Consider the following 229,396-nt stretch of genomic DNA (forward strand, 5'->3'; position numbering starts at 1 on the left):
TTTAATCTCTGTTTAAAGTCCTTGCGGACTTGGTCGCCCATTCAAATAACTGACGAAACTTTCTTTCGAAAATTGCGTTTTATTACTGTATGAGCGTTTGATGCTATATTTTGAGTTATCGGGACCGAAGCCCCGGGCACTCCATCAAACGCCCACACTTATCGACTGTTGATTGTTAAAGAATTCTGCCTTTCGGCCATCGCTGTCGAACCCTTCGGTTCGTCGACAAATCGTTGTGTTTGTCAGCAGCAGAGAGATGAGATTATGCGGTGTTTCGTGCAGCTCGTCAACCCCTCGTTTTTCTTACTTTCGTCGTCAACGCCAGGCGCTTTCAACACCTCGCTGCTTCTGCATTTCTGCGTTGTTCGCTGCGAGGGACAGAACTATAGCAACCCGTCCGTGACTGCGCAAGTTCTTTTTCAGGCAGCCGGCAAATCCTTGGCTATTCCCTTCCAGGCCCATGTTTCAGCAGGCTGTCGCATGCCCCTCGCTACGGTGGACACTTTTACGTATCGTTATCTACACTTGCTTCACCATTAAAGCCGAAGGTCGCGATGTTCCCCACCCATTCTTTACCCGAGTCCTTGAAAGTCCTGCTGGCTTCGCTGCACAAGGGATTCGATCGCACCGCCAGCTGGGTCACCCAGTTATCCTGGTGGAAGTTTTTCCTGTTCGCAGCACTGGCCCTGATTGCTGCGTCCATCCTGCAGGACGAGCTGTTTTCCCCGAATGTCGATGAAGATGTCGTCATCAAGTCGCACAAGCGCCAGAAAGCGGGCGGCGACACCAATATCGTCATCGACGACAGCGGCATTCACTTCAACCCGCGCGGCGGCAAGCTGAAGAACCAGCCCCAGGCTGCTCCGGCCACCCCCGCCACCCCCGCCACCCCGGAAGTGCCCGAGGCGCCGGAGGCACCCGAGACGCCAGAGATCCCCGCGGTGCCCGGCACGCCAGCGCCGGCAACGACGCCGGACGTCCCTTCCGTTGCCACACAGGGTGCCAAAGCTGCGGCCAACGTCACCAACCTGCCAGGCGAGGAAGTCCATATCGAATTGCCGCCGCAGATAGGCGAGGAACTGTCCAATGCGCTTGAAGAAGCCGTGGACAACGCCGCCGAAGAAAAAGTCACGCGCTATCACGAGCAGGCCTCGACCTGGTTCAAGAGCTTTGTTTCGCTGCTGGTGCTCACCCTGTTCGGCATGAAAGCGCTCATGGGGGGCAAGCGGAAAGCGGAAGCGGAAACGCAGACGGCCAACGCCGCGGCCGAACGGGAATCCATGCAGCGCCAGCTGTCCGAGGCGAAGATGCAGATGATGCAGGCGCAGGTCGAGCCGCATTTCCTGTTCAATACGCTGGCGTCCGTGGAGCACCTGATCGAAACGGATCCGCCCCGGGCATCGGCCATGCAGCGCAGCCTCATCAAATATCTGCGCGCGGTGCTGCCACAGATGCGCGACAACACGCTGATCACCAACCTGGGCCGGGAGGCGGACATGGTGCTGGCCTATCTGGCCCTGCTGAAGATGCGCATGGAGGAAAGGCTGACGATCGACTTCGACATTCCCGATGGCCTGCGCAGTGCCGCCTTCCCGCCGATGATGCTGCAGTCGATGGTGGAAAACGCCATCAAGCACGGCCTCGAAGGCAAGCCCGCAGGCGGCACGCTGACCGTGCGCGCGGAAGTGGCCCACAGCCAGCTGCGCGTGATCGTCAAGGACGACGGCCTGGGCTTCGGCGCCAAGCCCAGCGACGGCACAGGCCTCGGCCTGTCGACCATCCGCGAGCGCCTGAAGCTGCTGCATGGCGAACAGGGCCACCTGGCCATCGAGCCGAACCAGCCGAGCGGCGTGATCGCCACCATCGAGGTGCCCTACCAGCTGTCGGCGCCGTTCCGGAAATAAGTCTATTTTGGCCGACGTTGCGAAGGCATTGCGCCGGCCGCCGATTCATTGAATAATTGGCACCTGTTGCCCTCCCGTTGCCAACTCTCCCCTGCCGCCATGCCCACTGCGATCCTAGCCGACGATGAACGTTTGATGCGCGACCAGCTGCGCATGCGCCTGGGCCAGGTGTGGCCGGAACTGGAGATCATCGGCGAAGCCAAGAATGGCGACGAAGCGATTGCCCTCGTCGACGAGCTGCGGCCCGACTTCACGTTCCTCGATATCCGCATGCCCGGCAAGACCGGCATGGAAGCGGCGGCGGCCATCGGCGGCCGAAGCCATGTGGTGTTCGTCACGGCCTACGATGCCTATGCCGTCGAGGCCTTCGAGCGCGGCGCTGTCGACTACGTGCTGAAACCACCGGAACAGGAGCGCCTGCAGATCACCGTGCAGCGGCTGAAGGAGCGCCTGGCCAAGCCGGCCGGCGACGTGAACGCCAGTGTCACGGCGATGCTGTCGCAGCTGGCCGAAAAGATCGCCGCGCCAAAGCCGAAGTTCCTGCAATGGATCCAGGCCAGTATCGGCCAGGACCTGCGCATGATTCCCGTGGAAGAAATCCTGTTCTTCCGCTCCGATGAGAAATACACCTGCGTGCAGACGGATAAATTCGAAGCCCTGATCCGCAAGCCGGTACGGGATCTGGCGGAGGAACTGGATCCGGCGCTGTTCTGGCAGATCCACCGCGCCACGCTGGTCAATGTCACGGCGATCGAAGGCGTTACACGCGATATCCGCGGCCGTCATCTCGTGATGGTCAAGGGCCGCCCCGAAAAGCTCGAAGTGAGCCGCAGCTTCCTGCACCTGTTCAAGCAGATGTAGCCATCCGGCCCGGCGCCGGACCGCGCCTGTGCCATATCAATCCTGTTTCCATCCGGCTGTATTACGGTTTTCCAGCGGCTGAGCCCACCGGCCGAGGGGAACCGTCATGCGAGCAGCGCGACCGTTGATGCTGGCTGCCGTCCTGCTGGCCGCCCGGGCTGCCTGGCGGCTGCGCAAGCGGCGCCGCACGCCCGCGGAACAGCGCGAAGCCGATGCCCGTGCCCGCATGGCCGGCCGGCGTGCCACCGACTATGCGCTGGAAAACATCCGCGAGGAAGAACGCGCCCACATCGCGCGCGAACTGCACGACGACCTGGGCCAGTTGCTGGCCACGCTGCGCGTCGACATGAGCCTGCTCACGCAGGCGATGACGGCGACGCCGGTCGACGAGCACACCCGCGAGCTGCTGGCCGGCATGGACCAGCGCCTGCTGTCGGCCATCACCTCGCTGCGCCGCATCGCCAGCAACCTGCGTCCCCACGCGCTGGACGAAGGCGGCCTCTACTTCGCGCTGCAATCGCTGCGCAACGATTTCGAGGAACGGCACGGCATTCCCTGCCAGCTCGATGCCAGCGAAAGTGCGCTCGTGCTGAGCGACCGCTACAGCACGGCGATCTTTCGCATCGTGCAGGAATCGCTGACCAATATTGCCCGCCATGCCGCGGCGCGCCACGTGCGGATCAGGCTGCGCCGCCATCCGGGCATGCTGCACATCACCATCGAGGACGACGGCCGCGGCATCCATCAGGCCGACATGGACAAGCCCGCTTCATTCGGCCTGCTCGGGATGCGCGAGCGGGTCTGGGCCATCCGTGGGGATATCGCAATTACCGGCAGCGCACGCGGGACTACCATCGATATCCATCTCCCCCTGCCGGAGTAACGCCATGAGCATTGATAAACTCCCTGGATTGAACGAGCGCAAACAACGCCGCCTTGCGGATGGAGGAGGTCCGCCTTATGATGAATCCATGCTGATACGCGTCGAAAAACTGGAACAGGATGTTGCCGTGATCAAGTCCGACCTGACTCTGATCAAGGCCACCTACGCCACCAAATCCGATATCGCGGAAGCAAAGGCGGCAATCATCATGTGGGTGGTCACGGCTGTCTTCCTGGCGCAGCTCCTGCCGGCCCTGCTGAAAATCTATCTCCCCGCAACATGAAAAAACCGCCCGGCTGCTTGCGCAGCGGGCGGTTTGGCATATCCTGCACCAGGCGCCGTCTCCGGCGCCTTTTCCATTTAGAACGTGTGACGTACGCCCAGGTTGAAGGCGCCGTCGCCGCTGCCGGCCTCGTTGTTGTTGCCCACGGTGTAGCCGGCACCGTTCTTGTTCTTGATCTTCGCGTAAGCGATGTACGTGCTGGTGCGCTTCGACAGCGCGTGGGTGTAGCCGACCGCCCACTGATGCGCATCCTGGTTCTTCGCAGTCTTGTCGTTCTTGTTCATCCACGAACCGATGATGGTGCCGCTGCCGACCGGTACCTGCACGCCGACCAGCGCGTCATCCGCTTCCAGCGATGCCGTCGGTGCCACGCGCAGGTTGTAGGCGTTGGCGACCGGGATCGGCGAGCTGTTCAGGCCCTTGTCGCGCTCGAAGGCCGCGAACACCTTCACGACCTTGAAGTCGTAGTTGATGGCGAACAGCGTGTTCTTGCCGTCTTCACGCTCGATGCCAGCCACGGTGCCGGCAGGTGCCGAGTCGTTGTTGCGGTTGTTGTACACCAGGCTCGCGTTCAGCGGACCCTGCGAGTAGTTGAAGCCGATCGAGAACTGGCGGCCAGCTTCGTTGTCACCGGCCTGCTCGCCCAGTGCGTACAGGCCTTCGACGGAGAAGCCGCTCCAGTTCGGCGTGGTGTAGACCACGGCGTTCGACACGCGGGTGTTCACGCCACCGGCCGGGAACAGGTTCTTCGCGCTGCCTGCGTAGCCGGCGCCGAACGGATCGGCCACCTTGCTCAGGGCGTTGTACAGCGGATTGTATTGACGGCCCAGGGTCAGCGTACCGAGCGTCTTGCTTTTCAGGCCGACGAAGGCCTGGCGGTTGAATAGCGTGCCGGAGCTGTCGATCGTGCCGTCGTCGATCTTGTAGCCCGCTTCCAGCGTGAAGATGGCCTGCAGGTCGTTACCCAGGTCCTCGACGCCGCGGAAACCGAGACGCGACTGGCTGCCGATACCACTCGTGACCTTCGTCACGTCACCGGCCGCACCACCCGTTTCACGGACGATACCGGCGTCGACGATACCGTAGATGGTCACGTTCGACTGGGCGGAAGCGGTGGCGGCGAAACTGCCGGCGATGAGTGCGGCCAGAATAAGTTTTTTCACTTGATGTTCTCTTGTTGAAGTTGGTCGGGCTGAGAGATCGCTCCTGATCTAACGGGGCGTATCTTGCCGGCCAAATACTTCAACAATATGACATCGACATCTTGTTGCAACCTTGCAACGCGATGTTACTTCGGCGCCAAGCACGAGAGCTTACTTCAGGCGCGCTTTTGCCAGCCAGTAATACGGCAGACGTTCGATACGGATATCGCGCGCCGCGTTGGACAGCCGCTTGCGCAGATAGCTGTCGGTGGCGAAATTCTTCAGCACTTCCACGCGCTCGCCGGAGGGCAGCAGCCGGAACTGGTAGGTATTGCCTTCCAGGTCCGTACGGGCGATGACGGTACTGCTGCCATCCACATACGTGTTATCGAGCAGCACCAGCAGCACATCCTTGCCCACTTTCGCGCGCAGCTGTGCCAGGAAGCGGTCCTGCTCCTCGCGCTTCACATGCGACCACCAGAAACCGGCGAACACGGCCGTGTACTCGCCGACCGACTCGGGCAGGTGCCAGGCATCGGCCACGGCGAAGGTCACGTTGTCGTCCTCCTCCGGCTGGCGTTCGCGGGCCAGCGCCAGCACTTCCTCGCCGATATCGGTGGCGTGGACGGCGTCGGCCACCGGTGCGATGACGCGGGTCCAGTAGCCGGTGCCGCAGGCCAGTTCCAGCACGGTGTGGCCTTCCAGCAGGTCGGCGACCTTGTCGCGCAGCCACGCCAGGTCTTCCTGGCGTTCCGGTTTGTCGTAGACGCTTTCGATGGCGTCGGCGGTCAGCGCGTAGTACTGCGCCAGGGGGATCTGGTTCATAGTTCGTAATTCTCGTGTTCGCCGCGCATCGCCTGCTCGACCAGCTTGCGGTTCAGGCTGGGCGTGAGCAGTTCGATGAACGTGTAGATATAGGAGCGCAGGTAGGCGCCCTGCTTGACGGCCACGCGCGAGATATTCATTCCGAACAGGTGGCCGGCGGGGATGGCGCGCAGGTTGCGGTCGCGTTCCGGATCGAAGGCCATGCCGGCAATGATGCCGATGCCCATGCCCAGCTCGACATACGTCTTGATGACATCCGCATCGATCGCCTCGAGCAGGATGTCCGGCTTGATCTCGCGCAGCGTGAACGCATGGTCTATCTTGCTGCGGCCGGCAAACGCGCTGTCATAGGTAATGACGGGATAGGCGGCAATCTCTTCCAGCGTGACGGATTTGCTCTTGAGCAGCGGATGCTCGTGCGGCACCACCACCATGTGCTCCCACTGGTAGCACGGCAGCGTGATCAGGCCGTCCACGCCGGCGATCGATTCGGTGGCGATCGCCAGGTCCGCCTGGTCGCGCTGCACCATCTCGGCGATCTGGCGCGGATTGCCTTGCAATAAAGACAATCGCACCTTCGGGAATTTCAGCATGAAGGCCTGCACCACCTTCGGCAGCGTGTAGCGGGCCTGGGTATGCGTGGTGGCGATGGTGAAGCTGCCGCTGTCCTGCGCCGCGTATTCCTTGCCGATCCGTTTCAGGCTGTCGATCTCCTGCATGATCAGCTCGACCGACTGCAGCACCAGCCGGCCTGGCTCCGTCAGCCCGCGGATGCGCTTGCCATGGCGGGTGAAGATGTCGACCCCCAGTTCCTCCTCCAGCTCGATGATGGCCTTGGACACGCCGGGCTGCGACGTGAACAGCGCCTTGGCCGCATCGGTCAGGTTGTAGTTCTGGCGGACAGCTTCCCGTACGAAGCGGAGTTGGTGGAGATTCATGGGGTTCCCGGCAATGAGGCCGCTATTTTACGCTGAAGCTTATACACCTATCGCATATAAGCAAATAAAGACTAAGTCGTTTGGAATAAAGGAGAATTTTATTACTATAGCGAAAACTTGGGGGGAGACCCCATGCCCGCGACCATAGGAACGCCATGTATCAATACGACCAGTATGACCATCTCATCGTGCGGGAGCGCATCGCGCAGTACCGCGACCAGGTAGAGCGCCGCCTGGCCGGTGAGCTGACCGAAGAAGAATTCCTGCCGCTGCGCCTGCAGAACGGCCTGTACATGCAGCGCCACGCCTACATGCTGCGCATCGCCGTGCCTTACGGCCTGCTCTCCTCGAAGCAGATGCGCATGTTCGCCCACATCGCCCGCAAGTACGACCGCGGCTACGGCCACTTCACCACGCGCCAGAACATCCAGTTCAACTGGATCGAGCTGGAACACACCCCCGATATCCTGGCCGACCTGGCATCCGTCGAGATGCATGCGATCCAGACCTCCGGCAACTGCATCCGCAACGTCACGTCCGACGAATTCGCCGGCGTCGCGGCGGACGAGATCATCGATCCCCGTCCGTACGCGGAAGTGCTGCGCCAGTGGTCCACGTTCCACCCCGAATTCATCGCCCTGCCCCGCAAGTTCAAGGTCGCCATCAACGGCGCCGTGGAAGACCGCGCCGCGATCGCGATCCACGACATCGGCCTGACGGTCGTGACGAACGAAGCGGGCGAGATCGGCTTTCGCGTGATGGTCGGTGGCGGCATGGGCCGCACGCCGATCATCGGCACGACGATCCGCGAATTCCTGCCGCGCGAACACCTGCTCACGTACACGGAAGCGATCATGCGCGTGTATAACCAGTACGGCCGCCGCGACAACAAGTACAAGGCACGCATCAAGATCCTGGTGAAGGCCATCGGCGCCGAGGAATTCGCCCGCCAGGTCGAGGAAGAATGGGCCGACCTGAAAGGCACCGAAGAGACGCTGACGCTGGAAGAAATGGAGCGCGTGATCGCCTACTTCCAGCCGCACGGCTACGAAGCGCTGCCGGCCATCGACCCGCGCGCGGACCACGCCGACAACAAGGCGTTCGGCAACTGGCTGTCCCGTAACGTGAAGCCGCACAAGGTGCCGGGCTACGCGGCCGTGCTGCTATCGCTGAAGAAGACCGGCATCCCGCCGGGCGACGCCACCGCCGAACAGATGGACTTCATGGCCGACCTGGCCGACCGCTACAGCTTCGGCGAACTGCGCGTGACGCACGAGCAGAACATCGTGCTGGCCGATGTGCAGCAGGGCGAACTGTTCGCGCTGTGGCAGGAGATCAAGGCGCGCGGCCTGGCCACGCCGAACATCGGCCTGCTGACGGACATGATCTGCTGCCCGGGCGGCGACTTCTGCTCGCTGGCCAATGCGAAATCGATCCCGATCGCGGCCGCCATCGCGGAGCGCTTCGACCACCTCGACTTCCTGCACGATATCGGCGACATCGAACTGAACATCAGCGGCTGCATCAACGCCTGCGGCCACCACCACGTGGGCAGCATCGGCGTGCTGGGCGTCGACAAGGATGGCAGCGAATGGTATCAGGTGTCGATCGGCGGCGCGCAGGGCAACCACGCCGCGATCGGCAAGATCATCGGCCCGTCGTTCTCCGCGCACCAGATGCCGGAAGTGATCGACCGCCTGCTGCAGGTCTACCTGCGCGAGCGCACGCCGGACGAGCGCTTCATCGATACCGCGCAACGCCTCGGTATCGCCCCGTTCAAGGAACACGTTTATGCCACGCCGATCCAGGAACCGGGCCGTCTGGTAGGAGAGGATGAATATGCCTGATCAGATCACCCAACGCATCATCAAGAACAACGCGATCGTCGCGGACGACTGGACCCTGCTGCGCCTGGAAGAAGGCGCGGAAGCAGCCACCGTCGCCGTCCCGGCCGGCAAGGCCATCGTGCCGCTGAAGGTATGGCAGGCGCAGAAGGGGGCTCTTGCCGCCCGCGCCGACATCGGCGTGTGGCTGGCCTCCGACGAGCGTCCCGAAGAGCTGAAGGGCGACCTCGACAAATTTGGCGTCATCGCCGTGGACTTCCCCAAGTTCACCGATGGCCGCGGCTACTCGATCGCCTACAACCTGCGCATGCGCCTCGGCTACCGCGGCGAGCTGCGCGCGATCGGCGACGTGCTGCGCGACCAGCTGTTCCAGATGAAGCGCACCGGCTTCGACGCCTACGCGCCGCGCCCGGACCGCAGCATCGAGGATGCGCTGAAGGGGCTCACCGTGTTCTCGGAAACCTACCAGGCCTCCGTGGACGACCGCCTGCCGCTGTTCCGCCGCCACGCACGCACTGCGGGCGCACCGGTGTCCGGCGACGGCGCGAACTGAGAAAGGCAGCAATGAGCAAGCTCGATTCTCTCGTCGCGGCCACCAGGGATACCCTGGCGCTGATCGCACGCGAGTACACGCCCGCCGTCTTTGCCTCCAGCCTCGCCGCCGAGGACATGGTCCTCACGGATCTGATCCTGAAGGACCGGCTCCCGATCGGCATCTTCTCGCTGGAGACGGGCCGACTGCACAAGGAAACGCTGGCGATGCTGGACCGCGTGAAGGAACACTACGGCTACGACATCGCGCTGTACCGCCCGCAGCAGGACGCCGTGGAAGGCTACATCGCGCAGAACGGCCTGAACGCGTTCTACGACAGCGTGGACATGCGCCGCGAGTGCTGCCGCATCCGCAAGGTCGAACCGCTGGGCCGCGCACTGGCCGGCAACAAGGCCTGGATCACGGGCCAGCGCCGCGCGCAGTCGAACACCCGCAACACGCTGGCCGTGCACGAGGACGATCCGGCGCACCTGATGGACAAGTTCAACCCGCTGGCCGACTGGCTTGAGGCAGACGTATGGGACTACCTGCGCGCCAACGACGTGCCGGTCAATGCGCTGCATGCGCAGGGCTTCCCGTCGATCGGCTGCGAACCGTGCACCCGCGCGATCGAGCCGGGCGAGGACGTGCGTGCCGGCCGCTGGTGGTGGGAAAACCCGGAGTCGAAGGAATGCGGCCTGCACGTCGTGGACGGCAAGCTCATACGAATCAAATCAGTGGCCGCGTAAGCGCCCTACCGAAAGCACACACATGAATGCACTGGCAGAAAACCGGACCACGGGTCTGGACGTCAACGCGCGCCATCTCGACGCGCTGGAATCGGAAGCGATCCACATCCTGCGCGAAGTGGCGGCCGAATGCAGCAACCCGGCCCTGCTCTTCTCGGGCGGCAAGGACTCGGTGGTGCTGCTGCGCCTCGCCGAGAAGGCTTTCCGGCCCGGCAAATTCCCCTTCCCGCTGGTGCACATCGACACCGGCCACAACTTCCCGGAAGTGATCACCTTCCGCGACGCCCGCGTGGCGGAACTGGGCGAGCGCCTGATCGTGGGCTCCGTCGAAGAGTCGATCAAAAAAGGCACCGTACGGCTGCGCAATCCGCTGACGGATTCGCGCAATGCCGCGCAGGCCGTCACGCTGTTGGAAACCATCGCCGAACACGGCTTCGATGCCTGCATCGGCGGTGCGCGACGCGACGAAGAGAAGGCCCGCGCCAAGGAACGCATCTTCTCGTTCCGCGACGAGTTCGGCCAGTGGGACCCGAAGGCGCAGCGCCCGGAACTGTGGGACCTGTATAACACCCGCGTGCATCCGGGCGAGAACATGCGCGTGTTCCCGATCTCGAACTGGACGGAGCTGGACGTGTGGCAGTACATCGCCCGCGAGCAGTTGGCCCTGCCGCCGATCTACTTCGCACACGAACGGCAGGTCATCCCGCGCAACGGCCTGCTGGTGCCGCTGACCGATATCACGCCGCCGCGCGAAGGCGAGGAAGTGCAGACCCAGGTGGTGCGCTTCCGCACCGTCGGCGATATTTCGTGCACCTGCCCGGTGTCGTCCAGCGCGGCCGACGTGGAGGCGATCATTGCCGAAACGGCCGTGACGCAGGTGACGGAACGGGGCGCGACGCGGATGGATGACCAGACCTCCGAAGCCTCGATGGAAAAACGCAAGAAAGCCGGATACTTCTGATGAACGCACTCAACGAAAACCTGTCCCAGCGGGGCCTGCTCCGCTTCATCACCGCCGGCTCCGTCGACGACGGCAAGAGCACGCTGATCGGCCGCCTGCTGTTCGACAGCAAGGGCATCTTTGCCGACCAGCTGGCCGCCGTCTCGCGCGCCAAGCACAAACGCACCGTAGGCGACACGATCGATCTCTCGCTGCTGACGGACGGCCTGGAAGCGGAACGCGAACAGGGCATCACGATCGACGTGGCCTACCGCTACTTCGCCACGCCGAAGCGCAAGTTCATCATCGCCGACACGCCGGGCCACGAGCAGTACACGCGCAACATGGTGACCGGCGCCTCGACGGCCGATGCCGTCATCATCCTGGTGGACGTGTCGAAGGTGAAGCTGCGCGAGGACGGTGGCGTGGATCTTCTCATCCAGACGAAACGCCACTCGACCATTGCCCACCTGCTGCAGATCGAGCACGTGGTCGTGGCCGTCAACAAGATGGACCTGGTGAACTACGACCAGGACGTGTACGACCGCATCGTCAAGGCCTACCAGGCTTTCGCGCAGTCGCTGGGCCTGAAGGACATCACGCCGATCCCGCTGTCCGCCCTGACCGGCGACAACGTGGTGGAGCGCAGCGAGAAAATGGGCTGGTACCAGGGCCCGACCCTGATCGAGCTGCTGGAAAACCTGTCGGTGTACGACGAGTCGCATGCCTCGCCGTTCCGCTTCCCGGTGCAGCTGGTGGCCCGTCACAACGGCCATGAAGCGAACGACTTCCGCGGCTACATGGGCCGCATCGAGGCGGGCCAGGTCTCCGTGGGCGACAAGCTGGTGGTGCAGCCTTCCGGCCATACGGCCACCGTGAAGGACATCGTCACCTTCGACGGTTCGCTGCAGACTGCCAGCAGCGGCCAGTCCGTGACGATCGTGCTGAACGAATACGTGGACGTGTCGCGCGGCGACGTGCTGGCCTCCAGCGACCAGCCGGCCACGCTGCTCAAGCAGGTCAGCGCCGATGTCTGCTGGCTGTCCGAGGAACCGCTGGACCTGCGCCGCAAGTACTGGCTGAAGCACGGCACGCGCCAGACCGCGGCGAAGATCACCAAGATCGAGTCGATCCTTGACATCAATACGCAGCAGCGTCACGATGCCGAGGCGCTGAAGCTGAACGACGTGGCCCGCCTGGGACTGACGGTGCAGCAGCCGCTGGCCGCCGATGCCTATGCCGACATCCGTGCGACCGGCGCCTTCATCCTGATCGATGAAGTCACGCACCAGACCGTCGCGGCGGGCATGATCCGTCTCGGCGAAGCATAGCAAGTCCTCTAGCCAGCCGGGAGTTTCGTTTGCCAGCAGTTGGAAAAGTTTTTCTGGTCGGCGCCGGTCCCGGCGCCCGCGACCTGATCACCGTGCGCGGCGCGCGCCTGCTGGGCGAGGCGGACGTGGTGCTCTACGATGCGCTGGTCACGCCGGAGATGCTGGAACTGTGCGCGCAGGCCGTGCTGATCCCGGTCGGCAAGCGCGCCGGCCAGCGCTCCGCCGCGCAGGAACACATCAATGCCCAGCTGGTCGACTGCGCGCGGCAGTATGCGCGCGTGGTGCGCCTGAAAGGGGGCGATCCGATGCTGTTCGGCCGGGCGGACGAAGAGCTGACGGCGCTGGAAGCGGCCGGCATCGACGTGGAAGTGGTGCCCGGTATCACGACGGCCGTTGCCGCGGCCGCCGCGGCGCGCCAGCCGCTCACCAAACGGGGCGTGGCGCGCAGCGTGGCCTTCTTCACCTCGAGTACCGCGCCCGGCGAAGACGACCTGGCCGCCATCCCTTCCACCGACACGCTGGTGCAGTACATGGGCGGCCGAGAAGCGATCGCCACCGCGCAGCGCCTGCTCGCCCAGGGCCGCCGGCCCGAAACGCCGGTGCTGGTGCTGGAAAACGTCAGCCGTCCCGACGAGCGCATCGCCCGCATCACGCTGGCGCAGCTGGCGCTCGGCCTGGACACGCCGCACGGTCCCGTGCTGGTGATGCTGGGCGAAGCCATGGCGGCACGCGCGCAGCAGCCCACCTGACCTTTGCCTGCCAAGCCGGGCATGTCTACTGCTGAGTAGCCGGCGCCGGCGTTGCCGGATTGCTCCTATAATGGCGCGCTCCAGAACCGATGAATGCCATGCGCGCCGACCCCGACAATCTTGCCGAACCCGCCTCCGATGCCGACCTGCCGGAAGATGGCGACTTCTCCGACATGCTGAGCGAAATGCGCATCGTGCTGCCCGGTGCGCAGATGCTCACGGCGTTCCTGATCATCCTGCCCTTCAACGGCGGCTTCCGCCACATCGTGCAGTCGGAAAAATACGTTTTCCTGGCCACCTTCTTCTTTGCCCTGTCCAGCCTGATCCTGCTCTCGGCACCGGCCGTGCAGCACCGCATGATGCGGCCGCTGCAGGACCGCGAGCGCTTCAAGCATTTCGCCACGCAGCAGATCGTGGCCGGCTCGTTCGCGCTCGGCATCGCCCTGGTGCTGGGCACCAACCTCGTCATCTCCGAGGTCTTCGGCCTCACCATCGGCCTGGTGGCGGCCGGCGTGATCGGCCTGCTGCTGCTGGTCGTCTGGTGGCTGCTGCCGCTGTGGCTGAAGCGGAACACGCCGATCTAGGCACTGCTAGAATGGCGCCTTTGAGCATTCGAGGGCAGCATGGGACAAGCACACGACGTACTGGAACGGGCACGCGCCGCACGGCTGGAAGGCCGCCACGAGGACGCGCTGCGCGACCACCTCTGGTTCCATGAGAACGCACTGGCCGTGGAACCGGGCATGGCGGGCGTGCGCCTGTCGTTCGCGCTGCGCGACTGGATCTACCTGGCGGAGAAGTTCCCGCTGGCGCGCCGCGCGCTGCAGGGCCTGCGCGACCGCGACACGGCACGCCTGCTGGAGGGCGACGGCAGCCGTAGCGGCGGCGCGCGCGATCTGTTCCGCGACATCGCCGCCATCAACGGCGCGCTGGGCGAGGAGCGCGCCACGCACGAGCTGTTCGAACGGCTCGACCTGCAAGCGCCGGCACTCGCGCAGCAATGTGCCGACCTGGCACTGCCCGCACTGGCCGCGGCGGAAGACTTCGCACTGGCACGCCGCTATCTGGGCGATCCGGCAGCGCGCGTGGCCAACCTGGCTGCGAACCTGAACGGCTACACCGAAGAGCTGGTCCGCTCGGGGAACACGTCATCGGCCCCGGCCCTGCTGTCGTTCGTGCTGAACTACGCGAAGGAAGTGCGGCTGGTCGTGGAGATCCTGCACCGCCAGGGCGAGGAAGAAAGCGCGGCGCAGGTTTCGCGGGCCGCGCTGGAAGAGCTGAAATCCGATGCGCTGCGCGATGCCGTGCAGCGCGAATTCGATACACCGGGTGCCACGATCGCCGCGATGGTGGCACATGCCCGGGCCAACGTTACGGAGCATTGATGGACGAGCGCTTCATCGCGGCAGCCAGGGCCCAGGAGTGCGGCGATCATGCGGCAGCACTGCGCATCCTGCGCGCGATCGAAGCGGACGAGCGGGCCGCCAGTCCGGGGCTGGCACCGCCTTCGTTCGGCCTGCTGTTCCAGTGGGGCCAGCTGGCCAAGGAACATGCGCCTGCCTACCGCACCCTGGCGGCGCTGCGCGACGAACATGTGGCACGCCTGAAAGCGGGCGACATCCACTCCGGCCAGCCCGATTTCGCCGGCCATCCCCGCTCGCGCTTCCCCGACATCGCGTCGCTCAACCACGCGCTGGGCGACTCCCGTTCGACCTATGAGGTCTTCGTCTACATGGCGGGGGCGCTGCCGGACGAGGCGCGGCGTGAAGCGTCATCGCGCGCCATTGAACCGATCGTCGAACAGGGCGACTTCGAGCTCGCCGCACGCTACCTGCCGGAGCCGGCACGCTGGATCCAGCACCTGAACGAGGAGGCCCGCGAAGGCCTGGCAGCCTTGCAACCGGTTTTCTCGCCGCAGTGGAGTGAGCAGCCGTTACCGGCGCGCCCCGGGCGGGCGGCCATGCAGCTGTCGGCAACGCTGTCGAATTACGTGACCGATGTACGGCACCGCGCGGCAATCCTGGCAGGGCTGGGCCGCCATGCCGAAGCGGCACAGGCACGTGCCGATGGCCTGGCCGGCATCGAATCGGACCAACTGCGCGTCCTGGCCGCGCTCGACCTGGCCGAACCCGGCACGATCAGCCGCCGCATGGTCGACTGGGAGATGCGGGTCATGCCGCGGGATGCAGCGACCCCACGCAGTAATCCGCAATAGCGGCCAGCACGGCGGCATTCTCCCCTACCGCTTCCACCACCTCGATGGTGAGCTGCGGCAGATCGGCGCGCAGCTGCTCGATCATGAGGGGCAGGTCGCGCAGCACATGGCCGCCCTGCCCCAGGAAGACGGGCACCACGGTCAGTTCCGTCACGCCCCGTGCCACCAGCGCGGCCGCATGGGCCGGCAAGCGCGGCTCCATCAATTCCAGGAAGGCCAGCGACACGTCCACGCCCGGCTGGCGTGCGGCGACGAGGTCGCGCAGCCGTTCGAACGGCGCGGCCCAGCTGGCAGCGCGGGCGCCGTGCGCAAACAGCACCAGGGCACGGGTAGTCAGAACAGTCGCCATCAGTGTCGCTCCACCCAGGCCAGCGCGCCGATCGCCAGCGCCAGGAAAATCAGGCTCGGCATCACCGCGATCACGTACGCGGGCAAGGTCGACAGCACGCCCACGTGCGAGAACAGCGTGTTCACCAGCAGGAAGCTTACACCGATCATGATGCCGATGAAGATCTTCAGGCTCACGCCGCCGCTGCGCGTGTGCAGGTAGGCGAACGGCAGCGCCAGCGCCATCAGCACGAAGATCGCCAGCGGGTCGATCAGCTTCTTCCAGAACGCGATCTTGAAGCGTTCCGTGCCCTGGCGGTTCTCCTGCAGGTGGCGGGTGTAGACCGCGAGTTCGTTGGCCGACATGCGTTCCGGATCGGAGCCGGACACGGACAGGATCTTCGGCGTGATCTCGGAGACCAGGTCCTTCGTCTTGTACTGCTGCGTGGCGATCGCGCCGCTCTCCTGCGCGAAGTTGTTCTGCAGTGTCGCCTCGCCCTTGAGCAGCGCCGGATTGGTGAAGCGGTTTTCCGTCACCTCTTCCAGCCGCCACACGTTGTTGCCCTGGTAGGTGCCGCTCTTGGCGACCGTGAGCGTGCGCAGGCGGTAGCTGTTGTCGAACTCGTAGAGCTTCACGTCCACCAGGCTGCTGTCCGGCCGCACCTGGCGCACATTGAAGAAGCGCGTGCCCTGCACCGTGCCGGTCAGGCCGTCGCTCTTGATGATGTCCTTCGTCCACAGGCCGGAGCGGAACTCGGAGGACACAGTGGTGCCGCGCCCCGTCAGGTGCAGGCGCTCGGCCAGCAGCGCCGTGCGGGGTGCAATCAGCTCGCCGAAGATGAAGGTGATGACGACGAACAGGATGCCGGTCTTGAACAGCATCCAGCCGGCGGTGCGGGTCGACATCCCGGCCGCGCGCATGATGGTGAATTCGGACGACGAGGCAAACTGCGCCATCGTGTAGATCGTGCCGATCAGCGCGGCGACGGGCATCACCTCGTACACGTGCTGCGGGATCATCACCACCACGTAGAACAGCGCATCGATGAACTCGTAGCCATTGCGGCCCACGGACTTCAGTTCGCTCGTCAGGTCCATGAAGGCCGTCAGGCCGAGGAAGGCCAGCAGCACCAGGCCGACGGCCTGCGTGATGGAGACGGTGAAGTAACGCTGGAGGACGTTCATGCCGCACCCCCTGCCCGCTTGCGCGACGCGAACAGGGCGCGCGGGTGCCAGCGGCTGTTCACGTTCAGGCGCCACGCGAACAGCGCCACGACGGTGAGCAGCGCCGCCACGTGCAGGGGCCACCAGCCCATCGCGAAGCTGAAGCGGCCCTGCTTCACGCTGGATTCGAACAGTTTCACCACGTTGTTATAGGCGAAGAAGATCAGGATCGCGATGATCAGGTTCGTGGAACTGCCGGCGCGGGGATTGACGAAGCCGAGCGGGATCGCCAGCAGCATCAGCACGAAGCAGGTGATCGGCAGCGAGATGCGCACCAGCAGCTCGGCGCGCGCTTCGTTGTTCGGCACCTTGATCAGCGTGGCAGTGGGAATCGCGTCGACGCCCTGGATCTCGCCCAGTTCGGCCGTCTGCTGTGCCACGCGCATCTTGTAGCTGTCGAATTCCATCGTCTGGAAGTCGGCCTGGCCGGGCTGGCCCTGGTAGCGCCGGCCGTTCTTCAGCACCAGGTAGCGCTGGCCGTTGTCGCCCGTTTCGATCACGCCTTCCTTGGCCACGATGACGGCCGTGCCGCGCGCATCCACCTGGTTGACGAACACGTTCTGCACGGCCGCCGTCTGGCCCGCGGCCCCCTCGACGAAGAAGATGCGGTTGGTGGAGCCGGATTCCTTGAACTGGCCGGGCGAGACCTTCTGCAGGTCCTCGCGCTTGGCGAAGCGCTCCACGTACTGGGCGCTCTGCTGCTTGGCCCATGGCCCCACGTAGAACGCCAGCACGGCGGTGATGGCGATGATCGGCAGGCCGAAGGTGAGCACGGGGCGGATCCACGCCGTCAGGCTCTGGCCGGAAGCGAACCACACCACCATCTCGGAATCGCGGTAGGAGCGCGTGACGACCATCAGCACGGCGATGAAGCTGGTCAGCGCCAGGATCAGTGGCAGATAATTGAGGGCGGCGAAGGCGATGAGCGCGAGCACGTCGGACGATGCGATCTTGCCGCCGGCCGCTTCGCCGAGGATGCGGATCAGCGTCCACGTGACGATGATGGTGAACAGCACCGTAAAGGTGGCCCCGGCGGAGCTGGCCAATTCACGCCTGAGGGCGCGTTGAAAAATCATTCGAAGCTTATAATTCGTTTAGTTTAGTTTTGTAACAGCATTGCTGCGCCGCCATCGGGCGAGCGCGAGCACCTACGGAGAACCTAATGGACTTTAGCATAAAAGCATTCGACACAAAGAACACGATCGCGTCCGCGCGAAGCGGCTGTGTCGCAGTGGCTGTATTCGAAAACAGGAAGCTTTCGGGCGCCGCCCAGGCCCTCGACGGCGCCGGCGACATCACGCAGGCCCTGAAGTCCGGCGACATTACCGGCAAGGCCGGCACCACGCTGCTGCTGCGCGGCGTGCAGGGCGTGGCGGCCGAACGCGTGCTGCTCGTTGGCCTGGGCAACGCGGACAGCGTGACCGAGAAGGCCTACAGCACCGGCGTCCAGGCCGCACTGAAGGTGTTCGCCACCCTGGGCGCGGCGGACGCCATTATGGCACTGCCACTGGCGGAAGTGAATGGCCGCGACGCCGCCTGGGCGATCCAGACGACCGTGCTGGCCGCGCGTGACGCGATCTACCGCACCGACGCGCAGAAATCGAAGAAGGATCCGGCACCGGCCGGCGTGCGCAAGCTGACCCTGGCCGTGCCGGGCAATGCCGCCGGCAAGGCCGCGCTGGCGCAGGCCATCGCCGTGGCGAACGGCGTGAAGCTCACGAAGGACCTGGCCAACCTGTCGGCCAACGTCTGCACGCCGACCTACCTGGCCGACACCGCGAAGCAGCTGGCCCGCGATTACCAGTTCAACGTGGAAGTCCTGGAGCGCAAGCAGCTCGAAGCGCTGAAGATGGGCAGCTTCCTGTCCGTCACCAACGGCAGCGAGCAGCCGCCGAAGTTCATCGTCCTGAAGCACATGGGCGGCAAGCCGAAGGATGCGCCGGTCGTCCTGGTCGGCAAGGGCATCACGTTCGACACGGGCGGCATCTCGATCAAGGCCGGTCCCGGCATGGACGAGATGAAGTACGACATGGGCGGCGCCGCCTCGGTGCTGGGCACCTTCCGCGCGATCGGCGAAATGGGCCTGAAGCTGAACGTGATCGGCATCGTGCCGTCGTGCGAGAACATGCCGTCCGGCCGCGCCACCAAGCCGGGCGACATCGTCACGTCGATGAACGGCCTGACGATCGAAGTGCTGAACACGGATGCCGAAGGCCGCCTGATCCTGTGCGACGCGCTGACCTACGCCGAGCGCTTCAACCCGGCCGCCGTGATCGACGTGGCCACGCTGACCGGCGCCTGCATCGTGGCACTGGGCCACCACCACAGCGGCCTGTTCACGCGCGACGACGACCAGCACAATGCGCTGGCCGAGGAAATCGCCGCGGCCGGCCGCGCCACGGGCGACACCACGTGGCGCCTGCCGATCGGCGAACAGTACAACGACCAGCTGAAGTCGAACTTCGCCGACCTGGCCAACATCGGCTCGCCGGGCGGCGCATCGTGCACGGCCGCCGCATTCCTGGAAAACTTCACGCGCAAGTACCCGTGGGCCCACCTGGACATCGCCGGCACGGCATGGAAATCGGGCGCTGCGAAAGGTGCCACCGGCCGCCCGGTGCCGCTGCTGACCAACTTCCTGCTCAATCGCGTGTAATGCGCTGCGCGTGATCGGATGCCGATCGCGGTGATGGAGGCGGCCCTGCGCGGGCCGCTTTTTTATTGGCGATCGCAGGCGCTGAAACAGGTGTCTGACACCATCCCCGCCACGCTGCGCGTTTGCCTCGCCTCAGGCCGTCGGGCGTGGCGTGAGACACCGAGATTGCACCGGCCCGGCGCAAGGAACGTTCAGTAGATGACGGAGCCGCCCTGCGGTGGCGCAGGCGGTGTCGAGGGTGCTGGAGTGGGCTGGACGGCAGGCTGGCTCGCCTGCGGCGGCGCGGCAGGGGCCGCGGCGGGGGAAGCGGCAGGCGCCGGCGCGGCGGCCGGCTGCGGCTGGGCAGGTGGCACCCGCTGAAGCAGCACGGTGAGCGTGGCGGGATAGTCGAAGCCGGCGCCCGTCTGGCGGTCGATGTACTGGCCGGCACCGGCGGTGAGCAGGATATTGCCCCAGCGCGAGCTGTTCTGCTTCGGCCCGATCTCGTCGACGGCCCACACGTCGTTCTGGCGGCAGTCGACCACCAGCGGCTTCGTGCTCTTGCGGATCTGCACGCGGCCGGGCGAATGGACGAACCAGCGCCCCACGTCGTTGGACAGCACGCAGCCGATGCCGGCCACCTGCTGGTGATCCAGCACCGTCTGCACCATGACATACTGTTCGGTGGTTTCAGTGAGCGTGCCGCAGCCTGCGGCAGCGATGGACAGCGCGCCGCCGATGGCCACACGACGCAGCGCGGACAAGCAATACCTACGCTGGAAGCACTTCGACAGGAAAGCCAGCGGCTGTAAAGCCAGCAGCACAACGGACGCAGTCAAGCCGCCCGCCACTGGCGCGGCATCAGCCAATCCGGCGCGGCGCGCTGGCACCGTGCCGGACCTGGACGTCTGCCGGGTCGGCATGCAGCTCAGTCGCCGTTCTTGGCGGCCTGCTTCTGCTTCAGTCCCTGGATGACATGCAGGATGTCGTCCATGGCCGTATCGTCCCGGCTCTTGAGTGCCGAGAAGGCATCGAGCACTTCGTTCAGCACCTGCGTGCGGACTTCGGCTTCATCCGCGGCGATGACCGGGGGACGTGCCGCGGCGCCGGCGCGCGCGGTTTTCTCGACGGCTTCCTTCGGCGCAGCCTTGCGGCCAGCCGGCGTCTTGCCGTGTTCCAGTGCCGCCTGCCAGATCAGCCAGCGGCGCTGCGTTTCAAAGACCAGATATTCTTCCGGCTTGTCTTCGCGGCGGCGGACGATGTGTCCGTCTTTCTGAGCCCATGTTTCGAATGCAGATCGCATTTTCTTCCTTTACAAATGCTTTGCACGTTTAAACCAAGTGTTTCTAGATAGTACCACCACTTGTCGCACGACAACATCACAGCAGCATTTTTTTTGCAATGTTGTTGCGCCGACGACGCCTGAGCCGGCCGGACAGTCCCGGGAACGTACCTGGAAGCCGCCATATCTGGATGAGCCAACAGGTTGCCAGCAGTGTTGCGCTGCTTTCTTACCGCGCCGGACCAGCAAAGTATACGTCGAATCAGGCATTTGCCAGACTGATTTTAGTACTATTTTGATAACTGAAAGGCTAAAACGGCAATTATTTTCGATGAAGCCGCATTTTGCAACAGAAATTGCGTCTGAGAGTAGTCTAGTTATATTCAATTGCTGACTTACTGCAATTGTTTGTTTGGCTATTGTATTCGTTTTCACGCTCTTTTGGGAGTGGCCTTTGCGGTAAGATGCGCCCCGTTTCGCGAATACTTACAAGGATTAACATGCAGCTCGCCACCTGGAACGTCAATTCCCTCAATGTCCGGCTACCCCATCTGCTGCAATGGCTGGAAGCCAATCCTGTCGACGTGATCTGCCTCCAGGAGACCAAGCTCACGGACGACAAATTCCCCGTCGCCGCACTGGAAGCCGCCGGCTACCAGGTGCAGTTCAGCGGCCAGAAAACTTATAACGGGGTGGCCATCGCCTCGCGCCTGCCGATGGGCGACGTGGTGCGCAACAACCCGCTGTATCCGGACGAGCAGCAGCGCATCCTGGCCGCCACGATCGACGGCATCCGCGTCGTCTGCGCCTATGTACCGAACGGCCAGGCGGTCGGTTCCGACAAATACACTTATAAACTGGGCTGGATGGCGGCCCTGCGCGACTGGCTGGCCGCCGAGCTGGCGGGCAACCCGCAGCTGGCCGTGCTGGGCGACTACAACGTGGCGCCGGAAGACCGCGACGTGCACGACCCGGCCGCCTGGGAAGGCGAAGTGCACGTGTCGCCGGCCGAGCGCGCGGCATTCCAGGCCCTGCTGGACCTGGGCCTGGCCGATGCCTTCCGCCGCTTCGACCAACCGGAAAAAAGCTACAGCTGGTGGGATTACCGCATGCTGCGCTTCCAGAAGAACCAGGGCCTGCGCATCGACCACGTGCTGCTCTCCGCGCCGCTGGCGGAACGCTGCACGGCGTGCGTGATCGACCGGGCGCCGCGCAAGTGGCAGCAGCCGTCCGACCACGTGCCGGTCATCGCCACGCTGGCTTAGGCAATCCCGCCCTCGGCCACGCCTCTCAGCCCGCGCTCCGCTCCAGCATGTTCTGCGCATTGGCGCGCGGCACGGGCTGCGAGAACAGGTAGCCCTGGGCGAACTGGCAGCCCTGCCGCTGCAGCAGGGCGTACTGCCCTTCCGTCTCCACGCCTTCGGCCACCACCGAGAGCTGCAGGCTGTCCGACAGCGCGATGATCGCCGCCACGATGGCGCGGTCCTCCGCGCTCTCTTCCAGGTCCTTGATGAAGGCCCGGTCGATCTTGATCTTCCGGACCGGGAAGCGCTTCAGGTAGGCCAGGCTGGAATAGCCCGTGCCGAAATCGTCGATCGACAGGCGGATGCCCATCGCGTTGATCTGGCCGAGAATGTCCAGCGTCTGCTCGCCATGCTGCATCAGCGCCGTTTCCGTGATCTCGAATTCCAGCAGGGCCGGATCGACGCCCGTCTCGTCCAGGATGCGGCGCACCGCCGGTACCAGGCTGCGGTGCATGAACTGGCGCGGCGACAGGTTCACGGCCAGCGGCACGGGCGCCAGGCCCTGGCGCTTCCACTCCGTGATCTGCTCGCAGGCGCGCCGGATCACCCACTCGCCCACCGGCACGATCAGGCCGTTCTCCTCGATGATGGGGATGAACTTGTCCGGCCCCACCAGGCCGGTGCCGGGACGCCGCCAGCGGAGAAGCACTTCCATCGTGTGCAGGCGGCGCGTGCCGATGTCCATGATCGGCTGGAAGTGCAGCTCGAACTGGTTCAGCGCCAGCGCGCTGCGCAGGCTGCTCTCCAGTTCCAGGTAGGAGGCCGAAGCGCTCATCTTCTGCGTGAAGAACTGCCAGTTGTTGCGCCCTGCCTGCTTGGCGTGGTACATGGCCGCATCGGCATGGCGCATCAGCGTCTCGACATCGCCGCCATCGTCCGGACACAGGCAGATGCCGATCGACGGGGTCACATGCAGCGTATGGCCCTCCAGCGGGAACGGGGCGGCCAGCGCGTCGATGATCTTGTCGGCCACCTGCGATGCCTCGGCCGCCTCGCGGATGCCCGGCACCAGCACCACGAACTCGTCGCCACCGAGCCGCGCCACGGTATCGCTGGCGCGCACCGCGCGGCACAGCCGCCCCGCCACTTCCTGCAGCAATGCGTCGCCGGCGAGGTGGCCCAGCGAATCGTTGATGGTCTTGAAGCGGTCCAGGTCGAGGAACATCACGGCCAGCTGCTGGCCGGTGCGCTGCGCGGACAGCACGGCGCGCTCCAGCCGGTCCGCCAGCAGCGCGCGGTTCGGCAGGCCCGTCAGGCTGTCGTGGTAGGCCATGTGGTGTACGCGCGCCTCGGCCTGGCGGCGCTCGACGATCTCGCCCTGCAGCATGGCATTCGCGCCGGCCAGTTCGGCGGTGCGTTCCAGCACGCGCACTTCCAGTTCGTCGCGCGCGCGGCGGATCGCCTCGGCCGATTCGCGGCGCGCCGTCACGTCGTCCACCATCCAGACCGAACGGCCCTTCGGCTGCTTCCAGTCGAACGGCCGGCCGGACATGCGGCCCCAGAACGTGCTGCCATCCTTGCGGCGCAATTCGTATTCGAGCGAACTGACCCGGCCCGCCATGAAGTCCGACGTGGTCTCGCGGCGTGCCACGGCCCAGGCGGCGTCGTCCGGATACAGCGCTTCGATCGGCACGCCGGCCAGCTCGCCCGGGCCATAGCCGAACAGCTCTTCCATCTTGGCGTTGCAGCGCAGCGTGTAGCCGCCTTCGGCCACCGAGATGCCCAGCACCGCGCTGTCCAGGATCGCCTGGTTCTCCAGCAGCGCATTGCGCAGCGTGGCCTCGGCCGCCTTCTGCTTCGTGCGGTCCTCGGCGATCCAGATGGTGCCCTGCTCGGGTGCTTCGGGATTGACGACGTAGGCGATCAGCTGGGCCCAGAACGTGGTGTCGTCGTTGCGGCGCAGCTCCACTTCGGTCTGGAACGGCCGGGCCAGCGCCAGCAGCGGCGCGGCCTGCGCATCCGTTTCCTCGTAGGCGTCCTGCGACGGATACAGCAGCGTGGCCGGCATGCCCAGCGCCTCGTCGGCGTGGTAGCGGAACATCTCGCCGAAACCGCGGTTGTGCCGCGTGATCACGCCGTGGCGGATGAACAGGATGGAGATCGACGCATTCGTCATCAGCGCCTCGATCTCCATTCCGTTCTGGCGCGACAGCGTCACGTCCTCCAGGATCCAGATCGTGCCGCCCTCGTGGTGCTCCAGGTCGACGGCGCTGGCGCGCACGCGGCACCAGAACAGCGAACCGTCGCGGCGGCGGAACTGCATTTCCTTCTTCTCGAACGGCAGTCCCCGCGCCAGCACGGCGGTCCATTCGCGGCCGAACGCCTCGGAAGCTTCCGGCGAGGCGAACACGATGCCCGAATGCAGGCCGGCCATCTCCTCCGGCGTGTAGCCGAACATCTCGGCCATGCGCGGATTACAGCGCAACATGATCTGGTTCTTGGTGAACAGGATGCCGACCGAAGCATTGTCGAGGATGGCCTGCTGCTCCAGCAGCAGCTTGCGCGTGGCTTCGCTGCCCGTGCGCTGCTCGTTGATGTCCTCGACGATCCAGACCATGCCTGCCGCGGCATCGGCCGGATCGATCGCGCGGCCATGGGCACGGCACCAGAACAGCTGGCCGTCGCAGCGTCGCATGCGCGTCTCCAGGGTGACGGCGCGGCCATCGGCCAGCACCGGCAGCCATGCCATGCGCAACTCTTCGTATTGCTCGCGGTCCGGATACAGCACCAGGCTGGGCAGGCCCTCGAGCGCAGGCCGCTGGTAACCGAACATCTCGGCGGCGCGGCGGTTGCATTCGAAGATATGTTCGTGCTTGCTGAACAGGATGCCGACGGCCGCATTTTCCAGGATGGCCTGCTGCTGCAGCAGCGTCTGGCGCAAGGCGCGCTGGTCGCGCAGCACGGCGCTGATGTCGCGCAGCACGATGGTGGCACCGCGCAGGCCGAACCCGGCGGGCAGCGGCTTCATGGTGATTTCCACGGCCACTTCCTGGCCGCCCGCGAGGACGATGACGCTGTTCCACCGCCCCGCCACGTTGCCCTGCAGCGCATCGCGCATGGCCTGTTCGCCCTCCTTGCGCACGCGTGCGGCCAGGAGTTCTTCCAGCGCCATGCCGCTCGCGCTGCCGGGCAGCAGCGCATCGAACTCCTCGTTGGACGCGACCATGATCCCATCCGCACCGCATGCGCAGGCCGGCATGCCGATCAGCTGCAGGGCATCGGCAATCGGGTCGTTGCGGGGGGAAGCGTGATTCATGGATCCGGATGGTAGGTGGCAAGGCGGACTGCCTGAAGGCAACTCGCGAGCATGATGATAGCCCACCCGGACTCGCACACGCCATGGACAAACGGCGCTGCCCGCGGTAGCGGGCATCATTACAACGGTTGGTTACAAGTTTCAGTCCTGAATTTTACATTTCCGGCACGCGCACCCAGCCTTCCATCAGCACGCGGGCACTGCGGCTCATGCTCGCCTTCGTCACCTGCCACTGGCCGTTGGCCTCCACCGCAGCGGCACCCACGCGCAGCGTGCCGGAGGGATGCCCGAAGCGCACCGCCGTGCGCACGCCGCCGCCGGCGGCCAGGTTGACGAGCGTGCCGGGAATCGCGGCGGCCGTGCCGATCGCCACGGCGGCGGTGCCCATCATGGCGTGGTGCAGCTTGCCCATCGACAGCGCGCGCACCAGCAGGTCGATGTCCTGGGCATGTACCCTCTTGCCGCTGGACGCCCCATACGTGGCGGGCGGCGCCACGAAGGCGATCTTCGGCGTGTGCTGGCGGCGGGCCGCTTCGTCCACCTGCGCGATCAGTCCCATGCGCACCGCGCCATGCGCTCGGATCGTCTCGAACATCGCCAGCGCCTGCGGGCTGCCGTTGATGGCGTCCTGCAGCTCGGTGCCCGTGTAGCCGATGCTCGCCGCGTCAATGAAGATGGTGGGGATGCCGGCATTGATCAGCGTGGCGCGCAGGGTGCCGACACCCGGCACGTCGAGATCGTCGACCAGGTGCCCGGTGGGGAACATGGCGCCCCCGCCGCCCTCCCCTTCGTCCGCCGGATCGAGGAACTCCAGCTGCACCTCGGCGGCCGGGAACGTCACGCCATCGAGTTCGAAATCACCCGTCTCCTGTACCGCGCCGCCGCTGACCGGCACGTGGGCCACGATCGTCTTGCCGATATTGGCCTGCCAGATGCGCACCACGCACAGGCCATTCTCCGGGATACGCGCCGGGTCGACCATGCCGGCCGCGATCGCGAACGGCCCGACCGCGGCGGACAGGTTGCCGCAATTGCCGCTCCAGTCCACGAACGGCTGGTCGATCGCGACCTGGCCGAACAGGTAGTCGACGTCATGCCCGGGCCGCGTGCTGGGCGACACGATGACGGCCTTGCTGGTGCTGGAGGTGGCGCCGCCCATGCCGTCGATCTGCTTGCCGTACGGGTCCGGGCTGCCGATCACGCGCAGCAGCAGCGCGTCGCGCGCGGCACCCGGCACCTGCGCGGCGGCCGGCAGGTCCTGCAGCCGGAAGAACACGCCCTTGCTGGTGCCGCCGCGCATATAGGTCGCGGGGATCTTCACCTGCCCGCCGCTCATGCCGCCACCGCCGCGGTCGTCGCCAGGAAATCCTGGGCGAAGCGCTGCAGCACGCCGCCCGCTTCGTAGATCGCCAGTTCCTCGGCCGTATCGAGCCGGCACAGCACAGGCACCGTGACGCTGGTGCCGTCCCTGCGGTGGATGACCAGCGTGAGCGTGGCGCGCGGCTGCCGCTCGCCGACGACATCATAGGTCTCGCTGCCGTCCAGGCCCAGCGTGGTGCGATCGACGCCGCCCGTGAATTCCAGCGGCAGCACGCCCATGCCCACCAGGTTGGTGCGGTGGATGCGCTCGAAGCCTTCGGCCACGATGGCTTCCACGCCGGCCAGCCGCACGCCCTTCGCGGCCCAGTCGCGCGACGAGCCCTGGCCGTAGTCGGCACCGGCGATGATGATCAGCGGCTGCTTGCGTTCCATGTAGGTTTCGATCGCTTCCCACATGCGCGTGACGGTCCCTTCCGGTTCGATGCGTGCCAGCGAGCCGGCCTGTACCCGCCCATCGACGACCACCATCTCGTTCTTCAGCGTGGGATTGGCGAACGTGGCGCGCTGCGCCGTCAGGTGGTCGCCCCGGTGCGTCGCATACGAATTGAAGTCTTCTTCCGGCAGGCCCATCTTCGCCAGGTACTCGCCGGCGGCGCTGTCGAGCAGGATGGCGTTCGATGGCGACAGGTGGTCCGTGGTGATGTTGTCGCCCAGGAGGGCCAGCGGCCGCATGCCCGTCAGCGTGCGCTCGCCGGCCAGCGCGCCTTCCCAGTACGGCGGCCGGCGGATATAGGTGCTGGGCGCCCGCCAGTCGTACAGCGGGCTGACGCCGTCGCCCGTCTCCTCGGTGCGCGCGAACATCGGGATGTACACCTTGCGGAACTGCTCGGGTTTGACGCTGGTCGCGACCACCGCGTCGATCTCCTCGTCGGACGGCCACAGCTCCTGCAGCCGGATGGCCCGGCCATCGGCATCGTGGCCGAGCACGTCCTTCTCGATATCGAAGCGGATCGTGCCGGCGATCGCATAGGCCACCACCAGCGGCGGCGATGCGAGGAACGCCTGCTGCGCATACGGGTGGATGCGGCCATCGAAATTGCGGTTGCCGGACAGGACGGCCGTCGCATACAGGTTCCGCTCGACGATCTCCTGCTGGATGGCGGGATCGAGCGCGCCGGACATGCCGTTGCACGAGGTGCAGGCATACGCGACGACGCCGAAGCCCAGCGCCTCCAGTTCCGGCAGCAGGCCGGCCTCTTCCAGGTACAGCGTGACGGCCTTCGAGCCCGGCGCCAGCGACGTCTTCACCCATGGCTTGCGCAGCAGCCCATGGCGGTTGGCATTGCGGGCCAGCAGGCCGGCCGCGATCATGTTGCGCGGGTTGTTCGTGTTGGTGCAGCTGGTGATCGCCGCGATGATCACCGCGCCATCGGGCATGCGGCCCGGTTCGTTCTCGACGATGCCGGCGATGCCGCGCGCCGCCAGTTCCGAGGTCGGCACGCGCTTGTGCGGATTCGACGGCCCGGCGATATTGCGCACGACGGTGGCCAGGTCGAAGCGCAGCACGCGTTCGTATTCGGCGTCCTGCAGGCTGTCCGCCCACAGGCCGGCCTGTTTCGCATACCGTTCGACCAGCGCCACCTGCGCCTCTTCGCGCCCGGTCAGCCGCAGGTACTGGATGGTCTGCTCGTCGATCGCGAACATGGCCGCGGTGGCGCCGAATTCCGGTGCCATGTTGGCGATGGTGGCGCGGTCGCCCAGCGTCAATGCTGCCGCCCCCGCACCGTGGAATTCGAGGAAGGCCGACACCACCTTTTCCTTGCGCAGGAATTCGGTCAGCGCCAGCACGATGTCGGTGGCCGTGATGCCCGGCTGCGGCCGGCCGGCCAGCTCGACGCCGACGATGTCCGGCAGCCGCATCCAGGAGGCGCGCCCCAGCATCACGGTTTCCGCTTCCAGCCCGCCGACACCGACCGCGATGACACCGAGCGCATCGACCATCGGCGTGTGCGAATCGGTGCCCACCAGCGTGTCCGGATAGGCCACGCCATCGTCCACCTGCACCACCGGCGACATGCGTTCCAGGTTGATCTGGTGCAGGATGCCGTTCCCCGGCGGGATCACGTCGACATTGCGGAAGGCGCGCCTGGTCCATTCGATGAAGTGGAAGCGGTCCTCGTTGCGGCGGTCCTCGATGGCGCGGTTCTTCGCGAAGGCATCCGGATCGAAGCCGCCGCATTCCACGGCCAGCGAGTGATCGACCACCAGCTGCGTGGGCACGACGGGGTTGACGAGGGCCGGGTCGCCGCCCTGCCCGGCGATGGCATCGCGCAGGCCGGCCAGGTCCACCAGTGCCGTCTGGCCCAGGATGTCGTGGCAGACCACGCGCGCCGGGAACCACGGGAAGTCCAGGTCGCGCCGGCGGTGGACCAGCTGCTGCAGCGAGGCCGTGAGCTGGGTGGCATCGCAGCGGCGGCACAGGTTCTCGGCCAGCACGCGGGAGGTGTAGGGCAGCTTGTCGTAGGCGCCGGCCTCGATCGCCTCGACGGCAGCGCGCGCATCGAAGTAGTCGAGCGAGGTACCGGGCAGATTGGTCCGGTACGCGGTGTTCAGGAGCGGCTTCATTACCGGCGTTCCCCGATCGGCACGAACTGCAGGTCTTCCGGCCCCACGTAGTTGGCGCTCGGGCGGATGATCTTGTTGTCGATGCGCTGCTCGATGATGTGCGCGGCCCAGCCGGACGTGCGCGAGATGACGAACAGCGGCGTGAACATCGCCGTCGGCACGCCCACCATGTGGTACGACACGGCGGAGAACCAGTCCAGGTTGGGGAACATGTTCTTCACGTCCCACATCACCGTTTCCAGGCGCTCGGCGATGTCGAACATCTTCAGCGACCCCGCTTCCTGCGACAGGCTGCGCGCCACTTCCTTGATCACCTTGTTGCGGGGGTCGGAGACCGTGTAGACCGGATGGCCGAAGCCGATCACCACTTCCTTGTTCGCGACGCGGCTGCGGATGTCCGCTTCCGCTTCGTCCGCATTGTCATAGCGCTTCTGGATATCGAGTGCGACCTCGTTGGCGCCGCCGTGCTTCGGGCCGCGCAGCGCGCCGATCGCACCGGTGATGGCCGAATAGATGTCGGAGCCCGTGCCGGCGATCACGCGCGCCGTGAAGGTGGACGCATTGAACTCGTGTTCCGCATACAGGATCAGCGACGTGTGCATCGCCTGCACCCACGAATCGGGCGGCGGCGTGCCATGCAGCAGGTGCAGGAAGTGGCCGCCGATCGAATCGTCGTCCGTTTCCACATCGATGCGGCGGCCCGCATGGCTGTAGTGGTACCAGTACAGCAGCATGGAGCCGAACGATGCCATCAGGCGGTCGGCGATGTCGCGCGCGCCGGCCAGGTTGTGGTCGTCCTTCTCCGGCAGCACGCAGCCGAGGACGGACGCGCCGGTGCGCATCACGTCCATCGGATGCGCGCCGGCCGGCAAGGCTTCCAGCGCCAGCTTGACGGCCTGCGGCAGCCCGCGCAGCGAGCGCAGCTTGGCCTTGTATCCCTTCAGTTCGCCGGTGGTGGGCAGCTTGCCGTGCACCAGCAGGTAGGCGATCTCCTCGAACTCGCAGGCGCCGGCGACATCGAGGATGTCGTAGCCGCGGTAGTGCAGGTCGTTGCCCGTCTTGCCGACGGAGCACAGCGCGGTATTGCCGGCGGTGACGCCGGACAGGGCCACGGATTTTTTCGGCTTGAAGGGGGTCGGTTCGGTCATGGGGTCTCCTTATTGTTTCTGGGCGGCGAACAGGGCATCGAGCTTGCGTTCGAAGTCATGGTAGTTGATGCGCTCGTACAGTTCGTCGCGCGTCTGCATCGTGTCGAGCACGCTCTGCTGCGTGCCGTCGCGGCGGATCGCACCGTACACGTTCTCGGCCGCCTTGTTCATCGCGCGGAAGGCGGACAGCGGATACAGCACCAGGCCCACGTCCGCATCGCGCAGCTCGTCCACCGTGAACAGCGGCGTGGCGCCGAATTCCGTGATGTTGGCCAGCACCGGCACCTTGACGGCGGCGGCGAACTGCCGGTACATCGCCAGGTCCGTGATCGCTTCCGGGAAGACCATGTCGGCGCCCGCCTCCACGCAGGCGATGGCCCGTTCCAGCGCGGCGTCCAGTCCCTCCACGGCCAGCGCATCGGTGCGCGCCATGATGACGAAGTTTTCGTCGGTGCGCGCATCGACGGCCGCCTTGATGCGGTCCACCATTTCGGCCTTGCCGACGATCTCCTTGCCGGGCCGGTGGCCGCAGCGCTTGGCGCCCACCTGGTCCTCGATGTGCAGCGCGGCGGCGCCGGCCTTGATCATCGACTTCACGGTGCGCGCCACGTTGAACGCGGAAGCGCCGAAGCCCGTGTCCGCATCGACCAGCAGCGGCAGGTTGCACACGTCCGTGATGCGGCGGATATCGGTCAGCACATCGTCCAGGTTCGAGATGCCCAGGTCCGGCAGGCCCAGCGAACCGGCCGCGACGCCCCCGCCGGACAGGTAGATGGCGCGAAAGCCCGCGCGTTGGGCCAGCAAGGCATGGTTGGCGTTGATGGCGCCGACGACCTGCAGCGGCGACTCTTCACGGACAGCCTGGCGGAAAGCGGCGCCGGCGGAAGGCAGACTCATGGTGGTTCCTCTCTACGTTGCGATCCGTGTGCTTTTGCAAGGCCCGTGCCATGCCGCCTGCGCAAGCGAATCAAGCACTTGCAACGGCTTCGGCTCTCTGCGCGCGTTTCAAGCTGAACCATTGAAACAATGGTGCACTATAATTTGCAACATGGCCTATCGTACTCCTCCAGCCCCCGCCGCGCCCGAAGGCGACAAGCCCGTCATCTGGACCGTTTCCGTGTCGCGCCTGTCCGGGCTGTTCCGCGACATCACGCCCGAATACGATGCACTGGCCACGATCGAACCGATCCACCTGGGATTCGACGAGGCGGTGCGCCACATCCGCGAGCGCCTGGCCACGGAGCGCTGCGATGCCGTCATCTCCGCCGGGTCGAATGCGGCCTATCTGAAAGGCCGGCTGGCCGTGCCCGTGGTGGTGGCCAAGGCCAGCGGCTCGGACATGCTGCGCGCCCTGGCGCGGGCACGGCGCGCCTCGGAACGCATCGCCGTCGTCACCTACCAGCAGCCGGTGCCGGAACTGGCCGACTTCGCCGCCACCTTCGGCGTGCCCATCGAGCAGCGTACCTACGACACGCAGGAAGACGCGCGCGCGCAGATCCGCGAACTGAAGGGGGCCGGCGTGCAGGCCGTGGTGGGTGCGGGCCTGGTCACGGACCTGGCTACCGAGGCCGGGCTGACGGGCGTCTTCGTCTATTCGTCCGCCTCGATCCGGCAGGCGTTCGACGATGCGCTGGACATCGCCCGCGTCGGGCAGCTGGAACCGGTACGCCGGCAGCAGCGCACCGGTGCGGCGCCGGATACGCTGCGCGCCCGCCACGGCCTGGCCGACTTGCGCGGGGATTCGCCCGCGATGGAAAAGGTGCGCCAGGCCGTGGTGCTGTACGCACGCTCGCATGCCACGGTGCTCATCCAGGGCGAGACGGGCAGCGGCAAGGAACTGGCCGCGCAGGCCATCCACCGCGCCGGCCAGCAGGGCGCCCGGCGCCCGTTCGTGGCGATCAACTGCGGCGCGATTGCCGAGTCGCTGCTGGAATCGGAGCTGTTCGGGCACGAGGAAGGCGCGTTCACGGGCGCGCGCCGCGGCGGCCGGCCCGGGCTGTTCGAGGCGGCCGACGGCGGCACGCTGTTCCTCGACGAGATCGGCGAGATGCCGTTGCCGCTGCAGACCCGGCTGCTGCGCGTGCTGGAAGAGCGCGAAGTCGTACGCGTGGGCGGCACGCGGCCGGTGCCGGTGGACGTGCGCATCGTCAGCGCCACGCATTGCGACCTGGAGGAGCGCATCCGCGCAGGCCGCTTCCGTGCCGACCTGTTCTACCGGCTGGCGGTACTGCGGCTCGTCCTGCCGCCGCTGCGCGAACGGGCTGCCGACATCGTGCCGCTGCTCGAATGGCTGCTGCGGGGCGCGCTGGCCGCGCTCGGCACGCGCGCGCAGCCAAACCTGCGCGCCGAACTGCAGGCCTGCGCGCCGCTGCTGGCGAACCACCCCTGGCCCGGCAATGTGCGCGAACTGCGCAACCTGGCCGAGCGGCTGGCGCTGTTCCTGTCCGCCGAGCCGCTGCGCGCGCTGACGCCCGCGTTCGTGTTGTCGGTGAGCCCGGAACTGGCACAGGAACCCAGCCACGCGGCCGCCTCGACCGGTGCGCCTGCCGCCACCAGCGCCACCGAAGCCCTGCGCCGCTTCGACGGCCGGCGCGATGCGGCCGCGGCTTATCTCGGCATCAGCCGCACCACGCTGTGGCGGCGGCTGCGCGAGGAAGGCGCCGCGTGAGGGACGCCCGCCGCTCATCACGGCGTTCGACCGTTCGTCATGTCGGCCGTGCCAGCCAATGGCAGCCCTGTCACGATGCGTTTCAAGGAGGGTCCCTGACCATGAAAACGACATTGAAAGTGAAGCGCACGCTGATCGCCATCACCACGTCCCTGCTCGCCCTGGCCGCATCCGGTGCACAGGCTGCCAGCGCCTTCCGGGCCGAAGTCACCGGCACCGGCAGTCCCGTCATCCTGATTCCCGGCCTGGCCTCGTCCGGCGCCGTGTGGGACGGCACGGTGAAACACCTGTGCGGACCGCGCCAGTGCCACGTGCTGACCTTGGCCGGTTTCGCGGGCCAGCCCGCCATCGACGGCAAGCTGCTGCCGCAGGTGGAACAGCAGCTGGCGGACTACATTGCGGCAAACAGGCTGGGCAAGCCAGTCATCATCGGCCACAGCCTGGGCGGCTTCATCGCGCTGCAGTTCGCGGCCGATCATCCGGACCAGGTAGGCCGGCTGGTGATCGTGGACTCGCTGCCCGCGCTGGGCGCCACGCAGAACCCGCTTGCGAAGGGCGAGCAGCTGGAGAAGATCGCAGCCGCGGTCCGCGACCGGATGCTGGCCCAGGACGATGCCGCCCACGCCGCCGGCATGCGCTACACCGCCGCGACGATGGTGACCGCGCCGGCCGATGTGGACCGCATCGTCGGCTGGGGCCAGCGTTCCGACCGCAAGGCCGTTGCCAATGCGATGTACGAACTGATGTCGCAGGACCTGCGCGGCGACGTCGCCCGCATCAAGGCGCCAACGCTGGTGCTCGGTGCCTGGGCGGCGTACCGGGACTACGCACCGCGCGCCGCGATCGAACAGGCGTATGCCGCGCAGTATGCGCAGCTGGCCGGCGTGAAGATCGAGATGGCCGACACGGCGCGCCACTTCATCATGTTCGATGCGCCGGCGTGGATGTATGATCGCATCGATGCTTTCCTCGACTGATACAACGGCGCACGGCGCTGCGCCGGTGCCGCCAATGCGCCGCACGGGCTGGTACTGGATCCTGCAGGGGGCTGGCTGGAGTGCCGTCGCCCTGTTCAACCTGTCGCTGTCGATGGGGACCGGCGGCTGGCGCGCGGCCGTGGTCAGCGTGTGGGGTGCGCTGGCCGGCCTGCTGGTGTCCGATCTCTGGCATCGGCTGCTGAAGCGGCATCCGGCATTTCGCGGCGGCGCGCGCTGGCCGTATGTGGCGGCCGGCATCGTTGCGTGCGCGGCAGCGGAAACCGTGCTGGTGTACGCCGCCTTCCTCGTCTTCCAGCCGTTCGGCGCACCGCATGGCGTGGCCTGGCTGCCGTATGCGCTGATGTTCTGGATCGGCCAGTTCTTCGCCTGGACCGTGTGCTACCAGGCGGCGCTGTCGATGCGCCGCGCGCGCCATGCCGAAGCGACGGCACTGCGCCTCGAACTGCACGCGAAGGATGTCGAGCTGCGCGCCCTGCAGGCGCAGGTCAATCCGCACTTCTTCTTCAATAGCCTGAACAGCGTGCGCGCGCTGATCTACGAAGACCCGGAAGCGGCCGCGCAGATGATCGACCAGCTGGCCGCGCTGATGCGCTACGCGCTGCAGTCGGGCCATGCGGACACGGTGCCGCTGTCGGCCGAACTGGAAGCCGTGCAGGCCTACCTGGCGATCGAGAGGATCCGCTTCGAGGACAGGCTGCGCGTGCAGGTGGACGTCGAAGGCGGGCTGGAACGCGTGCCGGTGCCGCCGATGGCGCTGCAGACGCTGGTGGAGAATGCCGTGAAATATGGCGTGGAGCAGAGCGCCACCGGCAGCGACATCCGCATCCGCGCGTGCCGCGACGGGAACGCGATCCGGGTGGAGGTCGCCAACATCGGTGCCATCCGGCGCTACCCGAACGCCACGCAGGTCGGCCTGGCCAATGCCCGCAAGCGCCTGGCGCTGGCACTGGGCGGGCAGTCCAGCCTGGAACTGGGCGAGAGCGATGGCTGGGTGCGTGCCACCCTGCTGCTGCCGGCCATGGCATGACGGTGCTGCCATGACGTCCCTGCGGGTCCTGATCGTCGACGACGAACGCCTGGCGCGCGCCGAGCTGCGGCGCCTGCTGGCGGCCCACCCCCAGGTCGAGATCGTGGGCGAAGCGGCCAATGCGGAAGAAGCGCTGGGGCAGATCGGCGCCCTTCAGCCCGACCTGCTGCTGCTCGACGTGCAGATGCCCGGCGCCAGCGGCTTCGACCTGCTGCAGGCACTCGACACGACGCCGGAAGTCATCTTCACCACCGCGTTCGACCAGTACGCGCTGCAGGCTTTCGAAGTCAATGCGCTGGACTACCTGCAGAAGCCGATCGCGGCCACGCGGCTGGCGCAGGCGCTGCAGCGTGCGGCGCAGCGGCTGGGCATCACGCCGGTTGGCGCGGCAGCGCCCGCGCCGCAGAAACTGTTCATCCGCGACGGCGACCGCTGCTGGTTCGTCGCGCTCGACAGGATCCGGCTGCTGGAATCGGAGGGCAATTACACGCGCGTGTATTTCGACGATGTGCGGCCATTGACGCTCCGTTCGCTCACGCAGCTCGAGGCGCGGCTCGATGGCAGCCGCTTCCTGCGCGCCAGCCGGCGCCACATCGTCAACCTGGACTTCGTGCGGGCGATGACGCCGAACGATGCGGGCGGGCTGGCGCTGCAGCTGCCGGACGGGGTGACGGTGGAGGTGTCGCGGCGGCGCGCAGCACTGGTGCGGGCAATGGGACTCTAGCGGCGCATCGGGAACAACCGGTGCCAGGCAAGGCCAGGGCGAACGGGCTGCAACGTGGTCGGCGCGTCGGCAGGAAACCTGTGTCCGACACCGCGAGGGTGCCAGATACCAGGCACTGCCCCTGGCCGGAACAGGGCACCGGGATGGGGCCGGGCATAAAAAAACCCGCTCTCGCGAGAGCGGGTTGTTCGCCTGAAGCGGATTACTCCACTTCCACCGTTTCCGGCGGCGGCAGCGGGGCCGCGTCGGGCTCCGGGAAGTCCAGCTTGATCTGGTCCTTTTCGTCCAGGTCCACCGTCACGCGGCCACCGGTGACGAGGCGGCCGAACAGCAGCTCGTCGGCCAGCGCCTTGCGGATCATGTCCTGGATCAGGCGCGCCATCGGCCGAGCGCCCATCAGCGGATCGAAGCCCTTCTTCGCCAGGAACTTGCGCAGGTTCTCCGTGAAGACGGCTTCCACCTTCTTCTCGTGCAGCTGCTCTTCCAGCTGCATCAGGAACTTGTCCACCACGCGCAGGATGATCTCCTCGTCCAGTGCGCGGAAGCTGATGATCGCGTCGATCCGGTTGCGGAACTCCGGCGTGAACATGCGCTTCAGGTCGGCCATCTCGTCGCCGGTTTCCTTGGTGTTCGTGAAACCGATCGGCGCACGCTGCAGCGCTTCCGCACCCGCGTTGGTCGTCATGATGATGATCACGTTGCGGAAGTCCGCCTTGCGGCCGTTGTTGTCCGTCAGCGTGCCATGGTCCATCACCTGCAGCAGGATGTTGAAGATGTCCGGATGGGCCTTCTCGATCTCGTCCAGCAGCAGCACGGCATGGGGCTTCTTCGTGATCGCTTCCGTCAGCAAACCACCCTGGTCGAAACCGACGTAGCCCGGTGGCGCACCGATCAGGCGCGACACGGCGTGACGCTCCATGTACTCGGACATGTCGAAGCGGATCAGCTCGATGCCGAGGATGAACGACAGCTGCTTCGCCACTTCCGTCTTGCCGACGCCGGTGGGACCGGAGAACAGGAACGAGCCGATCGGCTTGTCCTGCTTGCCCAGGCCGGCACGCGACATCTTGATGGCCGAGGCCAGCGCCTCGATGGCCGGATCCTGTCCGAACACCGTGTTGCGCAGGTCGCGGTCGATCGTCTGCAGCTTGCTGCGGTCGTCCTGGTTGACGGTCTGCGGCGGGATGCGCGCGATCTTCGAGATGATCTCTTCGATCTCCGTCTTGCCGATGGTCTTCTTCTGCTTCGACTTCGGCAGGATGCGCTGCGCGGCACCGGCTTCGTCGATCACGTCGATGGCCTTGTCCGGCAGGTGGCGGTCGTTGATGAAGCGGGCCGCCAGCTCGGCTGCCGTCGACAGCGCCGACGAAGAATACTTCACGCCATGGTGCTCCTCGAAGCGCGACTTCAGGCCGCGCAGGATCTGCACCGTCTGCTCGACGGTCGGCTCGTTCACGTCCACTTTCTGGAAGCGGCGGGACAGCGCATGGTCCTTCTCGAACACGCCGCGGAATTCCGTGAACGTGGTCGCGCCGATGCACTTGAGCTGGCCATTGGCCAGTGCCGGCTTCAGCAGGTTCGAGGCATCCAGCGTGCCGCCCGATGCGGAACCGGCACCGATGATCGTGTGGATCTCGTCGATGAACAGCACGCCGTTCGGGTTTTCCTTCAATTGCTTGAGCACGGCCTTCAGGCGCTGCTCGAAATCGCCGCGGTACTTGGTACCGGCCAGCAGCGCGCCCATGTCCAGCGAATACACGACGGCATTCTGCAGGATCTCGGGCACGTCGCCCTGCGTGATGCGGTAGGCCAGGCCTTCGGCGATGGCGGTCTTGCCCACGCCGGCCTCGCCCACCAGCAGCGGGTTGTTCTTGCGGCGGCGGCACAGGATCTGGATCACGCGATCCACTTCGTCCTCGCGGCCGATCAGCGGATCGATCTTGCCTTCCGCGGCCGACTTGTTCAGGTTCTGGGTGAACTGGTCCAGCGGGCTTTCCTTCGCCTGGCCTTCGGCCTGGGCGCCCTCTTCCACGCCTTCCGACGCCTTCGCGGCTTCGCCCGACTGGTCCTTGCGGACACCGTGCGAAATGAAGTTCACCACGTCCAGGCGCGTGACGCCCTGCTGGTGCAGATAGTAAACAGCGTGCGAATCCTTTTCACCGAAGATGGCGACCAGCACGTTCGCGCCGGTGACTTCCTTCTTGCCGTTCGATGCGGACTGCACGTGCATGATGGCGCGCTGGATCACCCGCTGGAAACCCAGCGTGGGCTGCGTGTCCACTTCGCCGGTGCCGGGCACCGTCGGCGTGTTGTCGCCGATGAAGTTGGTCAGGGTCTTGCGCAGATCCTCGATATTGACCGCGCAGGCCCGCAGCACTTCGGCTGCCGAAGGATTGTCCAGCAGTGCCAGCAACAGATGCTCAACCGTGATGAATTCATGCCGTGCCTGCCGAGCTTCGACAAACGCCATGTGCAAACTTACTTCCAATTCCTGCGCGATCATACTTCCTCCATCACGCACTGCAGGGGATGCCCTGCCTTGCGCGCATGCGTTAAAACGAACTCCACCTTGGTTGATGCGATATCTTTCGAGAACACACCGCAAACGCCTTTTCCGTAGCGGTGCACACTCAGCATAATTTGCGTTGCCGTTTCGCGATCCTTGTTGAAATACTCCTGAATGACTGCCACCACGAATTCCATCGGGGTGTAATCGTCGTTCAACAAGGCCACCTGGTACATCGGTGGCGGCTTCAGCGTCTGTCGCTCCAGGACGGTATCGGTGTCATGCTTGGTTGCCATACGCTTATATTCTAATGCTTTCGTGATCCATGCAACGCCCGTTTAGCTGGGCGTTTCCATTTGTCCTCAATCTTACGCGCTTTCCCAACTGGCCGCAGATGGCGCTTCGTGGCGGAAAATCAAGAGTCATGGTGATTTCCTGTGTTGCAAAAAACTTACTAGCGTGGTTACAAAGCTCTTGACATAGAAAATTGTTGCGCCAACAATGACATATCGACTCGTGCAGAAATGTTCATGTTGATAAGAAGTGAGTTGTCGAGGAGGGGGCAGGAAGCTTCTTGCTTTTATGGCTCGTGTGATTCGTTAAAATTTGAAAGTTCTTTTTATTATGGCAACTGGTACCGTTAAGTGGTTCAATGACTCCAAAGGTTTCGGCTTCATCACTCCTGATGATGGCGGCGAGGATTTGTTCGCACACTTCTCCGCGATCAACATGAACGGCTTCAAGACCCTGAAAGAAGGTCAAAAAGTCCAGTTCGAAGTCACGCAGGGCCCGAAAGGCAAGCAAGCTTCCAACATCCAGTCGAGCTGATCGCTCCCTGACGATGTAAAGAGCCCCGCCCCGCGGGGTTTTTTTTCGTCCGCCGGTTTCCGCCGGCAGCGGCGGGAGCGCCGCCGCCACCGGAAGTCACATATTCTCGATGACCACTTCCCCGAAACGCGAGCAGGACACCTGCCGCGCGTCTTCCATCAGCCGGGCGAAATCATAGGTGACGCACTTCGCGGCGATCGCCTTTTCCATGGCCGCGATGATGAGGCCGGCCGCTTCCGTCCAGCCCATATGCCGCAGCATCATTTCGGCCGACAGGATCAGTGAACCGGGATTGACCACGTCCTTGCCGGCATACTTCGGCGCGGTGCCATGCGTCGCTTCGAACATCGCTACCGAATCGGACATATTGGCGCCCGGCGCGATGCCGATGCCGCCCACCTGGGCCGCCAGCGCATCGGACACGTAGTCGCCGTTCAGGTTCAGCGTGGCGATCACGCTGTACTCGGCCGGGCGGAGCAGGATCTGCTGCAGGAAGGCATCGGCGATCGAATCCTTGACGAGGATGTCGCGGCCCGTCTTCGGATTCTTCACCCGGCACCATGGGCCGCCATCGATCAGCTCGCCACCGAATTCCTGCTGCGCCACGTCGTAGGCCCAGTCGCGGAAGCCGCCTTCCGTGAACTTCATGATATTGCCCTTGTGGACGATGGTCACGGACGGCTTGTCGTTGTCGATCGCATACTGGATGGCCTTGCGCACCAGGCGTGTGGTGCCTTCGCGCGAGACGGGCTTGATGCCGATGGCGGAGGTGTCCGGGAAGCGGATCTTCGTCGAGCCCAGTTCGTCCTGCAGGAAGCGGATCAGCTTCTGCGCATTGGCCGAGCCGGCTTCGAATTCGATGCCTGCATAGATGTCCTCCGAGTTCTCGCGGAAGATCACCATGTCGGTCTTGTGCGGCTCCTTCAGCGGCGACGGCACGCCGGCAAACCAGCGCACCGGACGCAGGCAGACATACAGGTCCAGCTGCTGGCGCAGCGCCACGTTCAGCGAACGGATCCCGCCACTCACGGGGGTCGTCAGCGGCCCCTTGATGGACACCACGTAGTCGCGCACGGCCTGCAGCGTTTCTTCCGGCAGCCAGACATCGTGGCCATACAGCCGGGTGGCCTTCTCGCCCGCGAAGATTTCCATCCAGCTGATCTTGCGCCGCCCGCCATAGGCTTTCGCCACGGCGGCATCGACCACCTTCAGCATTACCGGACCGACATCGATCCCGATGCCGTCACCTTCGATATAGGGAATGATGGGCTGCTCCGGGACATTCAGGGAAAAGTCCGCGTTGACGGTGATTTTCTGGCCCTCGGCAGGCGCCTTGATATGTTGGTACATCGGTTCTCCGGAATGCGGCACGGGCGGTTCGCGCCGTACCTGTAACGAGGCTGAAACATGCCATTGTGGCACGGATTACTGCGCGGCCTTGGCCGGCGGCGGCGCGCACCAGTACAATCCGCGCATGCTGATCCTCCTGAACAAGCCCTTCGGCGTATTGTGCCAGTTTTCGCCCCAGCCCGACCGCGCCAGCCTGGGCGACTTCGTGCCCGTTCCGAATGTCTATCCGGCTGGCCGGCTGGACGCCGACAGCGAAGGCCTGCTGCTGCTGACGGACGACGGCAAGCTGCAGCACGCCATTGCACATCCCGACCGCAAGGAAGCCAAGACCTACCTCGTGCAGGTGGATGGCGTACCCGATGCCGCCGCGCTGGCGCGCCTGCAGGCGCCGCTCGACCTGGGCGACTTCATCACGAAGCCGTGCCGTGCCGTGCGCATCGCCGAACCCGGCTGGCTGTGGCAGCGCGACCCGCCGATCCGGACACGCCAGGACAAGCCGACATCGTGGCTGGCCATCACGCTGCAGGAAGGGAAGAACCGCCAGGTGCGGCGCATGACGGCGGCGGTCGGCCTGCCGACATTGCGGCTGGTGCGCAGTGCCATCGGCGCCGTGTCGCTGGCCACCCACCCCCTGCTGCCGGGCGAGTGGCGCGAGATCGATGCGGCCGAACTGAAAACCGTCGCTTAAGAATCGCTTATGGGCAATTTTGCGGCGCCCCGGCGCGGCTATGATAGTGCCAGAGGGAACGGCTTATCCGGTCCCCGCTCAGCCAAGGATACGATCATGTCGAAATTCATCGCAGCACTGGTAGCCACCGTCTTTGCCACTTCCGCCTTCGCCGCCGTGCCGGCAGCCCACCCGAACCACCCGAAAGGCGTGGCCCTGCACAAGAGCGCCGTGCACAAGAAAGCCACGAAGCACAAGCAGCACCACGTGGCCAAGGCGCACGCAGCGCAGCATCACGGCTGATCCCGCCGGGGCAGGCCAGCCCTGTCCCGGCCCTCCTGCAGCACAAAGCGAAAAACCCGCGATGGCAAGCCATGCGGGTTTTTGCTTTGCACCTGTCTGGCGGCAGTTGCCGCCGCACACGAACTTAGGCGGACAGTGCCTTCAGGGCAGCTGCCAGGCGGCTCTTGTGGCGAGCGGCCTTGTTCTTGTGGATGATTTTCTTGTCAGCGATCGAGTCGATGGTCGACACGGAGGACTGGAAGATCTGCGTTGCAGCAGCCTTGTCGCCAGCCAGGATGGCCTTGCGGACGGCCTTGATTGCGGTACGCAGGGTCGAACGCTGTGCCGAATTGTGTGCGTTTTGCTTGACTGCTTGACGAGCGCGTTTGCGCGCCTGTGCGGTATTTGCCATGGAATTTCCTAAATCGTTGTCAAAGTTCGTTTGCAAACAACAGCGTTTGCCAAACCGGTGCGTTTCAGTCTGACCCAGCAGGCCAACGCAGAGCTGGCTTACTTCGATGTCTGCGTCACTGAATTCTGTACAGCCTTAAATTATAGCGAGCTTTTGGTCACGGGGCAATTCAAAAGATCGGAAACTTGCCCGTTACACGAGACATTTTAACAAGACCGTAAGACTTGCATCGAGGCAGCACCGCTATAATCCCGCTCCATGAACCTGCTCAGAACCCTTGCCGCCGTCTCCAGCATGACCATGCTGTCGCGCGTGACCGGCCTGCTGCGCGAAAGCCTGTTTGCCCGGGCTTTCGGTGCCGGCGCCTATACCGATGCCTTCAACGTGGCCTTCCGCATCCCCAACCTGCTGCGCCGCCTGTTTGCCGAGGGCGCGTTCTCGCAGGCCTTCGTGCCGATCCTGGCCGAATACCGCAACGTGCAGGGTGCCGAGGCCAGCAAGACGCTGGCCGATCACGTGGCCAATTGCTTGGTCTGGGCCACGCTGCTGGTGAGTGCGCTGGGCATCCTGGGCGCGCCGCTGTTCGTGCTGCTGATCGCCGGCGGCCTGAAGCAGGATCCCGGCGCCTTCGACGCGGCCGTCTGGATGACGCGGCTGATGTTCCCCTACATTACCTGCATGGCTTTCGTGGCGATGGCCGGCGGTATCCTGAACACCTGGCGCGAGTTCAAGATTCCCGCCTTCACGCCCGTGCTGCTGAACCTGTCGCTGATCGCCGGCTCGCTGTTCCTGGCGCCCTGGCTGGAACAGCCCGTCTACGCACAGGCGATCGCCGTGTTCGTGGGCGGACTGCTGCAGGTGGCCATCCAGGTCCCCGCGCTGATCAGGATCGGCATGCTGCCCCGGCTGTCACTCAATCCTGCTGCCGGCCTGGGCGACCCCGGCGTGCGCCGTGTGCTGAAGAAGATGGGGCCGGCCGTGTTCGCCGTCTCGGCGGCGCAGATCAGCCTGATGATCAATACGAGCATCGCCTCGCGACTGCAGGAAGGCAGCATCTCGTGGCTGACCTATGCGGACCGCCTGATGGAATTCCCCACTGCCCTGCTGGGCGTGGCGCTCGGCACGATCCTGCTGCCCAGCCTGTCGAAGGCCAATGTGGACGGCGACCCCGAGGAATATTCCGCGCTGCTGGACTGGGGCCTGCGGCTGACGTTCCTGCTGGCGATCCCGGCGGCGGTCGGCCTGGCGCTGCTGGCACTGCCGCTGATCGCCACGCTGTTCCATTACGGCCGCTTTACGGACGAAGCTGCCATCATGTCGGCCCGCCCGCTGATCGCCTATTCCGTCGGCCTGCTCGGCATCATCCTCGTCAAGACGCTGGCACCGGCGTTTTATGCCAAGCAGGATATCCGCACGCCCGTGAAGATCGCCCTGATGGTGCTGGTCGCCACCCAGCTGATGAACCTGCTGTTCGTGCCGTATATCCAGGTCGCCGGGCTGGCGCTGTCCATCGGCCTGGCCGCCTGCGTGAATGCCACCTTCCTGTTCATCAGCCTGCGCCGGCGCGACGTGTACCGCCCCCGGCCCGGCTGGGGCAAGTTCTTTGCGAAACTGGTGGTGGCGGTCGGCCTGATGGCCGTGGCGGCCTGGTTCGGAGCGCAATACTTCGACTGGCTGGGCATGCGCGCCCATCCCTTCCTGCGTGCCGGCGCCCTGTTCCTGATCATCGGCATTTGCGGCATCGTATACTTCGGCGCCTTGGCCGCACTGGGTTTCCGGCCGAGGGACTTCAAGCGCACGGGCAAATAAAGCGGTGCTCCCTACGCTGGGATCACTGCATCCCCCATAAAAAAACCCGCTGCCGAAGCAGCGGGTTTTTTATGCGCGAAACCGAATTACGCCTTCTTGGCTTTGCGACGGGCCAGGAAGCCCATGATGCCCAGGCCGCCCAGCAGCATGCCGTAGGTGGTTGGCTCTGGAACGGCCGAGATGCTGATGTTGCCGTCGTAGCCAGCCACGCCTTTGCCGGTCAGCGAACCTGCCAGGTTCAGGACGAACGGCGACGTTGCGGTCGTTTCGATGCCGATGAATTTCACGACCTTGCCCGAGGAATCCCAGGAACCGGACACGCCGTTCAGCGTAGTGCCAGCAACATCCCAGTTCAGGTACTGGCCGGTGATGCCGATGTACACGTCGTACAGGCCGCCGGCTGGCGCGCCGACGAACGTCAGCGTGTCCGAACCGCCACCGAGCACGTCGACGGTGTTTTCCGTCGAGAAGTGCGTCAGGCCAGCGGTATTCAGAACGATCGTCTGGTCAGCAGCAAAGGCGCTCATCGAAGCAACGGCGAGCAGGGAAGCGACGGCAAATTTCAGTTTCATAGCATTATCCTTGAGAGAGTGATATGGTCGCTGGTCAGTTCATTGTAGAGGTGCTGATACCAATCATATCATAATGACACTGAAAATTCCTGCACACAATAAATAAAAACCATCAAAAATGTGGTTTTAGTAATACTCGCATCCATGTTTTCTGCCATGCCAGTTCGTCGAACCGATCGAACTCCCAAAACGCCGACCCTATAAAAAAACCCGCTGCCAGGGCAGCGGGTTTTTTTTAAGCGGAAACTGAAATTACGCTTTTTTGGCTTTGCGACGGGCCAGGAAGCCCATGATGCCCAGGCCGCCCAGCAGCATGCCGTAGGTGGTTGGCTCTGGAACAGCCGAGACGTTCACGACGCCGGTGTAAGCAGCTTTGGCACCAGTCACGGCACCAGCCAGTTCCAGGATGAAAGGCGATTCATTCGTCGCTTCCACGCCCAGGAACTTGTACTTGCCCTGGGAAGCGTCCACGGCCAGGCCAGCCACGCCATTCAGCGTGGTTGCGCCGGCGTTGAAGGAGATGTTCTGGCCGGTCAGGTCGATGATGATGTTGTAAACGCCAGCGTTCAGGCCGGTGAACGTGATGGTGTCGGAACCACCGTCGAACAGCGTGCCCACGCCTTTGAACGTCACGGCATCGGTCAGGTCCACGGTGACCGACTGGTCAGCAGCGAATGAGCTCATCGACACGGCGGCGAGCAGGGAAGCAACGGCGAATTTCAGTTTCATAGCATTATCCTTGAGAGAGTAGTGTGTGGTCGCTGGTCAGTACATTGCTGAACTGCTAAGACGCAGGATAGCATATGCACACTAAAAATTCTTCGCCACAATTGTAAATATTCCACTAGAAGTGTTGTTTTTACAAGAAAGTTGTAGAAGAAACACTCTAATTTCCTGAATCACTATCGGTTTCTGCTCACGACTCATTATTCCGCCGTGGCGGAAACCGGTTGCTCGACCGGTCCAGCGGATTCAGATGCGTCGGGGTGCGCGGGATTCGCTGCAGGCTCGGGTTCCTGCGGCGTCTCGGGTGCGGGCGGCTCTGCCGGAGCCGCATTCTCCGCAGGCTTAGGAGGCACTGCTGGTGCAATGGGAGAGGGAACTAGTGTCGCGCCCCCCGGCCCTGCCGGGCTTGGCGTGGACTGGCCCGGCTTTACCAGCGCCGGCGGCCGCGGCTCCCTGCCATCGGGCGTGAAAACCCAGTCGGAGATCTTCTTCCGGTTGTCGAAGGACAGGAAGCGCTGCGGGAAGTTGCTGATCTTGATCGGCGGCGCGGCGGACAAGCTGTGAATGCCCAGCACGCCCTTGTTCTCGGCTATATAGATGACGCCCCACTCTGCCCTCCCGGTCATGGGATCGACGAAGATCTTGCGCAGGTGGCGCCGTGTGCCGGGGAAGCGCGGATCCTTCAGCAGGTCCTGCAGCGTGTTCGGCTGCTGCGGCTGGCCCGCGGGTGTCGCGGCCGCATAGCTCTTCAGGGCATTGCTGAACTGCTCGCCGATCTGCAGCAGGTCGCGTTCGGCCTGTGCCCGCTGCAGCGTGACACCCACGCGCAGCGTCGTGGCGGCGACCAGCGCTACGATCGCCACGAGGATGATCAGGCCGACATAAGTAAACCCGCCCGCGCCGACCACCGCGCAACCGCGCCTACCACTCCGCGTAAGGTTTGCCGTTCTGGCCATTGCCCGGGGCTCCGCTCTTGATGTCCGCCACGCCGGTCTGGGCCGGATCTTCCGGCGGCACCAGCTGCCAGCTGGCGGTGCTCTCCGTGATCGGGTCGACCGGCAAGGCGCGCAGGTATTTTTTCTCCACCAGCTGCTCCAGGGATTCCGGGTAGCGCCCGGTGTCGCCATAGAACTGGTCGATGACGCCGCGCATATTGCGCAGGTTATCGGCCAGCACGGTTTCCTTCGTGCGGTCCACGCTGGGAAAGTAGCGCGGCACGGCGAGCGTGAGCAGCAGCGCGATGATGCCCAGCACCACCAGCAGCTCGATCAGCGTGAAGCCCCTGCGCGCGCCGTTTGTCATGTTTACCATTTGCGGTACGGGATGCCGTTCAGCCCCACCCGCTCCGAGGTCGAGAAGATATCGTAGACGTCCTCGCCCTCGCGCGGTTCCTCCGCCTCGCTGGCGTAGCTGCGCTTGCCCCAGGTCTCGCCATCGGCCAGCTCGCCGTTCGTCGCGAATGGGTCGCGCGGCATGCGGCGCAGGAAGTGGATCTTCGCGCGCTTCGGATTGCGCAGGTCCGGCACGCCGTCGACCAGCTCCTCGAGCTTCTTCGGATAGCCGTTGCTGCCGATCGTCTTGGCGATGCGGCCGTCGTCGTAGGCCTGCTTGTAGTCGTCCAGCGCCTTGCGCACCTGGTACAGCGCGGTGCGAAGCTCCTGCTCGTTACGCCGCTGCACCGTCACCTGCACGGTCGGCACCGCGAGCGCACCCAGCAGGCCGAGGATCGCCAGCGTGACCAGCAGCTCGATCAGCGTGAAGCCGCGGCGGCGCCAGGCCCTCATCACTGCGCCTGTGACGGTTGCGTGGAGGGGTTCTGCATCGGCGGCGGCGTCGGCGCCAGAGTCGTCGGCGGCGGCGGTGCCACGGGCAGCACCTGCACCGGCTGCTGCGTCACGCTCGTGGCGGGACCGGGCTGCGAGGACGACAGCGGGACGTTGCCCAGCGTGGCCGGCTCCTGCGGCGGCTGGTTCGGCCCCTCTGCAGGCGCCGGCGCGCCACGCACGGGCAACGCCACCGCCGTGCGCGCGCTCATTTCCGGCTTGCGGCGGAAGTTCGCCTCGGTCCCGGCGGAGAACTCCATCGCCTCCGCCGTGGGGCGCTGCAGGTTGCGCACCAGGTGCGGCGTGATCGACAGCACGATCTCGGTCTTCTGGCTGTCGTCCTTGGTGGAGCCGAACAGGCGGCCCAGCAGCGGCAGGTCGGCCACGCCCGGCACCTTGTTGCCGGAGCTGCGCTCCTCGTTGTTCAGCAGGCCGGCCAGCACCTGGTTCTCGCCGTCCTTCAGCTGCAGCATCGTGGATGCCTGCCGCGTGCCGATCTGGTAGGCGGTCGTGCCGTTCTTCGTCTCGATCGTGTTGACCAGGTTCGACACTTCCAGCGACACGCGGATCGCCACCTCGTTGTTCAGGTAGATGGTCGGCTCGGCGTTGAGCGTGAGGCCCACGTCCACGTAGCTGACGCTGTCCTGCGAGAAGCCGCCCACGCCGGAGGACAGCGTGGTGGTGATGACGGGGACCTTCTCGCCGATCAGGATCTTGGCCTTTTCCTTGTTGCGCACGCGGATGCGCGGATTGGCCAGCAGGTTCGAATCGCCGTCCGTCCGGTTGGCGCGCAGGCTGGTCGTCAGGTCGGTGATGCCCAGCGTGCGGCGGTTCAGGTTATCGAGGTCGGCCAGCGTGAGGCGGTCCCCGCCGCTGGAGATCAGCGGCGTCAGCGAAATCCCGGCCGGCCACTGGATGCCCAGTTCCGTGATGCGGCTGCGCTTCACTTCGAGGATCTCCACGTCCAGCATCACTTCCGGCTCGGCCATGTCCTGCACGGCGACGATCTTCTCGGCCAGGCGGATCGCATCGGCGTTGTCGCGCATGATGACGATATTGAGCTTTTCATCCGCCACCACGTCGCGCGACTTGAGGATGGTCTTGAGCGTGTTGGCCACCGTCTTCGCCTCGGCATTGGCGAGGTAGAAGGACTTGACCACCGTCTCCTGGTACTCGCGCAGCTTGGCCGCGATGTTCGGGTAGATCAGGATGGTGTTCGCATCCATCACCTGCTGTTCCAGCTGGTTCGTCATCAGGAGGTAGTAGACGGCCGACTCCACCGTGCTGTTGCGCAGCAGGATGGTAGTGCGGGTATCGGTCTTCACATCCTTGTCGAACACGAAGTTCAGGCCGGAGCGGCGCGAGATCACGTCGAACACCTGCTTGAGCGGCGCATCGCGGAACTCGATGGTGATCGGCTGGCGGTAGCTCTTGGCCAGCGCCGTTTCGCCGGCATTGCGCGGATTGGCGTCGGCGATCCGGCGCAGCAGTGCACGGGCGGCGGGATTGTCCGGCTTCTCGGCCAGGATCGCATCGAGCCTGGCGCGCGCCGGCTCGTACTCCTTGTTGTCGACCAGGGCGGTGGCCTCGGCCAGCACGCGGCCGTGGCGTTCCGCGATCTCCAGGTTGCGCAGCGCGGCGCGGGCCCGTTCGTTCTGCGGATTCAGAGCCAGCACGCGCTGGATGTTCTGCATCGCCAGTTCGCGCTGGCCTTCCAGTGTCTGGCGTTCCGCCTGGTCCAGGTAGCGCAGGATGGCGCGGTCGCGCGCCTGCAGGTAGGCGGCGCGGTACTGCGCATTGCCGGGATCCTGCGCGAATGCTTCCTGCAGCTTCAGCAGGCCCGCCTCGACCTGGTCCTTCTCGATCAGCTCGCGGCCATCGCGGTACGCCATCTGCGCGGCGCAGCCCGCCAGCGCCAGGGCCAGGGCCGACAGCGCCAGCACGCGCCGCAGTTGCCCGATGCGGCCAGGTAGGGTGTGCGTGTTCAATCCATGACTCCAATATTTAGCTGCTGCATCTGCTTCAGGGGCAGATAGGTGATCGTCAGTGTCGGCGGCGCGATCGTGTCGATGCGGTACATGCCGTCGATGACGGTGCCGGCGCGCGCCACGTAGGTGCGGTCGGCACGGGCCAGGTAGACTTCCCACGCGCCATCGGCCAGGCCCTTGCCGAGGACCGTGAACGGCAGCGGCGGCGCGGTGGGCGCCGGCGGCGGAGGTGGCGGCCCGTTCGCTTCGGCCGCGGCGGCCGGCGGTGGCGGCGGGTTCCAGTTCCGGCCGGCGAACACGCCCTCGCCGCCCTGGAAGGTGCCCTCCCCCGTGGCCCCCACCAGCTCGGCGCGCGGCACCAGCCGCAGGATCGTGCTGGCTTCCTTGTCGGGCGCCTTCGCCGTGGACCTGGCAGGCGCCGCTGCGGTCGCCGGCGCCGGCGCGCGTTCCACGGCTTCCGCGACATCGCTCTCGGGCGCCCGGTCGCCGAACAGCACCAGGCCGGCCGCCACCGCCAGCGCACCGCCCATCAGCAGGTGGCGCGGCTTCATGACGCGTCCTTCAGGTACAGCGTGAAGCGCAGCCGCGCATCGACGGCCGGATCGGCGATCGTGTCGCGGCGGAAGCTCACTTCATCGAGCGCGGCAAACGGCACGGCGGCCAGCGCCTGCAGCACGAACTGCCAGATATTGCGGTACGCGCCCTTCACCGGCAGCGCGATCTGGTACGTGGTCACGCCGCTGGCCCGGTCGTAGCCGAACTTGTATTCGCCGCGGTTCAGCGTCAGGCCCGATTTTTCGGCCAGGTCGAACAGGGTCTTCACCTGCTGTTCGGCGTGGCGTTTTTCGCCCAGCGTGGCATGGAACAGCGCCAGGTTCTCATTGGCCGTGGGCGGCGGCGGTGCCTGCGCCAGCGTGGACGGCGCCGGCAGCGGCTGCGCCAGTTCCGCGCGCAGCGCGGCATGCTGCGGCAGCAGCCAGGCCCACGTGGCCAGTCCCGCCAGCAGCAGGGCCAGCGCCACGCAGGCCGCCGGACCGGCGCGCAGCGCCCACAGGCGCACGGCCAGCAGCAGCGGCGCGATGCGGTACTCCTTCATCGCGCCCGCCACTGCACGTCGACCTGGAAGCGGATCGCCCGGCCGGCATCCTGCTCGCCGATCTCATGGCGTGCCAGCGCCGCACCCAGGAAGAATTCCTGCTGCTGCAGCGAGCGCACGTAGTCGACCATGTCGTCGCTGTTCTTCGCTTCCGCGGTGATCTTGAGCATCTGCTTCTTCGCATCCGGTTCCAGGGCCAGCAGGGCGATGGTCGACGGCGTCGCCGCGCCGATCGCGTCATCGAGTTCGCGCCACGGCACGTTCAGCTGCAGGATGGCGGCGTTCACGGCCACCGCCTGTGCTTCCGGAATCGCCGTCTGCACCACCGCCGCGGGCCGCTTCGACAGCGCGGCCTGGCGCGCCTGCAGGCGCTCGACCTGCGCGGCGCGCGCGGCGCGCTCCCCGGCCAGCTGCGTGGCAAACCAGATGCCGCCGCCGCACAGCAGCACGCCGGCCAGCCCTGCCGCGGCCAGCGCCGGATGCAACCGGAACAGCGCACGCCGCAGCGAGGGTGGCGCGAAGTCGATCCGGATCGGTTTCATCGCGGGCCTCCGGCCAGTGCCAGCCGGCTGGCGGCGGACAGGCCACCGAGCCGCCCGCCCTCCTGCCCTGCCTCTAACCATTGGGTGGCGACGTGGCCTTCGCCGGCCGGCCGCGCCAGGGCGGCCGGCAGCGGACCGGCCAGCTGGATCAGCGCCGGCGGCGCCAGCCCGAGCAGCAGTGCCTCGCGCTGCAGCATCTGCGTCAGCCAGTAATGACTGACAGCGTCCTGGCCGATCGCATTCGCTGCCGCGCCCTGCGGCAGCGGCAGCGGCAGCGCGCGCACGGCGCGGAGCTGGCCGCCCTCGATTGCCGCCACCGTCAGCAGCCCGTCGTGCAGCTGGCCGAACCAGGCGCCGGCCTGCAGCGCACGGCACCAGCGGTTCCAGCCGGTGACGAAATGGGGCACCACGGCCACCATGTGCAGGCCGTGATCGGCCGTCGCCTGTTCCAGCAGCGACAGCAGCGTGCGCGGCAGCGCGGCGGCGAAGAACGGCGCTTCCGCATGCCAGTCGGCCGTGATCTGCCACGCGGCCGGCGATTCGCCGTACAGCGCGTGAAAACGCAGCGCGCAGGCTGCCTCGATGTCCGCCAGGCGCGTCGCCTGCGGTGGCGGCGTCACCTGCCACAGCCGGCACCATTCATCCGCCAGCACGATGGACACGGGCCAGCCCGCCACGTCGCGGCCCTGCAGCAGCGCGCGCAGGGCCGCGGCCAGCGCTTCCGGACCATGGCCATCGAGCGGCTGCTCGGCCACGGGCGCGACGCGTTCGCCGGTCCAGCGGCTGGTGCGCAGCAGGCTCACGGCGTCCAGCGAGACGCCCAGCCGGAACGCCTGTCCGGGCAGCCTACGCATGGAGCGTGACCCGCTTGATTTCGGCCAGCGTGGTGCCGCCCCGCTGCACCAGCGCCAGCGCCGCCTGGCGCAGGCTGCGCGTGCCATTCTCGTAGGCGGCCTGCTTGATCTGGCGGATCGGGCGCTTCTCGACGATCAGTTCGCGGATCTCGTCGTTCAGCGTGAGGATCTCGGCAATCGAACGCCGGCCCTTGAAGCCCGTGCCGCGGCAGTCGCCGCAGCCCTTGCCGGCCTTGAAGCGGTAATCGTAGACATCCGCGCGCGCCAGGCCCACGCTGGCCAGTTCCGCGTCGTCCGGCGTATAGTCGACCGCGCAGTGCGGGCAGTTGATGCGCACCAGCCGCTGCGCCCAGATGCCGTTGAGGGCCGACACGAACGCATACGGATCGATGCCCATGTGCGTGAAGCGGCCGAACACGTCGAACACATTGTTGGCGTGGACGGTGGTGAGCACCAGGTGGCCCGTGAGCGCCGACTGCACGGCGATCTCCGCGGTCTCGCGGTCGCGGATCTCGCCGACCATGATCTTGTCCGGATCGTGGCGCAGGATCGAGCGCAGGCCCTTCGCGAACGTCAGCCCCTTCTTCTCGTTGACGGGAATCTGCAGGATGCCGGGCAGCTGGTATTCGACGGGGTCCTCGATGGTGATGATCTTCTCGCGGCCGTTGTGGATCTCGGTGAGCGCCGCGTACAGGGTCGTGGTCTTGCCGGAACCCGTGGGGCCCGTCACGAGCAGCATGCCGTAGGCTTCCTGCGCCAGCGTGCGCAGGGTGGCCAGCGACGGCGCATCGAAACCCAGCGCTTCCAGGGACAGGGAGCCGTAGGACTCGATCATGGCGCGCTTGTCGAGGATACGGATGACGGCATCCTCGCCATGGATGCTCGGCATGATCGACACGCGCAGGTCGATCTCGCGGCCCATCGATTCGACGCGGAAGCTGCCGTCCTGCGGCACGCGGCGCTCGGCGATGTCCAGTTCGGCCAGCACCTTCAGGCGCGAGATGATCTGCTCGGCGATGTCGATGCCGTTGACGGCCGTGGCGTGATCGAGCACGCCGTCGACGCGGTACTTCACGGCCAGGCCGCCGGCCGTGCTCTCCAGGTGGATGTCGGAAGCGCCCGCTTTCAAGGCGTCGTACAGCGTGGAGTTCACCAGCCGCACGGCGGGACTGGCCGCCTCCGACACGGAAGCAAACGACAGCACGGCGGCCGTCTTGCCGTCGCGCCGCGAATTGTCGCCGCCGGGCAGCAACGAGTCCGTGGCGCGCGCCGACTCCTCCTGCTTGGACAGGTAGGCGGCGATATCGGCCTGCAGCGCCAGGCGCATCTGCAACGGCGCATGGACCGAAGCACGGGCCTGGGCCGACAGCCAGGTCTGCAGGTCCAGGTCGAGCGGATCGGCGATCACGCCCGTCACCACGCCTTCCAGCGTGCGCAGAAGGACGCACTTCCTGGCCATCGCCTGCGACAGCGGCAGCAGGTCGAAGGCCGGCGTGAACGCCAGCATCTCCACCGTCTCCAGCACGGCCAGGCCGAACGGCTGCGCCAGCGCGCGCACCACGAGCCGCGGCTCCATGCCGGTCAGCTCGGCCAGCTCTTCGACGAGCGTGCGTTTCGATGCGGCCTGCGCGGCGCGGGCGCGCGCCAGCAGCACGCCATCGAGTGGCGTGAAGGTCGACGGCAGGGACGCCGGGATGGGGGGCTGCATGGCCGGCTGGTTCAAGACATTTCTCCGGCAAGATCAAAAATGGGCATGTACAGCAGCACCACGATGGCGCCGACGATCAGGCCGATGCCGGCCATCAGCAGCGGCTCGAAGGTGCGCGTGAAGCGGTCGATCCAGCGGCTGATCTCGCCGTCATAGAAGGCCGCCGACTGCGTGAGCATCGGGCCCATGTCGCCGGTGCGTTCGCCCACCCGCAGCATGCGCAGCGAGATCGGCGTCGTCAGGCCGTTGGCCTCGAACGCGGTGGACAGCGGCAGGCCCGATTCGATCGCCAGGCGCGCCAGCTGCAGGCCGCTTTTCACGTTGGCCGACACCATGCCCTGTACCGTCTCGATGGCCTGCACGATCGTGATGCCGCCTTCGGTCAGCATGCCCAGGGTCAGGTACAGCCGCGACAGCTCGTAGATCTTCACCCGTTCGCCGATGCCGGGCAGGCGGCCCAGCAGCCGCACCACGCCGCCGCCCGCCATCAGGCGCCGTACGCCCAGCACCGCGCCGGCCAGCACGAGGGCCACGCCGGCCAGCAGCGCGCCCGTGTGGCTGCCGGCGAACTGGCCCCACGACAGCATCACCTGCGACATCCACGGCAGGTTGCGCCCGGCGCCCTGGTACACCTCGGCGAAGCGCGGCACGACATAGCCGATCAGGAACATCGACACGCCGCCGCCCACCAGCAGCAGGATGCACGGGTAGATGGCGGCGGACACGATCTTGGCGCGCACGATGTCGATGCGCTGCTGGTAGTCGATGTAGCGCGACAGCGAGCGCGGCAGGTCGCTCGTGCCTTCCGCCGCGCGCACGATGCCCACGTACAGCGGCGGGAACAGCTGCGGCTGCTCGGCCAGCACGGTGGAAAAGCGCTGCCCCTCGCGCAGCCCGGCCAGCAGCCGTTCCAGCACGCTGCGCGTGGCCGGACCTGCCTCCTTTTCCAGCAGCGCTTCGAGCGCCTCGACGATGCCGAGGCCGGCCGTCAGCAGCGCCAGCAATTCCTGGCTGAACAGCACCAGCGACAGCGCCTTGCCCTTGCCGGGCCGCAGGCCGCCGCGCACCGGATGGATCGCGCTGACGAACAGGCCGCGCGCCTCCACCTGGCGCCGCGCGTCGGCCTCGTCGCGGCCGTCGATGACCAGCTGGCCGATCGCCATCTCCGGCGACAATGTGCGTACGTCGAACTGCATGGTGCGCTGCGCGGTAGCGGTACTGGAATGAAAGCGGCGTGAAAGCGGAAAGCTTATTGCGAGGTGATGTCGGCGTTGTCGCCGCTGCCGCCCGGCTGGCCGTCCTTGCCCAGCGACGTGATCTCGTATTCGCCGCGCGTGCCGGGTGCCTTGTACGCATATGCGTGGCCCCATGGATCGGCCGGCACCACCTTCTTCAGGTACGGGCCGTTCCACTTGGCGCCGGCGGTGGCCGGCGCCGTCAGCAGCGCGTTCAGGCCTTCCTCCGTCGTCGGATAGCGGCCCACATCGAGCCGGTAGGTATCGAGCGACTTTTCAAAGGCCTCGATCTGCGCCTTGGCGACCGTGACTTCCGACTTGCCCAGCTGCGAGAAATACTTCGGTCCCACGTAGGCGGCCAGCAGGCCGATGATGACGATCACGACCAGCAGTTCTAGCAGCGTGAAGCCCTTCCTGCGATGAAATCCCATCTGATACTTTGCTGCGTGCATCCCGGACGACCTCCAATGCGATTGACGTTGAAGGCTACCATGCCATTTGCGGTTTCGACAATTTTTTATTTGTACGCCCGGGCTGCGGCAACGTGCGCAGCGGCCATGCGCTCTACGCCCCGGTCGGCCAGGCCAGCAGCGCGCTGCGCGCCACCGCATGCGCGCGGTTGCTCACGCCCAGCACGCGGTACAGCCGCTGCAGGTGATTCTTCACCGTCAGCGCGCTGATGCCCAGCAGCTGGCCGATTTCCGCATTGTTCTTGCCCTCGCCCAGCCAGTGCAGCACCTGCAGCTCGCGTGGCGACAGTGCCCGCGGCATGGCAGCGTGCGCGGGCGCCAGCCGCAGCAGGGCCAGGTGCAGATGCGGCAGCAGCAGCCGCAGGAAATGCGCCTGGCGCGGGCCCGGCCGCCCCGCCAGCCCGCAGGCCAGGAAAAACGTGGCGCCGCCCGGCAGCGCGCCACTGCCATGCGCAATGGCCCCGGGCAGGCCCAGTGCCGCCAGGCGGCCGGCCAGCACGCCCGCCTCCGGCTGCAGCAACAGCGGCCGCTCGCCGCCCTCGCGCCAGAGCTGCAGCGCTGCCGACGCGATGCCCCGCGCGGGATCGCACAGGGCCGCCTCCAGACGGCCGGGCGGGCCACCCGCCTGCAGCAGCTCGGTGCGGACGATGGCGCCGGCCGGGTCCAGCCGCAGGCACACGAGCGCGCGGTGCGGCAGCAGCGCCTGCAGCTGGCCCTGCGCCCACAGGAACAGCTGGCCCGGGTCGCGCAGGTCCAGGCCCGCCTCGATCGCGTGCAGCAGGTATTCCTGTTCCTGCCGGCTGAGGATGACGGCGCCGTCCATCACCAGGCCGGCAGCGGCTGCGGCACCCGGTCCGGATTGAAGCGGTAGCCGCTGCCGCGCACGGTCTCGATGCGGCCGTGGTAGCCGCAGGGCTGCAGCGCATTGCGCAGCCGGCCCACGTGGGCATCCACGGTGCGTTCGTCGAGATAGGCATCGGCGCCCCACACCTGGTCCAGCAGCTGGGCGCGGGTGTGCACGCGTTGCGGATGCTGCATGAGGAAATTGAGGAGGCGGTACTCGACGCGGCCCAGCACGATCTGCCGGCTGCCCGCCATCACGCGCTGCGCGCCGCGGTCGATGTGCAGCCCGGCGGGCAGCACGGGCCGGTGCCGGCGCAGCACGGCGTGCACGCGGGCGATGGCTTCGCGCGGGCCGAACGGCTTCGTCAGGTAATCGTCGGCGCCCGCTTCCAGCGCCAGCACCTTGTCCTGCTCGCCGCTGCGGGCCGCCACCATCATCAGCGGCAGCGCCGCCGTGGCCGGCTGCGCGCGCAGCCGGCGGATCAGCGCCAGGCCGGACTGGCCCGGCAGGTCCCATTCGAGCAGCGCGATGTCGGGCGGCGTCTCGTCGATCAGCACCAGCGCGCTTTCCGCGTCGGCCGCGGCGCACACCCCATGCCCTGCCTGGCGCAGGTAATCGCCCAGCTGCTGCTGGACGGAGAGGTCGCTGTCGATGAGGAGCACCTGGAACGGCATGGCGGCATGTGACAGTTGTAAAGACGAATTTAACTATGCACGAGCTGCCCCTGTCCAGACCAATACAATTTTTTTGCGAAATTCATAGCTTGCGCGACTAAATCCATGCACGCAAAAGAGCCCGCCGGACCTTGCGGACCGGCGGGCTCGATGGCGCCAGATCGATCAGGCGGTGAACGCGGCAGCCTTGCGCCGTGCCACGCCGGCCACCAGCATCGCGCCGATGCCCAGCATCAGCCAGGAAGACGGTTCCGGTACGGCGCTGACGGAAGCAAAGTCGGAGTACACCGCCGTGGCGATGCTGCCCTGTCCGCCGGCCACCGCGGCGGGCGTCCAGTCGATCGTCAGCAGCGAGCCGTTCAGTTCGTCCGACGAGCTGCCCAGCTGGGTCTGCTGGTCGGCGTCGTAGGCCGTCACGGCGAAGGTCGACCCGGCCACGATCGCGGCCGGATCGGCGTCGCCGCTGAACGTCACCGTGAAGCTGAGCACGCCCCCGTAGTTCACGGCATGAAACAGGTCGTTGTAGCCGCCGCCGTTGCCGATCACATAGCCGGCGCCCAGCGAGCCGCTGACCTGGCCATCCGTGAAGACCTCGGCCGCGCTATCGAAGCCTGCAAAGTTGGCCAGCGTGACGGTCGATGGCAGCGCCGTGCCGTTGCTGGCGCCGGCATACGTGAAGTCCAGCCAGCCGTCAGTGCCAAAGCTGCTCGTGTCGATCGAAACGGCGACGGTGGTGTCGGCCGCGGCCAGGCTGCTGCACAGGGCCAGGGCCAGCGCAGCGGCGGCCTGGCGGGGGAAAAAGAAAGATGCGCTCATGGTGGATGTCCTCGAAACTTAGAAATTGCCGCTGTAGATGGCGGCCGTGTAGGCGAGACCGACCTTGCCAGGATTGCTGAAGCTGACCGGCACGACGACGGAGGCGCCCGGCGCCAGACCACCGCTTGCCGTCGCCACCGTCACATACGGGGCGCCATCCTTCCGACCCCTTGCGTTGGCCAGCGTGACGCCGGCGGGCAAGCCGCCCAACACCACCTGCAGCGGCCCGGCCAGCGTGGCGGCCGACTGGTTGGTCAGCGTGATCGTGCCGTTGAACAGCTGCGTGGCGCGGTTCAGCGTGGCGCCCGAAATGACCTGCTTCAGGCTGGCGGTGACGTCCGCGAACGAGGCCTGCAGCGCCAGGCTGATCACCACCGGGTCGTGGTCGGAGGCGCGGTAAGGCAGCGCGTTGTACAGGTCCTGCGGCTTGCCGTCCGTGTTGTAGTCGATGACTTCCGGCTCGTCCGCATTGACGTGCCATTCGGCGACGCCGGCCACCTGCGGGCTCAGCGCGGCGCTGGCCAGTGCATGGTCCAGGTAGCCCGATTCATGGCCGAACACGTAGGAATACGGCACGCCCGCCGGGCGCACGAAACGCTCCAGCTGGTTCACGAAGCCTTTCGCTGTAATCGTGCGGATCGGATCTTCCATGCCGTACGAGTTCATGTCGCCGATCACCAGCACATCCTGGTCGCCGGACGCGGCCTGCACCTGCGGCACGAACACGTCGACCAGGCGCTTCGCCTGCAGTACGCGGGTGGCGTTCCAGCAGCTCTGGCCGTCGCCGTTGTCCGCTTCGGCACCGCCGCCGGACGGGCAGCTGCCCTTCGACTTCAGGTGGTTGACGATCAGCGAGAACCTGCCGCCGTTGGGTGCGCGGAAGGTCTGCGCCATCGGCGGCCGGTTGTTGACGGCATCGCTGTCCGACAGCGCCGTGCCCACCAGCGCCACCTTGGCCGGCTTGTACAGCATGGCGACGCGGATCGCATCGGTGCCCGTATCGGCCGGCTGCGGCACCACGCTGTAGACGGGCGCGCCGTACGCCGCGTTCAGGCTGTCGGCCAGGTAGCCGGCGGCGTAGTCACCGTTGTTCTGGATCTCCATCAGGCCCACGACATCGGCATCGATCGCCTTCAGTTCCGCCACGATCTTGTCGCGCTGGCGGGTGAATTCGTTCAGGTTGTCGGCGCCGCGGCAGTTGCCCGCGCTGGTGCTGTTGCCCACCTTGCAGCCCTGCCCCGTCTGGCCTGCCACGTTGCTGCCATTGGTGAAGGTGGTGAAGAAGTTCAGCACGTTGGCGCTGGCCACCTTCACGTTCCCGGCCGGCAGGCCCGGCGCGTCCTCGCGCGGGTTGTCGCGCGTGATGGTCGGCGCCACGGTCGGCTGGAGCTTGAAGCCGGCGCCGCCACCGCCCAGCGCGGCGTAGTCGACCACGCCCGTCAGGTCATGCACCAGGTCGCCGGTACGCACGGTCGGACCGTCGCCGATGTACGGGATCACGGTCGGCGTGACGGTGAGGCCGTCGTCCAGCACGATGCGGTTGATGGCATTGGCCGCCGCCATTGCCACGGCTTCCGGCGTGCCCGGCGCGTAGCGGTTGGTCGGCAGCTCCAGGCGGCCGTTCGACAGCGTCAGCTCGCCGCGCGCGCCCAGGTAGGCATTCTGCGAGATCGTCAGCGGGCTGGTAAAGCGCACCAGCATCGCTTCCACCTGGTCCAGACGGGCATTCGGCAGCGTGACATTGGTGGGGGTGACCTGGTGGCCGGACGACAGCACGACACTGTTCGTGATGTTCTGCATTTCCGTGTACGAACGGCTGGCACCGGAAGGCGTGAATTCCGTGATCGAGCCAGTGATGCGCACGCGCTGGCCGACGGCCACGCTGCTGCCGGCCGTGCTGCTGTAGACGTACAGGCCGTCGGAGGTGGCCGGGTCGCCGTCGCCGGTTGGATCCTGCAGGAAGAAGCCGCTCGCCACCTTGGCCGTGACGATGCCTTCGGTCGTCTGCACCGTGTCCTTGAACGGGCTCTGGGCGCCGCCCCCCTGGATCTGCGGGATGGTATTGGTGATCGCCGGCAGTGCCTGGACCGTCACGTTGATCGTGCAGCTGGCCTGCTGGGCCGCGTCGTTGTCGAAGCGGACCGTGACCGGATAGCTGCCCAGCGCCACGTTGCTGGCCACGTCCAGCCGCACGGCCGCGCTGCCGCCGATTTCGCCAGCAGCCGTGAAGCCGGACAGGCTGATGCCCGGCACGGCGCCGGCCGTGATAACGGCGCCGGTGACGATGCTGTCGGCATCCGTCGCCGTCAGGTCGGCGCTGCCGGCATAGCCGCGCGCCACGCCCAGCACCGTCGGGCACTGCAGCACGATCGGGCGCTCGTTCGGCGCACCGCACACGCGCGGCGCGCTTTGCCTGTTGCGCGGCGTGGGCGCGGCGATCGTGAAATCGGCCCGGTTGTCGTCAGTGTCGGCGCAGCCCTCGTCGTTGCGCAGTGCCGCCGTCGTATTGGCCGTGCCACCGGCGGCGGCGCTGCCTTCGTAGTGGCCGGCGCTGCCCCAGCCGACCAGGTCCACCAGCGCGCCGCCGGACGGCGTAGCGCTGGCGAGTGCTGTATTGCTGCTGACCAGGGCCACCTTGGCACCGCTGCCGCTCATCGGGATGGTGCCGATGGTGTCCGGTTCGAGTGACGTGGTACCGCCCGTGCCGGCCGCCTCCTGGACCAGATAGTACTGGCCCGGCTGGAGCGTGACCGCAGGAATCGGCGTGACCTGCCACGAGCTGCCACCCGTGCTGGCGTACTGGACACTCCAGTTCGTCAGCGTGACGGGCGCGCTGCCACGGTTGAACAACTCGATGAAGTCGTTCTTGAAGGTGGCGCCGCTGTTGCCGCCGCCGCCGTAGACCTGGCTGATGACGATGTCGGATGCGGCCAGGGCCGGCATGGCGCCGCACAGCGACGTGGCCAGCAGGGCGGCGATGGTGGTGAGGCGGCCCGGCGTGGGAGCGAGTCTGGTCATGGTCTTCCTGCGATATTGTTTGGAAAGTACGGACATTGCAACTTCCATAATATCGAAATGGTATGACCCCCTCATGACGGCCCGTTGGTCCGTTCGGGCTAACCACGCACGAACTTGCAGGACAGGCGGCCCCCTCAGCGCCGATAGGGCGCGGCGAGCGGGTCGCCGATGAAGACGCCTTGCGCGGGCCAGGCAACGCTGCGCCAGTAGGCCTCGATGGCCGTGGCACCGCCCAGGTAGTGGCGCAGCAGCACGGACGGATTGGGGAATTTCTGCCAGAAATTGCAGGGTTCGCTGACGGTGCCATAGCTGGCCGTCGCGCCCGCCTCCAGCCAGCGCAGGCTGCTCATCTGCCCTTCCCCCAGCAGGTCGCCGCCGAACGACGTCAGGTGGTCGGCCAGCGCGCCGGGCAGGAAACCCAGCGTCTCGAGCTTGTCGACGCGCGCCTTGCCGGTCTGGTAGATCATGATGTCGCGCTTGCCTTCGATGGCCTCCTCGCGCAGCGTGTGGATCGCCAGCTTGCGCTGCGGTACTGCGCCGCTGGCCGGAAAGAACTGCGCCCGGCTGTTGCGCGCGTTCTCGCTCGTGACGAGATAGTAGGCTCCGGCGGCCGGCACGCGGAAGCCGCTCGACTTGCCGCGGTCGACCAGTGCCTTGCCCGCCTCCACCGACTCGGTCGGCAGCAGCATGGCCAGCCGCATGCCCGGCTGTGCCTGTGCTGGCGCCATGCTGCCGTTGAAGTAGGCGCTCGGTTTTCCGGCCGCGCACGTCTTGACGCATTGGTCCGGGTCGAAGCCCAGGGCCAGCGCTGCCGTGATGCCGTTGCATTCCACCGCATAGGGCGCCGTCCATACCATCAGCACGGCCTGCACGTCAGCGCCCAGTTTGCTGTCGATATCCGCCTTCAGCTTCGCGAACTGTTCCGCGGTCAGCTTGCGCGGCCTGTTCGGAATGCGCACGTGCACGATGTTCGCCTCGGGGATGCCGTGCGCCGTGCGGTAGTACTCGCCCAGCTCGACGCTGTTCGGCTCGTCGTCATTGACCACCAATCCAAGCTGGGCCGGCTGCAGTGCAGGCGCCGCATGGCTGGCGCTGCCCGCCAGCAGGACGGACAGGAAAATCAGGGCGTGGGCGAAGCGCAAGATGGGCAGTCTCCTGGAGCGTGGACGAAAAAAACGGAAGCCGAGGCTTCCGTTTCGATTATAGCGTGCGTCCGCTCAAGTCATGCGCGGCGGCGGCGCAGGGCCAAGCCCAGGACGCTCAGGCCACCCAGCATCAGCGCCAGCGAGCCCGGCTCCGGCACGGCCGACACGGTCAGCGTGCCACTGTAGCTGGCGCTGGCCGCGGTGGCGTAGCCGTTCACTTCCAGGAAGTAGCTGCCGCCCGACAGCGCGCTCGTGCCATCGAACACCCAGGACTGGTCCGCCGGGTTGTCCAGCGTGCCTGCCAGTACGAGGTCGCCATCGGCTTCACGCAGGTTGAAGCCGGTGATCACCAGGCCGGTGCCGTTGCGGTACTTTACCGAAGTCATCTGGCCCGCAGCCGTCGCGGCGCTGTCGAGGACGAACGCATAGTGGTCCGAAAAGACGTTCTTGCCCGCGCCGAGTGCTGCCGCGCTGGTGCTGAAGGTGCGGTAGAAATCGAACGAGCCTGCGTCGTCCAGCGTCTGCGACACATCGAAGGTGCTGCTCTGGTTGACGATCGGTGCCGCCAGGGCGTTGCCACCGATGGCCAGTGCCGCCACCAGGCACAGTTGGAGAATTTTTTTCATGGTCGGGTCCGTTCGATTATTGACGCTGGCGGCGCGCGGCCGCGCCGAGGATGGCCATGCCACCCAGCAGCATGGCGTAGGTGGTCGGCTCCGGCACCGGCAGTGCCGCGACTTCGAACACGCCATTGCCGGCAAACGAGGCGCCGGACTTCAGGATCGTGCCGGATGCCAGGAAGTAGTAGCTGCCGGCGCCCAGCGAGTCCAGCGTAAGCGTGTATTTCTCTACGCCGCGGCTGACGGACTGGGTGCCGCCCAGCAGCAGGCCCCCGTTCAGTGCGTTGTACAGGCCGAAGCCCGTCAGGTCCACGCTGTTCGACGTGATGTTCGCGTCCAGGTAGGTATCGCTGGCCAGCGTAAAGTTGTAGCGGTTCGAGAAGAAGTCGCCGACGCTGGCAGTGCGGAACGTGGTGCCCAGGCTGAAAGACAGGTCTTCCGTCTGGACAGCGGCGACCGTCTTGGCTGGGGCGCTGATGTCATGCGCTGCATAGACTGCCGGCGCAGCCAACAGCAGCGCCGCGGTGATGAGTGAGGCAAGTTTCATGGATACTCCTGCTGTGGACTGGGTCGGGCGACACGGTATGGGCAGCCTCGACAAGTTCGAGGACTATATCATTTCACAATAAAAATTGCAAAATGACAATAAAAAATTGCCGCACAGCACCGGAAGTGTTGTACGGCAGCCATACCTCCAGTCAAGCAGGAATGCGCGACCGGTCAGGTACGCTGATAGACGTCCTCGAAGCGGACGATGTCGTCCTCTCCCAGGTAGCTACCGGACTGCACCTCGATCAGGTGCAGCGGCAGTTTGCCCGGGTTTTCCAGGCGGTGGTTCATGCCGATCGGAATGTAGGTGGACTCGTTTTCCGTCAGCAGGCTGACCTTGTCGCCGCAGGTGACCTTGGCAGTGCCCGATACGACGATCCAGTGCTCGGCGCGGTGGTGGTGCATCTGCAGCGACAGTTTGCCGCCCGGGTTCACCGTGATGCGCTTGACCTGGAAGCGATCGCCGATGTCGATGCCTTCGTAGCACCCCCACGGGCGGTACACGCGCGTGTGGTGGATGTGTTCGGTACGATCCTGCAGCTTCAGGTGTTCGACCACCTGCTTGACGCGCTGCACCTGGTCCTTGTGGACCACCAGCACGGCGTCATTCGTTTCCACGACCACCACGTTCTCGACGCCGACCACGGCCACGCAGCGGCTTTCGGCGCGCACCAGCGAATTCTTCACGCCGTCTAGGTAGACGTCGCCGCGGCACACGTTGCCGTTCTCGTTCTGCTCCTGCACTTCCCACAGGGCGGACCAGGAACCGACATCGTTCCAGCCGATCGAGGCCGGCACCACGACCGCGTGGCGGGTGTGCTCCATCACGGCGTAGTCGATCGAATCGGAGGGGCTGGCACCGAACGCCGCTTCTTCCAGGCGCAGGAAGTCCAGATCGCGGTAGCCCTTGGCGACGGCCGCCGCGCTGGCGCTGGCGATCGCCGGCTGGAACTCGGCCAGCTCTTTCAGGTAAGCATCGGCGCGGAACAGGAACATGCCGCTGTTCCAGTAGTAATTGCCGGCGGCGACGAAGCCTTCTGCCGTGGCACGGTCCGGCTTTTCGACGAAGCGGTCGACCTTGAAGCAGTTCTCGCCCACCGGCAGCGGCTCGCCGCTGCGGATATAGCCATAGCCCGTTTCCGGCGCCGTCGGCACGATGCCGAACGTGGCCAGGGAGCCATGTTCGACAAGCGTCGAGGCGCGCAGGATCGCCTGGTAGAACGCATCGACGTCGCTGATCACATGGTCCGCCGGCAGCACCAGCATCACGGCGTCTGCATCCAGTCCTTTGAGGAACTCGGCGGCGGCCGCCACGGCAGGTGCCGTATTGCGGCCTTCCGGCTCCAGCAGGATGCCGAGCGGCTTGACCTTGATTTCGCGCAGCTGTTCGGCCACGAGGAACCGGTGCTCGTTACCGCACACGATCAGCGGCGCCATGATGTCGGCGCGGCCATTCAGGCGCTGCGCGGTTTCCTGCAGCATCGTTTGATCCGAGACCACCGGCAGCAACTGCTTCGGCAGCGCCGCACGTGACAAGGGCCACAGTCGGGTGCCGGCGCCGCCGGACAGGATAACGGGGTATATCTTCATGCTTTTATCTGTTCCAATTGATTAGTGTCTGTTTCCGGCTCACGGCGGCCGCCGGCGCGGCGATCGCGTGCATTGGACCACTCGCCGGATTCGTACTCCGAAATATGCTTCATTTCACCGGCGCGGTCGACACTATAATCTTTGAAGACGATCAACTCGTCGAGCGTAACATCCGGTAACACCCGGGTGTATTCAAACAGCACGCTGCGTACTACTTTCGCACCGGCGCAGACGTGACTGCCGTGGCCGATCCAGGTGGGCCCAACGATATGCGCACCAGCATCGATCTTAACGCCGGAACCCATATAGACCGGGCCCTCGATCTTGGTACCACCGCTCCAGTCGATATAGGTGTTCAAGCCCAGCCACAAGCCTTCGTCGACCTGAATGCCCGGCACGGCCATATTGGCCACCTCGCCCAGCAACACTCCCTGCAGCACTTCCCAGTAATCCTTGACGCTGCCGATGTCGATCCAGTTAAACTTGCGCGTCTGGCTGTAGAACGGCATGCCTTTTTCGGCCAGCAGCGGGAACAGCTCGGAGCCGATGTCGAACGGACGATCGGACGGAATCAGGTCGATGACTTCCGGCTCGAAGATATAGATGCCGGTGCTGGCGCACAGCGACTTGGCTTCTTCCGGGCTCGGTTTTTCCTGGAATTCGGTGATGCGGCCTTCTTCATCGCTGACCACGACGCCGTAGCTGGACACCTTGTCGCGTGGGACTTCACGCGTGATGACGGTGGCCAGAGCGCCCTTGCGGCGGTGTTCGAACAGGGCCGATTTCAGATCCAGGTCGATGATCGCATCGCCGCACAGCACGATCGTGGTCTCGTCGAAGAAACCGCCGAATTCCTGGATCTTCTTCATGCCGCCGGCCGAACCGAGCGCCTCGGGTACCACTTCACCTTCGTCGTTGGTGTAACCCTCGAACGAGTAGCCGATCTGCACGCCGAACTGGTGGCCTTCGCCGAAATACTCCTCGATCTTTTCGTGCAGGTAGCTGACGTTGACCATGATCTCCGTCACGCCGTAGCGGGCCAGGTGTTCCACCAGGTACGCCATGACCGGCTTGCCGAGGATCGGGATCATCGGCTTGGGCAATTCATACGTCAATGGCCGGACGCGCGTGCCCTTGCCGGCCGCCAGAATCATTGCTTTCATTGGAACACCTCTAAAAATTATTTCTGTGAAGACTGCCAGCGCCACGTGTCGTTGCACATGCGGGCAATATCGAATTTTGCTGTCCAACCGAGCTCGCGCTCGGCTTTCGCCGTGTCTGCATAGCAGGCGGCAATGTCTCCAGGCCGTCGATCGACGATCTTGTAAGGAACCTTGCGGCCGCTGGCTGCCTCGAAGGCGCGCACCATCTCCAGTACGCTGTTGCCGCGGCCGGTGCCAAGATTGTAGGTATACACGCCCGGTGCTGTCGCCAGCTTGTCCAGCGTTTTCACGTGGCCGATCGACAGATCGACGACGTGGATGTAGTCACGCACACCAGTGCCGTCCGGCGTCGGATAGTCATTGCCGAACACGGACAGCGACTCGCGCTTGCCCTCTGCAACCTGCGCCACGAACGGCATCAGGTTGTTCGGGATGCCGTTCGGCGCTTCGCCGATCAGGCCGCTCTCATGGGCGCCCACCGGATTGAAGTAACGCAGCAGCGCGATGCGCCAGCTGTTGTCCGACTTGTACAGGTCACGCAGGATCTCTTCGATCATCAGCTTGCTCTGACCGTAGGGATTGGTGGCCGACAGCGGGAAGTCTTCCGTGATCGGCACCGACGCCGGATCGCCGTACACGGTGGCCGACGAGCTGAACACGATCGACTTGCAGCCGTGCTTGGCCATCGTCTCGCACAGTGCGACGCTGCCGGAGATATTGTTGTCGTAGTAGCGCAGCGGCTGGGCGACTGATTCGCCAACGGCCTTCAGGCCGGCGAAGTGGATGACGGCATCGAACTGGCGTTTCGCGAACGCGCCTTCCAGCGCCGCGCGGTCGCGGATATCGCCTTCGACGAAACCAAAAGTCTTGCCGGTGATGCGTTCAACCCGTTCCTGCACGGCGCGGTCGGCATTCGACAGGTTGTCGAACACCAGGACTTCATGGCCGGCATTGAGCAGTTCGACAACCGTATGAGAACCGATATAACCCATGCCACCAGTAACCAGTATGTTCACACTTTTTCCTTTATTAAAAAGGGCAGCCCGTTGGCTGCCCCATGGTCAGTTCAGGGTCTGGTCTAGAACCGCTACGATGCGATGCGCTGCCTGGCCGTCCCACAAATCGGGCCGTCGGCCCTGCTTTCCTTCGCCACGCAGCAGCCTGCGCGCTTCCTCAACAATACGCACCGGATCAGTACCGGCCAATACGTTAGTGCCCTCCGTCACGGTCACCGGGCGCTCGGTGTTTTCCCGGATCGTAATACACGGTACGCCAAGCGCCGTTGTCTCTTCCTGAAGGCCACCACTGTCGGTGAGCACCACCGCAGCGTCTTTCCAAAGATCGAGAAAGGCCATGTAAGCCTGCGGACCGACGAGTGTGACGTTCGGGCCGAGATCGATACCGAAACGCTCGAGGTTGCTTCGCGTACGCGGATGCACCGGAAAGATCAGTGGCAGCTCCTGCGCAATTTCCTGCAGCGCGGTAGCAATACGAGTCATCACGGCCTGATCATCGACATTGCTGGGCCGGTGCAGCGTAACCACGCCATAACGCTTGTTAGAGGCCTTGAAAGGCTGACTTTCGAAGCCGCCGTGTGCCAGCTTACTGGCTTGGTACAAGACATTATCTACCATCACATGTCCGACGTAGTGCACGCTTGACTCGGCTTTACCTTCGCGGCGCAGGTGCTCCACAGCGCTGGGTTCGGTAGCAAAGAACCAATCGCTGATCGCATCAGTGACGAGCCGATTGATTTCTTCCGGCATTGCCATATCACCACTTCGTAAACCAGCTTCGACGTGTGCTACGGGAATCACCAGCTTTTTGGCAACGATCGAGCAGGCCAGCGTAGAGTTCACGTCGCCAACGACCAACACGGCATCCGGGCGCTGTTCCTGACACAGTTTCTCGAAACCCAGCATGATCTTTGCTGTCTGCTCGGAGTGACTGCCGCCGCCTGCGCCCATGAAAATGTCGGGTGCGGGAATACCCAGCTCTTCGAAGAACACATCGTTCATTTCGCGGTCATAGTGCTGGCCAGTGTGAATGATTTTGTACGTCAACCGCGGATGACCTTCCAGCGCACGCACGATTGGCGCGATCTTCATGAAGTTGGGCCGCGCCCCTGCCACCAGGAAGATCGTCTTCACGCCGCAGTCTCCTGCAGCATCACTGGCCAGTGCCGTTGCACCAGGTCGCGCGTATTGCGAATGTTCCCGCGGCTCGATGCACCGAATACAATCGCTTCGATGTTCGGCTGGTTGCAAACCCATTCAATGGCTTCTGCTGGCGGAATGGCCCCGGAAGCGTAGACGGACATTGCAATGGCGCGGAACTTGCGCTCGCGCAGTGCTTTCTCGTACGCTTCGAAGCCGCCACTCATGCGGAAGCCGATCTTGTTGATGTTCGAGCATACGATCGGGTTCTCGATGCCCTGCTCCTCAAGTACATCAAGCAGACGCGGCAGGTTCATCGTGATGAATGCCGGCTCGGCGTTATAACGCTTCTTGACGTGGTCCGCGAAAATACGGAACGCCTCATTGAACCCCAGGCCCAGCAACAAGTCGACGACCACGTTCTGCAGGAAGATCACTGGCGTATTCAGCCCCTGGAACATCTTCATCTCGGCATCGATCAACAGGGTGGTGATGCCTTCAATGTCCTTGCGGGCCAGCGACATGCCACCGCGAACGGCTGCATTCAAGAAGCCTTCATCAGGCATGAAGCGCTTCAATGCGCCCAGGATGCCGTCATCGGTCACTGCATTTGCATATTTGTGCGCGTACGGCATGCACGGCATGAACTTGAAGTCCTTGTAGCGCTCCGGATTAGAGCGCATGTGGTCACATACCTCAGCGATCCGGTCGTGCGTCGTGCACATGAAGCTCTGGATGCCCTCATCGTAGGCATTATCGAGCACCTCAATGATGGCATTAATGTCCTGGAAGCGCATCGCCTGGGCGCGCGCCTTGTCCTCGGACATGTGATTTACCCCGAAAAACTGGTTGTCACCAAATAACAAACGGTCCATTTCCTGCTCCATTCCTGATTCTGTTAAGCGCGGCCGCCGAAGAAGAAGCCTTTTTTGCGACGCTGCTGCGGCTGTTCGGGAAGTGCATCACCGGACAACACGGACGGGCCTTTCGCCGCATCGGCAATCAGCATTGAAATCACTTTGTCAGTGGCCAATGCTTCCTCGAACGAGTTGACGTTGTCGTCTGCGCGCCCTTCCTCGATGCAGCGGACAAAATAGTCCAGCTGCGACGAATACTCTTCACCGCGCAGGTAGAAATCGACAGGTTCCGTCAGGTCGGTGGTATAGCGCACGTTCCAGCCCTGCTGGTAGCCTTCCGGCGCATTCGTCGCATCACGCAGGTAGACCTGGATCTCCTGGCGGTCCGCGTAGATACGGCCGTTCTTGCCCCAGATCGTAATCTTTGTGCTCATCTTGCGGTATGACTCGTCGCTCCAGTTCACCGACAGCTGGCCGCTGCGGCCATTGTCGAAGTACAGAGTCGAGAACACTTCATCGTCCGTTTCAGCCGAGAACACGCTGTTCAGCACGGAACCTCCTACGCCTCGCGGCATGCCGAAGTACCACGTGAGCAGATTCAGCGGGTGTGCCGCGTAGTCATACAGGCAACCGCCGCCGGCCGAGCGTTGAGTGCGCCACGTGGAGCCCTTTGGCTTCAGCACGACAGGGCCGTACGTCTCGGCCGTTAAGTGCGTCATCTCGCCGATCACTTCCGCGTCCAGCAGGCGCTTGACTTCTTGGAATGCACCGACAAAACGGCAATGATAGCCAACCTGATTGACCAGATTGTGCTGTTTTGCCAGGCGAGTGACTTCATCACCTTCCGCCGTGTCCAGCACGAACGGCTTCTCGCAGAAGACGTGCAGCTTCTTTTCCAACGCCGCCTTGACCATCTTGCCGTGCATGCTCGACGGCGTAGCGATGATGATGGCGTCCAATTCCACTTCGCGCAACATTGCGTCGAAATCGGTATATGTCCTAACACCTGTGTATTTGTTCAACACGTCCAGAACATAACCTGCCGCGTCGCACACGGCCGCCACCTTGACGCGGGGGTGCGCATTAATCATGGCGTGATGGGACAAGCCCATCTTCCCCAAACCTACTACTGCCAGCCGAATCATAGTGTTGTATCCTTTTAAGCTATTAGCCATTCAAAATTTGTTGCTTGACCATGTCGTAGGCCGCCTTGCCTTTCTCGAGCAAGCGGCGGTCAGGTGGCCGGGCTGTAGCGACCGCGAGGTAGTCCAGAGCCTGGCGCGCGGTCAGCTTAGGCTCATGGCGGAACGCACCCGTTTCGAGTAGGTGCTGGTCAACGTCCAGCAATTCATCCTGGTATACCGAGATGGTCGGAATCCCCAGCACCGCCATTTCCCGCGTCATCGTGCCGCCGGCACCGATGAACAGGTCACAGTCGGGCGCGATGTCGGCAATGTCCAGCGCCGTCGTCACTACTCGCACGCCAGCGAACTTCGGGTCCTGATAGTGCACACCTTGGTCCTTGCCACGCGGCAGAAGGATCACGTCGACGTAATCCTTCAGACCTAAGACCAGCTCGTCGAGGAAGTTGCGGCTACCCTTGTAGTATTGTGCCGTCCATGGCTCCGGCCGGAGATAGATCTTCTGACGCGTCTTGGGGACGGGATTGGCGGGACGCTGCGCAAGGCGCTCGTCCAGTTCCCACAGGTACATGCCTTCCTTGACGCCAGGATACTGCTTGACCTTCTTCGGATTGGCGAACTGCTTCCTCAACTTCTCGATGCCGAGGAACTCAGGGACCATAATCGTCGTCGCGCACAGAAACGCCGGGATGTTGCCCATCGCATGCTCATTGTCATTCATATAGATGACGCGCTTGCCCAGAAGGCGCGCCACGACTGGCGAATGAAACGAGCTTTGCGAGATCGCCACATCGATTTTGCGACTGCCGATGTACTTGCACAGCTGCGCAACGCGGACTGGAAAGCCAAACACCTTGGCAGAGAACTTGCCGCCGTAATGCTGTCCGACGACGTCGTATTTGAAGCCATGCAGATCCAGCAGGTCGATGGTATTGGCCAGCGGCCGGCACGTGATGACGACTTCGTGCCCTTCACGCTGCAGTTCGCGAATCATGGCCGCGAACATGTTGATATGCGGCGAGTTGGTGAGTTCGAACCAGATGCGCATGCGGTCTCCTACAGACGCCAGACCTGCAGGCCGGCCGCTTCTAGTTCCGCCTTGTCGTAGCACGATTTGACATCAATAAAGCAGCCACCCTTGACGAGCTTCTTGCAGAGATCCTCGGCCGACAGCTCACGTAGTTCACGGTGCGCCACAGCCGAGACGATCGCATCTGCGCGCGGCAGTTCGTTCCAGCCCAGCAGGCGCACGCCATACTCATGCATAGCTTCTTCAGGATCAGCATAGGGATCGTGTACGAACACTTCGATACCGAAGCTCTTCAGCTCATTGATCACGTCGCCCACCTTCGAATTGCGCAGATCAGCGCAGTCTTCCTTGAAGGTCAAGCCCAAAACGTTGACTCGGGCTCCTTTGATGTAGCTGCCGCTAGCGATCATCTGTTTGATGGTCTGCTCGGCGATGTACTTGCCCATACCGTCGTTGATACGGCGACCAGCCAAGATCACCTGTGGATGGTAGCCCACCATCTCAGCCTTGTAAGTCAAGTAGTATGGATCGACCCCGATGCAATGACCACCCACCAACCCAGGGCGGAAATTCAAGAAATTCCATTTGGTTCCAGCAGCACGCAGTACCTCGGTTGTGTCGATACCGATCTTATCGAAGATGATCGCCAGCTCATTCATCAGCGCAATGTTAAGGTCGCGTTGCGTGTTCTCGATGACTTTGCAGGCTTCGGCCGCCTTGATGCTAGAGCAGCGGTGCACGCCCGGCTTAACGATCGACTCGTACATCGTCGCAACTTTCTCCAGTGTTTCAGGCGTGTCGCCAGAAACCACTTTCAGGATGGTCGTCAGGGTATGCTCTCTATCGCCCGGGTTGATGCGCTCAGGAGAGTAGCCTACGTTGAAGTCATGCTTCCAGCGCTTTCCCGACGTCTGTTCCAGCACGGGAATGCAGACTTCTTCGGTTGCACCTGGATACACTGTGGATTCGTACACAACGATCGCGCCATGCTTCAAATGCGGACCAACTGTACGACTGGCACCGATCAGCGGACCGAAATCAGGCGTGTGCGCTACGTCAACAGGGGTAGGCACGGCAATAATGATGATATCGGCTTCTGCCAGTACAGAAGGGTCGTAAGAGTATTCGGCATACGTAGCTGCCGCCATTTGCTCGTCACTCAGTTCACGTGAGGGATCGGTACCGCGCTGGCAGGCCTCTACCTTGTTGGTAGCGATGTCAAAACCGATGGTACGGCCGAGTTTGCCGAATTCCACAACGAGGGGCAGGCCGACGTATCCAAGGCCGATTACCGCGATTGTCATGATTGGGTCACCTTCAATAAGTTTCAAATAACTACAAGTTTGATGTCACTGCGCGCCTCGCTCAGCGGATGCGTTTATTGCGTTGCCAGATCGCGGTAAAGTCTGCTGATCCTCTCCAGTACAACGGTCGTACCAAACCGCTCCTCGATGGTTTTCCGTGCTCGCGTTCCCAATTGCGATCGCAATTCCTCATCGCCGAGCACTTGCGCCAGTACTGTCGCCAGTCGCGCTGGCTGACCGGGTGACACCAGCATGCCGTTATCGCCATGGGTGATAGCTTCCGGTATACCGCCGACCGGCGTGACGACGATCGGCAGTCCCATCGCCATCGCCTCCAGCATTGCCATCGGCAAGCCCTCGTCGTACGAGGGCAGGCAAAACACGCTTGCTTCCTCCATACGACGCTTCTTTTCCTCGGGGCCCATCCAGCCCGCAATATCGACGTTGTCGCTGATGCCCAGCTCCGCCGCCGCGCGCGCTACAGCGTCGAGGTCGCCGTCTCCGCCGATCACGAGGCGTACTACCGGGATCGTCTTTTTCAGCGCCTGAACGGCGCGCAGCAGATCAAAGGTGCCTTTGCGCTGCTCGGCTCGGCCGAGGAAGAGTATATTGCCCTCCTGCGGCTGCCGTGCCGTCACGGGAGGGAGTGGCACAGAGTTCGGTACCACTACGACCCGTGAGCCGGGGGCGAATTCGCAGAGGAATTCGGCCCAGCTCTCTGACAGCGCGATCACGACTGAACTGCGCTGTAGCGTGTGCCTGATCCAGCGACGTCCCACCGGGCCGGTTTCGATCGTGGCGAACTGCCGAAACTCCGCGCCATGCAAGTGAAACACCGTTTTGCTGCCAAAAGCACGCGCCAAGGCGAGCAGGAACGATTTCCGAAAAAAGCTGGCCCCGCACGCGGAGTGGACATGCACAATGGGGGAAGGCCCACGCATACAGGCTGCGAGCAGCTGACAAGCAGAAGACAAGGCCACCCGGATCTTCTGCCAGACGGGACCCTGGGTATGGGTGACCACATACCGCCCCTCGTTACGCTCGAAGAAGCCGTCGTGATCCATTACTGAAACTACCGTCGCTATGCCACCTTTCCCAGTGGGGCTAGTACCCATCATCAGCAGTTTAGATGCCTTCATCTTTTCTTTCACAACTGTTCCGTCCTAGCGGTCATGTCACACGGACGACGCCTCTGGTGCTACGCAAGAAACCCTTGGCGCCGTGCTTCACAAACCCCTGCGCTTAGCAAGTATCATAACGATTATACAATAATTTCCGGTGGTACAATACACGAAATTGCGCGGTGCAGCAGATTACCCGCGAACCGTGCAGAATCTCAAATCGAGTATGATTGGGTTCATCTTGTCACTTAGCCAACGAATTCTTACCCATGACCGTTACGACAGCAAGGCCCCCTGAGTACGATCCTTCCCTGCTCGCCCTGCTGCGGTTCCGGCTGATCGATCTGGTGCGTGGCACCAACACCCTGCAGCTTCTTGGACGATTGCGTCAGCAGCAGTATGAATCACCCAATACGCTAAGGACCAGAACTGAGGCAGCGCTCACCCGCTACCACGACGAGCTGCGCAAGAACGTCCCGATGTTCGCCAATACGCAGTCATTCAGCGACCTTCCAGTGACTGACAAGCAGTTCATCAATGCCCATCGCGGTGAGCTGTGCAACCCGCAGTACAAAGGAAAGCTCATTCGCAAGAAAACCGGCGGATCGACAGGTCAGCCGCTGGTTTATTACACTTCCACTGACACCCAGTCTTATTTATGGGCAGGACTGTTGCTCTCCTGGGAAGCCGCCGGCTACCGACTGGGGGAACCGGTCGCATTTCTGAGCGGCTCGTCCCTTTCAAGTAGCGGCAACAAGCAGCGCATCTATTATGCCTTGTTAAATGTGAAGGTCTTTTCGGCGTTCGACATGTCGGCGGCCAGCATGGCGCAGTATGCTGCGGCGATCGGGGAGAACGGCTATCGGCTGCTGTACGGCTACGCGTCGGCGGTTCACCGACTGGCATGCCATCTCAATTCCACCGGGACCCGGATTCAGCATAGACTACGGGGCATTGTCTGTACCGCCGAAATGCTGTCGGTCGCCATGCGCAAGGATATCGAGCAGGCGTTCGGCGTTCCCTGTTATAGCCAATACGGCTGTAACGAGGCCGGGGTCTCCGCGTTCGAATGCGAACATAAGCAGGGTCTCCACCTGCTGTCAATGCGCTGCTATGCCGAGGTCCTCGAGGACAATCGCCTGATCGCCACGGATCTTGTCAACGAAGCGATGTACATGCCGCGCCACGATACCGGCGACATGGTCCGCATGGCAGAGCAGCCCTGTCAATGCGGCCGAGGCCTTCCCCTGATCGCCGAGGTGCTCGGACGTCAGAATGACGTGGTCGTGGATTCACACGGTAACGGAGTTCACTCGGAATTCTTCTCACACCTGTTCCGCGAGGATAACTGCATTGAACGTTTCCAGGTGGTCTTCGATGAGCGAACGCTGACCATAAATCTACATGGCAGTAATCTGGATGCACGCCACACTGAAACGCATTGCGCACTCTACCGCGAGCGCATCGTGGCTTCGCTGACGTTCGATGAACTGCGTTTCGTCTTCAACGAGCCGTTCGTGACGCAGGCGAACAGCAAGCACCGGTTCATCATTCGCCGCCCCCCACGCTGAATCTTTGTGGCTGCCAGGAGATGTCGCATGCAGCGCCCTGGTGCCGAGGATGATGCCGCGCCAGCGGCATCATGCCCGGACTGCAACTGTCTCCCGGATGATCTGCGCGTATTGCTTCGCCACGACGCTCGCCGTGTGCTCGGAATCGTAGCGCAGTCTGCCGCCCTCCTGCATGGCGGCGTAGTAAGAAGAATCCTCATACAGCCGGTTCACCGTCGAGACCAGGGCTTTTTCCGTTTGCGGCATCATGCCCGACCAGCCCGGAATGATGTTGAATTGCGACTGCGGGCACAGTACTGGCGTACCAGTTGACCACGCGTCGCACAGGAAGCCCCACCCCGTCGTAGACGCCGTGTAGGCGAACCAGGCCGACGCAAGTCGCTGCAGCGCTTCGACCCGGGTTACGCCCGGCAGGTGCACGATGCGGTCGCCATACCGCCCGGTCAGTTCCTTGACGATGTGTTCGAACGGCCCACGGCCGATGATGGTGAAACGCTTGACCGGCGTGTTCTCCAGGATCGCGGGAACCGTCCTAAGCCAAAGTTCACAGTTCTTGTGACGGATCAGCGAACCAATATAAATCATCTCGTCCCGGTCGCGGGCGAGCGGCAGCTCCAGGCCAGCAGGCTGCTGAGCGCAGTGGCCCGCATAGAACACAGGTGCCCCGCGACGGCTCAGGCCTGCCAGCAGCGGCACATCATTCGGATCGTTAACCATGATGGCGTCCGTATCCCTGACCAGCCGGCTCCATAGGGCACGGCCCACGATCTCACGCCCAAACCACGGCACGCCCAAATATTTGCGCCGTGGCATCAACGTCAGTGGATCGGATGCTTCAAGGCGCAGCAGAGTGGGAATGTCATACTTCCGCCGGATCAGGTTGGCCAAGCGCAGGCAATTGGCCGAGTTCACGAACAGGAAGTCCGGGCGGAATTCATCTACCAGCCGCAGCGCTTCCGCATCCGCAGGGCCGCCATTGAACAGATCCTGACCCTTGGCATGGTACAGGCGATTGATTTCGACGCCGTGGAAGTTCTCGTAGCCACCAGCTTGCTCGCTGCTTTTCAGTCCCGAGCCGCGTGTCGTCAGCACGCGTACTGCATTGCCGCTTTCCACTAGTGGCACCAGCGCATACACGACTTCGTCGAAAACAGGATTTAAGCCCGGGTAGATTGCCAAAATTTTCAACTAATTCTCCAGTTCTCAGACGCCCTTGAACAGGGTACGCCCGCTACTACGATTGATGAGCTGCCGGTCATTTCGGTCAATGATGGTCAGGACCAGCGCCCCGATACCGTAGACCATCGTTAGCAGGACCATACCAGCCACAAGCCAGGCGAGATCCGCGTGCGGCAGTAACGCAGCCGCGCCGATTCCGGCGGCCAGAGCCAGCAGGGATCGGACGATCCAGTTCCAGCCGGTATTCCATTCATTGCCGGCCCTACGCATCGTGCGCAATGCCAGCACATTCAAAACCACTTCGCCACCCAGCAGGGCGGCGGGGATAAACCAGACACCCAGTCGCGTCGGACCGATCAGCAGCAGCGGTGGCAGCACTAGCAACGACAGCGCGCAGGCCCTCGCCCACCGCTGCATCATGTCAGCGGCATTAAAAACGACCGCGAGGATCAGTCTGTGCAACCGCAGCCCCAACCAGAACGTCAATACGGCGAACAGCACGCCGTATTCGCCGTAGCGATGCGCGCTGGCCAGTTCTAGCACCTCCCGGCCGTAGAGCGCTGCTATACCGCAAACGGGCAGGAGCGTTAGCAGGCTGATTTTGAACAGGAACTGTGCCCACATCCTGAGCTCGTCAAAATTACGATCCCGTGCGTAGCTGCCGATCATGCGCGAGCGAACCAAGGAGAATACCAGCATGCCGGGAAGATAATTGCGGATAATCTCGATGAGGCGCACAACGAAACCGACACCGGCCATCGTCGCCGGCGGCTGGAATCGGCCCAGCACTAGGATAAGGAACGATGTGGAAAATAGGTACTCGACAATGCCGCTGCCGTAATTAAACAGCGCCACCTGCCGCATCTGCCCGAACGTCGGAGCCGTCCATACCGGATCCGCCTCGCCCATCGACTTCAGACCTGCAAGCATAAAGGCCATTGACAGGATCAGGCAGATGCCAGCTGCGGCAGCCTCGGCGATGAGCATTAGCCGCGCCGTACCGGCGTCATGCGCGCCCATGTAGGACAGCGCGGCGATCAGCAACAACGACTTTGTGATCATGATAATCTGCAGTCGGGCCTGAAGAGACAGGGCTTCCAACGCATTGTCGCGGACGATCCGCAATGAGCCCTCGACCACAAGCAAGAGGACGAAATACCAGACCAGGTCAGCCGGCAACTGACCGACACCGGCCGGGAAGAAGCGCGGCAGAACCACCAGCACGACGCTGACCAGCATAAGTACCAGCACGCGCACCACCGCGACCCTTGCGATCAGCCCGATCAGCTTGCCACGTGTCGAATGCAGGCGATATACCGGCGCGTACCGAAGGATGACCCAGTCCAGACCGACCGTGGTAAAGCCCAGGGCGACTTCCAGCATTGCCATGCAAACAACATAACGACCGAATTCGCTGGCCGTGAGATGACGTGCCAGCATTCCGAGTAGCGTCGCGGTCAAAATCGCAGTTGGAACTTTTCCAGCTAGAAATGCAAAGATGTTGCGCCTGGTATTGGCCCCCGAATACGGGTGGTCGCTCATGACGTGGCGCCTGGCAAACGCGATGCAGGTACGTCAATCCACAGCAGAGAAATCATTACCACGCTGCCAGTTTTTTGTTGAGCACAGGGTTCTCTTAAAGACATCATTGAAACTAGCTCTTTGGTAACATATTGAGCTAATTATAACAAAAGCGATTGCTTCGTGAGAAACAATCGCTTTTATGTCGAAGCAGTATGCGACCGAACTCAGCGCGGTAGCGTAATCACTTGGCCATCTACCGTGAGCGTGCGGCCGGTACTGGTGGTAGTCAGAGCGACTGACAGCTTCTTGCACCCCACGTCCAGCAGTGTCAAGAATTCGGCGCTAGTTGCCGCCGGGCGGGTGTACGCCGCATGGGATTCTACCGTGCCGGCCTTTGGCGTGGCACCTGTGCGGCTCTCCAGCGTGCTTCCCGAGGTCAAAGGACGGACACACAGCCTTTCGGTGCCGTTCACGATTGTGGAGGTACCGTCGCTATTTGGAGTGATAGCGACCGGAGCGTGGAAATTCCACTCGAATTTGCGTGCCGTGGCCGAGGACAGTCTATCGAGAACTACAACCTGATCTTTGCCACGCAGATACCAGACCTTGCGGGTGGCCCCTGTGAGTAAGCCATCATAAGCCTGCGTCGCATCACCTTCTACATAATCGAGCGCGGTCGTACTGGAGAAAGCTGTGATCTTTCCTTTACGGCCCAGATTCAGTGTATTGCCACCCGACGGTTGACCGATCCCGCCGTCAAACGTAATGCCATTGTGCGCCTTTGTTTCGCGGTACCACGTGTTCCAAAGAGGTGAACCGTAATAGTCGTACCAACCCGTTTCTGAAAGCAGCATTTTATTATTACGCATCAAAAGTATGCCATTTTGATCAGCGTGAGAATGGGTATATGCGCCATATGGGCTAGACTTGAAATACAGCGAGGTGCGTACCGGATTCCAAAGATCGCTATGCATTGCTGCAAAGCCAATGCTCGGATACACCCCACCGTTATAGGGCGCATTTGCGCTCGTTGCGCGTGTCACAGGTAGAGGCGATGGCGCAAGCAACAGCGTGAGCGCATCTTCCGTACCGCCCAAGTTATTATAGTACCAACGCGATTCCGGCGTAGCAACACGCGAGGAAAAAGCTTTAAGTATCGGCAGATAAGGCTTGTCCTCATGCCCATCACCGAAAACATGCACTGGCTGACCTGGTGGTACGAACTGAGCAAAGAACTTTGCAAACCCCTTCGCCCACGGTTTGTCGTACAGATTCACACCGATCAGCTCGGTGAGCGGATCCCAGATCTTCAGCGCGGCATCTGCAGCGACCTGACCATAAGCCGTACCTTGCGAGTATCCACCCTCAGGACCGCTCCAAGCAAACACTGCGTGAATGTAAGCACGTGTGGAAAAATCAAACCACTCGCGTGCTTCTGGAAATTCATTCAGCATCAGCGCGGAAGTCAACGCCAGAAAACCTAAATTGTTGCCTCCATGTGAATCGAAGGGAAATTGATCGAGCCTGCCGTTATTGCCAGCGAGGTCGTTATATAGATCGATGCCGCGAAGGCGAACCACTTCAACCCAACGCGCGCGACGTGCACTGTCGATCTTGCCATCCAGCAAATCGATTGCCTTCGCTAAGGACAGTGCGATAATCCGAGTACCCTGGTCCTGGTTCACGAAGCTGGTTGGGCCGCTAGGGTTCAGGGCCGCTAGCTCATCACCGCGACGAATCGCTTCGTCGAGATAGCGCTGCTCTGGCACTAGCTTGTAGAGTAGCGACGCCGCTTCCAGTTGGTGAGTCGTACGGTTCAGGCGATAGCGAATTTCTGACTGCTGAGCAACGAACGCGGCATTATTGGTGTTCGTAGTAGTCATAAGCCACAGCGAATCCGCAACAGCATCAAGGATCGGCGCATGGCCGACAACATCGCTTGTCAGGTCCTTGACACCGGCGCCGCGCTCCGCAATTCGTGCCGCATTCCATTGGCTATACGGAAGGAAACTGGTTGGCAGCATACGCGGACGACTGCGCGTAGTGGCACGCGCACGGAGCACGGAACTGTCCGGCACGTCAAACACAGTCGAGTTCGGATTTATGACGAACCCGCGCTCGGTGGACCATTCATTGGGCGCATTGCTGGCCAACACTCGCCAGTAATACGTGCCGTCCGCCAGCTTAGAAGTTGGCAAGAACCAGTTGCGCGTAGTCGTGTACCGAACCGGCGCGTTTGCACCATTCCGGATCTCCACGGTATAAACGGTACTCGCGGTCGCCTTTGGATGGCGCGACCAAGTGATGCTTGGCGGATTCTGTGCCTGGAGCGCGAACGCCGAAGGTGCTGGCTGCACGGCATCCAGCGCCGTGGACTGCACCCAGTCAGCATGACTGGGTGTTGCGATCGCCGAAACGAACGCAAGTGCTACAAAACGAAAAGTACCGAGGCAGCGAAAAGACATTGAGTATCTCCAAACAGATGAGCTCAGCCGGTTTGCGAACGTCCTTCCCCCGCGTCGAATGAGTAAAAGCAGGGGCGATACAGGAAACAGAACAGGCGGGGCAACGAGAAACCCAGTGTACATCATTCCGTACGGCAACGCGCAGTACCAGCAGCCTTTTTATCGAGACAGTGACGTATTTAAGACGTAAATCAATGACAAACAGCCAATCACTATGCATTTTCTCAATACATTAGAACTAATTATAACAACTTAGGTTATTAATTTACTCTGCAAATCAGACAGCATGTCGGAATCCATCTTTTGAGAACGTGCAGCCACACGCCCCCTTTTCCACTCCAGATTACCAAATCGTGCAATTTGTAATACTGATGCAACTGTAAAAAGTAGTAAAAGTTGGGCAGTAGGCTCTTCGACAAGTGCGCGGTTATACAGCAGTGTTGTAATTGTGATCACTAGCATAGGAGTACACGTTTCAAGAATCGCCATCCGCTGCGGCGACAGATTTTTCGCCTTTGAAGCGCGATGACTGACCCATGCCGCACTAATAATCATGCCTGCATATGCGGCCGCTCCTACGATGCCGAATTCCCAAAGCATAACCGCCACAACAGTTGCGTCGATGTGCAGTGGAGAATAACGACGTGCGATCGTGCCAGGACCAAACACACCAGTCGGCTTGCTTGCCGCAGGGCCATAGCCCAGTGTGCGACGTACTACCGAAGCCTGGGGATCCTGAGCCCAGATAGCAAGCGAGGCCCCCCTGCTGATCTCACCTGTGCGGTAATCGATCTTTTTGGTATCGAAGAAATACCCCCCCCTGGCTTCGAATTTCTCTGAAACAGTATTTCCCTTGTCAGCGTCCTTACCCCAGTACAACGCCGCATAGACGGACCATGTAGCTGCCATGAACGCAGCAATCGCAATCAAATAGCCGACCATTGCAAATACATTGCGCAAGATTCGCTTTCGCAATACCCAAAACAGCGCTACAGGCACCCACAAGAAAGCAGCCTTTACTTCGCCTAGGAGAATGACAGCTATACTGATCAATACAATAATGCCTGTCCGTTTTGCGCTCATCAGTCCCACATTCCAGCGGGCCATAGCATAGGTCATCATCGTGATAGCGAAAAGTACCAGAATGGCGCTATTCCCGCCGGCTCCTGGAGTGCCCCCAAAGGTCCCAACGATAGAATCGAAAGTGCGCTCGGTCGCAATAAAAAAGTGTTGATAAGCAACAATTGGCAATTGCAATAAAGCGATCGCCAACATTAGGTTCCAGATACGTTCTATTTTTTCGTCATCCCAACGAAACCAGTAGAAAGCCAGCAGCACACTAAACATCGGCAAGTAGCTCTTAATGCCAGAGACAATCTGCAACGGCGGAGGGCGATTCAAAACAACAGTAGCTGCAAAACAAAGCAGAAATAGGCAGGTGAACAAAATAACACTCTGCCCGAAGGGACTAGGCTTTGCGTCGCTACGTCGCGTGGTTCCTAATGTTAGCTTCATCAGAATACTGATAAAAAACAGCATTGACATTCCAACTGCCACCCACGTCGCCGACTTGACTCCTAAGAAATATAACAGGGTCCCCTGAATCAGGAATGTCATCACAAACAAACTGAGCAAGAGTCCGTACGCATCAACGAGGAAAAATAGTAGTGTGGCAATTGTTCCGCCACCAATCACCATCACCAGCGGCAGCGAACCGAGACCTCCAACCATTCCGATCAATATGGCTATTACCAGAAACACTGCTATGAGCGGCGCTGGCGCCCGCTTACGCGCGATGGCACGTTGGACTGGCCCGCGGGAGGCCTGCTTGTTCCGCAGCCTGCTGAAATAATTCGCCAATATCATCTGCAACTCCAGTATTTCTTATCATCCGCCGATCAGACGTGTCCGGCCAGCCGTGTCGAGCGACGAAAGCATCGCGTCAACAAATTTCTGTTGCACGGCATAAGCTGCCGATGTGTCTGTCGCAATGCTAGAGACTCGAACCAACATGCCATCCGGAATCGCGCCGCTTAACCCATATTTGAGCTGCTGCAATTTCTGCTCCATCCCCGGGCGGGTTACCTTGTTACCCACCGTGATCCAGTAAGTTATAGGTTCATAACGAGCACCCGCACTGGCAAACAGGCGCCGTACCGCGATATTCCCGTAAGCAGTCGCTAATTGGCCATCTATCTGGTTATTCACATTGAACCCCTGCGCTGTGTAGCAGGTTTCAGGCTTGTGCACGCCGAGACCATCGCTTTGGTCACCCCCGTAGGCGATCGACAACATAATTCGTTCGCCCTCGTGGTTGATGTAGGTACGCGAAAGCGTCTGGTTATAGATCTTATCAAGGCGAGATTGCGTATCCGGATCAACCTGCAGAGGTACAATAGAGTCATCGACGCGCCATTCGCCAAACTTCGAGGGAATTATCTGGGCAAGGTTGAAGCGAGCCTGCCTATCGGCCATCTTAGTGGTGGGCGTGATAACTTTAGTCACAGCAGCCGAGGACACCATCAGAACACCGAGCAAGGCGCTGATCATTAAGGATTTTCTCATGTTTTTTCTCCGGTGCGCGCTGCGGTCGTTTGGCGACGCACGATCCACTGAAGGAACGAATCTACACTGAGGATCAGTACCAGTGCTGTCACGAACAGCACCATGCCGGCAAAGCCGTGCAGGAAACCCTGACCTGCGGCGTCACCTAGGTAATAAGTAACCAGCGATAGCGTAATAACGCGAATTACGTTTGCCGAGAACGAAATCGGAATGATCAGCAAGGCCAGCGTGATATTGCGGAACGCCGACGAGTGCCGCACCACGTTCAGATAAAACAACCCGAGCGCTTCCAGGGTCAGCAAGGTTTGCAACCCGGCACAGGCGTCCGCTACAAGTAGCTGATACTGACCGATCTGCAGAATCACGCCGGCGCGCGCGATCGGGTAGCCAAACGCGAACAGCACATGCTCTGTGGCCCACGACACGGCCATTTTCATCGGCATGGTCAGTTGACTGACGATCGCACCCGGTAATGGAATCATGAAGAACATGAAGAAGAACGGGAACCACTGGTAGCGCAATGCGTTGGGACCGAACTTGATCAGAACGATGGACATCAGCACCACTAAGATCGAGCCGATCTCGAATGCTGCGATTGCCTGCGACCTGCCGAGGATGTACATCAGCAGGCCTACGACGAACACTGGCCAGCCGAGGGGCGAACCGGCATCGCCGTCGCTGACACGGCACATCTCGGGCCACTGCCGGTAAAGTAACCACACCGACAATCCGAGGATGATTGGGCCGTGCGCCTGCTCCTCGGTTGCCCACAGGCCCGTCATCAACGAATAGAGTGTTGGCACGTACAGTACCAATAGGCCTAGGATAACCGGCCAGAGTTCTGGCAGCACTGTACTAGGCGCTCTATCGCGATGCACCGACGACACGGTCGCCTGTTTCATCAGAAGTCTACCAGCACGGAGCCGACGACCTGGGCACCCGACTGAGTTACCTGGTCCGTCAACGACGCGACGTTGTCCAGCGAGGTGTGATTTTTGCGTACGACGATCAACACTCCGCCCGTGCGTGCTGCTAGGGGCAGTGCATCGGACGCCGTCGCGAATGCTGGCGCATCGTAAAGGACAATGTCGTGCGCCGCCTCCAACTGAAGCTTCAGCGCGCCAAACGCGCTGCGACTAAGCAACTCGAGCGGATTTGGAGGCAATGTTCCCGCTGGCAAGACCGTCAAAGAAAGCAGCGACGGTACCTTGGTGGCTACGCTGGTCTCGCCACGGCCTGCCAAAATATCGGACAGGCCTTGGCGTCCCTTAATGTCGAAGTTTTCGTGCTGGGTAGGGGTCCGCAGGTTCGCATCGACCAGCAGCGTGTTTTCCCCGAGTTGCGAGAACACCACTGCCAGGTTGGCAGCGAACAAGCTGGCGCCATCGCCCGGCTCCACGCCGACGATCGCCAATGACTTATGACCACGGGCGAACCAGCGCAGCATTACCTGACTCCGCACCGCGCGCAGCATTTCGACCTGATGGCTGAACGGCTGGAAAGCAGCAACTAGTTTCGGCGACAGCTTGCTTTCGCCTGGCGTCAGGTAGGGGTAATCGAACTGGCGTGCCAGCACCTGCTGAATATCGGCTTCGGTAATAAGGCCGAGGCGTTGCGCTGCCTCGCCGAAGCGAATGCCTAACTCCTTCTGGCTGCGCAGCACACGCTCCGCACCTTCTGGAGTGATCTTGCCGGATTCAAGCAGTAGTGCGCCAATGCTAGAATCACTGCCTACAGGCTTTGCCGCGGCTGAATTGATGGGGAGTGGGTGGTTCATAGCGGAATCCATATCTTTGCGAACTATCAGTTCAGGCGGAGTTGATGCTGCATTGTCTTTTTACCGAAGCTAAAACGCTTGCGCTTCGGTGCTGCCCAATTGATCGTCCCCAGCACCGGCACATCGGCGATATCGGTCAAGTCTGTCTCGGAACGAACGCGTCGGTCGAACATCTCTGCCAGCATGCACAGTCCCACGCCCAGCAGCGTGCCCAGGAACAGCGACAGTGCCACGTTCAACAAGACTTTCGGGCTTGAGGCCTCAAGCGGCGCAACGGCCGGATTCAGCAGAGCCACATCACTCTGCTCGGACTGGCCTTCGATCCGCGTTTGTGATTGGCGCTGCGAAGCCATTTCGAACGCGCGCTGCGCGCTTTCGACATCCTTGCTCAGCACATTCATTTCGTCACGTGTGCGATTTAATTCAAGCACGCGGGTGCGCTGTGCGTCCAAAGCGGCACGAATTTCAGATTCACGCTGATTCAGCACGGAGGCGTTGCTGCCAACGGTATTCTGCGTGAGACGCAAGTTTTCGTTGAGAGATGCGCGCAATTTCTCGACTTCAGCGCGGGCGCTAAGATATTGCGGGTGATTTGAGCTGAGGCGCTGGCCAACTTCGGCCAATTTCGACTCGGCAGCGCTCAAGCTAGCGCGCAAGTTTTGAATCAGCGGATTGTTATTCACATCAGGAGAATCGCCACGGCCTTGAGCCACGGACTGGCGCGAGCGACCTTCCATTGCTTGTGTCTGGGCTGCAACCAACTGCGCGGACAAGTCGTTGAGCCGTGTCGATTCCACGTCCAAACGGTTATCTACGCTGACAATGCCATGCTCCTGTTGATACTTCGACAGCCGGCTCTGTGCCTGTTCGAAATTATCACGCAGCACCTTGATTTGATCATTGAAATAGCCTGAGGCCTTGCGCATCGGCTCGACCTTCAACTGGATGCTTAGGCGCTGATATTCTTCAGCAAAAGAGTTGGCCACGGCTGCCACGAACGCTGGATCGGAGCCTTTAAAACTGATGCCAACCACACTGCTCTCACGCGATGGTTCCACTTCAATTTTGCGCAGCAGCAGGTCGGCGAGCCAGTCGCGAACGGTACCTTGGCCATTTGTCGCTTCCTGGAACTGCGCTTGGACCGCAGGGCTTTCTGCCAAGCGCAGGTGATCAACAACACGAAGTGCAACATTCTTACTGCCGATAATATCGATCTGCGTAGCCATATAGCCAGGCGTCAATTGACCAGGCAAAACCAGCCCGGTCAAGGGATCGATGCCTTTGAAGTTCATAACGATGGTACTCGTTGCCTGATAGCTCTTCGGCAATAGCGAGCTGACGATGATCGTGGCTAACACGGTCACCGCCAGAGTCAGAAGCAAGATTCTCTTGCGTGCGTTAAGAATAGTTAAAAACTGCGCGAAATTCATAGTAGTTGCTCACTTGGCGAGGCAGGAGCGCGGCGCGCTCCAAGTTGTCGATCAGAACCAGCTTTCCTTGACGTACACGACGTCGTCTACCTGCAATAGGTCGTCATGTTGTACCTGGACGATCTGCTCCTTGCCGTCTGCGCCGCGGCGTTTAACGCGGATGCCACGTTCGGTACCGCGCGGGGTGAGCCCGCCGCCAACCGCCAAGGCCTGAATCACAGTCATCTGACGCTCCAGCCTGAATGCGCCTGGACGCTGAACTTCACCATAGATATAGAAGCGAGGCGAACGCTCTGCGTAAATGATGTCATTGGGTTCTAAATCGAGGTCTTTCGACAGCTGGCCGGTACGCACCATATCGACAACGTCAATGACGGTCTTCGTCACATTACCGTCGCGCTTACGAATCAGACTGATCGTGTCACCGCCGTCTTGGCCAAACCCCCCCGCCAGTGCCAAAAGATCCATCACACTGCGCTTACCTTCCAGCGGGAACCGACCGGGACGGTTAACTTGACCCAGCACCGACACCTGGCGGCTCTGAATTTGGGACACGATAATATTCACCTGCGGTTTCTTCAGAAATCCGCCACGCTCGAGGGCTGCACCCAGCTTTTTCTCGGCAGACGCCACATCGAGACCATTTACATCAACCTGTCCCACGAGTGGGAAAGTAATCGCGCCCATTTCGCTGATGCGCGTTTCAATACCCAGGTCAGGGCTGCCATACACGGAGATCTTGACGACATCGCCCGGACCGAGCGTAAAATCGGCCGCGCTTGCCCAACCCATTATCAGCCCCAGCAGGCCACCCAGCATCCACTTCAGGAACGGTTTCATGAAATTTATATCCTTTAGCTGTTAAACAAAAATGGCTTACTTGAGCCCGGCGACGCCGCGTGCGTTTGCATCGGTGTCGGTCGTCTTGGTTGCGGAAACTGCAGGCGTAGATGGGACGGCCGCCGGAGCAGGTACACCAGTTGCCGGCTGGGCCGGTGCGCCACTGGCCGGCGCGTTGAGGTATTCGATCTTCGCGCTGGCTCGCAAGCGCTTGATCTCAGCATCGGCGGCGTCCTTATTCTTCTTGTTCATTAAGAACTGTTCAATTTGCGGTGCCGCCTGTTCCAAGTTCACGGGCGCATCCTTCACTTCTACAACGGACATGAGCATGCTGCGATCGCCTTCGCGAATGATGAACAGCTGTCCCTTATTCATAGACATAAGTTTAGAAGCCAATTCCGGCGGCAACTCTTGACTGGATCGAGCCAGCTGAGCGCGACCATATTTAATCTGATGCTGGTCGAGGTAGACCGCCACTTCATCTAGCGACTTCGATGCGTCGATAGCCGCCTTCACCGCATCTGTCACGTCGGCGGTCGGAAGCACCAGCTGGCGCATCTCAAAAATCTTCCGTTGTCCGAAAAATTGCGGATTCTGGTTGAAATACTGCTCTACTTCAGCTCGGACGGGACGCGCAGGCGTGCCGATACGTTTCTGCAAATAAGCCTGAGCAATGATCGTTGCCCTAGCTCGCTCTATGGCCTGCATTACCTTTGGATCCCGATCCAACTTTTCCTTAGCGGCCTCTCCCTCCAGCAATTGCCGGTCAATCAGTGCCTCAAGCAGCCGCTTTCGTGCCGTGTCTTGCTGGGCTGCAGTGATATTGGCGCGACCTAGCTCTTCATTAAGCTGCATTACTGTGATTTCTTCGCCATTCACACTGGCGAGAGCCTGGCCTGGCTTTTTTTCCGTCTTGTTGCCGCAAGCTGCCAAGGTTGCAGCGAGTACTACCACTGCAGTCCATTTGAGTTGGCGGGAGCGGGACATAGTCATGACGTTCAATTATTCCTCCGGTTTGATAGACGTGCCGTTCGTTGCACAGAAGTATTTGCAAAATTACCACAAAAAAGTCGTATTGGCAATAAATTGCATATCGTGCGTGGGTAGGTAGCGTCAAAAAAGTATTGACGGTATTTTAACAAAATGCCGGCTTTCACAACTGAGAACGTCCTTAAGGCGTGAATTTTCGCCGATATCAGTGCGCATTCTCGCGCTGCAGGACTACTTTAATGGTCCGTAGAATGATGTAAATGTCCAACCAAAGCGACCAGCTACGCAGATAATCCAGGTCATAGCGGATACGAGCCTCCATCTTGTCAAGCGTCTCCGTTTCACCACGGAAACCGTTGACTTGGGCCCAGCCCGTGATGCCCGGCTTGGCTTTGTGACGCAGCATGTAGCCCTTGATTAGCTTGCGGTACTGCTCGTTGTGCGCCACTGCGTGTGGACGTGGGCCAACGATGCTCATGCGTCCCTGCAGGACGTTAAAAAATTGTGGGAGTTCGTCCAGTGAAGTGCGGCGCAGGAACCCGCCTACCTTGGTGATGCGCTGATCGTTTTTCTTCGCCTGTACAACCTTGGTGCCGTCTTCTGTTACTGTCATAGAGCGGAATTTGTAAACGTAGATCTGCTCGCCATATAAGCCGTAGCGACGTTGACGGAAGATGATCGGCCCCGGCGAAGTCAGTTTAACGGCAAGCGCGATAGCCAGCATTATCGGCAGCAGCAGCATCTGGATGATCAGCGCAAGTACGATATCGCTGGCACGCTTCAGGAAACTGTTAAATCCGGTAAATGGCGTCTCGCAGATAGCGATCACCGGCATGCCGCCGACATTGTCGAAACGCGCCTGCATGAGGTCGAAAACATAAATATCCGGCAGGAAATATACTGATGCGGTCGTGTCCTGCAGGTCGTCGAGCAGCTTTCGGATGCGCGGCTGGGCCGAAATCGGCTGGCTAACGAAGATCATCTTGATGTTGTTCTCGCGCACGAACGCGGCTACATCTCCCATCTTCCCGAGAATCGGATATTCCAGCTCGGCGGGATGGCGGTCTGCCGTGCGATCGTCAAAGAAGCCTCGCACCTGCATGAACAAGTTCGGATAGCGCTCGGTGGTTCTAGCAAACTTGATGCCCACGTCGTTGGCGCCCACGATCAGCACGGAACGAACTTCTCTCGCATTCGATGGATCCGAACCCATTGTGCGTACCGCCAAATGACTTACCAGTAGTACGAACGGTGTCGCGACAAGCCACGCCAGCACCACTTTTCCTTCATAGTGATAGGCCAGGCCGCTAACAGCGCCCAGAAACACGAGGATCAACGCCGTAATTAGCCAGCCACCGATGACATCGCGCGAGTAGGCAAGGACACGGCCACTCCGCCAAGTGCGGTAAGGATCGATGTGCTGGTAGACTGCGGAGGAAATGAAAAACGCCAGAATCATCAGCACCAGTGAATATCCGGTGAACGGTTCGCCAAATAACCTGCAGGTGCAGTAAAGTGCACCCATTATGATCAGGGGATCTAAGACGCGCTGAAAGAACGAGATCAGCGGAATATCATTTATGGTCATTTCTGCTTCTTCAGAACTGTGCGGTAGCGTTTAAGGACACGCCGTTAGCGCGGTAATCGCCATTGCCGACAATGGCAGCGCCAGAACGCTGATCGTGGAAGGCACTCGCACTGAGCTGTATAGATTTAGTAGCGGCCCAGACAAGACCGATCGTCGAGCCACGGATACGGTCGCGAGCCTCACCGTTAAAAACAACATTGGTCTGCTCTTCGAATTCACGATTCTCGCGACGCGTCGATGCCGTCGCTTGCAACTTCGACGAAATGTTCCATGTTGCACGCAGACTGGCGCCGCGGTTCAGGCTGCTTGTAACCAACGTGTTTTCAACGGCAGCGAATTCTCGCCATGCGTCGGCATTAAACGATAGCTTTCCGGTGGGGGACCACCGTACCGAGATCCTGCCATTGGCGCCGCTTGAGTCGCGTGACTCGAAGAAGCCATGCTTGCGTTTCGCGTAGCCAGCGAGCACCGTAACCTGTGTCACACCACTGAGCAGCCAGTTGACGTTAAGTTTCAGCTCGTCCTGCGTATAGTCGTCATCAAGAACAATATTGCCGAATCGCCGCGGGTTGTCATAACGCCCTTCGAGTCGGCGCGCGACAAGACCGACTCGGCTGCCACTGTGGGCCAGGTAATCAACGCCAACCTCGGCGAGGTCCTCGGTCCGGTCGTTGACACTTTGGGCCTGAAGCTCGTAGGTAAACTTGTTGCGTACGTAGCCGCCCCGAACCTGCCAGCTGGGATGGAATCGCCAAGCACCATCGACGTGCGCGTTGCGCTGAGTACGCAGGTTGCGTTCATCGACATGATAGTCCGAGAACGGCGTCAGCGATTCGGTATAAAGCCCGCCCAGGTGACCACTCAAACGATTGCCGAGCTCCCAGGCCAAGTCGGCCGAGACATCCTTAGCGTTGTAGTCTAACTGGTCCAAGTGATCAAACGTGACGCGCGTGACCTTAGCATAACCCGTCAGTTTTTGGCGGCCGATCGGACGTTCGACGAGAATGCCCGCTTGCGCCTGCCTGGCACGGTCGGACCGCTGTCCGTCGAACGACACGTCGTCCGGCAGGCGAAGCAAGTTATCGTCATAGGTGTAACCCAACGACACGAACGGATGGATCGTATCGCTGATCTGAGCGGAAGCGCTACCGGAGAACAGCAATACCGCCATCGCAAGGGGGCTGAACTGCAATCTATTGAGGCTGTGACTCGACATTGTCAACATTTCTATTGTTAATTAATCAGCAATCTTACCAGTAAGTCCAGCTTGAGGTCACCATAATCCATGCCCCAAGCAGACCATTTGTAACAGCATGCGCGATGATAGCTGTCCACAAATTACCGGTACGCATATACAGCAAACTGTAGGCAACCCCTGCAACAATGCCTGCCAACCACAAATTGTGTTCGAACCCAAACAGCACGACGGTGCCGATAAGTGATTGCAAACCAACGCGGGCGGGATACACTTGCAGAAAATTGCGTTCTTCCAGCCAGCGCATAAGGAACGAGCGCCAGAACAACTCTTCCATCAGTGGCACCACTAGTGCGGCACCGGCTATACGGCAGGCAACGAGCAGCCAATCCATGCGCGGGGTGCCGCCAGTCGGGTCGAACCCGGCCGATGTGCCAATTTGCATCCAACCTGCATCGAGATTAATCCACAGCAGCAGCACCCCACCCCCAACAGCGACCACGCTGCACCAGCGGCGCAGGCTCAGCGGATGCCACGCGAGTTCGGCATATGATTTGCGGTAGGCAAGCAGCACCAGTACGACAGCGACGATCTTGACCGGATAAACCCAGCGGAGGGTCTCAGCTGTCCAGCCCAGCCGGACCAATCCGTCGGCGACCGCGATGAAAGCCATATAGACCGCAAACGGCAGGATACGGCCGCTTGACGGGCGCCGGAATATCCCGATCGGGTCTCTTGCCCCACTCGCGGCGTCGGCGCCGGTAGCAGGACGCTTGTGCTGCTGTGCTGTCATAATATTATTGGCGATAGGGACGAGGCATATTGCAAGCTGCTCGCGTTGAGGTTTGCAGATGTTACAACAAGCCTGCGGCGCTGTGCCGCACAAATGGTGCGCTTAGGAAATTTAACGAAAAATTGCGTCAACGGCGCGACTCGATTTCTTCCCACCGTTCAAGCGCCGCCAGCAGGGCTACGTCGATCTCCTGCAATCGGCTATTGACGCGTCCAGCTTCGGAGGCCGATTTTTTATAGAATTCCGGATCCGCCAACGATGTGTTCAGGGCGGATTGCTCCGCCTCTAGCGCTGCGATCCGAGCCGGTAATTCGTCCAGCTCGCGCTGTTCCTTATAGCTGAGCTTCCTAGGCTTGGAGGTCGGCGCCGCAACTTCTTCCTGCTTCACTTTGGAGGGCGAGATCTTTACAACGGCATTTGCCTGCTGGCTACGTGCAAAGCGTTCCCAGTCGCTGTATCCACCCACGTATTCGCGCCACACGCCATTTCCTTCAGCCACGATCACCTGCGTGACGACGTTGTCCAGGAAGGCACGATCGTGGCTGACCAGCAAGACGGTACCGGGATAATCTTCCAGCAACTCTTCAAGCAACTCCAACGTGTCGATGTCGAGGTCGTTGGTCGGTTCGTCCAGTACCAGTACATTGGCCGGCTTGGCGAACAGCCGTGCCAGTAACAGGCGATTGCGTTCACCGCCGGACAGCGTGCGTACCGGCGAGCGGGCCCGCTCTGGCGCGAACAGGAAATCGCCCAAATAGCTCATAACGTGTTTCTTCTGACCATTCACCTCGACCCACTCGCTGCCGGGCGAAATGGTATCGGCGAGGCTAGCCTCTTCGTCTAGCTGGGCGCGCATCTGGTCGAAATACGCCACCTCGATGCGGGCCCCCTGCTTCGCGGTGCCGGCGTCCGGTGTTTCCTGGCCAAGAATCATCTTCAGCAGCGTGGTCTTGCCGGCTCCGTTCGTGCCGATTAGACCGACCTTGTCGCCACGCATGATGGTGGCGGTGAATTCCCGCACGATAATCTTGTCGCCATAACGCTTGTTGATGTTTTCCAGATCCGCCACGATCTTGCCAGAGCGCTCACCAGCCGCCACTTCCAGCCGCACCTGGCCCTGCTGGTCGCGTCGCACGCTGCGCTGCTCGCGCAAGCGCTCAAGACGGCGCACGCGGCCTTCGTCTCGGGTGCGACGTGCCTGGACGCCCTTGCGGATCCATACTTCCTCCTGAGCCAGGAACTTATCGAACTTTGCGTTTTCCACCTCCTCGTTCGCCAACTGTTCCGCCTTGCGTGTTTGGTAGGCTCTGAAGTTGCCCGGGTACGAAAGCAGTCTTCCCCGATCAAGTTCGACTATGCGGGTGGCCACGTTGTCGAGGAACGACCGGTCATGGGTAATGAACAGTACGCTGCCTTTGAAATCTCGCAGCAGATCTTCCAGCCACTGGATCGAAGCAAAGTCGAGGTGGTTTGTAGGCTCGTCGAGCAGCAGCACATCCGGCACTGCGACCAGCGCACGTGCGAGAGCCACGCGCTTCTGCATGCCGCCGGATAGAGTCTTCATCAGGCCGTCCGGCCTTAGGTTCAGACGGTCCAGCGTCTGCTCGACCTTGTTGTTGATGCTCCAGGCATCGGCAGCGTCTAGCTTGACGGAGATCTGGTGCATGCGCTCCATTAGCGCATCGTCATCGCCTTCGCCAAATCGACTCGTCAGCGCTTCGTATTCCTTGACCAGGCCCGGCAGCTCGCCCAGTCCGGCAGCGACGGCATCAAACACCGACATTTCCGGATCGAACACTGGCTCCTGCGCTACGTAGGCGATTTGCAGGCCTTGTTGCATGACCAGCAAACCGTCATCGAGCTTGTGCTGCCCAGAAATAATCTTGAGAAGCGACGACTTGCCTGTGCCATTGCGACCGATCAGGCCGACGCGTTCGCTCGTTTCCAGTGAAAATTCTGCGTGGTCAAGTAGGGCATGATGGCCAAAGGCCAGTTGACCGGAAGTGAGGGAGATGACTGCCATGGGGGGGATTTCAAGACGTGAACCCGTCATTGTACCGACAGAAGAGATTAAAGAGTACTAACTTCTTCCACGCCCTCGGCTATAATTGCGACCGCCTCACGTCCTCCCCGTAGCACAATGGATAGTGCACATGCCTCCTAAGCGTGGGATACTGGTTCGATTCCAGTCGGGGGGACCACCTCGTCATTTCAGGTTGTATCATTCAGTCCACGTCCATCCCTCTAAGCCGCTATTCATGTGGCTTTCGTTGTTTCCTGCCAGCTCACCTTGTATCATCCCATCACAAAGATTTGTTGGTACATATTGTTGGTACTTCCATAGCCCTACGCCGAAGTACCAACATTGAGAGGAAAGATGGCATTAACAGACACGTTTGTCAGACAGACGAAACATAGTGGCAAGGAGCCCGGCGACAAGCACTCCGACGGCGGCGGACTATATATATTTGTGCGGGCCAGCGGAAAATATTGGCGCCTCAACTACCGGTTCGAAGGAAAACAAAAGACTCTAACGCTCGGTGTCTATCCTGCCGTCACGCTGGCGGCAGCAAGAAAGTTGCGCGACCAGGCACGGGAGCAGCTGGGTGCCGGCGACGATCCAAGTGCCGTAAAGAAGGCAAAGAAGGAAGAACGCAAGCGCACTGTTTCAGAGACGTTCGAAGCGATCGGCCGACAGTGGCTGGAGAAGACGGCCGCACGGCGAGGGCCCAAGACGCAATCTAGGGTACAAAGCTGGCTCGATCGCGACGTCTTCCCGGCCATAGGCTCACTGCCCATATCAGCGTTGCGGCCGCGCGACATCCTCGGCGCCATTGCGCGCATCGAAGCACGTGGAGCGCACGACTCGGCGAGGCGCGTGCTCGGCTATTGTGGGCAGATCTTCGAATATGCGATGCTGATTGAGGCCGTCCAGATCGACATTACAGTTGGATTGCATCGAGCGCTTGAGGAGCCTCAGCAACGCCACTACGCCGCTATCACTGAACCAGAGAAAGTCGGCGCCCTCCTCCGTTCGATCGATGCATACGATGGGCACCCCTTCGTCCGTGCTGCACTCAAACTAGCACCTATGGTGTTCGTTCGACCTGGCGAACTGCGCACCGCAGAGTGGTGCGAAATCGATCTCTATAGTGCAACCTGGTCGATCCCTGCAGTCAAGATGAAAATGGGCAGCGATCATATAGTGCCGTTGGCGCAACAGGCCGTGGACGTACTTCGTGATCTCCAAGCCATATCGGGCAGTGGCCGGTTCTGTTTCCCTAGCATTCGTACCGGTCAGCGTCCAATGAGCGATAACACTGTGAATGCTGCGTTGCGCTCGATGGGATACAGTAAAGAAGTAATGACTGGCCATGGTTTTCGCGCCTTGGCGCGGACCATTATGGACGAAGTACTTGGAGAACGCGTCGACCTGATAGAGCATCAGCTCGCGCACCAGGTGAAAGACGTTAATGGTCGAGCATACAATCGCACGGCGCACCTGCCAGCTCGCAGAGAAATGATGAAACGGTGGGCAGATTATTTAGAAAACCTGAGGCTGAGCACTTCTTAATGGAGCCCAGCACCCAAGATCGAAGGATTAATTATGACCGAAATTGTATCGGTGCAAACTGCAAATACTTTAATCGAAGCTTTGCGAAGCCCCCCTCACCGGATGGATGCGATCCCCATCGCTACTCGGTGGCTGATTGAAGCAGAGGCCGGATTGCTAAGCCTGCCGCCTGGATCGGCTGATAAACTACGTAGTGCGCTAGATACGAAAAACGAATCTCACTGAACTTGATCATGCATATGGATACTCTTTACCATTATTGCTCCTCTAGTGCATTCTATGCAATTATTCAGAACCGCTCTATTTGGCTATCTTCAATGCAACAGTCAAATGATGCGAACGAGGGAAAATTTGCCATCGAGGTGATCACAAACTGGGGAAAAGAAGATGGCCTTTCCGAAAAACTAGTTGATGACATTAAAAACTATCTGAAGACCGGCACAGACTCCGTTGGCTGTCTAGGATTTTGCTTATCAGAGCATGGAGACAGGCTTAGCCAGTGGCGAGGGTATGCAGATGATGGGAAGGGATTTTCAATAGGATTTTCTCGTACATACCTAGAATCACTTTGCTCACCTAAAAGTGACCCCATCGAGAAACTTTGGCTGAAAAAGATTCTTTATGAATTCGATCAGCATAGATCCGAATTAAGTTCACTGTACAGTGAAATCAAACGCGCTGCCGGCCGAGGAATTTTTCGCCACGGCGAAGAACTTCAAAAAATAATCTTATCAGAAGATCCCAGTGATAAAACCATTTTCCGAGAATATGCTAACTTAGTCGGAAAATTAGTTATTTCCTCGCCCCACCTTTATACGCTCAAAAGCTCGTCTTTCTCCGAGGAGTCTGAGTGGAGACTTCTGACGTCGCAGACCGGATCAGAGGTCCGGCATCGCCTCGTCAATAATCAAATAGTTCCTTACTGTGAGATTTCCCTTTTGGGGATTGGATCTCCGATCACGGAAATTATTTTAGGTCCAAAACAGCAAAGTCCAGTGGAAGTGGTTCAAGACTTTCTCAAGGAAAACAAATTTGGCAATGCTTTGGTTCGGCGCTCATCTGCTACTTATCGGTAATTAAGGACTAGGACAACTAGCTTTCTTGAAACTTACAGTCGCACTAATTCTCGCCTTGGGCGAAATAGAATTAGACCATCCTGACTTCCTTAGAGGTACCGATAATGCAAGTTCCGCAATTGTTTGGTCATATTGAGTTTGATGATGAACAGCATCGAGCAATGGTCTGTAGAGATGTGGACACTCCCGATGAATTAATGGTTCACTACTGGGGCGGCATGCCAAACAGAGGGAGAGCCGTGCGTTTAGCGGTTGGCCAAGCGGAGGACGATGGTTATAGGACGGCGTCTGTTCTGACCGCGTATGCAACGCTAGATGAAGGTGCTGGTTTGACTCGGGTTCCAGTTAGCTCTGATTTTGTTGAATTCCTCAAATCTCTTACGATCTCTGTATTAGTCCAAGAAGAACAATGCACATTCAAATTGCAACGTGAAGGTATAATTTCTTATGGAATATGCAAGCGCAATACCAAAGCGCCTGACACCAGAGTTGAAAATTTATCTTCTTGGTCTGACTTTAGACAATGGGCGAATAAGATTAGGCAGACAGAAAATGCCGAATTGTTCCGAGGACACGGTGACAGTAGATTTTCACTAACTACGACATTTCATCGTAACGGGCGCCAAGACATGGTGAAATATTGTGATACTGTTGTACCAGAGTTTCGTTCGCATGCAGAAGCTGCGTTAGGCAGAAGGCTTGATGGCGATGGATATGAGTTTGCGACCTTACTAGCGCTTGCGCAACATCATGGATTGCCAACTCCACTATTAGATTTTACCGCCTCGCCATATATCGCAGCTTTCTTTGCCTTCGCAGATGCTCTGGATCAAGCACGCGAGGAGGCGACACATGTACGAATTTTTGCGGTAACGCGCGCATTTCTCGGATCATCCACACCGCCAGTAGTGTCCCTGACTGGAGCTTGGCCTTTCATCTACCGCCTTGCCGTCTCGCCCATTAACAATCCACGTTTATATGCTCAACAGGGACAGTTTCTGGCAACCAATGTCGCAATGGTTGAAGATTTTCTTGAAATGTGGGAGTTCAATACCGGCAAGCAAGCCATATATGCAGCCGACATTCCAATATCGGAAACTGTAAAAGCCCTAGAGGACCTTAAATACATGGGCGTTACCGCTGCCACAATGTTCCCGGGGTTAGACGGCGCATGCAAAATGATGAAGCACGATATGTTCTTCCGTCAGCAAAAGGCTGCACTTTGACAGTAAGAGTTTAGGATTGTGATTCCTGTTGTCGTGGGTTCGAGCCCCATCAGCCACCCCAAAGAATTTATTGTGAAACAACGGCTTAGCTAATTCCGAAAATTTCACAAAACGAAATTTCCAAGCAACATAGGAATTTTCCAATGAACGGCCGCCTAGTGCGGCCGTTTGCGCTCAGCTCGCGCAAAGTCGCGCAACCAGTCAGTCTTGGCGTGTAGAATGCCTAGACTGTTTACGTGACGGAGATCGGTGTGCAATACCTCTTGGTTGATAGACACTCGGATTTCGCGTTCGTCATCCAACTCTTTCTTGAGATAGAAGGCCATCAGGTCGTGATAGCCACGTCTGAGACTGCTGCGCGGCTCATTGACGAGTTCGAGTTCGACGCGTACTTGATGGATTTAGGTGCAATTACACCTGATCTCAGCGCGTTAATCGGAAGAAAGAAAACAGGTACGCTTGGTCAAAAACCACTTACCGTTCTTTGGTCTGGGGACATCTTTAAATTTTGGCGATCCGGCCCAAGCTGCGACTATTTTTTCGTGAAGCCGTTTTCACTCCACACCCTTTCTAGCGTTCTCGGAAAATCTTTCTAACTGCATCGCTGTCATACCTGCTGGCGAGACATTCCGTTCTAGCTGTGGGATACCTCTCCTGCTCTCCGACTGGTTCGACAGCTATGCGCAATTAACCCATGTGCAGAAGTCTATGAACTCATTTCATCATAGCCCTAAGGGATCTAGGGGCATAGAATCAGGGACATGCGTCTAAGCGTACCCCCGTCCTTTCCCTGCCGCGCTCCTACGTTGGCCCAAATCCTATCCCAACTTCATCCCACCTTCCTTACCTCTGGATCCAGCCAGTGCCAAGTTGTTGGTGTTGGTACATAGTTGAAGATCCCATTGTAAGTGGCGTTTTTTAAAAAGATTTCGACATTATCAGAATTCTCTTGCAACAATACAATGTCATCATTCGAAAGTATCAGCTCCAATACAGGCGCAGCTAATTTCGCCGGCGTCCGAGTTCCAATCTCAAATTTCAAAGTATACCGGCCAGACCTCCAGATCATTTGCGAACGTAGGAACGAAATCAAGCCCTGCACTGTTTCCGTATGATAATAATGTTCTGGGTCATATCGCCCCGCATTCATGAGGCGATGGCGTTCAATCGCCCATCGACGCGCAAATTTCCGAAAAGTTTCAGTGTGAGTCGAGAGCCTATTCCGAAGCTCCACGTCTTTAATATCTGTGGAAAGGATTTTCATCGCAATCGCTTCGGCTTCCTGGAACAGGGGCTGACTTTGCGCGCCAGGAAAAATCAAGTGGCCTTTTACTTCCACCACTTCATGCCATCGGAATAAAAATCTTGCGCCTGATTCATGAGTCAAGCATAGCTGAACACTATCAATAAGAACATCGTGATTTGCCGTTAAAGCGACTTTGATGTTGAGAACTGGCCCAAGTTCGGTAAACCCAATCTGCGCGCCCCAAGAGGGAATTACCGTTACCACGGGCCGACGAAGCCATGACTTTAGCGCAGCGAAAATAGGAACTATCCACGCTGCTGCCCCCACGATTCCTGTAACAAGCGCCCACTCTTCTTTTGTCATTTTGTGAAGAGAAAAGTTGAAAAGCACTATTTTACCTACATCGTGAGCGCCACCCTCAATGAACGGTCGCCGCGGTGGCCGTTTTTTTCTCCTGCCGCTATTAACACGCGCCTCGCTTCGCGTGACGCAGGCTCTTGCAGTTAGGCATCGCATCCCTTAGCCGACGGTGCAACGGCGTTGGCTCGTCCGCAGGCTTATCTGTGCAGGAGAGTCGTAGCTACGACTTTAAGCCAGCTTTCACTGCAACTTTTGGCAGCTTTTCGGACTGCTCGTCAGATCCTGCAGGATGCGGAGTACCACCTCCCAGTACTCCGCGATGAAAGCTTCGGTGAACGGGGCACCATGCGTTCGCTCCAGTTCGTTAGCAAGGTTTTGGAACGCTGTCCAACCATCGCCTGTTAGGTTCAATGCGTGAATTTTCATATGCCCCTCCCTACCTCTAGGCTAAGGCTTCAAGACTGCGGTGACCTTGATCAGCGTCAATGGGTATGTGGCTTCAGTCCTGCAAGCTCGGCATCAGTTACACACTATCTGCGCTGCTCTCGGTCTTCTTGGACACACGCACATTCGTCCAGCTCACGTTGGAAGACACCAGCCAAAAAGGTACTAGGCCCTTTCAAATACTGCTCGGCCCGGAGCGCAATGTTGCGCAGCCTAGCAACCTCCCAGAGCAGAGCTTCTACGTCACCCGGTGCAGGGTTAAGTCGGCGCTGACCGATCTCATGGAGCTGCTCGCGAGTGAGCGAAGGGCGGAGGGTAGTGGACATGGCTGATAAATACTGTATGAAAATACAGTATATCAGCCTAGCTGCATACACACGATTGTTGTACAGACGTCTGCACACCTATTTCATTACGGCCTTCAGACCGGCGTAGAACTCCCGCCAGCCGAGGGCTTGCTCACGCCATGCGTGGCAGGCAGTGGCGTTGTGGGCGTCCGCTTCGGCAACGTCAGATAGCGGAATGCCGGCGGGTTCTCGATCAGCGTCATCGGCGGCTCCGGCAGGCTCACCTCGCCAGGCGGCGTTGTAACTGCGCACGAAGCCAGCATTGACGCCGAAGCGACGATCGTCATCACGCGTGACGTACACCGGAACCAGTTTTTCAATTTCTTCTCCCCTCACGTAGACCGTTTTAATCCGGTCGCGATATTCGATTTCAGTACGGACCACCACATGCTGCTGCGCACGGGAGACGGCCACGGCATGCGTTGCTTGCGCGATGACGTAGTCTGTGTGCGCCTGGCCAGCCTGCATCGCACCGTCCAGCTTGCCCAGAAAGTAAAAGGCTGCAGCTGCCGCGGCAATGAACGCCCAGCGCAGCCATGCGGGAATTTCCGCGCTCAGCATGCGAGCACCCGCGACGCGACATTGAAGAACGCCAGGCGCTCCGCCAGGCCGTTATGGCCACCGTTAACACGCTTCGTCACCTTCTCCTGGTCGCCGGTATCGGCCAGCGCATTCAGGCCACGCGTCAGCCAGAACACGCATGCTGACTGCACCGCGTATTCGGGCGTCTCCAGCAGCTCCGGGTGGGTCAGCAGGTCGATGCCGAGTGACCGCCCGCATGCTGCGTAGTTCGCGCGGCCTGTCGTCTGGATGAGGCCACGGCCGCGGTACCGCAGGCCGTCGCCCGTCTGCGTATTGCCCAGGTTGATTGAGCCCTCGTAGCGCTTCTGCGCCGGCGTCGGACCCCAGATCTCGCGCAGCATGCGCAGCTGGCCTGTTTCGTGCGCCACCTGCGACAGGAAGGCGGCCTGGCGCGCGGGGGTCGTGATGCCGTACTGAGGCATATATTTGTTGAGCGGCACCAGGAAGGCGGCAGCGCGCTCGCGGCCGGCCTGCGGCATGATGGCCAGCAGTTGATCGAGCGTCATCACAGGCCACCCCGCATATCCTTAACCACCTCGGCCACGTCGTGTGCCATCTCGCCGATGTCCTTGTCCTTGCGCTTATCCAGCCAGCGCACCAGGCCGCCCAGCAGCCACCACGCCGGCAGTCCCGACACCGCCATGAGCGGCGCCGAGACATATAGCACGCCGACTTCCTCCGGCGCACCGAGCAGCATGCTGATCGTCCGGGCGGATGCGAACAGCTCCGGCCAGCAGCTATGAATGGCGACGATCACCAGCGGGCCAGCCGTGCTGGACATGGCGATCGCGCACGTGATGCGCACGAAGGCCTCCCGGCGCGTATGGGGCCACATGAACAGGAAGGTCAGCGCCGCTGCGGCGGAACCGGCAAGCATGGGCACGCCAAGGATTTTAAGAAGCGCACCACCAGCTGCGCCCGTTTCGATTGCCATAGATTCTTTCATGGGGGAAATTGAAAAGGCCACCCGGAGGCGGCCTGCAGTTACATAGAGGGATGGTTACGCCGGAGCGTCGGTATTGACTGGCTCTTCCGAGGGCGGCGGATCCGGCGGACGCCGGCGCCACGTGTGACCAAGTGGCTTGAAAACATACGCACAGAAGTAATCGGCGGCGCATGCCGATGCGACCAACCCGTTGACGTATTTCCCATCGGGGTCGAAGATTTCGACGTCTGGAAACTGCTCTGCGTGCATGTCGCACAAGAATGGAGGGTATTCATCGGCCATGGGTTCTCCTTATATTTGGTAGGTGACGATGACAACGCCGGGCCGACCAGCGGATCCATAAATTTTTGTCTGCGGGACGCCGGCACCACCCGAGGACGACGAAACAACACCCGCGCCGCCGGAGCCAAATCCCACTGCGTCTTGCACGCCGTTCGCGTTTGGTTCTGTGGACTTTGGGTAGGCCCCGTAACCGAGCAGGCCGTCAGCACCGCGGCCCGAGCGAAACGTGGGCGCGTAATCGCCGTAGCCGGAGTAGTAGTCAAAGCTTTCCGGCAGTGCACGCTCACCCATCACACCTGGAAGGTTGAAGTCACCGCCCGTCGCCGCGGCTCCGGCGCTCTTACCACCTTCGGCAAGGATCGTTGTAACACCGGTGAGAGCAAACGAGGAATTGCCGCCATCGTTGTAGACATTGGAGGTGCTGACCACGCCGCCCAAGCCTACCGAGACGGTCGCCATGGCACCGATCGTCAGATCGTTCAAGCGCTTCTTCGCGTACGCGCCGCACCACCCGCCAGCCGAGCCGGAATTGGTGCCGCTCTGGCCACCACCCTGTACGATCACTTCCAGGTCCGTCGCTGGCACTGGCCACATCTGCGTGCCCGTCAGGTAGACCGTCACCGTGCGGCCGCCGACAACAGCCTTCCCGTCGCGCCGGGTAACGAACACGCGGAACTTGCTCACCGCCTCTTCGGCGACGACGTGAACGATGTCACCTGCAGCCAGCGTCATCGTGCCGCCGTACACCTGGAAGTTCGCGCTGGTCGTCAACGTGGTCACGCCACGCAGGACCAGCGTGCGCCAGGCACCGACCTGAGGGGCATCCGGCAAGCCGGTGATCGTGCCGTTGCCGGTCATCGGGATCACGTTGCCGGCAGGGCTCCAGACATCCGGTGTTGCTGATACCGGGACCGCGTTGGCCTCCTTGAAATTCAGTGCCCCGGACATGCTGCCGCCATTGATGCCACCGGCGGGGCCAGGCCCGCCAGGCTCACCACCCGGCACGATGCGCCAGTTCGCCACCGCGCTGCCGCTCGTCGATGAATCGACATTGTCGACAGCTACCGCAAGCGAGGAGTTCGCGCCGCTGTTCACGTAGACGGTCACGACGCCATCCATACGCTGCGCAATGTTCGCGGGATTGGCAACCCGCACGCGCTGACCAGGGAAGAACTGCTTGTCGGCCAGCCCTGCACCGGTAAATTGCTTGTTGCCGAGTCCGATCACCACCGGCGAGATGCTGGTGCCGGTCAGTGCGATGGCGTAGCCTTGCGCGGCGTCGCGCGCCGCTTCGGCCGCTTGCTTCGCTGTCTGTGCATCGCCTTTGGCAAGCACGGCCTGGTTGCGAGCACCATTGGCATCATTACGGTAGCCCTGCGCCTCGTCGCGCGCACTGCGTGCATCCACCACGGACTGCGCTACCGCCGCCGCGCTGGTATTCATTTCGTCATTGACGAGGTTGATCTCGTCGATCATCGGATTAAACGCCGCCACAACGGCATCGGCCCGAGGATCGAAGTTTTCCGGGTCGTTTGTGTTCGGCCCGGGCGGTAGATGTTTAATGACCGTCGTCACATTTCCTCCACTTCCAAATCAATAATCCCGTGGCGTGGGCCATCAAGATCGATACTGAATTCCTTGTGCGGGCCGTAGATGAACAGGGGCTCGAAGTAATCGAGCGTGAAGTCATCCAGCCCGGACCACACCGCAGGCCGCCCGCTCAGCTGCTGACGCAGCTCCAGGAGCCTGTCGGTCAGCTGCTTGTCGAACCACACCTGCCCACTCAGCTTCGGCACAGAACGCTGCGGATCCATTTCGAGGTCGCCCCACCGGTTGCGGGTGATGGTCGAAAAATTTAGATCGTCCGACCTCGCCTTGTACTGCATGTCGCCGATGTACACCGCGTTGCCGAGGATGATCCCACCCACCTTCCGAAGGCCTACGGCCTTGCGCACCGTGACCGTGATATGCGCATTGCGGTACTGCGGCAGATTGAAAAACTGGACGTTCTTCCGGTAGGTAAACTCGCCATAGAAGTAGTCGCGCCAACCGAACGATTTGCGCTTGCTGAGCTTCACTGACACGGCGTACACCTCGACGCCGTCGACGGTGACGCTGATCGATACGCTGGCGGCATCCAGGCCAATGACGGCAATCGATGACACGCGCCGCCCGGGCGCCACGGTCTGCACGATGTCGATCGGCGCCACCGTCTGTGTACTGCGCAGCTGGTCGAACGACGAGAACTTGTTGGTTGGCCCGACCTTCGCCCACGCCGTACCGGTCGCCAGGGGCTGGCCGGTGTTGGCGTCCATCTGCGATTCGTAGACCAGGTGTGCAACCGGATCGATGACCCGATGGCCCTTGGAATAGGCCGTTCCTGCCGCATACGCCCCATAGGTGTCGCCGATGTACTGCCACCAATCCGGCGATGCCTCCGGCGTATGCCCCTTGTTGGCGGCCCGCAGTGATCGGTACACCGCAAGCACGCCGCCAAGCACGCCTTGGCATACGGTGACGTCCAGGGCATACTGCGTGGTGCCGTCGTACTTCGCCGGTGGCGCTTCGATCACGGAGCTGTAGACCAGCATCGACTCCGTAATTTCAATGGGCGGAATCACCCTCATGCAAGCTCCTTAATATCTTGTGTGACGAGACGGTCGCCGTTGCGGCTGACCCGAACCAACAGCTTCGACGTCGCGTTGGTGTTGTCTGCAGTCTTGCTGGCAGCCGTGCGCAGCTCACTTACTTCGATCCGTAGCAAACGCAGCTCGTCCAGCAGCGCGCTGTTATCCACGCCAGGTGCACGCAGACGGGCCATCAACTCCCGGTTGTCGCCAGCCGGGATGATTCGCTCGCCCTCGTGGATCAGCGCCGGCATGTCGGACGGAACGTAATTCGTGCCCACAGCGAAGGGATGCAGTTTTTTGTACTCGTCGCTGCCCATGAATCCGGCCTTGATGTCGTCGAGGGACTGACCGGAAGCCAGCGCCTTCTCCCACCAGTCAACGCCTGCTGCTTCACCATCGCGGCCAAGCAGCGTGCGGTAAAGGTCCTGGATCTTTGCCTCGTTCGACTTGTTGATTGCGTCGACCACGTTGACGCCCGCACCGGCCTGGCCCTGCCAGTAAGAGATCTCGCCTGCGCTGGCATCTCGCCCCAGATACTGCTGATACGCCCCTGCCACCTTTGACGGCACGCTGAGCGTCGGGTTGGCCATCGCTTCCGCGATGACACGTGAGAGAGCTGCCAGCGCTTCCGGAATCGACAGCACGCCCGTGTGAATCCCGTTCAGCACATCGACCTCTTTCTGCGCCGCCTCCAGGATGCCGTCCAGCCGATCGACCTCCGCGTCGTATGCCGCCTGCGCATGTTCCTTCTGATCCTCCAGCGCCTTCAGCATCTGCTCTTCGGTCGACAGCTGGGAGTCCGTCAGTTCGCCCAGTGCGGCGATGTCGTTCACTGTTCGGTACTGGTCCCGCTGGTAATCGAGGTACGAGGAAAACTGCGCCGAAGCATCCGCCCGCACGGTCGTGAGCGCCTTCTCCAGCGCATCGGCCTGCGGCAGCGGCCCCCCCGCTTTGGCGATCGCCAGTGCAGCGGCGATCTGGGCCTGTGCGGCTGCACGGCTGGATTGCTCCTGGCCGGCGATCGGCATCCCGTCAAGCGCACTGTGCAGAGCGCTCGACAGCGAGGTCATGTTGCTGATTGACGCATTGACGCCGTCGATGCGCTTTTCCAGGGCATCCATCGATTCCTGGAACGCCTTGGTAATGGTGTCCTTCTGCCCCTGCACTGCCCTCTGCACCGCAGTCAGGGCGTCAGTGACATTGGACTTCAGGGCTTCGGTGGCCTTGCTGATAGCGTCGGCGGCCGCTTGCGCTGCCTCTGCCGTCGCCTTGCTTGCCGCCTCTGCTGCAGTCTTCTCGTCCTGCAAGGAGTAAATGCGCTCCTGCAGCGGCCGCAGCGAGGCATCCATCGCAGCCAGCTCGATTCCACGCTGGCGCGCCAGGGATTCCGCAGCGGTATGCGTCAGGTCGAATATCTGGCTTTCCAGCTGACCGCGGCTCGCCGCCAGTGCCGCCACCTTCGCCTGAGCCGCCTCCTCGTCCTGCAGGGCATAGATGCGCTCCTGCAGGGGTTGCAGCGACGCATCCATCGCCGCCAGCTCCTCGGCACGCTGGCGCGTGAGCGCCTCTTCCGCCGTATGGGTCATGTCATAGATCTGCCCTTCCAGTTTCTTGCGGTCGGCGAGGAGTTCCGTCGCATCCTTCGCTTCGTTCGTCGCCGGCGTCACGGCGGCAAACGCCGCCTCCAGGGCCATCAGCGCCGTGTACTGCTTGGCGCCGGCCTCCGTGGTCTTGTCGATGCCCAGCGTGACGTCGCGGAACTGGTCCCGCGTGGTGACGCTGGCCAGGCCCATCGCCGCCAGCTGCTCGGTCACGTACTTCTGCACCGGCGCCAGGCGCTGCTGCTCCGTCAGGTAGTTCTCGGCGAACGATGCCGTCTGCGATTCGAACTGGTCGATGCCACCGGCCAGGGCGATCAAGCGCTCGCGCGCCTGCAGGCTGGACAACCCCACCGCACCGAACGAACCGCCGGTCGATGCCAGGGCTGCATCGAGGCGCGAATAATCCGACGCCAGGCGCACGACCGTTTCCGTGTAGCCCTCGCCCACCTTGCGGAAGGCATCGAGATCCGGGAACACGGCCTGGCTCATGTCGTCCATGGCCTTGGAGATCACGGCATTGAGCGCGTCCGTCAGCTCGTCACCCGAGAGCCCCTTGAGCGAGAGCTTCGTGGTGTCGATCTTCAGTCCATCGAGCACGGCATTGACGTGACCAGCACCGATACCCAGGCTGTCGGCAGCGGCCTCCAGTGCCAGCTCGACGTTCGAGAAGATCAGGCCGAACTGCGACGAGAGCTCATCGCTCAGCGCCGCCGTTTCGGTCGATGTCGTGGTCTTCTTTTTCAGCCCGAACCAGCTGCTCTTCGTCGTGTCGACGGTCGCGTACTGGTTGTAGCCGTGGCCCTGCTGAAGATCGCGCACGCTGCCGCCAAATTGCAGACCCGAGTCAACGATCGTCTGTTTAGTCTTGCCCCAAAGACCGCCCAAAGACTTACCAAGCACGCCAGTCGCAATATCTAGATTCTCGCCTTCTGTTAGTCCGGGCACTCGCACCACAAGGTTCGTCAGCCCTGTCATGGACGCCTCGATTGCCCGGAGTGCATCGAGCATGCCCTTGTTGATCGGGATGAGACTGTCGGAGTTTTTTTCCAGCATCTCCAGCGAGTTGGCGATCGATTCCGACTTAGCCTCGCTGTCGCCGAATACGCTGCCGGTGCCCTGCGTCTTCTGCACGTCGGCGGCCGACTGCCCGCCACTGCCGGAGGAGCCGCCGATGGCCACGCCCAGGCCGGCCACGATGGCCGCCATCGCTGCCATCCGCGCGAACGCGGAATATGGGTCGCCGGTGCCCTGGTTCAGCACCGCCGCAATACCCTTCGGCACCAGCTCAGCCAGCGTCATCGCCAGCTCCGCCGCGTGGAAGACCTTCGACACGGCCATCAACGCCTGGTAGCCCTTGCTCTGCTCACCGAAGAATCCGGCAGCGGCACCGGCCATGTCTCCATAGCCGGCCAGCCGGCTCTTCGTCTCGGCCTGGTTGAGCTTGGCCAACTTCTCCGTGTACTCCTTTTCGTCGATCAGGCCGGTGAGCAGCGCTTCGGCAGCATTGCCCCGCTGCTTGGCGATCTCCGCCTGCCGCTTGCCGAAGCCGTCCATGGTGGCCGTTAGCTTGGAGACGGCATCGCCGGCCGTGCCGAAGGCCTCCTTCAGCGACTCGCCGAAGGTCTGCGCCTTGGCTGGATCCAGGTAGGCGTTCAGCTCATCGAGCCCCTTCTTCGCCGACTCCATTTCCGCCACCTGGCCCACGGCCGCTGCGCTGCGCTGCTTGGCGGCGACGAGCTTCTCCAGCTCTTCGATTTCCTCCAGCGTCATGCCGATCGAGGAGCGCTGCGCGAGCTGCTCCTGCAGGCGCGACAGTTCCAGCGCCTCGATCTCGGCCTTCGACTTGCCGAACGTCGACGCCAGGCGCTCGTTGGCATCCGCATCCTCGACCGCTGCCGCGACCTTGTCGCGCGAAGCCTTGGCGATGTCGTCGTACAGCTTTTGCACTTCCTTGCCGGCGGCGCTGGCCCTGGTCAGCGTGTCCAGCTGCTGCAGGTTGCCGATGATCTCGGCCGCCTGCGCGTCCGTCATCTCGACCGTGCCATCGGCACGATCGCGCTGCAACTTGGCGATTTCCTTTTCGCTCTCGCTCAGCGCCCGGCCGCTGGCGACCTCCTGCTCCGCGATGGCGAGTCGTTCACGCACCGTCTTGTTCAGGGTGTCGTAGGCGCTTTTGGCCGCGCTGACGGCGGCAGCGGCAGCAGGATCCGTGCCGCCGGCCCGGTAGTCCAGTTTGCGCCGATCCGGCGAGGGATCGGCAGCTGCTTTCTTCGAGTTGCGGGCCTCCAGGCGTTTCAGGTAGGCCTGTTCCGTTTCGTTGGCCGGCTTGTTCCACAGGTCGACTAGCTGCTGGTTGGCTTCTTCGACGACCTGATTGCGCGCCGCCAGCGCGTTCTTGATTTCCGCGACAGGCGACTTGCCGCTGGCCAGCGCTTTACCCCAGCCGGCAGGCGAGGCGTAGTCCATCATGGTGTTGGCCAGCTTGATGTCGGCCCACACGGACTTGAAGCTGCCGCCGACCGCCGACAGCAGCCGCGGAATGATTTTGGCCACGTCGACCACGCGGGCCATGCCCAAGCCGAGGTCGTCGGCCCAGCTGGCCACGTCGCCGCTTTTCAGCGTGTCGTTTTCCTTGCCAACATCGATGATTGCGCCCAGCAGGTCGTTCATCGCCGGCAGAGCAGCGACCGTGATGTCGGTGGCCAGCTCGCGCACACCGCTTTTCATCCGGTTCATCTGGTCCTGGAACAGCGCCGCCTGCTGCGCCGATTCCTTTGTGCGGCCGGCCATCTGGTCGAAGCTGTCGGCTGCATCGTTCAGGAACGGCAACAGCTCGACGCCGGATTTGCCAAACAGGTCGTTCATCAGGGCCGCTTTGGCGGCGCCATCCTCGTAGCCCTGCAGCTTCTTCGCCACATCGACCATCACTTCGGACGGATCACGCAGGTTGCCGGCCGAGTCCTTGGCCGACAATCCCAGCGCCTTCAGTGCCTTGTTCGTCTTGCTCGAATCCTCATCGACGCCAGCCATCCCTTTGGCCAGCTTCGTCAGCGCCGAGTCCACGCTACCAAAGTCGTGGTCGAACTGGCCGGCCACCTGCTGCAGCTTCGACAGGCTCTCGACCGATGCGCCGGTCTTCTGGTTCAGGTCGTCCAGCGTGGCCAGGTTGTCGATCGAGCGGCTCACTGCCTCGATCGCGGCGCCCACCGTGACCATCGTGGCCGCCGTCTGCAACGCCCGCCTGGCCACGCCGTCGAAGAAGTCGGAACCGGCGCGCGAGGCCGTATCGAAATGCCGCTGGGCGCGCTGCGCAAACGCCAGCGACGCCTGGTCGGACCGGTCCAGGCCACGCGTGTACTCGGCGTATTCCAGCGCGAGCTTGACTACCAGGGAGCCCAGTGCGGACATACATCACCTCGAAAAAGATAAGGCCCGCTGCAGCGGGCCGGTATTACGTCGTGTCGTTCAGCAGCGGCAGCGCCGCGCGCTCCATCGTCTGCAGGTCACGGAACGTCTGTGGCCAGTCAGCACGCGGCACCCGCTCCAGCCGGAGCGCCACTTCGACCGCGCCATAGTCGAGCCCCTGGTAGTGCACGCCGGCCATGCCGATGTGCATGCGCCATTGCGTAGCCAGGCCGACGAAGAGCGACACGGTGCGCCAGTTCTCTTCCCACACTTGGAAGTCGATGACGGCGGGCTGGACCGGCGCCTCTGCGGCGGCGATCACTTCCGCCGGCGCACCGAACGCACGCAGCTGGTCGACGATGTCGCTATCGAACTTGCTGACGCTCGGCCGCTCGCCGGCCCAGAAGCGGGCCGCCGCGATCAGTTTTTTTGCTTGGCCGTCTGCACCGAGGACCAGAACGTTTCGATCAGCGCGAACATCGCCTGCGGGATCGCCAGCACGGCTTCGCGCGTGGCTTCGTTGAACGGCACGGCATTGTTGTCTTCGTCGACCAGGCCGTCCCAGCCAACCAGCACGGCGCGGATCACGTCGCGTTGCGGTTCCTTGCGCAGCTCGTCGAGCTTCTCCAGGTCGCAGCGCTTGAATTCCGCGGTGAAGTCGGACTTGTCGATCTTGCCGCTCTCGGCAGGAATCTCGACGTGGATCTTGATGCGGTAGGTTGCGGACAGGGCGATTTTGAACATGAGTACTCCAAATAGCAGAAGGCCCGCACACGGCGGGCCAGGGGTTGTGTGAAAGCCGGGCGCCGATCAGCGCACGGTCAGGATGAATTCGTCGTTGCCCAGGTCGGGCTGCACGTCGAGCTTCGTGGTCAGCATGGCGATGCCGTCGCTGTCGGAGAACGACGGGTCCATCACCTGCACCTTCGGGCAAGCGATCTCGACGATGTTGCCAGCCGTCTTGCCGTGCGTGACGGCCAGCGGGCCCAGCGTGCCCTTGGCGATCGTCGTGTACCAGTCCTTCGTGGCGACGTCTTCCAGCTCCATCGCGATCGAGCCGGTCGGCTGGCGGTCGGTAATCTGGACGCCTTCGTAGCCGACCAGGTTGCGATAGGTCAGCGTATTGGCGATGTCGATGCTGAAGCTCTGCACCTTGCCCGCGAAGCCGTGCAGCGCGATGGTAGGCGTGTTCGCCGCATTGACTGCGACAGGATCCTTGAAGCCGGCGTAGCTGACGTTGGTCGGCAGCGCCACGTCCGTGGGCGTGCTGTACAGGCCAGTGAACTTGAACTTCATCACCGGGATGCCCTTGGCATTGAGCTCGAAGCTGACGGTGCCCTGCGCATCGGTCATCTTGAACAGCACACCGTCCAGGATGTAGTGCAGCGTGCCACACTCCATGTTGTTCGTCACCGGCGCGTACTTCACGCTGGCGCCCGCCGTGATCGTTTCCGCGAACGCGCAGGCGCGCAGCAGCGTTCCGTAGGCCGGCACCGTGCCAGCAGCGCCTGCACCGGCCAGCTCGACATCGAACGAGATCTCGGCATGTACCGCCACCTGCACGCTGCCCATGTTGCCCAGGTACGGCTTGATGTTGTTGCGCTTGGCGAACTCGGCCGAGACGGGCTGTGCCGAGATGTTCTGCGCCATGATGGCGTTGGCGGCCGCGGTTGGCGCAGCGGGCACGCCGGCGGAGGCCTGCAGTGCGAACAGCACCACGGCATTTCGCATTTTCTTACTCATCGTTCACCTGCCCTTCTGCTGGTTGTTCGACTGGTTTGTCCGCCGGCGTGCGCTTGCCGCTCGCCGGATCGTAGATGAAACTGCCGCCCAGGCCCGTGAACTCGTCACGCGCCAGGACGGCTTGTTCGACGGCTGCCGGTGCGGCCTCCGCATTGCTGGTTTTCTTCAACTGGTCCCCCAAACGAAAAGGCCCGCACAGGGCGGGCCGGATTGATGTGATGTGCTGCTATCGCCGGATGCGTACCCGGAAGTTCTGCACGTACGCGAACACGTCCGCCTCGCCCTGGTAGTCGGCGTCCCCGGCGAACTCGTCGCCCAGGAAGCCGTCCAGCGCACTGACTGCGGCCAGCACCTGGCCAGCCAGCACCTCGATCTCTTCCTGGCTGCGCGAGAACGTCATCACGACGATGTCGCACTGGTTGTAGCCACCGCCCATCACCCAGCCGGGTTCAGGATCGATGTTGACCTCGAAGACCAGGGCGGGCCAGGTCGGCTCGTCGGGCAGCTCGACGGCGTACGTGTTCGGCAAGACGGCCGACAGCGCCTCGTAGATGCGCTGCTTGATGGTTGGCGTACTCATTGCCCGTTTGCCTTTCTGATCGCCGCGGCAAGCCGCGTTGCCATCGCCTCGACGGCTTCGGCGCGTTTGTTGTCCAGCGCTGGCGCAATGTACGGCGTCGCTTCAACCCGGCTTTTGACACCGCGCCGCCGCTTGCCGTCGCCGTGGTACACGTTGCGGCCCTTCTCCAGGAACCACCAGTAGAACGGATCGTCGACGACAGCGCTGATCACGCGACCGTTCTTTGCCACGACCAGCTGGCGCGCCGCATTGCGGCCCATGTGGCGGCCGTGACGCACGCCCAGGTTGTACTGCGTGAGACCATCCGGCGTGCGTTCGCGCTTGATCACGATGTTCTTGATCAGCGCGCCGGTCATCTTGAGGCCCTGTCGCTGCGCCAGCGAGCGCGATTCCTTGCGGATCACGCCGCCACCGCTAGCCACCATGAGGCGGGAGGTGCGCAACCGCATGTCCTCCTTCACGGCGCCGAAGGCGGTGCGCAGCTCGCCCAGCCCCTCCATGCGCGCCGACATCAGCGCGCCCCGGTCGGGATGGCCTTGCACGTGAGGAGCATCGTGCGGTTGGCCTGCCGCTCGTTGTCGACGTGCTCGATGCGGTACACCTCATCCCGGAACACGACCCGCATGCGATCGTTGACGCCAGCCAGGTAGCGGATCCTGACCGGTAGCGCCGGGATAGATTCATCACCCCCTTTCTCAGTTTGTTTGACACGGCCGCCAGTCGATGCGCCGGGGTCGGCCCAAACGGTGCTGAACGGCTCCCAGCTGGTCGTCTTGCCGCCGGAGCGGTCCTTGCCCTGGACCGAGTGCTCGATGCGGATGCGGTGCTTCAGGCGCTTTGCCAACGGAATCGTCATGCGAAGCTCCGGTAGGGATCGAGCAGGCTGTCCAGGTAGCTCGTCTGCACAGTGACTTTCTCGCCACCGGCGGCCGGATCGTATTGCTCGACCAGCTTGGCCAGAATGTACAGCCGGAGGTCGTCCGGCGTGGCGTCCGGGCTGTCGCCATAGCCACACTCCACAGTGATGCGCACGGCCTCCTCATCTGAGAAGGTCGCCGGCCAGGCACGGCCACGCGCAGGCTTGAGCAGCGTGGTGTACTCGTCTGGCACGGTCAAGCGTACCGTGGACAACGACAGCGCTTGCTCGTCGCCAGCTTCGTCAACGTAGTCGATCGACACCACCCGTAACACAGGATGCGGCAGTGCGATCACTGCCGGGAAGCCCGGCAAAGTGCCTACCCACGTCTGTCGCATCAACGACTGGCCGATCTGCTTTTCGAGATGGGCGACGATCCCTTTTAGCCATCCTGTTATTGCCTCGTCGCTGTCCGGACCGTCGATGCCGAGGTTTGCAGCCGCCTGGCGCAGATGAACCGGCATCGCTGCAGGCGCGGCCGTTCGGATGAATTTCATGGTGACCTCCACCAGTTAAGCTGATTCGAGCACGTATGCGGCCGCTGCGCGATCGCCCAGCGTCAGACAGATAGACGTCGATTTCGCACTCACGAAGGGGGCGACCGTCGTCATGGCCGGATCGAATACCGCCGCTTTTTTGTTCATTGCACCAATCCACACGCGACCCTGGTTGTCCATGAAGAACGACGACGGCGTCGAAGTGTTGCTCGGATCCCGGTAGTTCTTAAGCTTGGCGATCACCTGCCATGATCCCGTTTCCGGGTTCGCGGACCAGACGTCGATGTAGGGATAGCTTGCATACTCGGCCGCATTCGTGGGATTGCGAAACGTCAGCATCAGCACGCCCACCGTACTGTTCTGCAGACCCATGATAGGCGGCACGCTTGGCGTGCGTGGGATCACGCCCATGTCGAGGAAATACTCCAGGGTGCGCGGCAGACGCATGCCGACAAACGCAATGCTCGTCGGGTCACCTTCTTCGCGATCGGCGTCCGGCATGCCGAAGATATAGTCGCCAGTGAAGAACAGATCCGTCACGCGTTGAAGCTCGGTGCCGAAATTGATACGGAAACCTGGCTTGCTGCCAACCTCGGAGAACGGCGTATTCGCTGGCAGCTTTGGTGATTTACCGTCGTACGCGATGATGGCATTTTCATCCCCATGGTCGCCGGTCATGAAATAGATCCATTTCGAGTATGGATCTTGGGTCACACCATGAAAATGGTCCATGAAGTGCTTGCCGTCCCCGCCCGTATTGAACTCCATCACGACCTCCCAGGTCGTGCCTTGGTCGACGGAGCGATATGCCATGCACTGGTCGGCACCTGCGCCGGGTGAACCACCGATCCGCCCCGATGCGGTGCTGTACTCGCAGAAGTAATAGTGCGTCTGGTTGCCGACCTTCGCTTCCAGGAACGAGCGCGACGACAGCGCCTTGATCTTCGGCGTGTGCACGCCGCCCACCTGCGGGTAGCGCCCGATATCGATACAGGCTCGCTTGTTACTGTAGGCGGCATCACTACCGACCGTAAAGGTACCGGCCTTCGCGCGGTACAGGAAATTGACGTCTGCCACGCCGTCGACGTTCGAGGCCACCGCAAAGAACACGTCGCCGTTGCTCGTGATCCAAGCGTTGCCGATTGCGCCCGCTGCGCCTGAAACCGTCTTGGCGCCATCGGCCGACAACAGCGCATTGTTTGCTGCATTGTCGCAGCGGGTGTTTAGCAAGGCTGTGATTGAGCCGCCTGTCACACTTGCCGTGTAGCCGTTCTCCGCGACTGGCATGACATAGTTGAGCGGATCGCCGACGATCAGCGCGAGCGCCGAAGAGCCGACACTGTTTACACCGGCTTTCGCTCCAGGGAAGGAGTCGAAGGTCAGGAAAGCGCCGGCATTCGGTGTGCCGGGTGGGAACTGTCCCAGCACGCCGATCTGGCACATTTTCGCTGTCGCCACCCCCTTGCGCGGCAGCTGCAGCGACGTCGCGACACCATCGACCAGATTGCCCGCCACCGTGTCGCGCTCTGCCCGAAACGCGACCTTCACTTCGCCGCCCTCCAGAGCGCTGCGCCGAAGACGGATCACATCGGCTGCCATGTTCAACGGCAATTCCACGCTGCATGTGCCATCGAGGCGTTGCCATGCGTTGGCGTTCACCTTGTATTCGACAACGACCCCCTGGTGCAGATTGGCCAGCGAGATCCGCGACGTCTGCGCACGCAGCGTGATCAAACCTCCAGCACTGCCGGGGCCATCGCTGACGGCCAGGGTCACTGCCGCGACCTCGACCTTCGTTGCAATAGACGGGTCTGCCATCACGCATCTCCTGCAGGTGTCGGCGCTGCTGCACTCTTACGCGGCTTTTTCGCTTGCGTCGGCGAGGTTGCGGCAGGCGCATCCTCCGAGGCCATCACCGTCACGCCGGTACCCGGTTCAAGTGCCGGAGCGCTCTCCCCTGCGGATGCGATCTCTTGTGCAGACGTCTGCACATCATTATCTTCAACAGCGACTGTCGCCGGCAGCAGCATCGCCGCCGCAGCGGCTGCCTTCGGCGGACGAGGTTCGCAATACACCGCCGCGCCACAGTCGTACACCAGGTGCGCAGCGTAGGCTTCATTGGTGCGCAGCGTGTCACCCGGGTTGAGGGTGCCGTACTGCGCGGTGATCGTCTGGATCAGGATTTCAACTTGTACTTCCATGGGATCTCCTTGCCGGGCCGACAGGGCCCGGCGTGCGGGGTTTAAGCTGGCTTCAGGTCGCCGTAGCGGCAGGCGTAAGGCTTCTCCACCGTCAGGGCGCCGCGGCGTTCCGCGCGGACCGTGACCAGGCCATTCTGGAAGTTGTCGCCGTCCGAGTCGGACAGGTCGATGGCAACGCCTTCGCGGCGCCACAGGGTGGCTGCGATCCGCAGCGGACCGGTCCAGAATTTACCGACCGGCATGGCGTTGCTGGCCACGACCGGCAGGCCGAACAGCATCGGGATGACGTTATCGCCCGGCTTGCCCAGGATGTACTCGCCCGTGTCATTCTTTGCCAGGCGCAGCGTCCACCAGTCGACGGTGTTGACGATGATGACGTCCGCCGGCGAATCCGCCGCAGCGCAGTCGCCGATCGTTTTGCCGATCACGTCGAACATGTTGTTGCGCAGGCCCAGGGCCGCCAGGGAGGCGGCGGTGTAGCCGTGCGGGACGTAGTTGTCCACGTGCGCCAGGCCCTTGATGTTCGGGCTGGTGCCATTGCCGATGATCAGCTGGTTTTCGAACTTCAGGTTGACGCCGTATTCCATGCGCAGGTTGATGTACGCCGCCATCGCCGCGTTGTCTTTCGACAGCTGGCTGGTGATCTTGATGATGTGGCCGACCGTGCTCATTGCCATCACACCAGGCGTAAAGGTGATCGAGCTCTGTGCGCGCGTGGCTCCTTCGGCCACTTCGGCCGCCGCGTTGGTGAACACGCTCTCGCGCGTCCATTCGATCGACGGCGCCTCGGTCGGAATCGACGTCATCAGGTCTTCCAGCGTGAACACGCGGAAGGCACCCTGCACCAGGCCAGGACGACGTTCCGAGAACGTATTGGCCACAGCATTGCTGACGGTGTTCTTCAGCTCGACGCGGATCTTGATGCGACCGTCCTGCTTGCGGAAGTCTTCGAAGCGCGAGCTCTTGATGAACTGCGCGCCCAGCGACTCATCGGCCGGCGGCGCGTCCGCTTGCTGCGCGCCTTTCTGTTCGATCTGCAGCAGGCGGTCCGCCAGCGTGCGCTGTTCGGTGCCCAGCGTCTCGATCGCGGTTTTCGTGTCCGCGGAAATCTTGCCCATGTTGGCGATGTCTTCGGTCGCCTTCTTCGACATCGTGTCGATATTGCGCTCGACATTGTCCAGCGCCTTCATGATGGCGGCGCCGTCGATCTCGCCGGACACCAGCAGCGCGCCGGCCACGCCAGCGGCAGCGCCCGGATGGACGTCGAAACCGAGGGCCTGCGCGATGCCGGCCACCAGTGCCAGTGCCAGGAGTGCCCAGCCGCGGGCCGGGATGTGGGGGATGAAGCGTTTCATGTTTGCCTTTTCCAGAAATGAAAAAACCGCCTTGCGGCGGTCGTTGGTGGGGTTACTGCAGTTACTTGCTGAGGCGGTCCAGCCGCTTCATGATGTCGGCCGCCATCTTGGCGTCGACGCCCTTCGGAGCATCCCGCCCGATGAAGATCGCCTTCGCCTTGGAGAGCAGTGCCATGCTCTCCTTTTTGCCCAGCCCTGCATCCCGCAGCAGCCGTTCAAGATCCCGTTCGGTCTCGACGTCGGGCAGCAGCGCCTCGATGTCGATCCCCATGCTTTTGACGCTGGAAAGGTCGATGCGCGCTGCACCATCGGCCGGGAACACCACCGGCGAGATCTCGACCAGGTTGCTCCACTTGCGGATGATGCGGCCCTGCTCGACCTCTTCGTAGTCGCCCTTCTTGACCCAGCCGCCGATCGACAGCCCGTCCAGCGTGCCATGCAGCATCGCTGCGCGCACGTCCGCCGACAGGCTCAGGCCCGGCGTCAGCTCGCCCTCGACGAACAGGCCCTTGTCGTCTTCCTTGGCCTTCGTCCATTTGCCGATCGGGATGCTGTCCCATTTGTGGTTGTAGAACATCTTGGGCTTGCCGTTGCGCAGCGTCGCCTCGAAGGCGCCCTTGATGATCGTGTCGCCGTACGAATCGACCCCGCCGAACACGGAGGCGTAGCCGGAAAACACGCCCGACTCGCCATCGAATTTCAGCGAGACGTCGTCCAGTTTCAGTGTCTTGAGAATGCGTTGCATGTTGTCCTTACTGTGCGATGTTGGAGCCGTCGCCGCCGGCGGCCGGTTTGAGCCGGCCGAGCATGTGCAGCGGCACCAGGTTCGATTGCGCGGTGAGCACATCGGTGCCAGGGATGAACGGGTCGCCTTCGAGCTGCCGCACCTCTGCGCGGGTCTTGAGGCCGTTCTGTACGTTCTTCGCGTTGATGTCCGCGCGCAGCGATGGCGAAGCGCGCAGCAGTGCGTCGAGCGAGAATTCCACCTTCAACGTCGCGCGCTGACGCGGCGTCAGCACGCAGCGCTGCACTGCCTGCTGCAGGTTCACGACCAGGGGGCCGATCGAGAAGATGCACCAGCCTTCGCGGATCTCCGCGATGCCGCTGCCCCAGCTGGTGACGTTCGCGTGGTGCACCAGGACTGGCGGTACGTCGAACCAGCGGCAGATCTCCTCAACGCCGTAGTGCCGCGTCTCCAGCAGCTGCTGCTCCGCCGGCGTCATCGTCAGCTGCTGGAACTTCATGTCCGCTTCCAGCAAGTGCAGCTTGTTGTCCGACGTCAGCGACATCTCGTTGAAAGTGCGGCGGGCGTTCTCCCGCTGCTTGTCGTTCAGCACCTTGTCGACCGTCAGCACGCCCGCAGGCTTGCCGCCAGAACCGAAGATTTTGCTGGCATCGCTCTGCGCCTTCGCCTGCTCGTCGAGCGTCGAGCTCATGAACTCCAGCTTCGACAGGCCGATCGTTCCGTTGCCCAGGTTCTTCAGGTGCAGCACGTTCTGCGCCGCGAGGATCGCCACGTTGCTACCGAGCCGGTATGCGTACACCACCGTGCCGTCGTCGAGAATCTTCTGCTCTACCTGGTCGGCGGGCATCGGCCATAGCGCCAGTGCTTCGCCGTTGGCATCGCGGTCGATCCTGGCGTAGCCATTGCCGCGCAGGTCGTGATTCAGCATCATCGCGCGCCAGAATTCGAACGGCGTCATGCGGTTGTTCGGCTGGTCATGCAGCAGCTGGTATAACCGTTCGGTGCGCGCCAACGTCTTCTCGCCGCCGGCCAGCTGCTTGTAGACGAAGCACGGCATGCTGGCCACCGCGCCGGCGCGTCGATCGAGACAGGCCCACACGGTGCTGATCTGCAGCGCGCCATCAACTCCGAGGCCGCGCGCACCGCCGTTGAGCGAATATCCCGGCTTGCCGCTCTGTACGCCAAGGATGTCGCCCAGCGCGCCGCCGAACCAGGAGCGCATGGATGAAAATAGACTCATGTACTGATCACTCCATTGAGGAAGTCGTCGAGGCTGCCCTGCCCCTCGTCCGTGGACATCGCCCGGGCCAGCGCCATGACGGTGGCGACGATGCCGTCGATCCGCCCGTTGGCGTTCGACCGTTTTTTGTCGGGCCTGAAATTGCCGTTCGAATCGAACAGCAGCGCCGTGTTGTTGGCGCACCAGCGCAGCACCGGATTGCCACCGTGCTGGAACACCTTGCCGTACACCAGCACCTCCAACGCCTTGCTGCCCGGGTACATGCCGCCCGTGTTCTGCGGCACCTCGACCAGCGGCACGTCCTGCTCCAGCAGCTCGTTCGCCAGCTGCAGCGCGTTCCAGCGATCGAAGCCGATCTCCTGGACGTCGTAGTCCTGCAGCGACTGCAGGATCCGCTCCTTCACAGGACCGTAGTCAGTGACGTTGCCCTCGGTTGCCGTCAGCCAGCCGCCCGTGCGCCAGGCTTCGTACGGCGCGGCGTCATCGGCCTGTTCGGCGATCTTGTCCTCCGGGCACCAGAACCACACCAGCACGTACCAGTCGCCGCCCTCTTCATCCGGCGGGAACACCAGCGAGTAGGCGGTCAGGTCGCGTGTAGAGGCCAGGTCGAGGCCGCCGTAGCAGCGCCGGCCCAGCAGCACGCCCGGGTCGAACTTCGCCTTGCCCTTGTCCCAGACGTTCATGTCGAACCAGCCATCGGCGCTGTTGCACCAGATGTTCAAGTCCTTCGTCAGGAAGTTGACCTTCGCGCCCGGCATGGCCGCCGCCTTGCGGGCCTGGCCGCGCAGGTAGTCGAGTGTCTTCGACCGGCCCAGGCCGGGGTTGGCCTTGATCCAGACGCGCTCGTCGAACGGATCGTCGTCGGTGTCCAGCGTGTAGACGTAGCCGAAGAACGCATCGTCGACGCGCTTGCCTTCCAGGATCGAGATCAGGTAACCGCGCTGCTCCGTGCAGATGCCATCGAGGATGAAGCCGGCCGTCGTGATCGCCGACAGCAGCGGCTGGGACCGCGCGCCCAGGGCGGACTCCATCACGTCCCACACGTCGCGGTGCTTCTGCGCGTGCAGCTCGTCGAACAGGATCGCCGACGGGTTCAGGCCGTCGAGGTTCTCCGCGTTGGCCGGCAGCGGCAGGAAGACCGAGTTGTCGTCCAGCTCGACCTTCTCGTGGTTCATGCCGGCATAGATCTTGAATGACCTGGCCACGCCAGCAGAGCGCTTGACCCAGCGCCGGATGTTGTCGAAGGCCGGCTTGAACACCGTCATCGCCTGGTTGCGCGTGGTCGCCACCGCGTAGACCTCGGCGCCGATCTCGCCGTCCATCGAAAACAGGTAGGCGCCCTGCGGCCCCTTCCACGTGGACTTGCCGTTCTTGCGCGCCACCTCTTCGTACGCGCGGCTGAAACGGCGCATGCCATCGGACTGGCGGCGCCACCCGTACAGCACCGCGGTCCAGAACTTCTGCCACGGGTCCAGCAGGATCGGCTTGCCGGCCAGCGGCCCCTTGATGTGGACGAAGAACCGCTCGATGTATTCGATGATGTGCCAGCCATGCGCCGGTGCGAACACGAAGCCTCGCTTGCCGGCATCGCGCAGATCCTGGTAGTGCCGCAGCACGGCCAGGTAGACGTACTTGCCGGTGATGATCTCGCCGCGCAGCACGGGCAAGCCGTACGTATCGTCCCACTCCTCCAGCTCCGCCGGCGTGAGACCTTCTACCTTCGCGCGGGAGAGGACATGGCGTGGTTTACGAGATCGCCGAACAGATCGTCCTGGCCGCCCTGGATGCCCGTGTCCTTTCGGACCCTGGCCAGCGATGGAATCGTCAGACATGCTTTTGGTAGCCATTGGCCGAGCTCCATCTTCAAGCGTTTCTCGTCGTCCGCCCAGGGCGTCGGCGTCGACCATCCGGTCTTCGAGGTTTGCGACCGGCCCTTCTCGTCGCACTCTTTGCTGGCCGCGATCCAGTCCACGAAGGTCCGCACGATGATCGCGATCGGCATGCCGGCCGTGACGTGCTCGATGCCGGCGGCGCGGAGCGACTCGCAGATGTAGTCGTAGACCTCGCGCTCCTGGCCAGTGAGGCCGATGACCGGCGGCGCATCGGGCGACGACACGTCGGCGCCGGCGCGGACGGCATGCGCGCCGACCGCCGGCAGCGATGTGCCGAGGCTCGATTTCATATCCATGTGATTGCTCCCTGAACGGGGAAGTGATGCGCGAGAGCGCGAACTGCTGGGACTGGTGACCTACCGATCAAACCCCCGGGGGGTAGTTTTTGTTCCGCGAAAATTCCTGCCTAACCTTACGGTTTCCGCCGGGGCAGGCCCGACTTTCGACCCGCCCTACCCCTCAGAATATTTCCACCCGGCATCCTCATGCCAGCTGCGACCAGGGCGCGACCGAGGGTCGGCAGGATCGACCGGAGGCAGCGGAGCAGCCCGCGAGATCACCCAGGCCGCGCGGAGCGACAGCACGATGCCGAGGCGCTGACGCCAGCCGAGATAACTGCGAATGAACCGATGCGGCCAGCTGCGGCGACGAACGGCGATCGCATCGACTTGGACTACGTATACAAGCTCTGGCTCCATCTGGTCCATGATCCGGTTATTGCTCGCCTTGCTGGACTTTTGGATACCGAACACGGAGCGATTGAACTGGTTTCGCGTGTTAACGCCAGCAAGCCCCATCGCTGTCAGCTGCTCGTTGACGCGCCTCTGCACTGGCTCAAGCGGAGGGACGCTTCCCTCGGAGGTGTAGGTCGGTTGAACCCGTCGCACCATTTGACTTACCGCCGCCCGACGCAGTCGCTTCACACGCATTGCAGTCATACGTTCTCCTGTCATGTGCGGCCCGAACGACCGCGAATATTTGGCCCATCGCTCAAGCACGCAAACGAAGCAACACGTGCAAACGATAAGGAATGTACTATTATTAATATTTCCTTCGTGTCTACGTTTCTTGCACCTTACAAGTCACCACAAAACCCGAGGCACCTATGGGTAATTTTGATGCGATGAAAGATCGCCGGCGCCACTATGTGCAGGCGGCCATGGTGGAAGTAGCCTTGGCGATTTGCAAACGCAACGGGATAGCTGATGCGATGGATGTCCTCTTGTCCGAGGGCTTGCCGCCGAGCGTTATAGAACGGGTGCTGCTCGCAGGCTTACCCCGACGGTACATCCCATACGATCCGCTTGATCCTCCATCAACTTGAACTTTTATGGTTCATGGCGGGAGGACTATTGCTTGCCGCCATCTCCCGTAGATAGCTTCTGCCCGCGACTTCACTTCATGACATTCACCGCATAGCCCTTGCTCGTTCGTCTCGTCGTCCGGTCCGCCCTCGCTGAGTGGAATGATGTGATCGCGCTGCGTAGCTGGAACCGCGCGACCCTGGCGCCGGCATTCGGCGCACAGCGGGTCGCGTGCGAATAGCGCGGCGCGCATAGCTTGGAGACGGCGGCCCGTTATCCGCTTCGCGGGAACTACCTTTACCCAGGCCTCACGTGGATGCGCGCCGCAGCGGCCACTGCCGTCATGCACGAGCACCGAACAAGTCGGCGCACTGCAGGGTCTGGGTGCTGATCGGGGCATGGCACTCCGGATGCAGATATCTGCGTCTACCTGGCAAATAGAAGTTGCCATTTGCACATTGATACAATGCCCTGATGATGATTACATGAGGGAATGTATGGCTGAACTACCTGCGCTAATTTTGCTTGCTGTCGTCGCGTACTTCGGCTGGAAGATATATTCCGGCTACCGCGACGGTCCGGATGCTCGCTCACCGAAACAGAAAGTGCCTGCAGCACCGCGAGCACATATCGCCGCCCACCACTGGGAGAACAACGGGTATCGAGAGGTCGAAGTGGTAGGGGAATCCAACTATCAGCCGCACCTTAAGCGGCTTGTCGGCACGCCGGATGAAAACGGCGTAGCGGTGGCGTGCAAAGCGTTCCTCATACCGGAACCAGCAAACCAGTACGATCGAAACGCTATCCGCGTCGACATCGATGGCGGCACCGTTGGCTATCTCGCGAAGGCAAACGCAGCGCTGTTCCACCAGCGACTGAAGGACCACGGGGTTGCGGGCGCGACCACATCCTGCCCAGCCGTGATTTTCGGCGGTAAGAAAATGGACAGGGTGCGCACGCCTTACGGCGTCTGGCTGGAGATGAAACGGCTGTAATCCAGAAACGCAAAAGCCCCGCATCCGCGGGGCTTTCGTTTCGTAGGGACGTGGCTCGTCCCGGATCGGATTCTAAACAAACATGCAGCGCGTTGCAATGTTCTTTTGCAACAGCACCCGCAGCGCGGCCTCAGCCTCCGGCAGCACGTCGCCGAAAACCAGCGACGGGAACCGCCACACGGTGGCAATGCGGCATCGCTGGCGGATCGCCCAGTCCAGGTGCCGCGGCAGGCTCTTCATCATCGCCTCTACCGCTTCCGCCACGCGGTCATCCAGGCCGCTGTACAGCGCGTCAGTGTCCGCCTCATCCTCGCCCTCGACGATCGCGCACTTGCCGCGCCAGCCCAGGCGCGTATCATCCCGGCGCTGCCACTGGGTCCACAGGTCCAGGCAGTAGTCGAGCGGATCGACCGCCACTTTCACCGCCACGGGAATCGCACGCGCCGCCACTGGTGCCCTCCTCACCTCGCGCCGCGTCTCTTCCACAAACACCACACCATCCACCACCATATCCGCCATCGCCTTCATTTTGCCGTCCCTCTCATTGATCCCGCCACCCTGCACCGCATCCCTGTTACCACCCTGATCGTCGCCCTTTGAACCTCTATCACCCCGCTTACAGTCTTAATCCCAACCCTGTTACGCTGAAACCCGCATGAATGCTTGCCTTAACAGGGTTATCAGGGTTAACAGGGTTGTAGTTCACGCACATATGGATTTTTCTTCTTCCTACTTTTTTAGGTATTACGCACGCACACGCGCGGCGAACCCTGCAAACCCTGCTAACCCTGTTAAACCCGCATGAACACTGGCTTTGCGCCTAACAGGGTTTGCACCACCCATGTGCACGACCGTGATATCGCCCCGGCTCATAACAGAGCCTTGATGTCAGCACCAGTGCGGAACCGTTCGCAAGCCTGGCTCAACGTCTCGCTCGCAGGATCGTTGTCCTGTGGCGGCACGTGCAGCACCGTCAGCAGCTTCTTCTTCATCGCTCCCAGGCCGACCCACTGCCGGTCCTTCTGCAACCTGGTGCCCATCAGCTCGGCGAACTTCGTCAGCGACAGCCCGCGCAACCGGTACCGCGAGCAGTAACGGTCGTACACCAGGTACAGATCCTCCGAGAGGCAGGAGCAGTACGGCGCATCGAGCTCGCCACCAGCCCAGGCCAGATAGAACGCCTCCCAGTCAGGCCGGCCGAAGCTGATCACGCGCTCCTTCGCACCGGTCATCAGCGGATACGTGTGCGGCGTGAAGTCGCCCAGCGGATACTCCAGCAGGAACGCATAGAACGCCTCGACCAGGCCGTCATCGAGCTGGGCCTTGATGTTGGCCAGCAGCTCCGGATCCAGATCCTTGCGCACGTCGACGACGAGGAAGCGCCGGTCGTGGGGCTCCAGCGGCACGGCCTGGAACTCGTTCGACAGCATCACCGTGTTCATGTGGTTGGCCTCGTCCCGATCGTCCTTGAACTTCTGGCTGATCGGCTGCGTGCGGCCCGTGATCATGTGCTTGATGAGGCCGATCGCGCTGTACTTGTCCTGGCGCGAAAGGATCTCTTCGAACAGCACGAACAGCTTCTGCGAGCGCCACACCGTGTATGTCGAGTCCAGCTGGTTCTGACCGCCCGTCGCGCCATACTCGCCGTAGATCGGCTTCACGATGGCCTCGAAGAACAGCGACTTGCCGGTGCCCTGCTTCTCGCCGAAGAACAGCATCGCCGTCTGCATCTTGGCACCAGGGTGCTGCAGTGGATAGGCCAGCCAGCACAGCACCCAGTGCATAAGCTCGTCGGCATTCGACTCCGCCGCACACAGGCTCTGCAGCAGGGTCAGCGCAAGGCCGGCCTTCTCGATATCCTTCTTCGGCTTGAGTGGGAAGCCCTCGAACATGTTGATGTGCGTCTTCAGGTCCACGCGCTGCGTTGGGTCGAACACCAGGTTCTCCAGGTCGATCTCGCGGCGGTGCGGATGCTCCAGCCAGCGTTCGGCCAGATTCGAGCCGCGCGACAGTGCCATGGCATCGTACGCAACGATCTTGCGCCGGTCGTGGTCCCATACCGTCTTGGTGCCGTACAGCAGCGTGTAGCGTTCCAGCATCGCCAGCAGGCTGTCGTCCCCCGCACCCCCTCCGGCGTCTGCGACGCCGCGCACCGTCGCCGGCAGCACGCGCGGGCTGATCGAGCGGCGCTGTGGACTGACGTCCCATGCCTTCGCGCTTTCCTTGCCCACCAGTTTGACGAACGCGCTGTTCGGCATGCGCAGCTGGTTCACCGAATCCCACACGTGCGTCGAGCCCTGGATCAGCGCGCAGTGCGACAGCGCCCACGCCAGCGGAACCAGACCCGTGCCTGCTGGCGCGGCATCCTCTTCCGAGGGGGGCGGGGGAGTATCGGCCCAGTCCAGCAGCGCGGGGGTAGCGCATTCCTCGACAGGGGGTGCGGGGGAGTCCATGGCGATCAGGTCATCCGCGGGCGGCGCTGTCGCAGCAGCAATCGCGGCCAGCACCTGGTCGCGGGCCGCCTCGATCGATTCTTCCACCTGCAGGTCGTTGAAGTCGGTCCACTTGTTCTCGCCACGGTCAGCGAACGCTGGCCAGCAGACTTTTGCATTGCCAACGTCCGAAGCGGCAGCACGCGCTTTGGCCAGGCCGGCGTTCTCGAACTTCAGCAGGCGCACACGGCGGCCAGAGCGGATGTCGGCCTCGATGTATCCGGTACCGGTCGCATCCTGGCGCCACGTAGCGCGAACGGTCACAGGTTCGCCCTTGCTGCTGGTGAGCACGTGATCCATGCCATCGATCGCAGGCGCCGGTTCCACATCGAAGTGATCCCGTAGATCACGCTCGTAGCGCTGCACCAGCTGCCAGTCGTCGTCTGCAAAAAACAGCAGCGTGGTCTCCGCGAAGTCGGCACGCAACTGGCGGGCAACCGCCAGCAGGTTGCCCGCGCTGAAGGCCAGCATCACGGGCAGCGAACCGCCCTGCGCCAGGCGTACGGACTGGCCAGAGGCATAGCCCTCGGCAATACCGATCAGCTTGGTCTCGCCGCGCGTGATAGAACCGAGCAGGCAGGCGGCACCGACCATGTCGGCGCCATGATTGAAGCGCTTCCCCATGGCTGGGTCCGGATCGATTTTCTGCACGCAGACCAGCTCCGGGCGCTCACCTGCCCGGTAGCGACGCGCCGGCACCAGCAGCGTGCCGTTCGCCATCACACGCGCGAAGTCCCCGCCAATCTGTTTGCGCGCCAGGTATGGCACGGCCGCAGCATCGTCGATCGGTGCCGCACGTTTCCACTCCTGGCCAGCACGATTTGCAGCAAAGCGTGCCGCGTTCGCACGCCGTTCCGTTTCTTCACGCTCCACGTCCGCCTGCCGACGTGCCGCTTCCGCGCGCTCCTCGTCGGTCGCGCCTTCCCAGTCGATGCGGATAGGTACGGAGTTGGGGTTCTGCCCCTGCCAGATGCCGTAGGCGCCGGTTATCACCTGGCGGCCGGAGCGCAGCGTGAATTCGCGCAACCGGTACCATGCCTTCTTCCCCTTGCCGAACTTGTTGATCCTGCCGTTCAGCCGTGGATGCCCAGCGGGCATGGACGGCAGGTCGGCGCTCATCTGCGCAATGACTTGTTCGAGTGACGCCATTACTTCTCGCCCAGGTGCGTTCCCGATTTGTACGGCAACCGCTGCCCGCCCGCTAGGGAGGGATAGTTGCGGTAGTCCAGCGCACCTTCGCGCAGCACCACGATGGCACCACGTTTATGTGCGCGCACGGCGTTTCCGGTCGCATCGGCGCCACTGGCCGATACGTGATTTTTTGTCGGGACGTTTTTGGTCATGTTCAACGCGGTCTCTTATTTCTCTGCCATGCCTTTGAGCCGCTCGACGAGCTGCTGCATGGCCTGATTGGTGCGATATACGGCTGCTTCCACCGCTTCGATTTCGTGACGCTCCACGCGGCCGTCGGCGAGGGTTCGATTCACTTCCGCACCAACATCGCCATTGCCAGTCATCACCTGCACGACGAGTTCCAGCACGGCCAGGTCGGATGCGGACGCGGCCGGGTCGGTGCGCACGCACACGTGCCCATGGTTTGCTGCCAGCGCGTGGAGTACACGGATGTCACCCGTGATTCCCATGACCTGGTCGACGTCTTCGAGCAGCACGCGATTGGCCGGGTTGTTCGGATTCGCCTTGTTGCGCAGGATCTGGGCCGACATGCCTAGTCGCACCGCGAGGGCTTCGCAACCACCAACGGCGTCGTGCACGGTTCTGTAAAAAGCGTCAAGAATGTTCATTTGGAAACACTGAATAAAATGAGGAAATTGCCTGTTGTTAATGAAATAATTCAACGATGGATAACGAACACCTCTTGAACTTTCCTGATGGCAATACTTTGGGCGAGGCGATCCCGCGCGCGTTCAAAGGCGCATCACATCTGGTCGACAGGGGTCAGTCTTCGGCTCTGCGATCTCGCGGCGCGCACAGCTCTGTGTACAGATCCGTGATGGCCAAATATGTCGTAGCTCGACAATCAGACTGCCCGCGAAGGATCCTGTTCACCGTTGGCTGCGACGTGTTCAGCCGCTCGGCAATTCGAGGTTCGCTCCATCCGGACGTATCCTTGATGGACTTGAGCATGTGGGTGATTGTCTTTTCCATGCCAACACTCTATACGCGAATGGATAGGAAAGTCAATCCGTGAATGAATCGACAGTTGTTGCCTTTTATACGTGTGCGTATAGTCGCCGTATGGATATTGCGACCAGACTAGATAAGGCGATGAAGGCGGCAGGGTTCGAGTCGCAGAGTGCACTTTCGCGAGCTTCGGGCGTGCCTCAGCCTACGATCAATCGCATCCTGAAAAGTGTAGGTTCGAAAGGTCCGGAAAGTGGCACACTGCAAAAGCTGGCTGCAGCCTGCAACGTGTCATTCACATGGCTGCATGAGGGCCTCGGCTCTCCAGAGGAGTCGCTTGCAACACCCCTACCCCCAGGCGCAATGAGAGTAGTTGTAGCAGAAGACGATGACCCTCACTTTTATCAGATCCCTAGGGTCCAGCTCCAGCTGCAAGCAGGCATCACTGGCTTCAAAACCGTCCCAGAAATTTATGATGGCGCCAAGCTAAGTATCCCGCGACACTGGGCCGACAAAAAGGGCTTCAACCCCAAGAAACTGATCGCACTGACAGTGAAGGGAGAAAGCATGGAGCCGAACCTATTCGACGGCGACGTGGTCATCGTGAATACAGGCGACACACAGCATGTAGACGGCTTCGTGTATGCGATCAACTATGAAGGCGAAGCCGTCGTAAAGCGACTCACTAGGGATGCTGGACGATGGTGGCTAAGCTCTGACAACCCTGACCAGGCACGTTATCAGCGTAAGAGCTGCCATGATGGCGAATGCCTGATTGTAGGTCGGGTCGTTCGTAGAGAAACCGAACACATATAGTCGCATCGCACTAGAAGCCACACATACCTGTGGCTTTTTTTTATCCCAATCTATTCATTCGCGTATTGACATAACTATTCATACGAGTATAGTTGGCGCTCTCAACTTACTGGAGTAGCCATGTCATTTCTACCGCTAAATCGAAACACCGCGGCGACAACGAAATTTCAACGTACGTACCTCGTCACTGTCAGGACGGAAACTGAACAGATCCAGTTTGCCGCGAATGCGGATGCAAGTGCCGACCTCCACATGCGTGCCATAGACCAATTTGGCACGTGTGGCGTAACCGTGACTTCGGCATGAGCTTCGCATTCGTCTGAATTTAATGCCTTCCTCACTCCCTGATGCTTTGGCGCTCGATCTCGCTTATCGATCGCTACGCACGTCCTTGACGATGGATCAGGTCAAGAACGACCCAGCGCTGCGCACTCTGCTCTATCTCCGCGCTCGCACTTACGCCGAGCGCCGCGACTGCTTCGACCCCAAACGGCTGCAGGCCAATGACCACGACTAATGAAAGGATTTACATGCAACAGCAACAAATCGGCCGCGGCGCGGTCGTCGATTTCGATACCCAAGAAGGCCCGCAACGCGGCACGGTGACGAACCTGTTCGAAGACATAACGCACCAACGAACCCTCGCCGAGATCCGTGTGCCGAACACCTTGAACGGCATGCCGTGGCTGATGAAGCTGACCGACCTGCGCCTGGCCAAGCCGATCCAGGACGCGATCACGCCAGTGCAGACGTCTGCACAAGCCTCGTAATCAGCACGATCGGAGCCTGGCATGACCACTCTCACCTTCCTTCCCGCACCGGTGGTGTCGCTGTCCGACGCGCCGATCATCGTCGACGAGCTCGTACTGGCCGATGGCAGCTCTTTCGGCAAATTCAGCCTGGGACACATCCGCATCTCGGCCACCAACCGCAAGCGGTTCAACCTTGAGGCGCTGCAGCAGCTGGCCGACAGCATCCGCGACAAGGGCGTTGCACAGCCGATCCTGATCCGGCCTGTCGAACCGACTGACGACGCGATGCAGCGGTACGAGATCGTCGCTGGCGAGCGTCGCTTCCGTGCGTCGATCATGGCAGGTGCCTCGTACATTCCGGCGATCTGCAAGCAGTTGTCGGACCACGACGCCATCGAGCTTCAGATCCTGGAAAACCTGCAGCGCGAAGATCCGCATCCCCTGGAGGAGGCGGAGGGTTACGAGCGCCTGATGCTCACCCACAGCTACACGCCCGACCAGCTGGCCGAGCGCCTGAAGAAAAGCCGCTCGTACATCTACGGCCGCCTGAAGCTGTGCGCGCTGGCCAAGCCGCTGCGCGAGCAGTTCTACGAGGAGAAGTTCAATGCAGCCGTGGCGGAACTGATCGCCCGGTTGCCTACGCCAGAGATGCAAAAGGCGGCGGCAGCGGACCTGACAAAGCCGGACTGGTCCGGCGAGACAATGTCCTTCCGCCGTGCCAAGGAACTCCTGCGCAGCAATTACACCGTCGATCTGAAAGGCGCCGCGTTCTCGATCAAGGACGCCAACCTGGTCGAGCGCGCGGGCCCGTGCACCACCTGTCCGAAGCGCGCCGGCAACCAGCCCGACTACGAAGGCGATCCGAAGGCAGGCAACGTCTGCACGCTGCCCTCCTGCTACCGCGAGAAGGAGGCCGCACACGCTGCCAAAACCCGCCAGGCGGCCGAGGCGAAGGGCGTGACGGTCGTCAGCGGCGAGGATGCAAAAAAGATCGTGGCGAACTCCTACGGCAGCCTGCGCAAGGGTTACGCCGACGTCGACGCCAGCTTCTACGTCAAGGGCGGCGGCTCCACTACGTACCGCAAGCTGCTTGGCAAGCGCACGCCTACGGATACCGTCGTCGAGAGCCCGTTCGACAAGAAGAAGCTGATCACGGTCGCAAAGGTGGAGGTGCTGGAGGAGCTGGTGCGCGAAGTCGCCGGCGCCGAAATCGAAACCGAGGCATCGAGGGCGGCGAAGGACCGTGCGCGCGAGAAGCAGCAGGAGAAGGACGCAGCGCTGGAGAGGCAGTATCGGCGGGATCTGTTCGTTGCAGTGCGCGATGCCTCGCCCGCCTCACCAGCCATTGACTACCGTGAAGTTGCCGCGCTCCTTTACGGCAACTGCCCGAACACCGACGTCGACTTCATCCGCAAGCTCTACGGCTGGGCCGGCAAGGAGTACGAGGGTAACCATACGGGCGGCAAGTGGCGCAGCACGACAGCCATTATCAGCGAACAGATCCACGTGATGCCGATCGACCAGGTCCACCAGTTGATCCATGACATGCTTCTGGTGCGCGACCTTACCGTCAACACATACACCGGCCAGGGCGAGACGCCGACACGCCTGCTCGATGCAGCTGCGGCCCGCGGCGTTGATTCGCGGGCCATCCGCAAGCGCCTGGTCGACGAGCAAAAAGCGAAGGAGGCCGCGAAGGCGAAGAAGGCGCAACCGAAGAAGGTGAAACCCGCCCAGGCGGAGATCCCGGACGTGGAGCCAGTGCAGCCGGTCGCCGAAACAACGCCGGCGCCGACCGAACCGCCCGAGCCGCTCATGCTGGCCCTGGCGGATGCTGACACGCTGCACGCCTTCATCGCCGCCAACCGCGACCGTCTCAACGACTTGACGCCGCTGGTCATCAAGAACGCGCCGCACCTGGTGAAGTCGTTGGACGTGTTCGGACACGAGACGGGCTACATCTGGCGCGAGAACGAATGGCATGCGCCAGAACCGACGACGCTGCCGGCCGCGGACGTCAGGCCATTCCCGACCAGCACGCGGGAAGGCCAGGCAGAAGTCGCACGCAAAACTCTCTCGCTGAAGCACCGAAAGCCGGACGTCGCGGGCAGCACGGAAACGACTGGCCCAATCGTGCGCACGAAGAAGCCCGCCCGCACGGTGGTGATCGGTGCCGTGGCGCACACGGCACCGGAGGGAGGCGAATGATGGCGCGCACTCGCGATGAGATTCAGAAGCATAACCGGGTGCTGCTGCACTGCTTGCAGAAGGCGCATCCGGTCTTGCACAACGGCGTGCATCGCTTTATCCACACGCTGACCTTCAGTTCAGGGAGTGAAGTCGAAACGACCGTCTACCTGGCTGGCCATGGCGAAGTGCCGGCCGAGGAGCTGTCGCCATCCACCACACACAATCTGCCCGGGCCGATGAATGAGCCTGAGGCACAACCCGCAGAGCCGGCCGCACCGACCACCGAGGAACAACCGCAATGAACCAGCAAACCAACCCATTCCGCGAAGCCGCCGTCGACCTGGCCGCGAAGCTGCACACCGCATCGCACACCGCCGCCGGCCTGGCCGACGCCTTGAATCGTTCCGAACAAACGATCGCGCTGTTGAAGAAGCACATGACACCCGCGCAGCTGCTGCACGCGCACCTGGAGATCGATGCTCTGCCAGTCATTGGCGCCGCAGCCTATGTCGTCGGCCAGCAAGGCCCGGTTGCACGTCCGGCCGTGGACGTGACCGATCCCTTCTCCGAGGCTTTCTGCCTCATCGCAGACGGCGACTCATTCCTGCGCGACGGCTTCGAACGCATGACCGCGTTTGGCTACTTCAAGCACGGCGCCGCACACGTGCATGGGCTGTCGCCCGAAGCCGATCGTCAGCTACTGGCAGCAGAGGTTGCGCGGCTAGATCGCGCATACAACCAGGCGCTGGCAGACAATGAGCAGCTGCACAGCACGTGCGACATGCTGGCCAGCGGGATCGGCGATCACTTCAAGGAGTTCATCGGCGAGCACACGAACGGCAACTGCCCGTGGAACAATGCACTCCTGGCGCTTGATCTGAAGCTCGAAGTGGCCCATTGCGCGTGCGGCGCGTCGATCACAAAGGTAGCAGGGGATGCTAAATGATCCCGCTCATGACCGACCCACTTGGCCGCCATTGGCAGCAGCCGGCCGACATCCGCGAAGCACCTATGGATGACATGCACGTGCTGCTGACGCCGCGCCAGATCGACGGCCTACTGGACTATTCGCGCAGCTACCCATCTGGGACCTATGACGGCAAGTGCTGGAAACGTGAGGGAGAGGACTGCTGGTATCTGTGCTGGTACGAACCACACGCACAGGCAGGAAAAATCGGTATCGGCTACCGCACCATCTTGAAAATCATCGAGGACAACGAAGGGCCAGCCACGTGACGCACATAAACACCCTCCCAGAAACCGGCTTCGTCCGCGAGCGCGACTTGATCGGTAACGCGAAGGATGCCATACGGGGTATTATTCCCTTCTCACACGCCACGCTGTGGCGCAAGGTGAAGGCCGAGCAGTTCCCGGCACCGGTTAAGCTGTCGACCAATGTCACCGCCTGGCGTGTGGAAGACATCCGTACTTGGATCTCGAACCAAGTCTAATGCCAGAATTGCCTAGATACCGATGTTCGCTATACTGGCAACTTTGGGGCCAGTATGCGCAGCGCGAACGGAGTACGCCTTAAAGGCAAATACCTTTTGGCATTAGAGAACTATTTTCTCTCTGACGATCCATATGACGCCTTGGAACTCGCTTCAGGAGAAGAAAAACGCCAGCTCTTGCTCGACCTGATTGCTCCAGTATTCAAGCACATAATGTCACGACGCGAGCTTGATCTCGTTATCTATAGATCGCAAGCAGATTTCGACGACGTTCTATTGTACGTCGACCGTGATAATGAATCGCATGGTCAGCATTCGGACAAGATGATGCGGCAGCGGCTTGTAGAAGCTATCATCGCGACCTTAGAGTCGTATCCGCGGCAATACGAGCTCACCGTTACCTTGCCTTCCTTTCGCTATCTCAGCGATGCCGAGGTGAAGGTTGGTACAAGTTCATACTTACGGTTTGGTGGTGGCGATCCTACCTCAGCGCGCGTTTATCTACTTGTGTATTTCACGGGCTTCTCCGACGGTAGCGCTGACAGCGCGGCACTCGCGGCAGCATTTCGCGAAGTGAAGCTCTTCTGGTATCACATGGACAAGTTCGATCTCACATCGTCCGTGTTCGGCCCGCGCACTGCATCCGCAAAATTAGTCGATAAGACTGTAGAGGCTGGCGGCGATATTTTGATCCCAGACGGGTTATCGCGGTTAATCGGCGGCCTCAATCTCAGGCTGGGCAGCCTACTCCGCTATGGCGATGCTCGGAACTTCAACGCCCCAGGACAGCCCTTAGCATTCTTCCAAGATGCATGCTCTAATTTCTTGAGCTCAGCTCAACTTTTGCAAAGACGCCAAAACGAGCGCATTGCGACAGCCATCGAATGGCTTGTTGACTCGACCTATGTCGCGAATCAAACAGTTGCCTTTCTTTCGGTCTGCATTGGACTCGAAGCCTTGCTGGGCGATGACGACAACATCTCAGACATGAGTAAACGGCTCGCAGATAGGTTCGCCTACCTACTAGGACGCACCCCGGCTGAACGCAAAGAACTTGCCAGAAGCTACGTAGACATCCTGAAGAAACGTGGAAAACTCGTACATTCCAAGCAGTTTGGCTTGGACGACGAGGGGCGCGAACTACTGCAAACCGCAAGGAAGTATCTCCGGCGGGTAATCGACCATGAGCTCAAAATGGCTGCTACATGTGATCAGCCCCTTGCAATGGATGTTTGATGGTACTTTTGTTGGTATCCAAATATTTTGCGATCAAAAAGTCACTAAATTTCAATTACTTATCTACATAAATCGATTCCAGTCGGGGGGACCAACCTACACTTCAGGCAGGATCACCTGACATCATATCTGCCGCGATCGCGCGGTAGTCTTCGGATTTCATTGTCTGATTTTAGCCACTCTAGTAGACACTACGCCAGGCCTAAACTGGGCTGCAAGAGATGCACAGCAGCAGCGTTATACTGTAATCACCAAACTATTGAAAGTAGGCGCCCACTTTGGGCGATCGACGCCAGAAGAGCTACTCATCTGTTCGCTCCGCGCTCGAATGCCGTCCACCGGGACGGCTAGCGTCGCGCCCGTTCAAGCGATATCCATCGCCTTCGAATCGGCCCGCACCGCGCTAATCCTGTCCAGTATGCCGGCGGAACGTCGAACGTCAAATTTTCGGGCGAATAGTTTGCCTGAGGCGTACATCGATTTGAAGTCGCGATCGACCAGGATGGCCGGATCCTCGCGGTCCGGACTCCAGTCGATGTAGTGCAGCGACGCCTTATTCTCGTTCTTCATCTCCCCAGCTGGCTTAGTCCCGTCGATGTCGTACAGGTTCAGCGTTGCGGCATAGGGCGAGTTCAGCACGATAGTCTGGAAAAAAATCTCGTCACAGCAGGAAACGCTCTGGAAGAAATCCAGATACGCCCGGTTGCGCGGATTCCGGGTGAATTTGACGATGTACTGCGCAATGTCGCGGCCGAGACACCAAGATGTCGAGCCCCGGTAAGGCTGCAGGCCGGCGACAAAGGACCGATCTGGCAGACGGGCATTGATCGCTCTGACGATCCTGCCGGCCGCGCGACGCAGGAAGCGCCCGGGTAGCCGCGCGTACACGTCGTGGTAGCAGTGATTGCGGATCTTTTCGACAAAGTCCGCGCCATCGGCCAGCGGGTAGAAATTCATATAGCTGCGGCCAGGATGACGGTCCAGCTCCTGCACTAGGCGACCATGCGAATACAGCGGGAAATCGCGGCCGCTCAGAAAGATGAAATAGTCATGTTCGTCCGCCGCCACCGCCTGCTCGATCAGCCTGAGCATTGCGGCCACCTGGGAGAAACCGCCCCAGTTGACCTTTACAGGGTCGGGCGTGAATCCGACGGGCAAGCCGGCAGACGCTGCGATGAATGCCGCGCAATCGCTCTTCGCATCAATGTGCGCGTAGATTGACACTCCTTCCGCATACACCGCCCGGGCTAGGCGTCCGAACAATTCCGGCTGATCATGGGCCATTATCAAATACGCAATCTTCATCCAACCTCCCTTTGATCGGTCCGATTACAGCAGCGACGACCAGAACGAAAGGGGAAAGTATAGCATGCATTGCATTTTCGCCAACTAAGCGCGACAAGTTGAATTTGGCCACTTTTCATTTCGTATACACTATATCGCTATTCTCGAGCCGGCCAGGCACCACGAACTCGTACCTTTGTTATAATCACAATACTATTACTCGCAACTGCGCCGTGGCTACCCTCTCACCGCTCAAAATTCTCGTTTTAGCTCCCGAACTACTGCCCACACACCGCGCGGATGTCGCAACCCTGTTTGGAAAGTACCTGCCACGGCACGGCATCATTTCCCATCTGATCGGACGCTCGAACGGCAACCCGCTCGAGGGCGACCAGGGCTTTGGCTCGATACGACGCGTCACGAGCAGGGGCGGCCGATTGCGCAGTGAGCTGCGCTTCGCTGCTACCTGCATAGGCGCGGTTCTGCGTGCCCGCCGTGGCGAGTATGCGGCAGTGCAGGTCCGCGACATGGTCTCAGTAGGGCTGCTGACAATGCTGGCAGCAAAGTTGCGCGGGCTGCCGTTTGTGTACTGGATATCGTTTCCGATGTGCGAGGCACGTATTTTTCGCGCACGTGAACGGTCCGGGCTGCGCGCACGGATCGTGCTGGCGAAAGGCATGATCGAGCACTGGCTGCTGTACCGGGTGGTGCTGCCGGGCTCGAGACACGTGTTCGTGCAGAGTGACGCGATGGGAGACATGGTGCATGGCAAAGGCGTTCCTGCGCACAAGCTCACGGCGGTACCGATGGGAGTGGACACGGAACTGCTGGCGGCGCCGGAGGCCGCGCCGGTGCGCAGCGCCGTCCCGCAGATTGCTTACCTGGGGACCCTGGACAGGCTGCGTCGGCTCGACGAACTGATCGACGCCCTGCAACTAGTTCGCCTGCGCCATCCCGCGGCGACGCTCCTGCTGATCGGCGGTGCCGAGCTGGAAGATGCGCAGACACTGGTGGCGCATGCGGCGAAGCTGGGGCTGCAGGATGCCGTGCGGATCACGGGCTGGCTGCCGTCCGCCGATGCCTGGCGACTGCTGCGCGGCGCCGACGTCGCGGTCTCGTATATCCCGCGCGGGCTGGTTTTCGACGTCAGTTCCCCGACCAAGATTCTGGAATACCTGGCACTTGCCATTCCCAGCGTGGGCAACGACATTCCCGACCAAGCCTGGGTGCTGCGCAACAGCAATGCCGGGTGGCTGACCACCACGACCGTCTCCACACTGGCGCAGGCCTTGTGCGAAATCCTCGACGATCCGGAACATGCCCGCGCGCGCGCCGCCAAGGGGCCAGCGTTCATTGATGCCACGCGCAGCTACCGAGTGCTAGCCGAGCAGCTGGCGGGCCGCTACCGCGCACTGCTAGGCGGCGGAACGGTGGCCAGCGGCTGACGCCGGTACTACCGCGGTCACCTCAATCTCGACCCGCGCCCGCGCCTCCATCAGCGCCGTCACCGCCACGGCCGTCATCGCCGGGTAGTGCGCGCCGAGGACCTCCCGGTAAGCCACCCCTACCTCGCGCTGCGCGGCCAGGAATTCATCGCGATCCACAACGTACCAGGTCATCCGCACTATGTGATCCGGTCCCGCGCCTGCTTCGGCCAGCACCTGCACCGCATTGCGCAACGCCTGGGCGGCCTGCACCACGAAATCATCGCTCTCGAACACCCCCTCCGCGTTCCACCCCACCATCCCGCTGACGAACACCATCCGCCCGCTGGCAGCAATACCATTCGAATAGCCCTTGGGACGTGGCCAGCCGGGCGGTTGCAGGATTTCCATGACTCTCTCCGTCAGACAGGTGCGCGCAGCAGTTCGCGTGCGATGATGAGTTGCTGCACCTCGGTGGCGCCTTCATAGATGCGCAGCGCGCGGATCTCGCGGTACAGGCTCTCGACCGTCGCGCCGCTGACGACGCCCTGCCCGCCGAACATCTGCACAGCGGCATCGATGACCTGATGCGCCGTCTCGGTAGCCGTCAGCTTCGCCATAGCCGCTTCCTTCGTCACGCGCACGCCGGTGTCGCGCAGCCAGGCGGCGCGATAGGTGAGCAGCGCGGCGGCATCGATGCCGGTCGCCATCTGCGCCAGTTTTGCCTGCGTCAGCTGGAAGTCGGCCAGCACGCCGCCGAACATCGTGCGGGTGCGCGCATGCGCCAGTGCTTCGTCCAGCGCGCGGCGCGCGAAGCCCAGCGCGGCCGCGGCGACGGAGGTGCGGAACACGTCCAGCGTGGCCATGGCCACCTTGAAGCCCTGCCCTGCCACGCCGACCAGGTTTGCGGCCGGCACCCGGCAGCCCTCGAAACGCAGCCGTGCCAGCGGATGCGGGGCGATCACGTCGATGCGTTCAGCGATGTTGAGGCCAGGCGTATCGGCATCGACAATGAAGGCGCTGATACCGCGCGCGCCGGGCGCTTCGCCGGTGCGCGCGAACACGACGTAGAAGTCGGCGATGCCGCCGTTCGAGATCCAGGTCTTTTCGCCATCGAGCACATAGCTGTCGCCGTCACGCACGGCGGCGCACCCCAGCGCCGCGACATCGGATCCTGCCTGCGGTTCGGATAGTGCAAACGCCGCGATGGCGTCGCCGCGGGCCACGCGCGGCAGGTACGCCTCCCGCTGTGCGTCGCTGCCGGACAGGCTGATGGCGCCGGCGCCCAGTCCCTGCATCGCGAACGCGAAGTCCGCCAGGCCTGCATGGCGCGCCAGCGTTTCGCGGATCACGCACAGCGCACGGGTATCGAGCGCATCGGCGCTGCCGCCGTGTGCCGTGCCGCCGACCGCATGCCGCAGCCACCCGGCAGCGCCAAGCTGCTTCACCAGGGCGCGGCAGATCGCATCGACATCGCCACCGTGCGGCACGACGAGCTGCGACGCCGCCCATGCATCGAGTTCGCGTTCCAGTTGCCGGTGGCGCGGTTCCACGAACGGCCAGTCCAGATAGGCCTTGTCCGCCATGTCAGTCTCCTTCGAACACCGGCTTCTGTTTCGCCACGAACGCGTGGTAGGCGCGATGGAAATCGTTGGTGGCCATGCAGATCGCCTGCGCTTGCGCCTCCGCCTCGATGGCCTCGTCGATCCCCATGTTCCACTCCTGCTGCAGCATCTTCTTCGTCATGCCATGTGCGAACGTGGGGCCCTCTGCCAGGCTGCGCGCCAGCGCCTGCGCAGCGGCCAGTATCCCGGCCGGCTCCTGCAGCGCGTTGAAGAAGCCCCAGCGCTCGCCCTCCGGGCCGGACATCGACCGTCCCGTGTACAGCAGCTCGGCGGCGCGGCCCTGCCCGATCACGCGCGGCAGCAGCGCGCAGGCGCCCATGTCGCAGCCGGCCAGGCCCACGCGCGTGAACAGGAACGCGGTCTTGCTGCGCGCCGTGCCGTAACGCATGTCCGATGCCAGTGCCAGCATCGCGCCGGCGCCCGCGCACACGCCATCGATGGCCGCGACGATCGGCTGCGGGCACGCGCGCATCGCCTTCACGACATCGCCCGTCATGCGCGTAAACGCCAGCAAACCGGGCATGTCCAGCTGCGTCAGCGGGCCGATGATCTCGTGCACGTCGCCGCCGGAACAGAAATTGTCGCCGGCGCCCGCGATCACGACGGCCTGCACATCGTCCGCAAGGGCCAGCGCGCGGAACAGGTCGCGCAGTTCGGCATAGGAATCGAACGTGAGGGGATTCTTGCGCTCGGGACGGTTCAGCGTCAGCGTGGCCACGCCATCGCTCAGGTCGAACAGGAAGTGCCTTGCTTGGTAGCCAGCCAGCGTGGTGCGATGACCGGGCAGCGCGTGCGGGTGGCCGTGCAGGTAGTTCATGGTTCGTTCTCCGTTAAGCCGTGCAGCTGCCGCTGCCCTGGCTGGTATTGCCGCGGCCAGGGCACCGCCTGGTAACCGATGGCGGCCGCCTGCGCCAGCGTCCACGCAGGATTGGCGAGATGGGGCCGGCCGATGGCGCACAGGTCCGCGCGCCCGGCGGCGATGATGGCGTTGGCCTGGCCGGCATCGTGGATGGCGCCGACGGCCATCGTGGCGATGCCCGCTTCGTTGCGAATCTGCTCCGAGAACGGCACCTGGAACAGGCGGCCGTACACGGGCTGCTCCCGTTTGCTGACCTGGCCGGACGAGCAGTCGATCACGTCCGCCCCCGCCGCCTTGAACAGGCGCGCGATGTGCACCGCATCGGCCCGCGTGGTGCCGCCTTCGACCCAGTCATGGGCGGAGATGCGCACGCTCATCGGCTTGTGCGCCGGCCAGATGGCACGCATGGCCGCGAACACCCGCAGCGGGAAACGGCAACGATTTTCCAGCGTGCCGCCATGCTCGTCGGTACGCCGGTTGGTCAGGGGCGAGATGAACGACGAGAGCAGGTAGCCGTGCGCGCAGTGCAGCTCCAGCCAGTCGAAGCCCGCGGCCTCAGCGGCCAGCGTGGCGCGCACGAAGTCGGCTTCGATGCGGTCCAGGTCCGCCAGCGTGGCTTCACGCGCGACCTGCGAGACACTTTCAAGATACTGCTGTGGCGACGCGGACAGCAGCGGCCAGCCGCCTTCCTCGAGCGGCTGGTCGATGCCCTCCCATGGCGCGCGCGTGGCGCCCTTGGCACCGGCGTGGCCCAGCTGGAGGCCGATCCTTGCATCGGAGGTCGCATGGACCGCATCCACGATGCGACGCCAGGCATCCGTATGCGCCGGCGCATACAGGCCGGGACAAAGCGGCGTGATGCGCGCGTCGGCCGAGACGGCCGTCATCTCCGTCATCACCAGCGCCGCGCCACCGGTGGCACGTGCGCCCAGGTGGATCAGGTGCCAGTCGCCGGCCACGCCGTCTGCCGCGCTGTACTGCGCCAGCGGCGAGACGACGATGCGGTTCTTCAGCACGAGCGCGCGTACACGCAGAGGCGTGAACATCGGCGGGATCGCCAGGTCGGACGGTGCCGCGATCCCCGCCTGGGCGAACGCACGGGCCGCGAACCAGCGTTCGTATCCGTCGGTATAGGCACTGTCGCGCCGGCGCAGGTCGCCGTGCCCCAGCCGCTGGCTGCGTGTCAGCAGCGCGTAGGCGAACTGCGGCGCGTCCAGCTGCGCATGCCGCGCCACGTTCTCGAACCACGCCATCGAGTTGCGCGCAGCATTCTGCAGCTTCAACACGGCGACCTTGCGCTCGGCTTCGTAGGCTGCCAGCGCAGCCGACAGGTCGTCACCGGCGCCGATGCAGCGGGCCAGCGCCATCGCGTCCTCCAGCGCCAGCCGGGTGCCCGAGCCGATCGAGAAATGCGCCGAGTGCGCCGCATCGCCCAGCAGCACCACGGGTGCCGCGCCCTGTGCCGCATGCACCCACCGTTCGCAGGCCACGCCGGCGAAGCGCTGCCAGGCCGTGCCGCCGCGTGGCAGCGCGCCATTGGCCAGCAGCGGATGACCGCCCAGGCGGTCGGCAAACAGCATCTCGCAAAATGCCAGCGTCGCCTCCGGCGTCATGTCGTCCAGTCCGGCCGCGCGCCAGGTCTCTTCCGGCGTCTCGACGATGAAGGTCGACATGCCGTCTTCGAAGCGGTAGATGTGGGCCTGGAACCAGCCGTGTGCCGTGGCGCGGAAGTCGAACGTGAACGCATCGAACGCTTTGGTCGTGCCCAGCCACAGATAGCGGCAGCGGCGCCCCTCGATGCGTGGTGCAAACGTCGCCGCATGGCGCGCGCGGATGCGGCTGCGCAGCCCATCGGCGGCGATGACGAGCGCTGCATCGTACTGCGCCGCGAGGGCCACATCGTCGATGGCCTCGGTGCCGAACACCAGCTCGACGCCGAGCGCCGCGCACCGGTCCTGCAGGATGCCCAGCAGGCGGCGCCGGCTGATGCCGCTGAAGCCGTGGCCGCCCGAGCGCACCTGCTCGCCCTTGAAGAATACGTCGATGTGCTGCCAGCGGTGGAAGCCGTCGAGGATGGCCTGCGCGCTGGGCGCATCGGCGGCCATCAGGTTGTCCAGCGTCTGGTCGGAAAACACGATGCCCCAGCCGACGGCGTCGTCCGGGCCGTTGCGCTCGATGACCACGACGCGCCGCGCCGGCGCCTGCGCCTTCAGCAGCAGCGCGGCATACAGGCCGGCGGGTCCGCCGCCGATGCACACGACGTTCGACAGCCCCGTCATGCGGCTCGCACCAGGAAGCGCTGCAGCTTGCCGCTGGCGGTGCGCGGCAGCGCCGCCACGAACAGCACGCGCCGCGGGTACTTGTACGGGGCGATGCGGTGCTTGACGAATGCCTGCAGCGCGGCCGCCAGTTCCGGCGCCGCCGTGACACCAGGTCGCAGCACCACGTGCGCTTCGACGAGCTGGCCACGCACCTCGTCCGGCGTGCCCACCACGCAGCACTCGGCCACGTCCGGGTGGGCCAGCAACGCATCTTCCACTTCCGGGCCGGCGATGTTATAGCCGCTCGAGACGATCATGTCGTCGGTGCGGGCGCGGTAGTGGAAATAGCCGTCTTCGTCCATCTCGTAGGCATCGCCCGTCAGGTTCCAGCCCTCGTGCACGTACTGCTGCTGGCGCGGATCGTCCAGGTAGCGGCAGCCGGTCGGGCCCTGCACGGCCAGCCGGCCGACCACGCCGGGGCCCACGGGATTGCCCTGGGCATCGAGGATGCAGGCGCGGTAGCCGGGCACCGGCTTGCCGGTCGCGCCGGGCCGCACGTCGTCCCCGGCGGCGGCAATGAAGATGTGCAGCAGCTCCGTCGAGCCGATGCCGTCGATCATGGCCAGGCCCGTGGCTTCCTGCCAGGCGGCACGGGTGGCCACCGGCAGCACCTCGCCGGCCGATACCGTCTCGCGCAGGCACGATACGTCGTGCCCGGCCACCAGCGGTGCCATCTGCCGGTAGGCGGTCGGCGCGGTAAAGCAGACGGTGGCGCGATACTGCGCGATCGCCGCCAGCAGCGTGGCCGGCGTCAGGTGCTCCAGCAGCACGGCGGCGGCCCCCACCCGCAGGGGGAACAGCAGCAGGCCGCCCAGGCCGAACGTGAAGGCCAGCGGCGGCGTGCCGATGAACACATCGGAAGGCTGCGAGCGCAGCACGTGGGGCGGAAAGCAGTCGCAGATCGCCAGCAGGTCGCGGTGGAAATGCAGCGTCCCTTTCGGCACGCCGGTGGTACCTGACGTGAAACCGATCAGGCACACATCGTCCGCCGCCGTGTCGCAGGCATCGAAGGTGGACGGCGCTTCGGCCATGCGCACTTCCAGGCCATCGTCGGCAGCGCCGCCGAAATACACGACGGGCGGCAGGTCCGGCACGGCGTCCAGGTCGTCGCGCAGGCCTTCTGCACACAGCACCGCGTTCACCTGCGCCTTCGCGACGATGGCGGCCAGCTCGCCGGTGCGCAGCAGCGGCATCGTGGGCACGGCCACCAGGCCCGCCTTCAGCACGGCCAGCAGCGCAGCGGCCATCAGCGGCGTGTTCCCGCCGCGCAGCAGCACGCGGTTGCCGGGCACGAGGCCCAGCTGCCCGCGCAGCACATGGGCGATGCGGTCGACGCGTTCCAGCAGTCCGGCATAGGTCCAGCGCTCGTGCGCGCCCAGCAGTGCGAGGCGTGCGCCGCCACCGCGCGCCACCGCCCGGTCCAGCAGCTCGGCGGCGCAATTCAGGCGCGACGGATACTGCAGCCCGGGCAGGTCGAAATGCAGTACCGGCCACGTGTCGCGCGGCGGCAGGCTGGCCGCCGTGAACGGATCGGCATGCCCGGAATGGCCGGCGGAATGGAGGATGGCACTGCCCACGGGAGGTCTCGCGCGGCCGTCAGGCGTGCAGCCGCTGCAGCTGATGGCGCACCGATTCCAGCACGGCCTCCAGCGCAGTGTCCGGCGCGTCGGCCGGCGGCAGCGGGTGCAGCAGCGCCGCCGCACCGGTCAGGCCCAGCGTGGTGCAGCCGGCATGCAGGCGCTCCAGTTGCGCACTGACGGTCTCGCGCTCGCCCTGCCGATGCAGTTTCGCCAGCTCGGTCTGCGCGGTGCGAAGCTGCTGTTCGAAACCGGCCAGGTAGGCCTGCAGGCGGGCGGCATCGATGCCCAGGCGCGCCTGCGTGGCGGAGGGCTCTTCCGCATCGGGGTGCGCGCCTTGCGGTATTAGCGCGGCCAGCTGCGCGCGCACCTGCGCCGGCTCGAACGGTTTCACGAGGTAGCCGGACACGCCGGCCTGCCGGGCCTGGTCGAGCGTGGCGCCGTCGCTGGCCGATGAGACGAGCACGAACGGCAGTGCAGCCAGTGCCGCGTTGCCGCGCACGTGCTGCAGCAGCTCGATGCCGGACAGGCGCGGCATGCGCAGGTCGCAGAAGCAGATTGCCGGCCGCAACCCGCCCTGCAGTTGCGCCCACGCTTCGGCGCCGTCCTCGGCCTCGACGATCTCGTAGCGGCCGCTGCTGTCGATCAGGTGCATCAGCATCATGCGCGACACCACGTCGTCGTCGACTACCAGAACTTTCATGACTCTCCCATCCGGAAACCGGCGCCGAACCGGCGCCGGTGGAGGGCGATTATAACCAGTGGCGCCGTGGCGGGCCACCGCCGGCCTGGTTCAGTGGAGTCGCTCAGTGGCTTGGCTCAGTGGCGTAGCTTAGTGGCGTGGCTCAGTGGCGTAGCTTAGTGGCGTGCCTCGGTGGCGTGCCTCAGTGGCGTGCCTCAGTGGCGTGCGTCAGTGGCGTAGCTTAGTGGCGTGCCTCGGTGGCATGGTTCAGCGGCCCGCATCGCCGACCGGCGCCAGGATGCGCCCCAGCGCTTCGTGCAGACGCGGCAGCTTGTGGCGGATGGCCGGCCACAGCGCGCGGTCGGCGGCCCGTTCCAGCTCGGCGCACAGGGCCTGCAATTCCACTTCCTGCAGGTAGGCGGCGCTGCCCTTCATGCCGTGGAACAGCCGCCCGGCCGCATCGGCATCGGCGGCGGCCAGTGCCGCATCGAGCTCGTTCAGCCGCCCCGGCAGGTCGGCAATGAACGCGTCGCGCAGCCGCAGCCGCAGCGCGCGCGCCTCTTCGCCATCGGCGCGGGGCGAGCGGCGCGCCGGGGGCGGCACGGGAATCCGTTCCAGCGTATCGACGCCGAACATCGCATCCAGGTCCGCCACCCCCGGCTGCGCCTTCGGCGGCCGGGCCGGCAGCGGCGGCAGCACGATGCCGCGGCGCTGCTGGCGTTCGACGGCACGCGTCAGCTGCAGGTGCAGCGCCGCCTCGTCGATCGGCTTGGTCAGAAAATCGTCCATGCCGGCCGCCAGGTAACGGCTGCGGTCCTCCTCGCTGGCGTTGGCCGTCAGCGCCACGATCATCAGGTCGCGGTCCCACACGGGCGCGCTGGCCGGGCCGCCGCTGCGGATCATGCGCGTGGCCGTCAGGCCATCCATCTCCGGCATGCGGCCGTCCATCAGGATCAGGTCGTAGCGGGTCTGCGCGCAGGCCGCCACCGCCAGCGCACCGTTGCCGACGATGTCCACGCGGTGGCCCAGGTCCTCCAGCATCGTGCGGATGATCATCTGGTTGGTCGGGAAGTCCTCCGCGCACAGCACCTTCAGGCTGTGCGTGTGCGGCGCGTGCGCGACCTGCGGCAGCGGCGCCGGCGCCACGCCTTCCTGCAGCGGCAGCGTCACCGTGAACACGCTGCCCACGTCCGGCGTGCTGACGGCGCCGATCTCGCCCCCCATCAGATCCACCAGCTGGCGGCAGATGGCCAGCCCGAGTCCCGTGCCGCCGTAGCGCCGCGTGGTGGTGGCGTCGGCCTGCTCGAATTTTTCGAACAGCCGCGGCAGCTCTTCCGGCGGGATGCCGATGCCGGTGTCCTCGACCGTGAAGCGGATGCGCGTGCAGCCGGCGCCGCAGCTCGTCGCGTCCGGATGCACCCGCAGCACCACCTGGCCGCGCTGCGTGAACTTGAACGCATTGCCGACCAGGTTGACGAGCACCTGGCGCAGCCGCGTCGGATCGCCGACCACGAAGCGCGGCAGGCCGTCGCCGTAGTCGACATGGAAGTCGATGGCCTGCGCGGCCGCCTGCTCGCCGAACAGGCTGACCACGTTCTCGACGGTGATGGCCAGCGCGAAATCGATGTTCTCGATCGACAGCTTGCCCGCCTCGATCTTCGAGAAGTCCAGCAGGTCGTTGATCAGCGACAGCAGCGACTGGGCATTGGCCTGGCCCCGCTGGATCTGTTCGCGCGTGCCGTGCGGCAGCACCGGGTCGCGCAGCGCGAACCCCAGCATGCCGATCACGCCGGCCAGCGGCGTGCGCATCTCGTGGCTCATGTTGGCGAGGAACTCCGATTTCTGGCGCGTCGCATCCTCGGCGCGCTGGGCCGCCTGGCGCAGCCGTTCGTCGCGCTGTTCCAGTTCGCGCTTCTGCTCGATCAGCAGGTGGTTCTTCATCTCCACCTCGGCCGTGCGCAGGCTCACCTGCTGTTCCAGGCGGGCGCGCTGGCCGCGCAGGTTCCGCACGCGCGCCCGGTACAGGCCGAACGCGGCGCCCAGCACCAGCAGCAGCGCCAGCGTGCGCACCCACCAGGTCTTCCACAGCGGCGGCAGGATCGTGATGGCCACCGTGGCCGGCGCGCTCCACACGCCATCCTTGTTGGCCGCCCGCACCTGGAACACGTAGCGGCCCGGGTCGAGGTTGGTGTAGGTGGCGAAGCGCTTGTTCGCGCCGGTGGCCACCCAGCCCCGGTCGAAGCCCTGCAGCCGGTAGGCGTAGCGGTTGTTCTGCGGCGATGCGTAGTGCAGCGCCGCGAACTCCAGCGAGAACACCGAATCGTTCTGGCCCAGCGTCAGTTCGTTCGTGGCCTCGATGGCGCGCGGCAGCGTCACGCGCCCGTCCGGCCGCACCATGCCGGGCCGTACCGACTGGTTGAGGATCTGGAAGTCCGTGATGGCCACGGCCGGCGCGATGCCGTTGGCGCGCACGGCGGCCGGATCGAACGCGGTGATGCCGTTGAAGCCGCCGAAGTACAGCGTGCCGTCCGGCGCCGCCAGCGCGGAGCCGTCGAAGTAGGCGCCCTCGATGGTGCCGTCCACGCCGGAAAAATTGCGCACCTGGCGGTTGGCGATCTCGAAGCTGGACAGGCCGATGTTCGTCGACAGCCACAGCTTGCCCTGGCGGTCGGCCAGGATCGCCGCGATCGAGTCGTCCGCCAGGCCGTCCTGCCGCAGCGTGCGGTGGAACCGCGGTGCCTGTGCCTTGCCCTCCCCGCTGCGGGCCGGTTCCATGCGGTTCAGGCCCGAGGCGGTACCGACCCACAGCGTGCCTTGCGCGTCTTCGTACAGGTAGTGCACCTCGTTGTGGGACAGGCTGTATGGATCGTTGCGGTCGTGCCGGAAGTGCGTGAAGCGGCCGGTGCGGCGGTCCAGCAGGTCCAGGCCGTGGAAGGTGCCCACCCACAGATTGCCCTGGCGGTCCTCGAGCACGGGCCGCACCGTGTTGTCGGCCAGGCTGTGGGGATCGGCGGGATCGTGGCGGAACGTGGCGATGGCGCCATCCGGATCGATGCGGTAAAGGCCGGCCTTGCTGGACACCCAGATCGCGCCGGCCCGGTCGCCGTACACATAGCGCACCGTGTCCAGCTCCGGGTTGCCGCGCGAGAGCAGCAGCGGGCCGAATCTGCTGGTGGCCGGATCGAAGGTGCGCACGCCGGTGCGGCCGCCGACCCACAGCGTGGCGCCGCCACCGGCCCGCGGCGCGCGCCACAGTGCCGTCACGTGCGCGTCGCTGGCGCCATTGCCGGTCTGCGGCAGGCGGTACAGCGAGCTGCCGCCGCCCAGCGGATCGTACAGGGACAGGCCGTCGTTGTTGCCGATCCAGAGTTTGCCGCCGCCGGCATCGACGATGGCGCGCACGCGGTTGTCCGCCAGCGAGCCCGGTTCATCCGGATCCTTTACCAGCCGGGCGAAGCCGCCGCCGGACAGGTCGATGCGGCTGACGCCGTTGTACCAGGTGCCGACCCAGAACGTGCCGACCCGGTCGCGGTACAGCGCCGAGACGTTATCGTCCGCCAGGCTGTGCGGATCGCCGGCCTTGTGGCGGTAGCGCACGAAGCGCGCCGTGGCGGGATGCCAGCGCAGCAGGCCTTCGTTGCGCATGCCCACCCACAGCACGCCATCCATGTCCTGGTAGACGTTCATCACGGCGCCGGCCGGCAGCCCGGCCGCAGCGGGCAGCCGTTCGCGCCGCGGCGCCGCCTCCCCGTCGCCGGCACCGGCATGCCAGCGTTCCAGGCCGGCGTGCGAGCCGACCCACAGCGTATCGTCGCGGTCCACCATCAGCGACTGCACGGCCACCGGGCGCGCCTGGCCCGGCATCGTGACCGTGTAGTGGCGGAAGACGCGGCTGTCCGGGGCCAGCATGTCCACGCCGCCCGGCGTGCCGATCCACAGGCGGCCGGCGCGGTCACGCGCCAGCGTGTTGATCTGGTCCTGCGCCAGGCTGTCCGGATCGTCCGCGCTGTTATGCCAGATCGTGAAGCGGCCGCTGGCCGGATCGAAGCGCTGCAGGCCGTCCGCGGTGCCCAGCCAAAGGCCGCCGGCACCGTCGTCGATGATGGCGCGCACGTGGCGGTTGCCATTGCCGCGCTGCTCGGGCTCGGCGGGTCGGTAGTGCGTGAAGCGCTGCGTGAGCGGGTCGAACAGGTCGAGGCCCGCATCGGTGCCGATCCACAGGCGGCCGGACGGATCCACGTGCAGCACGCGCACCCAGTTCTCCGCCAGGCTGGCCGGATCGGACAACGCGTTCTGGTAGATCACCGTGCGGTAACCGTCGAAGCGCGCCAGGCCGGCCTGCGTGCCGAACCACATGAAGCCCTGGCGGTCCTGGGCGATCGCCAGCACGGATTCCTGCGGCAGGCCGCCGTCCACGTTCAGCTGTTCGAAGCGCAGCGTGCGTGGCGGCGCGGCCGTGGCGCTGCCGGCGGCGCAGATCAGGGCAAGCAGCAGGCACAGCGTGGCCAGCAGCGGCCGCGAAACAGATCGGACCATGTCAGTTACCGAAAAAAGCCAGCACGTCGGCACGCCGCGCGTGGGTGTCGCGCTGGCCGAGACGGATCAGCTCATTGGTGTAGCTGGCCTCGAACAGCAGGTAGGAAGCCAGCGCGGCGCCGCGCGCCTCGGTCGCGCCGATCCCGGACAGCATGGCACGGATCGGTGCCGGCAGGCTGCCCACGTGGCGCAGCGCGATGTCGTCCAGCCGTTCGGACGGCGCGATCACCAGCAGCTCGACGGTGCGCAGCGGCGTGTGCTCGCGCAGCTCGGCCGGCAGCATCGACAGCGTGTGGTTGATGCGGTTCAGGCGTTCGATGTCCATTGCCAGCCCATCCAGGAAGATCGACGACATGGCATGACCGGCCACCTGCGCCAGGCTGGGATAGCGCGCCGTGTCGCCGCCATTGCGCGCCGGTTCCGTCAGGCGCCCTGCCCCCACCACCAGCACTTTCGCGGCGCCCAGGTGGATGGCGGGCGAGATGGGCGCGAGCTGGCGCATCGAGCCGTCGCCGCAGTATTCGCGGTGGCCGCCCACGAACAGCGGCGTGGCCGGAAAAATGAACGGAATGGCCGCGGAGGCCAGCAGGTGCTCGACGCCGATCTGGTCCTGCAGGGCGATGCGCTGCATGCGGATCCACGGCGCGATCTCGGCGGCGGTCTGGTAGAAGGTAATGTGCTGGCCACCCGTGTACGACGATGCCGTCACGGCCAGCGCATGCAGCAGGCCTTCCTGCAGCACGTTGTCCAGGCGCGGCAGGTCCAGCATGCGGTGCAGCAGGTTGACCAGCGGGGTGTTGTCCAGCAGCGACGTGGGCGGCGCCGCGCGCCATTTGCGCAGCAGCCAGCCGAACGACAGCAGCGACAGCCAGCGCGCGCCGGAACGCAAAACGCCGAGGGAATCGGCCCGATAGACCTGCTCGACGGCGATGTGCGACCACACCTCCACCAGCTTGGCCACGCCCTCGCCGAAGTTGTCGGCACGGCAGGCCAGTGCGGTCGCATTGATGGCGCCGGCCGACGTGCCGCAGATGATCTGGAACGGACTGCGCGCCGGCGCCCAGCCCTCCTCCCACAGGATCTGCGCAATCGCCTGCAGCACACCGACCTGGTAGGCGGCACGGGCACCGCCGCCGGTCAAGATCAGGCCGGTTTTCTTTTTTATTCCCATCCGACAAGGGTAACACGGCGGGGTGGGCGCCAGATCACGAGGCCCGCGGTGATACTGTCGAGCTCGTGTCCATGTCGGGGTCTGACCCCAGGGTGGACACGGGCTCGGCCGTGGCGGGGTCAATCGCCGCGCACGATGCCTTCGCGGCGCGGGTCGGCGCCGCCGAACCAGACAGTCTTGCCGTTGGCGTCATTGCGGCGCTGGATGCCCTGCAGGCCCGAGTTCTGCTCGAACTCCTTCACTTCGTGGCCCTTCGCCTTCAGCTGCGCGATCACGTCGGCGTTCACGCGGCCCGCTTCCAGTTCGGTGGGCCCGTTGCGGCTGCCGTAGTTGGGCAGGCTGATGGCCTGCTGCACGTCCAGGTTCCAGTCCAGCGTGCCGACCAGCACCTTCATCACGTAGTTGATGATGGTCGAGCCGCCCGGCGAACCGGTGGCCAGCACCAGTTTATTGGTGGCCTTGTCGAACACCAGCGTGGGCGACATGGCGCTGCGCGGACGCTTGCCGGGCTGCACGCGGTTGGCGATCGGGCCCTGCTCGTCGGCCGCGTCGAACGAGAAGTCGGTCAGCTGGTTGTTCAGCATGAAGCCGTCGACCATCTGCCGGGAGCCGAACGCATCTTCCACGGAGGTGGTCATCGACAGCCCGCCGCCATACTGGTCCACCGCCACGAGGTGCGAGGTGGACGGCTTGTCCAGCGCCGTATCGGTGCCCCACGCTACCTGCATGCCCTGCGGCGTGCCGGGCTGCGCGCTGCCCATCGACTTCTCGCCGATCAGCGCGGCGCGTCCTGCCAGGTAACCCTTGTCCAGCATCGACGCGATGCCCTTGCCCGGCAGCGGCACGAAATCGGTGTCCGCCACGTAGCGGTTGCGGTCCGCGTAGGCCAGGCGACCGGCCTCGGAGAACAGGTGGATGGCCTGCGCATCGAGCTGGCCGTTCACGGGAGGATACGCAGCGATCTTGGTGGTTTCCAGGATGCCCAGCATCTGCGCGATGGCGATGCCGCCGGAGGATGGTGGCGGCGCGCCGCACACGGTCCACTGGCGGTAGTCGCTGCAGACGGGATCGCGCTCTTTCGGGCGGTAGTCGGCGATGTCCCTGGCCGTGAGCAGGCCCGGATTCGTCGGATGGTCCGCTACCTTGGCAGCGATGTCGCGTGCGATGCGGCCGGTATAGAACACTTCGGCGCCGCCCCTGGCGATCTCGCGCAGCGTCTTGGCCAGCTCGGGATTCTTCAGCAGGTAGCCGACCGGGCGCGGCGCTCCTTCCTTGTCATAGAAGTAGGCGGCGGCGACCGGGTCGCGCGGCAGGCGCGACGCGTCGTACTTCAGCAGCGCGTTCAGGCGCGGACTGACCTTGAAGCCGTTCTCGGCCAGTTCGATGGCCGGCGCGAACAGCTTCGCCCACGCCAGCTTGCCGTGCTGCCGGTGCGCCAGCGCCAGCATGCGCAGCACCCCCGGCGCACCGGTGGAGCGGCCGCCGACGATGCCCTGCTCGCGCGACATCGGCTTGCCATCGTCGCCGAGGAACAGCCGCTCCGTGGCGGCCATCGGCGCCGTCTCGCGGCCGTCGTAGGAATGCACCTTCTTCCCGTCGAACAGCATCAGGAACGCGCCGCCGCCGATGCCGGACGATTGCGGTTCCACCAGCGTGAGCACCATCTGCGTGGCGATCGCCGCATCGATGGAACTGCCGCCCTGCTTGAGCATCCGGTAACCCGCCTCGGTGGCCAGCGGATTGGCGGCCGCCACCATGTACTTGTGCGTCGTGACGCCGGCCTTTTCCTGGTAGCCTGTGGCGATTTCTGGCGCGCGCTGCAGCGCCGCGGTCTGCGCCAGCGTGGCCGAGCCGGTGCACAGCAGGGCCGCGGCCAGGGCAATGTTCAGGGGACGGGAATAAAGTCGGGTCATCGGTTCTCCTTGAAAAACAAAACGCGCGACATGGGTCGCGCGTGCAGTACAACTCAGGTCCAGCAGATGACCGAATGCTACCCTATTTCGGCTGCATGCGGATGGCACCGTCCAGGCGGATGGTCTCGCCGTTGAGCATCACGTTCTCGATGATGGCCCGGGCCAGTTGCGCATATTCGTCGGGCTTGCCCAGCCGCGGCGGGAACGGCACCATCTTGCCCAGCGCCTCCTGCACCTCGGCCGGCATCCCCAGCAGCATCGGCGTCTCGAAGATGCCGGGCGCGATGGTCATCACGCGGATGCCGCTCTTCGACAGGTCGCGTGCCATCGGCAAGGTCATGCCCGCCACGCCGGCCTTCGAGGCGGCGTAGGCCGTCTGGCCCATCTGGCCGTCGAACGCGGCGACGGATGCCGTGTTGATGATCACGCCCCGCTCGCCGTGCTCGAGCGGTTCCGCCTGCGCCATCGCCGCCGCCGCCAGCCGGCACATATTGAACGTGCCGACCAGGTTGATGCCCACCGCGCGGGCAAACAGGTCGAGCGGATGGGGGCCGTCACGCCCGACCGTCTTCGCAGCCGGTGCGATGCCGGCGCAGTTGACCAGGCCGCGCACCGCACCGAGCGCCTGCGCGGCCGCCAACACGGCGACACCGTCCGCTTCCTGCGTGACATCGCAGCGCACGAAGCGCCCGCCCAGTTCCGCTGCCAGCGCTGCGCCGGCCTCTTCCTGCAGGTCCGCCAGCACGACCGTACCGCCGGCCGCCGCCAGGGTGCGCGCCGTCGCGGCGCCCAGTCCCGAGGCGCCGCCCGTGATGATGTATACATTGCCTTCGATGCGCATGGCCACTCCTATTGACGTTAACGTTAACGTCAAGGATTGTAGCGCAGTTGGTGGCGGGCAGGCAGTGGCCGGTGCCTCACATGCAGCTGACGAAGCCGCCCGTGTTCGTGCACGGCCGGCCGGTCGGACTGGTCAGTACGGCGCCACCCCGGTACTGGGTGCCGGTCGCGTCGCGGCAGCCGGTGCCCACGCACGCAGCCGGCGATGGCCGCGTGGCACCCGGCGGCGGCACGGCGTAGGCGCCCGGGGCGGGAACGGCGGACCCATTGCCTGCCGAAGGATTGACGGCGGGTGGCACGGGTGGCCGCGGCGCCGCCGGATAGGGAGAATTCAGCGTGGCCGACGGCAGCATCAGCGAAGGTGCCTGCGGCCGGGTGTCGGGAATGCCAATGCGCGCTTCACCCTGCGCGGGCACGGGCCGGCGCGGCATTGGCCGCTGCGCGGGCGCCGTGCGGCACGGCTCGACGGCCAGGCTGCGGCCATCGGCAGCCAGCGTGCAGGCGGGCAGCTTGGCATAGGCAGCGCTTTGTTGCGCTATCTGTTCGGCCGGTTCCTGCCGCACGGCATGCACGGCCGCTACAGGAAGCAGCAAGGTCGCGACAAGGGTCGCTCCGGAAGTTGCGATGCGCATGATCTGGATACCTGATGACGGTTCTCGTATCATAACGCCGCGTTCACGGCGGTGCCGCACCCAAGCGCGGCTGCAGCAGGTAGGAGGACAGCACGGAATGCTGCTGCCATGGCGTGGGCAATGGATACTGGTCGGTTGTAATCGGTAGAGCCGCAGCCGATCTCAGTCTGCTCGATGATAGCGTGCGTGAAGTCGGATCACGTTGTCACGTCCCAACTGGACAAGTAATTGATGCCGCAATTGGCCTGCCACCAGTCCGCGCCGCCCTGCCCCGCCTGGGCCAGCACCAGATCAGTGGCATTGGCGATTGTGGCGTTCTAGGACAGTACGCCGTGCTGATTGCCCCCCTCCTTCGCCAAGCGCACCGTCGTCAGCGGGAAGTTGTTGTCGCGCATGTCGTACACCCAGCTGGTGCGGAAGATCAGATGCGGAATGCCGGATGACACGAACGCCTGCTCGCCGACCAGCTTGCTGGCCCCCTATACATCCAGCGGATCGATGGTATCGCCTCGAACGCGCGGCGCACTGTCCTGTTCCGAAAGACATAATCGGTCGAATAATGCACCAGCGTAGCCCAGCGCCTTTGTCTCTTCCGCCATCACGGCGGGCGCTTCGGCATTGGTGCGGCACCCCAGTTCCGGCGCCGTTCGGCCTTGTCGACGGCCGCGTAGGCGGCCGGGTTGACCATCAGCTGCGGGTTTTCGACGCGGATCACCTCGCGCACCTGGTCCAGGGTGGCCAGCTCATGCGGCTGCGGTCGAAGGCAACAAGTTTTGCCGATGCTCTGCAGGCTGTATTCCAGTTCGTAACCGACCTGGCCCGTGCATCCCGTCAACAATATCTTCATCCGAACACCTCCGCTTCCACTAGCAGCAGGGCCTTACGGTCTTTCCCAGCGAGCAGCGGCGCGCCGTCGAGGAGCTAGTCGATGCCGACGGCAGGATCGTTCCACAGAATCGCGCGCTCCTGCTCGGGCGCGTTGCAAACGGTGGGCTTGCACAGGAATTGGGCGCGGTCGCTAATGACGGCGAAGGCGTGCGCGAATTCAGGTGGAATCCACAGCTGGGGTTTGTTGTCCGCCAAGAGTTCCAGGCCAAACCACTGGCCGAACATCGGCGAGGCCTTGCGCAGGTCGACATCAACGTCGAACATGCTACTGGCAATGGCCCGTACGAGCTTGCCCTTCGACTGTGGGATCTGGTAGTGCAGGCCACCTGGTACGCCAAGCGACGAGCACCGGGGGGTTGACATGCACGAAGGCCAGCTGCATGCCGGTCATTTCGAACTTGCCGGCATTGAAGCTATCGTAGAAAAATCAGTAGTGGTCGTCTAAGATTTTCGGTTCGAGAATCAGCAGGCGTTCGATCAGGATGGTAATGACGTTCATCGGGAGATCATTTTATTTTGCATGATTCGAATCAGGTACTGGCAGTAGCCGTTTTCCAGCAAGGAGTCGTCCAGGCGCAGCAGTTGCTCGGCATTGATGTAGGCCTCGCGTTACGCGATCTCTTCCGGACACGCACCTTCAGGCCCTTGCGCTTTTCCACGGTGGCGATGAATCGACATGCATCGAGCAGGGATTCATGCGTGCTCGTGTAGGTCCAGGCCATGCCGCGGCCCGTCGCTCAACGTGCAGTACGGCCCGTTGCTCATAGGCCTTATTGACATCGGTGTTTCTAGCTCGCCCCGTGCAGATGGCTGGATCGATGCCGCGATGTGGCACACCCGATTGCCATAGAAAGACGAGCCCGTTACCGCGTAGTCCGGCTTCGGCACGGCTGGCTTTTCCTCGAAGCTGATAGCGCCGTTCGCTATCGAAATCGACCACGCCATAACGCACCGGATCATGCACGTGAATGGCGTCATCAGCCGGCCGGCGGCGCTGCGTAGCAGTGCTTCCAGGTTATTGCCGTTGTAGATGTTATCGCCCAGGGTCAGCGCGGACGATGCATCATTCGATATCCTGCCAGCAAGTGACAACATGCACTCCAATGAGAAGATCGCTGGTGCTAGGTGATTATTGCAAAAAAGGCAAGTCGGCGTCAGCCACTGGGCCTTGGCTGCGGGAGTGTCCAGCCAGTACGTCGGAATCGGCGAGCCATTGGAGGACACAGCGGCTGGTCATTGTGCCGTAGGCGCCACCCGATGACCACCGATGCTATTCTTGCCTTTTCATTCGGGCAGGGGCATATGATCGATTTCCAATTTGCTATTCGGCTAGCAGCCGCCGCAGCGCTTTCCATGATGGCTACCGGTGCCTTGGCAGATACGTGCTCACAGGAATGTTATCCCAAGCGTTGGGTCTACTGGGCGGGTAACTTGATGGATGGAGTCACGTACCAAAAATACCAGGCTATGCTGCCGCACGCGAAGGCAGCCGGATTCAATGCCGTCGCGCTGAGTGCTTCCGGCACAAGTGCCTACATTGGCCTGCTCGACCATCGCTGGAGCGACAGGTATCGCGCCACCCTGAAACAGCGGCTGGTCGACGCGGTCCGGAAGGCCAACGAGGCGGGCCTCGAAGTTGTGCCGGTCGCGGGTAACCCGGAAAGTCCGCAATACCTTCAAGCTTCGCTCACCGAGGCATTTCCAACCACCACACCCTACGTGGTAAAAGGCGGTCGTGCCGCACCCGCAAACGGTGCCGTCAACCTGCTCGGCAATGGCGACTTCGAAGCCGCGCAACTGACTCCATGGGGTGTGGATATGTTGGATGCCTTGGCTGCAGGCGGAGGCCAGCTCGATGACGATGTGGCGCATAACGGAAAACGTTCGTTACGCCTAGAAGCGAAAGTCAGAGGCGGCGGCCCGGCCTTGAGCCGCCTCATCCAACAAGTCAAGTTACGGCCTAATACTGCCTATCGGCTGTCCTTCTGGCTGAAATCCGGCTCCTACGCAAATCCCGGCGCGCTGCGGCTTCTAATCATGGGTTCAGGCGCCAATAAGGAAGCGCTGTATGCACATGCGGACCATAATCTGGGCTGGGGCGTGACAGATGGCACATGGAATGCGTACAGCAACACGGCTACCTTCCGCGCCAACCAGCCCTGGACTCTTTACAATGTGCAGTTCAACAGTGGCACGAAGGAAGCCGCGGGCATTTATCTAGGCACTTGGGGCCGCGCGCCTGGGCCGGGCACTGTCTGGGTCGATGACATGGAACTAAGGGAGATAGGGATCTCGATGCCGATCGAACGGGACGACGGACGAGATTATGTCGTGCAGGCGAAGGACGGTTCCACCACTTACCGGCGCGGCACCGATTACGAGATCGACGGCGAGCAGTTGTCCATCCGCGGCAACAGCATCCCAGAAGGTGCCGAACTCAATGTCAGCTGGCGCCAGTCCGCCGAGCATATCTTTGCATCAAGTGCGCCCGCGATCGCCTGTGAAAACGGCGACTACTTCACCTGGCAGAAAAAACTATATGACGCGATCGACCCGGTGTTCGGCCACCAGCCGTCCGCTGTTATCACAGGCAGCAAGAGAAAATACTTCATGTACTACGATGAAATACGCGTGATGAACTGGGAAACGTGGAAGCCTGGCTGCAGCATGCCGTCCGCCGCGGAGTATCTCCGCCGCATGGTTACCGGCGTGCAGGCCCGGCTGCCGAAGGATCTGGAGACTGCCGTCTGGAACGACATGTTCGACCCATCCATGAACGGCGTGCCACAGTACTACCAGGTGCGTGGCAGCCTGCACAGGTCGCAGAAGGACATGTACGACAGGAACCCTGGAACGGTGATCATCAACTGGACAGGTGGGTCCGAGACCGATGCCGGTGCAGCCACAAAGCGCCGCGCATCGCTGAAATTCTTCAGAAACCAGCCTCAGGTGGTGGCGCTGTATTACGATGCTATCGACAGTACAGATGCCTGGTTGAAGACAGTGGTCGACGCGCAGGCCGCCGATCCCGCGCTGAAAATCGATGGTCTGATGTACACCACATGGAATAACAAATACATGGACCTGGATGAAGTGGCACGGCGTATCCGCGCATCGCCGCTCGGCAGACGCTGGCCAGTATCGCGCTAGCGCGTGTCTGCATCTACTACAGGAGCCATAAAATAATTGTCGCCACCATCACTGCTTTAAAGAAGTTATGGCCGCGCTTTTCATTTGGCGTGGACGATCGGCACCGGTACCTGCAACCGTGCCGAACTGGCGGCCACCCGCTGCCCCGTCACCAGCTTCGCCTGCACCGGCTCGGTGGCAAGCGACAGCCACCCGGTGGCCGGCAGCAGCGGCACCAGCAGCAGGGCCACGATGTTGATGATCTTGATGAGCGGGTTCACCGCCGGGCCGGCCGTGTCCTTGTAGGGGTCGCCCACCGTGTCGCCCGTAACGGCGGCCTTGTGCGCCTCCGAGCCCTTGCCGCCGTGGTTGCCGTCCTCGATGTATTTCTTGGCGTTGTCCCAGGCGCCGCCGCCGGTGGTCATCGAGATCGCCACGAACAGGCCCGTGATGATCGTCCCCATCAGCATGCCGCCCAGCGCGGCGGGGCCCAGCAGCATGCCGACCAGGATCGGCACGATCACGGGCAGCAGCGACGGCGCGATCATCTCGCGGATCGCCGATGCCGTCAGCATGTCCACCGCCTTGTCGTATTCGGGCTTGCCGGTGCCGTCCATGATGCCCTTGATCTCGCGGAACTGTCGGCGCACCTCGACCACCACGGCGCCGGCCGCGCGTCCCACCGCTTCCATCGCCATGGCGCCGAACAGGTAGGGAATCAGGCCGCCGATGAACAGGCCCACGATCACCATCGGGTTCGACAGGTCGAACGTCATCGACTTGCCCACCGATTCGAGGGCATGCGTGTAGTCGGCGAACAGCACCAGCGCGGCCAGGCCCGCCGAACCGATCGCATAGCCTTTCGTGACGGCCTTGGTGGTGTTGCCCACCGCGTCCAGCGGATCGGTAATGGCGCGCACCGAGTCCGGCATGCCGGCCATCTCCGCGATGCCGCCGGCGTTGTCCGTCACGGGACCGTAGGCATCCAGCGCCACCACGATGCCGGCCATCGACAGCATGGCGGTGGCGGCAATCGCGATGCCGTACAGGCCCGCCAGTTCATACGAGACGAGGATGGCCACGCACACGGCCAGCACCGGATACGCGGTGGAGCGCATCGACACGCCCAGGCCGGCGATGATGTTGGTGCCGTGGCCCGTCGTCGACGCTTCGGCGATGTGCCGGACCGGCTTGAAGTCGGTGCCCGTGTAGAACTCGGTGATGTAGACCATCAGGCCGGTGAGCACGATGCCCACCAGCGTGGCGCCCATCATCCGCCAGCGCATGCCATCGTCCTGCCACAGCAGCCAGGTGACGACCGCGAAGCCGATCAGCGACAGGATCGCCGCCCACCACAGCCCCGTGTACAGCGCCGACATGATCTTCCTGCCCGGCTTCGCCTTCACGAACAGGCAGCCGACGATGGAGGCCAGGATCGACACGGCGCCCAGCAGCAGCGGATACAGCTGCGCCTCGCGCGGGGCATCGGCGATCATCAGGGCGCCCAGCAGCATCGTGGCGATCAGCGTCACCACATAGGTCTCGAACAGGTCGGCGGCCATGCCGGCGCAGTCGCCCACGTTGTCACCCACGTTATCGGCGATCACGGCCGGGTTGCGCGGATCGTCTTCCGGGATGCCCGCCTCCACCTTGCCCACCAGGTCCGCCCCCACGTCCGCGCCCTTGGTGAAGATGCCGCCGCCCAGCCGCGCGAAGATCGAGATCAGCGAGGCGCCGAAGGCCAGGCCGATCAGCGGCTGGATGATGTCGTGCTGCGACAGCGAGGGCGAAGGATAGGCCGGCGCGGCCAGTGCCGTCAGCAGCCAGTAGAACAGCGACACGCCCAGCAGGCCCAGGCCCACCACCAGCAGGCCCGTGATGGCGCCGCTGCGGAACGCCACGTTCAGCGCCTCGTTCAGGCCCTTCGATGCCGCCTGCGCGGTGCGCACATTGGCGCGCACGGAGACGTTCATGCCGATGAAGCCGCAGCCGCCGGACAGCACGGCGCCGATCAGGAAGCCCAGCGCCGTCTGCACGCCGAGCAGGAAGTAGATGGCGATGAGGAGAATGACGCCGACGATGCCGATGGTGCGGTACTGGCGCGCCAGGTAGGCCCCCGCGCCCTGCTGGATCGCCGCGGCGATTTCCTGCATGCGCGGGTTGCCCGGGTCCTGCGCCAGGATCCAGCTGCGCGACCACAGCCCGTACACCACGGCGATCGCGCCGCACGCCACCACGAACCACAGACTTGCTGTCATACGTCCCCCTCTTGTTTTCGAACCCACCGGACTTCAGGATCCGCCGGGTGGCCGGCGGACAGAAACAACGGTACAGCCACGACGAAACAGTGCGGCCAAAGGGGGCCGGCAAAAAGAAAACGGACCCGCGGGTCCGTTGTTTGCTGCTTATTGCGCCAGTGCGTCGAACGCCCGGTCGCGGATCTGGTCCACCGGCCCCACCCCTTCGATGCGGCGGTACTGGGGGGCGACGGCGTCGCCCGATTTGGCCCACTCGTTGTAGTAGCCGAGCAGGACTTCGGTCTGGTTGTGGTACACGTCCAGGCGCTTCTTGACGGTTTCGGCCTTGTCGTCGTCGCGCTGCACCAGCGGTTCGCCGGTCACGTCGTCCAGCCCTTCCACTTTCGGCGGGTTGTACTTGACGTGGTAGACGCGGCCCGAGCCAGGGTGGCAGCGGCGGCCGTCCAGGCGCTCGATGATCTGCTCGTCCGGCACGGCGATTTCCAGCACGTAGTCGATCTTCACGCCCGCTTCCTTCATCGCATCGGCCTGCGCGATGGTGCGCGGGAAGCCGTCGAACAGGTAGCCGTTGGCGCAGTCCGCATCCTTCAGGCGGCTCTTGACGAGGCCGATGATGATGTCGTCGGAGACCAGCTGGCCTGCATCCATCACTTTTTTCGCTGCCAGGCCCAGCTCGCTTCCTGCCTTGATGGCAGCGCGCAGCATGTCGCCGGTCGAAATCTGCGGAATGTTGTACTTTTCCTTGATGAAGTTGGCCTGGGTGCCTTTGCCGGCGCCAGGAGCTCCTAACAGAATGAGACGCATGAAAATTCCTAAAACGATTTTAATAGTATGTTGGTAAGTGTCCGCTCAGTGACGAAACTTACCACAAAAGGCCGGCCAGACGCCACTTTGCGAGCAATTCCGACAACACAAAAAGGCAAATACTCAGGGGAAGTGAGCGCGCACCCGTTCCAGGTCTTCAGGGGTATCGACGCCGGGTGCCGGCGCCGCATCCGTGACGTGCACGGCGATGGGATGGCCATGCCAGAGCACGCGCAGCTGTTCGAGCGCTTCGATGCTCTCCAGGGGCGACACCTGCAGTGCCGGATAGGCCTGCAGGAAGTCATTGCGGTAGGCGTACAGGCCGATGTGGCGCAGCGGTGCGTAACCCGCCGGCAGCGCGTCGCGCGACTGTGCGAACGCGTCGCGCGCCCACGGAATCGTGGCGCGGCTGAAGTACAGCGCGCGGCCGGCCCTGTCGAGCACCACCTTCACCACGTTCGGGTTGAACGCATCGGCTACCTCGTGCAGCGGATGGGCGCAGGTGGCCATCGGCACCTGTGCGCCGATCAGCGCGGCCGACGCGGCCAGCAGCGCCGGATCGATCAGCGGCTCGTCGCCCTGCAGGTTGACGACGACGGCATCGGCCGGCAAGTCCATGGCGCGCGCCACCTCGGCGATGCGGTCGGTACCGGACGGATGGTCGGCACGCGTCAGGCACGCTGCGATGCCGTGCCGTTCGCAGGCGGCCAGGATCGAGGCGTGGTCGGTGGCGACGACGATGCGCGCGGCGCCGGACAGCGCGGCGCGCTCGGCCACGCGCACGATCATCGGCTTGCCGCCCAGGTCGGCCAGGGGCTTGTTCGGAAGGCGGGTCGAGGCCAGCCGCGCGGGGATGATGACGGTGAAGGACACGAAGGAACGCGCGCCGGCTTACTCGACCGCGTCCTGCAGCGTGCGGGCTTCGTCGGCCCACATGATCGGGATGCCGTCGCGCACGGGATAGGCGAGACGGTCGCCGCGGCAGATCATCTCCTGGGCTTTCTTATCGTATTCCAGCGGGCCCTTGCAAACGGGGCAGACCAGGATGTCAAGCAAACGTGCGTCCACGGCATTTCTCCACAATGTGTTCGACGAACGCGGCATCGATGCGCGCGCTCACCGGAACGACCCACAGCCGGGGATCGTTCCTGAGTTCTTCGATGTGTGCGCATTTTACTGCATCCTTCTCCGTCAGCAAGATCACGTCCGCCCCCAGGCGGGCGAAGGGACGGTCGAGGAAATCGTGGTGGTCCGGCAGCGGCAGCTCGTCGAACACCAGGCCGGCTTCGGCCAGCATGCGGAAGAAGCGCGCCGGATTGCCGATGCCGGCCGCCGCCACGATGCGCTTGCCCTGCCCGGCCAGTGCGGCCAGCGGCACGCGCTCGCTGCGGTCGGCGAGGCGCTCGGCCACGTCGCCGGCCAGCAGCATGCGGTGCGGCGTGCCGCCCACCTGCGCGGCCAGTTCGGATGTCAGCACGGGGGCATTGACGACGGTGACATCGCGCCGGCGCGAGCGCGGTTCGCGCAGCGGGCCGGCCGGCAGCGTCCAGCCATTGCCCACGCCGCGGCCGTCGAAGAGCACCACCTCCACGTCGCGCTGCAGCGCATAGTGCTGCAGGCCGTCGTCGGTGACGATCACGTTCACGTCAGGATGCGCGGCCAGCAGCGCGCGGCCTGCAGCCGCCCGGTCGCGGCACACGAACACCGGGCACGCCGCACGGGTGGCGATCAGCACGGGTTCGTCGCCCACCTCGGCCGGCGTCGACGACGGCGTCACCGCGCGCGCCACCTCGCCGCTTTGTTCTCCCTTGTTGCCGAAGCCGCGCGAGATCACGCCGGGCGTCAGGCCGGCGGCGCGCAGCTGTTCGACCAGCCAGATGGTCAGCGGCGTCTTGCCGGTGCCGCCAATGAAGATATTGCCGACCACGACCACGGGAACGGGCAGGCGGCCCGACTTCAGCAGGCCGGCGCGGTACAGCAGCCTGCGCAAGGCACTCAGGCCGCGGAACAGCAGCGACACGGGATACAGCGCGCACGCCAGCGGGCCGCGCCGCAGCCAGGCGCGGCTCAGGGTGCGCTCGACGCTCATCGGGCGTGACGGTACCGGGGCATCACTTGCCGCCGCCCGTCTGCGCCGCGAACGTCAGCCGCTCGAAGCCGGCCAGGCGCGCCGCTTCCATCACGTTCACGACCATCTGGTGCATCGCGAACTGGTCGGCATTGACGATGACGACCGGGTCGCTGCCCGGCTTGGCCGCCGCCTTCAGCGAGGCGGCCAGGCCGGCCACGTCGCGGAACGACACCGGCTGGCCATTGACCGTGTAGTTGCCCTTGGCGTCCACCGTCACGTCGATCTGGTTCGGCTGCTCGACGGCCTTCTGCGCGTCCGCCGTGGGCAGCGTGATCTGCAGCTCGGTAAACTTGCTGTAGGTGGTGGAGACCATCAGGAAGATCAGGATCACCAGCAGCACGTCGATGAACGGGATCAGGTTGATCTCGGGGTCCTCGCGGCGGCGGCCCTTGCGGAAGTTCATGGCAGTGCGCTTATTTGCGGGAGTTGTGCACGACGTCGACGAAGCGTACCGCCTGCTGCTCCATCTCGATCACGTAGCCGTCCACCAGCGCGCGGAAGTGGCGGTAGAACACCAGCGTGGGCATCGCGATCGCCAGGCCGAAACCGGTGTTGTACAGCGCCACGGAAATGCCGTGCGCCAGTTGCGCAGGGTTCGCGCCGGACGGGTTCTGCGAGCCGAAGATCTCGATCATGCCCACCACCGTGCCGAACAGGCCCATCAGCGGGGCCAGCGTGGCGATCGTGCCGAGCGTCGTCAGGAAGCGTTCCAGCGTATGGGCCACGCCGCTGCCGGCCTCCTCGATCGTTTCCTTCATCACGTCGCGCGGCGCATCGATATTGCGCAGCGCGGCGGACAGCACGGTGCCCAGCGGCGAGCTCGATGCCAGCTTGGCGATGATGTCGGGCGTGATCGTGCCGCTGCGGTAGACCCGCGTCACCTCGTCGAGCAGACTGGCCGGGATGATGCGGGCACGGCGCAGCGCCAGCAGGCGTTCGATGACGAGGGCGGTGGCAACGATGGATGCGATCAGCAGCAGCCAGATAGGCCAGCCGGCGGCTTGAAAGATGGCGAGCAAAACGAACTCCTTGTGGAAACGCCCAGACGCGCAATGTAGCCTGTTGCGTTGGGGACGGCAAGTGTGAAACGCCGTGTAGGCGAAACCCGGGGTTCTGCACAAATTCTGTGTATAAGATTGTGCGCAAGGGTTGCTTTGCCTCGCAAGCCATTGATTTGAAATGAAAAGATTTCCATGCTCGTTTTTTTTGGCAGCAGCCGGGCTGCCTCGACGGGTGAATATTCTTAACAATTTCTGTGGATAAAATTGTTGGCAAGCATGTCTGACCTCCCCTAAGCCATTGATATGGAAGAACATTGTGACACCGCTGAAAAACACGGCAGCAGCCTGAATCGACCCGGTGCGTTGTGCACAGGAAGTGTTGACAAGCCTGTTGGCAAACCGGCGGCGTGTTCAATAAGTGTCTGATTTCAAAGGGGAAGCAGCCAACGCACAAAAGTGCGTCATTCTCGCGCGGCATTTGCATTCCAGTACCGGCATCCCTTCTGCACACAAACTGTGGACAAAATTGTGCGCAACATCTCCCATAAAGCCCAAGTACCTTGATTTATAAGGAAAAAATAGCCATGCACGTTTTTCAGGCAGGCTGCGGGGCCACGCGCTCCGGTACACTGCCAGGCAGGAGGCAGGGTGCCAGCAGCGTCGATTGCACACAATTTCTGTGGATAATATTGTGGGGAAGGCCGGCGCCGGCGCGCCAAGCTGTTGATTTGCAAGGACAAAGTTGACATGCGGAAATTTGAAGCACTGTCGCAGCACCGGTCGAAGGTTCCGCACAATTTCTGTGGATATCTTTGTGCGTAACACTGGCGGGCTGAAGCAAAGTCCTTGATTTGTAAGACTATTCTTACGCTGCCCGCCAATGAAGCACCGCCTTTTACCCTTTTAAATCATAAGCTTAGAAAAACACCTTGCTGTTCTGCGCGAGATATGACATAAGCATGACCGCTTGCAGCCACTGTGGACAGACTGACCGATGAACCTCTTTGAACGCGCCGATTCCCCCGCCGCCGGCCAGAGCGCCGTGCTGACCGTCAGTGCCCTGAACCAGGCCGTGGCGCGGTTGCTGGAGCGCTCCTTCCCGCTCACCTGGATCGCCGGCGAGATCTCCAACTTCACGCGCGCCAGCTCCGGCCACTGGTACTTCACGCTGAAGGACGATGGCGCCCAGGTGCGCGCCGTGATGTTCCGCGGCCGCGCCCAGTACGCCGGCTTCGTGCCGCGCGAAGGCGACAAGGTCGAAGTGCGCGCGCTCGTCACGCTGTACGGCCCGCGCGGCGACTACCAGATCAATGTGGAAGCGATCCGCCGCGCCGGCGTGGGCGCGCTGTTCGAAGCGTTCATGCGCCTGAAGGAGCGGCTGGCGGCGGCCGGCCTGTTCGACGCAGACCGCAAGCGTTCCCTGCCCCTGTTCGCCCGCACGGTCGGCATCGTCACCAGCCCGCAGGCGGCGGCGCTGCGCGATGTGCTGACGGCCCTGAAGCGCCGCGCCCCGCACGTGAACGTAGTGCTGTATCCCACGCTGGTGCAGGGCCAGCTGGCCGCCGAGCAGATCGCGCTGGCGATCCGTACCGCCTCCGCGCGTGCCGAATGCGATGTGCTGCTGGTGTGCCGCGGCGGCGGCAGCATCGAGGACCTGTGGTGCTTCAACGATGAAGGCGTGGCGTACGCGATTGCCGAGTGCAGCATGCCGGTGATCTCCGGCGTGGGCCACGAGACCGATTTCACCATCGCCGATTTCGCTGCCGACCTGCGCGCCGCCACGCCCACCGCCGCCGCCGAACTGGCCGTCACGCCGCGCGGCGACTGGCTCGCCTCGCTGCGCGCCGACGCGACGGACCTGCGCCGCGCCATGCGCCGCACGCTCGACGATGCGGCGCAGTCGCTGGACAGCGCCAGCCGCCGCCTGATGAGCCCCACGGCGCGCATCCGCCAGCAGCGCCTGGAACTGCTGGCCCTGTCCACCGCGATGATGCATGCCAACCGCGCGCCGCTGAACCAGGCCCGCCACGCGCTGGACCGGCTGGCCGGCCGGCTGGCCGCGCGCCGTCCCGACACGCGCGCCGTGCGGGCCCACCTGGCAGCGCTGCAGCACCGCTGCACGGTGGACATCCACAGCCGCGTGCGGCGCCACCGCGAAGCGCTGAACGGCCTGGCCGCGCAGCTCGAACTCCTCAATCCCCAGCGCACGCTGGAACGGGGCTACGCGATCGTCACGGCGGCCGATGGCACGATCCTGCGTTCGCCGAACGAGCTGCAACCGCGCACGACCGTGAACGTGCGGCTGGCCGACGGCAGTGCGGACGTGGAGATCGCCGGCGTCCAACCAAGGATCTGAGCATTCCGCGCCCCGCGGCAGGAACGGCGCCCCGGTATGGTAAATTCGCCGCGGGCACAAAACAAACCAACCAACGGGACATGCATTGAACAAGCCAGCGCCTGCAGGGCCCTCGACCCTGATCGACGTCGCCCGCGAGGCCGGCGTCTCGCCGTCCACCGTGTCGCGCATCCTGAACGGCACCGCGCGCGTCTCGGACGACAAGCGCCAGGCCGTGCTGAAGGCGATCGCCCGCACCAACTTCGCGCCGAACCTGATGGCGCAGGGCCTCAAGAAGGGCCGTACCCACACCATCGGCATCATCGTGCAGGACATCTCGTCGCCGTTCTTCGACGAGACGCTGCACGGCGTGGACGACGGCCTGAAGGGCACCGGCTACGCCTCCGTGATCGTCACCGGCCACTGGAGCGCGCTGGAGGAAGCGGATCGCATCCGCCTGCTGCTGGCCCGCAAGGTCGATGGCATCGTGCTGCTGTCCGGCAGCCTGCCCGATGACGAGCTGCTGCACTTCGCCACGCAGCGCCCGATCGTCGTCACGGGCCGCGCGCTGGATGCGCCGAACGCGCTGGGCTTCACGATGGACAACGAGCACGGCGCCTGGCTGGCCGTGCGCCACCTGGTCGAACTGGGCCACCGGCGCATCGCCTTCGTCTCCGGTCCGCCCAGCCACGCCGATGCGTCGAGCCGGCTGCGCGGCTACCGGCGCGCGCTGGAGGAAGCGGACATTCCGTTCGATCCGAAGCTGGTCGTCGAGGGCAACTTCCGCGAGAACAGCGGCGTGCTCGCGATGAACTACCTGTACGACGCGGGCACCACCTTCACCGCAGTGTTTGCCGCCAACGACCAGAGTGCCTATGGCGCCCGGCTGGCGCTGTATCGCCGCGGCGTGCACGTGCCGGACGATGTGTCGCTGGTGGGCTTCGACGACCTGCCCGGCTCCGCCTTCACCACGCCGCCGCTGACCACCGTGCGCCAGCCGCTGTACGACATCGGCAATACGGCCATCACCGCTCTGCTCCGCCTGATCAATGGCGACCGCGTGCCGACGCGCGTGCCGCCGGTGGAACTGGTCGTGCGCGAAACCACGAAGCGGCATTGAAGGCCAGGCGCCGAGCACCGCGTTCCGAGTTCCGAGTTCCGAGTTCCGAGTTCCGAGTTCCGAGTTCCGAGTTCGGATCATCGAGCATGCAGCACGCACCACTGCGGCAGCGCGCCATTTTCCGCACGGTTTCGAGGGACTTTCGGCAGAGCGGCGTGCTACGCATTACAATGATGATCGTTTTGTCATTCGCCCTGCTTTTTCTTTTTCCCGTCCCGTTATAAGGAAATACACATGGAACATACCCTGCCGCCGCTGCCTTACGCGAAAGATGCCCTGCAACCGCACATCTCCGCTGAAACGCTGGAATACCACTACGGCAAGCATCACCAGGCCTATGTGACGAACCTGAACAACCTGATCAAGGGTACCGAGTTCGAGAACCTGTCCCTGGAAGAGATCATCAAGAAATCCTCCGGCGGCATCTTCAACAACTCCGCACAGGTGTGGAACCACACGTTCTTCTGGCACTGCATGGCCCCGAACGCGGGCGGCGCGCCAACCGGTCCGGTCGCCGATGCGATCAACGCCAAGTGGGGTTCGTTCGACAAGTTCAAGGAAGAGTTCAGCAAGTCGGCCGTCGGCAACTTCGGTTCCGGCTGGACCTGGCTGGTGAAGAAGCCGGACGGCTCCGTGGACATCGTCAACACGTCCAACGCCGCCACCCCGCTGACCACCGAGAACAAGGCCCTGCTGACGGTCGACGTGTGGGAACACGCGTACTACATCGACTACCGCAACGCCCGTCCGAAGTTCGTGGAATCGTGGTGGAACCTGGTCAACTGGGAATTCGTGAACCAGAACTTCGCCTGAGGTTGACGTGCCCTGCGGGGCACTGACGCAGCGCTCGACGGCCCGCTTCATGCGGGCCGTTTTACATGCTGCCCGCTCGTGCGGGCGGTATTAGATGCTGCCCGCTTCATGCGGGCCGATTTATATGCTGCTTGCCTCGTGCGGGCCGTTGCTATTTACGCGATGCGTCCGGCCCGCACCGTCAACGGCCACGTCACGCGCCGCCGCTGTTCGGGGTCGCCCCAGGCCGCCTCAAGCTCGCGCGCGAACGCCGGCACCGGATCCGCGTCCAGCGCCTTGCGCGCCTCCTTCACCGCGGACCACGTACCCACATAGCCCACCAGCTCCGCCGCGGTCCACGACGCTTCCATGGCAAGCGCCGGCAACGCGACTTCCTGGAACGGAAACGCCAGATTGCGGTAGCCCTCTTCCACATGCCGCCGCTCGGGCGGCCAGTAAGGGCCCAGCGTCTCCGCGTAAAACTTCTGCAGGACAGGATCGGCCGGCCCCGCCACGTTCTGCACGCCATACGTCACCAGCGCCAGCACGGCGCCCGGCCGCGCCACGCGCCGCACCTCGTCGTAAAACTTGTCGAGCTCGAACCAGTGCGCGGCCTGCGCCACCGTCACCAGGTCAACGCTGCCATCGGCCAGCCCGCTCCGTTCCGCCAGCGCCGTGGCATACCGCACGCGTTCGTGGGGCTGGGCCTGCGCGATCTGCGCGGCGCTCGCATCGGTGGCGACCACCGCATCGAAATGGTCCGCCAGCAGCACCGACAGCTGGCCCGTGCCGCAGGCGCAGTCGAGTGCCAGCGCGGTGCCCGGGCTGATGGCCGCCAGCTCGGCCGCCAGCCGCGCCGGATAGGTGGGCCGGTAGGCCGCATAGCCTGCCGCGCCGCCGGAAAAATGGTCCTTGAACTGTGCCGTCATCGCCGCCTCCTGGTCCGCATCGAAAAGCCCGTTGCGTTATTATCCATGACCTTCCCTTCACCGTTCTTCCGAGGACCCCATGACCTACACGGCTTCCCGCCATCGTTACGACACCATGCAGTACCGCACCTGCGGCCGCAGCGGCCTGAAACTGCCCGTGCTGTCGATGGGCCTGTGGCACAACTTCGGCGACACGATGGCGACCGCCACGCAGCGCGACATGCTGCGCACCGCGTTCGACCTCGGCATCACGCACTTCGACCTGGCCAACAATTATGGTCCGCCGTACGGCAGCGCGGAGACGAACTTCGGCCGCATTTTCCGCGACGATTTTCAGCCCTACCGCGATGAACTGATCATCTCCACGAAGGCGGGCTGGGACATGTGGCCGGGTCCGTACGGCCAGGGCGGCGGTTCGCGCAAGTACGTGCTGGCCAGCCTGGACCAGAGCCTGCAGCGCATGGGCCTGGACTACGTGGACATCTTCTATTCGCACCGCTTCGATCCGGACACGCCGCTGGAAGAAACCATGGGCGCACTGGCGCACGCGGTCCAGTCGGGCAAGGCGCTGTACGTGGGCATCTCGTCGTACTCGGCCGACAAGACGCTGGAAGCGCAGCGCCTGCTGGCCGAATGGAAGGTGCCGTGCCTGATCCACCAGCCGTCCTACAACATGCTGAACCGGTGGATCGAATCGGAAGGCCTGCTCGACACGCTGGGCACGCAAGGCATCGGCTGCATCACGTTCACGGCGCTGGCGCAGGGCATCCTCACCAACAAATACCTGAACGGCGTGCCGGCCGATGCGCGCGTCAACCGGCCGGGCGGCAGCTCGATCCTGCCGTCCCACCTGTCCGAGGACAACCTGCAGCGCGTGCGCGGCCTGCACGAGCTGGCGCAGACGCGTGGTCAATCGCTGGCGCAGATGGCGCTGGCGTGGGTGCTGCGCGATCCACGCATCACGTCCACGCTGATCGGCGCATCGAGCGCGGCGCAGGTGCGGGAGAACGTCGCGGCACTGGAAAACCTCGTGTTCAGCGACGCGGAACTGCAGGCCATCGACGGCTTCGCGCAGGAAGGCGGCATCAACCTGTGGGCCGAGTCCGCCGAGAGCAAGCTGTAAGGGACGGGGGTGGCCAGCCCACCCTCTCCGGTCAGACGATGCCGCCGTTGGCGCGCAGCGTCTGGCCGTTCACCCAGCCGCCCGGCCGCACGAGGAACGCCACCGTTTCGGCGATATCGTCCGGCTCGCCGAGCCGCTCCAGCGGCGCCATCTTGGCCAGGCGCTCCACCTGCTCGTCCGACTTCCCGTTCAGGAACAGGTCGGTGGCCGTCGGGCCGGGCGCCACGGCATTGACCGTGATCTGCTTGCCGCGCAGTTCCTTGGCGAGGATGTTCGTCATCGTCTCCACGGCCGACTTGGTGGCCGCGTACACCGCGTAGCCGGGCAGCGCCAGGCCCACGACACTGGTCGAGAAATTGACGATGCGCCCGCCCTGCTGCAGCCTTTGCGCCGCCTCGCGCAGCGCATTGAACGTGCCCTTCAGGTTGACGGCGACAAGGCGGTCGAAGGTAGCGTCGTCCGTATCGGCCACGTGCGGCAGCGCGGGCGGCATGATGCCGGCATTGTTGACCAGCACGTCCACGCGGCCGAAGCGCTCGATCGCGGCATCGAACAGGCCGCGCACGGCAGCGCTGTCGGCCACGTCCGCCTGCACCGCGGCCGCCTGGCCGCCTGCCGCTTCGATGGCCGCCACCACTTTCGCCGCCTCCGCTGCGCTGCCCGCATAGTTGACAATGACGGCATAGCCATCGGCGGCCAGCCGCTGTGCGAGGGTGGCGCCGATGCCGCGCGAGGCGCCGGTAACGATGGCCACCTGCTGTTGGGTCGTGTTCATTGTCTGCTCCTTTCGATGTTGAATGGGTCCAGTATCCATCATGCAAAGCGGCAGATAAATCGGGTACGATTGGAATGACTATTCCAAATACCTCAACAATATTAACCAAGCGATATGGACCGATTCGACGCCATGAAACTGTTCGTCCGCATCGTCGAGCTGGGCAACTTCAGCAAGGCGGCGGACGACCTCAAGATCCCGGCCGCGACGGCCACCTATGCGATCCGCCAGCTGGAAGCCCGGCTCGGCGTGCAGCTGCTGCACCGGACGACGCGCAAGGTGACGGCATCCACGGACGGCCAGGCCTACTACCAGCGCTGCCTGCGCATCCTGGCCGACGTCGAGGAGACGGAAGCGGGCTTCGGCCACCGCGGCGTGCTGCCGAAGGGGAAACTGCGCGTCGACCTGCCGACGACGGCGCGCTTCTTCGTGCTGCCGCGCCTGCACGAATTCATGGCACGCTTTCCCGACATCGAAGTGGAGATCGGCATGGGCGACCGGCATGTGGACCTGATCGGCGAAGGCGTCGACTGCGTGCTGCGGATCGGCGAGCTGCGCGATTCGAGCATGGTGGGCCGGCGCGTGGCGACGCTGGCGCAGGTGACGTGCGCCAGCGCCGATTACCTGGACCGCCACGGCATGCCGCAATCGATCGAAGCGCTGCTGCGCCACCAGGCCGTGAACTGGTACGCCGCGTCGAGCGGGCGGCTGCTGCCGTTCGAGTTCCTCGTCGACGGCGTCCTGCGCACGGTGCAGGTGCCGGGGCGGGTCAGCGTCAGCGGCGGCGAGGCGTATGTCGCCTGCTGCGTGGGCGGCCTGGGCCTGGCGCAGCTGCCCCGCTACCGCGTGCAGCGGCGGCTGGCGGAAGGCACGCTGCGCGAGGTACTGCCGGACTTCCCGCCGCCGGCCCTGCCCGCCACCGTGCTGTATCCGCGCCAGCGCCAGCTGTCGCCCCGCGTGCGCGTGTTTGCCGACTGGCTGGCGGAAGTGATGGCCGTCGCGGCCTGAAGTTTTGTCGCGCGGAATGGTGTGACGAGGTGACGCGACTTGCCAGTACGATCAGTCACGTTCTTCAACATTCATCATTTCAGGATCGGGAGCTCAGCATGCGTTTGAAAAGACTATCGGAACAGGTCATCGTCATCACGGGCGCCACCAGCGGCATCGGCCTGACGACGGCCCGTCTCGCCGCGGCACGGGGCGCCAAGCTGGTGATCGCGGCCCGCGCCGAACAGGCCCTGCAGGACCTGGAAGACCAGCTGCGCCAGCGCGGCGCGGAAGCGCTGGCCGTGCCGACGGACGTGGGCAGCCCGGACGAGATGCGCGCGCTGGCCCAGGCCGCCATCAAGCGTTTCGGCCGCATCGACACGTGGATCAACAATGCCGGCATTTCCATCTTCGGCCGCATCGAGGAAGTGTCGGACGAAGACAACCACCGCCTGTTCCAGACCAATTTCTGGGGCGTGGTGAACGGCTCGAAGGAAGCCGTCAAGCACCTGAAGAAGGCCGGCGGCGCGCTGATCAACCTGGGCAGCGAGCTGTCGGACGCCTCCGTGCCCCTGCAGGGCATGTACGCCGCATCGAAGCACGCCGTGAAGGGCTTCACCGATGCGCTGCGCATGGAGCTGGAAAAGGACGGCGCCCCGATCTCCGTCACGCTGATCAAGCCGGCCGCGATCGACACGATGTTTGCCGTGCATGCCAAGAACTACATGGATGTCGAGCCCACGCTGCCGCCGCCGATCTACGCGCCGGAGCTGGTGGCCGAGGCGATCCTCGACGCGGCGCAGCACCAGAAGCGCGACATCTACGTGGGCGCCGCCGCCAAGGCGAACTCGGTGGGCGCCTACCACCTGCCGCGCCTGTTCGACAAGATCGGCGAGGCCGTGATGTGGGGCGGCCAGCGCACCAGCACGCCGGCCAGTCCGCTGCGCAAGGATTCGCTGCATGCGCCGGACACCTCGTCGCAGCTGCAGCAGCGCCAGGGCATGGGCAGCGTCAATGAAAGTTCCGAATACACGGCAGTGGCGAGGTCGAAGCCGCTGCGGTATGCGCTGCTGGGGGGTGGCGCGCTCGTGGCCGCGTGGATGCTCACGCGCCAGGGCGGCGAAGCGACGAACGGCTAACGGCCCGTCGGTTTCGGTTGAGCGGCCGCGCCTCGTGCGCGGCCGTTTTTTTGCCCGCCGTTTCTTCGTTTCTGCCCCGTCCTGGTGCAGCGGCCCCCGTTAGCGGCCAGTTCACATTTGCTTCCGTACATCTTACAAATATTTATTCGTGAAAGTCTTGCCTGTATCACGAGCCCCTCCTATACTCGCCAAGTCGTATGACGACTGACAACTAAGTCACAACGCACTGCCTTACCGTTCGCACTGCCTTCATCCACCGGTATTACCGCTACTACCGCCACACCGCACCACGGAGACACCATGGCCACAGCACCGAATCCCGCCACCAAGGCCACCAATGTACGCTGGCTGATCCTCGCGATCCTGTTCATCGTTACCACCATTAACTATGCCGACCGGGCGACGATCGCCATCGCCGGTCCCGACCTCAGCAAGCAGCTCGGCCTGTCGCCCGTGGAGATGGGCTTCATCTTCTCGGCGTTCTCGTGGTCCTACGTGCTGGCGCAGCTGCCGGGGGGTTGGCTGCTGGACCGCTTCGGCACCAAGATCACCTACTTCTTCTCGATCTTCCTGTGGTCGCTGTTCACGCTGGCGCAGGGCTGGGTGGGCTTCTTCTCCGGCGGCGCCGCCGTGATGATGCTGTTCGTGCTGCGCCTGATCGTGGGCGCGGCCGAGGCGCCTTCCTTCCCCGGCAACAGTCGTCTGACGACTTCGTGGTTCCCCACCGCCGAACGGGGCACCGCCGCCGCGATCTTCAACTCGGCCCAGTACTTCGCCACCGTGCTGTTCGCGCCGATCATGGGCTGGCTGGTGCACACCTACGGCTGGGAAAGCGTGTTCTTCGTGATGGGCTCGATCGGCATCGTCATGTCGTTCGCGTGGCTGAAGTTCGTCTACGGCCCGCGCCAGCATCCGAAAGCGAATGCAGCGGAAATCGAGTACATCAAGGCCGGCGGCGCGCTGGTCGACCTGGAAACCACCGGCGCCGGCGCGCCGTCGTTCGACACGATCTCGTGCATCAAGCAGCTGCTGTCTTCGCGCATGCTGCTGGGCATCTACATCGGCCAGTACTGCATCAACACGCTCACCTACTTCTTCCTGACATGGTTCCCCGTGTACCTGGTCAAGGAACGCCACATGACGATCCTGAAGGCCGGCTTAGTGGCCGCGCTGCCGGCCATCGCGGGCTTCCTCGGCGGCGTGCTGGGCGGGATCATCTCCGACCGCATGATCAAGAACGGCTACAGCACCTCGGTGGCCCGCAAGACGCCGATCATCGGCGGCATGCTGCTGGCCACCACGATGGTGCTGTGCAATTTCGTCGAGCAGGATGCCGTGGTCGTCGCCATCATGGCGCTGGCGTTCTTCGGCAAGGGCATCGGCGCGCTGGGCTGGGCCGTGGTGGGCGACACGTCGCCGAAACAGGCCGGCGGCATGAGCGGCTCGCTGTTCAATATGTTCGGCAACGTGGCCGGCATCACCACGCCGATCGTCATCGGCTTCATCCTGCAGGCCACCGGCTCGTTCTACGGCGCGCTGGTGTTCGTCGGGGCGAATGCGCTGGTTACCGTGTTCTGCTACATCTTCGTGGTGGGCGAGATCAAACGCTTCGAGTTCGCCAGGCCGATCACCAAGTCGCCCGGCGCCGTGTAAGGGCAGCTGACAGGAAAAAAGGGCCGCGCGGCCCTTTTTTCGTTTTTGGAGTAGCGTTTTTAGCGCTGTGCATGGCGCCATGAAGCGCCATGAATCAACGCAGCAGCTCAGCTCCCCCGTTCGATGTCGGCGCGCTCGTCATCGGTCGTCAGCGGCACCGTCTCGATGTGATCGACATCGATGTCGGCGCCGTCCGGAGCCGTCGTGTCGCGGCCTGCCGTGGCACGCTCACCGGTGCCGCCGGCATCGGAATCGCTGTCGAGGTTGGCGTCGCCCACGTCCGGGCCGGCCGTGCCGCCCGCCGTGCTCAGGTCGTCATCCTCGTTGGTGCCCAGGTCGAGATTGGTTTCCTCGATCTGCTGGGCCAGGCCGGATCCGCCCTGGATGTCGCTGCCGGAATCGGTGGTGTCGCTCGGGCCGAGCGCGCCGGTGCCGTGGCCGCGGCCCAGGACGCGGTCGGGCGATGGGAAGTTGTCTGGGTCGAGTGTGCTGGTACCGCTCATGAGATGCCTCCTAGGATTGCCTCGCCGCGGCTGCGGCGTTGACAGGACTTTAACAGCCAGACCCGAACGACGTCGCACGCTCCCGGTAGGCGGCGTCAATGGCATCCATTGCTTTATTTATTTCACAAATGTATTTTTCATGTATATACTTTAGCCCTCAGTCAAGGAGCCGCATCATGAAAACCGCCTACTTCCTCATTGCCGGCCTCGCGCTGGCCACCGCAGGTGCTGCCTTTGCGGCCGGGTCCGGCGCTGACGACGCACCCGCCGCCGCCAGCCAGCCGGCAGCGCACCAGCTCACCCGCGCCGAAGTGCAGGCCCAGGTCATCGAGGCGCGCCGCAACGGCACGCTGATCGAGACCGAAGCCGACATGGACATCGCGCAGACCAGGAACCAGCGTTCGCGCTGAGCAGCAACAGGACACGCCCCAGTCGGGCAGGCGGACCGCCGCGGCGGGCGCCGCCCGGCTGGCGGCAACGATCGGCAAGGGACCGGGCGGCGCACCGACGCCCGCCCGGCCAATGCCACCTTCCAGGGTGACCGCCGCGCGGCAGTTGGGAACACGGCGGCCGTAACCAATAGTCACCACTGAATTGTCCATGACACGCAGGAGGTGCCGCCCTGCACTTGCCCCGCATGCGGCACTCAATGTTGTATGCCAGATACAAGCATCGCCATAAAAGCAACATCTGTTCGAGACCTTCCCGGGCCGGCAATCGCTAGCAAATTGCACCCTTATGAATAGCAGGCATTGCCATGCTTTCGGGACGTTGCAGGCGCAACCCGTGCTGATGAGCGAAGAAGCCCGTTTCGCTTCCGCTGCGCAGCGGCCAGGAAACGCCCCCCACGCGGCCTGAAGACGCCGCAGGGCGACGGGACCGTGTCCGATGGCTCTTAAAAACAATTTACCTTTGTGCAACCACTAGTACAATCTGGTTTTCCGATTTTTATTGCACAGGAGTGCGCCGATGAGCAGTTTTGACGCGACCAACCAGCGCCTGCAGAACATCCATACCCGGATTCCGGATTTCCCGGAAGACCTGATGCGCCTGGTCCGCATGACTTACCACGTGCAGAAACGGATGAAGGACCTGTCCAACGCCGTACTGCGCAAGTACGACCTGGTCGACGCCAGCTACATGGTGCTGGCGGTGCTGTACGGCTCGGAAAACGAGACTTCCACCGCGTCCACGCTGGGCGAGGCCTGCATGGAAAAACCGGCCAACCTGACCCGCGTGTGCAATGACCTGGAGTCGCAGGGGCTCGTCTCGCGCGGCAACCGCCCGGGCGACCGCCGCTGCGTGATGATTTCGCTGACGGACACGGGCCGCAAGCTGATCGAACAGGTGATGCCGGAAGTGTGGACGCGCACCACGCGCGCCTACGACGGATTTACCGCCGAAGAACTGAAGCTGCAGGAAAAGCTGCTGGCCCGCCAGCTGGACAACCTCGACATCACGTAAGCCGCCACCTGGCAGCGCCACGCCCATCCACCATGGCCCCGCCGCATTGCACGGCGCGGCACATTACACTTCCGCCACCTTCCCCGCCATCTTCGGACGGCGCCGCGGTGCTGCGTCCGACTGCCGCCGCACCAGCGTGAAGTCCATCACGATGTGTTCCGGTTCGGCGGCGCTGCCGTCGCGCTCGGCGCGGATCTGCCGCACCAGGAACTGGACTGCCGTCTCGGCCATCTGCGCGATCGGCTGGCGCACCGTCGTCAGTTCCGGCCAGATCGTGGTGGCCAGTGCCGTGTCGTCGAAGCCGGCCACCGTCAGGTCGCCCGGCACGTCCAGGCCCAGCCGGTGTGCGATGGCCACGCTGGCGGCGGCCATGTCGTCGTTGCTGGCGAAGATGGCCGTGGGCCGCACGTCCAGTCCCAGCAGCATTTCCGCCGCATCCAGGCCGGAGCGGTAGGTGAACATGCCCTGTGCGATCAGCTCCGGCGCCTCGTCCGCGCCATGCTCGGCGATGGCGGCCTTGAAGCCTTTCAGCCGGCGTTCGCTGGCCGTCTGGTTCGGGTGACCGATGACGAAACCGATGCGGTGGTGGCCCAGCGCCACCAGGTGGCTCGTCATGTCGTAGGCGGCCTGGTAGTCGTCGATCGACACGGCGCCCACGCGGCGGTCCGGCTGGCCGCAGGCCACCGTCACGGCGGGCACATTGGCCTGCGACACCAGCTCGATCAGGCCGCGCGTGTCGCCCAGCGGCGGCGGCAGGATGATGCCGTCGACACCGTTGTCGACCAGGCGGCGCGTGTGCATTTCCCACGCATCGCCGCCCTCGCAGTTCTCCACCACCAGCTGCACGTTGTTGCTGCTGGCCTGGTTCAGCAGGCCGACCAGGAATTCGCTCAGGTAGCCGGCGGACGGATTGCTGTACAAGAAACCGATGCGGATGGCGCGTGCCCCGGCCAGGCGCCGCGCCGCCTGGTTCGGCACGTAGTTCAATGCGGCCACCGCCTCGTCGACCCTGCGGCGCGTGCCGGGGCGCACGTTCGGATCGCCGTTCATCACGCGCGACACGGTCATCGGCGACACGCCGGCCAGCTGCGCGACATCGGACATGGTGGGCACGCCCGGCTTGGCCAGCCCCGGTTTGCGGCCCGGTGCCGCCGCCGTGCGGACGGATTTGGCGCGCTCTTTCGCCTGTGGTTTGGTCATGGTGTTGTTCTTGTTGGAGATGAAAACGGGCACTGGCGCACGTCGCGAAGGCGCGGCGCTGCCGGCCATTCTAGCACCGGGCCCGGGCCTGGCTGTTAGCGCAATCAGCTTGCTTCCTGCAATAACGTGGCGCAGCGCTGCCGGCGCTGCGCCTTCGGCCGACCGTCATCGCACCATCAGCGGGCCAGCCGCATCGCCACGGCGCCGCACGCTATCAGCCCGGCCGCCGCGATACGCCGGCCCGACACGCGTTCGCGCAGCACGTACAAAGCGATCAGTGTCGCGAACAGGATCGACGTTTCGCGCAGCGCTGCCACCATCGCCACCGGCGCGCGCGTCATCGCCCACAGGGCCAGGCCATACGACGCCATCGTGCCGCAGCCGCCCGCCAGCCCGGTGCGCCAGTAGCGCCGGGCATAGGCCGCCAGGCCCCGGCCGGTCCCGGCCACGCCAGGAAGCATGCCCAGCGCCGTCAGCACGAACAGCCACAGCGTGTAGGCGGCGGGTGCGCCCGAGGCCCGCACGCCGATGCCGTCGACCAGCGTGTAGGCGGCGATGCAGACCGCATTGGCGAGGGCATACGCGCTGCTGCGCCGCGATGCGCCGCCACCCAGCGTCATGGCCAGCACGCCGCCGCAGATCAGCGCGATCGCCACGCCCTGCCCCGCCGACGGCACCTCGCCCAGCAGCGGTCCGCTGGCCAGCACGACCAGCAGCGGCGCCGTGCCGCGCATCAGGGGATAGGCCTGGCTCATGTCCCCATGCCGGTAGGCCAGCGCCAGCAGGCGGTAATAGACGACCTGGCAGACCGCCGATGCCGCCAGCCACGGCCAGCTCGCCGGTGCCGGCATGCCCGCGAACGGCAGCAGCGGCACGGCCAGCAGCCCCGCCCCGCTGGTGACCACCACGGTGGACAGCAGCTTGTCCGGCCCCGCCTTGACGAGCGCGTTCCAGGTGGCATGCAGCAGCGCGGCAAGGAGGACGACGGCGATGGTCGGACCGGACATGGCTTGCAGGAAGAACGGAAAGCGCCCATTCTTCCATGCGTCGCGGGGCTTCACAAGAACTGTCGGGCCAGCCACGCGCCCTGGACGGCACTCGATGCGCCGCAAGCCGAACCTGCGCCCAAAAAAATGCGCCCCTGTCGATCATCAGAGATGTTGATTCGCTAAGACAAATACCGCAACGGCCCGCAGCACGCACCTGCTCACCGAAAAATGCGCTCCTGTCGATCATCAGGGATGTTGACTCGCAAGGACAAATACCGCAACAGCCCGCCGCACGCACCTGCCCACCGAAAAATGCGCCCCTGTCGATCATCAGAGATGTTGACTCGCTAAGACAAATACCGCACACTGGCCCATGTTAGCGCTATTCATTTGTACCAGTGCGATGGTTGGATCACCAGCCAGAGAGGTAAAGCAGCGCAGCAAGGGAAGCAGCAGGATCGCCGGGCCAGCCCGGACCAGATGGGCTTGTACCAACAAACCGCATCAATAGACCAATAACAGGAGACACACATGAAAGATGCCCCAGCAGCGGCACTGCTGCCTGCGGATTTGCCGCAGGCATTGCTCGTCGGCCGGGTATGGCGCAGCGACGTCGACGGCCCCAGCGTCGTTGCCGTGCGCAACGGCGAGGTGTTCGACATCACCCGCCATGCCAGCACCGTTTCCGCACTGTTCGAACGCGACGACCTGGTCAAGCTGGTGCGCACGGCGCCCGGCGAATCGCTGGGCCGCGTCGAGAAGCTGGTCGAGAATGCGCTGCTGGCGCAACCCGGCGACACGGTTCCCCGCCTGCTGGCCCCGAACGACCTGCAGGCCATCAAGGCCTGCGGCGTGACGTTTGCCGTCAGCCTGCTCGAACGCGTGATCGAGGAACAGGCCGGCGGCAATCCGGCGCGCGCCGACCAGCTGCGCGGCGAACTGCTGTCCTCCATCGGTGCCGACCTGTCCAGCATCAAGCCCGGCTCGCCGCAGGCGGAGCAGCTGAAGCAGGCGTTCATCAAGCGCGGCGCCTGGTCGCAGTACATGGAAGTGGGCATCGGCCCGTATGCGGAAGTGTTCTCCAAGTCGCAGCCGATGTCGGCGGTGGGCTTCGGCGCGGACGTGGGCCTGCATCCCGAATCGAAATGGAACAACCCCGAGCCGGAGATCGTGCTGGCCGTGGACAGCCGCGGCAAGCCGGTCGGCGCCACGCTGGGCAACGACGTGAACCTGCGCGACATCGAAGGCCGCAGCGCCCTGCTGCTCGGCAAGGCGAAGGACAACAACGGCTCGACGGCGATCGGCCCGTTCATCCGCCTGTTCGACGACAGCTTCTCGCTCGACACCGTGCGCAACGCCGAAGTGCGCCTGCTGATCGAAGGCGCGGACGATGCGTTCGAGCTGGAGGGCGTCAGCCTGATGAAGCAGATCAGCCGCGACCCGCTCGACCTCGTCTCGCAGACCTGCGGCGCGCACCACCAATACCCGGACGGCTTCATGCTCTTCCTGGGCACGATGTTCTCGCCGATCAAGGACCGCGACGCCAAGGGCGGCGGCTTCACGCACCACAAGGGCGACCGCGTCACGATCGCGAGCCCGGCCCTCGGTGCCCTGATCAACCACGTCCACCGCAGCGACGAGATCGCGCCCTGGACTTTCGGCGTTCGCGCCCTGTACAGCAACCTCGCGCGCCGCGGCCTGCTGGACAACTCGACTGGAGAATGATGCATGGCTGTTTCCCGTAAACCCCTGGTGTACGCCACCTATCCCGACCTGAAGGACAAGCGGGTCGTCATCACCGGCGGCGGCACCGGCATCGGCGCGGCCATCGTCGATGCGTACGTCAGGCAGGGCGCGCAGGTCGTGTTCCTCGACATCGCCGACGAAGCCTCGCAGGCACTGGCCGCCAGCTACACGGACGTGCCGCATGTGCCGCGCTACGTGCGCTGCGACCTGACCGATCTGGAGGCGCTGGCGCAAACGTTTTCAACCATCGAGAAGGACATCGGCCCCGTCGAGATCCTGATCAACAACGCCGCCAACGACCATCGCCATGCAGTGGCCGACGTCACGCCGGCCTACTGGGACGACAGCCTGGCCGTCAACCTGCGCCACCAGTTCTTCTGCGCGCAGGCCGTGGCACCGGGCATGAAGGCCGCGGGCGGCGGCGTGATCCTGAATTTCGGTTCGATCTCGTGGTACCTGGCCCTGCCCCAGCTGACCCTGTACATGACGGCCAAGGCCGCCATCGAAGGCCTCACGCGCGGCCTGGCCCGCGACCTCGGTGGCGACGGCATCCGCGTCAACACGGTGATCCCCGGCTCCATCAAGACGCCGAAGCAGATGGCCATGTGGTACTCGCCGGAAGGCGAAGCGGAGATCCTCGCCTCCCAGCTGCTGCACGAGCGCATCGAGCCGGAAGACGTGGCGGCGCTGACGCTGTTCCTGTCCTCCGACAATGCGGCGCGCTGCACGGGCCGCGACTACTTCGTCGACGCCGGCTGGTACGGGGACGGCAAATGACGACGGCGCCGACGTGCATCTGGCCGCTCGGCGCCACCCTGGGCGAAGGCCCGGTGTGGCATCCGGCGGAAGGGGCGCTGTACTTCGTCGACATCAAAGGGCACCAACTGCACCGCTGCGATGCCACGGGCGGCGATCGCAAGACCTGGCAGATGCCGGGCGAAGCGGGCTTCGTGCTGCCGGCGCAGGATGGCGGTTTTATCTGCGGCCTGCCTGGCCGCCTGCTCCATTTCGATCCGGCCACCGAAGCGTTCACGCCAGTCACCACGTTCGAGGCGGACCGTCCCGGCAACCGCCTGAACGACGGCGGCGTGGCGCACGATGGCGCGCTGTGGTTCGGCTCGATGGACAATGCCGAGGCAGCCGCCAGCGGCGCGCTGTACCGCTACGATGGCGCGCTGACGCGGCACGATGACGGCATCGTCATCACCAACGGCCCCGCGTTCTCGCCGGACCGCCAGACCCTCTATCACACCGACACGCTCGGCAAGGTGGTGCACGCGTTCGACGTGCAGCCCGATGGCACGCTGGCCAACAAGCGCGTGTTCGTCACCATCGCCGGCAGCGGCTACCCGGATGGCACGGCAGTCGACAGCGCCGGTGACGTATGGATCGCGCTGTTCGGCGGCGCCCGCGTCGAGCGTTATTCGCCGGCCGGCGAGCTGCTGGAAGCCGTCCAGTTCCCGGTACCAAACGTCACGAAGATCGCCTTCGGCGGCCCGGACCTGAAGACCGCGTTCGCCACCACGGCCGCGAAAGGCCTGACGGACGAACAGCTTGCCGCCGCCCCGCTGGCCGGCGGCCTGTTCGCGTTCGCCGTCGCCACGCCCGGCCTGCCGCAGCACCTGATCAATTTTGGAAAGTGATTTCATCATGACCCGCCGCTATCGCTCGCAGGACTGGTTCGACAACCCGGACCACATCGACATGACCGCGCTGTACCTGGAGCGCTTCATGAATTACGGGATCACGCCCGCCGAACTGCGCAGCGGCAAGCCGATCATCGGCATCGCGCAGTCGGGCAGCGACATCAGCCCGTGCAACCGCATCCACCTGGAACTGGCCAAGCGCGTGCGCGACGGCATCCGCGATGCGGGCGGCATCCCGATGGAATTCCCGCTCCATCCGATTTTCGAGAACTGCCGCCGCCCCACCGCCGCCATCGACCGCAACCTGGCCTACATGGGCCTCGTCGAGATCCTGCACGGCTACCCGATCGATGCCGTGGTGCTGACCACCGGCTGCGACAAGACCACGCCATCCCAGCTGATGGCGGCGGCCACCGTGGACATCCCGGCCATCGTGCTGTCCGGCGGCCCGATGCTCGATGGCTGGCTCGATGGGGAACTGGTCGGCTCTGGCGCGGCGATCTGGAAAGGCCGCCGCCGCCTGGCCGCCGGCGAGATCGACAACGAGAAATTCCTCGAGATCGCCGCCGCCTCCGCGCCGTCGTCCGGCCACTGCAACACGATGGGCACGGCATCGACGATGAATGCGATTGCCGAAGCGCTGGGCATGTCGCTGACGGGCTGCTCGGCGATCCCCGCGCCATACCGCGAACGAGGCCAGATGGCCTACGAGACGGGCCGCCGCATCGTCGCGCTGTGCGAACAGGACATCCGGCCGTCGGCCATCCTGACGCGCGACGCGTTCCTCGATGCGATCGTCACCAATGCGGCGATCGGCGGCTCCACCAACGCGCAGCAGCACATCATGGCGATGGCGCGCCACGCCGGCGTGGAGATCCGCACCGAAGACTGGATGGAATACGGCCATGACGTGCCGCTGCTGCTGAACATGCAGCCTTCCGGCAAATACCTGGGGGAGCGCTTCCACCGCGCCGGCGGCGTGCCGGCCGTGATGTGGGAGCTGCAGCAGAACGGCCTGCTGCGTTCCGACCGCCTGACCGTCACGGGCCGCACGATGGCCGAGAACCTGGAAGGCAAGGAAACCAACGACCGCGAGATGGTATGGCCGTTCGCCGCGCCGCTGAAGGAAAAGGCCGGCTTCTTCGTCCTGTCCGGCAACCTGTTCGATTTCGCGATCATGAAGACCTCCGTGATCTCGGACGAGTTCCGCGCCCGCTACCTGAGCCACCCGGGCCAGGAAGGCGTGTTCGAATGCCGCGCCATCGTGTTCGACGGCTCGGACGACTACCACAAGCGCATCAACGATCCGGCACTGAACATCGACGAGGACTGCATCCTGGTAATCCGCGGCGCCGGCCCGATCGGCTGGCCCGGCTCAGCCGAAGTCGTCAACATGCAGCCGCCCGATGCCCTCATCAAGCGGGGCGTGAAGAACCTGCCGACCCTGGGCGATGGCCGCCAGTCCGGCACGTCCGACAGCCCGTCGATCCTGAACGCCTCGCCGGAATCGGCCGTGGGCGGCGGTCTCGCCTGGATCCGCACCGGCGACACCGTGCGCATCGACCTGAACGCGGGCAGGTGCGACATGCTCGTCGATGACGCGGAGATCGAACGCCGCAAGGGCGACGGCATCCCGGCCTTCCCGGCCAGCCAGACGCCCTGGCAGCAGCTGTACCGCTCGACGGTGGGCCAGATGAAGGATGGCGCCTGCATGGAGTTCGCGCTGGACTACCGCGGCGTGGCCAACACGCTGCCGCGCCACAACCACTGATCTGTCAACTACCAAAAAAATAACGGAGACCCATGTCGGATCAGACACAACACGGCCGCCGCCGCTTCCTGGCGTCGGTGGCCGGGGCCGGTATTGCCGCCGGCACCCCTGCGCTGGCGCTCGCCGCAGGCGCCCGCCCCCTGTACAAGGACCCTGCCGCACCGGTGCCGAAACGCGTGGACGACCTGCTGCGCCGCATGACGCTGGAGGAGAAGATCGCGCAGATGGACTGCGTGTGGCAGGAGAAGAAAAAGATCGAGGAGCCCAACGGCGACTTCTCCGCGACCAAGGCCAGCCAGGTCTACCCGCATGGGCTGGGCATGCTGGCGCGCCCGTCCGACCGGCAGGGCAAGACCAATGTGGCCGGCGTGGCGGGCGACGATGGCTCGCGTGCCAACCGCGATGCCGGGAACACGGCGCAGTACGTGAACGCCGTGCAGAAGTGGGCGATCGAAGGCACTCGTCTTGGCATCCCCCTGTTCCTGCACGAGGAAGCGCTGCACGGCTACGTGGCGCGCGACGCCACCTGCTTCCCGCAGGCGATCGGGCTGGCCTCGTCGTTCGATCCGGCGCTGGTGGAGCAAGTGTTTGCCGTGGCCGCCCGCGAGATGCGGGCCCGCGGCGCCAACCTGGCGCTGGCCCCCGTGGTGGACGTGGCACGCGAACCGCGCTGGGGCCGCATCGAGGAGACCTATGGCGAGGATCCCCACCTGTCCGGCGTGCTGGGCAAGGCGGCCGTGCAGGGCTTTTCCGGCACGTCCCGCAAGCTGGGGCCGGACAAGGTGCTCGCCACCTTGAAACACATGACGGGACACGGGCAGCCGGAATCGGGCACCAATATCGGCCCGGCCGAAGTGAGCGAGCGTACGCTGCGCGAGGACTTCTTCGCGCCGTTCGAGAAGATCGTGCGCGAGACGAAAGTCGCGGCCATCATGCCTTCGTATAACGAGATCGGCGGCGTGCCCTCGCACGCCAACCGCTGGCTGCTGGACGACATCTGCCGCAAGGAGTGGGGGTTCAAGGGCGTGATGGTGTCCGACTACCTGGGCATCAAGGAACTCGTCACGCGCCACCACCTGGGCGCCACGCCGAAGGAAGCCGCGCTGTATGCGGTGAAGGCCGGCGTGGACATCGAGACGCCGGACGGCCACGGCTACCGCCATCTCGCCGATCTGGTCCGCGAAGGCAAGGTCACGAACGCCGAGATCGACACGATCGTGCGCCGCATCCTCACCTTGAAGATCGAGGCCGGCCTGTTCGAGCAGCCGTACGTGGACGCGGCACGGGCCGACAGCCTGACGGCCACGCCCGATGCGGTGGCCCTGGCGCGGCGTGCCGCCGGCCGCTCGGTGGTGCTGCTGAAGAACGCGCCGGCAAAGGATGGCATTGCGCTCCTGCCGCTGCAGCCGAAGAAGGTCGGCAGGCTGCTGCTGCTCGGCACCCATGCGAAGGACACGCCGATCGGCGGCTATTCCGACATCCCGCGCCACGTCGTATCCATCCACGATGCGCTGCAGGCCGAGGCGAAGGCGCAAGGGTTCGGCTTCGACTACCGCGAAGGCGTGCGCATCACCGAGGAGCGCATCTGGGGCAAGGACGAGATCCGCTTCACGTCGGCAGAGGTGAACGCGAAGCTGATCGCCGACGCCGTGGCGGCGGCCAAGTCGGCAGACACGATCGTGCTGGTCCTGGGCGACAACGAGCAGACCAGCCGCGAAGCCTGGGCCGACACGCACCTGGGCGACCGCAACAGCCTGGACCTGATGGGCCAGCAGAACGACCTGGCCAGGGCCATCCTCGACCTGGGCAAGCCGACCGTCGTGTTCCTGCTGAACGGCCGGCCGTTGTCGATCAACCTGCTGGCCGAACGGGCCGATGCGATCGTGGAAGGCTGGTACCTCGGCCAGGAGACGGGCCATGCGGCCGCCGACGTGCTGTTCGGCCGCGTCAACCCGGGCGGCAAGCTGCCCGTGTCGATTGCCCGCAATGTCGGGCAGCTGCCGATCTTCTACAACCACAAGCCTTCCGCCCGGCGCGGCTACATCGACGGCAGCACCAAGCCGCTGTATCCGTTCGGCTTCGGCCTGTCGTACACGCGCTTCGAGATCGGCACGCCGCGGCTGCGCAAGGCCACCATCCGGCCGGACGAGTCCACGCAGGTGGAAGTGGACGTGGCGAACGTGGGTGCCGTGGCCGGCGACGAAGTCGTGCAGCTGTACATCCGCGACGACGTGTCGTCCGTCACGCGGCCCGTGCTGGAGCTGAAGGGCTTCCAGCGCGTGACCTTGAACCCGGGCGAGAAGAGGACGCTGGTGTTCGACATCCGCCCCGCCGACCTGGCGTTCTACAACGTGGCGATGCGGCGCGTGGTGGAGCCGGGCAGCTTCACCATCCATGCGGGGCCGAACAGCACCGAGCTGAAGTCGGCGAAGCTGATGGTCGGTTGAACGTGCATGGGTCGTGACATGAAAAAGCCCGCTCGCGCGTGCTTTTTTGTCACGGCCGCCTACTTTTCCGGCGACAGGTGGCCGAGGCCGTAGGACAGGTGCTGCCACCAGTGCTCGCGCGAGCGCACGGTGAGCAGGCAGCTCTTGTCCACTTCGGCCTTGAACACGCGGTCCTGGCACTGCTTCGTCATCAGCGCGTTGCGCTGGTTCTCGGCATTGACCAGCGCGGCGCCCAGCCAGCCAGCCAGGATGAGCAGCAGCACGACGAGCGACCAGGCGATATGGTTGACGTTGCTGGCATTGAACAGGCGGTTGCCGTCCGGCTCCAGCGCGCCGTAGGCCTCCATGATGTTCTTTTCGCGGTCTGTCATGCTGCTTCCTTCATTGAATTACTACACTGCGTGCCGATGGTTATTTTTTCTCGGCCGCGGCCTTGGCCACCAGCGTGTCGAGCACGGCCAGCGTGGCCTGGCCCGCCGCCACTTCGGACGTGCCCGGCGCACCGGCGATCGAAGGCGACGTGACGTAGCGGCCATCCACCACGATCGTCGGCGCGCTCTCGACCTTGTACGAGGCGACGATGGACGGGATGCGTTTCAGTTTAGTCTGGACCGCGAAGGAATTGAAGAACTGTTCGTACTTGGCCTTGTCGATGCCGTTCTTGACGAGGAATTCCTTCATCTGGTCGTCGCTGCGGTAGATGCGGTCGCGCTGCACGTGGATGGCGTTGAAGATGCGGCTGTGCACCTGCTCCTGCTGGCCCATCGCTTCGAGCGTGATGTAGGCGTGCGCCAGCGGATCGGTGGCGTTCTGTGCGAAGTGGACGCGCTTGAAGACGATCTTGTCGCCCTGCTTCTTCACCCATTCGGCCATCTGCGGATCGAGCACGTGGCAGTGCGGGCACGTGTACATGAAGAACTCGACTACTTCGACCTTCTTGCCCGCTTCCGTGCGCACCGGCGTCTGCAAAGTCGTGTACCCCGGACCGGCAGCCTGCGAGGCGGCGGTGAACGTCAGCATGGCGGTGGCGGCAAGCAGTTGGCGCAGAAAACGCATGATCTTCCTTCCTGGTGAGTGCGGTGAAATGGAACGTTGAAAAGGCAAACGCCGCGAGAGTACCATTTTTTGCGCCGGTGTAAAAACCGTGGCCGTGAATTAAGGCGGGTTTAAGGCTGCCGGCGCGGATGGCCCGACCGGATCGAACGTCAGTATCGAAATTTTGGCGCTTGTTGCGCCGGGTGGCCGGCCGTATATTCGCCCCATCGCAACGAAGGAGTCCGGCATGACCCTGCCCACCTATTTCCTGTCCCATGGCGGTGGCCCGTGGCCATGGCTGCGCGACCAGTTCGGCGCCGCCTACGACGTGCTCGATGCGTCGCTGCGGGACATCCCGCGCCAGGTTGGCGGCAAGCCGAAGGCCGTCCTCGTCGTCAGCTCGCACTGGGAAACGGAGCCGTTCCAGCTGTCGTCCGGCACGCAGCCCGGCATGATCTACGACTACGGCGGCTTCCCGCCGCACACTTACCGGATCGTCTACGGTGCGCCGGGCTCGCCGGCACTGGCGGCCCGTGCGCAGGCGTTGCTGCAGGCGGCCGGCATCGATGCGGGACTGGATGCGGGGCGCGGCTTCGACCATGGCACGTTCTCGGCCATGTATCCCGTGTTCCCGGAAGCGGATGTGCCGATCGTGCAGCTGTCGCTGCGCCGCAACCTCGATCCGCAGGCCCACCTGGCCGCGGGCCGCGCGCTGCGGCCGCTGCGGGATGAAGGGGTGCTGATCGTCGGCAGCGGCCTCAGCTACCACAACCTGCGCGCCTTCAACGGCGCCGGGGCAGCCGCGTCGCACCAGTTCGACGGCTGGCTGCGCGCCGCGATGGCCCTGCCGCCCGAAGAACGCAGCATCGCGCTGACGCATTGGGAACAGGCCCCCGCCGCCCGCGCCGCCCACCCGCGCGAGGAACACCTGCTGCCGCTGATGGTGGCGCTCGGCGCCGCCGAGCACGAAGCCGCCGAAGTCGTCTATCACGAGGACACCTTCTTCGGCGCCCTCGCCGTCAGCAGCTTCCGCTTCGGCGCCGGCAACCGCTGAGTTCGTGTCCACCTTGGGGTCAACCCCATTTTCGGACACGAGCCCGACCGTCATCCAGTTGAGCTCGTGTCCGATTTCGGGGTTGACCCCATGGTGGACACGGGCTCGGCCGTGGTTCAGGTGCCCCGCTTGCCGCGCATGCGCTCGGCTTCCTTTTCGGCGGCTTTCTCGGCGGCGCGTTCGGCCTTGATGCGCTGTTCTTCCTGGAACACGGCCAGTGCGGCGGCGCGGGTGTCCGGGGTTTCCAGCGAGATGCGGCCCAGCGCGCCTGTGCGGTAGTCCTGCAGCAGCATGTGCGACGCCTTCTCGTAGTCCCAGTCACCGCCGCGGATGCGGTAGCCGCGCTTCTGCGCCAGGCCTTCGACGACGGCGATGCCGTCCATGCCCTCGGTCTTGAAGCCATAGCGGGCAGTCAACAGCTGCGGGTAGCGGCGCAACAGCTCGTTGCCCAGCCACTCGGCGACTTCTTCCTCGATCAGTGCATTGGCGCCGATGGCATGGCTGGCGGCCAGCGCCAGGCCGTCGCTCGGCATCGCGATCTTCGGCCACAGCAGGCCCGGCGTATCGATGATCGCCGTGTCCTTGTCGAGGTAGATCTTCTGCTGGACCTTGGTGACGGCCGGCTCGTCGCCCACCTTCGCCACGCGGCGCTTGAGCAGCGCGTTCATCAGCGTGGACTTGCCCACGTTGGGGATCCCCATGATCATCAGCCGCAGCGGTTTCGTCGGCACGCCGCGGTGCGGCGCCAGCGCGCGCGCCTTGTCGATCACCTTGGCCACGTCGGACGGCTTCTTGGTCGTCATCGCATACGCCGTCACGTCCGGATCCTGCTCGAAATAGCGCACCCACGCGCTGGTGGCGTCCGGGTCGGCCAGGTCGATCTTGTTGAGCACCTTCAGGCATGGCTTCGCGCGGAACTTGCGCAGCTCCTCGACCAGCGGATTGGTGCTGGCCTCGGGCAGGCGCGCGTCGACCACCTCGATGACGACGTCGACATCGGCCATCTGCTCCGCCGCCTTTTTCTTGGCGGCGTTCATGTGCCCCGGGAACCATTGAATGGACATGCTGTTGCCTTCTGAATCTGGAAATCAATCCGCTATTTTACCGGCAGCGGGCGGCCCTTTTCACTTTGTGGCAGCGGCGCTGCTAACATGAACCCTTTTTGCCACCGCTTCAGCTGCATGAAATACTTGACTGCCCTCCTCTCCTTCGCTGCCGCCACTGTCTGCGCGCAACCCGTCGTCGAAGTGCGGGACGTGCGCGATCCGGAGCTCAAGCCGTATGCGACGATGGTGAAGGGCCTCGATGCGTTCGACGCCGAGCACGCCCGCGCGCCGCAGGCCACGCTGCGTTTCCTGCTGCGCCCCGCCACCCGCGCGGAGGGCCTGGACGGCCTGGAACTGAAGGTCTCCGGCGACCTGGTGACCTTGCCCGTGCCGCTCGATGCGGAGGGCGGCTTCGTCCTGCCGCGCAGCGCGGCGGCCCTGCAGGACCGCGCGGAACTGGTGCTGAACAAGAAGCGCAATTCGTTCCGCTGGCGGCCGGATGTGCGCTCCCCCGGCGTGGCGGCCGGCACGCGGCGCCTGGGCGACCTGCGCCTGCAATGCGCCGTGCAGTGGGCCATCGAACGCGAAGCCCTGACGCCGCGGGCCCGCGGCGCGCTGTCCGCCACCGGCGGGCCCTGTCACTCGCCGCTGATGCACATGGGGTTCGAGGCGGAGGCGCCGCTCAAGGGCGCCTGGCTGCACGAGGGTGCGCGGCGCGAGCGCATTCCCGTCAACCGGCATTTGAACCGCACGTTCAACCCGCCGCTGGCCGACCGCGCGTGGAGCGACGAGGCGGTAGTGGAGTTCGAACCCGCCGACTGAGCGTCAGATCTCGGCCAGCGCCTTCACATGCGCCACCACGCTGCGTCCCAGCGCGGACAGGCTGTAGCCGCCCTCCAGGCAGCTGACGATGCGGCCTTGCGCATGCTCCTTCGCCACCGCCATCGCCTGCTCCGTCAGCCACGCGTAATCGGCTTCGACCAGGCCCATGCCGCCCAGTTCATCCTCGCGGTGCGCATCGAAGCCGGCCGAGATGAACACCATCTGCGGGCGGAAGGCATGCAGCGCCGGCAGCCACTGCTCGGTGACCAGCTGGCGCACCGCATCGCCCTTCGTGCCCACCGGGACCGGCACGTTGACGCGGTTCGGCGTGACGGGCAGCGGCTCCGTGTAAGGATAGAATGGGTGCTGGAAGAAGCTCGTCATCAGCACGCGGGGATCGTCGCGGAACGCCTCCTCGGTGCCATTGCCGTGGTGGACATCGAAGTCGATGATCGCCACGCGCTGCAGGCCCCGCGCCTCCAGCGCATGGCGGGCCGCCACGGCCACGTTGTTGAACACGCAGAAGCCCATCGGCACGGAAGGCCGCGCATGGTGGCCGGGCGGGCGCACCGCGCAGAATGCGTTGTCGATCGCGCCGTCGATCACGGCGTCGGTCGCCGCCACCGCGGCGCCAGCCGCGCGCAGGGCGGCCGTGTAGCTGTGGCGGTTCAGGCAGGTGTCGCCATCGACGGGATAGTAGTCCTCGCCTTCGTGCGGCTGGCTTTGCGCGATGGCGATGGCATTGGGCGTGTGGTTGCGCGCGATGCAGGCCAGGTCGGCCAGCGGCGCTTCGCGGTGGTCCAGGAAATCGTCGATGTGGGCGTTGATCAGCTGGTCCGCGATCGCCTGCAGCCGGGCCGGCGATTCGGGGTGCCAGTCGCCCATCTCGTGGCGCAGGCAGTCGGGATGGCTATAGATGGCTGTGGTCATGGTTGCCGTACCGCATCAAAATTGGGCGTCCAGACGGCCGCAAGGTAGAATGATCCGCATCAGGGCCAACTATAACAGACCATGTATTCAAAATTGCATGCCGTGGCACGGCAGGTGGGCAACCTCATCGTCGGCAAGGACGTGCAGATCCGCCAGTCCCTGACCTGCCTGCTGGCCGGCGGCCACCTGCTGCTGGAGGACGTGCCGGGCGTGGGCAAGACCACGCTGTCGCATGCGCTGGCCATCTCGCTGGGCCTGAACTTCAACCGCGTGCAGTTCACCAGCGACCTGCTGCCGGCGGACGTGGCCGGCATCTCCGTCTACGAACGGGAAAAGAACGCCTTCGTGTTCCACCCAGGCCCGATCTTCACGCAGGTGCTGCTGGCCGACGAGATCAACCGCGCCACGCCGAAGACACAGTCCGGCCTGCTCGAAGCGATGGAGGAGCGCCAAGTCACGGCCGATGGCGTCACGCGCGCGCTGCCGCAGCCTTTCTTCGTCATCGCCACGCAGAACCCCACCCACCAGATCGGCACCTTTCCCCTGCCCGAGTCGCAGCTGGACCGCTTCCTGATGTGCATCACGCTGGGCTATCCCGACCCGGCCGCCGAGCGCGCGCTGCTGATGGGCCAGGACCGCCGCAGCATGCTCAAGGACCTGCCGGCCGCCATGACGCCGGCCGAACTGGCCGCGGCACAAGCGGCGCTGCGCGGCATCCACACATCGGCTGCGCTGATCGACTACATCCACGCGCTGGTGCTGGCCTCGCGCCAGAACGGCGCGTTCGCGGAAGGCCTGAGCCCGCGCGCCGCGCTGGCGCTGGTGCAGGCGGCGCGCGCCTGGGCCGCGCTGGAAGGCCGCGACCATGTGGTCCCCGAGGATGTGCAGGCGGTGCTGATTCCCGTCTGTGCGCACCGCCTGCGGCCCGTGAAGTCCAGCCACGGCGTGGCGCTGGCCAGCCGCGACCTGGTGCTGCAGCTGCAGAAGGCCGTGCCGGTCTGACATGGCGCGCATCGTGGTAACGGACCGATGGTGACCGCGGCCTGGCACCGTCTCTACCGGCTGCTGCGGCTGGAACGGCGCCGCGCCCGGGGCGGCGATGTGCTGCTCACGCTGCGCCGCGTGTACGTGCTGCCCACCCGTGCCGGCCTTGCCTTCGCCGTGCTCGTCGTGCTGATGCTGCTGGGCGCCACCAACTACACGCTGGGCCTGGGCTTTGCACTGACCTTCTTCACGGCCTCCTGCGCGCTGGCCGACATGGTGCTGACGGTGCGTAACCTGTCCGGACTGCGCCTGGCGGGCGGCCGCACGGCGCCCGTGTTTGCCGGCAGCACGGCGCAGTTCGAAGTGGTCCTGCAGGACACGCGGCGCGCCACCCGGCATGCCGTGCGGGTGGCCTTCGATGTCAAACCTGGCGCGGCCGACCAGGCCGCCGATGTGCCGGCCGATGGCAGCACCACGCTGGTCCTCGCCTTGCCCGCAGCGGCGCGCGGCTGGCTGCACGCGCCGCGCATCCGGCTCGAGACGCGCTTTCCGCTCGGCCTGTTCCGCGCCTGGAGCTGGTGGCAGCCGGACCTGCGCGTGCTGGTCTACCCCGCCCCCGAAACGCCGGCGCAGCCCCTGCCCGTGCGCGGTGCGGCCAGCGAAGAAGGCCACGGCGAAGTGGGCCTGGACAATTTCGCCGGCATCCGCAGCTACCAGCCGGGCGATCCGATGCGCCACCTGGCCTGGCGCCAGATCGCCCGCCTGTCGCCCGGCGACGGCGGCCAGCTCGTGACCAAGCATTTCGAGGGCGGCGCCGTGGCCGAACTGGTGCTCGACTTCCTGCAGCTGCCGGCGCACCTGGATGTGGAAGTGCGCCTGGCACGCATGACGCGCTGGGTGCTGGAAGCGGAACAGCGCGCCCTGCCCTACTCGTTCCGCATCGGCCACCATCATTTTCCCGCCGGCGTGGGCGACGCGCATCGTGCCGCCTGCCTGCGCGCGCTGGCCCTGTACGGCGAAGAAGCGTTCGCATGAAGGCGCCTTCCCTTCCCGCCCTGGCCCGCGACAAGCAGGACACGCTGCTGCTGGTCGTGGCTGCCCTGTTCGTCATCGCGCCGCACTTCGGCCACCTGCCCCTGTGGGCCAGCGCCACCGCCTGCGTGACGCTGCTGTGGCGCACGCTGCTGACCTTGCGCGGCCGCCGCCTGCCGCCCCGCTGGCTGCTGCTGCCGGTCGCAGTGCTGGCAATGGCGGGCGTGTGGCGCTCCTACGGCATGCTGCTCGGGCGCGATGCCGGCGTGGCGATGCTGGCGCTGCTGCTGGCCTTCAAGCTGCTGGAGATGCATGCCAAGCGCGACCTGTACGTGGTGCTGTTCCTCAGTTTCTTCCTGATGCTGACGAATTTCTTCTACTCGCAGAGCATCGCCACCGGCCTGGCCATGGGCGCCACCATCATCATTCTTCTCACGGCGCAGGTGACGTTCCAGTACACCGGCACCGTGCCGCCGCTGGGCCGGCGGCTGCGGCTGGCCGGGCGCATCTTCCTGCTGGCCGCCCCGCTGGCCATCCTGCTGTTCTTCGGCTTCCCGCGCATCCAGGGTCCGCTGTGGGGCTCGCCGGGCGATGCCGCCGGGCCGCGCACCGGCATCTCGGACACGATGTCGCCCGGCTCGATGTCGGGCCTGGCGATGTCCGAAGAACCCGCCTTCCGCGTGCGCTTCGACGGCCCCCCGCCGCCGCAGGACCGCCTGTACTGGCGCGGCCTGGTGATGAGCCGCTACGACGGCCGCACCTGGAGCCGCATCGGCGGCCGTCCGCACCGGGCCGCCAGCGCACAGGAGGCGCTGGCGCTGCGTGTCGCGGGCCGTCCGGCCCCGTATGAAATCACGCTGGAACCGAGCGGCCGGCGCTACCTGTTCACGCTGGAGCTGAGCGCGCCGGACCTGGCCGTTGCCGAAGAACGCGTGGTGGTGTCGGACGAACTGGAAAGCGCCACGCTGCGCCCGCTGCAGCGGATCGTGCGCTACCGCAGCGCTGCCTACTCGCAGTACGCCATCCAGCCGGACCTGGACCAGGCGCTGTCCGGCAAATGGCTGCAGCTGCCGGCCGGCTTCAATCCGCTGGCCCGCGAGCTGGGCGAACGCCTGCACCGCCAGTATGGCGCCCACCACCAGGGGACCATCGACGCGGTGCTGGCCATGTTCCACCAGCAGGGCTATTCGTACACGCTGCAGCCGCCGCTGCTGGGCCGGAACGCCGTCGACGAGTTCCTGACCGTCAGCCGCGCCGGCTTCTGCGAGCACTATGCCGGCAGCTTCGTGTTCCTGATGCGCGCGGCCGGCATTCCGGCACGGGTGGTGACGGGTTACCAGGGCGGCGAGCTCAATCCGGTCGATGGCGTACTGACGGTACGCCAGTCCGATGCCCATGCCTGGGCCGAGGTGTGGCTGGCGGGACGCGGCTGGGTGCGGGTCGATCCGACGGCGGCCGTGGCACCGGACCGGGTGCGGCTGGGGACCGCGAGCGCGCTGCGCCAGAAGGCGCCGTTCGGACTGGGCGGCCTGGCGGCGCTGCGCGACGACCGGGACTCCTGGCTGTCGCAACTGCGCTTCCAGACGCAGGCGATAAATAATGCCTGGAATCAATGGGTGCTGGATTACAATCCGGACCGGCAGAAGAATTTCTTGGCAGAATTATCCGGCACCTTCGGCCACTGGCGCATGCTGGCCGCCGCACTCGGTGTGGCTGCCCTGCTGTGGCTGTGGCGGTTCAGCCGGGCGCGGCGCCGGGGCGATCCCGTGCAGACTGCCTGGCTGAGGTTCTGCCGTATCCTGGCGGGCCACGGCATTGCGCGCGCGCCGGACGAGGGGCCTGCCACCCTGCTGCCGCGCGTCCATGCCGCCGGCCTGCCGGCGGAGAAGCAGGCCGCCATGACCGAATTCCTGGAACTGTACGGCGCGCTGCGCTACCGCGCGCTGGATGACGATGAACGACGACGGTCAGCCCGGCGGCTGGCCACACTGCTGAGCCTGTCACGATGAAACCAATCCCCCGCAAGCTGTTCTCCCTGCTGCTGGCCGCCGCTCTCGGCACGGCCAGCGTGCTGCCGGCCCATGTGTCGGCGGCCGCGCCCACCAAGTCCCAGAAAGGAAAGAAGGCTGCCAAGAAACCGGTCAGGAAGGCGGCGGCCGCGCCTGCCAGCGATTACTACACGGGCGAGTTCGTCAATTTCAACCAGTGGAAGGAAGTGCAGCAGTTCCTCGACGAGATGGTGGCGAAGCATGGCTTCACGCGTCCCGAACTCGAAGCATTGATGGGCAATGTGCGCTACCTCGATTCCGTCGTGCAGCTGGTGAAACCGGCGCCGCCCGGCAAGCCGAAGAACTGGCAGGTGTACAGCAGCCGGTTCATCGAGCCGATCCGCATCAATGCGGGGGTGCGCTTCTGGAACGAGAACGCCGAGGCGCTGGCGCGCGCCGAATCGCTGTATGGCGTGCCGGCCGAGATCGTTGCCGGCATCATCGGGGTCGAGACGATCTACGGCCGCGACACGGGCCGCTTCCGCGTCGTCGACACGCTGACGACGCTGGCGTTTTCCTACCCGGTGGCACCGAATCGCGAGGCGCGCATGGCGTTCTTCCGCGGCGAGCTGGAGGCCACGCTGCTGTATGCGCGGCAGACGGGCATCGATCCGCTGTCGCTGCAGGGCTCGTTCGCGGGCGCCGTCGGCCTGCCGCAGTTCATGCCCGGCAATATTTTGAAATACGCGGTCGACTTCGACGGCGACGGCCATATCGACCTGCGCAATTCGCCGTCGGACGCCATCGGCAGCGTCGCCGCCTTCCTCGTCGGCCATGGCTGGCAGCGCGATGAGCCGCGTCCGCTCGTGTATCCGGCCACCGTCTCGCCGGCGCGTTCGTGGGAGCAGTATCTGGATCGGGGCTTGCAGGCGACGGTGCGGCCGGAAGACTTGATGGCAGCGGGCGTCGTCACCACCTCGTCATTACCGCCGGGAATGCTGTATGGCCTGGTGGACTTGCAGAACGGCTCGGAGCCGACCGAATACTGGGTGGCAAGCAACAACTTCTTCGCGATTACGCAGTACAACCGCAGCTATTTCTACGCCATGTCGGTCGTGGAGCTGGGACGTGCAGTACGACTTGCGCGGGGCACATCGGCGTCGAACTCGCCTTGATGAATGTAATAAAGAGTAAGAACGACAAGTTGTCGGTTGAACTATTGCTTAATAGAATGTAATGTGATGCAAGTAGCACACTGTTGCTTTCGTGGCAGCATCGATAGCAAGATTTATATTACACTTAAAATTGCAGAATTAACAAAATCGTGATGGTTACTACCACAGGAACTGCGGTAGAATTCTCACCAATTGTTGCATTAAGACAACGGCAAGTCAGACTGGTAATATTTTTTATTGCTTTTAGTTACGACATTGCATCGTGTTGTACAATTGTGTATATATTATGAAACTTGTTATCCCGGAATCGCGTGTGAACAGTTCCTCAGTGAAGGAAAACATGCGCAGCTTAGCTCCGAGTGTTTCCACTTTGCAGAATAACTTTACAGAAGGAACAGACGCATCATGACAAACCAAGTCGGCATTGATATGAACAACGATTCGGAAGGCGACGACCTGCTGCAGTACAACCCGAATCGCCTGCTGGACACGCTGATCGAGAACCTGCGCCTGAAGAACGACGCAGCCCTGTCGCGCGCGCTGGAAGTGGCGCCGCCGGTGATCAGCAAGATCCGCCACCACCGCCTGCCGGTCGGCGCCTCGCTGCTGATCCGCATGCACGAAGTCAGCGACCTGTCGATCCGCGACCTGCGCTACCTGATGGGCGACCGCCGCAACAAGTTCCGCATCAGCGACAAGCAGTTCAAGCCGAAGGAAGGCGAAACGCCGGCGGCAAGCAGCACCAACAACAGCTGATTGCTGAATCAAAAAGCCAGGCACTGCCTGGCTTTTTGCTATGGCGCTGTCACCGCAGCCTGTGGAATCGGGGCACGCCACCGGCACCGGTGCGGTGCCACCGACTGCGGTGACAGCGCTTTTGCCATCTGTCGCGCCCCGTGTGCAGCGGGGCAAGCGCGGGTGATTCACCCCGGTGGCCTCTCAGGCAGGAAACACGCCCGTCGACAGGTAGCGGTCGCCGCGGTCGCAGACGATGAACACGATCGTCGCGTTCTCCACCGTTTGCGAGACGCGCAGCGCAATCTCGCAGGCGCCCGCTGCGGAAATGCCGCAGAAGATGCCCTCTTCCGCCGCCAGCCGGCGCGCCATGCGTTCGGCCGCCGCCTGCGACACGGATTCGATCTGGTCGACCCTGGCCTTGTCGAAGATCTTCGGCAGGTAGGCTTCCGGCCACTTGCGGATACCGGGGATCGACGAGCCCTCTTCCGGCTGCGCGCCGATGATGCGCACGGCCTCGTTCTGTTCCTTCAGATATTGCGACACGCCCATGATGGTGCCGGTGGTGCCCATGGCCGACACGAAGTGCGTGATGCGCCCTTCCGTGTCGCGCCAGATTTCCGGCCCCGTGCTCTCGTAGTGGGCGCGCGGATTGTCGTGATTGGCGAACTGGTCGAGGATGATACCCTTGCCGTCGCGCTGCATCTGGCCGGCCAGGTCGCGCGCGTATTCCATGCCGCCCGTCTTCGGCGTCAGCACGATCTGCGCGCCATACGCGGCCATGCTCTGGCGGCGCTCCTCGGACAGGTTCTCCGGCATCAGCAGCACCATCTTGTAGCCGCTGATCGCCGCCGCCATCGCCAGTGCGATGCCGGTGTTGCCGCTGGTGGCTTCGATCAGCGTGTCGCCCGGCTTGATGTCGCCCCGCTCCTCGGCACGGCGCAGCATCGACATCGCCGCGCGGTCCTTCACGGAGCCGGCCGGGTTGTCGCCCTCCAGCTTGCCCAGGATGATGTTGTTGCGCGCCGCGGCATCCGCCCCCGGCAAGCGCATCAGCTGGACCAGCGGTGTGTTGCCGATGGTATCGGCAATAGTTTTGTATGCCATGCGTCCGCTCTTTTTCACAGAAAACAACCATTTTAATCCGAGAGCGGGCCCGCCGCTTGGCGCCTCCTGCCGAGCCCGTGTCCACCTTGGGGTCAGACCCCGACATGGACACGGACACAGCCATTGCATTGCTGTTGAGCTCGTGTCCTTGTCGGGGTCTGACCCTGTGGTGGACACGGGCTGGACAGTCAGCGCCGGGCGTTGCCGTCGGCGTCGAACAGGTGCCAGTGCGCGGCTGGCGCGGTGACGAGGGCGGCCTGGCCCGGCTGCCAGTCGATGCCGCTGGCGGTGCGGGCGACCACCGTTTCGCCGGAGCTGGCCGTCTGCAGGTGGACGTAGCTGAAGTCGCCCAGCAGCTCCACGGTCTGCACGCGCGCGGGGATGCCGCCGGCCGTGCCGTCCACAGCGCCGTCGCGCGGCGCTGTCACCACCACATGCTCGGCACGCAGGCCCAGCGTGACGGGCGCACCGGCTGGCAGCCCGGCCGCGGGCGGCAACGTGACGCGGCCACCGGCAGCCAGCGCAATCGTGCCGCCGTCCGCCCCGTCAGCCGGTGGCACGCCGCCAGCATCATCGCCGGGTGCCACCGCCCCGCGCAGGAAATTCATCGCGGGGGAACCCATGAAGCCGGCCACGAAGAGATTGTCCGGCCGGTTGTACAGCGCCAGCGGCGCGCCCACCTGCTCGATCTTCCCGCCGCGCAGCACGACGATGCGGTCGGCCAGCGTCATCGCCTCCACCTGGTCGTGCGTCACGTAGACCATCGTGCTGCGCAGCGTGCGGTGCAGGTTCTTCAGCTCGATGCGCATCTGCACGCGCAGCGCCGCGTCCAGGTTCGACAGCGGTTCGTCGAACAGGAACACCTCGGGATGGCGCACGATGGCGCGGCCGATCGCCACGCGCTGGCGCTGCCCGCCGGAGAGCTCCTTCGGCTTGCGCTCCAGCAGCGGCTCGATGCGCAGGCTGGTGGCCGCCGCCAGCACCTTGTCGCGGATGGTGTCGCGCGGCGTGCCGGCCAGCTTGAGCGCGAACGCCATGTTCTCGTACACCGTCATGTGCGGGTACAGCGCATACGACTGGAACACCATGGCGATGCCCCGCTGCGCCGGCGGCACCTGCGTCATGTCGCGCCCGCCGATGGCGACCGTGCCCTCATCGGGCTCCTCCAGCCCGCAGATCGTGCGCAGCAGCGTCGACTTGCCGCAGCCGGACGGCCCGACGAACACCACGAACTCGCCATCGGCGATATCCAGGTCGATCCCGTGCAGGATCGCCGTGTCGCCGAAGCGCTTCCTCACTCCCCGTATCTGCAGGCCCGCCATCTCAGTCTCCCAGCACAATGTCAATGACATGCGCGCCACCGTCGCCTGTCAGCGGAATGCGTGCCCGGCAATCCACCGGCTGCAGCGGCGCGCCATCCATCGTGACGGCGACAACCCGCGCCGCACTGCCGGCCGGATTGCGCACGACGATGTCGTACGAACCGCCACCGGGCGCGTTGTAGTGGATGCGGAATTCCGGCCAGTCGTCCGGCACGCGCGGCGCGATCACCAGCGTCGTGCCGTCCTCGATCGTGAAGCCCAGCACGGACTCGAGGCCGACGCGGAACATCCAGCCGGACGATCCCGTGTACCAGGTCCAGCCGCCGCGCCCCACATGCGGTGCTGTGCCGTAGATATCGGCCGCGATCACGTAAGGCTCGACCTGGTACACGGCCACCGCGGCCGGGTCCAGCGCATGGCTGACGGGCGACAGCATCTCCAGCAGCCGCGCCGCGCGGTCCCGCCGGCCGTCTTCGGCCAGCGCGCGCACCGCCCAGCAGGCCGCATGCGTGTACTGGCCGCCGTTCTCGCGCACGCCCGCCACGTAGCCCTTGATGTAGCCGGGATCGTGCGGCGTGTCGACGAACGGTGGCGTCAGCAGCCGGATGATGCCGTCGTCCTCGGCCACCAGCTGCGCCTCCATCGCATCGAGCGCCTGCCGCGCGCGCTCCGGCGGCGCCGCGGCCGAGATCACCGCCCAGGCCTGGGCCAGCGCATCGATGCGGCATTCGTCGCTCTCCTTCGAACCGAGCGGTGCACCGTTGTCGTAGTAGGCGCGGCGGTACCACGCGCCATCCCAGCCGCCATCGTTCAGCGCCACCGCCAGGTGCTCCAGGTAAGCCGTGTAGGCCGCGATGCGCGCCGTGTCGCCGCGGCGTTCGCAGAGGGGCAGGAAGTCGCGCAGGATGCGCGTCAGGAAGAAGCCCATCCACACGCTCTCGCCCTTCCCTTCGCGGCCGACGCGGTTCATGCCGTCGTTCCAGTCGCCCGTGCCCATCAGCGGCAGGCCGTGCGCGCCCTGCGTCAGCGACCGGTCCAGCGCGCGGCAGCAGTGTTCGTACACGTCGGCGCTCTGGCCCGACAGCGCCGGCTTCAGGTACACCTCGTCCTCGCCGTCTTCCAGCAGCGGCGCCGTCAGGAACGGTTCCACCTCATCGAGCACGGTCCAGTCGCCCGTGGTGTGGACGTAGAACGCCGTGATGTAGGGCAGCCAGCACAGGTCGTCCGAGAAGCGCGTGCGCAGGCCCTGCTCCATCGGCGCCACGTGCCACCAGTGCAGCACGTCGCCTTCCACGAACTGGTGCGCCGCATGGATGCGGATCTGCTGGCGCGTCAGGTCCGGCCGCGCGTAGATCATGGCCGACGCATCCTGCAGCTGGTCGCGGAAACCGAAGGCGCCACCGGACTGGTAGAACGCCGAGCGGCCCCAGATCCGGCACGACAGGTTCTGGTACGTCAGCCAGCCGTTGAGCATCAGGTCCACGGCCGGCACCGGCGTCGTCACCCGAACGGCGCCCACCGTCGCGCGCCAAAAATCGACGATGCCTTCGAGCGCCGCCTGCACGGCGCCCCCTTCGCGATAGCGCTGCACCAGCGCCAGCGCCGACTCGCGTGCGGTCGTCTCACCGAGCAGGAACACGCATTCCAGCGTGGCGCCCGGGGCTAGGTCATACGTGGCCTGGAAGGCGGCGCACGGGTCGAGCCCTGCGCCGCTGGCATGGTCGAGTGCCGGCTGCGCCAGCGCGGCGGGACGTGCCGGGCTGCCATGGCGGCCGATGAAGCCGGCCCGGTCCGCGCTGTAGTGCGTGGCCTGCGCGCCGCCGGCCAGCGCGGCGGCAAACGTGACGCCATCGGCGAAGTCGCCGGCCTGCGCATTGGTGGCCAGCAGCGTGGCTGCCGCGTCGTCGTATGCCGTGACGACGTGGCGGCTGCTGTCCTCCGGCGTGCCGCCCAGTACCAGCCGCTGGTACGAGAACAGCGACAGCTTGCGGTGCCGCCCGCTGTCGTTGCTGACTTTCACGCGCACGATCTTCACCGGATCGTGGCGCGGCACGAAGACGATCGTTTCCTGCGCGAGGCCATGGCTGGCGTGGGTAAAGCGCGTGTAGCCGAAGCCGTGGGCGGCCTCGTAGTGCGCCGCGGCCGGCACCGGGCCGGGCACGGGCGACCAGTACTCGCCGGTGTCCTCGTCGCGCAGGTACAGCGCCTCGCCATGCGGGTCGGCGATCGGGTCGTTGTACCATGGGGTCAACCGGTGGACGCGGCTGTTGCGGCTCCACGTGTAGCCGGCGCCGCTGTCGCTCACCAGGCAGCCGAACGCTTCGTTCGAGATCGCGTTCGTCCAGGCCAGCGGCGGGCGGCGCAGCTGCTGCGTAACGCGGTCGAAGTCCAGCCGGATCACGTATTCGTCGCCCGCCGGGTTGAAGCCGCCGACACCGTTGAAGAATGCCAGCGCTTCCCGCGCCGGCACGGGCGCCCCGCCACCGCCCATGCCCTGCCGCGGCGGCAACGGTGCCAGGCTGCCATCGGGCCGGCCCAGTCCCGGCAGCTTGCCGCGCACGACCAGCTGCGCCGTGCGCTCGAATTGTTCGAGATGGCCTGGCGCGAAATCCGTGGTCTGGCGCACGACCACGTCCGGTCCCGGGTCCACCAGGTTGCCATGCGCATCAACCACCAGCAGTGCCAGGTCGAGTCCCTTGGCCCCCCAGTAGCGCTGCGCCGACAGCAGCGCCCCCAGCATCAGGTCGTCCGGCCCGGCCGTGTGGACGATGGCAAGCTGGCCTGGCGGGATGCCATACGTGGCGGGATCTGCCGACGGGTCGGCGGGATGGCTTGCCGCCTCCGCGCGCACGGCCGGCTGGCCGTACAGCACGGCCGCGGCCAGCTGGTGATGGTAATCGGCCTGCGCGGGCGGCAGGCCGACGCTCTGCTGCAGCACCGTTTCGCGCTGCTGGGCATCGGCCAGGATGGCCGGCAGGTTCAGGTCCGGCAGCGCGGCGGCCAGTGCCAGCGCCGCGTCGCGCGTGTCCGCCGCGCCCAGCATGAACACGAGGCGCACCTGCTCGCCGGCGCCCAGCGCCAGCGAGCGGCGCAGCGCGAGTGCCGGGTCCAGCACGTTGCCGGCGGTGCCCGTCAGCGCCCCTTCGATCCCCAGCGGCTGCGACAGGTCGCGGCCGCGGCCCACGAAGCGGGTACGGTCCGTGTCGAACTGCGGCTCCGTGCCGCCGGTGGCCGCGTTGACCATCCACTGCCCCGCCTCGTCCGCCCCGCGCGGACGCCGGTGCGCCAGCAGCGCGCCGGTGGCCGCATCGTATTGCGTCTGCACGAACAGCTTGGAAAACGCCGGGTGCGAGGCCTCGTCCGCCTGGCGGTTCAGCACCACTTCCAGGTAGCTCGTCAGCTCGATCAGCCGCGCGCGGCCGGACAGGTTGGAGACGACGACGCTGCGCAGTTCCACGTCCTGGTCGGGATGCACGAACACTTCCATGTGCGCGAGGATGCCGTGCGCGGACACCTCTATCCACAGGCTGGCACTGCCGGCGCCGCCGGCACGCTGCACGTCCGGATCGTGCAAGCCGGGGCAAGGCTGGGCACCCACCGACCACAGCTCGTGCGTCTCCGCATCGCGCAGGTAGAAGAACCAGCCTTCGGCGTCTTCCACGCGGTCGCCATGCCAGCGGGTCAGCGCCACGTCGCCAGCCCGGGTGAAGCCGGTGCCGGATTCGGTGATCAGCGTGGTCAGGCGGCCGTTCGACAGCAGCCGGGCGTCGGCTTTCAGCTGCGCGGCCTTCGACTGCGCAGTGTTCGACTGCGCGGCCTTCGGCGGCACTGGCGGCATTGGCGGAACTGGTTCGGGGGTCTGACTGGTCGATGCCATGCTCTCTCCTTACGCGGGGTCGTTCAGGCAGGCGCCGTTGCTGGCGACGACCTGCGCATACAGCAGCGCACTGTCCTTCGGTGTGCGCTGCTGCGTCTCGAAATTCACGTGCACGATGCCGAAGCGCTTCGCGAAGCCGAGCGACCATTCGAGATTGTCGAGCAGCGACCATACCATGTAGCCACGCAGGTCGACGCCCTGCTCGATGGCGGCGTGGAGGGCGTGCAGGTTCTTCTTCAGGCAGTCGACGCGCAGCGGATCGTGCATCTGCCCGTCCTCGGCATTGGGCGGATCGTAGAACGTGGAACCGTTCTCCATCACGTACACGGGCAGGTCGCCGTAGCGCCGGCGGAACTCGACCAGCGTGTCCGTCAGCCCCTGCGGGAACACTTCCCAGCCCGTCTCCATATGGGTCGACTGCGTCTGCCGCACGGCCGCGACCTTCAGCGGCCAGTTGGTTTCTTCATGCCGGCACACGCTGCGGGTGTAGTAGTTGATGCCGATGTAGTCGAGCTTCTGGCCGATCAGGTCGAAGTCCTCCCGGGGCCAGTCGGGCCAGGCAGCGCCGAAGATTTCCTTCAGCTCGGCCGGGTAATGGCCATGGAACACGGGATCGAGATACTGCCGGTTCATGTAGGCATCGGCACGCCGCGTGGCGGCGATGTCCTGCGGCTCGTCCGATGCGGGGTATTTCGGCTCGATGTTGACGACCAGGCCGATCCGGTGCTTGCCGATTTCACGGTATACCTTCACGGCGGCGCCATGCGCGCGCAGCAGGTTGTGGCTCGCGATCGGCGCTTCGTACAGGTTGCGGTGACCCGGCGCCAGCGGGCCGTGCAGGTAGCCGCCGTCCGTGACCACCCAGGGCTCGTTGAGCGTCGTCCAGAAGCACACGCGCCCGTCGAAGCGTTCGAACAGCACGCGTGCGTAGTCGGCGAACCAGTCGGCGATCGCGGGGTTGAGCCAGCCGCCGCGGTCGTCGAGTGCGGCCGGCAGGTCCCAGTGGTACAGGGTCAGCATCGGCTCGATGCCGTTGGCCAGCAGCTCGTCGATCAGCTTCTCGTAGAACGCGATGCCCGCCTCGTTGACGGCACCCGTGCCCTGCGGGAGGATGCGGCTCCACGACACGGAGAAGCGGTAGGCCTTCAGTCCCAGGCTGCGCATCAGCGCCACGTCCTCGCGCCAGCGGTGGTAGTGGTCGCAGGCGATGTCGCCCGTGTCGCCGTTGGCGATCTTGCCGGGCGTGGCGGCAAAGCGGGTCCAGATGCTGTGGCCCGCGCCGTCGGCCAGCGGCGCACCTTCGATCTGGTAGGCGGAGGTGGCACTGCCCCACAGGAAGTCCGGCGGAAAGTGGATGGGTTTGCTCATGGTGTTCACCTCGGAGTCGATTGAATGGTCAGCGTGGCAGGCAGCGCGCGGAGCGTCACCTGCCCGTCGTTGAGAAGGACCGGCCGGCCGTTCAGCAGCGCGGCGCCGGGAGGATGCGGGTACGGCCAGCGCAGCACGATGCCGCCCGGCGGGATCTTCAGGCCCGCATCGACCTGCAAGGTCAGCCGGCCATCGGCTTGCCGCAAGCGGTAGCCGAGCGGCCCGTACGGCGTGCGCAGCCGCCGGATCGCGATGCCGTCACCGTCGAGCCAGGCGAGCGGAATGCCTTCGGCCAGCAGCAGCGCATGGTCCGGCTCGCGCTCGTAGGCAAAGGAGTCGAGCGCGGCGCGCAGGAAGTCGGACGAGATCCAGCCATGCGGCATGTCGCCCAGGAAGCGCGGCTCGCGCGCGTCGCGGCCCACCACTTCGGCCCACTGGTTCCACGCGCGGGGACGCTGGTCCGCGTAGAACCAGGCCAGCAGTTCCTCCGCCCGGCTGCGCCAGCCCAGCCGCACGAAGGCGCTGACATTGCGCAGTTCGTAGGGCGTGTAGTCCTGCCACGCGGCCTTGCCGTCGCGCCGCGCCGTGAAGAAGTCCCAGTATTTTTCGTAGGTCCCGTGCAGCAGCTTGCGCGGCAGGTGCTGCTGCTCGCCGCCGGGCGTCAATGCGATCGTCGTGGAGGTGGGATCGAAGTCGCCCAGCTCCGCCGCACCGGGCAGGTAGCCGATGCCGTGCTGCCGCGTGGCCCTGGCAATCGATGCATACAGGTCGCCGCGGAACGCGTCGCGCTGGCGTGCCAGTGCGCGTGCCTCGCCCTGCTGCCCCAGCGCCTGCGCGATCTGCACGGCATCCTTGTAGCCGCGCAGCGCCCAGAAATCGTCCCAGTACGAGTGCATCGGCTTTTCCGAATAGCCCTCGTGGCTGATCGATGCCGGCATCAGGCCGTACAGCGCCGTGCCTGCCTGCGCAGCGGTGCGTTCCGACTGGCGCAGCGTTTCCATGTAGCGCGCTGCCGCCCGCACGTTCGGCCACACGGCGGCCAGCGCCGCCTGGTCGCCCGTGTAGCGGTACAGTTCCGCGGCCAGGAAGATCAGTTGGCCATGGCTGTCGTTCTCGGGCACCGGATCGGCACCGCGTCCGTCCACGCAGCACGGCACCTTGCCGTTGCCGAACTGGTAGGGCGCATACCAGCGCAGATAGTCGGCGGCCGTCTCCGGCTGGCCCATGCGCAGCAGCGCCTCGGACATCATCGCGCCGTCGCGGATCCACGAGCGCAGGTAGGACCGCGTGCCGGGCTGCAGCGCCGCGCCATCGCGCGTCATCAGCAGATGTGCGAGCGACGAACGCAGCGTATCGGCCATGGCGCGGCCGGCCGGCGGTACCGCCAGTTCGACCTGGTTGAGCCGCGCGCGCCATTCCTGGGCCACCTGCGCCTGCGTGCGGTCCAGCCAGGCGATGCCTTCCGCCGGCACGGCGAAGTCGCCCGTCAGCGGTGCCGCCACGCCGATCACGGCCCTGCCGTGCGGCGGCAGCTGCACCGTCCAGCGCAGCGCCGCCGAGGCGAAGCCCGTGTCGTCCCGCACGGCCGCCACCGCACTGCCGCCTTCGTGCGGCAGCAGCCCGCCATCGAACGTGGCAAGCCGCACCCCATCCGGCGCGGTCAACGGGATGACCTGGTGCGCGCCATTGACGGACAGGCTAGCGCCATCCCACGCCAGCGCGCGGATCGGGCTGAAGCCGCCCGGCGTGTTGAGGAACTGGCGCGGCGCGTTGACCTGGAAGGGCCGCGCGGCCAGCACCAGCGCGAGCAACTGCGGCACATCCTTCAGGTTATGCAGCTCGTAGCGGGCCAGCAGCTGCGAGCGCTCGCGCGTGCCGCTGGCCGCCGCGGTCGTCGTCAGCGTCCAGCCGGGCGCCTCCCACCGTACCGAGGGCACGGGCAGGTAACCGTCCTGCAGCGATTGCGTGATGCGCACGTCGGCCCAGCCGGCCAGCTTGCCATCCGCACGCACGAAAGGCTCCAGCGAAAAGCCGCCGCGCACCGTTTCGATCGCGCCGTCTTCCGACAGCAGCGCGCTGTGGTCCGCGCCGCCATCCACGCCAACCAGGGTCCAGTACGGCTGCTCCTTCGTGAACCCGCGCGGATAGCGGCCGCGTGGCGCCTCGGCCGACAGCGCATCGATGAAGGCGTTCGGCGTGGCACCGAAGGCCAGCTCCTTGACTTCCAGGCCGGCCAGCGCGTAGCCGGCCGGCGGACTATCCGGCAGGCGGATGCGCACGTAGCGCGCTTCCGATTCCGTCAGCAGCAGCGGATCGCTGCCGCCGTTGCCGTCGCGGACCGTGCGAACCGTCTGCCAGGTATGCCCATCGACGGACAACGCCACCTCGTAGCGGCTGGCATGCCGGCCAGGCTGCCAGCGCAGCACCAGGCCACCGAACTCGCGCACCGCCCCCAGGTCCACGGTGGCCTCCTGCGGTCCCCTGCCCGGCACCGACTGCCACGCCGTACCCGGCCGGCCATTCACAGTCGGCGCCGGCCAGCTTGCCGGCACGGGCGGCAGCGCCGTCATCCGCAGCTCGTCCAGAAGGATCGATCCCCTGCCGCCGCTGCCGGCACTGACGACGAACTCGACCCGGTCGGCATGGCGCAGCGTGCGGTCCTTCGTCGGTCCCCACGCGAACGCCACCTGCCGCATCTTGAAGCGCACCTTCGTCCAGCCGTCCGGGAAGGCGTGATCGGGCAGCCGGTACCACCAGACGTTGTCGCCGGCCGCATCTGTCAGCTTGAACTCGAAGTGGTTGGCCGGCGCATCGGCCCGCACCATGAAGGAGATCTCGTAGTTGTCCGGCAGGTCGAGCGGCAGCGTGCGGCGCACGAACGCATAGCCGCCCCGGCCGCCGAAGTCGAAGTCGAGCCGCAGCGCCCGGCCTGCGTGACCGGGTACCAGGCCTGCTTGCGCCGTCACGCCATCGGAGGCCTCGGCATGCCATGGCGCCAGCGTCTCGAAGGCGTCCAGCACCTGGGCACCCGCCAGCGCGGGCAGCGCGGCGCACGCTGCAAGCAGCCAGGCAAGGAAGCCCTTCATCCCTTGACACTCCCCACCAGCAGGCCCTGCACGTAGTAGCGCTGCAGGCCCAGAAACAGCAGCAGCACGGGCACGATGGTGAGTACGGAGCCGGCCATCATCAGTTCGCTGTCCTGCACGTGTTCGCGCGACAGCGAGGCCAGCGCCACCGGCAGGGTGTACAGCTCCTTGTCGGTCAACACGATCAGCGGCCACATGAAGTCGTTCCACGTGCCGAGGAAGGTGAAGATGGCCAGCGTGACGAGGATGGGGCTCAGGAGCGGCAGCACGATCGAGCGGAAGATGCGCCACTCGCCCGCGCCGTCCATGCGCGCCGCTTCCAGCAAGGCATCCGGAATCGTCAGTGCATACTGCCGTACGAGGAAGATGCCGAATATGGAAGCGATCGCCGGCACCAGCACGGCGCCGTAGGTATTCACCAGGTGCAGCTCCTTCAATAGCAGGAACAGCGGCAGCATCGCCACCTGCCCGGGAATCACCAGCGCGCCCAGCAGCGTGCGGAAGATCCGGTCGCGGCCGGCGAAGCGCAGCTTGGCGAACGCATAGCCGGCCGTGACGTTGAACAGCAGCGACAGCACCGTGGCGGCCGACGACAGCAGCAGGCTGTTGACGACGTAGCGGCCGATGCCGGCGCTGGCGAACAGCTCGCGATAGTTGGCCAGCGTGGCTTGCGCCGGCAGCAGCGGCGGCGGGAACGCGCTGGCCTCGCCGGGCTGCATCAGCGAGACGGACACCATCCACACCAGCGGAAACAGCGCAACCACGCCGGCCACCAGCATCAGCAGGTTCAGCACGATCTTCTTCATGCTTCCGCCCCCCTGGCGATGCGCAGCTGCAGCAGCGTGACGGCGAACATGATCGCGAACAGCACGAAGGCCACGGCCGAGGCCACGCCCAGGTTCCACCATTTGAAGCCCTGCTCGTACATGAAGTACAGGACGCTGACGGTGCTCTGCACGGGGCCGCCCTGCGTCATCACGTACGGCTCGGCGAACAGCTGGAAGTAGCCGGACATCGACAGGATGCTGACCATCAGCAGCGTGGGCCCCAGCATCGGCCAGGTCACGTAACGGAACTGCGCCCAGCCGCCCGCGCCGTCGATCTCGGCGGCCTCGTACAGGTCGCGCGGAATGCTCTGCAGCCCCGCCAGCAGGATGATCATGTTGTAGCCGAAGTTCTTCCACACGGCGAACAGGATGATGGCCGGCATGCCCCAGGCCGGGTCGCCAAGCCAGTCCACCGGGCCGATGCCGAACCACGAGAGCACGTAGTTGACCATGCCGTAGCGCGTGTGCAGCAGGTAGCGCCAGATCACGGCGACGGCCACGAGCGACGTGACCACGGGCGCGAAATACACCGTGCGGAACAGGCCTTTCAGCCACGTCACCCGGGCATCGAGCAGCAGCGCGGCGCCCAGCGAGGCAGCCATCGACAGGGGCACGCCCACGATCACGAAATAGAAGGTGTTGGCCAGGGCGCGCCAGAACAGCGGCGTCTGCAGCAGCTCGATGTAGTTGCGCAGGCCGACGAAGCGCAGGTTGCGCAAATCCGCCAATGCGTAGATGTCGAAGTCGGTCAGACTCATGACCAGCGCGGCGCCCACCGGCAGGAAGAAGAACACGGCGATCGCGATCAGTGCCGGCGCGACGAAGCACCACGCGGCGCGGCGCGAGGCCGGCAGGGAAGTCGATTGCAAGGCCCTCATGCGCGCCCCCCGCGTGCCAGCATCCACCGGCGCTTCTCCAGGATGCGGTCGGTCCTGGCATCGAGTTCCACTGCTGCGGCCGCAACGGCGATCTCGCCATGCGCCACCCGCTCGCCCATCACGCGCAGCTCGGCCAGGATGCTCTCCCACTCCGGCACCTTCGGTTCGGGCCGGACATGTTCCAGCTGCTCGCGGAACGGTCGCGCCTGGGGATCGCCCGCCAGCGCCCCATCGGTCCAGTTGGCGCGGCGCGGCGGCAGGTTGCCCGTCAGCCGGTTGAAGCGCGCGGCCGTATCGACCTGCGACAGGAACTCGACCAGCTGCCAGGCCTCCTTCCGGTGTGGCGAGCTGCTGGCCACGGCCAGGCTGGACCCGCCGGCCAGCGACGCGGCGGGCCCCTGCGGACCCGGCACCAGCGCCGTGGCCCAGGTGTGCTGCAGCGCCGCGGGGATGCGCCGCCTGAATTCGCCGAGATTCCACGGGCCGGACATGTAGAACGACACGTATTCGAGGCCGTACTCGTGGTACACGTTCGACACGCGCTCCATCGGCGCGAGTTTTTCCGCATACATGTCGGCGTACAGCTGCAGCGCCTTCCTGAAACCGGCGCTGCGGAAGTTGCCGTACCGGCCGCCGTCGCGCAGCAGTTCGTCGGGCTGCTGCAGCGCCAGCACCAGCAGCGGCGCGAACTCCTCGTGCGGCAGCAGGATCACGTACTTGTCCGGTCCCACCAGCTTCTTCACGGCGCGCATCGCGTCCATCCAGCCTTCCCAGGTGGCCGGCATGGCCTGGTAGCCGGCCCGCCGCAGCAGGTCGCGGTTGTAGAACATCACGCGCGTATCGACATACCACGGCACGCCATACAGGCCGCCATCGATGACATTGGTGTTCCATATCCCGGCGAAATAATCCGCCGGATCGAGCGTGGCCGAGGCGGCGACATAGTCGTCCAGCGGCGCGATGGCCTTCAGGGCCTGCAGCTCGGCGACCCAGGTATTCCCGAGCTGGAACAGGTCCGGCATCGACTCGCCGGCAAATGCCGTCAGCAGCTTTTCGTGCGCGGCGGTCCACGGCAGCTGCTGCACATCGACGCGCACGCCGGGGTGCAGGCGTTCGAACGCCGGGATCAGCTGCTGCACCACTTCGCCTTCGCGGCCCATCGCCCAGAAGCGCAGCACGACACGGCCATCATCCGGCGTGCGGCTGCACGCACCCAGGCCCGCGGCGAGCGCGCCAGCGGACAGGTAGCGCAAGGCGGTGCGGCGCTGCATGCTCACTTGTCCAGCCATCCGCCGGTGAAGCCGGCACGGACCAGGCCAGTGCGGATGGCCGGATTGGTGCGCATCACGCGCCAGACGAAGTCGTTGCGGTAGTTCTCCGCCATCGCCAGGATCGGGCCCTGGTCGATGCCGAGGTAGTCGCCCGCCACCCAGCCCCGGCCCGGCACGACCTTGCCGTGCTGGAGTTTCAGGGCGGGACCGGTCCGGTACTGGAAGCTGGGATTGAAAGCGTCGAGGAAGCCATAGCGCCCGTAGATGAAGTCGCCGTAGCGTTCCTTCATCCGCACCACGGCGGGAATCGCGATCTCCGGCGCGAACGGCAGCGAACCCGCCGCGGCTGTCGGCGCAATGGTGCAGTCGTCATAGTGATCGACGCTCATGCCGCGCGCGGCGTAGGAGCGGAACTGCAGTTTCCTGCCGCCGTAGTCGAGCACCTGGTCCACCGGACCATCGCTGGCGGTTAGGCCCCACACATCGGCGCCGTAGCCCTGGCACTTCAGCGGGTTCTGCATTGCGTAGTCGCGCTGGGCATAGGTGGCGCGGCGGCTGTTCTCGAAATAGTCGTAGCTGCCCTCGCGTTGGCCCAGCTTGCGCAGGTAGGCATCGCGGATGCCGCGGAAATCGATCCACACATGGCTGTACTGGTGCACGAACAGCGACGGGAACGCCAGGTGCGGCCGGTCGAACGGCGCCGACCAGCTGCGCTCGTAGGTGCTGGTCCAGGCCCGCCAGGCTTCCGGGCCCAGCGCGTGCTCCAGTTGGGGCGAGCCCAGCGCCAGCACGTACAGCAGCATCGCTTCGCTGTAGCCGGTCCAGTCGTACTTGATGAAGCCGGCGTCCGGCCGCCAGCCCAGCGCCACGGCGGACTGCCGGTTGGTGGCCCACTTCCAGTCGACGCGGGCGTACAGTTCCGCAGCCAGGCGGCGGATCTCGATCTCGTCCGGCTCCTCGCGGTCGAAATACGACTGGGCGAACAGCGCGCCGGCGATGAACAGCGCCGTGTCGATCGTCGACAGTTCCACGTTCCCGTAGCGCTGGCCCGTCTTCATGTCGAGGAAGTGATAGAAGAAGCCCTTGTAGCCGGCCACGCCCGTCATGGCATCGCCCTGCGGCGCATTGCGGAAGAAGCGCAGCGTGGCCAGCGTGCGCGCGCGGGCCTGGGCGCGGCTGATGTAGCCCTTCTCCACGCCGATCGGGTAGGCCGTCAGTCCGAAGCCGACGGCCGCCACGCTGGAGAACGACGGCGTGGGATGCCGGTCCGGCACCAGGCCGTTGGCGGGATTCGCGGTGTCCCAGAACCACTGGAACGTGCGCTGCTGCAGGTCGTCGAACAGCGGCGGCAGCGGGTTGTCGGCGCGGGCGGCCGTGGACAGCAGGCTTGCGATGGCAAGCGTGAGGGCGGAGAGTGGACGGCGCATGGATGTCGGCTCTGTGAAAGTGGAAGGCTGCCGGCCGCCGCCGCACTGCCGGACTGCGCAATGCGGCGGCCTGCTTAAAGGGCCTGCTTAAAATGGCCTGCTTAAAATGGCCTGCTTAAACGGCCTGCTTAAATGGCCTGCCCTAAAGGACGTGCCTAAAAGGCGCGCCTATGGGGCTTGTCTATGGCGTGTCTAAGGGCTTTCCTGAAGGGCGTGTCTAGAACGCGTACCTCGCAGAGACCTTCAGCGTGCGCATCGGCCCGCCCATCGAATTGGCCAGGCCCACGTTCGGGTTGTCGCCGCCGTAGCTGTTGGCCGAACCCGGCCCGCCGATCCAGCCGTCGTAGCCGCCGTAGTTGATGCTGTTGAACAGGTTGATCACGTCAGCCCGCAAGGTCAGCGCGCCGAAGCCCAGCTTGATGTCCTTGGCCAGGCCCACGTCGACCTGCTTGAAGTTGTCGCCATCGCCCTTGATCGCATAGCAGTTCGAGAACCCCGTGTGGCAGTCGGTCACGCGGTACGGCAGGCCGGAACCATAGGTGGCCTTGGCCGACATCAGCACGCCCCATGGCAGCAGGTCGCCGGACGTGGCCGCGACGACGAGGCGGTGCTTCTCCACTTCCGCCGACGGGAACCACTGGCCCGGGAAGCGGCCATAGGTCCAGTTGAAGATATCGTTCTTGAATTCCTTGTTGGTGGTCTGCGCGTCGCTGTAGGTGTAGGTGGCCGACAGCGTCCAGCGCGAGGCCCGCGTGTACGGCTTGTCCACCTTGAAGTACACGGTCTGGGTCTTGGCCTGGCTGATGAAGTCGCCCAGCACCAGCGTGCTGAACGGATCGACGGAACCCCACAGCGGATCGATCGGGCTCTGCGTGCCCCAGCCGCCCTGCGGGTCGCGGTTGCCGCCGAACCAGTTGAACTGGTTGCGGCTGCGCGAGTTCGTGTAGCCCGCCTCGCCGTTCCACATGCCCAGCGCCTGGCGCAAGCCGAAGCTGAACTGGTCGGTGTACGGCGCCTTGTGGTCGTTGCGGATCATCCAGATCTCGCCGTTGACCTGGGCATTCTTCTGCAGCTCGTCCAGCGCGTAGTTGGCCACGGCGCGGTCGTAGGCGCGGCCCCAGCCGCCGAACACGACAGAGCTGCGGTCGCCCTTCAGGTCGTACGAGAAGCCCAGGCGCGGCTGCCAGGCATTCTTGAACGCCTTGCGGCTGTCGCCCGTGCTGACATAGTCGCCGATGGTGATGCCGCCCTTGGCCAGCGACTGCGCATAGGTCTGCCCGGCCGGTGCGCCGGCGCGCGGATCCTGCCGGCCGAAGATCGCCAGCCGCTCCGCCGGCGTGGCGTAGCCGTCGTTGAGCATATTGTCTTCGTAGTCGTAGCGCAGGCCCAGGTTCAGCTCCAGCCGGTCGGTCGCCTGCCAGTCGTCCTGCAGGTAGAGGCCGTACTGCTTGTTCTTGAAATCGACGCCGATCGGCGCGATGGCCCGTTCGGTCCGCGTGGTGCGCGGGATGCCGGTGACGTTGTCGATCAGCTGTTCGAGCATGTCCACCGCCCGCGCCGTGCCGGACAGGTCGTACTCCATGCGCTTCACCTTGAAGCCGCCCTTGAGCGTGTGGCGATCGAAGCCCGTGTAGGTCAGGTCATCCTGGAACAGCAGCCCTTTCTGCTCGCGGAACTGGGCGTTCGGCGACCCGCCGGCGATCAGCACGCTCACGACATTGTTCGGCGTGTTGGTCGGCGAGACGAGGTACTTGATGTACGGGTCGCTCGCCGTCGAATGCGGGTTCCACGTGTACTTCTCGTAGCCCACGCGGGCCTCGTTGACGAAGTTATCGGTCGTCCACGTGTGCTTGACGTCGAAGCGGTCCTCGTCGTTGTCGCGCGCCACCTCGTTGCCGGGCAGGGACAGCAGCTTGTCTTCCGGGACCAGGTCCGTTTCGCGCCGCACGCGCAGCGTCGCTTCCAGCGCATGCGCGTCCGAGATGCGGAAGTCGAGCTTGCCGAGGAACAGGTCTTCGTCGAACTTGGACGTGGTGGCGCCCTGCTGCGCCAGCAGCGAGGGCACGATGCCCGCATTGGGCAGCAGGTTGGCATTCTGTGCCAGCACCTGGCGCGGGTCGTCGATCTTCTTGCCTTCGTAGGCGAGGAAGAAGTGCGCCACGTCCTTCTTCAGCGGGCCGCCGACCGTCATGCCGAATTGGTCCTGCTTCGACGACGGCCGGCCGATGCCCTGGGCCTCGGCCTTCTTCTGGAACGGGTCCATCGCCGTGATGCTGGTGCCCGTGTGGTCCCAGAACACGTCGCCATGCAGCTCGTTGGTGCCGGACTTGGTGACGGCCGTGATCGCGGCGCTCGACACCTGGTCGAATTCGGCCTTGTAGTTCTGCGAGATGACCTTGTACTCGGCGATGGCGGACTGCGGGAACGGATTGCCGCGGCTGGAATCGAGGCCGGACACGCCGCCGCGCAGGATATTGTTCTTCTGGCTGACGCCGTCGATGAAGACGTTGACGTTGTCCTGGTTCTGCGCGCCGCTGCGCAAGGTCACGTTGCCGGACTGGTCGACGTCGAAGCGCACGCCCGGCGCCAGGTCGGCGAACGACAGGAAGTTGCGGGTGGTCTGCGGCAGCCGCTCGATCTGCTCGCGCGAGACGGAGGTGCCCACCTCCGACGTCTTCACGTCGCGCCGCGCGACGGAGCCCGTGATGACGATCTGCTGCGGTGTCGCGCCCGTGGCCGCGACCGTGTCGAGGTCCACCGTGCTGGTCTGGCCGACGGACAGGGTCACCGTGTCGGTGGCCTGCTCGCCGACGCGGATCTGGTACGAGCCTGGCGCGAGGCCCGTCAGGACATAGCTGCCATCGGCCCGCGTGGTGGTGCGGTAGGCGTAGCCGTTGGCCTGGTTGACGGCCGAGACGGGGGTGCCCGCCGTGCTGGCCGCGCCCGCCGCCGTCACCTGGCCACGCAGCGTGGCCGTGGACAGCTGCGCGAACGCGGGACTGCCCGCCAGCAGTGCCGAGGCCAGTGCCGCCGCCATCACTGTCAGGCGCAGTATCGGTCCCGCCGTTGTTCGCGTTACTGGACTGCCTTGCTTGGTGCTGTTCATTGCCGGTCTCCTTTTTTGAGTACTGCTGTTCGAGTACTACCGTATGCTGCCGCTCGATGCGCGCACCACCAGCTCTGCGTCCAGCGTGTGCGCGGCAACCCTGTTGTCGGAATCTGTCATTGCGTCGCTTCCCTTGCCGGCCTGCGCGGCCACCAGCTCCGTCAGCCGCTGCAGCGCCTGGGCGCCGAGCGCCGCGATCGGTACCCGCACGGTCGTCAGCGCAGGGCTGACGTAGCGGGCCACGGGAATATCGTCGAAGCCGGCCACGGCGATGTCCTCCGGGATGCGCAGGCCGGCGCCCTGCAGCGCGATCTGCGCGCCGATCGCCATCATGTCGTTGGCGGCGAACAGCGCATCCGGGCGCTGCTTCTTCCTCGCCAGCGCCTTGCCCACCGCCGTGCCGGACTGCTCGGAGAAGTCGCCCTGGAACACGCTCTCGCGCACGCCGGGCAGGCACTCGGCCAGCGCCGCGCGGTAGCCGCGCAGGCGTTCCTGCGCCTCGAAGTTCTGCGCCGGTCCGGTGAGGAAGGCGATGCGGCGGTGGCCGCAGCCGGCCAGATGCTGCACCATCGCGCGGGCGGCGCTGTAGTTGTCGATCGAAATGGACGAATAGGCCGCGCCGCCGGCACCGCTGTTGAGCAGCACCACCGGCAGCCGTTCCGGCAGGCTGTCGGCCAGCAGGTCGGCATCGACATGGGGCGACATCACCAGCAGGCCATCGACGCGGCCCCGCATCGAGCCCAGCACCGCGGCCGCCTCGTCGGCACCGCCGTGCAGGCCGGCCACGAGGATGTGCAGGCCGCGGCGGCGCGCGGCACCGTCGATCCCGCGGATCATCTCGGAGAAGAATTCGCCGTACAGGTCCGGCAGCAGCACGCCCACCGTGCTGGTGAGGCTGGTGGACAGGCTGCGCGCACCGATGTGCGGGGTGTAGCGCAGCTGCTTCATGATGGCGAGGACGTGGGCACGGGTCCTGTCGGTGACCGTGCCGTGGCCGTTCAGCACGCGCGACACGGAAGCGACCGACACATTGGCCGCCTGCGCCACGTCCTTGATGGTTACGCCCATTTGCCCACCGCCGTCTCCTGATCGCACCGATGTAACCGGTTACATTTTTTTAGCTGCGCCCGCCTGCGGGCGCTTCGGATAGCAGGAATGTAACCGTTTACATTTTGGCATGCAAACACTTTATTTTCGGACGTGTGGCGTACGCCACAACGGCAACAGGGGAGCGCCCCATCTGCCAGAGGAAACAGGCCGGGAAGGAACGTCCCAATGCGGCAGGGCCTTGGGCTACACTGGTGGCGTTCATAACATCTTTCGACTGCGCGCACGGCCATGGCAGACATGCACCCGACTCCCCCACCGTTCCTGCCCGAAGGCAGCAAGGACGAAACGCTACCGGCCAACCTGGAATCGCGCCGCTACCAGATGTTCCCGGTACTCTCCGAGGCAGAAATCAACCGCCTGCGCCGCTTCGGCACGGTGCGCAGGTTCGGCAACGGCGTGCGCGTGCTGGAGGCCGGTCACACCACGTTCGGCATGATCGTCACGCTGGCCGGCCGCATCGCCATCAGCCGCTACGACGGTCTCGGCAACTCGTATCCCATCACCGAACATGGCCGCGGCGAATTCACTGCCGAGGTGTCGCAGCTGTCCGGCCGCCCTACCCTCGTCAATGGCGATGCGGTGGGCGAAGTGGAAGCGCTCGTGATCTCGCCGGCCAACCTGCGTGCGCTGGTGATCGCCGAGGCGGACCTGGGCGAGCGCATCGTGCGCGCGCTGATCCTGCGCCGCGTGGGCCTGATCGAGGCCAATTCCGGCGGCCCGGTGCTGGTGGCGCCGGACGGCCACCAGCGCCTGCACCAGCTGCGCAGCTTCCTGACCAGCAATGGCTATCCGCACGTGGTGCTCGATCCGCAGGTCGACGAGCAGGCGCGCACGCTGTGCGAGTACTACCAGCCGGGGCCGGAAGACTGGCCGCTGGCCGTCTGCCCCGATGGCAGCGTGAAGAAGAATCCCAGCAACGCGGAGCTGGGCCGCTGCCTGGGCCTGCTGCCCGAGCTGGAAGAAGCCAAGGTGTGGGACGTGATCGTCGTCGGTGCCGGTCCGGCCGGCCTGGCGACCTCCGTATACGCGGGCTCGGAAGGCTTGTCGGTGCTGGCGCTGGACCAGCGCGCCTATGGCGGCCAGGCCGCGGCCAGCGCGCGCATCGAGAACTACCTGGGTTTCCCCACCGGGATCTCGGGCGGCGCGCTGGCCGGCCGTGCCTACGTGCAGGCGCAGAAGTTCGGCGTGGAGGTCGCCATTCCCGCGCCGGCGGCCCGGCTGATCTGCGACACCTACCCGCTGCAGGTGCAGCTGGCGGACGGCAAGCGCGTGCAGGGCCGCACCGTGGTGCTGTCCTGCGGCGCGCGCTACCGCCGGCCCGCGCTGGACAACATCGCCCAGTTCGAAGGCCGCGGCATCTACTACTGGGCTTCACGCATCGAGGCCAGCCTGTGCCGCAGCGAGGAAGTGATCCTCGTCGGCGGCGGCAATTCGGCGGGCCAGGCCGCCGTGTTCCTGGCCGGGCATGCCACGAAGGTGCACATGGTGATCCGCGGCGACGGGCTGAAGTCCACCATGTCGTCCTACCTGATCGAGCGCATCCGTGCCACGCCGAACATCGAGCTGCACACGCACACGGAGATCATGCGGCTCGATGGCGATGACGAGGGGCTGAAGGGGGTCCGCCTGCGCAACAACCGCACCGGCGATGAAGAGGACTGCAATGTCTGCCGCGTGTTCCTGTTCATCGGCGCGGACCCGAACACGGACTGGCTGGGCGACTGCGGCGTGGAGGTCGATCCGCAGGGCTTCATCCGCACCGGTCACGACGTGACGCAGGCGCAATGCCGCGCCAACTTCGAGGCGGGCGTGTATCCGAAGGACCAGCCGGTGCGGGCGGCACTGGAAACGAGCGTGCCGGGCGTGTTTGCCATCGGCGACGTGCGGGCCGGTTCGACGAAACGGGTGGCGGCCGGCGTGGGCGAAGGGGCGCAGGTGGTGTCGCAGATCCACGCCTTCCTGGCCAGCCTGCCGCTGGCGGTCTAGCCGTCCGCGCGGTTCAGCCGAGCTTCTGGCTGCGCTGCTGATCCCGGCCGCCGCGCAGCGCCAGCACCGAGGCACCGACGCAGAGCAGCGCCCAGATGTCCGGTTCCGGCACGGGAGACAGCGGGGAATCGACGGGAGCGTAGGATGGCTGGACGGGCCTTGGCAGCCCGGCCTGTTGCGCCGGCATATCGAGGCTGACGGTGGCACCGAAGGCAGCATCGATACCGTCATCGTCGGGGGCATACAGAAGCGCTGCCCCCTCTTCCTGCGTCAGGGCGGTCACCTGCGCGACGGTCCCGGATCCGGTCCCGGCGGCATGGCAGAAGGACGCGAGCGACAGCAGTAGCGACGCCGACAGCGCACCGTACGACTTGGTCATGGCGATCCTTCTCGTTGGTTGGGAGATAATCAGAAGAAAGGATTATACATGCAAAGAAACAAATTCTTTCTATTAATCCACTTCGTTACAGAATTACAACAACCATTGTCGAGTCGATTACCTTGACCGCCCGTTTCGCCGCCGTCCGTCGCATGGTACGGACGAAAAAAACCCGGGCAGCACCCGGGTTCGACGGCCACATCAGCGATTACTTCTTCACGACATCCTTCTTCGCTTCGGCACTCTTCGTCTCTGCACTCTTCATGTCCGCACTCTTCGCGCCGGCAGGCTTCGTTTCGGGAGTCTTTGCGGCCGCGCCATCGCGGGCCTTGCCGTTCACCTGCAGGCCCGCTTCGGAAAGCTTCACCGCGTTCTTCCCGCCGATGCCCTTCACGCGTTTCTCGAAATCGCTCCAGTCCTTGAACTCGCCCTTGCCGCGCTCTTCCAGGATGGCCTTCGATTTCGCCGGCCCGATGCCCTTCACGGAATCGAGCGCGGCCTGGTCGGCCTTGTTCACGTCGACCTGCGCGAACGCGAACGTCATTGTGGCAAGGGTGCCGGCAACGGCAAGCAGTAGTTTTTTCAGCATGGTCTTCTCCAGGTCGGTTGGCTGATGCGACGCGAATGCGCCTGCCACAGCTTAACGGACAGTCACCGCCGAGGTTGACAGAGTGTGGTGGGCGTTGCGGGGAGTCAGCGGGCTCGGCGATGGGGGGAACTTTTGCCGAGCCCGCCTTTGCTCAACCGCCGAACAGCTCCTCGCGCGTCACCGTGGCCGTGCCCAGCTTGCCGACGACGATGCCGCCGGCGCGGTTGGCCGTGTGCACGGCGTCGTGCCAGCTGGCGCCCGCGCCCAGCATCGCGGCCATCGTGGCGATGACCGTGTCGCCCGCGCCGGAGACGTCGAACACCTCGCGTGCATCGGCGGGAATGTGGAAGCGGTCGTCCTTCGTGTACAGCGTCATGCCCTCTTCCGAGCGGGTCAGCAGCAGCGCCTCGAGCAGCAGCGATTCGCGCAGGTTCTGGGCCTTCTCCGTGAGCTGTTCCTCGCTGTTCCAGCTGCCGACGATGCGTTTCAGCTCGCCCTTGTTCGGCGTGAGCACGGTGGCGCTGGTGTAGCGCGTGAAGTCCTCGCCTTTCGGGTCGACCATCACGATCTTGCCGGCCGCGCGGGCCGCCATGATCATGTCCGCCACGTTCACCAGGCTGCCCTTGGCATAGTCGGACAGCACGATCACGTCGTAGTCGGGCAGCAGCGCGCGGAACTGCATCAGCTTGTCGCGCAGGACGATGTCGCTGGGCGGCTCCTCGAAGTCGATGCGCAGCATCTGCTGCTGGCGGCCGATCACGCGCAGCTTGATGATGGTGGAGATCGCATCGTCGCGTTTCAGGTAGCTGTGGATGCCGCCGCCCTGCAGCAGCTGTTCCACTTCGTCGCCTGCTTCATCGGCGCCGACGACGCCCAGCAGGCCGGCATGCGCGCCGAGTGCCGCGGTGTTGCGGGCCACGTTGGCGGCGCCGCCCAGCCGGGCCTCGCGCTTTTCGACGCGCACGATGGGGACCGGCGCTTCCGGCGAGATGCGGGCGACTTCGCCGAACCAGTAGCGGTCCAGCATGACGTCGCCAACGACGAGGATGCGGACTTTGTCGAGGGCGGGGGAAGAATAGGTCATGGGCGAGTTACTCAAGATTTGTCTTTCATAGGGCGGCTTCGCTGCGTCCTGGCGCGGTGCCGGTTGGTCGCCCGAATGTCACACCCGGCAGAGCTCGTGTCCATGTCGGGGTCTGACCCCAAGGTGGACACAGACTGGGCAGTGGCGGTGACGGGTTAATTCATCACGTTCAGTTCTTCGGTACGGCGTGGCGGGTAGGTTTCCCAGCGGCTGCAGCCGGGGCAGTGCCAGTAGAACTGGCGCGCCTTGAAGCCGCAGTGGCTGCACTGGTAGCGCGCCAGCTTCTGCGTGTAGCCGTGAACCAGGTTCTTCACCAGCGACAGCTCGGACAGCACCGCGGGCGACGCGTCCAGCATGCGGGCTTCCAGGAATTTGTCGAGGCCCAGCAGCGTGGGCGTGCGGCGCAGTTCGTCGCCCACCAGCTGGCGCGCGGCCTCCACGCCTTCCAGCTCCAGCACGGCCTTGAACACCACTTCCAGCAGGTCGATCGAGGAGGCCTGCTGCAGGTAGGATTTCAGCAGCGACAGGCCCTCTTCCGGGCGGCCCACTTTCCGGTAGCCGTCCATGATGCGCTGGGCCACGAGCGCCACGTGCGGCACGCTTTGCTGCTCCACGCGGCGCCAGGAATTGAGCGCGCCTTCCGTGTCGCCCTGCGCCAGCAGCACGTCGCCGACCAGCATCGTGGCGCGCACGCTGGTGCGGTCGGCCTGCAGCGCCCGTTCCAGCAGCGGCATGGCGTCGTCCGGATGCATGTGCACCAGCGCGTCCTGCGCCAGTTCGCAGTAGAACTGCGCGATCTCCTTTTGCCGCGAACCGGAGCCGGCTTCCTGCAATGCCAGCGCGGCCTCGATGGCGCGCTGCCATTCCTTCTCCCGCTGGAAGATCTCCAGCAGGGCGCGGCGGCCCTGCACGGCATACGACGTGTCCAGCAGGCGTTTATAGGTTTCCTCGGCGCGGTCCAGCAGGCCCGCCTTCAGGTAATCCTGTCCCAGCTCGTATTCGGCGTGGGCGCGTTCGTCCGCCGGCAGGTCGGGCCGCGACAGCAGGTTCTGGTGGATGCGGATGGCGCGTTCCGTCTCGCCGCGGCGGCGGAACAGGTTGCCGAGCGCGAAATGCAGCTCGGTGGTTTCGGGATCCTGCTTGACGATCTCGATGAAGGAATCGATCGCCTTGTCCGGCTGGTCGTTCAGCAGGTGGTTCAGGCCCTTGAAATAGCCGCGCGGCAGCGTGCGCGATTCGGAGACCAGCTGGCGGATATCGACCCGCGCGGCAATCCATCCAAGGCCGAAGAAGGCCGGGATGCCCAGCAACCACCAGAGTTCAAAGTCCATGTTCTATTGTTTTGTTTGTCTTGTTGGCGCGTGATGCGCGCGGCGAGCGGCGAGCGGCGCTGCGCTTATTGTTGTGCATTCACGCTGTCGGGTGCGCGGTTGACCTGCAGCGCGGTGGCCTGCAGCGTCTGGATGGCGGTCTTCTGCTTGTTCGTCTCGCGCCGGTAGCGCACCACGGTCGGTGTCAGCGCCAGCACGCCGAGGACGGCGCCGGCCACGAAGAACACCAGCAGCATCAGCACCAGCGGCGCGCGCAGCTCGTAGCTCAGGAACAGGTGCAGGTCGACTTCCTGCGAATTTTTCAGGGCGAAGCCGAAGAACAGCACGAACAGCACGATGCCGACAATGGTGGAAATGATTTTCATCGTTGCGGGTTCCGCTCTTTATTCATGCCCGGACATTACAGGGATTCAACGAAAAAAAAAAGGGCGAACTCGCGTCCGCCCTTCTCCGACTTCACTTCACCGCAGACGATTCAGTCCTCGATGATCGGTTGCCCGACCATCGCGTCCACGCGCTCGCGCAACTGCTTGCCCGGCTTGAAATGAGGCACCCGTTTTTCGGGCACCATCACCTTGTCGCCGGACTTCGGGTTGCGGCCGATGCGCGGAGGCCGACTGTTCAGGGCGAAGCTGCCGAAGCCCCGGATCTCGATGCGCTGGCCGGCCGACAGGGCGCCGGTCATCGCATCCAGAATGGTCTTCACGGCATACTCCGCATCCTTTGCCACCAGCTGCGAATAACGCTCAGCCAGGCGGTTGATCAGTTGGGACTTGGTCATCTGCGTTCCGTATTGTCAGTATTAGTTCTTGTTATCGAACTTGGCCTTCAGCAGTGCGCCCAGGCTGGTGGTGCCCGATGCGGCGTTGCTGTCCGAAGAGATCTTCTGCATCTGCTCGGCGGTGTCAGCATTGTCCTTGGCCTTGATGGACAGTTGAATGCTGCGTGCCTTGCGGTCGATGTTGATGACCAGGGCTTCGACCTTGTCGCCGACCTTCAGGTGCGTACCGGCATCTTCCACGCGGTCGCGGGACAGCTCGGAAGCGCGCAGGTAGCCTTCGACTTCTTCGTTCAGCTGGATCACGGCGCCTTTCGGCTCCACCGACTTCACGGTGCCGGTGACCAAGGAACCCTTGTCGTTCAGCGCTGCGAAGTTGTTGAACGGGTCGCCTTCCAGCTGCTTCACGCCCAGGGAGACGCGCTCGCGCTCGACGTCGATGGCCAGAACCACGGCTTCCAGTTCGTCGCCCTTCTTGAACTTGCGCACGGCTTCTTCGCCAGCTTCGGTCCAGGACAGGTCGGACAGGTGCACCAGGCCGTCGATGTTGCCGGCCAGGCCGATGAACACGCCGAAGTCGGTGATCGACTTGATCGCGCCGCGCACTTTGTCGCCCTTCTTGTGGGTGACGCCGAAGTCGTCCCAAGGATTCGCCTTGCACTGCTTCATGCCCAGCGAGATACGGCGACGCTCTTCGTCGATCTCCAGAACCATGACTTCGACTTCGTCGCCCAGCTGCACGACCTTGTTCGGTGCCACGTTCTTGTTGGTCCAGTCCATTTCGGACACGTGGACCAGACCTTCGATACCCTGCTCGACTTCTACGAACGCGCCGTAGTCGGTCAGGTTCGTCACTTTACCGAACAGGCGGGTGCCTTGCGGGTAACGACGGGACAGGCCGGTCCAAGGATCGTCGCCCAGCTGCTTCACGCCCAGCGAAACGCGGTTCTTTTCCTGATCGTACTTCAGGACCTTGGCGGTGATTTCCTGGCCAACCGTCAGCACTTCCGACGGGTGACGCACGCGGCGCCATGCCAGGTCGGTGATGTGCAGCAGGCCGTCGATGCCACCCAGGTCCACGAACGCGCCGTAGTCGGTGATGTTCTTGACGACGCCGGTCACGACCGTGCCTTCTTTCAGCGTTTCCATCAGCTTCTGGCGCTCTTCGCCCATCGATGCTTCGATGACGGCGCGGCGGGACAGAACGACGTTGTTGCGCTTGCGGTCCAGCTTGATGACCTTGAATTCGAGGGTCTTGCCTTCGAACGGGGTCGTGTCCTTGACCGGACGGGTGTCGACCAGCGAACCCGGCAGGAATGCGCGGATGCCGTTGGTCAGGACGGTCAGGCCGCCCTTGACTTTGCCGTTCACGGTACCGGTGACGATCTCGCCCGATTCCATTGCTTTTTCCAGTGCCAGCCACGATGCCAGGCGCTTGGCCTTGTCGCGCGACAGGATGGTATCGCCGAAACCATTTTCCAGCGATTCGATGGCCACGGAAACGAAGTCGCCTACTTTGACTTCCAGTTCGCCCTGGTCATTCTTGAATTCTTCAACAGGGATGAAAGCTTCCGATTTCAGGCCGGCGTTGACGATCACGAAGTTGTGATCCAGACGCACGACTTCAGCGGAGATCACTTCGCCGGAGCGCATGTCTTGACGTGACAGGGACTCTTCGAAGAGGGCTGCGAAACTTTCCATTTAAATGTATTCCAGGTTATCCAGCAAGGCTCGCCAAATGCGACTTCAACTGGGTTGGGGGGCGGTAAGGCCCGGGTTGACACACGTTGCGGGCGGACAGAGCACGCTCGCAACACCAAATTACCTCCCGAAGGCCGCGTACCAGTGCAGGACCCGAGCTACGGCCTCATCGACCGTCATGTCCGAGGTATCGAGCACATGCGCCCCCTCTGCAGGGACGAGAGGAGCGATGGCCCGGTGCGTATCCCGGTCGTCGCGCGCTTTCAAATCCATCAGGAGGTCGTCCATGTTAGCAGAAATTCCCTTGCCGATCAATTGCTTGAAGCGGCGTTGCGCGCGCGCCTCGACACTTGCGGTCAGGAACACCTTGGTATGGGCGTGCGGGAAGATCACGGTGCCCATGTCGCGGCCGTCCGCCACCAGGCCGGGCGCCTTGCGAAAGCCCAGCTGCAGGCCGAACAGGGCCTGGCGCACGGCCGGCAGCGCGGCGATCTTCGATGCCGTATTGCCCACTTCCTCCGCGCGGATCGCATCCGTCACGTTCTCGTTGGACAGGAAGATCGCCTCGCCGGTGAAGCTGATGTGCAGGTGCTCGGCCAGTTTCGCCAGCGCGTGCTCATCCGTGAGGGGGGTCTGGCGGCGCAGCGCCTGCAGCGCCGTCAGGCGGTACAGCGCACCGGAATCGAGCAGATGAAAACCGAGATGGTCGGCAACCTTGTGGGCAACGGTCCCCTTGCCGGAGGCAGTCGGACCGTCGATCGTGATGACGGGGATGTTCGAGGTAGGCATGAGGCGGATTTTAACCCGCCAGCGTCCCAAACAATTGCCCATAAAATGGGGACAGACCCCATTTTCTGGGCAATGTTTCCTGAAAAATGGGGTCTGTCCCCATTTTTTTTGCAACTTCAGTACTTCGTGTCGTGGGCGATGCCGGCGAAGGCGGTGAAGTAGTCGGGGAAGGTTTTCGCGACGCACTTCGGGTCGTTGATGCGCACTTCGGTGCCGCGGCGCGCGGTGCCATCGAGCGAGGCGAGCGAGAAGCACATCGCCATGCGGTGGTCGTCGTAGGTGTCGATGGTGGCCGGCTGCAGCACCTTCGGCGGGGTGACCTTCAGGTAGTCGGCGCCCTCCTCCACTTCCGCGCCCAGCTTGCGCAGTTCGGCGGCCATCGCGGCGATGCGGTCGGTCTCCTTCACGCGCCAGCTGGCGATGTTGCGCAGCGTGCTGGTGCCCTCGGCATACAGCGCCGCGATGGCGATCGTCATGGCCGCATCGGGGATGTGGTTGAAGTCCGCGTCGATCGCCTTCAGCGGGCCGTGCGACTTCGATTCGATCCAGTTGTCGCCCATCGTGATGTGCGCGCCCATCTCCTGCAGCGCATGCACGAAGCGCACGTCGCCCTGGATCGAATCGCGGCCCACGCCCTCCACGCGCACCGGACCGCCGGCAATCGCACCGGCTGCCATGAAGTACGACGCCGACGACGCATCGCCCTCGACATGGATATTGCCCGGGCTCTGATAACGCTGGCCGGTCGAGATCGTGAACGACCGCCACTCGTCCTGTTCGACGGTGACGCCGAAGCGCCGCATCAGGTTCAGCGTGATCTCGATGTACGGCTTCGAGATCAGCTCGCCCTCGACCTCGATCGTCACGGCATGCGAATGCGCCATCAGCGGCGCGACCATCAGCAGCGCGGTCAGGAACTGGCTCGACACATTGCCGCGCACCGACAGGCGGTTCGTGTTGAACTGGCCATCCCGGATGCGCAGCGGTGGATAGCCCGGATTGCCGGTGTACTCGATGTTCGCGCCGACGGCGTTGAGCGCGTCGACCAGGTCGCCGATCGGGCGCTCGTGCATGCGCGCCACGCCGCTCACCTGATAGTCGCCGCCGATCACGGCCAGCGCCGCCGTCAGCGGGCGGATCGCCGTGCCGGCATTGCCCATGAACAGATCGGCCTGGCGGTTCGGGAAATTGCCGTTGGCGCCCTGCACGCGGTGGATGGTGCGCGCGGTGCCGTTGACGGCTTCCTGCGGCACTTCGGTCCATTCGACGCCCAGCGCGCGCAGCGCGCCCAGCATCACCTGCGTGTCGTCCGAATCGAGCAGGTCGACGATCTTCGTCTCGCCTTCGGCCAGCGCGGCCAGCAGAAGGATGCGGTTGGAGATGCTCTTCGAGCCCGGCAGGCGCACGACGCCTTCCACGTGCATCACGGGCTTCAGGTCGATGTAGGGGGGATGGTCTTGTTCGGCCATGATGGGTATTCCTTATTCAGCGTTGTCTTGTGGGGCCGGCGTTTCGGCCGCCTCGATGGCCTCGATCCAGTTGCGGCGGGCGCGCTGCGCGTTGCCGTACACGGCTTCCAGCGCGGCGCCATCGCCGGCGGCCAGGCGTTCGCGAAGCAGCGCCAGCTGCGCCAGGTAGGCATCCAGCTCGCCCAGCAGCGCGGCCCCGTTGGCCAGGCTGATGTCGCGCCACATCTCCGGCGAGCTGCCGGCGATGCGGGTGAAGTCGCGGAAGCCGCTGGCGGCATACTGGAACAGCAGGTCGGCATGGGGTTTGTTGGCGATGTCGTCCACCAGCGCGTAGGCCAGCAGGTGCGGCAGGTGGCTGACGGAGGCGAACACGCGGTCGTGCTCTTCCGGCGCCAGGCGATGGATGATCGCCCCGCAGGCACGCCAGGCATCCGTCACGCGGTCGACATCCTCCGGCCGGCTCTCGGCCAGCGGCGTGACGACGAATTTCTTGCCGACGTACAGGTCGCCGACCGCCGCCTCCGGGCCATTCGTCTCGCGCCCGGCGATCGGGTGGCCCGGCACGAACTGCCCCACGCGGTCGCGCAGCACCGAGCGCGCAGCGGCAGCGACGTCGGCCTTCGTGCTGCCGGCATCCGTCACCACCGCATCCTCGCCCAGGAAAGGCAGCAGCCCTGCCAGCACGCCGGCGGTCTGCGCGACGGGCGTGGCCAGCAGCACCATGTCGGCATCCTTCACCGCTTCCGGTCCGATGCCCACCGCGTCGATGATGCCCAGTTCCAGCGCGCGCCGCGCCGCGGCGGGCGAGCGGTCGATGCCGATCACGTGCCGCACGGCGCCGGCTTTCTTCAGCGCCAGCGCGAACGAGCCGCCGATCAGGCCCACGCCGTAGATGACCAGCGTATCGATGGTGCCGTTAGTCGCCACGGCTCTCCGCCAGCGCTTTCTGCAGGGCCGCGATCAGCACGGCATTCTCCTGCGGCAGGCCGATCGAAATGCGCAGCCACTCGGGCAGGCCATAGTTGCCAACCGGGCGCACGATGACGCCCTGCTTCAGCAGCGCCAGGTTGATGCGCGCACCGGCGCCCATGTCGTTGCCGACCTTGACCAGCACGAAGTTGCCGTGCGACGGCACATAGTCGAGCCCCATTTGTTCGAACGCCTCGACGAACTGCTGGTAGCCGGCCGTGTTGTTGCGGGCGCTCTTTTCCAGGAACGCGCTGTCGCCCAGCGCCGCGATGGCAGCCGCCTGCGCCAGCGAATTCACGTTGAACGGCTGCCGGATGCGGTTCATCAGGTCCGTCAGCGCCGGCTGGGCCAGCGCGAAGCCCACGCGCAGGCCGGCCAGGCCATACGCCTTCGAGAACGTGCGCGACACCAGCAGGTTCGGATACTGGCGCACCCAGGCCGGCGAATCGTAGCGGTCCGCTTCGGACAGGAACTCCGTATAGGCCTCGTCCAGCACGACGACGACGTTCGGCGGCACGCGCTTCAGGAACGCCTCGATCTCGGCGCCCGGGATGAACGTGCCGGTCGGGTTGTTCGGGTTGGCGATGAACACCAGGCGCGTGTCTTCCTCGATCGCGTCCAGCATCGCTTCCAGGTCGTGACCATGTTTTTTGGCAGGCACCACGATATGGCGCGCGCCCAGGCCCTGCGTGGCCAGCGCGTACACGGCGAACGAGTACTGCGCGTAGACCACCGACTGGCCCTTCTCGACGAAGGCGTGCGCGGCGATTTCCAGGATGTCGTTCGAGCCATTGCCCAGCGTGATCCAGTCGGCCGGCACGTCGTAGCGCGCCGCCAGCACCTGTTTCAGCTCGAAGCCGTTGGCATCCGGGTAGCGGCCCAGTTCCGCGGCGGCCTGCACCATCGCGGCTTTCGCGGAGTCCGGCACGCCGAACGGGTTTTCATTGGAGGCCAGCTTGACGATGGTGGCCTCGTCGAGGCCGAACTCGCGGGCCACTTCGGAAATCGGTTTGCCGGCCTGGTAAGGGGCGATGGCACGCACATAATCAGGACCGAAATGCTTTGACATAAACAAACTCTCTTAAAAATTCAGCTGGGATCAGGTGAGGCTGGTGGGATAGGACCCCAGCACCTTGAAGAAGGCGGCGTTGCTGTTCAGTTCAGCGAGCGCGCGGGCCACGGCCTCGTTCTGCACGTGGCCTTCGATATCGACATAAAAATAGTACTCCCACGCGCCGGTGCGCGCGGGACGGGATTCGAAGCGCGTCATCGACACGCCGTGCTGGGCCAGCGGCGCCAGCAGCTGGTAGACGGCGCCGGCCTTGTTGGGCACGGCCAGCACCAGCGACGTGCGGTCGCTGCCGGACGGTCCCGGCTGCAGCTTGCCGACGATGGCGAAACGCGTGCGGTTGTGCGGATCGTCCTGGATGTGGCCCTTCACCACGCCGAGGCCATACTGCGCGCCGGCGATCTCGCTGGCGATCGCCGCGATGGTCGGATCGAGGCTGGCCAGCCGCGCCGCCTCCGCGTTCGAGGCGACGGCACGCCGCTCGATGTGCGGATACTGCTCGTTCAGCCATACCTGGCACTGCGCCAGCGCCTGCGAGTGCGCGCAGATGGCCGTCACGCCGTCCATCGCGCCGGTCCTGCTCATCAGGCTGTGGTGCACGGCGATCGCCACCTCGCCGCTGATGATGAGGTTCGTCTGCAGCAGCAGGTCCAGCGTGCGGTTGATGGCCCCTTCCGACGAGTTCTCGACGGGCACCACGCCGAATTCGGCGGTACCCGCTTCCGTGGCGCGGAACACTTCGTCGATCGACGCGCACGGCAGCCCTTCGACGGCCTGGCCGAACTGGCGGTACACGGCCTGCTCGCTGAACGTGCCGGCCGGGCCCAGGTAGGCGACGGTGACGCGTTTTTCCAGCGCCCGGCAGGCCGACATGATCTCGCGGAAGATCGTCTGCATCTCCGTATTGCCCAGCGGGCCGGGATTGCGCTCGGCCACGCCGCGCAGCACCTGCGCTTCCCGTTCGGGACGGAACACGGGCGCGTTCGTTTCGGCTTTGACGTGTCCCACTTCCTGCGCCACTTGCGCGCGCTGGTTCAGCAGGGACAGCAGCTGCGCGTCGATCGCATCGATGCGGTCGCGCAGGGGTTTCAGTTTGTCTGTCATGGTTTTGCTTTGATCCTGGTGTGCTGGCGTTTGCCGCTGCCGCTGCCGCTGGCCGCTGGCCACTGGCGCGTGCCTGGTGTCAGCCGCCCTTGCCCCGGTCAGCGGTGCGCAGGCGTCGACGGCTCAGCGCCCGGCAAACTCGTTCAGATAATCGACCAGCGCCTGTACGCCTTCGATCGGCATCGCATTGTAGATCGATGCGCGCATGCCGCCGACGGACTTGTGGCCCTTCAGCTGCAGCAGGCCGCGCGCCTTTGCGCCGGCCAGGAATGCTTCGTTGTTCGATTCGTCGCGCAGGTAGAACGGAATGTTCATGCGCGAGCGATAGGCCGGAGCGACGCGGTTCTGGTAGAAGTCGTCGGCATCCAGTGCCGCGTACAGCAGCCGGGCCTTGTCGATGTTGCGCTGTTCCAGCGCCGCCACGCCACCCTGCTGCTTCAGCCACTGGAATACCAGTCCGGCGATGTAGATGCCGTAGGTGGGCGGCGTGTTGTACATGGATTCGTTGTCCGCCACGTTCCTGAAATCGAACGCGGACGGGCAGACCGGCAGCGCGTGCCCGATCAGGTCATCGCGCACGATGACGACCGTCACGCCGGCCGGTCCGATGTTCTTCTGGGCGCCGCCGAAGATCAGGCCGTACTTCGACACGTCGACCTGACGCGACAGGATATGCGACGACATGTCCGCCACGACCGGCACGCCGGCCGGCACGTCGGGCACGAAATCGATCTCCACGCCGTCGATGGTCTCGTTGGTGCACAGATGCAGATACGCGGCATCCGGCGTGAGACGCCATTCGGATTGCGACGGCACGCCGGTGAACTTGCCGGCCTGGCCGGATGCGGCCACGTTTACCTTCGCGTAACGGGCCGCCTCCCTGATCGACTTGCCGGACCACGATCCCGACTCGATGAAATCGATCGTGGCATCGGGGCCCTTGCGGCCGACCAGGTTCATCGGGATCACGGCATTCATCGACAGCCCGCCGCCCTGCATGAACAGGATGCGGTAGTTGTCCGGCACCGCCAGCAGCTCGCGCAGGTCGCGCTCGGCCGCGCGGTAGATCGAGATGAATTCGGGACCGCGGTGGCTCATCTCCATGACGGACATGCCGCTGCCATGCCAGTCCAGCATTTCGGCGGCTGCCTGCTGCAGCACTTCCTTCGGCAGCACGGCCGGGCCGGCGGAGAAGTTGTAGACGGTCGTCACGCGGGATTCCTTATTTTTTTGCCTGGTTCTGGGCCTGTTTTTCGTTCAGTTCCTGCATCACCTTGTTGATGCGCGGCGCCACCAGGCGCTGGCTGAACTGCATGCCCTCGCCCAGCAGCTGCGGCATGACCTGCAGCGACTTGCGGCCAACCGGGCTGCGGTAGAACGTGGCGAGCTCCTTCATCTCGTCCGCCGTGAAGTGCCGCGCATACAGCGGCACCATCTCGCCCATCATCTCGTCGGCCAGC

208 protein-coding genes, 1 tRNA gene and 2 pseudogenes (1 of these 211 cut by a window edge) are annotated in these 229,396 nt (G+C 64.1%); 62 read left to right on the top strand and 149 right to left on the bottom strand.

All coding sequences use genetic code 11. The features are described 5' to 3' along the window. Positions 1–554: 554 nt before the first annotated feature. The 4 genes from IP91_RS12410 (at position 555) to IP91_RS12425 (ending at position 3,931) form a co-directional block, all read left to right on the top strand. Complete coding sequence (locus IP91_RS12410; protein ID WP_145649338.1) at positions 555–1,904, top strand: histidine kinase; 1,350 nt, start codon at positions 555–557, stop codon at positions 1,902–1,904. A gap of 99 nt (positions 1,905–2,003) precedes the next feature. Continuing rightward, positions 2,004–2,765 carry a LytR/AlgR family response regulator transcription factor gene (locus tag IP91_RS12415; protein WP_145649339.1) on the top strand — a complete coding sequence of 254 codons (762 nt, stop codon included), beginning with the start codon at positions 2,004–2,006 and terminating at the stop codon, positions 2,763–2,765. 127 nt (positions 2,766–2,892) lie between these two features. After that, positions 2,893–3,648, top strand: coding sequence for a sensor histidine kinase (locus IP91_RS12420; protein WP_307724419.1), 756 nt, complete (start codon positions 2,893–2,895; stop codon positions 3,646–3,648). A gap of 4 nt (positions 3,649–3,652) precedes the next feature. Next, a complete protein-coding gene (locus IP91_RS12425; RefSeq protein ID WP_145649341.1) occupies positions 3,653–3,931 on the top strand; it encodes a hypothetical protein in 279 nt (92 codons plus the stop codon). 77 nt (positions 3,932–4,008) lie between these two features. On the opposite strand, the gene IP91_RS12430 is transcribed toward IP91_RS12425, so the two are convergent. The 3 genes from IP91_RS12430 to IP91_RS12440 all read right to left on the bottom strand — a co-directional run bounded on the left by IP91_RS12430 (position 4,009) and on the right by IP91_RS12440 (position 6,836). After that, positions 4,009–5,094, bottom strand: a complete 1,086-nt coding sequence (locus IP91_RS12430; protein ID WP_145649342.1) for a porin — start codon at positions 5,092–5,094, stop codon at positions 4,009–4,011. Between the two features lie 150 nt (positions 5,095–5,244). Further along, on the bottom strand, positions 5,245–5,898 hold the full coding sequence (locus IP91_RS12435) for a class I SAM-dependent methyltransferase (RefSeq protein ID WP_145649343.1): 654 nt from the start codon (positions 5,896–5,898) through the stop codon (positions 5,245–5,247). Beyond that, entirely contained in the window at positions 5,895–6,836 is a 942-nt protein-coding gene (locus IP91_RS12440) for a CysB family HTH-type transcriptional regulator (RefSeq protein WP_145649344.1), read from the bottom strand. Before IP91_RS12440 ends, IP91_RS12435 begins: the two co-directional genes overlap by 4 nt. A gap of 155 nt (positions 6,837–6,991) precedes the next feature. On the opposite strand from IP91_RS12440, the gene IP91_RS12445 reads away from it, so the two are divergent. The 9 genes from IP91_RS12445 (at position 6,992) to IP91_RS12485 (ending at position 15,196) form a co-directional block, all read left to right on the top strand. Further along, positions 6,992–8,683, top strand: a complete 1,692-nt coding sequence (locus IP91_RS12445; protein ID WP_145649345.1) for a nitrite/sulfite reductase — start codon at positions 6,992–6,994, stop codon at positions 8,681–8,683. Further along, a complete protein-coding gene (locus IP91_RS12450) occupies positions 8,676–9,233 on the top strand; it encodes a DUF934 domain-containing protein (protein ID WP_145649807.1) in 558 nt (185 codons plus the stop codon). The genes IP91_RS12445 and IP91_RS12450 overlap by 8 nt, the downstream gene beginning before the upstream one ends. 11 nt (positions 9,234–9,244) lie before the next feature. Continuing rightward, on the top strand, positions 9,245–9,961 hold the full coding sequence (locus IP91_RS12455; RefSeq protein ID WP_145649346.1) for a phosphoadenylyl-sulfate reductase: 717 nt from the start codon (positions 9,245–9,247) through the stop codon (positions 9,959–9,961). Positions 9,962–9,983: 22 nt separating this feature from the next. Further along, positions 9,984–10,922, top strand: a complete 939-nt coding sequence (gene cysD / locus IP91_RS12460; protein WP_145649347.1) for a sulfate adenylyltransferase subunit CysD — start codon at positions 9,984–9,986, stop codon at positions 10,920–10,922. Further along, positions 10,922–12,232, top strand: coding sequence for a sulfate adenylyltransferase subunit 1 (locus IP91_RS12465; RefSeq protein ID WP_145649348.1), 1,311 nt, complete (start codon positions 10,922–10,924; stop codon positions 12,230–12,232). The genes cysD and IP91_RS12465 overlap by 1 nt, the downstream gene beginning before the upstream one ends. 29 nt (positions 12,233–12,261) lie before the next feature. After that, positions 12,262–12,981, top strand: coding sequence for a uroporphyrinogen-III C-methyltransferase (cobA, locus tag IP91_RS12470; RefSeq protein WP_145649349.1), 720 nt, complete (start codon positions 12,262–12,264; stop codon positions 12,979–12,981). Between the two features lie 98 nt (positions 12,982–13,079). Then, positions 13,080–13,565: a DUF6328 family protein gene (locus IP91_RS12475; RefSeq protein ID WP_145649350.1), complete on the top strand. Its 486-nt coding sequence runs from the start codon at positions 13,080–13,082 to the stop codon at positions 13,563–13,565. Positions 13,566–13,604: 39 nt separating this feature from the next. Further along, entirely contained in the window at positions 13,605–14,366 is a 762-nt protein-coding gene (locus IP91_RS12480) for a hypothetical protein (protein ID WP_145649351.1), read from the top strand. Continuing rightward, positions 14,366–15,196 carry a hypothetical protein gene (locus tag IP91_RS12485; RefSeq protein WP_145649352.1) on the top strand — a complete coding sequence of 277 codons (831 nt, stop codon included), beginning with the start codon at positions 14,366–14,368 and terminating at the stop codon, positions 15,194–15,196. Before IP91_RS12480 ends, IP91_RS12485 begins: the two co-directional genes overlap by 1 nt. Here IP91_RS12485 and IP91_RS12490 read toward each other — a convergent pair. Genes IP91_RS12490 through lptF form a run of 3 tightly spaced genes read right to left on the bottom strand, consistent with a single transcriptional unit; the run spans position 15,153 to position 17,823 of the window. Further along, complete coding sequence (locus tag IP91_RS12490; protein ID WP_145649353.1) at positions 15,153–15,545, bottom strand: sirohydrochlorin chelatase; 393 nt, start codon at positions 15,543–15,545, stop codon at positions 15,153–15,155. The genes IP91_RS12485 and IP91_RS12490 overlap by 44 nt on opposite strands. After that, on the bottom strand, positions 15,545–16,708 hold the full coding sequence (lptG, locus tag IP91_RS12495) for an LPS export ABC transporter permease LptG (RefSeq protein WP_145649354.1): 1,164 nt from the start codon (positions 16,706–16,708) through the stop codon (positions 15,545–15,547). Before lptG ends, IP91_RS12490 begins: the two co-directional genes overlap by 1 nt. Next, a complete protein-coding gene (lptF, locus tag IP91_RS12500; RefSeq protein WP_145649355.1) occupies positions 16,705–17,823 on the bottom strand; it encodes an LPS export ABC transporter permease LptF in 1,119 nt (372 codons plus the stop codon). Before lptF ends, lptG begins: the two co-directional genes overlap by 4 nt. An 86-nt stretch (positions 17,824–17,909) precedes the next feature. Here lptF and IP91_RS12505 point away from each other — a divergent pair, with 86 nt between their 5' ends. Further along, positions 17,910–19,403: a leucyl aminopeptidase gene (locus IP91_RS12505; RefSeq protein WP_145649356.1), complete on the top strand. Its 1,494-nt coding sequence runs from the start codon at positions 17,910–17,912 to the stop codon at positions 19,401–19,403. Between the two features lie 191 nt (positions 19,404–19,594). Here the strand turns inward: IP91_RS12505 and IP91_RS26215 are convergent, their stop codons facing one another. Both IP91_RS26215 and IP91_RS12515 read right to left on the bottom strand, forming a co-directional pair. Continuing rightward, the gene (locus IP91_RS26215) at positions 19,595–20,146 is read right to left on the bottom strand and encodes a hypothetical protein (protein ID WP_199754586.1); all 552 of its coding nucleotides are present in this window, start codon (positions 20,144–20,146) and stop codon (positions 19,595–19,597) included. Positions 20,147–20,310: 164 nt separating this feature from the next. Further along, complete coding sequence (locus IP91_RS12515; RefSeq protein WP_145649357.1) at positions 20,311–20,685, bottom strand: phiTE_015 family protein; 375 nt, start codon at positions 20,683–20,685, stop codon at positions 20,311–20,313. A 479-nt stretch (positions 20,686–21,164) separates the two neighbouring features. Between IP91_RS12515 and IP91_RS12520 the strand changes: the two genes are divergently transcribed. After that, the gene (locus IP91_RS12520; RefSeq protein WP_145649358.1) at positions 21,165–21,929 is read left to right on the top strand and encodes an exodeoxyribonuclease III; all 765 of its coding nucleotides are present in this window, start codon (positions 21,165–21,167) and stop codon (positions 21,927–21,929) included. Positions 21,930–21,954: 25 nt separating this feature from the next. Here the strand turns inward: IP91_RS12520 and IP91_RS12525 are convergent, their stop codons facing one another. From IP91_RS12525 to prpB, 5 genes are all read right to left on the bottom strand, one after another. Beyond that, a complete protein-coding gene (locus IP91_RS12525; RefSeq protein ID WP_145649359.1) occupies positions 21,955–25,224 on the bottom strand; it encodes a bifunctional diguanylate cyclase/phosphodiesterase in 3,270 nt (1,089 codons plus the stop codon). 154 nt (positions 25,225–25,378) lie between these two features. Then, positions 25,379–26,560, bottom strand: a complete 1,182-nt coding sequence (gene prpF, locus IP91_RS12530) for a 2-methylaconitate cis-trans isomerase PrpF (RefSeq protein WP_145649360.1) — start codon at positions 26,558–26,560, stop codon at positions 25,379–25,381. Beyond that, the gene (acnD, locus tag IP91_RS12535) at positions 26,557–29,157 is read right to left on the bottom strand and encodes a Fe/S-dependent 2-methylisocitrate dehydratase AcnD (RefSeq protein WP_199754601.1); all 2,601 of its coding nucleotides are present in this window, start codon (positions 29,155–29,157) and stop codon (positions 26,557–26,559) included. The genes prpF and acnD overlap by 4 nt, the downstream gene beginning before the upstream one ends. An 11-nt stretch (positions 29,158–29,168) precedes the next feature. After that, complete coding sequence (gene prpC / locus IP91_RS12540) at positions 29,169–30,317, bottom strand: bifunctional 2-methylcitrate synthase/citrate synthase (protein WP_145649362.1); 1,149 nt, start codon at positions 30,315–30,317, stop codon at positions 29,169–29,171. 9 nt (positions 30,318–30,326) lie between these two features. Further along, positions 30,327–31,214, bottom strand: a complete 888-nt coding sequence (gene prpB / locus IP91_RS12545) for a methylisocitrate lyase (RefSeq protein ID WP_145649363.1) — start codon at positions 31,212–31,214, stop codon at positions 30,327–30,329. Between the two features lie 151 nt (positions 31,215–31,365). Here prpB and prpR point away from each other — a divergent pair, with 151 nt between their 5' ends. From prpR to IP91_RS26830, 4 genes and pseudogenes are all read left to right on the top strand, one after another. After that, on the top strand, positions 31,366–32,985 hold the full coding sequence (gene prpR, locus IP91_RS12550; RefSeq protein ID WP_145649364.1) for a propionate catabolism operon regulatory protein PrpR: 1,620 nt from the start codon (positions 31,366–31,368) through the stop codon (positions 32,983–32,985). A 101-nt stretch (positions 32,986–33,086) separates the two neighbouring features. Further along, complete coding sequence (locus IP91_RS12555; RefSeq protein ID WP_145649365.1) at positions 33,087–33,962, top strand: alpha/beta fold hydrolase; 876 nt, start codon at positions 33,087–33,089, stop codon at positions 33,960–33,962. Continuing rightward, a complete protein-coding gene (locus IP91_RS12560) occupies positions 33,946–35,010 on the top strand; it encodes a sensor histidine kinase (RefSeq protein ID WP_229474351.1) in 1,065 nt (354 codons plus the stop codon). Before IP91_RS12555 ends, IP91_RS12560 begins: the two co-directional genes overlap by 17 nt. A gap of 10 nt (positions 35,011–35,020) precedes the next feature. Continuing rightward, a pseudogene (locus IP91_RS26830) lies at positions 35,021–35,344 on the top strand (LytR/AlgR family response regulator transcription factor); the annotation flags it as partial. On the opposite strand, the pseudogene IP91_RS26835 reads toward IP91_RS26830, so the two are convergent. Beyond that, a pseudogene (locus IP91_RS26835) lies at positions 35,342–35,506 on the bottom strand (hypothetical protein); the annotation flags it as partial. The pseudogenes IP91_RS26830 and IP91_RS26835 overlap by 3 nt on opposite strands. Here IP91_RS26835 and IP91_RS26840 point away from each other — a divergent pair. Next, a complete protein-coding gene (locus IP91_RS26840; protein WP_503826403.1) occupies positions 35,426–35,734 on the top strand; it encodes a LytR/AlgR family response regulator transcription factor in 309 nt (102 codons plus the stop codon). The pseudogene IP91_RS26835 and the gene IP91_RS26840 overlap by 81 nt on opposite strands. Before the next feature lie 202 nt (positions 35,735–35,936). Here the strand turns inward: IP91_RS26840 and clpA are convergent, their stop codons facing one another. Then, positions 35,937–38,237: an ATP-dependent Clp protease ATP-binding subunit ClpA gene (clpA, locus tag IP91_RS12570; RefSeq protein ID WP_145649366.1), complete on the bottom strand. Its 2,301-nt coding sequence runs from the start codon at positions 38,235–38,237 to the stop codon at positions 35,937–35,939. Further along, the gene (gene clpS / locus IP91_RS12575; protein WP_145649367.1) at positions 38,234–38,536 is read right to left on the bottom strand and encodes an ATP-dependent Clp protease adapter ClpS; all 303 of its coding nucleotides are present in this window, start codon (positions 38,534–38,536) and stop codon (positions 38,234–38,236) included. Before clpS ends, clpA begins: the two co-directional genes overlap by 4 nt. 328 nt (positions 38,537–38,864) lie before the next feature. On the opposite strand from clpS, the gene cspE reads away from it, so the two are divergent. Next, a complete protein-coding gene (gene cspE, locus IP91_RS12580) occupies positions 38,865–39,068 on the top strand; it encodes a transcription antiterminator/RNA stability regulator CspE (protein ID WP_055937397.1) in 204 nt (67 codons plus the stop codon). A 96-nt stretch (positions 39,069–39,164) separates the two neighbouring features. Here the strand turns inward: cspE and icd are convergent, their stop codons facing one another. After that, positions 39,165–40,418, bottom strand: a complete 1,254-nt coding sequence (gene icd / locus IP91_RS12585; protein ID WP_145649368.1) for an NADP-dependent isocitrate dehydrogenase — start codon at positions 40,416–40,418, stop codon at positions 39,165–39,167. Between the two features lie 124 nt (positions 40,419–40,542). Between icd and IP91_RS12590 the strand changes: the two genes are divergently transcribed. Both IP91_RS12590 and IP91_RS12595 read left to right on the top strand, forming a co-directional pair. Continuing rightward, the gene (locus IP91_RS12590; protein ID WP_145649369.1) at positions 40,543–41,106 is read left to right on the top strand and encodes a pseudouridine synthase; all 564 of its coding nucleotides are present in this window, start codon (positions 40,543–40,545) and stop codon (positions 41,104–41,106) included. Positions 41,107–41,202: 96 nt separating this feature from the next. Next, on the top strand, positions 41,203–41,388 hold the full coding sequence (locus IP91_RS12595) for a hypothetical protein (RefSeq protein WP_145649370.1): 186 nt from the start codon (positions 41,203–41,205) through the stop codon (positions 41,386–41,388). Between the two features lie 124 nt (positions 41,389–41,512). On the opposite strand, the gene rpsT is transcribed toward IP91_RS12595, so the two are convergent. After that, positions 41,513–41,779: a 30S ribosomal protein S20 gene (rpsT, locus tag IP91_RS12600; protein WP_145649371.1), complete on the bottom strand. Its 267-nt coding sequence runs from the start codon at positions 41,777–41,779 to the stop codon at positions 41,513–41,515. Positions 41,780–42,037: 258 nt separating this feature from the next. Between rpsT and murJ the strand changes: the two genes are divergently transcribed. Further along, positions 42,038–43,588 (top strand): murein biosynthesis integral membrane protein MurJ, encoded by a 1,551-nt coding sequence (gene murJ, locus IP91_RS12605; protein WP_145649372.1) that lies wholly within the window; start codon positions 42,038–42,040, stop codon positions 43,586–43,588. Between the two features lie 86 nt (positions 43,589–43,674). Here murJ and IP91_RS12610 read toward each other — a convergent pair whose 3' ends face one another. The 29 genes from IP91_RS12610 to IP91_RS12750 form a co-directional block, all read right to left on the bottom strand. Continuing rightward, complete coding sequence (locus tag IP91_RS12610; RefSeq protein WP_145649373.1) at positions 43,675–44,160, bottom strand: FxDxF family PEP-CTERM protein; 486 nt, start codon at positions 44,158–44,160, stop codon at positions 43,675–43,677. Positions 44,161–44,412: 252 nt separating this feature from the next. Continuing rightward, positions 44,413–44,889 (bottom strand): FxDxF family PEP-CTERM protein, encoded by a 477-nt coding sequence (locus IP91_RS12615; protein ID WP_145649374.1) that lies wholly within the window; start codon positions 44,887–44,889, stop codon positions 44,413–44,415. Between the two features lie 197 nt (positions 44,890–45,086). After that, complete coding sequence (locus IP91_RS12620) at positions 45,087–45,794, bottom strand: type II secretion system protein (RefSeq protein ID WP_199754587.1); 708 nt, start codon at positions 45,792–45,794, stop codon at positions 45,087–45,089. Positions 45,795–45,807: 13 nt separating this feature from the next. Beyond that, entirely contained in the window at positions 45,808–46,197 is a 390-nt protein-coding gene (locus tag IP91_RS12625) for a type II secretion system protein (protein ID WP_199754588.1), read from the bottom strand. Further along, the gene (locus tag IP91_RS12630) at positions 46,191–46,670 is read right to left on the bottom strand and encodes a type II secretion system protein (protein WP_145649376.1); all 480 of its coding nucleotides are present in this window, start codon (positions 46,668–46,670) and stop codon (positions 46,191–46,193) included. Before IP91_RS12630 ends, IP91_RS12625 begins: the two co-directional genes overlap by 7 nt. Further along, complete coding sequence (locus IP91_RS12635) at positions 46,670–48,697, bottom strand: secretin GspD/PilQ domain-containing protein (RefSeq protein ID WP_229474356.1); 2,028 nt, start codon at positions 48,695–48,697, stop codon at positions 46,670–46,672. Before IP91_RS12635 ends, IP91_RS12630 begins: the two co-directional genes overlap by 1 nt. After that, positions 48,694–49,248: a hypothetical protein gene (locus tag IP91_RS12640; RefSeq protein ID WP_145649377.1), complete on the bottom strand. Its 555-nt coding sequence runs from the start codon at positions 49,246–49,248 to the stop codon at positions 48,694–48,696. Before IP91_RS12640 ends, IP91_RS12635 begins: the two co-directional genes overlap by 4 nt. After that, on the bottom strand, positions 49,245–49,793 hold the full coding sequence (locus tag IP91_RS12645) for a hypothetical protein (protein ID WP_145649378.1): 549 nt from the start codon (positions 49,791–49,793) through the stop codon (positions 49,245–49,247). The genes IP91_RS12640 and IP91_RS12645 overlap by 4 nt, the downstream gene beginning before the upstream one ends. Beyond that, on the bottom strand, positions 49,790–50,335 hold the full coding sequence (locus IP91_RS12650; protein ID WP_145649379.1) for a PilN domain-containing protein: 546 nt from the start codon (positions 50,333–50,335) through the stop codon (positions 49,790–49,792). Before IP91_RS12650 ends, IP91_RS12645 begins: the two co-directional genes overlap by 4 nt. Next, positions 50,332–51,189 carry a hypothetical protein gene (locus IP91_RS12655; RefSeq protein ID WP_145649380.1) on the bottom strand — a complete coding sequence of 286 codons (858 nt, stop codon included), beginning with the start codon at positions 51,187–51,189 and terminating at the stop codon, positions 50,332–50,334. Before IP91_RS12655 ends, IP91_RS12650 begins: the two co-directional genes overlap by 4 nt. Beyond that, positions 51,182–52,897 carry a GspE/PulE family protein gene (locus IP91_RS12660; RefSeq protein ID WP_145649381.1) on the bottom strand — a complete coding sequence of 572 codons (1,716 nt, stop codon included), beginning with the start codon at positions 52,895–52,897 and terminating at the stop codon, positions 51,182–51,184. Before IP91_RS12660 ends, IP91_RS12655 begins: the two co-directional genes overlap by 8 nt. Before the next feature lie 11 nt (positions 52,898–52,908). Next, a complete protein-coding gene (locus IP91_RS12665) occupies positions 52,909–54,093 on the bottom strand; it encodes a type II secretion system F family protein (protein ID WP_145649382.1) in 1,185 nt (394 codons plus the stop codon). 53 nt (positions 54,094–54,146) lie between these two features. After that, the gene (gene gspG / locus IP91_RS12670; RefSeq protein ID WP_229474358.1) at positions 54,147–54,563 is read right to left on the bottom strand and encodes a type II secretion system major pseudopilin GspG; all 417 of its coding nucleotides are present in this window, start codon (positions 54,561–54,563) and stop codon (positions 54,147–54,149) included. 133 nt (positions 54,564–54,696) lie between these two features. After that, positions 54,697–55,425 (bottom strand): LuxR C-terminal-related transcriptional regulator, encoded by a 729-nt coding sequence (locus IP91_RS12675; protein ID WP_145649384.1) that lies wholly within the window; start codon positions 55,423–55,425, stop codon positions 54,697–54,699. Then, positions 55,425–56,120, bottom strand: coding sequence for a winged helix-turn-helix domain-containing protein (locus IP91_RS12680; protein ID WP_145649385.1), 696 nt, complete (start codon positions 56,118–56,120; stop codon positions 55,425–55,427). The genes IP91_RS12675 and IP91_RS12680 overlap by 1 nt, the downstream gene beginning before the upstream one ends. A 165-nt stretch (positions 56,121–56,285) precedes the next feature. Beyond that, positions 56,286–56,936, bottom strand: a complete 651-nt coding sequence (locus tag IP91_RS12685) for an NF038129 family PEP-CTERM protein (RefSeq protein WP_145649386.1) — start codon at positions 56,934–56,936, stop codon at positions 56,286–56,288. An 18-nt stretch (positions 56,937–56,954) separates the two neighbouring features. Further along, the gene (locus tag IP91_RS12690; protein ID WP_145649387.1) at positions 56,955–59,954 is read right to left on the bottom strand and encodes an ExeM/NucH family extracellular endonuclease; all 3,000 of its coding nucleotides are present in this window, start codon (positions 59,952–59,954) and stop codon (positions 56,955–56,957) included. Positions 59,955–60,088: 134 nt separating this feature from the next. After that, complete coding sequence (locus IP91_RS12695; RefSeq protein WP_145649388.1) at positions 60,089–61,096, bottom strand: TIGR03790 family protein; 1,008 nt, start codon at positions 61,094–61,096, stop codon at positions 60,089–60,091. A gap of 80 nt (positions 61,097–61,176) precedes the next feature. After that, positions 61,177–61,725 carry an FxDxF family PEP-CTERM protein gene (locus IP91_RS12700; RefSeq protein WP_158643130.1) on the bottom strand — a complete coding sequence of 183 codons (549 nt, stop codon included), beginning with the start codon at positions 61,723–61,725 and terminating at the stop codon, positions 61,177–61,179. Positions 61,726–61,741: 16 nt separating this feature from the next. Then, positions 61,742–62,266, bottom strand: a complete 525-nt coding sequence (locus IP91_RS12705; protein WP_145649390.1) for an FxDxF family PEP-CTERM protein — start codon at positions 62,264–62,266, stop codon at positions 61,742–61,744. A 173-nt stretch (positions 62,267–62,439) separates the two neighbouring features. After that, positions 62,440–63,858 carry a mannose-1-phosphate guanylyltransferase/mannose-6-phosphate isomerase gene (locus IP91_RS12710; protein ID WP_145649391.1) on the bottom strand — a complete coding sequence of 473 codons (1,419 nt, stop codon included), beginning with the start codon at positions 63,856–63,858 and terminating at the stop codon, positions 62,440–62,442. Then, complete coding sequence (locus tag IP91_RS12715) at positions 63,855–65,021, bottom strand: nucleotidyltransferase family protein (RefSeq protein ID WP_145649392.1); 1,167 nt, start codon at positions 65,019–65,021, stop codon at positions 63,855–63,857. The genes IP91_RS12710 and IP91_RS12715 overlap by 4 nt, the downstream gene beginning before the upstream one ends. Before the next feature lie 17 nt (positions 65,022–65,038). Further along, positions 65,039–66,037: a UDP-glucose 4-epimerase GalE gene (gene galE / locus IP91_RS12720; RefSeq protein WP_145649393.1), complete on the bottom strand. Its 999-nt coding sequence runs from the start codon at positions 66,035–66,037 to the stop codon at positions 65,039–65,041. Positions 66,038–66,082: 45 nt separating this feature from the next. After that, positions 66,083–67,171 (bottom strand): non-hydrolyzing UDP-N-acetylglucosamine 2-epimerase, encoded by a 1,089-nt coding sequence (gene wecB, locus IP91_RS12725; protein ID WP_145649394.1) that lies wholly within the window; start codon positions 67,169–67,171, stop codon positions 66,083–66,085. Further along, positions 67,168–68,064: a hypothetical protein gene (locus tag IP91_RS12730; protein WP_199754589.1), complete on the bottom strand. Its 897-nt coding sequence runs from the start codon at positions 68,062–68,064 to the stop codon at positions 67,168–67,170. Before IP91_RS12730 ends, wecB begins: the two co-directional genes overlap by 4 nt. Positions 68,065–68,075: 11 nt before the next feature. Continuing rightward, a complete protein-coding gene (locus IP91_RS12735) occupies positions 68,076–69,209 on the bottom strand; it encodes a Gfo/Idh/MocA family protein (protein WP_307724420.1) in 1,134 nt (377 codons plus the stop codon). Next, complete coding sequence (locus IP91_RS12740) at positions 69,202–70,224, bottom strand: DUF354 domain-containing protein (protein ID WP_145649396.1); 1,023 nt, start codon at positions 70,222–70,224, stop codon at positions 69,202–69,204. The genes IP91_RS12735 and IP91_RS12740 overlap by 8 nt, the downstream gene beginning before the upstream one ends. 8 nt (positions 70,225–70,232) lie before the next feature. Further along, positions 70,233–71,513 (bottom strand): nucleotide sugar dehydrogenase, encoded by a 1,281-nt coding sequence (locus tag IP91_RS12745; protein WP_145649812.1) that lies wholly within the window; start codon positions 71,511–71,513, stop codon positions 70,233–70,235. Positions 71,514–71,584: 71 nt separating this feature from the next. Then, positions 71,585–72,661, bottom strand: a complete 1,077-nt coding sequence (locus IP91_RS12750) for a glycosyltransferase family 4 protein (RefSeq protein WP_229474360.1) — start codon at positions 72,659–72,661, stop codon at positions 71,585–71,587. A gap of 239 nt (positions 72,662–72,900) precedes the next feature. On the opposite strand from IP91_RS12750, the gene IP91_RS12755 reads away from it, so the two are divergent. Further along, on the top strand, positions 72,901–74,202 hold the full coding sequence (locus IP91_RS12755) for a phenylacetate--CoA ligase family protein (protein ID WP_145649397.1): 1,302 nt from the start codon (positions 72,901–72,903) through the stop codon (positions 74,200–74,202). Positions 74,203–74,271: 69 nt separating this feature from the next. Here the strand turns inward: IP91_RS12755 and IP91_RS12760 are convergent, their stop codons facing one another. The 14 genes from IP91_RS12760 to IP91_RS12825 all read right to left on the bottom strand — a co-directional run bounded on the left by IP91_RS12760 (position 74,272) and on the right by IP91_RS12825 (position 92,571). Continuing rightward, entirely contained in the window at positions 74,272–75,390 is a 1,119-nt protein-coding gene (locus tag IP91_RS12760) for a glycosyltransferase (protein WP_145649398.1), read from the bottom strand. Between the two features lie 15 nt (positions 75,391–75,405). Then, a complete protein-coding gene (locus IP91_RS12765; RefSeq protein WP_145649399.1) occupies positions 75,406–76,923 on the bottom strand; it encodes a polysaccharide biosynthesis protein in 1,518 nt (505 codons plus the stop codon). Between the two features lie 206 nt (positions 76,924–77,129). Beyond that, complete coding sequence (locus IP91_RS12770; RefSeq protein ID WP_145649400.1) at positions 77,130–79,370, bottom strand: heparinase II/III domain-containing protein; 2,241 nt, start codon at positions 79,368–79,370, stop codon at positions 77,130–77,132. A 252-nt stretch (positions 79,371–79,622) separates the two neighbouring features. Next, a complete protein-coding gene (locus IP91_RS12775; RefSeq protein ID WP_145649401.1) occupies positions 79,623–81,236 on the bottom strand; it encodes a hypothetical protein in 1,614 nt (537 codons plus the stop codon). A 21-nt stretch (positions 81,237–81,257) separates the two neighbouring features. Next, on the bottom strand, positions 81,258–81,935 hold the full coding sequence (gene epsI / locus IP91_RS12780) for an exosortase-associated protein EpsI, B-type (protein ID WP_145649402.1): 678 nt from the start codon (positions 81,933–81,935) through the stop codon (positions 81,258–81,260). Continuing rightward, a complete protein-coding gene (xrtB, locus tag IP91_RS12785; protein ID WP_145649403.1) occupies positions 81,932–82,837 on the bottom strand; it encodes an exosortase B in 906 nt (301 codons plus the stop codon). Before xrtB ends, epsI begins: the two co-directional genes overlap by 4 nt. Then, positions 82,837–83,712, bottom strand: a complete 876-nt coding sequence (epsG, locus tag IP91_RS12790; RefSeq protein ID WP_229474362.1) for a chain length determinant protein tyrosine kinase EpsG — start codon at positions 83,710–83,712, stop codon at positions 82,837–82,839. Before epsG ends, xrtB begins: the two co-directional genes overlap by 1 nt. Positions 83,713–83,738: 26 nt before the next feature. Then, the gene (epsF, locus tag IP91_RS12795; RefSeq protein ID WP_145649405.1) at positions 83,739–85,142 is read right to left on the bottom strand and encodes a chain length determinant protein EpsF; all 1,404 of its coding nucleotides are present in this window, start codon (positions 85,140–85,142) and stop codon (positions 83,739–83,741) included. Between the two features lie 51 nt (positions 85,143–85,193). Next, on the bottom strand, positions 85,194–85,982 hold the full coding sequence (gene epsE / locus IP91_RS12800; RefSeq protein ID WP_145649406.1) for a polysaccharide export protein EpsE: 789 nt from the start codon (positions 85,980–85,982) through the stop codon (positions 85,194–85,196). Positions 85,983–86,018: 36 nt separating this feature from the next. Continuing rightward, positions 86,019–86,975 carry an EpsD family peptidyl-prolyl cis-trans isomerase gene (locus tag IP91_RS12805; RefSeq protein WP_145649814.1) on the bottom strand — a complete coding sequence of 319 codons (957 nt, stop codon included), beginning with the start codon at positions 86,973–86,975 and terminating at the stop codon, positions 86,019–86,021. A 202-nt stretch (positions 86,976–87,177) separates the two neighbouring features. Further along, entirely contained in the window at positions 87,178–88,560 is a 1,383-nt protein-coding gene (locus IP91_RS12810) for an undecaprenyl-phosphate glucose phosphotransferase (protein ID WP_145649407.1), read from the bottom strand. A 10-nt stretch (positions 88,561–88,570) separates the two neighbouring features. Then, positions 88,571–89,776 carry an XrtB/PEP-CTERM-associated polysaccharide biosynthesis outer membrane protein EpsL gene (epsL, locus tag IP91_RS12815; RefSeq protein WP_229474363.1) on the bottom strand — a complete coding sequence of 402 codons (1,206 nt, stop codon included), beginning with the start codon at positions 89,774–89,776 and terminating at the stop codon, positions 88,571–88,573. 34 nt (positions 89,777–89,810) lie between these two features. After that, complete coding sequence (locus tag IP91_RS12820; protein ID WP_145649408.1) at positions 89,811–90,548, bottom strand: CAAX prenyl protease-related protein; 738 nt, start codon at positions 90,546–90,548, stop codon at positions 89,811–89,813. A 127-nt stretch (positions 90,549–90,675) separates the two neighbouring features. After that, positions 90,676–92,571, bottom strand: coding sequence for an ATP-binding cassette domain-containing protein (locus IP91_RS12825; protein WP_145649409.1), 1,896 nt, complete (start codon positions 92,569–92,571; stop codon positions 90,676–90,678). Positions 92,572–92,674: 103 nt separating this feature from the next. Between IP91_RS12825 and IP91_RS12830 the strand changes: the two genes are divergently transcribed. The 4 genes from IP91_RS12830 (at position 92,675) to IP91_RS12845 (ending at position 96,424) form a co-directional block, all read left to right on the top strand. Beyond that, a tRNA-Arg gene (locus tag IP91_RS12830) sits at positions 92,675–92,749 on the top strand. 176 nt (positions 92,750–92,925) lie between these two features. Further along, positions 92,926–94,122, top strand: a complete 1,197-nt coding sequence (locus IP91_RS12835; protein WP_145649410.1) for a tyrosine-type recombinase/integrase — start codon at positions 92,926–92,928, stop codon at positions 94,120–94,122. A 233-nt stretch (positions 94,123–94,355) separates the two neighbouring features. Beyond that, a complete protein-coding gene (locus IP91_RS12840) occupies positions 94,356–95,198 on the top strand; it encodes a DUF2971 domain-containing protein (RefSeq protein WP_145649411.1) in 843 nt (280 codons plus the stop codon). 104 nt (positions 95,199–95,302) lie between these two features. Next, entirely contained in the window at positions 95,303–96,424 is a 1,122-nt protein-coding gene (locus IP91_RS12845; protein WP_145649412.1) for an FRG domain-containing protein, read from the top strand. Positions 96,425–97,253: 829 nt separating this feature from the next. On the opposite strand, the gene IP91_RS12855 is transcribed toward IP91_RS12845, so the two are convergent. The 26 genes from IP91_RS12855 to IP91_RS26695 form a co-directional block, all read right to left on the bottom strand. Continuing rightward, positions 97,254–98,060, bottom strand: coding sequence for a hypothetical protein (locus tag IP91_RS12855; protein WP_145649413.1), 807 nt, complete (start codon positions 98,058–98,060; stop codon positions 97,254–97,256). Positions 98,061–98,270: 210 nt separating this feature from the next. Continuing rightward, positions 98,271–98,456, bottom strand: coding sequence for a hypothetical protein (locus IP91_RS12860; RefSeq protein ID WP_145649414.1), 186 nt, complete (start codon positions 98,454–98,456; stop codon positions 98,271–98,273). Positions 98,457–98,878: 422 nt separating this feature from the next. Beyond that, a complete protein-coding gene (locus IP91_RS12865; protein WP_145649415.1) occupies positions 98,879–99,382 on the bottom strand; it encodes a hypothetical protein in 504 nt (167 codons plus the stop codon). Next, the gene (locus tag IP91_RS12870; protein ID WP_145649416.1) at positions 99,376–99,909 is read right to left on the bottom strand and encodes a glycoside hydrolase family 19 protein; all 534 of its coding nucleotides are present in this window, start codon (positions 99,907–99,909) and stop codon (positions 99,376–99,378) included. The genes IP91_RS12865 and IP91_RS12870 overlap by 7 nt, the downstream gene beginning before the upstream one ends. Further along, positions 99,909–100,337, bottom strand: coding sequence for a hypothetical protein (locus tag IP91_RS12875; protein WP_145649417.1), 429 nt, complete (start codon positions 100,335–100,337; stop codon positions 99,909–99,911). The genes IP91_RS12870 and IP91_RS12875 overlap by 1 nt, the downstream gene beginning before the upstream one ends. 66 nt (positions 100,338–100,403) lie before the next feature. Beyond that, complete coding sequence (locus tag IP91_RS12880) at positions 100,404–100,631, bottom strand: hypothetical protein (RefSeq protein WP_145649418.1); 228 nt, start codon at positions 100,629–100,631, stop codon at positions 100,404–100,406. A 9-nt stretch (positions 100,632–100,640) separates the two neighbouring features. Then, complete coding sequence (locus IP91_RS12885) at positions 100,641–102,206, bottom strand: glycine-rich domain-containing protein (protein WP_145649419.1); 1,566 nt, start codon at positions 102,204–102,206, stop codon at positions 100,641–100,643. Then, positions 102,203–103,258 (bottom strand): hypothetical protein, encoded by a 1,056-nt coding sequence (locus IP91_RS12890; protein ID WP_145649420.1) that lies wholly within the window; start codon positions 103,256–103,258, stop codon positions 102,203–102,205. Before IP91_RS12890 ends, IP91_RS12885 begins: the two co-directional genes overlap by 4 nt. Then, positions 103,255–108,270, bottom strand: a complete 5,016-nt coding sequence (locus IP91_RS12895; RefSeq protein WP_145649421.1) for a DUF4214 domain-containing protein — start codon at positions 108,268–108,270, stop codon at positions 103,255–103,257. The genes IP91_RS12890 and IP91_RS12895 overlap by 4 nt, the downstream gene beginning before the upstream one ends. A 43-nt stretch (positions 108,271–108,313) precedes the next feature. After that, on the bottom strand, positions 108,314–108,589 hold the full coding sequence (locus IP91_RS26025; RefSeq protein ID WP_158643131.1) for a DUF1799 domain-containing protein: 276 nt from the start codon (positions 108,587–108,589) through the stop codon (positions 108,314–108,316). 98 nt (positions 108,590–108,687) lie between these two features. Further along, on the bottom strand, positions 108,688–109,011 hold the full coding sequence (locus IP91_RS26030; protein ID WP_158643132.1) for a hypothetical protein: 324 nt from the start codon (positions 109,009–109,011) through the stop codon (positions 108,688–108,690). Positions 109,012–109,077: 66 nt separating this feature from the next. After that, positions 109,078–110,010: a phage tail tube protein gene (locus IP91_RS26035; RefSeq protein ID WP_158643133.1), complete on the bottom strand. Its 933-nt coding sequence runs from the start codon at positions 110,008–110,010 to the stop codon at positions 109,078–109,080. Then, positions 110,003–110,179, bottom strand: coding sequence for a hypothetical protein (locus tag IP91_RS26040; protein ID WP_158643134.1), 177 nt, complete (start codon positions 110,177–110,179; stop codon positions 110,003–110,005). Before IP91_RS26040 ends, IP91_RS26035 begins: the two co-directional genes overlap by 8 nt. Positions 110,180–110,236: 57 nt before the next feature. Further along, positions 110,237–110,590, bottom strand: a complete 354-nt coding sequence (locus IP91_RS12905; protein ID WP_145649423.1) for a hypothetical protein — start codon at positions 110,588–110,590, stop codon at positions 110,237–110,239. Beyond that, on the bottom strand, positions 110,587–111,132 hold the full coding sequence (locus IP91_RS12910) for an HK97-gp10 family putative phage morphogenesis protein (RefSeq protein WP_145649424.1): 546 nt from the start codon (positions 111,130–111,132) through the stop codon (positions 110,587–110,589). Before IP91_RS12910 ends, IP91_RS12905 begins: the two co-directional genes overlap by 4 nt. Beyond that, positions 111,102–111,446, bottom strand: coding sequence for a phage head closure protein (locus IP91_RS12915; protein WP_145649425.1), 345 nt, complete (start codon positions 111,444–111,446; stop codon positions 111,102–111,104). The genes IP91_RS12910 and IP91_RS12915 overlap by 31 nt, the downstream gene beginning before the upstream one ends. Continuing rightward, entirely contained in the window at positions 111,443–112,003 is a 561-nt protein-coding gene (locus IP91_RS12920; protein WP_145649426.1) for a head-tail connector protein, read from the bottom strand. The genes IP91_RS12915 and IP91_RS12920 overlap by 4 nt, the downstream gene beginning before the upstream one ends. A gap of 15 nt (positions 112,004–112,018) precedes the next feature. Beyond that, the gene (locus IP91_RS12925) at positions 112,019–113,821 is read right to left on the bottom strand and encodes a hypothetical protein (RefSeq protein WP_145649427.1); all 1,803 of its coding nucleotides are present in this window, start codon (positions 113,819–113,821) and stop codon (positions 112,019–112,021) included. Continuing rightward, entirely contained in the window at positions 113,821–114,204 is a 384-nt protein-coding gene (locus tag IP91_RS12930) for a hypothetical protein (RefSeq protein WP_145649428.1), read from the bottom strand. Before IP91_RS12930 ends, IP91_RS12925 begins: the two co-directional genes overlap by 1 nt. Positions 114,205–114,245: 41 nt before the next feature. Next, positions 114,246–115,559: a phage major capsid protein gene (locus tag IP91_RS12935; RefSeq protein ID WP_145649429.1), complete on the bottom strand. Its 1,314-nt coding sequence runs from the start codon at positions 115,557–115,559 to the stop codon at positions 114,246–114,248. Positions 115,560–115,620: 61 nt separating this feature from the next. Next, a complete protein-coding gene (locus tag IP91_RS12940; RefSeq protein WP_158643135.1) occupies positions 115,621–116,304 on the bottom strand; it encodes an HK97 family phage prohead protease in 684 nt (227 codons plus the stop codon). A 7-nt stretch (positions 116,305–116,311) separates the two neighbouring features. Further along, the gene (locus IP91_RS12945; RefSeq protein ID WP_145649431.1) at positions 116,312–117,544 is read right to left on the bottom strand and encodes a phage portal protein; all 1,233 of its coding nucleotides are present in this window, start codon (positions 117,542–117,544) and stop codon (positions 116,312–116,314) included. Further along, positions 117,541–119,205: a terminase large subunit gene (locus IP91_RS12950; protein WP_145649816.1), complete on the bottom strand. Its 1,665-nt coding sequence runs from the start codon at positions 119,203–119,205 to the stop codon at positions 117,541–117,543. Before IP91_RS12950 ends, IP91_RS12945 begins: the two co-directional genes overlap by 4 nt. Positions 119,206–119,258: 53 nt before the next feature. Then, positions 119,259–119,732 (bottom strand): P27 family phage terminase small subunit, encoded by a 474-nt coding sequence (locus IP91_RS26420; protein ID WP_145649432.1) that lies wholly within the window; start codon positions 119,730–119,732, stop codon positions 119,259–119,261. Between the two features lie 156 nt (positions 119,733–119,888). Beyond that, on the bottom strand, positions 119,889–120,374 hold the full coding sequence (locus IP91_RS12960; RefSeq protein WP_145649433.1) for a hypothetical protein: 486 nt from the start codon (positions 120,372–120,374) through the stop codon (positions 119,889–119,891). A 397-nt stretch (positions 120,375–120,771) separates the two neighbouring features. Continuing rightward, positions 120,772–121,191, bottom strand: a complete 420-nt coding sequence (locus IP91_RS26695; protein ID WP_307724421.1) for an HNH endonuclease — start codon at positions 121,189–121,191, stop codon at positions 120,772–120,774. 46 nt (positions 121,192–121,237) lie between these two features. On the opposite strand from IP91_RS26695, the gene IP91_RS12970 reads away from it, so the two are divergent. Beyond that, on the top strand, positions 121,238–121,735 hold the full coding sequence (locus tag IP91_RS12970) for an HIRAN domain-containing protein (RefSeq protein ID WP_145649435.1): 498 nt from the start codon (positions 121,238–121,240) through the stop codon (positions 121,733–121,735). A gap of 72 nt (positions 121,736–121,807) precedes the next feature. Here IP91_RS12970 and IP91_RS12975 read toward each other — a convergent pair whose 3' ends face one another. From IP91_RS12975 to IP91_RS26760, 5 genes are all read right to left on the bottom strand, one after another. Continuing rightward, complete coding sequence (locus IP91_RS12975; protein WP_145649436.1) at positions 121,808–122,263, bottom strand: hypothetical protein; 456 nt, start codon at positions 122,261–122,263, stop codon at positions 121,808–121,810. Between the two features lie 341 nt (positions 122,264–122,604). Beyond that, the gene (locus IP91_RS12980) at positions 122,605–125,376 is read right to left on the bottom strand and encodes a DUF5906 domain-containing protein (RefSeq protein ID WP_145649437.1); all 2,772 of its coding nucleotides are present in this window, start codon (positions 125,374–125,376) and stop codon (positions 122,605–122,607) included. Next, a complete protein-coding gene (locus IP91_RS12985; RefSeq protein ID WP_145649438.1) occupies positions 125,376–125,576 on the bottom strand; it encodes a hypothetical protein in 201 nt (66 codons plus the stop codon). The genes IP91_RS12980 and IP91_RS12985 overlap by 1 nt, the downstream gene beginning before the upstream one ends. Positions 125,577–125,585: 9 nt before the next feature. Further along, positions 125,586–126,029 carry a phage regulatory CII family protein gene (locus tag IP91_RS12990; RefSeq protein WP_145649439.1) on the bottom strand — a complete coding sequence of 148 codons (444 nt, stop codon included), beginning with the start codon at positions 126,027–126,029 and terminating at the stop codon, positions 125,586–125,588. A gap of 154 nt (positions 126,030–126,183) precedes the next feature. Then, complete coding sequence (locus IP91_RS26760) at positions 126,184–126,393, bottom strand: helix-turn-helix domain-containing protein (protein WP_158643136.1); 210 nt, start codon at positions 126,391–126,393, stop codon at positions 126,184–126,186. A 39-nt stretch (positions 126,394–126,432) separates the two neighbouring features. On the opposite strand from IP91_RS26760, the gene IP91_RS12995 reads away from it, so the two are divergent. The 8 genes from IP91_RS12995 (at position 126,433) to IP91_RS13030 (ending at position 132,814) form a co-directional block, all read left to right on the top strand. After that, a complete protein-coding gene (locus IP91_RS12995; RefSeq protein WP_145649440.1) occupies positions 126,433–127,185 on the top strand; it encodes an XRE family transcriptional regulator in 753 nt (250 codons plus the stop codon). Between the two features lie 530 nt (positions 127,186–127,715). Next, a complete protein-coding gene (locus IP91_RS13000; protein ID WP_145649441.1) occupies positions 127,716–127,955 on the top strand; it encodes a hypothetical protein in 240 nt (79 codons plus the stop codon). A gap of 21 nt (positions 127,956–127,976) precedes the next feature. After that, a complete protein-coding gene (locus IP91_RS13005) occupies positions 127,977–130,145 on the top strand; it encodes a ParB/RepB/Spo0J family partition protein (RefSeq protein WP_145649442.1) in 2,169 nt (722 codons plus the stop codon). Next, on the top strand, positions 130,142–130,429 hold the full coding sequence (locus IP91_RS13010) for a hypothetical protein (RefSeq protein ID WP_145649443.1): 288 nt from the start codon (positions 130,142–130,144) through the stop codon (positions 130,427–130,429). Before IP91_RS13005 ends, IP91_RS13010 begins: the two co-directional genes overlap by 4 nt. After that, a complete protein-coding gene (locus tag IP91_RS13015; RefSeq protein ID WP_145649444.1) occupies positions 130,426–131,073 on the top strand; it encodes a hypothetical protein in 648 nt (215 codons plus the stop codon). The genes IP91_RS13010 and IP91_RS13015 overlap by 4 nt, the downstream gene beginning before the upstream one ends. Positions 131,074–131,081: 8 nt before the next feature. Continuing rightward, entirely contained in the window at positions 131,082–131,363 is a 282-nt protein-coding gene (locus IP91_RS13020; RefSeq protein ID WP_145649445.1) for a hypothetical protein, read from the top strand. Next, entirely contained in the window at positions 131,360–131,578 is a 219-nt protein-coding gene (locus tag IP91_RS13025; protein ID WP_145649446.1) for a helix-turn-helix transcriptional regulator, read from the top strand. The genes IP91_RS13020 and IP91_RS13025 overlap by 4 nt, the downstream gene beginning before the upstream one ends. Positions 131,579–131,632: 54 nt before the next feature. Next, positions 131,633–132,814 (top strand): HEPN domain-containing protein, encoded by a 1,182-nt coding sequence (locus IP91_RS13030; protein ID WP_145649447.1) that lies wholly within the window; start codon positions 131,633–131,635, stop codon positions 132,812–132,814. 363 nt (positions 132,815–133,177) lie between these two features. Here IP91_RS13030 and IP91_RS13035 read toward each other — a convergent pair whose 3' ends face one another. After that, complete coding sequence (locus tag IP91_RS13035; RefSeq protein ID WP_145649448.1) at positions 133,178–134,119, bottom strand: beta-1,6-N-acetylglucosaminyltransferase; 942 nt, start codon at positions 134,117–134,119, stop codon at positions 133,178–133,180. A 212-nt stretch (positions 134,120–134,331) separates the two neighbouring features. Here IP91_RS13035 and IP91_RS13040 point away from each other — a divergent pair, with 212 nt between their 5' ends. Then, positions 134,332–135,543, top strand: coding sequence for a glycosyltransferase (locus IP91_RS13040; RefSeq protein WP_158643137.1), 1,212 nt, complete (start codon positions 134,332–134,334; stop codon positions 135,541–135,543). On the opposite strand, the gene IP91_RS13045 is transcribed toward IP91_RS13040, so the two are convergent. The 15 genes from IP91_RS13045 to IP91_RS13115 all read right to left on the bottom strand — a co-directional run bounded on the left by IP91_RS13045 (position 135,514) and on the right by IP91_RS13115 (position 153,661). Further along, positions 135,514–135,933 carry a RidA family protein gene (locus IP91_RS13045; RefSeq protein WP_145649450.1) on the bottom strand — a complete coding sequence of 140 codons (420 nt, stop codon included), beginning with the start codon at positions 135,931–135,933 and terminating at the stop codon, positions 135,514–135,516. The two genes, IP91_RS13040 and IP91_RS13045, sit on opposite strands and share 30 nt — an antisense overlap. 11 nt (positions 135,934–135,944) lie before the next feature. Then, the gene (locus tag IP91_RS13050) at positions 135,945–137,108 is read right to left on the bottom strand and encodes an acyl-CoA dehydrogenase family protein (protein ID WP_145649451.1); all 1,164 of its coding nucleotides are present in this window, start codon (positions 137,106–137,108) and stop codon (positions 135,945–135,947) included. Position 137,109: 1 nt separating this feature from the next. Then, positions 137,110–137,964, bottom strand: coding sequence for an enoyl-CoA hydratase family protein (locus IP91_RS13055; RefSeq protein WP_145649452.1), 855 nt, complete (start codon positions 137,962–137,964; stop codon positions 137,110–137,112). After that, complete coding sequence (locus IP91_RS13060; RefSeq protein WP_145649453.1) at positions 137,961–140,285, bottom strand: bifunctional salicylyl-CoA 5-hydroxylase/oxidoreductase; 2,325 nt, start codon at positions 140,283–140,285, stop codon at positions 137,961–137,963. The genes IP91_RS13055 and IP91_RS13060 overlap by 4 nt, the downstream gene beginning before the upstream one ends. After that, positions 140,282–141,904: an AMP-binding protein gene (locus IP91_RS13065; RefSeq protein WP_371860618.1), complete on the bottom strand. Its 1,623-nt coding sequence runs from the start codon at positions 141,902–141,904 to the stop codon at positions 140,282–140,284. Before IP91_RS13065 ends, IP91_RS13060 begins: the two co-directional genes overlap by 4 nt. Before the next feature lie 19 nt (positions 141,905–141,923). Beyond that, positions 141,924–142,607 carry a response regulator gene (locus IP91_RS13070; protein ID WP_145649454.1) on the bottom strand — a complete coding sequence of 228 codons (684 nt, stop codon included), beginning with the start codon at positions 142,605–142,607 and terminating at the stop codon, positions 141,924–141,926. Between the two features lie 246 nt (positions 142,608–142,853). Then, positions 142,854–147,122, bottom strand: coding sequence for a hybrid sensor histidine kinase/response regulator (locus IP91_RS13075; protein WP_145649455.1), 4,269 nt, complete (start codon positions 147,120–147,122; stop codon positions 142,854–142,856). A 1-nt stretch (position 147,123) separates the two neighbouring features. Further along, complete coding sequence (locus IP91_RS13080; protein WP_145649456.1) at positions 147,124–148,293, bottom strand: patatin-like phospholipase family protein; 1,170 nt, start codon at positions 148,291–148,293, stop codon at positions 147,124–147,126. A 119-nt stretch (positions 148,294–148,412) separates the two neighbouring features. After that, a complete protein-coding gene (gene ggt, locus IP91_RS13085) occupies positions 148,413–150,206 on the bottom strand; it encodes a gamma-glutamyltransferase (protein ID WP_145649457.1) in 1,794 nt (597 codons plus the stop codon). A gap of 82 nt (positions 150,207–150,288) precedes the next feature. Beyond that, a complete protein-coding gene (locus IP91_RS13090) occupies positions 150,289–151,047 on the bottom strand; it encodes an SDR family NAD(P)-dependent oxidoreductase (RefSeq protein ID WP_145649458.1) in 759 nt (252 codons plus the stop codon). A gap of 76 nt (positions 151,048–151,123) precedes the next feature. Continuing rightward, positions 151,124–151,678 (bottom strand): hypothetical protein, encoded by a 555-nt coding sequence (locus tag IP91_RS13095; RefSeq protein WP_145649459.1) that lies wholly within the window; start codon positions 151,676–151,678, stop codon positions 151,124–151,126. A 317-nt stretch (positions 151,679–151,995) separates the two neighbouring features. Further along, positions 151,996–152,124, bottom strand: coding sequence for a sugar nucleotide-binding protein (locus tag IP91_RS26765; RefSeq protein WP_158643138.1), 129 nt, complete (start codon positions 152,122–152,124; stop codon positions 151,996–151,998). Positions 152,125–152,276: 152 nt separating this feature from the next. Then, the gene (locus IP91_RS13105; protein ID WP_145649460.1) at positions 152,277–152,525 is read right to left on the bottom strand and encodes a sugar nucleotide-binding protein; all 249 of its coding nucleotides are present in this window, start codon (positions 152,523–152,525) and stop codon (positions 152,277–152,279) included. A gap of 74 nt (positions 152,526–152,599) precedes the next feature. After that, positions 152,600–152,929, bottom strand: coding sequence for a dTDP-4-dehydrorhamnose 3,5-epimerase family protein (locus tag IP91_RS26430; protein ID WP_229474367.1), 330 nt, complete (start codon positions 152,927–152,929; stop codon positions 152,600–152,602). A 330-nt stretch (positions 152,930–153,259) separates the two neighbouring features. Further along, entirely contained in the window at positions 153,260–153,661 is a 402-nt protein-coding gene (locus IP91_RS13115) for a sugar phosphate nucleotidyltransferase (protein WP_145649461.1), read from the bottom strand. 162 nt (positions 153,662–153,823) lie between these two features. Between IP91_RS13115 and IP91_RS13120 the strand changes: the two genes are divergently transcribed. Further along, positions 153,824–155,716, top strand: coding sequence for a carbohydrate binding domain-containing protein (locus IP91_RS13120; protein ID WP_145649462.1), 1,893 nt, complete (start codon positions 153,824–153,826; stop codon positions 155,714–155,716). 80 nt (positions 155,717–155,796) lie between these two features. On the opposite strand, the gene IP91_RS13125 is transcribed toward IP91_RS13120, so the two are convergent. The 7 genes from IP91_RS13125 to IP91_RS13155 all read right to left on the bottom strand — a co-directional run bounded on the left by IP91_RS13125 (position 155,797) and on the right by IP91_RS13155 (position 161,907). Next, on the bottom strand, positions 155,797–157,953 hold the full coding sequence (locus tag IP91_RS13125) for a sodium-translocating pyrophosphatase (protein ID WP_145649463.1): 2,157 nt from the start codon (positions 157,951–157,953) through the stop codon (positions 155,797–155,799). Between the two features lie 147 nt (positions 157,954–158,100). Then, on the bottom strand, positions 158,101–158,757 hold the full coding sequence (adk, locus tag IP91_RS13130; RefSeq protein ID WP_145649464.1) for an adenylate kinase: 657 nt from the start codon (positions 158,755–158,757) through the stop codon (positions 158,101–158,103). Between the two features lie 123 nt (positions 158,758–158,880). Then, entirely contained in the window at positions 158,881–159,630 is a 750-nt protein-coding gene (gene kdsB / locus IP91_RS13135; RefSeq protein ID WP_145649465.1) for a 3-deoxy-manno-octulosonate cytidylyltransferase, read from the bottom strand. An 18-nt stretch (positions 159,631–159,648) separates the two neighbouring features. After that, a complete protein-coding gene (locus IP91_RS13140; protein ID WP_145649466.1) occupies positions 159,649–159,825 on the bottom strand; it encodes a Trm112 family protein in 177 nt (58 codons plus the stop codon). Further along, the gene (lpxK, locus tag IP91_RS13145; protein WP_145649467.1) at positions 159,806–160,846 is read right to left on the bottom strand and encodes a tetraacyldisaccharide 4'-kinase; all 1,041 of its coding nucleotides are present in this window, start codon (positions 160,844–160,846) and stop codon (positions 159,806–159,808) included. The genes IP91_RS13140 and lpxK overlap by 20 nt, the downstream gene beginning before the upstream one ends. A gap of 22 nt (positions 160,847–160,868) precedes the next feature. Continuing rightward, positions 160,869–161,291: an ExbD/TolR family protein gene (locus tag IP91_RS13150; RefSeq protein WP_145649468.1), complete on the bottom strand. Its 423-nt coding sequence runs from the start codon at positions 161,289–161,291 to the stop codon at positions 160,869–160,871. A 10-nt stretch (positions 161,292–161,301) separates the two neighbouring features. Continuing rightward, positions 161,302–161,907: a MotA/TolQ/ExbB proton channel family protein gene (locus IP91_RS13155; RefSeq protein WP_145649470.1), complete on the bottom strand. Its 606-nt coding sequence runs from the start codon at positions 161,905–161,907 to the stop codon at positions 161,302–161,304. A 976-nt stretch (positions 161,908–162,883) separates the two neighbouring features. Here IP91_RS13155 and xseA point away from each other — a divergent pair. The 3 genes from xseA to sodB all read left to right on the top strand — a co-directional run bounded on the left by xseA (position 162,884) and on the right by sodB (position 166,157). Beyond that, positions 162,884–164,245 carry an exodeoxyribonuclease VII large subunit gene (xseA, locus tag IP91_RS13160; RefSeq protein WP_145649471.1) on the top strand — a complete coding sequence of 454 codons (1,362 nt, stop codon included), beginning with the start codon at positions 162,884–162,886 and terminating at the stop codon, positions 164,243–164,245. 85 nt (positions 164,246–164,330) lie between these two features. Next, a complete protein-coding gene (locus tag IP91_RS13165) occupies positions 164,331–165,344 on the top strand; it encodes a LacI family DNA-binding transcriptional regulator (protein ID WP_229474369.1) in 1,014 nt (337 codons plus the stop codon). A gap of 234 nt (positions 165,345–165,578) precedes the next feature. Further along, entirely contained in the window at positions 165,579–166,157 is a 579-nt protein-coding gene (gene sodB, locus IP91_RS13170; RefSeq protein WP_145649473.1) for a superoxide dismutase [Fe], read from the top strand. Positions 166,158–166,312: 155 nt separating this feature from the next. Here sodB and IP91_RS13175 read toward each other — a convergent pair whose 3' ends face one another. Next, positions 166,313–167,065, bottom strand: coding sequence for a class I SAM-dependent methyltransferase (locus IP91_RS13175; protein WP_145649475.1), 753 nt, complete (start codon positions 167,063–167,065; stop codon positions 166,313–166,315). Between the two features lie 79 nt (positions 167,066–167,144). Between IP91_RS13175 and mgrA the strand changes: the two genes are divergently transcribed. Next, positions 167,145–168,188, top strand: coding sequence for an L-glyceraldehyde 3-phosphate reductase (gene mgrA, locus IP91_RS13180; protein WP_145649477.1), 1,044 nt, complete (start codon positions 167,145–167,147; stop codon positions 168,186–168,188). 31 nt (positions 168,189–168,219) lie between these two features. On the opposite strand, the gene IP91_RS13185 is transcribed toward mgrA, so the two are convergent. Continuing rightward, on the bottom strand, positions 168,220–168,963 hold the full coding sequence (locus tag IP91_RS13185; RefSeq protein WP_199754591.1) for an SDR family oxidoreductase: 744 nt from the start codon (positions 168,961–168,963) through the stop codon (positions 168,220–168,222). Between the two features lie 114 nt (positions 168,964–169,077). On the opposite strand from IP91_RS13185, the gene IP91_RS13190 reads away from it, so the two are divergent. From IP91_RS13190 to IP91_RS13200, 3 genes are all read left to right on the top strand, one after another. Further along, on the top strand, positions 169,078–169,971 hold the full coding sequence (locus IP91_RS13190) for a LysR family transcriptional regulator (RefSeq protein ID WP_145649480.1): 894 nt from the start codon (positions 169,078–169,080) through the stop codon (positions 169,969–169,971). Positions 169,972–170,069: 98 nt separating this feature from the next. Beyond that, entirely contained in the window at positions 170,070–171,089 is a 1,020-nt protein-coding gene (locus IP91_RS13195) for an SDR family oxidoreductase (RefSeq protein WP_145649482.1), read from the top strand. 300 nt (positions 171,090–171,389) lie between these two features. Further along, entirely contained in the window at positions 171,390–172,742 is a 1,353-nt protein-coding gene (locus IP91_RS13200) for an MFS transporter (RefSeq protein WP_145649484.1), read from the top strand. A gap of 107 nt (positions 172,743–172,849) precedes the next feature. On the opposite strand, the gene IP91_RS13205 is transcribed toward IP91_RS13200, so the two are convergent. Beyond that, a complete protein-coding gene (locus IP91_RS13205; RefSeq protein ID WP_145649485.1) occupies positions 172,850–173,245 on the bottom strand; it encodes a hypothetical protein in 396 nt (131 codons plus the stop codon). Between the two features lie 176 nt (positions 173,246–173,421). Here IP91_RS13205 and IP91_RS13210 point away from each other — a divergent pair, with 176 nt between their 5' ends. After that, positions 173,422–173,655 carry a DUF4148 domain-containing protein gene (locus IP91_RS13210; protein WP_158643139.1) on the top strand — a complete coding sequence of 78 codons (234 nt, stop codon included), beginning with the start codon at positions 173,422–173,424 and terminating at the stop codon, positions 173,653–173,655. 559 nt (positions 173,656–174,214) lie between these two features. Further along, positions 174,215–174,709, top strand: coding sequence for a MarR family winged helix-turn-helix transcriptional regulator (locus IP91_RS13215; protein ID WP_145649488.1), 495 nt, complete (start codon positions 174,215–174,217; stop codon positions 174,707–174,709). A 63-nt stretch (positions 174,710–174,772) separates the two neighbouring features. Here the strand turns inward: IP91_RS13215 and IP91_RS13220 are convergent, their stop codons facing one another. Together IP91_RS13220 and IP91_RS13225 are read right to left on the bottom strand one after the other, a co-directional pair. Next, positions 174,773–175,909, bottom strand: a complete 1,137-nt coding sequence (locus IP91_RS13220) for a LacI family DNA-binding transcriptional regulator (RefSeq protein WP_145649489.1) — start codon at positions 175,907–175,909, stop codon at positions 174,773–174,775. Positions 175,910–176,085: 176 nt separating this feature from the next. Further along, positions 176,086–176,970 carry a DMT family transporter gene (locus IP91_RS13225; protein WP_443094139.1) on the bottom strand — a complete coding sequence of 295 codons (885 nt, stop codon included), beginning with the start codon at positions 176,968–176,970 and terminating at the stop codon, positions 176,086–176,088. A gap of 459 nt (positions 176,971–177,429) precedes the next feature. On the opposite strand from IP91_RS13225, the gene IP91_RS13230 reads away from it, so the two are divergent. From IP91_RS13230 to IP91_RS13250, 5 genes are read left to right on the top strand one after another with little or no spacing between them, the layout of a single operon-like run. Continuing rightward, positions 177,430–178,623, top strand: coding sequence for a fumarylacetoacetate hydrolase family protein (locus tag IP91_RS13230; RefSeq protein ID WP_145649492.1), 1,194 nt, complete (start codon positions 177,430–177,432; stop codon positions 178,621–178,623). Between the two features lie 24 nt (positions 178,624–178,647). Continuing rightward, entirely contained in the window at positions 178,648–179,421 is a 774-nt protein-coding gene (xylB, locus tag IP91_RS13235) for a D-xylose 1-dehydrogenase (RefSeq protein WP_145649820.1), read from the top strand. After that, complete coding sequence (locus IP91_RS13240; protein ID WP_145649493.1) at positions 179,418–180,287, top strand: SMP-30/gluconolactonase/LRE family protein; 870 nt, start codon at positions 179,418–179,420, stop codon at positions 180,285–180,287. Before xylB ends, IP91_RS13240 begins: the two co-directional genes overlap by 4 nt. A 7-nt stretch (positions 180,288–180,294) precedes the next feature. Beyond that, positions 180,295–182,061: an IlvD/Edd family dehydratase gene (locus IP91_RS13245; protein ID WP_145649494.1), complete on the top strand. Its 1,767-nt coding sequence runs from the start codon at positions 180,295–180,297 to the stop codon at positions 182,059–182,061. 32 nt (positions 182,062–182,093) lie between these two features. Continuing rightward, positions 182,094–184,508: a glycoside hydrolase family 3 N-terminal domain-containing protein gene (locus IP91_RS13250; protein ID WP_145649495.1), complete on the top strand. Its 2,415-nt coding sequence runs from the start codon at positions 182,094–182,096 to the stop codon at positions 184,506–184,508. Positions 184,509–184,567: 59 nt separating this feature from the next. Here IP91_RS13250 and IP91_RS13255 read toward each other — a convergent pair whose 3' ends face one another. Both IP91_RS13255 and IP91_RS13260 read right to left on the bottom strand, forming a co-directional pair. Further along, positions 184,568–184,879: a hypothetical protein gene (locus tag IP91_RS13255; RefSeq protein WP_145649496.1), complete on the bottom strand. Its 312-nt coding sequence runs from the start codon at positions 184,877–184,879 to the stop codon at positions 184,568–184,570. Positions 184,880–184,919: 40 nt separating this feature from the next. Further along, positions 184,920–185,564 carry a thiol:disulfide interchange protein DsbA/DsbL gene (locus IP91_RS13260; RefSeq protein ID WP_145649498.1) on the bottom strand — a complete coding sequence of 215 codons (645 nt, stop codon included), beginning with the start codon at positions 185,562–185,564 and terminating at the stop codon, positions 184,920–184,922. A 226-nt stretch (positions 185,565–185,790) separates the two neighbouring features. Between IP91_RS13260 and IP91_RS13265 the strand changes: the two genes are divergently transcribed. Further along, positions 185,791–186,597: a DODA-type extradiol aromatic ring-opening family dioxygenase gene (locus IP91_RS13265; RefSeq protein ID WP_145649499.1), complete on the top strand. Its 807-nt coding sequence runs from the start codon at positions 185,791–185,793 to the stop codon at positions 186,595–186,597. 116 nt (positions 186,598–186,713) lie between these two features. Here IP91_RS13265 and ylqF read toward each other — a convergent pair whose 3' ends face one another. Continuing rightward, the gene (ylqF, locus tag IP91_RS13270) at positions 186,714–187,634 is read right to left on the bottom strand and encodes a ribosome biogenesis GTPase YlqF (RefSeq protein WP_229474443.1); all 921 of its coding nucleotides are present in this window, start codon (positions 187,632–187,634) and stop codon (positions 186,714–186,716) included. Positions 187,635–187,787: 153 nt separating this feature from the next. Between ylqF and IP91_RS13275 the strand changes: the two genes are divergently transcribed. After that, positions 187,788–188,465 (top strand): hypothetical protein, encoded by a 678-nt coding sequence (locus IP91_RS13275; protein ID WP_145649501.1) that lies wholly within the window; start codon positions 187,788–187,790, stop codon positions 188,463–188,465. 3 nt (positions 188,466–188,468) lie between these two features. Here IP91_RS13275 and IP91_RS13280 read toward each other — a convergent pair whose 3' ends face one another. Beyond that, positions 188,469–189,395, bottom strand: a complete 927-nt coding sequence (locus IP91_RS13280) for a histone deacetylase family protein (RefSeq protein ID WP_145649502.1) — start codon at positions 189,393–189,395, stop codon at positions 188,469–188,471. A gap of 81 nt (positions 189,396–189,476) precedes the next feature. Between IP91_RS13280 and IP91_RS13285 the strand changes: the two genes are divergently transcribed. The 5 genes from IP91_RS13285 to IP91_RS13305 all read left to right on the top strand — a co-directional run bounded on the left by IP91_RS13285 (position 189,477) and on the right by IP91_RS13305 (position 195,330). After that, the gene (locus IP91_RS13285; protein WP_145649504.1) at positions 189,477–190,397 is read left to right on the top strand and encodes an AAA family ATPase; all 921 of its coding nucleotides are present in this window, start codon (positions 189,477–189,479) and stop codon (positions 190,395–190,397) included. Between the two features lie 27 nt (positions 190,398–190,424). Next, positions 190,425–191,414 (top strand): DUF58 domain-containing protein, encoded by a 990-nt coding sequence (locus IP91_RS13290; RefSeq protein WP_145649505.1) that lies wholly within the window; start codon positions 190,425–190,427, stop codon positions 191,412–191,414. Beyond that, a complete protein-coding gene (locus IP91_RS13295; RefSeq protein ID WP_145649506.1) occupies positions 191,411–193,420 on the top strand; it encodes a transglutaminase TgpA family protein in 2,010 nt (669 codons plus the stop codon). Before IP91_RS13290 ends, IP91_RS13295 begins: the two co-directional genes overlap by 4 nt. Next, the gene (mltB, locus tag IP91_RS13300) at positions 193,417–194,574 is read left to right on the top strand and encodes a lytic murein transglycosylase B (RefSeq protein WP_145649507.1); all 1,158 of its coding nucleotides are present in this window, start codon (positions 193,417–193,419) and stop codon (positions 194,572–194,574) included. Before IP91_RS13295 ends, mltB begins: the two co-directional genes overlap by 4 nt. Positions 194,575–194,979: 405 nt before the next feature. Continuing rightward, positions 194,980–195,330 (top strand): hypothetical protein, encoded by a 351-nt coding sequence (locus IP91_RS13305; RefSeq protein ID WP_145649508.1) that lies wholly within the window; start codon positions 194,980–194,982, stop codon positions 195,328–195,330. A gap of 183 nt (positions 195,331–195,513) precedes the next feature. Here IP91_RS13305 and cysM read toward each other — a convergent pair whose 3' ends face one another. The 11 genes from cysM to IP91_RS13360 form a co-directional block, all read right to left on the bottom strand. Beyond that, positions 195,514–196,416, bottom strand: a complete 903-nt coding sequence (gene cysM, locus IP91_RS13310) for a cysteine synthase CysM (protein ID WP_145649510.1) — start codon at positions 196,414–196,416, stop codon at positions 195,514–195,516. 188 nt (positions 196,417–196,604) lie between these two features. After that, positions 196,605–197,738: an ABC transporter ATP-binding protein gene (locus IP91_RS13315; RefSeq protein WP_145649511.1), complete on the bottom strand. Its 1,134-nt coding sequence runs from the start codon at positions 197,736–197,738 to the stop codon at positions 196,605–196,607. Position 197,739: 1 nt separating this feature from the next. Then, positions 197,740–201,615 (bottom strand): GH36-type glycosyl hydrolase domain-containing protein, encoded by a 3,876-nt coding sequence (locus IP91_RS13320; RefSeq protein ID WP_199754592.1) that lies wholly within the window; start codon positions 201,613–201,615, stop codon positions 197,740–197,742. A gap of 9 nt (positions 201,616–201,624) precedes the next feature. Further along, positions 201,625–202,983, bottom strand: a complete 1,359-nt coding sequence (locus IP91_RS13325) for a GH1 family beta-glucosidase (protein WP_145649512.1) — start codon at positions 202,981–202,983, stop codon at positions 201,625–201,627. A gap of 5 nt (positions 202,984–202,988) precedes the next feature. Then, a complete protein-coding gene (locus tag IP91_RS13330) occupies positions 202,989–206,069 on the bottom strand; it encodes a discoidin domain-containing protein (RefSeq protein ID WP_145649514.1) in 3,081 nt (1,026 codons plus the stop codon). Continuing rightward, a complete protein-coding gene (locus IP91_RS13335) occupies positions 206,066–206,875 on the bottom strand; it encodes a carbohydrate ABC transporter permease (RefSeq protein ID WP_145649516.1) in 810 nt (269 codons plus the stop codon). Before IP91_RS13335 ends, IP91_RS13330 begins: the two co-directional genes overlap by 4 nt. Further along, the gene (locus IP91_RS13340) at positions 206,872–207,765 is read right to left on the bottom strand and encodes a carbohydrate ABC transporter permease (protein WP_229474371.1); all 894 of its coding nucleotides are present in this window, start codon (positions 207,763–207,765) and stop codon (positions 206,872–206,874) included. Before IP91_RS13340 ends, IP91_RS13335 begins: the two co-directional genes overlap by 4 nt. Before the next feature lie 5 nt (positions 207,766–207,770). Beyond that, positions 207,771–209,045 (bottom strand): sugar ABC transporter substrate-binding protein, encoded by a 1,275-nt coding sequence (locus IP91_RS13345; protein ID WP_145649520.1) that lies wholly within the window; start codon positions 209,043–209,045, stop codon positions 207,771–207,773. Positions 209,046–209,047: 2 nt separating this feature from the next. Next, positions 209,048–210,472, bottom strand: coding sequence for a glucoamylase family protein (locus IP91_RS13350; protein WP_199754593.1), 1,425 nt, complete (start codon positions 210,470–210,472; stop codon positions 209,048–209,050). Between the two features lie 217 nt (positions 210,473–210,689). After that, positions 210,690–213,578, bottom strand: a complete 2,889-nt coding sequence (locus tag IP91_RS13355; RefSeq protein WP_145649521.1) for a TonB-dependent receptor — start codon at positions 213,576–213,578, stop codon at positions 210,690–210,692. Between the two features lie 36 nt (positions 213,579–213,614). After that, positions 213,615–214,646 carry a LacI family DNA-binding transcriptional regulator gene (locus tag IP91_RS13360; protein WP_145649523.1) on the bottom strand — a complete coding sequence of 344 codons (1,032 nt, stop codon included), beginning with the start codon at positions 214,644–214,646 and terminating at the stop codon, positions 213,615–213,617. A gap of 279 nt (positions 214,647–214,925) precedes the next feature. Between IP91_RS13360 and IP91_RS13365 the strand changes: the two genes are divergently transcribed. Next, entirely contained in the window at positions 214,926–216,674 is a 1,749-nt protein-coding gene (locus IP91_RS13365; RefSeq protein ID WP_229474453.1) for an FAD-dependent oxidoreductase, read from the top strand. A gap of 13 nt (positions 216,675–216,687) precedes the next feature. Here the strand turns inward: IP91_RS13365 and IP91_RS13370 are convergent, their stop codons facing one another. The 14 genes from IP91_RS13370 to IP91_RS13435 form a co-directional block, all read right to left on the bottom strand. After that, positions 216,688–217,053 carry a hypothetical protein gene (locus tag IP91_RS13370; protein WP_145649525.1) on the bottom strand — a complete coding sequence of 122 codons (366 nt, stop codon included), beginning with the start codon at positions 217,051–217,053 and terminating at the stop codon, positions 216,688–216,690. A gap of 208 nt (positions 217,054–217,261) precedes the next feature. Next, positions 217,262–217,642: a ComEA family DNA-binding protein gene (locus tag IP91_RS13375; RefSeq protein WP_145649527.1), complete on the bottom strand. Its 381-nt coding sequence runs from the start codon at positions 217,640–217,642 to the stop codon at positions 217,262–217,264. Between the two features lie 151 nt (positions 217,643–217,793). Next, positions 217,794–218,726, bottom strand: coding sequence for a D-glycero-beta-D-manno-heptose-7-phosphate kinase (gene rfaE1 / locus IP91_RS13380; protein ID WP_145649529.1), 933 nt, complete (start codon positions 218,724–218,726; stop codon positions 217,794–217,796). A 155-nt stretch (positions 218,727–218,881) separates the two neighbouring features. After that, on the bottom strand, positions 218,882–220,057 hold the full coding sequence (lapB, locus tag IP91_RS13385) for a lipopolysaccharide assembly protein LapB (RefSeq protein ID WP_145649530.1): 1,176 nt from the start codon (positions 220,055–220,057) through the stop codon (positions 218,882–218,884). Positions 220,058–220,122: 65 nt separating this feature from the next. After that, complete coding sequence (locus IP91_RS13390) at positions 220,123–220,422, bottom strand: LapA family protein (RefSeq protein WP_145649532.1); 300 nt, start codon at positions 220,420–220,422, stop codon at positions 220,123–220,125. Positions 220,423–220,532: 110 nt separating this feature from the next. Next, the gene (locus IP91_RS13395; protein ID WP_145649534.1) at positions 220,533–220,838 is read right to left on the bottom strand and encodes an integration host factor subunit beta; all 306 of its coding nucleotides are present in this window, start codon (positions 220,836–220,838) and stop codon (positions 220,533–220,535) included. Positions 220,839–220,859: 21 nt separating this feature from the next. Further along, positions 220,860–222,536: a 30S ribosomal protein S1 gene (rpsA, locus tag IP91_RS13400; RefSeq protein ID WP_145649536.1), complete on the bottom strand. Its 1,677-nt coding sequence runs from the start codon at positions 222,534–222,536 to the stop codon at positions 220,860–220,862. 120 nt (positions 222,537–222,656) lie between these two features. Beyond that, positions 222,657–223,325, bottom strand: a complete 669-nt coding sequence (cmk, locus tag IP91_RS13405; RefSeq protein ID WP_145649538.1) for a (d)CMP kinase — start codon at positions 223,323–223,325, stop codon at positions 222,657–222,659. Positions 223,326–223,441: 116 nt separating this feature from the next. Next, on the bottom strand, positions 223,442–224,794 hold the full coding sequence (aroA, locus tag IP91_RS13410) for a 3-phosphoshikimate 1-carboxyvinyltransferase (protein ID WP_145649539.1): 1,353 nt from the start codon (positions 224,792–224,794) through the stop codon (positions 223,442–223,444). Positions 224,795–224,806: 12 nt separating this feature from the next. Further along, positions 224,807–225,721 (bottom strand): prephenate dehydrogenase, encoded by a 915-nt coding sequence (locus IP91_RS13415; protein ID WP_229474373.1) that lies wholly within the window; start codon positions 225,719–225,721, stop codon positions 224,807–224,809. Continuing rightward, the gene (gene hisC, locus IP91_RS13420) at positions 225,711–226,832 is read right to left on the bottom strand and encodes a histidinol-phosphate transaminase (RefSeq protein ID WP_145649541.1); all 1,122 of its coding nucleotides are present in this window, start codon (positions 226,830–226,832) and stop codon (positions 225,711–225,713) included. The genes IP91_RS13415 and hisC overlap by 11 nt, the downstream gene beginning before the upstream one ends. 30 nt (positions 226,833–226,862) lie before the next feature. Continuing rightward, the gene (gene pheA / locus IP91_RS13425) at positions 226,863–227,936 is read right to left on the bottom strand and encodes a prephenate dehydratase (protein ID WP_145649543.1); all 1,074 of its coding nucleotides are present in this window, start codon (positions 227,934–227,936) and stop codon (positions 226,863–226,865) included. A 123-nt stretch (positions 227,937–228,059) separates the two neighbouring features. Beyond that, positions 228,060–229,148, bottom strand: coding sequence for a 3-phosphoserine/phosphohydroxythreonine transaminase (serC, locus tag IP91_RS13430; RefSeq protein WP_145649544.1), 1,089 nt, complete (start codon positions 229,146–229,148; stop codon positions 228,060–228,062). A gap of 10 nt (positions 229,149–229,158) precedes the next feature. Continuing rightward, positions 229,159–229,396, bottom strand: partial view of a DUF2059 domain-containing protein gene (locus IP91_RS13435; RefSeq protein ID WP_145649545.1) — the final stretch only. The gene runs 353 nt beyond the window's last position; the window shows 238 of its 591 coding nt (coding positions 354–591); its start codon lies beyond the right edge, outside the window — the gene reads right to left on this strand; its stop codon occupies positions 229,159–229,161.

The sequence above is a fragment of the Pseudoduganella lurida genome, from assembly GCF_007830455.1.
In the GTDB taxonomy this organism is placed as follows: domain Bacteria; phylum Pseudomonadota; class Gammaproteobacteria; order Burkholderiales; family Burkholderiaceae_D; genus Rugamonas; species Rugamonas lurida.

What these genes read in the sequence shown, in the direction of transcription:
- IP91_RS12410 (WP_145649338.1), top strand. Translation starts at nt 555, where the DNA reads ATGTTCCCCACCCATTCTTTACCCGAGTCCTTGAAAGTCCTGCTGGCT.
- IP91_RS12415 (WP_145649339.1), top strand. Translation starts at nt 2,004, where the DNA reads ATGCCCACTGCGATCCTAGCCGACGATGAACGTTTGATGCGCGACCAG.
- IP91_RS12420 (WP_307724419.1), top strand. Translation starts at nt 2,893, where the DNA reads ATGCTGGCTGCCGTCCTGCTGGCCGCCCGGGCTGCCTGGCGGCTGCGC.
- IP91_RS12425 (WP_145649341.1), top strand. Translation starts at nt 3,653, where the DNA reads ATGAGCATTGATAAACTCCCTGGATTGAACGAGCGCAAACAACGCCGC.
- IP91_RS12435 (WP_145649343.1), bottom strand. Translation starts at nt 5,898, where the DNA reads ATGAACCAGATCCCCCTGGCGCAGTACTACGCGCTGACCGCCGACGCC.
- IP91_RS12440 (WP_145649344.1), bottom strand. Translation starts at nt 6,836, where the DNA reads ATGAATCTCCACCAACTCCGCTTCGTACGGGAAGCTGTCCGCCAGAAC.
- IP91_RS12445 (WP_145649345.1), top strand. Translation starts at nt 6,992, where the DNA reads ATGTATCAATACGACCAGTATGACCATCTCATCGTGCGGGAGCGCATC.
- IP91_RS12450 (WP_145649807.1), top strand. Translation starts at nt 8,676, where the DNA reads ATGCCTGATCAGATCACCCAACGCATCATCAAGAACAACGCGATCGTC.
- IP91_RS12455 (WP_145649346.1), top strand. Translation starts at nt 9,245, where the DNA reads ATGAGCAAGCTCGATTCTCTCGTCGCGGCCACCAGGGATACCCTGGCG.
- cysD (WP_145649347.1), top strand. Translation starts at nt 9,984, where the DNA reads ATGAATGCACTGGCAGAAAACCGGACCACGGGTCTGGACGTCAACGCG.
- IP91_RS12465 (WP_145649348.1), top strand. Translation starts at nt 10,922, where the DNA reads ATGAACGCACTCAACGAAAACCTGTCCCAGCGGGGCCTGCTCCGCTTC.
- IP91_RS12475 (WP_145649350.1), top strand. Translation starts at nt 13,080, where the DNA reads ATGCGCGCCGACCCCGACAATCTTGCCGAACCCGCCTCCGATGCCGAC.
- IP91_RS12480 (WP_145649351.1), top strand. Translation starts at nt 13,605, where the DNA reads ATGGGACAAGCACACGACGTACTGGAACGGGCACGCGCCGCACGGCTG.
- IP91_RS12485 (WP_145649352.1), top strand. Translation starts at nt 14,366, where the DNA reads ATGGACGAGCGCTTCATCGCGGCAGCCAGGGCCCAGGAGTGCGGCGAT.
- IP91_RS12490 (WP_145649353.1), bottom strand. Translation starts at nt 15,545, where the DNA reads ATGGCGACTGTTCTGACTACCCGTGCCCTGGTGCTGTTTGCGCACGGC.
- lptG (WP_145649354.1), bottom strand. Translation starts at nt 16,708, where the DNA reads ATGAACGTCCTCCAGCGTTACTTCACCGTCTCCATCACGCAGGCCGTC.
- lptF (WP_145649355.1), bottom strand. Translation starts at nt 17,823, where the DNA reads ATGATTTTTCAACGCGCCCTCAGGCGTGAATTGGCCAGCTCCGCCGGG.
- IP91_RS12505 (WP_145649356.1), top strand. Translation starts at nt 17,910, where the DNA reads ATGGACTTTAGCATAAAAGCATTCGACACAAAGAACACGATCGCGTCC.
- IP91_RS12515 (WP_145649357.1), bottom strand. Translation starts at nt 20,685, where the DNA reads ATGCGATCTGCATTCGAAACATGGGCTCAGAAAGACGGACACATCGTC.
- IP91_RS12520 (WP_145649358.1), top strand. Translation starts at nt 21,165, where the DNA reads ATGCAGCTCGCCACCTGGAACGTCAATTCCCTCAATGTCCGGCTACCC.
- IP91_RS12525 (WP_145649359.1), bottom strand. Translation starts at nt 25,224, where the DNA reads ATGAATCACGCTTCCCCCCGCAACGACCCGATTGCCGATGCCCTGCAG.
- prpF (WP_145649360.1), bottom strand. Translation starts at nt 26,560, where the DNA reads ATGAGCGGCGGGCAGGTGAAGATCCCCGCGACCTATATGCGCGGCGGC.
- prpC (WP_145649362.1), bottom strand. Translation starts at nt 30,317, where the DNA reads ATGACCGAACCGACCCCCTTCAAGCCGAAAAAATCCGTGGCCCTGTCC.
- prpB (WP_145649363.1), bottom strand. Translation starts at nt 31,214, where the DNA reads ATGAGTCTGCCTTCCGCCGGCGCCGCTTTCCGCCAGGCTGTCCGTGAA.
- prpR (WP_145649364.1), top strand. Translation starts at nt 31,366, where the DNA reads ATGGCCTATCGTACTCCTCCAGCCCCCGCCGCGCCCGAAGGCGACAAG.
- IP91_RS12555 (WP_145649365.1), top strand. Translation starts at nt 33,087, where the DNA reads ATGAAAACGACATTGAAAGTGAAGCGCACGCTGATCGCCATCACCACG.
- IP91_RS12560 (WP_229474351.1), top strand. Translation starts at nt 33,946, where the DNA reads ATGCTTTCCTCGACTGATACAACGGCGCACGGCGCTGCGCCGGTGCCG.
- clpA (WP_145649366.1), bottom strand. Translation starts at nt 38,237, where the DNA reads ATGATCGCGCAGGAATTGGAAGTAAGTTTGCACATGGCGTTTGTCGAA.
- clpS (WP_145649367.1), bottom strand. Translation starts at nt 38,536, where the DNA reads ATGGCAACCAAGCATGACACCGATACCGTCCTGGAGCGACAGACGCTG.
- cspE (WP_055937397.1), top strand. Translation starts at nt 38,865, where the DNA reads ATGGCAACTGGTACCGTTAAGTGGTTCAATGACTCCAAAGGTTTCGGC.
- icd (WP_145649368.1), bottom strand. Translation starts at nt 40,418, where the DNA reads ATGTACCAACATATCAAGGCGCCTGCCGAGGGCCAGAAAATCACCGTC.
- IP91_RS12590 (WP_145649369.1), top strand. Translation starts at nt 40,543, where the DNA reads ATGCTGATCCTCCTGAACAAGCCCTTCGGCGTATTGTGCCAGTTTTCG.
- IP91_RS12595 (WP_145649370.1), top strand. Translation starts at nt 41,203, where the DNA reads ATGTCGAAATTCATCGCAGCACTGGTAGCCACCGTCTTTGCCACTTCC.
- rpsT (WP_145649371.1), bottom strand. Translation starts at nt 41,779, where the DNA reads ATGGCAAATACCGCACAGGCGCGCAAACGCGCTCGTCAAGCAGTCAAG.
- murJ (WP_145649372.1), top strand. Translation starts at nt 42,038, where the DNA reads ATGAACCTGCTCAGAACCCTTGCCGCCGTCTCCAGCATGACCATGCTG.
- IP91_RS12610 (WP_145649373.1), bottom strand. Translation starts at nt 44,160, where the DNA reads ATGAAACTGAAATTTGCCGTCGCTTCCCTGCTCGCCGTTGCTTCGATG.
- IP91_RS12615 (WP_145649374.1), bottom strand. Translation starts at nt 44,889, where the DNA reads ATGAAACTGAAATTCGCCGTTGCTTCCCTGCTCGCCGCCGTGTCGATG.
- IP91_RS12625 (WP_199754588.1), bottom strand. Translation starts at nt 46,197, where the DNA reads ATGGTAAACATGACAAACGGCGCGCGCAGGGGCTTCACGCTGATCGAG.
- IP91_RS12630 (WP_145649376.1), bottom strand. Translation starts at nt 46,670, where the DNA reads ATGAGGGCCTGGCGCCGCCGCGGCTTCACGCTGATCGAGCTGCTGGTC.
- IP91_RS12640 (WP_145649377.1), bottom strand. Translation starts at nt 49,248, where the DNA reads ATGAAGCCGCGCCACCTGCTGATGGGCGGTGCGCTGGCGGTGGCGGCC.
- IP91_RS12645 (WP_145649378.1), bottom strand. Translation starts at nt 49,793, where the DNA reads ATGAAGGAGTACCGCATCGCGCCGCTGCTGCTGGCCGTGCGCCTGTGG.
- IP91_RS12650 (WP_145649379.1), bottom strand. Translation starts at nt 50,335, where the DNA reads ATGAAACCGATCCGGATCGACTTCGCGCCACCCTCGCTGCGGCGTGCG.
- IP91_RS12655 (WP_145649380.1), bottom strand. Translation starts at nt 51,189, where the DNA reads ATGCGTAGGCTGCCCGGACAGGCGTTCCGGCTGGGCGTCTCGCTGGAC.
- IP91_RS12660 (WP_145649381.1), bottom strand. Translation starts at nt 52,897, where the DNA reads ATGCAGCCCCCCATCCCGGCGTCCCTGCCGTCGACCTTCACGCCACTC.
- IP91_RS12665 (WP_145649382.1), bottom strand. Translation starts at nt 54,093, where the DNA reads ATGCAGTTCGACGTACGCACATTGTCGCCGGAGATGGCGATCGGCCAG.
- gspG (WP_229474358.1), bottom strand. Translation starts at nt 54,563, where the DNA reads ATGGGATTTCATCGCAGGAAGGGCTTCACGCTGCTAGAACTGCTGGTC.
- IP91_RS12675 (WP_145649384.1), bottom strand. Translation starts at nt 55,425, where the DNA reads ATGGACGGCGCCGTCATCCTCAGCCGGCAGGAACAGGAATACCTGCTG.
- IP91_RS12680 (WP_145649385.1), bottom strand. Translation starts at nt 56,120, where the DNA reads ATGCCGTTCCAGGTGCTCCTCATCGACAGCGACCTCTCCGTCCAGCAG.
- IP91_RS12685 (WP_145649386.1), bottom strand. Translation starts at nt 56,936, where the DNA reads ATGAGCGCATCTTTCTTTTTCCCCCGCCAGGCCGCCGCTGCGCTGGCC.
- IP91_RS12690 (WP_145649387.1), bottom strand. Translation starts at nt 59,954, where the DNA reads ATGACCAGACTCGCTCCCACGCCGGGCCGCCTCACCACCATCGCCGCC.
- IP91_RS12700 (WP_158643130.1), bottom strand. Translation starts at nt 61,725, where the DNA reads ATGAAAAAAATTCTCCAACTGTGCCTGGTGGCGGCACTGGCCATCGGT.
- IP91_RS12705 (WP_145649390.1), bottom strand. Translation starts at nt 62,266, where the DNA reads ATGAAACTTGCCTCACTCATCACCGCGGCGCTGCTGTTGGCTGCGCCG.
- IP91_RS12710 (WP_145649391.1), bottom strand. Translation starts at nt 63,858, where the DNA reads ATGAAGATATACCCCGTTATCCTGTCCGGCGGCGCCGGCACCCGACTG.
- IP91_RS12715 (WP_145649392.1), bottom strand. Translation starts at nt 65,021, where the DNA reads ATGAAAGCAATGATTCTGGCGGCCGGCAAGGGCACGCGCGTCCGGCCA.
- IP91_RS12730 (WP_199754589.1), bottom strand. Translation starts at nt 68,064, where the DNA reads ATGGAGCAGGAAATGGACCGTTTGTTATTTGGTGACAACCAGTTTTTC.
- IP91_RS12735 (WP_307724420.1), bottom strand. Translation starts at nt 69,209, where the DNA reads ATGGCTAATAGCTTAAAAGGATACAACACTATGATTCGGCTGGCAGTA.
- IP91_RS12740 (WP_145649396.1), bottom strand. Translation starts at nt 70,224, where the DNA reads ATGCGCATCTGGTTCGAACTCACCAACTCGCCGCATATCAACATGTTC.
- IP91_RS12755 (WP_145649397.1), top strand. Translation starts at nt 72,901, where the DNA reads ATGACCGTTACGACAGCAAGGCCCCCTGAGTACGATCCTTCCCTGCTC.
- IP91_RS12765 (WP_145649399.1), bottom strand. Translation starts at nt 76,923, where the DNA reads ATGAGCGACCACCCGTATTCGGGGGCCAATACCAGGCGCAACATCTTT.
- IP91_RS12770 (WP_145649400.1), bottom strand. Translation starts at nt 79,370, where the DNA reads ATGTCTTTTCGCTGCCTCGGTACTTTTCGTTTTGTAGCACTTGCGTTC.
- IP91_RS12775 (WP_145649401.1), bottom strand. Translation starts at nt 81,236, where the DNA reads ATGATATTGGCGAATTATTTCAGCAGGCTGCGGAACAAGCAGGCCTCC.
- epsI (WP_145649402.1), bottom strand. Translation starts at nt 81,935, where the DNA reads ATGAGAAAATCCTTAATGATCAGCGCCTTGCTCGGTGTTCTGATGGTG.
- xrtB (WP_145649403.1), bottom strand. Translation starts at nt 82,837, where the DNA reads ATGAAACAGGCGACCGTGTCGTCGGTGCATCGCGATAGAGCGCCTAGT.
- epsG (WP_229474362.1), bottom strand. Translation starts at nt 83,712, where the DNA reads ATGAACCACCCACTCCCCATCAATTCAGCCGCGGCAAAGCCTGTAGGC.
- epsF (WP_145649405.1), bottom strand. Translation starts at nt 85,142, where the DNA reads ATGAATTTCGCGCAGTTTTTAACTATTCTTAACGCACGCAAGAGAATC.
- epsE (WP_145649406.1), bottom strand. Translation starts at nt 85,982, where the DNA reads ATGAAACCGTTCCTGAAGTGGATGCTGGGTGGCCTGCTGGGGCTGATA.
- IP91_RS12805 (WP_145649814.1), bottom strand. Translation starts at nt 86,975, where the DNA reads ATGACTATGTCCCGCTCCCGCCAACTCAAATGGACTGCAGTGGTAGTA.
- IP91_RS12810 (WP_145649407.1), bottom strand. Translation starts at nt 88,560, where the DNA reads ATGACCATAAATGATATTCCGCTGATCTCGTTCTTTCAGCGCGTCTTA.
- epsL (WP_229474363.1), bottom strand. Translation starts at nt 89,776, where the DNA reads ATGTCGAGTCACAGCCTCAATAGATTGCAGTTCAGCCCCCTTGCGATG.
- IP91_RS12820 (WP_145649408.1), bottom strand. Translation starts at nt 90,548, where the DNA reads ATGACAGCACAGCAGCACAAGCGTCCTGCTACCGGCGCCGACGCCGCG.
- IP91_RS12825 (WP_145649409.1), bottom strand. Translation starts at nt 92,571, where the DNA reads ATGGCAGTCATCTCCCTCACTTCCGGTCAACTGGCCTTTGGCCATCAT.
- IP91_RS12835 (WP_145649410.1), top strand. Translation starts at nt 92,926, where the DNA reads ATGGCATTAACAGACACGTTTGTCAGACAGACGAAACATAGTGGCAAG.
- IP91_RS12840 (WP_145649411.1), top strand. Translation starts at nt 94,356, where the DNA reads ATGCATATGGATACTCTTTACCATTATTGCTCCTCTAGTGCATTCTAT.
- IP91_RS12845 (WP_145649412.1), top strand. Translation starts at nt 95,303, where the DNA reads ATGCAAGTTCCGCAATTGTTTGGTCATATTGAGTTTGATGATGAACAG.
- IP91_RS12860 (WP_145649414.1), bottom strand. Translation starts at nt 98,456, where the DNA reads ATGAAAATTCACGCATTGAACCTAACAGGCGATGGTTGGACAGCGTTC.
- IP91_RS12865 (WP_145649415.1), bottom strand. Translation starts at nt 99,382, where the DNA reads ATGCTGAGCGCGGAAATTCCCGCATGGCTGCGCTGGGCGTTCATTGCC.
- IP91_RS12870 (WP_145649416.1), bottom strand. Translation starts at nt 99,909, where the DNA reads ATGACGCTCGATCAACTGCTGGCCATCATGCCGCAGGCCGGCCGCGAG.
- IP91_RS12875 (WP_145649417.1), bottom strand. Translation starts at nt 100,337, where the DNA reads ATGGCAATCGAAACGGGCGCAGCTGGTGGTGCGCTTCTTAAAATCCTT.
- IP91_RS12880 (WP_145649418.1), bottom strand. Translation starts at nt 100,631, where the DNA reads ATGGCCGATGAATACCCTCCATTCTTGTGCGACATGCACGCAGAGCAG.
- IP91_RS12890 (WP_145649420.1), bottom strand. Translation starts at nt 103,258, where the DNA reads ATGAGGGTGATTCCGCCCATTGAAATTACGGAGTCGATGCTGGTCTAC.
- IP91_RS12895 (WP_145649421.1), bottom strand. Translation starts at nt 108,270, where the DNA reads ATGTCCGCACTGGGCTCCCTGGTAGTCAAGCTCGCGCTGGAATACGCC.
- IP91_RS26030 (WP_158643132.1), bottom strand. Translation starts at nt 109,011, where the DNA reads ATGTTCAAAATCGCCCTGTCCGCAACCTACCGCATCAAGATCCACGTC.
- IP91_RS26035 (WP_158643133.1), bottom strand. Translation starts at nt 110,010, where the DNA reads ATGAGTAAGAAAATGCGAAATGCCGTGGTGCTGTTCGCACTGCAGGCC.
- IP91_RS12905 (WP_145649423.1), bottom strand. Translation starts at nt 110,590, where the DNA reads ATGAGTACGCCAACCATCAAGCAGCGCATCTACGAGGCGCTGTCGGCC.
- IP91_RS12915 (WP_145649425.1), bottom strand. Translation starts at nt 111,446, where the DNA reads ATGACGATTCCGTTGGCAAAGCGCCTGAAGCACCGCATCCGCATCGAG.
- IP91_RS12920 (WP_145649426.1), bottom strand. Translation starts at nt 112,003, where the DNA reads ATGAAATTCATCCGAACGGCCGCGCCTGCAGCGATGCCGGTTCATCTG.
- IP91_RS12925 (WP_145649427.1), bottom strand. Translation starts at nt 113,821, where the DNA reads ATGGCAGACCCGTCTATTGCAACGAAGGTCGAGGTCGCGGCAGTGACC.
- IP91_RS12930 (WP_145649428.1), bottom strand. Translation starts at nt 114,204, where the DNA reads ATGGAAGTACAAGTTGAAATCCTGATCCAGACGATCACCGCGCAGTAC.
- IP91_RS12935 (WP_145649429.1), bottom strand. Translation starts at nt 115,559, where the DNA reads ATGAAACGCTTCATCCCCCACATCCCGGCCCGCGGCTGGGCACTCCTG.
- IP91_RS12940 (WP_158643135.1), bottom strand. Translation starts at nt 116,304, where the DNA reads ATGCAACGCATTCTCAAGACACTGAAACTGGACGACGTCTCGCTGAAA.
- IP91_RS12945 (WP_145649431.1), bottom strand. Translation starts at nt 117,544, where the DNA reads ATGAGTCTATTTTCATCCATGCGCTCCTGGTTCGGCGGCGCGCTGGGC.
- IP91_RS26420 (WP_145649432.1), bottom strand. Translation starts at nt 119,732, where the DNA reads ATGGATATGAAATCGAGCCTCGGCACATCGCTGCCGGCGGTCGGCGCG.
- IP91_RS12960 (WP_145649433.1), bottom strand. Translation starts at nt 120,374, where the DNA reads ATGACTGCAATGCGTGTGAAGCGACTGCGTCGGGCGGCGGTAAGTCAA.
- IP91_RS26695 (WP_307724421.1), bottom strand. Translation starts at nt 121,191, where the DNA reads ATGGCAACTTCTATTTGCCAGGTAGACGCAGATATCTGCATCCGGAGT.
- IP91_RS12970 (WP_145649435.1), top strand. Translation starts at nt 121,238, where the DNA reads ATGGCTGAACTACCTGCGCTAATTTTGCTTGCTGTCGTCGCGTACTTC.
- IP91_RS12975 (WP_145649436.1), bottom strand. Translation starts at nt 122,263, where the DNA reads ATGAAGGCGATGGCGGATATGGTGGTGGATGGTGTGGTGTTTGTGGAA.
- IP91_RS12980 (WP_145649437.1), bottom strand. Translation starts at nt 125,376, where the DNA reads ATGGCGTCACTCGAACAAGTCATTGCGCAGATGAGCGCCGACCTGCCG.
- IP91_RS12990 (WP_145649439.1), bottom strand. Translation starts at nt 126,029, where the DNA reads ATGAACATTCTTGACGCTTTTTACAGAACCGTGCACGACGCCGTTGGT.
- IP91_RS26760 (WP_158643136.1), bottom strand. Translation starts at nt 126,393, where the DNA reads ATGGAAAAGACAATCACCCACATGCTCAAGTCCATCAAGGATACGTCC.
- IP91_RS13000 (WP_145649441.1), top strand. Translation starts at nt 127,716, where the DNA reads ATGCAACAGCAACAAATCGGCCGCGGCGCGGTCGTCGATTTCGATACC.
- IP91_RS13005 (WP_145649442.1), top strand. Translation starts at nt 127,977, where the DNA reads ATGACCACTCTCACCTTCCTTCCCGCACCGGTGGTGTCGCTGTCCGAC.
- IP91_RS13010 (WP_145649443.1), top strand. Translation starts at nt 130,142, where the DNA reads ATGATGGCGCGCACTCGCGATGAGATTCAGAAGCATAACCGGGTGCTG.
- IP91_RS13015 (WP_145649444.1), top strand. Translation starts at nt 130,426, where the DNA reads ATGAACCAGCAAACCAACCCATTCCGCGAAGCCGCCGTCGACCTGGCC.
- IP91_RS13020 (WP_145649445.1), top strand. Translation starts at nt 131,082, where the DNA reads ATGACCGACCCACTTGGCCGCCATTGGCAGCAGCCGGCCGACATCCGC.
- IP91_RS13030 (WP_145649447.1), top strand. Translation starts at nt 131,633, where the DNA reads ATGCGCAGCGCGAACGGAGTACGCCTTAAAGGCAAATACCTTTTGGCA.
- IP91_RS13035 (WP_145649448.1), bottom strand. Translation starts at nt 134,119, where the DNA reads ATGAAGATTGCGTATTTGATAATGGCCCATGATCAGCCGGAATTGTTC.
- IP91_RS13045 (WP_145649450.1), bottom strand. Translation starts at nt 135,933, where the DNA reads ATGGAAATCCTGCAACCGCCCGGCTGGCCACGTCCCAAGGGCTATTCG.
- IP91_RS13050 (WP_145649451.1), bottom strand. Translation starts at nt 137,108, where the DNA reads ATGGCGGACAAGGCCTATCTGGACTGGCCGTTCGTGGAACCGCGCCAC.
- IP91_RS13055 (WP_145649452.1), bottom strand. Translation starts at nt 137,964, where the DNA reads ATGAACTACCTGCACGGCCACCCGCACGCGCTGCCCGGTCATCGCACC.
- IP91_RS13060 (WP_145649453.1), bottom strand. Translation starts at nt 140,285, where the DNA reads ATGACGGGGCTGTCGAACGTCGTGTGCATCGGCGGCGGACCCGCCGGC.
- IP91_RS13070 (WP_145649454.1), bottom strand. Translation starts at nt 142,607, where the DNA reads ATGAAAGTTCTGGTAGTCGACGACGACGTGGTGTCGCGCATGATGCTG.
- IP91_RS13075 (WP_145649455.1), bottom strand. Translation starts at nt 147,122, where the DNA reads ATGGTCCGATCTGTTTCGCGGCCGCTGCTGGCCACGCTGTGCCTGCTG.
- IP91_RS13080 (WP_145649456.1), bottom strand. Translation starts at nt 148,293, where the DNA reads ATGGGAATAAAAAAGAAAACCGGCCTGATCTTGACCGGCGGCGGTGCC.
- ggt (WP_145649457.1), bottom strand. Translation starts at nt 150,206, where the DNA reads ATGACCCGACTTTATTCCCGTCCCCTGAACATTGCCCTGGCCGCGGCC.
- IP91_RS13090 (WP_145649458.1), bottom strand. Translation starts at nt 151,047, where the DNA reads ATGCGCATCGAAGGCAATGTATACATCATCACGGGCGGCGCCTCGGGA.
- IP91_RS13095 (WP_145649459.1), bottom strand. Translation starts at nt 151,678, where the DNA reads ATGCGCATCGCAACTTCCGGAGCGACCCTTGTCGCGACCTTGCTGCTT.
- IP91_RS13105 (WP_145649460.1), bottom strand. Translation starts at nt 152,525, where the DNA reads ATGAAGATATTGTTGACGGGATGCACGGGCCAGGTCGGTTACGAACTG.
- IP91_RS26430 (WP_229474367.1), bottom strand. Translation starts at nt 152,929, where the DNA reads ATGTCAACCCCCCGGTGCTCGTCGCTTGGCGTACCAGGTGGCCTGCAC.
- IP91_RS13115 (WP_145649461.1), bottom strand. Translation starts at nt 153,661, where the DNA reads ATGTTGTCACTTGCTGGCAGGATATCGAATGATGCATCGTCCGCGCTG.
- IP91_RS13120 (WP_145649462.1), top strand. Translation starts at nt 153,824, where the DNA reads ATGACCACCGATGCTATTCTTGCCTTTTCATTCGGGCAGGGGCATATG.
- IP91_RS13125 (WP_145649463.1), bottom strand. Translation starts at nt 157,953, where the DNA reads ATGACAGCAAGTCTGTGGTTCGTGGTGGCGTGCGGCGCGATCGCCGTG.
- adk (WP_145649464.1), bottom strand. Translation starts at nt 158,757, where the DNA reads ATGCGTCTCATTCTGTTAGGAGCTCCTGGCGCCGGCAAAGGCACCCAG.
- lpxK (WP_145649467.1), bottom strand. Translation starts at nt 160,846, where the DNA reads ATGAGCGTCGAGCGCACCCTGAGCCGCGCCTGGCTGCGGCGCGGCCCG.
- IP91_RS13150 (WP_145649468.1), bottom strand. Translation starts at nt 161,291, where the DNA reads ATGAACTTCCGCAAGGGCCGCCGCCGCGAGGACCCCGAGATCAACCTG.
- xseA (WP_145649471.1), top strand. Translation starts at nt 162,884, where the DNA reads ATGAACCTCTTTGAACGCGCCGATTCCCCCGCCGCCGGCCAGAGCGCC.
- sodB (WP_145649473.1), top strand. Translation starts at nt 165,579, where the DNA reads ATGGAACATACCCTGCCGCCGCTGCCTTACGCGAAAGATGCCCTGCAA.
- IP91_RS13175 (WP_145649475.1), bottom strand. Translation starts at nt 167,065, where the DNA reads ATGACGGCACAGTTCAAGGACCATTTTTCCGGCGGCGCGGCAGGCTAT.
- mgrA (WP_145649477.1), top strand. Translation starts at nt 167,145, where the DNA reads ATGACCTACACGGCTTCCCGCCATCGTTACGACACCATGCAGTACCGC.
- IP91_RS13185 (WP_199754591.1), bottom strand. Translation starts at nt 168,963, where the DNA reads ATGAACACGACCCAACAGCAGGTGGCCATCGTTACCGGCGCCTCGCGC.
- IP91_RS13190 (WP_145649480.1), top strand. Translation starts at nt 169,078, where the DNA reads ATGGACCGATTCGACGCCATGAAACTGTTCGTCCGCATCGTCGAGCTG.
- IP91_RS13195 (WP_145649482.1), top strand. Translation starts at nt 170,070, where the DNA reads ATGCGTTTGAAAAGACTATCGGAACAGGTCATCGTCATCACGGGCGCC.
- IP91_RS13200 (WP_145649484.1), top strand. Translation starts at nt 171,390, where the DNA reads ATGGCCACAGCACCGAATCCCGCCACCAAGGCCACCAATGTACGCTGG.
- IP91_RS13205 (WP_145649485.1), bottom strand. Translation starts at nt 173,245, where the DNA reads ATGAGCGGTACCAGCACACTCGACCCAGACAACTTCCCATCGCCCGAC.
- IP91_RS13210 (WP_158643139.1), top strand. Translation starts at nt 173,422, where the DNA reads ATGAAAACCGCCTACTTCCTCATTGCCGGCCTCGCGCTGGCCACCGCA.
- IP91_RS13215 (WP_145649488.1), top strand. Translation starts at nt 174,215, where the DNA reads ATGAGCAGTTTTGACGCGACCAACCAGCGCCTGCAGAACATCCATACC.
- IP91_RS13220 (WP_145649489.1), bottom strand. Translation starts at nt 175,909, where the DNA reads ATGACCAAACCACAGGCGAAAGAGCGCGCCAAATCCGTCCGCACGGCG.
- IP91_RS13230 (WP_145649492.1), top strand. Translation starts at nt 177,430, where the DNA reads ATGAAAGATGCCCCAGCAGCGGCACTGCTGCCTGCGGATTTGCCGCAG.
- IP91_RS13240 (WP_145649493.1), top strand. Translation starts at nt 179,418, where the DNA reads ATGACGACGGCGCCGACGTGCATCTGGCCGCTCGGCGCCACCCTGGGC.
- IP91_RS13245 (WP_145649494.1), top strand. Translation starts at nt 180,295, where the DNA reads ATGACCCGCCGCTATCGCTCGCAGGACTGGTTCGACAACCCGGACCAC.
- IP91_RS13250 (WP_145649495.1), top strand. Translation starts at nt 182,094, where the DNA reads ATGTCGGATCAGACACAACACGGCCGCCGCCGCTTCCTGGCGTCGGTG.
- IP91_RS13255 (WP_145649496.1), bottom strand. Translation starts at nt 184,879, where the DNA reads ATGACAGACCGCGAAAAGAACATCATGGAGGCCTACGGCGCGCTGGAG.
- IP91_RS13260 (WP_145649498.1), bottom strand. Translation starts at nt 185,564, where the DNA reads ATGCGTTTTCTGCGCCAACTGCTTGCCGCCACCGCCATGCTGACGTTC.
- IP91_RS13265 (WP_145649499.1), top strand. Translation starts at nt 185,791, where the DNA reads ATGACCCTGCCCACCTATTTCCTGTCCCATGGCGGTGGCCCGTGGCCA.
- ylqF (WP_229474443.1), bottom strand. Translation starts at nt 187,634, where the DNA reads ATGAACGCCGCCAAGAAAAAGGCGGCGGAGCAGATGGCCGATGTCGAC.
- IP91_RS13280 (WP_145649502.1), bottom strand. Translation starts at nt 189,395, where the DNA reads ATGACCACAGCCATCTATAGCCATCCCGACTGCCTGCGCCACGAGATG.
- IP91_RS13285 (WP_145649504.1), top strand. Translation starts at nt 189,477, where the DNA reads ATGTATTCAAAATTGCATGCCGTGGCACGGCAGGTGGGCAACCTCATC.
- IP91_RS13290 (WP_145649505.1), top strand. Translation starts at nt 190,425, where the DNA reads ATGGTGACCGCGGCCTGGCACCGTCTCTACCGGCTGCTGCGGCTGGAA.
- IP91_RS13295 (WP_145649506.1), top strand. Translation starts at nt 191,411, where the DNA reads ATGAAGGCGCCTTCCCTTCCCGCCCTGGCCCGCGACAAGCAGGACACG.
- mltB (WP_145649507.1), top strand. Translation starts at nt 193,417, where the DNA reads ATGAAACCAATCCCCCGCAAGCTGTTCTCCCTGCTGCTGGCCGCCGCT.
- IP91_RS13305 (WP_145649508.1), top strand. Translation starts at nt 194,980, where the DNA reads ATGACAAACCAAGTCGGCATTGATATGAACAACGATTCGGAAGGCGAC.
- cysM (WP_145649510.1), bottom strand. Translation starts at nt 196,416, where the DNA reads ATGGCATACAAAACTATTGCCGATACCATCGGCAACACACCGCTGGTC.
- IP91_RS13315 (WP_145649511.1), bottom strand. Translation starts at nt 197,738, where the DNA reads ATGGCGGGCCTGCAGATACGGGGAGTGAGGAAGCGCTTCGGCGACACG.
- IP91_RS13320 (WP_199754592.1), bottom strand. Translation starts at nt 201,615, where the DNA reads ATGGCATCGACCAGTCAGACCCCCGAACCAGTTCCGCCAATGCCGCCA.
- IP91_RS13325 (WP_145649512.1), bottom strand. Translation starts at nt 202,983, where the DNA reads ATGAGCAAACCCATCCACTTTCCGCCGGACTTCCTGTGGGGCAGTGCC.
- IP91_RS13330 (WP_145649514.1), bottom strand. Translation starts at nt 206,069, where the DNA reads ATGAAGGGCTTCCTTGCCTGGCTGCTTGCAGCGTGCGCCGCGCTGCCC.
- IP91_RS13335 (WP_145649516.1), bottom strand. Translation starts at nt 206,875, where the DNA reads ATGAAGAAGATCGTGCTGAACCTGCTGATGCTGGTGGCCGGCGTGGTT.
- IP91_RS13345 (WP_145649520.1), bottom strand. Translation starts at nt 209,045, where the DNA reads ATGCAGCGCCGCACCGCCTTGCGCTACCTGTCCGCTGGCGCGCTCGCC.
- IP91_RS13350 (WP_199754593.1), bottom strand. Translation starts at nt 210,472, where the DNA reads ATGCGCCGTCCACTCTCCGCCCTCACGCTTGCCATCGCAAGCCTGCTG.
- IP91_RS13355 (WP_145649521.1), bottom strand. Translation starts at nt 213,578, where the DNA reads ATGAACAGCACCAAGCAAGGCAGTCCAGTAACGCGAACAACGGCGGGA.
- IP91_RS13360 (WP_145649523.1), bottom strand. Translation starts at nt 214,646, where the DNA reads ATGGGCGTAACCATCAAGGACGTGGCGCAGGCGGCCAATGTGTCGGTC.
- IP91_RS13365 (WP_229474453.1), top strand. Translation starts at nt 214,926, where the DNA reads ATGCACCCGACTCCCCCACCGTTCCTGCCCGAAGGCAGCAAGGACGAA.
- IP91_RS13370 (WP_145649525.1), bottom strand. Translation starts at nt 217,053, where the DNA reads ATGACCAAGTCGTACGGTGCGCTGTCGGCGTCGCTACTGCTGTCGCTC.
- IP91_RS13375 (WP_145649527.1), bottom strand. Translation starts at nt 217,642, where the DNA reads ATGCTGAAAAAACTACTGCTTGCCGTTGCCGGCACCCTTGCCACAATG.
- rfaE1 (WP_145649529.1), bottom strand. Translation starts at nt 218,726, where the DNA reads ATGACCTATTCTTCCCCCGCCCTCGACAAAGTCCGCATCCTCGTCGTT.
- lapB (WP_145649530.1), bottom strand. Translation starts at nt 220,057, where the DNA reads ATGGACTTTGAACTCTGGTGGTTGCTGGGCATCCCGGCCTTCTTCGGC.
- IP91_RS13390 (WP_145649532.1), bottom strand. Translation starts at nt 220,422, where the DNA reads ATGAAAATCATTTCCACCATTGTCGGCATCGTGCTGTTCGTGCTGTTC.
- IP91_RS13395 (WP_145649534.1), bottom strand. Translation starts at nt 220,838, where the DNA reads ATGACCAAGTCCCAACTGATCAACCGCCTGGCTGAGCGTTATTCGCAG.
- rpsA (WP_145649536.1), bottom strand. Translation starts at nt 222,536, where the DNA reads ATGGAAAGTTTCGCAGCCCTCTTCGAAGAGTCCCTGTCACGTCAAGAC.
- cmk (WP_145649538.1), bottom strand. Translation starts at nt 223,325, where the DNA reads ATGCCTACCTCGAACATCCCCGTCATCACGATCGACGGTCCGACTGCC.
- aroA (WP_145649539.1), bottom strand. Translation starts at nt 224,794, where the DNA reads ATGGCCGAACAAGACCATCCCCCCTACATCGACCTGAAGCCCGTGATG.
- hisC (WP_145649541.1), bottom strand. Translation starts at nt 226,832, where the DNA reads ATGTCAAAGCATTTCGGTCCTGATTATGTGCGTGCCATCGCCCCTTAC.
- pheA (WP_145649543.1), bottom strand. Translation starts at nt 227,936, where the DNA reads ATGACAGACAAACTGAAACCCCTGCGCGACCGCATCGATGCGATCGAC.